Genomic DNA, 230686 nt, shown 5'->3' with positions numbered 1-230686 from the left:
CCAGAAGCTGAAATTTTAGCGTCAGCGCCATATAATTTAACGCGCTTACAAGCGATGTATTTATTTGTCCGCTCGGACACTATTTACGGTGGCACTAATGAAATACAGCGAAACATTATTGCTGAACGTGGTTTAGGCATGCCCAAAGAGCCCAAAATTCAAATGAATTAGCGGCTTTTATCTCATCTTTACTTTAGATTTTTATGTCGGTCTTTAGTTAAGAATATTTATTCCACTCTTTAGCCCCAGTCATTAAAAACTTAACGATTACAAATAAAGGTTATTCTTGCATGAAAAATTATAATATTGCCATCCTTTCCGGTGATGGTATTGGTCCAGAAATAATGAAAGAAGCGATTAAAGTGCTTAACGTCGTAGAGTCACTATCAAAGGTACGCTTTACTTTGACCCAAGCAGATTTTGGAGCAAATGCTTATTTTAAGTGTGGCGACTCGTTTCCTCAAGCAACCAAACGTATTTGTGCTGCCGCGGATGCTATTTTAAAAGGGCCTGTAGGTTTAGGGTATGAAGAGACTCAAAAGATACCAGTAGATCAACAACCTGAACGAGGCGCTATTTTACCTTTAAGAACATTTTTAAATACTTATGCCAATATACGCCCCGTTTATTTGCCTAAAACATTAAATAACTTTTCCCCTTTAAAAGCTGAAATTATTAAAGACGGCATTGATATTGTTATGGTTAGAGAGCTTGTTGGTGGTTTATATTTTGGTAATAAAGAAGTCGGCTTAACAAAATCTGGTAAGCGTTACGTTAAAGAAACCCTTGAATATGATGAAGACCAAATTAAACAAATACTCTTAGTTGCTTTTAACATAGCGATGAAGCGCAAGAAAGTTTTGCATAATATTCATAAAAGCAATGTGTTGAAATCGAGCGTACTTTGGAATGAAGTACTAGCGGAAGTTGCAATAGAATTTCCTGAAGTAGAAGTAAAACACCAACTTGTTGATTCTGCCGCTACCTTCCTTTGTTTAAACCCGACTATGTTCGATGTTATGGTGATGGAAAATATGTTCGGTGATATTTTAAGTGATCAAGCAGGTGGTATTTTAGGCTCATTAGGGTTAATGCCTTCTGCTTGTTTAAGTGATGATATTGCTTATTATGAACCATCGCATGGCTCTGCTCCTGATATTGCCGGAAAAAATATAGCGAACCCTTATTCAATGATTGGCTCTGTGGCTATGATGTTAGAATACAGTTTTGGTATGATTGAAGAGTCAAAAAAAATCTGGCAAGCAATGGAGAATGTTTTTGTGCAAGGCTATTCTACCGCTGAACTGTCTCATTCAGCTGATGAACTTACCATACTAACGACGAGTGACTTTGGTGATAAAGTTGTTGAAATATTAAAAAATTTATAACAATAGTTGTGATGGGTAGTGAAGGCTAAGGGGTTGCAAGCCCTTAGTCTTCACTATGCTTACTGTGCCAATAAAGGATTATAAAACCAGTAACATGTCAGGGTAGGGCACTAAGGAATAAGTAAAATGGTTAGTTGTGTTTTTAGCTATAGTGTCATCTATATGACCCGTAAAAGGAGCAGATGAGTTATCCAGTAGCGTATTGATAGTTAACACCTCAGTGTTATGTTTTTTATACGGCTGATTAGAGACACTTGCTAACTGAATAACGGTTTTGTGTGCCATAAATATCTTCCTCTGTGGTTAACGTCATTATTTTCTTCTGGTACGCTTATCGTATCCGTATGTTTTTTGCTATTTTCAAGTCACTAACAAGGCGTTGTTCTTGTGTGAAAAACGCCTTGTTAGCAATTTCATTAATTAAGTGGTCTATTTTATACGTAGAGAAAAAAGGCAAAATACAAGGTCTTTATTTTAATAGCTCGTTGTAAAAGACAATGTGTACAAGACAATGTGCTCCGGCGTTGTCTAAATAAGCGACTTCCTTGTAGTAAGTTAGTCGCTATTGAATTAGTCAGTATTAAAACTACTGCGTGGCATTACCATTGGCGCGTCAGTTAGCCCGCCATTAACACCGTATATCTCACCAGTAATATAGCTAGCCGCAGGTGATGCTAAGAATAAGGCACAAGCAGCAATATCTTCAGGTTGGCCTAATCGTGCCATTGGCGTACGCTTAACGATGGCTTGTTCAATTTCATCACTCATGACGCCTTTTAAGGCATCAGTCAATGTTGAACCTACACTAATAGCGTTAACCCTTACCTTGGGGGCAAAATCTTGCGCTAAATTAAGCGTCATAAAATTCAATGCAGCTTTACCAATACCGTAACTAATAAAACCAGGTTGGGCTAGGTGTCCTGCAACGGATGAAATATTAACAATGGCTCCTTGCCCTGTTGTTTTTACCATTAATGGCGCACTAAGACGAGACATAGCAAAGGCAGTGCTGGTATTGAGTTTAAAGCAAGCCTCTAACTCCTCTTCTGTGGTCATTAGTGTTGGCTTTATCGCACCTGAGCCGCCGACGTTATTCACTAAAATATCAAGTCGGCCAAAGTGTTCAATAGTTTGTTCAAGCAAGGCTTGTCGTTGCTGTTCATCAAGCACATCACAAGCAACGGCTAATGCACGTCGACCACGTTGGCGTATTTGTGTTGCGGTATGTTCGATATCTTCGATAGTTCTGGCGGTAACTACGACATCGGCACCTGCATCGGCTAGTGCGATAGCTGTTGCAGCACCAATACCACGACCTGAGCCGGTTACTATGGCGACTTGGCCATCTAAGCGAAAGCGATCTAAAATATTAAGCATTTGTTATTCCTTAGGTAAGTTAGATTAAAATAATCCAAGTTATTATTATGTTTGCCGTAATGAGTGTCAGTATAGGTGTGCGTTACAGGCAAACTTCAAATAAACCTGCAGCGCCCATTCCTCCACCAATACACATACTGACGACCACATATTTAACACCACGACGCTTACCCTCAATAAGCGCATGACCGACCATACGAGCACCACTCATACCAAAGGGGTGACCAATAGCTATTGCGCCACCATTGACGTTAAGCTTATTATTATCAATAGCTAAATAATCGCGCGAGTAAATTAATTGACAGGCAAAGGCTTCATTAATTTCCCAAAGACCAATATCGTCAATCGATAATCCATGTTGTTTTAATAGCTTAGGAATAGCGTAAACCGGACCAATACCCATTTCATCGGGCTCACAACCGGCAACGGCCATGCCTCTAAATATCCCCATAGGCGATAAACCTTTTTGCGCCGCTAATTGTGAGTCCATCACCACACAAGCGGAGGCACCATCAGACAATTGGCTAGCATTACCAGCCGTAATGAACTCGCCTTGTTCAACAACACGACCATCTTTCCAAACAGGCTCTAGCGCCTGTAAACTTTCCAGTGTTGTTGAGGGGCGATTACCTTCATCTTTAGCTAATAATACCTCTTCAAAGCTTACTTCTTTGGTATCACGATTAAATATTGATTTAGTCGAGGCCATAGGGACTATTTCGTCAATGAACAAGCCATCTCGTTGCGCTGCAGCAATGCGTTGTTGGGATTGCAGGCTGTATTCATCTTGTGCTAAACGTGAAATGTTATAGCGCTTTGCTACCACTTCTGCTGTTTCAATCATTTGCATATAAGCATGTTGTGATTTTGACAACACCTTTTTTGAAATATTGCGATAGGTATTTTTGTGCTTGTTTTGCACCATAGAGATTGACTCAACACCACCAGCAACCACGGTATTCATTGAGCCAAGCATAATGTTTTGTGCGGCAAAAGCGATACTCATTAACCCAGAGGAACACTGACGATCTAGCGTCATGCCTGGTACTGAGTTTGGAAGTCCGGCAGCCGTTGCCGTTAACCGACCTAGGTTATAGCCTTGGGTACCTTGCTGTGCAGCACAACCAATGATCACATCATCAACTTCTGCACCTTCAATACCCGCGCGCTTGACGGCCTGCTCAACCGCATGACCTGATAGTGCCGGTGCTTCAGTATCATTAAAGGCACCACGAAAGGCTTTCCCCATTGGGGTTCTGGCGGTAGATACTATAACTGCTTCACGCATGATTATTCCTTACTTGTTAGAAGTGCATCGGCACTCACATGATTAATAGGTTGGTAGGCAATAATGGCGGAACATACCCGTTCTAGCTCAATGTTTCCTTCGCAAGTGGAACAGGTATAAACTTTGCCTTAAGCTCATTAACACTTATTGAGTGGGGTTGAACATCGACCATTTGAGGTAGGTAAGCTGATAAATAATGACGTTATGGAAAGTTAGCAGTGTGCAGCTGCTATTTCGCATGTGATTTGGGGATATAGTCTGCATTGATGTGGTTATTAAAATTAAATTTATATATCATCAAAAGTCGCCGGCTTATTCAAAGAGTATTTCCAGACAATGCACACTTTCGATGATCAACAAGCAGAGTTTATCTCTAAAAAATTTACAGGATTAGCTTTAGTAGGAGAAGAGTTGTCTGCAAAGGAATTTGACGACTGTACTTTTGAAGCATGTGATTTTACTGAGGCGACATTAAAAAATTGTAAATTTACTGATTGTCATTTTATTAATTGTAATTTGAGTTTGGTTAAATTGAACTATAGCCAATTTAGAGAGGTTGTTTTTGAAAAATGTAAATTAATTGGCGTTGACTGGACTAATGCTTATTGGCCAGGGTTGATGTTAACAGCGCCGATAAAGTTTATTCAATGTCTGCTTAATAATTCATCTTTCTTTAAACTAACGTTACCAGGATTCGTTATGGAGGAGTGTAAAGCTCATGGTGTTGATTTTAGGGAAGCTGATTTTTGTCAAGGCAACTTCACTTTTACCGACTTTACTCATAGCATGTTTGGTAACACTAATTTAAACGAGGCTAACTTTACCGATGCCACCCATTACTATATTGACGTTTACCAAAACCAGATTAAAAATGCCAAATTTTGTCGATTAGAAGCGGTTAGTTTACTTGAAAGTTTAGGGATTGAGCTAGTTGACTAGTTACTTAGTCATTCTTAATAAGATATTTTGTCAGTCTGGGCACTTAACTAAGTTAACGGACTATATGTTTTAATAATAACCCAAGGTGCGATACCTTTATGCATAATACTAACAGCGACGCTAGCGATGAGCATCGTCAAGTACTGAAAAAATTATCAGGGCATTTACGTAATATTATTGAGCAATCGATTGTGTTAAATGCACCTGATAAAGTAATAACTGATATTAATAAGCAACTCGCTACTATTGAAACCATCATGCAGCCTTATGTTACTGATAAAAGAGCGTTAGAGTATTACAACCCTAACGTTCGTGGTGATCTTAATGATATTCAGCCGTATAGCGCGGTAAGCGGGCATTATAATGCGTTGGCAGCACCAATCAAATTTGAGCAACAACAAGACAAGTTAATAGGACGTGTAAAGTATGGTCGCGCCTATGAGGGGCCTCCTAATTGCGTTCACGGCGCTATTATTGCGGGTGTTTATGATCAATTAATGGCTATAGCTGGCATGGCAACTGGGAAAGCAGGCCCTACCGCTTACCTTAATATTGATTATCACAAGCCAACACCATTATTTGAAGCGCTTGAATTTCAAGCATGGATAAGCTTAGAGCGAGATAATAAAATAATTGTTAAAGGGCAGTGCTTAGTGCAAGGCGAAGTTGTCACGTCTAGTGAAGCCTTATTTATTGTTAAAGCGCTTTTAAACAAGTAATTTAATCGTGCCAATTGATTACTTATCGTCAGTACTCAGGCTCATTAGCTCGCTAAATCCCTAAGCATTTACCGCTTGTCAATAAGGCTGTCGATGTAGTAAATTACAGGAGGTAATTTTCTAACATAAGGATATATGAAAGCCCAAATGACCAATATTGACTTTATCACTACTTTCACTAGTACCGCGTTAACTAGCATATTGTTAACTAGTACCGCGTTAACTAGCATATTGTTAACTAGCACCGTTTTAACTAACGCAGCCTTGAGCCGAGCAGCGTTAACTAGTGCCATCAATAAACTTGTTTTAATGATTAAGTTAGATAGCAAATATGCTTGATAAATCAATATTCATACCGGTTACCTTTGCTTTTTCCCTAGTACTTTCTATCTATGGTTTGTTCTGGCTTGATGGGTATAGTGCACAAAAAAAACATACAGAAGTTCAAAAAGTTGCTGGTAGTTATGCCAGTCATATCAGAAGCGATCTTAACCAAGCCTTATCAGCTTCTTATCCTATAGGCGCGTTAATTCGTACTCAAAATGGTGATGTATCTGGTTTCACTGAATTAGCAACCGAAATGCTTTATTTATACCCAGGGCTTGCTGCATTGCAACTTCATCCCGATGGTATCCTCAAACACGTTGTACCGATGGAAGGTAATGAAAGTTCAATAGGTAATAACGTACTGCTTCACCCAGAAAGAACGAAAGAGGCGTTTCTTGCACGAGATACCGGTAAATTAACGCTGGCAGGTCCTTTTAATTTAATGCAAGGTGGTATGGGCGCAGCAGCACGTTTACCTATTTATTTAGACACTGAAGAAGGTAAGAGATTTTGGGGCTTTTCTACGGCATTAATTCGCTTTCCTGAGGTGTTAATTCCTATTGATTTACCTTCACTTGTTGAAGCGGGTATAGGTTATCAACTATCTCGACATGACCCTGATACGGGTGAAAAATTTGTGATTGCAAGCTCAAATACTGTACTCATTGATGATGCTGAAGAGTTTTATATTAGCATTCCTAATGGCTATTGGACCTTTAAAGCCTACCCGCTAGAAGGTTGGCGAGACTATTCCATACTCGTGTTAGGATTTTTTTTAGCGCTGCTATTTATCTCGTTAAGCACTTTTGCCTCTTTTTTATTAGTACGTTTACAGCTAAGTCATGCCCGCTTAGAAACAACCGTTAAAGAAAGAACGCAAGCGCTACAATATAATATAGAGCGACTCACAGAAAGTGAAAGACGATTAAGTTTAAGTCAGCAAGTGGGCGGTATTGGTACTTGGGAATGGAATATTAAAACCAATGTTGTTTGTTGGACTAAGCAGGTTTCAAAGCTTATTGCCAGTTCATCGGATCAGTTAAGTAGTAGTTATGAACATTATATAAAAAGCATTCATATTGATGACAGGGACGCTGTTATTGCCGCGATAGAAAAAAGTGTTGAATCAGGCGCACCGTATGATGTTGACCACCGCGTTGTTTTGCCCAATGGTAATATACATTGGCTTAATCAAAAAGGCAGTGTACTTCGTGATGATAACGGCGTTGCAACGACCATGCTTGGGGTCGCAATTGATATTACCGAGCGAAAATTAGCAGAAGAACAATTAAAACTATCATCACAAGTTTTTAGAGATACCCATGAAGGTATTATTATAACCGATACCAATAACCGTATTGTTGATGTTAATCCTGCTTTTTGCCGCATTACTGGTTATAGCTATCAAGAGGCTATTGGTAAAAATCCCAATATGCTCAGCTCTAATAAACAAGATGCTTCAGTTTATAGTAATATGTGGCAAGAAATTGATAAAAAAGGTCATTGGCAGGGCGAAGTATGGAACTGTAAAAAAGATGGTGAGCTTTACGCAGAATTACTGACTATTTCAGTGATAAAAAACGACAATGATGAGGTTGTTAATTATGTGGGGATGTTCACCGATATTACCCATAGTAAACGACAACAAGAACAGCTCAGTCGCATGGCGCATTATGACTTACTGACCAACTTACCTAACCGAGTGTTACTAGCCGATAGAATATCGCAAGCTATGTTGCAGTGTCGTCGCCATCAAAAATCATTGGCGGTAGTCTTTGTTGATTTAGATAGTTTTAAAAGCGTTAATGATGCTTACGGTCATAGTGTTGGCGATGAATTACTGATTGCCTTGTCAGAGCGTATACATGGCGTATTACGAGAAGGTGATAGTTTAGCGCGCATTGGTGGTGATGAATTTGTTGCCGTATTAACGGACTTAACTAAAATAGAAGATTGCGAGCCCATACTTGAACGATTTTTAGAGGCTTCGTCAGCACCGGTTACGATAGGTAGTCTACTGTTAAATGTATCGGCGAGTATTGGGGTAACGTTTTATCCGCAAGATAATGCCGATGCGGACCAATTAATGCGTCATGCTGACCAAGCAATGTATATAGCGAAGGCTTCAGGTAAAAATTGTTATCATTTATTTGATACGGCTCAAGATGATGCCATTAAAGTACACCGAGAAAGTCTTGAGGCGATTCGTCATGCGTTAGATAATCATGAATTTGTACTGCACTATCAGCCTAAAGTTAATATGAAAACAGGCCGAGTCATTGGGGTTGAAGCACTTATTCGTTGGCAACATCCAGAACGCGGGTTGTTAGGACCATTTGAATTTTTACCTGCTATTGAAAACAACCCTATGATGATGGAAATAGGTGAGTGGGTTATTAGTACTGCATTAAAGCAAATTAGCCAATGGCAAACTCTTGAGGGTAACTTAGCGTTAAAGGTAAGTGTAAATATTGCCGCGATACAATTGCAACAGCCTAATTTTACTGAACGATTAACCACATTATTAGCGAGTCAGCCTGATGTGGCACCACACTATTTAGAGCTAGAAGTACTAGAAACAAGCGCCTTAAAAGACGTTAATAATGTTTCAAACACAATGATTGATTGCATTGCGTTAGGCGTGAGTTTTGCTTTAGATGATTTTGGTACAGGCTATTCTTCACTAACTTACCTTAGGCGCTTACCAGCAAACCTAATTAAGATAGATCAGAGCTTTGTACGAGACATGTTACATGATGCCGATGATTATGCCATTGTTGAAGGGGTGATAGCGTTAGCCAATTCATTTAAGCGAGAGGTGATTGCTGAAGGGGTAGAAACCATTGAGCATGGTACAGCGTTATTACAATTAGGCTGTAATTTAGCTCAAGGTTATGGTATTGCTCGTCCCATGCCAGGTGATGATATTCCAGCATGGATTGATGATTGGCAACCTGATGAAAATTGGAAGGCGTATACAAGAAGTAATGCGCAGTTAACGCGTAATATTAACGATTAATAATGCTTATATTTTCAACAGCTAAATAGCAACTAACGTGCTTTTTTATCAATAAATAATTAAAACCTACGGTGAAGTATGGATACAGTTAGATTAAAGCAATTATTGTGTCACCAACAAAAGATATTATCTAACATTGCATTAGGTACCCCGTTAAGTGATATTTTGACCGACATTTGTATTTCTATTGAAGATATTATTGATGATGGCTCAGCAAAATGTTCCATATTGTCATTAAAGGGCGATCAATTGTTTCACTGCGCTGCGCCTAATATAGATGCTCATTATTGCCAGCAGATAAATGGCGTAAAAATAAGTAAAAACGCCGGCTCATGTGGAACGGCAGCCTATCAAAAATCACGTGTGATTGTTGAAAATATAGCCAGCTCGCCTTTATGGAAAAACTTTAAAGAACTTGCTTTAGGTGCTGATCTTAGATCATGCTGGTCAACCCCTATTTTCTCTTCAAAGGCAAGTATTCTTGGTACTTTCGCTATCTACCACGCGGAGCCTAAAGTGCCTTCAACCCAAGACTTAGAGCTTATTGATCACTTTGTTCATTTTTCGAGTATCGCATTAGAAAAAAATGCCGAGTCACTTAAAATAGAGCAATTGATCATTGATTTACAACACAGTAATGAAAAATTTAAAGCGTTTACTGACGTGATGCCCGATTTAACGTTAATTTTAACAGAAGAGGGCGATTACACTGACATTTATGGTTCAGCGGATGAGTTGTTATATAACAGGCTAAGTCAACTGATGAATAAAAATATCAGACAGGTATTACCAGAAAAAGATTCAAAACCGATTATGGCGGTGATTGAGAAAACGCTAGCGACTAATAAAGTACAAAATTTTGAATATGAACTTGAAGTGCAAAGCGGTAAGGTTATTTTTGAAGGAAGAACAGCAGCCATTAAGCACTATCAATCAAATAACTTGTCCCAAAGGCACGTAATATGGATGGCTAGAGATGTTACGGCTAGAAGAATAGCCGAACAAGCAGTAGAACAATTAGCTTTTTTTGATCCATTAACTAACTTGCCCAATAGAAGAATGCTTAATGAGCGTTTAACAATGTGTGTAGAAAGAATAAAACGCAGTCATAAAACCGGTGCTTTATTATTCTTAGATTTAGATAAGTTTAAACGAATTAATGACTCTTTAGGTCACGGCGCTGGTGATAAATTACTTGTTGCTTTGTCTGAGCGTCTCAGCTCTGTCATCCGAACTTCTGATACCTTAGCGAGAGTTGGCGGTGATGAGTTTATTATATTATTAGAATATGTGGGTGAAGATAATAGCCAAGCTAGCGTAGAGTCTGAAAGAGTGGCTCAAAAAATACATGGCGTATTTAATGAAAAATTTGAGATAGAAGGGTTAGCATTTCAAGTAAGCTGCAGTATTGGTATTTGTTTAATCGATGATAATAACCCCGTAGCAGAAAACATATTAAAATATGCAGATACTGCAATGTACCGCTCTAAAAAGAAAGGGGGTAATGCTTATAGCTTTTACGAGCCTACATTACAAACGCTGCTAGAAAACCACATTGAACTTGAAATAGACATTGTTAGGGCAATTGCTGCTGATGAGTTTTGTACCTACTTTCAGCCTAAAACATGTGCGTTAGGCTATGTGGTTGGTGCTGAGGCATTAATCCGCTGGAATCATCCGACGAAAGGGCTGATCGTCCCCGCTGATTTTATAGCGATTGCTGAGCAATACGGATTGATTCAAGCCTTACAAAATATAGTACTACGCGATGTGTGTATTTTAATAGAGCAACTTACCGCCAGTCATGTTATTGATGATACTTTTAACGTTTCAATTAATATCAGCCAATGTCAGTTTAACTCAGCGAAGTTAAAGACTGAGTTATTAACTACTTTGAATGACTTTAGTATTTCAACATCCCAAATTAAGCTAGAAATTACTGAGTCGATGTTATCTGGTGATATAGATAATGCGATACAACAAATGCAAGAGCTAAAAGAGGATGGTTTTATATTATCAATAGATGATTTTGGTACAGGATACTCTTGTTTAACTCATTTAAGCGCGTTTCCAGTGAAAGAATTAAAGATTGATAAAAGTTTTATTGATAACGTTTTAGATGATGAGGCAGGGAAAAGTATTGTTAACACTATCATTAGTTTAGCAAAAAGCCTTAATATACCAGTGGTTGCTGAAGGGGTTGAATCGTTAGCACAACTTGAAGCGCTAAAAGCCATGAATATTGATTCAATTCAAGGTTATTTGATTGCTAAGCCTATGATGAAAGATGATTATGTTAAATGGCATAAACATAACCTGTTACAGCGTAGTTTAAGCGCTTAGTAGTGAAGTTAACTTAAACTTTAATTAACTTTAATTTAGCGTTAACCTCATTATTAGCAGTTCAATACGGGGCAATATTAGCTACGTTATTTTGTTTGGAAAGAATACGCCTTGTTTGCCAGTAATGTTTTTTCCAGTAACTATTCGTTAGCGAAGAGATAGTAACGCCCTGACTTGTTGAAGCATGTAAAAACTGCTTATCATTAATATAAATACCCACGTGACGAGTTTGCCCCTTTATTTTAAAAAACACCAGATCGCCAGTAATCATTGGTTGCTTATTCACGGCGGTACCAAGTAATACTTGCGATTTCGTTGTTCTTGGCAATCTATAAGGGGATATGACTTGATAGGCATGCTGAACAAAAGCGGAGCAATCAACGCCTGCTAATGAATTACCACCTAAGCGATAAGGCGTGCCTTGCCATTGTTGATATATAGCAAGTAATTTGGTTTGTCTGTCTTGTAAATTACGGTCAGTGATTGAGCTAAAATTTGGCGACTCTTTTTGATAGAAAGGCGACGATGTACAGCCTTGAATAACGATAGATACGCTTATCACCAATAACGTTATCAGATGTTTTTTTACTCTCGGTTTAGCTAACGGCCAAGCTGTTATCAAGCAAGGGGAATGTTTATCCATATTTATCCATAGGTGTCGTGCTATCACTGAAATTCTTTAAGCTAATAGCTAGTTTGACTAATGCTTACAAGGGAGTGTTATAGTAACCTTTAAGCCATTAGGCTGTCTGTTGTGCGCGACAATACTGCCTTGATGAAGCAATATGGCTTGTTGCGCTATGGCTAAGCCTAACCCAGTACCGCCACTACGTCTTTCCCTCCCATCGGCAACACGAAAAAAGGGGCTAAAGAGTTTTTCTAGCATATCAACTGGTACGCCAGAGCCTGTATCAGCGACGCTTAACAGTATTTTTTCATTGTGATTATTTAATTCTACGGTAACTACTTGGCCGCTTGGTGAGTATTTTACCGCGTTATTAATGACATTACTAATAGCACTAGCCAGTAGTTTACTATCAGCTAAAAGTGGGCAGTTAACGGTGGATATTAACTCAATCGTTACCTTTTTACTGCTAGCAAAGTATTGGCAATCGTCAATAACTTGTTCTACTAACGTATTGAGATCAATATCATCAGCGGTAAAAGCATTTTGATTATGCTCTAGTCTTGATAGCGTAAGCACATCGGCTATCATTTCGTCTAATCGTTCTACTTCGGTTTCACAGCGGCGTAAATGCTTTTGTTGCTCACTATCATTACCGATATTTTTTTCTGCTAAGGCAACCGCAAGTTGTAAACGCGTTAAGGGCGACCTTAATTCATGAGATACATCGGCTAATAAACGCTGGTGAGCGGTAATATTACTCTCTAATTGTTCAGCCATGTTGTTAAAACTACGAGCCAGTGCGCCAAATTCATCAGAGCGTTGAGCAAAACGGGTAATGCGGGTCGATAACTTGCCTTCCCCTATATTTTTACTGGCTTTTTGTATGGCAATTAACGGGTTGGTAAAGCTTTTAGCAAGCAACCAACAACATAAAAAACTTACCGCTAAGAGCATGAATATTCGTATCGCTATGGGCAGTTGATTAACCCAACTGACAATGCGTTTATGGTGTAGCTTACTGGCAATGAATAATTGCATAGGCTCGCCATTGATAGTGATGGTTTGAGAAGAGGTTACTTTGACAAAATCAAAATCAATACTAACGGGATTATCAAGCGAATGTTTTTTTAAATAGTCCCTGACTTCTGACCAGTAACGTCTTCTGGGGGTATAAATATTGTTGTTACGGATTTTTTTGATAAGTAAGTATTGCTGATGTGTGTGGAAAAACTCTTTTTGTAGGGCGTTTAGCTTGAGCTGTTGTTGACCCGCTAATTGTTGTCGGTATAAATTAAGTAACGCTAGTTGCTCAGTATCAGCTTGCTCTTGGGTAGGGCTGTGCCTAAATTGCATGGTAACAAGATAGCTAACCAGCACAGAGGTTAATATAACTAACCAAAAAGCAAAAAATAACTTTAAACTAATACCTAATGAAAACCTGTTAGGTTGCCTATCAGTTAATGTGACCATGGTTATTGCTCTCCTGCTAAAAAGACATAGCCAGCACCACGCACTGTTTTTATTTTATCGACAGGGTCAATAGCCAGCAGTTTTCTGCGAACATTACCAACATGGACATCAACGGTTCTATCATACAAACTGAGTTTACGTTGCAATACTTGCTCAGATATATCGGCTTTGCTAATAACTTCACCGTGGCGATCAAGCATATAAGTCAAGATTAAATATTCAGTCCCTGTTAAATCAAGTAAATGACCTCGACAGCTTATTTCACGGGTTGCTTGGTTAACGTTCACCTGATTAATCGCTAACTGATAGGTTGCTTTATTTAGTTGTGCTTTATTTTGTGCTTTTACAATAGATATACGTCTTAGTATCGCTTTAATACGCGCTAATAATTCTCTGTGTTTAAAGGGCTTGGCTAAATAGTCGTCAGCCCCTAATTCAAGTCCTAAAATACGATCATTATCATCGCCTTTAGCTGTTAACATTAAAATAGGGGTTTTATGATTACCTCCTAGCGCTTTTAATACCTCAAAACCATTTAATATTGGCATCATTACATCAAGTAAAATTAAATCAAAACATTCATCAGAGGCTTTTGCTAGCCCACTAGCGCCATCTAAACAAGAGGTTACTTTAAAATTTTCACTGGCAAGGTACTCCGTTAAGAGTTCAGCGAGTTCAGCGTCATCATCAATTAATAGAATATGTTTAGTTTGCATTTGAGAGGTTGTCATATAAGTGGTTGCCTAAGTACATTGCTTTATTTAGCCTTACTTTATCGGTTTACTAGCCGCTAGTTTACGTGATCTTCTTAAGCCATAGAACAACTTTACATAGCTTTACATAGCCTTGCACTGTTTTGCAAAAGACTCGATATACTGTGGTTGTCTTCAAAGCAAAAGCGATAACTTCGCTACTATCTATAAATATTTGCTGATATATAAAAGCCGTTAACAAGGAATAACCCAATGAAAATTAAATTAAAAACTTTAGCAATAGCAACGTCACTTTGTTCCGTATTAGTGTTAGCACCGTTAAGTTTTGCAGGTAGTGATAGCTCAAGTTATCACCGTGGTCATGACAAAGGCTATCATCAAATGACTGAAAGGAAGTTAGCTAAACTGACGCGTAGATTAGACTTATCAGAACAGCAACAAAACGAGATTAAAAAGCTAAATAGTGAAAATAAAGCAGAGATGGATGCATTAAAACCAGTGATGGATGATTTTCGTGAGCAAATGAGCATATTAATGTCAGCAGAGCGTTTTGATGAACAAGCTTTTATTGAATTACGTGTTAATAACCAAGCGACTTTTACTTCGATGGCATTGGCGAGAGCAAAAAATAAATTTGCCATAAAGAGTGTGTTAACCGAAACGCAATTAGCGACATATAACACAATGAAAAAGAAACGCTCCGATTCAAATAAACGTCATCATTGATAGAGATATTAATAGTAGGAAGAGCGCTAAATTGTCAATAATAAAAATGATACGCTCAGCGATAAAATAACCATAAAAAATCCGACCTAGTGTCGGATTTTTTATGGTGCTTGTTATACTCTGTGACTACTGCGTTTATTCACTCGGAATGACTTTACCAATATAAGGTAAGTGGCGATATTTTTGTGCATAATCGATACCCACTCCAACAACAAACTCATCTGGAATGGCAAAGCCAACCCACTTTACATCGACATCTTCTTCACGGCGAATCGGTTTATCTAATAAGGTACAAATTTGAATAGAGTTAGGGCCACGTAAATTTAAAATCTGTAATACTTTACTTAAGGTGTTACCGGTATCAATAATATCTTCTACTAATAATACATCTTTACCTTCAATATTATCATCAAGATCTTTTAAGATATGAACATCACGCGAGCTTTGCATGCTATTGCCGTAACTTGATGCCGTCATAAAGTCAACGCTATGATTAACGGTAATAGCTCTGGCTAAATCAGCCATGAAAACAAATGAACCACGCAATAAACCGACCATCACTAAATTATCGCTGTGTTGGTAATGTTCACTGATTTGTTGGCCTAGTTGTTCTACTCGTGCTTTAATTTCTTCTTCTGAGATCATAACCTCAATAGTATGTTTCATAGTGTTGGTTCTTGCTAGTTAGTGAATCTATCTTTGCTTAGTGTTGTGCTGTTATTGATTTTGACAAGGGCGCTACACGGAGGTGGCTTATGTAGAGAATGCAGCTGCGACTCTTTTGAGTAACTATTCTCTGTAATTAATACCTTGTTCCTAAGTCTTTTCATTCTCGTTGAGGGAAATAACTTAAGAGACTTGGTATATTCAGCGTTGTTTATTATAAAGGATACTGAGACAAAAAAAAGCCTTTGCTCGCAAAGGCTTTTTTGGAATTGCTAATACTATCGTTAATTTCACTTAGCTAAGTCAGTTTAATTTAGGTCTTTCATTGACTAATCAATACTATAGTTATATTAGCTAAGTGAGTTACGTAAAGCCTATTAGGTTAAGAAAATAAACTTAGCAATAAATAAAACTGTTAACGCCCAAACACCGTTAGATATTTGATTGGCTTTACCAGAACCGACTTTTAATACGGTGTAAGTAATAAAACCAAAAGCAATACCGTTAGCAATAGAGAAAGTAAACGCCATCATTACTGTAGTACAAACCGCAGGTGCGTACTCAGTTAAATCGTCCCAATCTAAACCACGAAGTGAGCTCATCATTAACATAGCCACATAAATAAGCGCACCATCAACAGCAAAGCCAGGTAACATTTGCGCTAGTGGTAGAAAAAACATGCCAGCTGCAAATAATAAACCAATGGTTACCGCAGTAAGTCCAGTGCGACCACCCACAGCAACACCTGCAGCAGACTCAACATAGGAAGTAACTGGCGGACAACCAAAGGCAGTGCCTAATACTGATGACATAGAATCAGCTTTTAACGACTTACTTAGCCCTTCAATTTTACCATTTTCGTCTTGTAAGTTAGCACGCTCGGCAACGCCCATTAAGGTACCTGCAGTATCAAAAATGTTAACAAACAAAAAAGTAACAATGACAGGAATTAATGCAACTTCAAACGCACCAACAATATCTGCTTTCCAGAAAATAGGCTCAAGTGCAGAAAATTCAGGTACCGCTAATAAGCCATTATACGTAACAAACCCAGAAGCGGGGGCAAATGATTTAGCCGCTTCAGCTACCACGAAAAAGTCAGTGGGTAGTAACCAGGTCATCGCAAAAGCAACGAAGGTAGTAACCGCTATACCAATTAATACTGCACCAAATACGTTACGGTAACTAAGAACAGAGATAAGTAAGAAACTTAAAAAGCCTAATGCTGGGGCTTCAGGACCAAAAGCACCAAAACCAAAATGAGTCATATCAGCTAAAGCAACCACATTATCAGGATCAGGAACAACAATACCGGTAAAGCGTAACCCGAGGAAGCCTAAGAATAAACCTACCCCTGCTGTCATGGCTAGTCGTAAACTTAAGGGAATGCTATCTAGCATCCATTCCCTCATTTTGGTGACACTCATTAAGACGAAGATAACACCCGAAAGGAATACCGCTCCTAAGGCTATTTGCCAACTGTAGCCCATACTACCGACCACTGAAAAGGTGAAAAAGGCGTTTAAGCCCATACCTGGTGCAAGACCAACAGGCCAGTTAGCATACATACCCATAAAGATGGTCGCAATAGCAGCGCCCAAACAGGTGGCTAGGAATAGTCCATCAAATGGCATGCCGGTTTTAGACATGATAATAGGATTTAAAAACATAACGTAAGACATGGTCACGAAGGTAGTAAGACCTGCCATGATCTCAGTTTTAACAGAGGTATTATGTTTTGTTAGTTTAAAAAGGCGCTCTAAAAGACTTGTGCCTTTTGTAGGGACTTCAGCTGTTTTCTCGCAAGATTGACTCGTTTTTTCCATAACTACAGTTCTCTCGTTGATTTATGTTCTAGGTCGTTTATTTATATTTTTTAAAGTTTGACCTGCTGGTAATAATTTTTAAAAATTTGGCCTTAGTTTTTTTGCTTTAATATCGATAACACCGATTATAGCAGCGGTTGTTAATGAAGTAGGTACTTTTAATGACCTATTTCTACGTACTAACCTATTAATACCTAAATAAAACACACATCAACAAGTAAAAAACGACGAAGTAAAATATCTTGTTAATACTATCAAGTGAAAATATAGCGAATAAAGTTAACGTTAAGTGGCACTCAGTTAAGCTTTTTTGAACGTTTTTTTAACGTAACTGATTCCCCATTAAACGCAGTCAACATTTTATTATCGTGTGCCAAATCACTTATTATAGTCATGAAAAATTTACAGGTATTAATATCCCTATTCTACGATTAGCGGCTTAATCCTATACTTAAAATAGAAAACTTGTCAATAGTGTCAAGAAATGGTTTTTTAGTATATAGTCCATTTATAGTCCACCGTAGACGTACTTTATTCTATGCAGTTGAGCTCATGTTAAATACAAGTTTAAGGCAATCTAATGTATTGATTTAAAATATATTATTAGTTTTTTGCTAAGGTAGCTAGAGCGAAACGAGAAATCAATGAGAATGAAATAAGGTATTATCAACCGAGTGGTACATCACCAACAAACCAACCATCAATAAATTAATTTAGGTAGCCATGCTTTTATTATCTCATTTTAATCGAAAAACCATCAAAGGTGACATTTTTGGTGCGCTAACATCAACAATCGTTGCCTTACCTTTTGCTTTAGCTTTCGGCGTTACTTCGGGAGCTGGTGCAAGTGCAGGTATTTATTGTGCCATTTTAACGGGGTTATTTGCCTCTTTATTTGGTGGTACCAACCAACAGATCTCAGGTCCTAATACGGGGTTAACTGTAGCTATGGTTGCCATCTTAACCAGTTTTGTTGCGCAGTCTCCAGAGAATGGTATTGCCGCGGCATTTACTGTAGTTAGCTTAGCGGGGCTATTTCAAATGTTGTTCGGCTTTTTTAAGTTGGGAAAATATTTTATTTTAGTGTCATACCCAGTCATTTCAGGTTTTACCTCCGGCATTGGCGTGTTGATTATTCTCTCTCAAATTGAACCTTTATTTGGACAGCCTCTACCTCAATTACAATGGTCATTAAGTGAGTTAACTAACACCTTAACCAGCACTAACACCTTATTAGGGCTAGCATGTTTATTAGTGCTTTTTGTCTGGCCACAAAAGCTTAGTCGTGTGGTGCCAGCGAGTATTATTGCGGTAGCAGGGGCGACAATGTTTTACGTTTTCTCAGGGGTAGATATGGAGGTTGTTGGCGCAATTTCTAGTGAATTACCTTCTTTTAATATGCCCGTTTGGGATAATGCCTTAGCCAGTGAAATGATTAACTCGGCGCTATTAATTGCGACGTTAAGTACTTTAGACTCCTTAATGACCTCATTAACCGTTGATAGTATTACTAACGAATTACATGATTCAGACCAAGAGTTAGTGGGCCAAGGTGTCGGTAATATTGTTGCCGGTTTATTTGGTGCATTGCCAGGTGGCGGCGCAACGATGCGCACGGTAACTAATTTAAGAGCCGGTGGTACTACGCCTTTATCAGGTATTCTTCACGCGCTGTTCATTTTAGCCATTGTTTTATGGGCAGGGGAGTACACCGCTTATATTCCCATTGCAGTGTTAGCGGCAATTTTGACACATGTTGGTATTAGTATTATCGATTGGAATTTTCTAAAAAGAATTCATCAAATACCGTTATTTAGTGTCGGCTTAATGATCTCGACTATGGTGATGTCAGTTGCCTTTGATTTAGTGACCGCGGTACTTATTGGTGTGTTCTTAGCGAATCTAGTGACTATTCGTCGTTTGTCAGAAATCCAGCTTGATAATATTAAATTATACACAGCTAAAAACGCTGAACATTTATCACCAGCTGAAATGGAGCTATTACAAGCTATGGATGACAGCGTCTTACTGCTTAATATCTCAGGACCAATTGGTTTTGGTGTGGCGCGCGGGTTAAAGCAAAGTGTTTCAGAGTCTGATCAAAATAAAGCGCTATTAATCGACTTAACCGACGCTAATTTTGTTGGTGTAACCAGTACTATTGCCATTGAAGAAATTATTATCAGTTATCAAAATCAGGGACGCGATATTTTATTATCAAGTGTTTGCGAACGGGTAAGAAACGATTTTAATAAACTCAAAGTACTTGATAGAATTGCGCCAAAGCATATTTTTGCGACTCGGTTAGAGGCGCTTACTTATTTGAAGAGTAATCAACCGATATAGCTATACCCCTAAAACGAGTAACTAAGCTAAAGCTCCTGATGGCGGGGGCTTTTTTGTTTAATCAGTCAAGGCTCAAAGCAAGATTATCAAAGGTAAGCGTGTTAATATGCTAACCACACATTACCTGATCAAATTTACGTTATTTTGCTAAGGTTATTATTGTAAAAAATTACGATAAAAAATTCGATTATGAGCACGCGATTATTAATATTTGCCAAGTACTTTCAATAAATAGTAATGGTCGTGGGTCGTGCTTTTAGTTTATAGCAATAGGTCATTATTGCGCCGATTCACGTATACAACACTGGACATTACTCAATGGAAATCAAAGTTAACTTTCTCGACAACCTCAGACTTGAAGCCAAGTTTGACGATTTTAGTGTCATCGCTGATCAACCTATTCGTTATAAAGGCGATGGTTCAGCACCGGGACCGTTTGATTATTTTTTAGCCTCGTCAGCGCTTTGTGCTGCTTATTTTGTCAAAGTGTATTGTAATGCACGTGATATTTCGACTGACAATATCAGGTTATCGCAAAATAATATCGTTGACCCTGAAGACCGATATAACCAAATTTTTCAAATTCAGGTGGAATTACCAGAAAGTATTTCTGATAAAGACCGCCAAGGTATTTTACGTTCGATAGAACGCTGTACCGTGAAAAAAGTCATTCAAACCGGACCTGAGTTTAAAGTTGATTTGGTTGAAAGCCTTGAAGAGGATGCTCAGGCTATGCTGATGCAGCAACCGGATGATAGTGCTAGTACTTTTATTTTAGGTAAAGATTTACCACTTGAAAAAACTATTGCCAATATGTCTGGTCTTTTGGCAGACCTTGGTATGAAAATTGAAATATCGTCATGGCGTAATATTGTTCCTAATGTGTGGTCACTGCATATTCGTGATGCTGCCTCGCCAATGTGTTTTACCAACGGTAAAGGCGCCACCAAAGAGAGTGCACTTGCTTCAGCATTAGGTGAATTTATTGAACGCCTTAACTGTAACTTCTTTTATAACGATCAGTTTTTTGGTACTGATATTGCCAATAGTGACTTTGTTCATTACCCCAATGAAAAGTGGTTCAAACCAGGTGCTAATGATGAATTACCAAATGGTATTTTAGATGACTACTGCTTAGCGCTTTATAATCCAGATGATGAACTACGTGGCTCAAACCTTATTGATACTAACTCAGGCATGAGCGAGCGTGGTATTTGTGCTATTCCTTATGTACGCCAATCTGATGGTGAAACGGTTTACTTTCCCTCAAACCTTATTGAGAATTTATTCTTAAGTAATGGCATGAGCGCGGGTAATAACTTGGCTGAAGCAAAAGTACAGTGTTTATCTGAAATTTTTGAACGCGCGGTGAAAAGAAAAATTATTACCGAAGAAATTATTTTACCTGACGTACCCAAAGACGTTATTGCTAAGTACCCGAGTATTTTAGCTGGTATTGAAGGTTTAGAAGCACAGGGTTTTCCTGTAGTAGTCAAAGATGCCTCGTTAGGCGGTCAATTTCCGGTAATGTGTGTCACCTTAATGAACCCAAAAACCGGTGGTGTTTTTGCCTCATTTGGCGCACACCCCAGTTTTGAAGTGGCATTAGAGCGTAGTTTAACTGAGTTATTGCAAGGGCGAAGCTTTGAAGGTTTAAATGACGTACCTAAACCAACCTTTAACACCATGGCAGTAACAGAGCCAGAAAATGCGGTTGATCACTTTATTGACTCTACAGGTGTTATTTCCTGGCGCTTCTTTAGTGATAAAAATGACTTTGATTTTGTTGAATGGGATTTTTCAGGCAGCAATGAACAAGAAAATGAAGGCTTAATGAGTATTCTCAAAGACCTAGACAAAGAAGTATATATTGCTGAATTTAATCAATTGGGCGCAACGGCTTGTCGTATTTTGGTTCCTGATTATTCAGAAGTGTATCCCGTTGAAGATCTTATTTGGGACAATACTAATAAGTCATTAGATTATCGTGAAGATATCTTAAACTTACATAGGTTAAGTGAAGAGCAATTAGTGGCCTTGGTTGAGCGACTAGAAGACAGTCAGCAAGATAACTACATTGATATTAGAACCTTAATTGGTATTGAGTTTGATGAGAACACCGTTTGGGGTCAGCTCACCATTCTTGAATTGAAGATTCTTATTTATTTAGCATTGGGCGCGCTAGAAGAAGCGATTGAATTAGTCGGTGAATTTTTACAATACAACGATAACACAGTAGAACGTGGTTTATTTTATCAAGCGGTTCATGCGGTGCTTGAAGTCACGTTAGATGAAGAGCTAGATCTTGACGATTACTTAGTTAATTTTAACCGTATGTTTGGCGCAGACAATATGGAACAAGTGGTTGGATCGGTATTTGGTGAGGTAAAATTCTATGGTTTAACCCCCACTAGCATGAAACTTGAAGGTTTAGATAAGCATTTAAGATTGATTGAAAGTTATAAAAAACTACATCAAGCACGTAAACTTGCTGCTCAAATGTAATCGTTTAACTCGTCTTGTTTACAGCGCTGTACTTTACAACAAAGAGCGGTATTAATAGATAAACAAGCTCAGATGACTCATTACAAGTTTAGGTAATAAGCCGGTATTTATTAAATAAGTACCGGCTTTTTCATTTTTATTATTACATTTCGGCATCTGAAATGTAATTTAAGGTTATTTCTAGATCTTTGTTTATCGTATCAATACACTATGCCTCAGTCTCAAACGAAGCAAATAGTTATCACTAAGTAACCACTATCACTAATAGTCGAGAACATAATAGTAACGTTTTTAGTGAACGTTTGAGCTAATTCAATTTTATAGGAATGTATTTATGACCATTATTCGTAAACGTAACAGTGAAAAAGTTAGCCGTATTGTCATTCACAACGACACTGTCTATTTATGTGGCCAAGTTGCTTTGGATGTAACCGAAGATATGGCCGGTCAAACTAAATCAGTTTTTGCACGTATCGACGAGCATTTAGCCGAAGCGGGCACAGATAACTCAAAAATATTATCAGCACTTATCCATGTTAAAGATAATAAAGACGTACCATTATTTAATGAGTTATGGAATGAGTGGCTACCTGCAGGTCAAGCGCCAGCGCGTTCATGTGTACAATCAACGATGGCGCGTGATGTGGTTTTAGTTGAAGTGACAATTACCGCAGCATTATAAATAGACAGATGACGTATTATTTACAAGTAAATTAACAACAGCTTTAAACTTTTACTTAACTGTCTATTTTAAGAAAAAAACCAATGTCTTTAGTTAACATTGGTTTTTTTTCGCCTTTCGAACGCTATGACTATCTTCTTATAAAATGCTAGAGTCATTTACGGTATCTGGCATCCATACCACCAAAGCAAGTGAAGGTATAACTTTATAGCCAACATGACCAGGTGAAAACTGTTGCAGATAATGACCTATCCTCATTACCTGAAAAAAGGTTCACAACTCAAACAAAACATCACTACGGATGATATATTTAACCCCGTCAGTAATAGGTAGCGAACTATGGATACAATGTAGAGGGTGCATGCCGTGAGGGAAACATAATATGCCGCCAGCAGGGGTTCTAATATCTACATTTTTAACCTTGTCATTGTTTGTTGCTGGTTGAGTCGAATCATCAGCATTGACTAAGAAGCGTGTTTCGCCACCGTGAAAGTTTTCAGTTAAGAAAATTAAAAATGTCATTTGGCTATAACGATCAGGGTAAGCATTAGTAATCAAATCATCATTAATAACACGACTACCCGGCCAAGACCCATCTGAGTGTGGTTTGAAGTAGTCCTTGGGGTTATAACGATAAAAACGAAAACGAGCATTGATCCCCAACGCTTTACTGCCAGCAAAAATAGCTTGTCTGTCATCCATTAAGTGCGCAATACGTTGCCAAATAATACCATCAGTTTGTTCATCAACTATCCACGTTAAGCTATCATTATGGCGAACACTGCGTGGCAGAGAAACCGCGGCATCAGGTAAAAAACCCAACTGTTCGCTAATACTAACTAGCTTTTCACACTCTTCTTTTGTCAATACGTTCAATAACTGAAAGGCTCCGGGCACTTGCGTTAACTCTTGTCGCTCAATATTGCTTACATCAACATGTTGGTTCAAGTTTGCAGGGTTTACCTTACGGTTACCCCATGCAGGTAACGCCGGATGCTCAGCTCCTGGCTCTAAAGCGGCAATAAAAAAATCATCTACTGTATCTATTTTTTGGTTCATATCTTTCTCTATATTTTATACCAATTCTATTAAATTTATTCCCAACTCAGCGCTATATTAGCGAGCTTAGAACAAGCAAAATTGGTTAAGTATAGTTAGTCTATATTTCATCAATTTTGTGCGGTTATCAGTTTGCTAATAAGCTCCCAAGGGCCAGTTTAAAAGGCTTATAGCCGGCGTTATTGATTTTGACAAGGGAATAACCATTCTCTGCAATCAATGCCTTGCCTCTAAGCCTTTTAATTCTGGCTGAGTGGGAAATAACTTAATAGACTTGGTATTACTTAGCAGTCATTAAAAATGACGGCTAAGTTTATGTTTCAATTATTTTTCAAGTGGCACTCAAGTTGCAATCAAATGGAATCAGCGACTTATTTATTGATAACTCTCACTTGAGAAAACTGGCGATGACCGGCAGCAGTACCATGAAAACCGAAACCACTTTGCTTAGCACCAACCCAAGGTCCAAGACCTCCAGCGCCCTTATTAATTGCCACCATGCCAGCTTGCATTTGCTCGGCAACATCATTTGCGCCAGCGCCACCAAATACCACAGCACCTAAGCCGTATGGGCTAGCGTTAGCTCTTTCAATGGCTTCAGACAAATGATTAAACCGACTAATAGCCACTACGGGCCCAAAAGTTTCATCTTGCTCTAACCTCATATTGGGCGTGATACCCGTCACAACAGTGGGTTGTATATAAGGTAATTCGTAATGAGGTTTACCGAGTAAAAACTTCGCGCCTTTAGCGTTAGCATCTTCTAATTGAGACAAAATATTAGCATGTTGCTTAGGGTTAACAATGGGTCCAATATTGACATTGTGTTGATCCCAAGGGCCTGCTTGATAGCGACGTGCTAAGGCAACCACTTTCTGCTCAAACTCATCGGCAATACGCTCATCAACATAAATACGCTCGGTAGATGTGCACATTTGACCGGTATTTTCAAAGGAGCTAGCGACGGCAAATTGAACCGCTTTATCTATATCCGCACTGGTCATAACGATAAGTGGATCATTCCCGCCCAACTCCATCACTAAACGCTTTAGCCCTGACGCGGCACTTGCCATAATATGCTTGCCTGCAGCGAGTGAACCGGTGAAAGCGACCATGTTAATGTCGGCATTAACCAAGGCTTTACCTGTTTGTGCATCACCATGTGCTATTTGTAATACATTTTCAGGTAATACCTGATTTAACGTGTTAACAAAAAGTTCAGCAACCAAAGGGGTTTCTTCTGAAGGTTTTAACACGACACTATTACCTGCAATAAGCGCCGGTAATAATAAATTATTCGCCATCGCCAGAGGATAATTCCACGGAGAAATAACAGCCACTACGCCTAAAGGGCGATATTGCATTTCACCCTCACGTCCCATTGATTCACTCTGTAGAGCTTGTGCTATTTCTTGAGCAAAATAGGCGGTGTTCTGAATAGTACCGCCCACTTCATAACTCGCTCTTCGATAATCTTTCCCCATTTCTTTACTGATCAATAATGTTAGCTCATCATCTACTACGGTAAGCCCTTCGTAAGCCTTAACTACTTGTTGTTGGCGTTCACCAAGAGATAAAGCAGACCAAGATTTTTGTGCATTCTTTGCCCGTAAAACAACCGCGGGCATCTCGGCTGGTTCAGTAATGGGCACATTGCCCAGCGGCTTTCTATTAATAGGATCATAAGAGGTGAGCGTTGACATAATATAGTTTCCTAAAATCGCATTAAACTAAGGTGAGTTTACATGCATCACAAAGTGAGAATTGGTTATATGGCTGTATTATGCTAGAGTGGTTGATTAAAGCAACTAGTATACTTTTAGTAACCACTATAATTACAATGTAAATAAAATGAAAAGTACAACAAAAACAAACAGTAGTGTAAAAAAAATAAATGTAGAAAGCTGTGAGCAACCTTGCCTCATTGAACGAGGTATGCGAGTTTTAGGAGGAAAATGGAAAGCGTCTATTCTCTGGCATCTAAAAGATGGCCCTGTACGTTTTAACGAATTATCTCGCATGCTAGGTGGTGCAAGTAAGAAAATGGTTGATCAACGACTGAAGGAATTAGAAGCACAAGGTTTAGTTACGCGAGAAGTGATTAGCGATCGCCCTATTGCTGTTGCCTATGACATAACAGACTTTGGCCGCACCGCATTAGATATTTTAGAGAGACTAAAAGAGTGGACTGAAGATAACAATATCTAACTATTGTGTTGAACATCACCTTTAAGAACTCTGTACCTAACTACCGATTAGAGGTTAGAGCATTCCATATAGGGCATATTGATTTTTAAATTTTGTATAAAGTGTACTCATTAAATACGTACACTTTATTCACAATAAATATTGGGTACACTGACGATTTTTATAGATATCTAACCCAAGGTAAACGTGTCCTCTGTTTAAAACGAGAAAACATTTTAGTAGGCCAATAAAGTAATATTGCCAGTAAAAAAGCAATCGCCCATACTTGCCAGACATCATCTACTCCCCAGTAATCGCCTTTAGTGGCACCAAACACATTAACTAATGCTCGATAAGACACTAACAGTACATATAAGTGAACAATGTAGAAAAACATTGGAGCTGAGCCAAAACGTTCTATCACCTTTGAGAATCTATTATTCACACCTTCCAGTGCGGCTAAAACAAGTAATGCAATGCCCAATGTGAAAAGTAAAAAATCAAGGGAAGGAGGGTACTTTGTATAATTAATAAAAGACTTAACAGAGGTGAGCCAATGGTTACTGGTTAACCAAGGGAGTGTTTCACCATAGATATTAAATCCCCTTAATACTAACAGTATTGCTATAGAGCCTATTCCAATAGTTATTAGTATTTTCTTCCTCTTATTAGCAGGCGTTGAGTGCGAGAAGATCGGTGCAATAAAATAGCCTAGTAAAATCACGCCAATCCATGGCAATAAAGGATATGAGGCTTTTACCTTGAAAGTATCGCTAACGTAAATAAGCCCTCTGTCGTGTAAAATGGTCCAGAGTGTATAACCTGCTTCTTGTGGCTGAAAACTTATAAATTCCAAGGCATTGTGACCAAAAACAATAGTAAACCCTAAAAAACCAATTAACCAATGCGGAAGCTTAGTGACAAAAGCGAGTGTGATCATACTCAAGCCAATTGCCCACATAACTTGTAAATAAAGCGCGTTGTAATCACCGAACCAAGAAAAATTGATTAATGTTACTTCAATAAAAATGATAAATAATCCACGTTTAAGTAAAAATTCTTGTGCTGAACGTTGAGGTTTATTTACAGGGTTAGCGTATAACCATGCGGAAAGCCCGGTTAAAAAAACAAAAACTGGCGCACAAAAGTGAGCGGTTATACGCGTAAAAAATAACTCTGTGCTTGTTGTATTAATATCCATTGGATCAGACACATTTTGATGATAATAAAAACGTTCTCGAACATGGTCTACTAACATCAATAACATAACTAGGCCTCTGAGAATGTCGATTGAGGCAAGTCGATTTTTATGTTGAGTAGTGTTGGCATCAACCACTGATATAACGGACTTCATTTTTATATTCGCACCTTATGCTTGTAATTAATCATGATTGAGAGAGTCTCAGATGGGGATTAATCGCAATAGTTGTAGTTATATTCGTTAAAATTGATATTTTAGTGTCATTTGATAATTTAAGGGGGGGACTGCTTCTTATAGTATGAAAGTGAAAGTATGAACGTGACCAGTACGCTTCATCTAGTAAATTATTAATATCAATTTAAGCGGTAATTATCTCATTTAATTGCATTGATGCAAACACCTTAACACTTACCTGCAAAGGGAATGGCATCACGCTGTAACCATACTTTCATGTTTTAGTCATTAATTTGCCATATTAAGGGCCTAATGTGTCGTCATTTTACGTAACAACACAAAATTAAGGCTAAATAATGTTAAAAAAGTACAATGGTAAACACAATGGTAAATTAAGATTATTAACAGTCGCTATGTCCTTGGCACTGTCTTTGGTTATTACTGGCTGTGAATTTGATGCCGATGATGGTGCGCAAGGTGTTTCAGGGAGTAATGGCGCTGATGGTAAAAGCTTACCGCGCGCACTTAATGTTGAAGTGGTTGGCCGTTTTGCTACCGGTACTTACGGAAAAAGTGCTGCTGAAATTGTGCAGTTTCATAAAACATCTAACTCGGCCTTTGCTATTAATGGCGCGGATAATCATATCGAAGTTATTAGCTTAACTAACCTTTCTACTACTGAGGTGGGTAACCCGGTCGCCGATGAAAGTTTACGGTCCAACGCTTTTACTTTCCCGCTTACAGTGACAGTAACTGATCTTGTCGGCTTAGAAAAAACTATTGCTTTAGGTGCGGTGAACTCTATTGCGATTAAAGATGACTTATTAGCCATTGCTGTGGAAGGACAAGTAAAACAAAACAATGGTGCTATATTGTTTTATCATTTAAGCGCGCTAGGTGAAGGCACGTTTATTAAAGCGGTAGAAGTCGGCGCGTTACCTGACATGGTGACCTTTACTCCTGACGGTACTAAAGCTTTAGTTGCGAATGAAGGCGAGCCAAACGCCGATTACTCAAATGATCCTGAAGGCTCTATCTCGGTTATTGCCGTTGCTGAGGCGGTGCCAGCCAATACGGCAACGACTATTAATTTAACCACGGATATCACTTTTAGCGATGACAATTTAAGCGCCACAGATATTGATACGGATGGCAAGCGTATGGCGATTTTAACAACGTCAGGGGTTAAATTTGCTGGACCTGTTGGTAACACCGTCGCTAAGGATTTAGAGCCTGAATACATAACGGTTTCAGAGAACAGTAAAATGGCTTACGTTTCGCTGCAAGAAAACAATGCCATTGGTATTATTAATCTTGACAATCTTACCATCGAAGTTAAAGCCTTAGGTTATAAAGACTGGGGCAAGTATCAATTAGATTTTACTAACAAAGATGCAGTACCTGAGTTTAAAAGCATTAAGGGACTTTATGGCATGTATCAACCCGATACCATTGCCTCGTATACCTGGAACGGGGCGACCTTTATTATCTCTGCTAACGAAGGTGACGCTAGAGATTACGCCGGTTATTCTGAAGAAGTGCGGGTTAAAGATATTATTGATCCGGCTGAGCTCAATAAAACCTTATCAGTTGAGTTACAACAGCAATATGATCAGTCAGGAGGCAAAGATTACTTAGGTCGCTTGAAAGTAACCACTGCGTTAGGTGATGCCGATAATGATAGTGAGTTTGAACAATTATTTGCTTATGGCGCGCGTTCATTCTCTATTTGGGATAAAAATATTAACTTGGTGTTTGATTCAGGAGATGATTTTGGCAAAATTTCAGCCTCTATTCTAGGTAATAATTTTAACGCGGCACACACTGAAAATAAAGGCGATAATCGCTCGGATGATAAAGGTGGAGAACCTGAAGCCATTGACATTGGCACAATAAATGGCAGAACCTATGCGTTTATTGCTCAAGAGCGTGCTGGCGACCTATTTGTTTACGACATCACTAACCCATTTAATACTGCGTTTGTCACACACTATAATAACCGTGACTTTACCATTGATTATAAGATGGATGATGGTTTAGCTGACCCTTGTGATATTAACGCCGGTATGAATTGTAGTCAGGTCAATATGGCAGGTGATTTAGGCCCTGAAAGTATTAAGTTTATATCTGCTATAAATAGCCCAACGAATAAACCGCTATTAATTATTGGTAATGAAGTCTCGGGAACTGTGACGGTTTATCAAGTGACTGAGCAATAAAGCACTATAACAATTTGGATCGTTATAGATTTGCTATCATGGCAAATAAAACCTGCTGAATAGGCAGGTTTTTTTTTGCGTAATAACGTCGGGCGAAACAACCGTGTAATTGCACTATAAAGGTGCATGTGCATCAAAATAAACACGTAATCACTATCCTTTTTTAAAACTATTTTTACCATGAATATTTACACTTTAAGCATTTGAATTAAAAGGTTTATTTTTTATTTCTGTTGGCGTTCGCTTAAGTTGTTGTTGGCATGATATATGCATTTTAGGTATTGTAATGTTTTCATTAATGCTGTTTAGTGAAAACATCACCATATTTTTACTGTTTATTTTATTGTTAAGCTAGCTCATTTTTAGAACGTTTTTTAGGAGATATAATGGATTCAATTCTTGTCATCATTGCCATCTCGCTGGCTATTGCTAGTGTGATAAATATTTTATTAACCAAATTATCCATTTCACATATTATTGGCTACATTATTACGGGTACTGTCGTGAGTACTCTTTTTGATTTTAATGGTAGTAAAAATCTTGATTCTTTAGAGCTTATTGGAGAATTTGGTATTGTTTTTCTCATGTTTACCATTGGTTTAGAAATGTCTTTTTCTAAGTTAGGTAAAATGAAAAAACTAATATTTTTTAATGGCTCTATACAAGTATTACTTAGCTCGTTAACTATCTTTATTATGGCCTATTATGCTTTTAGTCTTGATGCCATATCATCATTAGTTATTTCGCTTTCATTCAGTTTATCTTCAACAGCCATCGTATTACCTTACCTGAAAAAATCAAAAGATATTGTCACTCCTTATGGGACAAAATCAGTCGCTATTTTAGTTTTTCAAGATTTAGCGGTGATCCCTATTTTATTATTGATGAGCTTCCTAGCAAATAATGAACTATCACTAACCGATGTATTATTTAAAACGTTTTTGTATGCGAGTGGTATTATTATTTTCATGTTTACCTTAGGTAAAAAAATTATCGCTTGGTTACTGCATTTTTCATCAAATGCTCGAATGGAGGAGTTATTTTTAAGTTCGGTATTTACCATTGTTTTAGGGACATCATTACTTGCTCATCAAATGGGTTTTACCTATTCATTAGGGGCATTTATAGCAGGTATGATTATTGCTGAAACTAAGTTTCATATTAAAGTAGAATCAGATATCGCTTCTTATAAAGATTTATTCTTAGGCGCGTTTTTCTTTTCCATTGGCACTAAAATAAACATTGAATACTTTATTAATAACCTACATTGGGTGCTAGGTATTTTAGTACTTGTTATGCTAGTAAAAGCCATCATTGTATATAGTTTGATGAAAACACAAGGCAATAAAAGTGACTCAATAAAGTCTGCTATCGCTTTATGTCAAGTAGGGGAATTCTCATTCGCTATTTTTGCACTGGCAATTAATCAAAGTATTATTACTAGTGAGTTAGGTAGTTTTCTTATTTTGATCACCGTATTATCAATGATTTTAACGCCTTTTATGGTGAACAATATTTATAAAATAGCATCACTTTTTGTCGTCGAATTTTTTGAAGCAGATAAGATAGCTACGGTAAATAGAAAAAATCATACCATCATTTGTGGATTTGCTACTTTAGGTAGAATTGTCGCTACTGAGCTTACACAACGTGACGTTAAATTTTTAATTATTTCAGATAACTTACAGCATGTGTTATTGGCGAGAAAGCGAGGTTTTGATGCTTACTTTGGCCATTTAGATAAGCGTCCGGTATTAGAATCACTTAACGTTGAGCAGACTCGTAGTATTATTGTTACAGTGAACACTTTGAAAAATAAACAAATAATCTGTGAAGCTGTGTTGGACTATTATCCCAGTGCCAACTTAGTGGTTAAAGTTAATTCACTTGAAGAAAAGCTTGCCCTAGCAGATATTAATATTAAATCTTTCGTTCATGCGCAACATGAAACAGCCGTACTCTTAGTGAAGCAGAGTATGTCTTGAATTAGCTGAATAGTATTTGAAATTAAGGAGCAGCTAATATTTTTAGATTAGCAACATCACCTGAAGAATTATCGACAGTGATGTTGCTTTTAATAGGTTCATTCTATATCAGGGACAACGCTTTAGATAAAGAGTATACCGAATAAAATAAAGCGGTTGATAGCGCCTATAAAGCAAGGTTATCATAACCTATATCATTATATTTAATGTCATATAACTCCTTTATTGAACTACCACTGAGCTTTCCCATCTTATGATAAACATTACCCATTTTGAACACCCCAAGTTAACCATTAAAAACTGGCAAGTACTTAACAACGAAAGCTGGTGCATTCTGGGGCGAAATGGCTCTGGAAAGCAATACCTTGAACAGTTGTTAACTGGTACTTTATTACCTGGTTCCGTTGGCGATTGTAAACTACCCCACGTCGATAAAGTGGGTATGGTTTCTTTTGAAAGCCAACAAGATGTTTATGAGCATGAATTACAAGTTAATGCGGCTGATTATGCCGCTCCTATTGGTACTAAAGCTAAAGATTTTTTACCGGCAGATAAGCTTAATGACGCGCTTATTAGCGAGTTTGGTTTAAGTCACCGACTTGAAAGTGGTTATCGTCAGTTAAGTACTGGCGAAGGCAGAAAGCTATTAATGCTACAGGCGATATTTAATGGTGTAGAGTTGTTGGTGTGCGACAATCCTTTTGACAGTTTAGATGAAGCCTCTTGTCTTGCCTTATCCGACGCACTAGCGCGATTATCTAAAACAGGTATTAGCGTGTTGCTGCTGCTAAATAACCGACAAGATATTCCAACATGGTGTGAGAATATTGCTTTTATTGAACGAGGTCAGCTTGATGTTCTTGGTAAGCTTGACAGTGATGAAACTAAGCGCCAACTTGATGCGTTACTAACGCCAATGTCTGACCAGGTAAGTTGGCCTACTAACCTACAAGAACTATGCGACTATAAACATGAGCACTTAGTCAAATTAACTCAAGGGAAGGTACAGTATAAAGGTGTTAGTGTTTTTGAAAATTTAGATGTTCATATCAAACCATTGCAACATACCTTAATAACTGGTCCTAATGGTAGCGGTAAATCGACGTTAATGCAGTTAATTACCGGCGATTGTACCCAATGTTATAGCAATGATATCCATGTGTTAGGTTTTAAACGCGGCTCTGGCGAAAGCATTTGGGAACTTAAAAAAGACATGGGCATTGTTAGTGCCGAGCTGCATCGCCAATACCGCGTTAATGGTGATTTGTTATCAGTAGTACTGTCTGGCTTTTATGACTCCATTGGTCTTTATCAACAACCGGAAAAACAGCAAGTCGATATTGCTAAACAGTGGCTAGAAAAAATAGGCCTGTTAGACCAACAACATAGCACTTTTAGAAGTTTAAGTTATGGAGAGCAGCGACTAGCCTTAATCGCTAGAGCTTTGGTTAAATCACCTTATTTATTAATTTTAGACGAACCGACACAGGGGTTAGATGAACTTAACCGACATAGAGTGTTAAACTTCTTAGAGCATTTGGCTGAGCAACAACACAGCACCATGTTATTAGTCAGTCATCGCAAAGATGAGTATTTATCAATTTTTAAGCAACATATAAAGTTGTAAGCTACAATTTTATCGTTAAGTCGTTTTATGACAAGAAAAAAGCAGTCTAGCAAATAGTTACTCGCCCTTTGGGCGCTTGTTATTAATAGTAACTTCGTTAACTGTTTTTTTTAAAATGTAAAGATGAGCTGATCATTAGTTAGATAGGTATAAATTCATAAGGTCACAAAATAAATGCAAGATAAAAAAATTTTAGATAATACCTATAAAAAGTAGCTTTACCGAGGATACTGTTTACAGAGGTATTGAAGTCGATATAATATCAATACTAATTAATCTAGGGGAATATTTTGCCTGCAGTTGTCAATAGTCCATTAAATGAAAACCAATCAAACAAGAATCAGCTAAACAAGAACGTATTTTTTAGCGCTTCATCCATTATTATCGCGCTGTTACTTTATACCGCTTTACTACCTAAACAAGCACAAAGCCTTTTTAATCTTATTCAATCGAACATTATTGAAAATGGTAGTTGGTTTTATGTACTTACCGTTGCCTTTATCTTCTTTTTTGTCGCCTTTTTAGGCCTCTCTCGTTATGGCGATATTCGCCTAGGACCTGATCATTCGACTCCCGACTATTCATTAGGCTCGTGGATCTCTATGTTATTTGCCGCAGGGATGGGCATCGGTTTAATGTTCTTTGGCGTTGCAGAGCCATTAATGCACTATTTATCACCACCAACCGCACAAACGGGTACCGTTGAGGCGGTTAGAGAGGCGATGAAGATGACGTTCTTTCACTGGGGACTTCATGCCTGGGCTATTTATGCCGTTGTTGCCTTAGTATTAGCGTATTTTAGCTATCGCCATAACTTACCGTTGACGTTACGCTCTGCTTTATATCCGTTAATTGGCGATAGAATTTATCAATGGCCAGGACATATAGTCGATGTTTTTGCTGTAGTCAGCACGGTTTTTGGTGTAGCAACATCACTTGGCTTAGGAGCATCACAGGTTAATGCTGGTTTTGGTTACTTGTTCGGTATTGAGGTATCGACCACTAACCAAATAATAATAATGTGTGTGATCACTGGGTTGGCGGTTATATCGGTGGCTACGGGATTAGATAAAGGTATTAAAATTTTATCTGAAACCAATATGGCTTTAGCGATTATTTTGTTGTTACTTATTTTTGTACTTGGCCCAACGGTATTTTTATTGCAAGCTTATTTACAAAATATCGGTGACTACTTAGCAGATATAGTTCACAACACCTTTAACTTATTTGCTTATAAGAAAACTGATTGGATAGGCGGTTGGACTATATTTTACTGGGGCTGGTGGCTTGCTTGGGCACCTTTTGTTGGTTTGTTTATTGCCAGAATATCTCGTGGTCGTACAATTAGAGAGTTTATTATTGGCGTGATGTTGATACCAACAGTATTCACCTTATTTTGGATGACTATTTTCGGTAATAGCGCCATTGATTTAGTGCACAGCCAAGGCGTGGTTGAGCTAGGTGAAATGGTAAGTAAAGACTCATCAGTGGCATTATTTGTCTTTTTGGAAAACTTCCCATTAACCTCAGTGTTATCATTTTTCAGTGTGTTAATGATTATCATCTTCTTTGTCACCTCATGTGATTCTGGTGCAATGGTGGTTGATATGCTCTGTTCACACGGCAGTAATAACACACCGCTATGGCAACGTGTTTATTGGGCGGTTGGCATAGGCATCGTAGCGGGAATATTATTACTTGTTGGTGGACTTAGCGCCTTACAAACTATGACTATTGCTAGTGCCTTACCTTTTACTGTCGTTTTACTACTAGCAATTGTGGGACTGATTAAAGCCTTAAAAGTTGAGGGGTTTAAACAAGAAAGTCAGTTAATAACCCCAATACCGCATTCAGGGGGAGACAATAATGATAGCTGGCAAAACCGTTTAAAGAACGTGGTTGATTTTCCAAACAAGAGCAATGTTAATAAATTTATTAGCAAAATAGTGACACCTGCGCTTGATTCAGTAGCTAAAGAGTTAAGAGAAAACGATATCAATGTTGAAATTTCAGATAACAATGGGCTGAGTTTAGTTATTGATCATGGTGAAGACCAAGCGTTTGTTTACCGAGTATTGGCGCGAAAATATTCACAACCTGATTATGCGAATGAAGAAAATGATGATGAGCAAAGTTATTATCGTGCTGAAGTTCACTTAGTTGAAGGTGGCCAAGATTATGACATTATGGGCTGGTCAAAGACTGCGGTAATTAATGATATTATTGATCAATACCACAAACATTTGCATTTTTTACATTTGCTGCGTTAACCTTTAATCGCTCAAAATAACGACAGTTACTCTAGTGCTAGGGTAGCTGTCGTTACTATTCTTTAATAGCTCACCTTACTTTAGGGGCAAGTGTTCGATATTTTTAAGCATTAAAATGAGTGTCTAGTTAAATGTTCATAATGATAAAGTTAAGGCAATAAAAAAGCACCTAGTCTATGGTGCTTTAGGAATGACTTATTGTTAATAAGTCATTGTTGTTTAGATTAGCTAGATTGATTAGGTTAGCGTTTTTTGAATGTACGAGAGACTAAACCCATAAGAGCTAATACTAATATTGCAGCGGTGGTCGGCTCAGGTACAGCTACAGTATTTATACCATCATCAATAAATGCATAATTTACATACTGGTCAACACATGATGCGTTCATGTTGCTGTATCTATCACTACATGAATTATCTAAGATAAGTGCTGATTTAACGCCTGAAATATAAAAGTCACCATTTTTAAAGTCTTGTGCATAAGGTATGGAAGTCATTCCTAAGCCATATTCATCCATCCATGCTTTAAAATTTATGTCATCTACTACATTTGATATAGTAGAGATAACATAATCTTCGGCATTACCACCAAAAAGAAAAGCTGCAGCTTCTTGTCCAGAATAAGCTATTTGTGTTTGGTCACCCCACTTAGCGCCATCACCGACATGCCAAGAGTCTACGAAAATAAGCCCTGCATTAGCAAAACCACTTATAGATAGAACTAAACCAGCCAAAGCTGCTTTTAACACTTTTATGTTCATATTGAATTCCTTTGTAATACACTTTGTTAAATATAGTAAATTATTTTTATTTTTTAAGGTTAAGCATAAAGTGAGCCAGTAAATATAAAGTCTTTTAGTTCAAATACTTAAGGTGTTTTTAAAATTGTGTTTATCAAAGTCTGTAAAGTAATCAGACAGTTGAATCACCTTTAACAGTAAAACAGTGTTAGCGCTTGTCCTCAGTAACGTATTTAATTTTCAATAAAGGCTGTTAAATCATCATTTACGACATTGTTATTTGCTTATAAAATCAAGCCAAAGCACCAGTAGTCTTATCTATAAAGTATTTAATAAAGTACCGAATAAAAAATTGTGAATAAAAGCTGCATAGCAAAGTGTTAGAGAGGCGAAAAGGCACTCTTAATAGGCTGTTGCTTACTATAAAAACAACCTGTCAAGATTACATATTAGCGCAAGTTACTTTTCGATTAAGTGATTTGTGCCATTTCTAGATTTAAACCTAATGAACAACAGGCCTGTTCCATTTACTACCACCCTTAACAACATTCCTGTATAATCTCACGCATTAAACAATCGCCTTAGTAAAGCTCCTGAGTTTGCAATAAAGGCGTTAAAACCACCATTTATGACGCTGCTCTTCATTAGAAAAAGCACCAGTTACACGATAAGAGTAAGTTGAGACACATATGACCGTAGAACAATTCGACCCAAGCACAAGCAATTCAGCCGCAAGCCAAACAACCACGTTAGACATTCCCTCTAAAATGATTGAAGAGCAACACCAAGAAGTTGTTACCTCACATCCAGAAGCAAATCGCGCTGCAAAGGTAGGCTTCGTCAGTCTAGGTTGTCCAAAGAACTTAGTAGATAGTGAGCGCATACTTACTCAACTTCGTACTGAAGGTTATGATGTTACTAACAGTTACGATGATGCAGAACTTGTTATTGTAAATACCTGTGGTTTTATTGATTCAGCCGTACAAGAGTCCCTTGATACGATAGGTGAAGCGTTAGCGGCAAATGGCAAAGTGCTTGTTACTGGTTGTTTAGGCGTTAAAAAAGACGAAATTATTGAACTGCATCCTAATGTGTTAGGTGTTACAGGCCCGCATGCTTACGATGAAGTCTTAACGCAAGTACATAAGCATGTCGCTAAACCAGTACATAATCCGTTTATTGATTTAGTGCCAGCGCAGGGTATTAAATTAACGCCTAAGCATTATGCGTATTTGAAAATATCAGAAGGGTGTAACCACCGTTGTACCTTCTGTATTATTCCTTCTATGCGTGGCGATTTAGACTCTCGTCCTATTGGTGATGTGTTAGGTGAAGCTAAACGTTTAGTTGATGCTGGCGTTAAAGAGTTATTGGTTATCTCGCAAGACACTTCTGCTTACGGTGTTGATGTTAAACACAAAACAGATTTTTGGGATGGTATGCCCGTTAAAACACATATGCAGCAGTTATGTGAAGAGTTAGCTAAGCAGGGCGTTTGGATCCGTTTGCATTATGTTTATCCTTATCCGCACGTAGATAAAATTATTCCATTGATGGCACAAGGTAAAATACTACCGTATTTAGATATTCCTTTTCAGCATGCTAATAAACGCATTTTAAAATTAATGAAACGTCCTGGTAGCTCAGATAAGGTATTAGAGCGCATTGCTGCATGGCGTGAAATTTGTCCTGAGCTAGTTATTCGTTCAACGTTTATTGTTGGTTTCCCCGGTGAAACAGAAGAAGAGTTTGAAGAGCTATTAGACTTTTTAGAAGAAGCACAATTAGACCGCGTTGGTTGTTTTAAATATTCACCCGTTGAAGGCGCTACTGCAAACGCATTGCCTGATCATGTTTCAGATGAGGTGATGGAAGATAGACTGCAACGTTTTATGGCGGTACAGGCGAAAATAAGTAGCGACAAACTACAAGCCCGTATTGGTCAAGAGTATCTTATTCTTGTGGATGAAGTGAACGACCTTGGTATTGTTGGGCGCTCTTACATGGATGCGCCAGAAGTAGATGGTAAAGTGTATTTATCAGATGATTTTGATGCTAAGCCAGGCGACAAGCTTTGGGTACAAATTATTCATGCCGATGAGCATGATGTTTGGGGCGTTCGCGTAGAAGATTAATAGGTTTAGCGACTCTTTTATAAGGTGTTAATTAGCTGTAACGCTAATTAACACCTTACTTAACATTATCTTCCCCAGTTAAACCTCACGAGTAAAAAGCTATATCTTTAGCTAGCAGAATGTTTATAAGGTTTCAGTATGAAAGTTATTGCGTTTATTAGAGAAAAAAAAAGAAATTTACAACATCAAAATGATCAATTTATCGCTAAATTAGAGCCTAAATTTAAAAACTTGTCGGATTTGTTTACTCATAAAATCAGTATGCCTTTTAAAAATACGCTCAATAATCCGTGGTTCTCACAATTTAGCCCTGTTGACGTCGAAGAAAGTAAGCCAGAGGAAGTGTTAATACAAGTCCCTGAGGCTGAAAAAACCTATAACAGTTTGCTTGAACAATTAGATACCGTGACTTTTATCGGAGAGTGGCATTCGGTAGAGCAAGAGTGCATTGACCAATTTGCCGAAGTCACTGGTGATAAACAGTGGATCCATACCGACCCTATACGCGCCGCAAAAGAATCACCTTTTAAAGCAACCATAGCACACGGGTTTTTAACGTTATCACTCATTCCTAAATTAACTAACTCAGTGAGTTTAGAAAGTAACCCTTACCCTGAAGCAAAAATGGTTATTAACTTTGGTTTAAATCAGGTGCGCTTTCCTTATCCGATTAAATCAGGCACCCGTGTTAGAGCCAGTATCAAACTAGTGAAACTAGTACCGATGAAACGCAGTATTGAATTGGTGAACGAAGTCAGTATTGAAGTTGAAAACAGTAAACGTTTAGCCTGTGTTGCTGAAACGGTATTACGGATATATTTTTAAGCGTAGGGATAAAGGCGTCGACAAGCACAGCTTTATCCCTAATCTCTCTTTATTTAACTAGCTTATTGACCAGCTTTTAGCATTTCCCAATACTTGTTATATAGTTTATTGGCTTCACCTACGTCACTAAAAAACTCACCTTGTTCGACAATCTCTTTAGGTGGAAAAATAGTTTTATTATTACGTAGTGCTTCATCTAACAGGGCGATACCAGCGGTATTAGGTGTTGCATAACCTAGGTATTCAACTGTACGTTTGGCAACCTCAGGACGTAACATAAAGTCAATGAATTTATGGGCATTGTCTTTATTTTTAGCGCCAACAGGTATAGCAAAACTGTCGACCCAAATTGCCGCCCCTTCTTTTGGATAAATATACTCAATAGCGCTGTCTTCTTCTTGCGCCATGATAACTTCACCGTTCCATATCATCCCCAAACTAACATCACCGGCTAAAAAGGGCTCTCTTGGTGCATCTGAATTAAAAACTAAGACATTAGGCATCAATTTTAGTAATAGTTCATAAGCTTGCTTAATTTCAGTTTCTGAGGTCGAGTTGGTCGAGTGACCATTGACTCTTAATGCCATATGAAAAACTTCACGTACATCATCAGTTAATAATAAACTATTACGCCATTTTTTATCCCAAAGATCCTGCCAAGCAGTAATACTTTGTCGATCAATGTCGTTGCTATTAATACCTATAGCAGTGCTGCCCCATACGTATGGCACACTGTACTTATTTTTGGGATCATAATCTTTATCTAATAAGGTTGACTCTAACAAACTAAAATTGGCGAGTTTTTTAGTATCAATAGGGTATAACAAACCTTCTTTTGACATTTTTGCAATAAAATAGGCTGAGGGCACAATAATGTCGTAACCTTTGCCATTTTGCAGTTTCAACTTGGAATACATGACTTCATTACTTTCGTAGGTATTGTATTCCACCTCAATGCCCGTTTCTTTGGTAAATTGCGCTAATACACCTTCAGGAATGTATTCTGTCCAGTTATAAATTACTATTTTTTCAGCCGCGACAGCTGAGAATGCAACACTGAATAATAAGTAAACTCCGGTTGCTATTTTGGTTAGGGTTTTAAATGTCACTATTTTTCCTCTTAATAAGTAATGAAACTACAGTAATAGCGGTTAATGATATAACCAGCAGTATAGTTGCTAATGCGTTAACTTCCGGCGATACGCCAACTTTTACCATTGAAAATACCCGTATTGGTAATATTTCAAATCCTGGGCCGCTGACAAACGAGCTTATGATCACATCATCAAGTGACAAGGTGAAGCTTAATAACCAGCCTGCTAAAACAGCAGGTAAAATCATAGGAAAGATAATTACGCTAAATATTTTACTTTCAGAGGCTCCTAGATCTTGCGCGGCTTCTATTATATTTTCATCGAACCCTTTCAACTGGCTATAGACAGTGATCACCACAAATGGCAAACAAAAGGTAATATGAGCAATTAACAATGACCAAAAGCCAAGTTGAATACCCAAAGCAATAAATATAATTAAAAAAGTAATGGCTAAAACAATATCGGGCGACATCATTAAAATAAATAACATACTACCCGCGACATTTTTAAATCGAAATTTATAGCGATGAATAGCCAAAGCCATTAGTGTGCCTAGTATGGTGGCAATAAACGCGGTTAATACCGCGATAGTAATTGAATTAACAAACGCATCCATCAAGCCAGTATTATGCCAAAGCTTTTCGTACCATTTCCATGAAAATGCTTTCCAATGGTAGCCATATTTTGATTGATTAAATGAGTTGGTGATCAATACCACCATGGGCAAATACAAATATAAAAATACGCTAATAATAAACAGAGGTTTAAAGATTCTCATCGTCTAGCCCTCCTTTTTGCTGAATATAACTATTTGCTCTGTGGTAAATAGCTAATAATGCGGCCATAAGGACAATTAAAAATACGCTAAAGGCGGAGCCAAATGGCCAATCTCGTACCACTAAAAATTGATTTTTAATGACATTACCTAATAATAACGTTTTTGCACCACCTAAAATATCGGCGACATAAAACATGCCCATTGCGGGTAAAAAAACCATCAAAGAACCGGCAATAATACCGGGTGCGGTTAATGGTAAAATAATATGGATAAAACGATTTACTGCCGAAGCACCTAAATCTCTGCCGACTTCAATTAAGTTTTTGTCTAATTTGTCAAAACTAGCCATTAATGGCAGCACCATAAAAGGTAGTAAGATATAGACCAAGCCAATGACAACAGCAAAATCGGTATAGAGTATTTGTAATGGTGTATCAATAATATTAGTCGTTAACAAAAAGCTATTAATAATGCCTTTTTTACCAATGATCATTTTAATGGCATATATTCTAATTAAACTGTTGGTCCAAAACGGCACTACCATTAAAAACAGCAGTACAACACGTAATGTTGGCGTCATGTTGGATAAAAAATAGGCGAAAGGATAGCCTATCAGTAAACAGATAACCGTGGTTGTGCCAGAAAGCAGTAAGCTATCCCAAAAAATGTTAGCGTATATCGGCTCAAAAATACGAGTATAGTTATCTAGCGTTATTGGCCATACTACTAAGTGCTCGCTATCAGGTGACAAGATACTGGTGAGCAACACCATTAAGTGGGGTAATAATACAAATAGCGTTAACCAGCTTAAGGTTAACGTAATGACCACTCTACGAAAGTTGATCAGTGATGAAAAAGTAGAGATATTCAACGTTCGTCGGCCTTTATTACATGTTCCCAACCGTGTACCCAGTTAACCCATACTTTTTGATTAATATTGTAATCAAAGTCAGGATCGTCTTCATTAAAAAATTCACTAATCCCGAGGATGTGGCCATTATCTAATTGAATAACCGAGTCTAATGTTTTACCCGTATAATTTCGTTCTATAATTTTACCAACAAAACCAGGTTCTTGCGGCGCATCTTCGCTATACATCACGCGTAAATCTTCAGGGCGTAAAATAACATTAACGTGTTCATCAACTGCAAATTTGTGATCTGCCGTAATCTTCCATTGAAGGCCATAAATTTCAGCTATGTATTGATAGTTATCTAAACATTGAGTGATTTTAGCTTTAAAAATATTACTTTCGCCAATAAAGCGGGCAACAAATAAGTTTACCGGTGATTCATAAATTTCACGCGGTGTGCCTATCTGCTGAGCTTGTCCATTATTGATCACTAAAACGCGATCAGACATGGTTAATGCTTCTTCTTGATCATGGGTAACATAAACAAAAGTAATATTTAATTGTCGCTGAATACGCTTAAGCTCGTTTTGCATTTGTTGACGTAATTTATAATCAAGCGCACTTAAAGACTCATCTAACAACAGTACTTTAGGGCGGTTAATAATCGCTCTGGCAATGGCGACACGTTGTTTTTGACCACCAGACAACTGGTGTGGTTTACGGTTTTCAAAGCCGTCAAGTTGCACTACAGATAATGCTTCATGTACCCGTTGCTTTATCTCAGCTTTATCCACACCTGACATTTTCAAACCAAAAGCAATGTTGTCATAAATAGACATATGGGGAAACAACGCATAACTTTGAAAGACTGTATTAGTGGGTCTGTGCTCTGCAGGTAGGTTGCCTATGTCTTGCCCATCTAATACCACACAGCCGTGATCGGGTTGTTCAAATCCGGCGATTAAGCGAAGAATGGTGGTTTTGCCACAACCAGATGGACCAAGAATGGTAAAAAATTCACCATCGTTAATGGTGAGGTCAAACTCACGTAATATTTCTTGATTTTGATAACGTTTTGACACGCTATTAAATGATAAAAAAGCAGACTGGGTCAATGGACTTATCTCATTGTTATAATTAATAGGAAAAACAGTGTTGCGGGTAAATTTTAAGTCATTTAACCACGGTAATAAACAAGAGCCTAACTAGAAAGCGAATTAGGCTGGTTTGATTAGCTGAAATAAAGGTTACAATAGAGTGCGCTCTATATTGTAGGTAAGTATAAAGCTAGTTGTACCTATTATATAGAATAGAGCGAATTTAAAAAACAGTAAATATGACTTAGCAATAGTCATAAGTTGCCTTATTAAGTGCTCGTTTTAGTAAAGGGGGTCAGTAAAGGTATTTGCCTCGATATTATTCGAGGCGTTAGTCTTATTTTAGCATTGACTTAGCTTTTATTATTAATCCCAGTCATCATAATTAGCATCATCAAACTTACTAAATATTCGTTCTTGTTGTAGGTATGTTACTTTCTTTTTAGCCAAAAAGTTACGCTTACTGGTATGTTTAGAGCTTTTTTTAGCACTTTCATTTACAGCTAAGTTAACCTCAGTAATATGATTAAACTCGTTTGAATATTCTTCGTTATCAAAGTCAACGTCGTTTGAGGGTACTTCATAATTAAAATTAATGGTCATTGTTCCGTTACCAAAAGATAATCACTTTTAAAATTCAATAATCTATCTTTTTACTCAATAAGAAAAGAAAAATATTTTTAGCTTAACGATAAAATATTTTTCACTCTGTTTTGATGGGTAGTAATATTTTACATAGCATCTAAGTTGTTTTTTGGGCGATTAGACTAAACCATAACCATAACCATAGCATCATCAGGGAAGTCTTCTTTAGGCGCTATAGCATGCGTTATAGAGAAATAATTGCCATCGTTACACATCATGCCTTGTGTGAATTGCTACTATCTAACGCCACGTTTACTGGTATTGACCTCACTATCAAGCGTTCTTGACAGCGACACTATCAAATATGGCCACTCGCTAAAACAGGGGTAAGCCAATATTTTAATTTAGTATGATGGCAAACATTGGTTAAGCTTGCTGTTAACTTGTCAATATCGATGGCGAAGATCAGCACTTCAAATTGAAAATATGCCCGATACCCTTCAACCTGTTCAGCAACATCAAACAAACTGTGTTCTTTGCTATAGCCATGAATAGTTTTTAAATTAAAACCAGTAATATTGGGTAAGGCCATTAAGGTATCGACTACCTCATCTTTTAACTCAGTAGGTACATTGACGGTGAATATCACTTGATCAGGCATGTCTTTTCTCCAGCCAGCAGTAAAAAATAGGTAACAAATATAAAGTAGTAATAGTTGATGTTATGAGTCCGCCTATTACTACTATTGCTAGCGGTCTTTGAATTTCAGCCCCTGGACCTGTGGCAAAAACAAGTGGCATTAAGCCAAACATAGCAGTGGTCGCCGTCATTAACACGGGTCTAAGCCGACGACTAGCGCCTTCAATGATCCTTGTTGTTAACTGGTTCGCTAAGAATTTGGTTTGTTCAAAATAGCTCACCATCACAATGCCATTTAATACTGCTATGCCAAGCAGCGCGATAAAACCAACGGATGCAGGCACAGATAAGTATTCTTGACTGATATATAAAGAAATGATGCCGCCCATTAACGCGAAAGGGATGTTGGCAATAATCAAGGTCGATTTAGCGACAGAATTAAACGTGGTAAATAAAATAATAAAAATTAAGATTAAAGCTACAGGGATCAACAGTAATAAGTTGTTTGTTGCCCGTTGTTGGCTTTCAAATTCACCACCAAAAGATAAACTGTAGCCGGTAGGCAGCTCAATTGTATTATAAATTTTGCTTTCTAATTCATTAACGTAACTTACTACGTCTCGGTTAGTAATATTGACACTGACCGAGGCAAATCTATTGCCTTTCTCTCGTTCAATAAGTAACGGACCCGTCTTAAAACTAATCTGCGCTATTTGTGCTAAAGGCACTAAAATATTATTAGGCATAAGTATCAATTGTTGTTTAAGTGCTTCAATAGAGGAGAGTTGCCCTTGATGAGTGACGGTGTCTTTGCTGCCATTAAAAACGATAGGCACAATACGATTACCTTCAAGGAGTGACGATATTTGTAGCCCCTCAAGCTGAGATTTTAAATAATCACTTAACGCTTGTGTTGATAAGTTAAATTGACTAGCCACTTCAGGAATAAGTTTGATGTTTACATATTTACCCCCTTCAATTAAGGCCATTTTTACATCTGACGCGCCAGAAATTGCTTGTGATAAGCCCGCTATTTTTTCTGCTATCGCAGCGAGCGTATGCATATCGTTACCAAATACCTTTATTGAAATGTCGCCGGTACCGCCGGTTAACATTTCTGAAACGCGCATTTGAATTGGCTGGGTAAATCCTACTGTCATACCGGGATAACTTTTAAGCGTTGCTCGTATATTTTCAATTAGCTGTGCTTTTGTCGCAAACCGCCACTGCGCTTTAGGTGCGAGCTCCATAAAGATATCGGTTTCATTTAGCCCCATAGGATCTAAGCCCAGCTCGTCTGAACCCGTACGGGCAACAATTTGTACTATTTCAGGGATGTTTGCTAACAGTGCTTTTTCAATCTGTTTATCGATATCGACCGAGGCAGCTAATGAAATACTGGGGGATTTTTCCAGTTGTACAATGATGTCTCCCTCATCTAATGTTGGCATAAAGCTTTTTCCTAATCCTTGAAAAAGAAAAATGCTAACAATAAATATACTTAACGACAATAGGGTGATAATGAGCGGTTTATTAATAACATTTGCGAGTGTCTTTACATAAAAATGTTGCAGGGCAGTCACTAGTTTAGGCTGGGTTACTGGGCCGTCTTTTAATAATAAAGAGGCCAATACCGGGATAATAGTTAGAGATAACAGTAGCGCGCTGATCATGGCAAAAACAATGGTAAGCGCTACCGGTTTAAATAGCTTCCCCTCTAAACCTGATAGCATGAGTAAAGGAGAAAAAACAATAATAATGATAATGGTGCCTGAAAATACCGGCGTCGCTACTTCTTTACAGGCACGAAAAATAACATGCAACCTAGGTAAGTGCTGATTATTAGATAATCGATTGACGATATTTTCCACAATAACCACGGAAGAGTCTACTAACATACCAATGGCGATAACTAAGCCACCCAAGCTCATTAAATTTGCTGATAGCTCAAATTGTTTCATTAAAATAAAAGTCACTAACGCTGCCATGGGCAGTGAAAGAGAGACAACCAGTGAGGATCGAATGTCACCTAAAAATATAGCCAGCAGTATTATGACCAATATTACCGCTTGCGCTAATGCGTTGGTTATTGTGTTTATTGCCGTATCTATTAGGGTAGATCGGTCATAAAAAACATTAATTTTAGTACCTTTAGGTAGCGAGGCCTCTATGTCATTGAGTTTACTTTTTACCTGGGTGATGACTTGTGCGGTATTACTGTTCTTTAAGGCAATAATTAAGCCTTGAGTGGCTTCATTACCATTTTTAGTGACCGCGCCATAACGCGTTAATGCACCTTCGGAAATGGTGGCAATATCGCTAAGGCGAATAACCTTGTTATTGGCTGTTTTTATCACCATTGATTTTATGTCATTTATATCTGAAAACTTACCTTCAGTTCTGAGTATTAACGCATCATTGCCTTTTATTAGACGCCCAATACCACCATTTTGATTTAACAAAGCAATGGACGTTTCAATATCATTAAATGAAATATTATATTGCTGCATAAATAAAATATTAGGCACTATTTGATAGGTTTTAACAAAGCCACCTAAGCTATTAACATCAGCAACGCCGGGCACGGTTCTTAGTAATGGTCGAATATGCCAATCAAGTAAGGTGCGTTTTTCTGTCAGTGATAACGTTGGGTTATCAACCGTGAACATAAACACTTCGCTTAGTGGCGTACTCATTGGCGCCATGCCGCCACTGATATTACTTGGCAGAGACGGCATTATATTCATCAATCGCTCATTGACTTGTTGTCTTGCCCAGTAAATGTCGGTGCCATTTTTAAAATCAATGGTGATATCTGTGATTGAATATTTTGTCGTTGAACGCAGCATTTCTTGTGCGGGTATGCCAAGTAACTCAGTTTCTATTATCCTAGTTACTTGTGATTCAATTTCAACGGCGTTCATACCCGGTAGTTTGAGGACTATTTTAACTTGCGTAGGTGATATTTCAGGGAAAGCATCAATAGGTATATTGAGCCATGCTTTGCCACCAGTAATCATCGCTATGGCAACAAAAACACAAACGAATAAGCGCTGAGTAAGCGAGAACTTTATTAATAAATTTAGCATTACTCTGCTCCTAAATTCAGCAAGTGCCCCTGCAATATACTCACTGAGCTGGTCAGCGCTTTTTCACCTTCAAGACTTTTATCTTTAAGGGGATGCGTGCTAGTAAAATAATAATGGTCGTATTTTTCGCCTAATAAGTTGACGTTGATGATGGCTAAGTCTTTGTCTGATTTAATGGCGAGGTAGTTGTTATTTTCAAATTCAAAGATAGCCGATTTATTGACGCTGTAACCGTTAAATTTTTGTATAGGAGTCACGGTAATAATTTCACCAAGGGTTAACTTACATTCACTACCTTTACTAGGGGATGCCCATAATGTTTGGTGATATTTGCTAACAATATCTTCCACACTGTTAATGGTTAACTGGCAATTAGCGCTTACTTGTAAGTGAGATAATGACGAAATATTAAGAGTTGGTAATGATATTTTTACTTGAATAGCGCTGGGATCTATTAGGTCAAAGGCAGGCATCCCTAGGAGTCTGTTACTTGAATACATGCTGGTTTTTACTATGCCAGCTTTAGGGCTGATTAGGGTAACCTGACCATTTTCATCTTGATGTAAAAAAGTCATTTGATGATGAAGGTGCTCAAAGTTTAACTTGGCTTCAAAATAGGTTTTGGTGATGGCTACCCATTCAGCGTTTTTGATGATGTTATTTTCAGCGTATTTTTTATTCGCTTGAAAATTATTTTCTGATACCGCTAATAGTTTTTTAGCTAAGGTATACTCTTCAAAAAAATGTGCGACTTCATAGCCCTCTACCGAAGCGACAGTCGCGCCTTTTTTTATTAAGCTACCATTTTTTACATGGTAATGGATACGTTGTACATTAAAGGGTAAGTTTATAGAATAATTTTCACCTGACTTAATGTTAACTTCACCGATCGCCTGTTGGCCTTCAATAGAATTAACTTTTTCTATCGTTGAAAACTTAGCATCAAACCCCCCTAGTGTTGATAGTGCTATGTTGTCTATTGGAGCAAAAGAAAATGCCATCGATGTTTGAAGTAGCGCAATAATTGATAGCGAAAAGAGTATAAATTGACGGTTAAAATGACTTGCTATGTTTGTCATAAAATAGAACACCATGTGAGTAATGTCATACGGTAATAAGTAATTCATTAGTAAGTTTAATCATTAGTAAGTTTGATGAATATCAGTATGACTTTTTTTTGCGTTGAATCATTAGGCATAAGCTGGTTCTTAGCTATACTTTTGTTTTTTTTATCGTATAGTACATATGTCCATTGATTTTTTAAGTCTTTATTAATTAAGACTTTATTTTTTATTATTAGATGATGAGGTTTTTTGTGAAAAATAGTGTTATTACTATCATTTTGTTAATTATAATGGTGTTGAATTTTTTTGATGTACTCACTGATATAACGTTGGGAGCTCCTCGCTGGCATATAATCTCTGAAAGTATCATTGTGCTTGTATCAGCTTTTGGTGTCATATTTTTGATTGAAGAGATGAAAGCGCGTACATTAGATATTGTTAATTTGAAAAAAGAGTTAATGGTTTCAGATGATAAATTAAATAATATTACAGAAGAAATGAAAAATGCTCGCCATGAATATAGTGCCGTTATTCATACTCAGTTTGAACGTTGGTCACTGACACCAAGCGAGCAAGCTGTGGCAATGTTTCTATTAAAAGGGCTTAGTTTTAAAGAAATAAGTAGTGTAAGGGACACTAAAGAAAAAACAGTGAGACAACAGGCATCCGTTATTTACAGTAAAGCTAATGTAGGAGGAAGGCACGAGTTCGCCGCCTGGTTTTTTGAAGATTTTATTCAGCCGATGGCTTCATGTTAAGCTTTGTTTATTAGGTTTTATTAGGAACCTATTTATCATGGCCGTATTTATTAAGAGTCCTAACATGATGCTATTTTTACCATTATACTCGCCAGTCCTACCTTACAAAACGAGTTGCAGCTAAGTGACCAATCCTTTAATTATTGCGATATTGAGATATTTAAGAGAGCAAAACACTTCATGTTCGCTTATTGATTTGGTTAACCTTTGTCAGCACGATTTACTTGCCCTTATTCCTAACAATATCGAACCTCAGCTAGTTATTTTCCAAAAGAATTTTTTTGTAATGAACGCGCTTTATCAAATTCAGCGTGATATGCAAGAACAGGGCTATACTCTCAGTATTTCAGCATTAGCAATTAGTCTACATAGCGGTGCTGTTAAGGCTAAAACTGCGTTGAGCATGCGCGATAATGACTTGGCTAATTACTATTTGGATTGGTCTAATTTGAGTGATATTACTACTGAGGAGATTGACGCGCTCTTTAGTCGTTTTTGGCAAGGTTACAGTGCGCTAGCGAAAGTTGAAGAAGCGTTAAAGACGTTAGGGCTTGCTTATAATGTTGAGTGGTTTGAAGTACGTCAGGCTTATCAAAAGAAAATTTTTGTTAATCATCCTGATAGAGGCGGTTGTGCAGATGCCTTTATCGATATTCGAACAGCCTATGAAATACTAAAGCATTACTTTCATAGCAGGTTGTAACTATAAAATTAATTATCATAAAAGCTTTATCAATTTAATAGTACCTAGCTACACTATAGCTAAATCCCGTAAGTTGTAAGTACACACTGACCTACTTATTCTCTTTTGTGTCACATTATTTTTAACACTGATTAAAACAACTAATAAGTTGATTCGACACTGACTTCTTTTACGTTATGAGCTTTGCCTTTAACGCTATTTCGACGAGTTTCATTGGGATATTCACTATAAAACTTGAAATAATCTTGAGCGAATCGTCCTTGGTTGATAATACCAAAGGTATGCATAATGTCGGTAATAGATGTACTACTTTGCGCTGTTAAAGCTTGATTAACTAGCTGTAATCGCCTTTTAATCAAATATTGTTTGGGGGAGATGTTTAGTATTGACTTAAAAGCATATTCTAAATTACGAACACAACAATAACTTGCTTTAGCTAATTCTGGTGTTGTCATGGTGAAATCATTATTTTCATGTATATGTTTTAGGGCACGGTTTACGATAACAAGCTTTGATGGTGTATTAATCACCTTAGTGTTTTTTAGTGGGGTACCAATGATTAATAATCGATAAAGTGATTCTATTATAGCCTCTTGGATATTAAGTACGCCTTGGTAACTTAAGTTATTGTTTTTGTTTAGTAGGTTTTCTATTAATGAACACAAGTGTATTTGATTATATTCAGGTTGATGAAAAGCGCTCTGGATAAAGTTCTGTTGCCAAATAACCTTTTTTAATTGCGCTATGTTGTCTTTGCCAAAGTAGTTGGTTAATTCTTCTGTAGTGATAATGATATAAAAAGCATAAAATTCATCGGGTACTCGAACTAACATCTCTTGATTTTTAATAAAGATGATTGACTGGTTTATAGGCGTTTTCTTACCATTTACATATATTCCCTTATATTGTCTAGGGATAAGTATATAAAAGTAGTCTTGTTGTAAGTTGCTATCATAGAGCAGCGCTGTGCTAACAAACCGATCACCAATGACAAGTTTGGGTAATTTAATCTCTCTTTGGTGACATAAAAACTTGCCTGGGTGTAGTTGAAAGGCATGTATAGCAAACTCTTTTAATCCATTGAGGTGATCTTCAACGCTTTGATAAGTGACTTTATTCATAGCTTATTTTCAAACCTCCTAAATTATTACTTATGCGGCGTAATTATTATTAATATACGCTTTGCGCATAATTTCTTATTCATTGAGATAATTAAATTCTTTTCTCGTCCAATAAGACCATTACTTATCGTAAAGCGAGCTTCAACCTTACTTTTTATTGGGTGTAGTTAACTTAATCTTTTAATAACTTGTCGTCAATTGTCAATAAGAACAGTAATTTAAACATTATCTAATCATAATTTAATGTACATAAAACGCAAAGCAGAATAAAACCATACTTTTACTATGGTTTTATTCTTTAATCCGCTGTTATTATCCTGTGACAACTATTTTTCTATGTCACTTTAACCTTTATTTTAACCATAACAACAAATACTTATTTATCCTTAGATAAAACAATAGGAAAGTTATTCTTTGGTTTAGGTAGGTTTTATTAATAATATATAAGGGAACCTATGAGCAAAGAGCAGTTATTCTCACCGTCTGAAATTCTACTTTCAACTACGGATTTAAACAGTCATATAAAATATGCTAACACGCGCTTTTGCGATATTGCCGGTTATTCACTCGAAGAATTAGTTAACAACCCACATAATAAAGTTCGTCATTCAGATATGCCCAAAGCGGCTTTTAAAGATCTATGGTCAACGATTAAAAACGGTGATTCTTGGATGGGCCCTGTAAAGAATCATTGTAAAAATGGTGATTATTATTGGGTAAATGCTTTTGTCACGCCGATACGAGACCAGTCTGGCAACGTTTTTGAATATCAATCGGTTAGAACTGTGCTTGACCAAGAGGTCAAAGACAGAGCAAACCAGATATATCCTCAGCTTAAAAATGAGCAATCTTCAGCGGCAACCAAAGAAAAATCTGATAAAACATTATGGGTGCAAGGCATACTTTTTATCTTAACGTTGTTATCAGTCGTTAATTTATTAACTGATGATAACAACATGGTACTTTTATTTCCCATCACTATGTTATCAGTGGCGGGCAGCGTATTGTTTTATTGGTGGCGTCGTCAATATTTAGCGGTACTCGAAGAAGCCAATAGCATTTTTAATAATCCTTTAATGAGCTATTTATATTCAGGCAACAATGACAAGGTAGGAAATATTTTATTAGCGCTTAAAATGCGCAGTGCTGAAATTAGAGCAGTGGTTGGCCGGGTTAGCAATGACTCTGTCACCATTAATAAAGTAGCGACTCAATCAGCACAGCGTGGTAGCAATATTGCTAATATTTTGGCTAATCAAAAAGGTGAAACTCATCAAGTTGCCACAGCCATTCATCAAATGTCTTCGACAATACAAGAAATCGTACAGGTAGTGTCTCAAGCTGCACAGGCCTCTCAGCATGGACTCAATATCAGTAATGAAGGGCAAAAGTCAGTATTAAATACAACCTCGTCAATTAATCAATTATCTGAACAGCTTGTTGAGGTAGATACGGCAATTAATCGTTTAATTGACGGGACTCGCTCCATTGAATCGGTGTTAAATGAAATTAGTAGTATTGCGGATCAAACTAACTTACTAGCATTAAATGCAGCCATTGAAGCGGCAAGGGCTGGAGAGCAAGGTCGTGGCTTTGCTGTGGTTGCCGAAGAAGTACGTGCGTTGGCATTACGCTCACAGCAATCAACAGAAGAAATTGCTAAGTCTATTATTCAGTTAAGAACAGAGTCTGACTTTGCTATTGATTCGATGGCCAAAGGAATCGCTTTATCAGCCACTTGTGTTGAAATGGCTGAGCAAACAGGACAGGCACTGCGACAAGTGACCGATGAGGTTTCATCATTAGCAAAGATAAATACTCAAATATCAATAGCGGTAGAAGAGCAGTCGGTTGTCGCTGAGCAGTTAAATCAAAACATTAGCTCTATCTCGGGTATGTCAGCAGAAAGTGAAAATCATGGCAGGGAAGCGGTGAGCTTAAGTGAAACACTGTTAACGCGTTTGGCTGATCAACAAAACTTAATTACTCAATTTAACGGCTAATGATTTCCTGAAGCATTACGTCAACAATTAGCAATTGATTTTAAAAATGGATTATATTTCAATGACAGAGAACACCAGAAAAAATATTAGGTTAAGAAATATTTCTTGGCTCCATACTAGCTCAGTGTTATTAGCGGTAATATTATTAGCTACATCATTGAAGTATATTGAAAATATAGTTATTGATACTGAACATTTGTATCAAACCCCTTTTAAAGTATCAACCGCTTCATTGAGCATCCAACTTCATATTCAAATGATACAGCAGATGACTAATGATCTTAGGTATGTTGATGATAGTGATAAAATAAAGATACTTCGATCAAAATTACAACAGTATGAACGTCAAGTGTTAAGTGAGTTTCGGCTTATTTCTAAACTTTATTTAGGTGACCGAGATTCTATTAGCAATGTTGAGCAGCAACTTATTAACTGGTTAGAAGTCATTGAGCTGAGCTTTACGTTAACCTTGCAGCAGCATAATAATGAGGCAAGGTTACAATATGTTGAACAACAAAGTAATGAACAGGTAATTAAATTACAGCGTCAGATAGCGGTAATAACAGAGTTTACTCATAATAAAGCTAAAGTTTTTAATGATGCTTCCAAGGCTAATTTTAGTCATATTGAAAAAATAGCAACCCTATTATTTCTCTTTTTATTATCAATGCAGCTATTGCTCTTTAGGCTGTTTAAAAGAAAATCTATTAAAGAAAAAAATAGAGTGTTAGCTGCATTGAGCTGGTCTAATCAACTATTAGACTCATCACCAGATGCGATTATTATTACCGATCATCAAAGTAATATTACCCAGGTTAATAGTAGCGCTGAAAAAATGTTTGGTTATGATAAAGATGAATTTATTGGTTTGAATATCAGTGAATTAATGCCACAGAGGTTTGTTAATCATCAAGCCAAAGTAAATCATTTTTTTGAAAATTCCTCCTCAAGAAAAATGGGCGAAGGGAGAGACTTGTTTGCGGTAAAGAAATCAGGTGAAGAATTTCAAGTAGAAATTAGTTTAAATTTAGCTGAATTAAATCATAATAAAGTTGCCATCACGAGTATTCGTGATGTCACAAAACAAAAACAGATAGAGTCAAAGGTATTACATCAAGCAAATTATGACTTTTTAACTCAGCTACCTAATAGGTTATTGTCTTTTGATAGACTTTTTACCGCTATTAAGCATGCTAAACGTAATCAGGCCAAGGTGGCTATTATGTTTATTGATCTTGATGATTTTAAAAAGGCCAATGATATTTTTGGACATAAAGCCGGAGATCATATTTTAATATCAACAGCGAATAGGTTAAAAAGTGTCATGCGTGATAATGATACCGTCGGTCGTTTTGGTGGTGATGAATTTTTTATTTTAATTGATAACTTCTCCTCTAAGGCGTCATTAATAACAATTGCCGATAAAATATTAGAGGTATTAAAACGACCATTGTCTATAGGGCAACATACCGTATTCGTTTCTGCCAGTATCGGTATTAGTATTTATCCTGATGATGGTGATAATGTCGAAGAGTTGCTCGTCAGCGCTGATTTATCTATGTACGCCTCTAAAAAACTGGGGAAAAATTCATTCTCATTTTTTGAAAAATCAATGAAGGATACACTGAACAGACAATCTTCAATGGAAGACGCTCTAAAAGGTAGCCTTCAAAGAAACGAATTTCACGTTGTTTACCAACCTAAATATGAAATGAAGTCTAATACTGTGGTTGGCTTTGAAGCGTTAATTCGCTGGGATAATGCAGATTTTATAGGAATAGGTCCAGATGATTTTATTCCAATATTAGAACAAATAGGCCTGATTAATGAGGTGGGGATGTTTGTTTTAGATAATGCTTTGAAAATGATTAAACAATGGCGTGATTTAACGCAAAAGCCTTTACAAGTCGCGGTTAATATATCGCCAGTACAGTTTACTGACCCGCTGCTTTTTCAATTAATACAACAAGCATTGACTCAGTATGATTTACCGGGGCAAGCATTAGAAATTGAAATTACCGAAGGGGTATTACTTGAAGGCACAAAAGATCTTAAAAAAACCTTATACAATATGAGGGATGCTGATATCGCTATAGCGCTTGATGATTTTGGTACAGGCTATGCTTCGTTGAGCTACATAAAAGATTATCCCATTAATGCAATTAAAATTGATCGCTCATTTGTTGACGAAATTAATAAAAATAAAACCCATACTTCAATTGTTAAAGCGGTAATATTACTGGCTCACTCGCTTGATTTTCATGTGACCGCTGAAGGTATTGAGTCTGAAGAGCAATTGGACTATTTAAAGTCACTGCAGTGCGATATTGCCCAAGGATATTATTTGAGTAGACCACTGACAGCAGATAAAATTATTGATTTGCTGTCAGTGTATTGCAATAGTAATCCTTGCTAAAAAATAAGTAATGTAAACAAGTTAAGCGACTTAACTCAACGTAAAGGGACTATTTTTTATTGTTTATATGTTACTCGCCTTGATAGCTAGCGGTAATAGTCTGAGCGTAAAAGTCGACTTCATCAACATTTTATCAACTATAAAGTGCTTTCCCTATACTATTGTTGCGATATTTGTTAAGTATGGGGTAAGAGATTAGCTGCTCGATTCCATTAAAAAATGGGCAACATCAGGAGCACTTAAGATGAAGGATTATAATGGTTAAAAAACAGTTTTTTTTCAGCCCATTAAAGAATTTAGTTGATCAATTTGACCAATTAATTAGCGGTAAACTCTGGCTTAAAGTTTTGATAGCGCTAGGGTTAGGAATTATTTCAGGCGTTATCTTAGGGCCTGATTTAGGGTGGGTTTCAGAAGGATCAGTGAGGCTAATAACCGCTTGGCTTGCTTTGCCTGGACAAGTGTTTTTAGCCGTGATTCAAATGATTGTGGTGCCGTTAGTTATTGCTTCAATTGTGCTGGGCTTAGCCGCTAACAACAACCCAGTAGCGATGAAAAAGAACGGTATGATCGCTGTTATTTTCATCTTTATATCAACAGCAGTAGCCGCCGCGGTAGGAATATTATTAGCGCTTAATATACAACCAGGTAACTTTGTTGATGCCAGCGCGTTAATGGATCACAATATTGCGCCAGTTGTTGACATGGTTGCTAAAGGATTCCCTGATGCCGCAGAATTTCCCAATAAAGTTTCAGCGTTAATTCCTAAAAACCCATTAGCTTCGATGGCTTCAGGAGAAATGCTGCAAGTTATTTTATTTTCAGCTGTATTAGGTATGGCTTTATTGGCGATTCCAGCCAAGCAATCTAAACCCTTATTTGATTTATTAACGGCACTACAAGAAGTGAGCTTACGCATTGTTTCATGGGCTATGCTGTTAGCTCCGTTAGCTGTTTTTGGTTTAATTACCCGCTTAGTCGCTAACCTTGGTTTAAATGTATTAACCGGTATGGCTATCTACATGGCAACCGTATTGTTAGGGTTACTGATCATTTCACTTGGTTATTTTTTAGTAGCAAAAATAACATTAACGCATAAGTTTAAAGATTTTTTTACTAGTGTACGAGAGTTACTTTTATTAGCTTTCTCTACCAGTAGTTCGGCTGCCGTTATGCCAATGACCTTGCAAGTTGTTGAAGATAAGCTAGCAATAAAGCCTGAAATATCACGTTTTTTAGTGCCGTTAGGCGCAACAATAAATATGACGGGAACCGCACTTTATCAAGGCGTAGCTACGGTTTTTCTGGCGCAAGTGTTCAATGTAGATTTGAGCTTAACTAGCTATGTATTTATTGTCACTATGTCGGTCGCAGCATCAATTGGTTCACCAGCAACGCCTGGTGCTGGCATTATTATACTAAGTATGGTGCTTGAAGGTGTTGGTATACCCGCTGCCGGTATTGCCCTTATTTTGGGCGTTGACCGTATACTTGATATGTGTCGAACCTCAGTTAACGTACTGGGGGATGTGGTGACTTGTACCACGGTGCAATATATTACCCGTAATTCATCAACAGGCAATTCATCAATAGATAGTTCATCAATAGATAGTTCATCAATAGATAATACAGCGGTTAATCAAAATGAAGCTCAAGCGAGTAATCACCAAGGCTCTCAAGAGAGAGTTCAAGAAGAAAATCCCGCGTCTGAGCAAAATATTAATAAAACCTAAACAGTCATATTAAAGGTTTAGAACATAGTTTTTATCACGACTTTGGCAATTAAGTCACCCGATCACCAAACAGTTAAGTAGGGCGGATAAATGAATAAAATTAATCCCGTTAACCAGGCAAAAGCGTTTAACAAAGCTCATCAACCTAGTCAGCCACTTTCAGAGGTTGAGTTAAATTCACTGCACGCTTATTGGCGAGCTTGTAACTACCTTGCCGCAGGGATGATTTACTTACAAGACAACCCGTTACTGCAACAACCTTTAGCAGTAGAGCATATTAAAAAGCGCTTATTAGGTCACTGGGGATCAAGTCCTGGCTTGTCATTTATGTATATTCATATGAATCGGCTTATTAACAAGTTTGATTTAAATGCGATATTTTTGGCAGGACCGGGTCACGGTGCTCCGGGGGTTTTAGCGCCTGTTTACTTAGAAGGCAGCTACTCTGAAATATACCCTGATGTTAGCCAAGACTTACTCGGGATGAAACAACTTTTCAAACAATTTTCATTTCCAGGTGGCATTGGTAGTCATTGTACGCCTGAATTACCAGGCTCTATTCATGAAGGTGGCGAGTTAGGCTATAGCGTATCACACGCTTTTGGTGCCGCCTTTGATAACCCAGATTTAATTGTTACGGTTGCGGTGGGCGATGGTGAAGCAGAAACAGGGCCGTTAGCGACATCATGGCATTCAAGTAAGTTTCTTAACCCGATAAGAGACGGTGCTGTACTGCCTATTTTGCATCTCAATGGTTATAAAATAAATAACCCTACATTATTATCACGCATTCCGCACGAAGAGCTTGAAGCGCTGTTTATTGGCTATGGCTGGAAACCTTATTTTGTTGAAGGTAGTGACCCTGTATTAATGCATCAAAAAATGGCCCAGGTGATGGAAAGCTGTGTTAACGATATTCGTGCTCACCAGCAGCAAGCGCGCGCATCTGGCAAGGCTAGCCGAGTCATTTGGCCAATGATTATTCTTCGCTCACCTAAAGGTTGGACTGGTCCTGAAACAGTGAACGGCAATAAGGTTGAAGGGTTTTGGCGTGCTCATCAAGTGCCTTTATCAGCGGTACACGCTGACAGCAAACAATTTAGTATGCTTGAGCAATGGCTGAAAAGTTATCAACCAGAAACCTTATTTGATAGCAATGGTCAACTGTTGCCTGAGTTAAAAAGCTTAGCCCCCAAAGGTTTACGTCGAATGAGCGCTAACCCTCATGCCAATGGTGGTTTATTAAAACGTAATTTACGTATGCCTGATTTTAAACATTATGCCGCACACATTAAACAACCGGCTAAAATGACGGCGATGAATACTAAACCGTTAGGTGAAATGTTACGCGATATTATGCAGTTAAATAACACGACCTTTCGCGTGTTTGGCCCCGATGAAAACTCTTCTAATAAACTTGATGCTATTTATGAAGTAAGTAAAAAGTTATGGCTCGCTGATTATTTACCTGAAGATGCTAATGGTGGTGAGTTAAGCCCTGATGGCAGAGTATTAGAAATGTTATCAGAGCATACCCTTGAAGGGTGGTTTGAAGGTTATGTGCTTACAGGGCGTCATGGTTTTTTTGCCACCTATGAAGCGTTTGTTCATGTGATTGATTCTATGTTTAACCAGCATGCTAAATGGTTAGCAATAAGTGAAGCCTTGTCGTGGCGCGCCCCTATTGCATCAATTAATTTATTAATAACTTCGACGGTTTGGCGTCAAGACCATAATGGCTTCACTCATCAAGACCCTGGGTTTTTAGACTTAGTGGTCAATAAAAATCCAGCAGTAACGCGTATTTACTTACCACCTGATGTGAACTGTTTACTCTCTACTGCCGATCATTGTTTGCGCAGTGAAAATGATATCAACGTTATTGTTTGTGATAAACAAGCCCATATGCAATACCTTGATATGGATAGTGCGATTAAACATTGCACCAAAGGCTTAGGTATATGGGATTGGGCAAGTAATGACAAAGGTCAAGAGCCTGATGTTGTTATGGTTGGCTGTGGTGATATTCCCACCAAAGAAGCGCTAGCGGCAACCGCCTTACTGAGAGAGTATTTTCCAACATTAAAAATTCGCTTTATTAATGTTGTTGATTTATTTCGTTTAACACCTGAGTCTGAGCACCCACATGGCTTGTCTGATAATGATTTTGATAGTTTATTTACCTTAGACAAACCGGTAATTTTTAACTTCCATGGTTATCCTTGGTTGATTCATCGCTTGGCTTACAGAAGAAACAATCATAAAAACTTACATGTGCGTGGCTATATAGAGAAGGGCAATATAAATACACCGCTTGAGTTAGCAATCGTCAATAAAATTGACCGTTTTAGCTTAGCTATCGATGTGATTAACCGTGTACCTAAACTGAAAGTGGCGGGCGCTCATGCCAAACAGTTATTTCGAGATAATCAAATAGCGTGTTGTCAATATGCCCATGAACATGGTGTTGATATGCCAGAAGTTAATGACTGGGTATGGCCATATGACTAGTTAATGGACTAGCTTACTTTGCACTTTTATTTGCACACTTACTGACCTACACATGTGACTAGAGTTACCTGTATAGGTCAGTAAGTGTGCAGGTAAGATATTTAGATAGTTCAAGGAAAATTAATCGTCTTTTAACGGCGTCAATAACAAACGAAATAACCAATGAATCGTTATTTCATAACCCTAATTAAGGATACATTGTGATCCCTGTAGAAACACTGATACTTTTTCTCATCACTACATTGGTGGTATTTCTTTCACCTGGTCCGGCCGCCATTGCTGTAACAGCAGAAGCTGCATCGAATGGTTTTAAAAAATCGACATTCGTTATCTTAGGTATTGCTACGGCGAATGTGGTATTTTTTATATTGTCTGCGACGGGTATTGTGACGCTTATTTTAGCTTCGTATACCTTATTTTCTATTATCAAATGGATCGGTGTTGCTTACTTATTGTATTTAGGCTTAAGCGCTATTTTTGGTCAATCAGGCCCTCTTAGTGTGATTACCGATAAAAAAACAGAAATTAATGCTTATAAAATATTTTTCAAAGGTTTTGTGTTAGAAATATCGAATCCTAAAGCACTGCTATATTTTTCAGCTTTATTACCTCAGTTTATTGATATTAGTAACCCCATCATCCCTCAACTGATTATTTTATGTTTAATGGCAATTGTACTCGATTTTTTTTGTTATTCGCTTTATGGCTATTTAGGCTCTAAATCAAGAGGAAAGTTTATTAAACCACAAGTGATAAAAGTGATTAATCGTTCGGCTGGCGCTATGCTAATATTTGCGGGTATAAAAATGGCTTCTGTCGGTCGTTAGCATAAGATGGTACAAAAGATATAAATTTAATAGCCTCAGTACCTGTGATAAATTGTGTAGAGGCTCTCAGCCAATAACTAGGTTGGCAATATTGCTATGTTACTTTTCATGAAATATGGTCTCTTCAGTTAATGATAGTAGTCCAGTATTACGTAGATAAAACAACGAGTTTATAATAATTAACCTTTACTGAAAAGCTTGCTTCAATATTTTTAATGACTTCGCTATAATAAATGTTACAGGCCTTTAATATTAGTAAATTATATGACTTTAGTAGATAAATACTTACAGTTTCAATCTTCATTAACAAGTCTTAATAGCCAAGAAGATTTCCTTAAGTCAGCTATTGATTTTAAAATAAGAAAGTTACTAGAAACATGCTGTAATTTACTTAATACCTCTCGAGTTAGCCTCTGGTTCTTTTCAGAAGATAAAAAGCGTATTGTTTGTCAGTTACTTTACCTGCAAAGTGATAAATCATTCGAAACTGGCGCAGTGATTCATGAATATGATTGTCCAAATTATTTCAATGTTTTAAAAAATAATCGGATTATAAGCGCCTGTGATGTTCAACAAGATCTAAGAATGAATGAGTTCTTAGCCTCTTATTTAAAGCCGTTAAACATCAAGTCAATGCTTGATGCTCCCTTGTTTAGTAACGGGCAATTATCAGGAGTGCTTTGTATCGAGCAGACGCTGACTTGCCGAGAATGGGACATGGCGGAAATTTCTTATGTGGCTTCAACAGCAGACGCTATTTCACTGTATTACGCTCAAGATAAGTGGCTAACAGAAAGACAAGAACTGCTGTTTATGGAGCAAATTGACCCGTTAACCAATTTAGAGAACCGGCTGTTCTTCCAAAAAAGAATTAATAGAGCTATCAAAAATAGAACCGACAATCATCATTGCGGTATTGTTTTAATCGGTATTGATGGATTTACCGGTATAAATGACAGGTTTGGCCATGAATTTGCTAATAGCGTGTTATGCGCAGTGGCTCGCAGCTTAGAAAAAATCACTTACACGGTAACGGCTTATATCTCTCGAATTGGCGGAGATATTTTTGGTCTTTGGCTACCTAACCTCGATAGCGCCAACAAGTCTAACCTTGCGGGCAAAAAAGAGCTAAACGTCTTAATTAAATTACTTGAGAGTGCCTTTCCATTAAAAATTAAAACTCCTACCAATGAAATTATTCACGTTGATGCGGGTATTGGCTGTGTCGTGAATAGATTGAAAAATATGCTTGATTTTGACCCCATACGCAAAGCTGAAATTGCGATGCTAGAAGCGAAAAAAATACAGCCTAGAAGTATTTGTTATTATGATTTAGATTGGGATAAAACTCTGCAAGAGGCAATAAAGCTTGAAGATGAACTGGTAACGGCACTTAAAACTAAGCAAATAAAGCCGTATTACCAACCTATTTTAGGAGAAAACTACCTGCGCGATGGCTTTTCATTAGAAGCTTTAGTTAGATGGGAGCACCCAGTAAAAGGGGTAATAACCCCTTTTGTGTTTTTACCTATTGCTAAGCGGTTAGGGTTAATGAAAGAAATAGGTGATGTGGTTTTAGAACAGGCCTGTCATGACATTCGTTATTTTAATGAGCAAGGAGTTAATTTGCACCGCATTTCAATTAATATTTCCTCCGAGCAATTATTTTCACCAACACTGATTAAACAAATTGAAAGCGCGGTTAATAAATATCAAATAGCGTTTTCATCATTGGAGTTTGAAATAGTAGAAGAGTTAATCGCAGGTGACTCAAAAATGCTAATGAAGCAACTTGATGCAATAACCTCACTTGGTATTAAACTCTCTATTGATGATTTTGGTACAGGATATTCCTCATTGTCACGTTTGAGGAACTTAAATGTATCGAAATTAAAAATAGATAAGTCGTTTGTTGATGGCTTACCTCACAATGACAGAGATATATGTCTTGCTAAATCTATCATTGGTTTAGCCAAAGGGATGGGACTTGAATTAGTTGCCGAAGGGGTTGAAACAAAAGAGCAAGCCAAGTGGTTATTAAAAAATGGTTGCGAGTTATTACAAGGCTATTTATTTTCTCAACCGGTTAAAGCTTGTTTTATTTTAGATTTTCTTAAGCAAACGTCTAACTTTCCTGTTAATAGTCAGCCCAAGTATGAAATTTCACTTAAGGGTAATATTGTTGAAGTTTTTGCCTCGGGCAATTGGGATAGTACCATTGCATTGCAGTTTTTTAATGATATCGATAAAGAGCTCGATAGAGAAAATTTACTTCATTGGGCTTTTTTGATTGATACGACAAAAATGGCGTTAGGTACTATTGGTTTTCAACAGATAATCAAAAATGGTATTGGCAACTTACTTAAACGTAATTTGCATGTAACCGCTTTTATTATCCCTGAAGATGACATAGTCACCAATCAGCTTGAATTGTTACATACAGAAAATAGTCATTATAAAAGAAGGTTTTTCGAGAAAAAGCAATATGCTTTAACTTGGCTAGCAGAACAGAAATTTTTATATGTAACATAATATTGGCTATTACGCTGTATTTTGATTTTTATCTGTTGAGCTGTAGAGTCGCTCTTTACTGCACTAATAGAACGTCTGGAATATACTCTATGACAATATATTCACTACCTGTTTTCCGGTGAAACCATCGCTAATCTGTTTTTGTAGCGCCTCAGAGACATGCTGCGCGCTAAAGTCAATTAGCGTAACCTTAGGCGTATAAAGAGTGCCTGCTGCCAAACCATCAAGTAGTTGATTACTCATAAAGCTCATTTTTTGTTGAGCACATAAACTATTGGTTAACCAAGCACCGGCGAGTGAAACAATCCCTATATTAGGCGCCTTTTTAAACATAAGTTCATTATCAAAACGCGGTAATGGTTTTAAACAGGCTATACGACCACAAAAGCGCATCAATTCAATATTTCGTTTGGTTGAATCTCCGCCCACGGAGTCAAGCACAGCATCAAACCCTTGTGGCCCCAATACTTGGCGAATGTTGTCACAAAGGTTGTTATCGTGATAATCAAAAATGGCATCGGCGCCAAGTTTTTTTACTAACTTATGATTATGCTTAGCCGCAGTAGTAAAAACATCGGCACCGCGCTGTTTGGCAAATTGAATAGCAAATTGGCCAACAGCGCCTGCACCCGCTTCAATTAAAATAGTATCGCCTTGAGTTATTTGTAATTTATCTAAAGCAATAAGCGCGGTCATACCCGCACAAGGTAAGGTTGCGGCGTCACTGGCAGCAATACTTTTAGGTACAACAGATACCGCAAAGTTAGGGACTTTAGCATACTCGCTAAGTACCCCTTGTTGGCTAATGTTAGCATGCCACATAACACGTTCACCAACGGTAGGAAATAAGCCTTGTTTAGCTTGAACGACCGTACCAACGGCATCTAAACCCAGTATATGAGGGTATTGCCACTGGCTAAAACCTGTCTTGGCAAAATAAGCATCCAGAGAGTTTAAGCCCACATATTCAACTTTTACTAGCAATTCGTGCTCATTACATTCAGGTATTGGTATGGTCACATCGGCCAAGCGAATAGCTTCGTTTGGTTTTGCTAGCTCAATGGCTCGCATTGATTTAGGTAAGTTAATTGTTTGTGGCATATCAATAACCTTTATCTTTATTGCAATTTTAGGAAGCTGTTACTCGTAACTATTACGCGTCATCATTACGGGTAATAGTTACGAATATATCTTACAAGTAATGGTTACTGCTCACCTTTTCTTTGTTTTGGTGCTGTCAGTAAAATATAAAATACTGGCGTAAATAACAAACCAAACACAGTCACACCTATCATACCGGAGAACACAGCATTCCCCATGGCGTGACGCATTTCTGAACCAGCGCCCGTCGCTAATACTAAGGGGATAACGCCTGCAGTAAAGGCAATAGAAGTCATCAAAATAGGACGTAAACGTAATTTACACGATTCAATAATGGCGTCAAAATGTGATAAACCATGCTGATGTTTATCTTTAGCAAATTCGACCATTAAAATAGCATTTTTTGAGGCTAAAGCAACCAATACAATTAACGCTATTTGGGTGAAAATATTGTTGTCTGAACCGACTAACCACACGCCTAATAAGGCTGAGAAAATGGTCATTGGTACAATTAAAATAATCGCTAAAGGTAAGCGTAAACTTTCATATTGTGCCGCTAACACCATAAATACGAGTAAAACGACTAACGGAAATACATACACCATAGTATTGCCAGCTAATAGCTGCTGATAAGTCACTTCAGTCCATTCAAAAGCAATATCTTTAGGTAACGTCTCGGCTAAAATCTTTTCTATGGCTGCCTGTGCTTGGTCTGAACTAAAACCAGGGGCAGGGCTACCGTTTAGCTCGGCACTTGGATAGCCGTTATAGTGCATAACGCGATCTGGTCCAGTTGTCGCCGTTACAGTCAGCACAGAGCCTAACGGCACCATGTTACCTTGGTTATTACGCACTTTTAAGTGCAATATTTGCTCAGGATCTTGACGGTACTTTGCTTCTGCTTGCGCTTTAACTTGATAAGTACGGCCAAACATATTGAAGTCATTAACATACACTGACCCCAAGTAAACTTGTAAGGCGCCAAAAACTTCATCAAGGGGTATGCCTTGAATCAACGCTTGTTCACGGTCAATATCAATATCCATTTGTGGTACTTGAATTCTGAAACTAGAATAAAGTCCCATTAATGCTGGGTCTTGTCTTGCCTTACCGATAACGGCTTGTAAGCTATTAAATAAGGCTTCAAAACCTTTATTACCACGGTCTTCAATTTGTAATTTAAAGCCACCTGTTGTACCTAAACCTTGTATTGGTGGTGGTGGAAATACCGCAACAAAAGCTTCATCAATAGCGGTAAATTGCTGGTTTAGTTGTGCGGCTATCGCCATCGCTGATTGGCTAGCGTCAGAGCGCATGGCAAATGAATCTAATGGTAAAAAGACAACGGCACTATTAGGACTGTTGATAAAACCATTCACAGATAATCCAGGAAATGACACGGTATGAGCAACGCCTGGTACATTGAGCGCAATTTTTTCCATTTCTGTTACGACTGAATGGGTGCGATCAAGACTGGCTGCATCAGGTAACTGAGCAATAGCAATAAGATATTGTTTGTCTTGTGGTGGAATAAAACCACCGGGGACGGCGTTAAATAACTGTACAGTACCCCCTAATAACACCACATAACCAACCGCAGCAATAACACTTAAACGCATTAATTTTTTAACTAATTTTTGATAAGCGTTACTACCGCGATCAAAAATTCGGTTAAAGGGTCTAAAGAGCCATGCACCCAAAAGCTTATCGAGTAGTCGTGTTAATCTATCGGGTTTACTGTCATGAGACTTTAACAATATTGCCGCTAATGCGGGCGATAATGTTAACGAGTTAAAGGCAGAAATAATGGTTGAAATAGTAATGGTTAAGGCAAATTGTTTATAAAATTGGCCTGAAACACCACTAATAAAGGCGGTAGGAATAAATACTGCACTCAGTACTAAGGCAATGGCAATAATAGGACCAGTTACTTCGGTCATAGCCACTTTGGTTGCTTCTAGCGGTGTTAATCCGTTTTCAATATTACGCTCAACGTTTTCAACGACTACAATGGCGTCATCAACAACAATACCGATGGCAAGTACTAAACCAAATAAAGATAAAGTATTAATAGAGACGCCAAGCAGCTGCATTACTGCAAAAGTACCAATGAGAGACACAGGCACGGCAATTAATGGAATAATAGAAGCACGCCACGTTTGTAAAAAAAGTACTACGACAATAACCACTAAAACAATAGCTTCTATTAAGGTAGTAATTACCGCGTCAATAGAGTCGCGCACAAAAATAGTTGGGTCGTAAACAATGTCATATTCAACACCGGCTGGGAAATCTTGTGATAGTAGTGCCATGGTAGCGCGTACTTCATCAGACAAGTCAATAGCATTAGAGCCAGGGCGTTGAAAAATAGGAATAGCAAGCGCTGGTTGACCATCTAACATAGAACGTAAGGTATAATTGTCTAAGCCTAAATCGACCCGAGCAATATCTTTTAAGCGAGTAAGTTGTCCTTCTTCGCCCACCTTTATAATAATTTGTTCAAATTCTTCAACGTTATCAAGTCGACCTTTAACATTAAGTAATACTTGAAATTGATTATCGAGGGTTGATGGTTGTGAGCCTAAACTACCTGCAGCAACTTGCTGATTTTGCTCACGTAACGCTTTAATAACATCGGTAGCGCTTAATTTACGCGCTGCTAAAGCGTCTGGATTAAGCCAAACGCGCATTGAGTATTGACCACCACCAAATAATTTAACGTCGCCAACACCTGATAATCGCGATAGTTGGTCTTTAACATACAAATCGGCATAGTTAGCTAAATAAGCCGTATCATGCGTTTTTTCAGGTGAATACAGATGCACCACCATAGCCAAGTTTGGCGATGATTTTTCTGCTACCACGCCAAGGCGTTGTACCTCTTCGGGTAAGCGAGATAAAGCACTGTTAACACTATTTTGTACTTGTACTTGGGCGCGATCAAGATCGGTGCCTAAGGCAAAGGTTACGGTTAAGGTCATACGACCATCACCGGTGGCTTGAGAAGACATATATAACATGTTTTCAGTGCCATTTATTTCTTGTTCAAGTGGTGTTGCCACCGTTTGAGCAATAACCGACGGGTTAGCACCAGGATAATTAGCCGTTACCACAACGGTTGGTGGTACTACACCTGGGTATTCACTAACGGGTAATTGAAAAAGTGACAATCCGCCAGCGAGTAAAATAACCACTGATAATACGGCGGCAAAAATAGGACGTTGGATAAAAAAGTGAGAAAAATTCATCGTAAACTATGACTCTTTTGATGTTGGCTTTGACATGATCTCTGCCGATAAATTGCTATCTGCTACAGAAGATAAAGTAAAGGCAACACCGCTACTATCAAGGGTTATGTGATTTGGCGCAATAGGCATGCCAGGACCAACACGAGCAGGGCCATTTACCGCGATAATATCTGTTGCAGTTAATCCTGAAGTAATAGCTCTAAAGTTACCGTAACGCTCACCTACTTCAACCTGTTTGTATTGCAAAATATTATTGTCGCCTACCACTAAAACAAAACGATTTTTTAAATCGGTACCAATAGCGCGAGCGGGTATGACAATACGGTCAGTAATGGTTGTTGCAGCCATTTTTATGCGGGCAAAAGAGCCTGCGCGTAATTGATTTTGATCTTCATTAAAAACCGCTCTTACACGAAGTGTGCCGGTGGCTGCATTAATTTGGTTATCAATAAAATCGATATAGCCTTGATAAGGAAAGTCTTCTTGCCCTATTTTTTGCATCACTACGTGTTGTTTGTCAGCAGCAGTAACGTTGGCGAAAACGTTATTCCATGTCCGCTCATCGATATCAAAGTAAGCATACATGGCTTTATTAGAAACAATAGTGGTTAAAACACTTTGTCCGGCTAACACATTATTGCCTTTAGTGATATTAGCGCGTGAAATAAGGCCATCAATAGGCGAGCGAATTTCAGTAAATTCTAAATCAAGTTGCGCTGCTTTTAACTGCGCTTGTAACGCGGCAAGTTGTGCTTCACGTTGACGTAATGTCGATGTGCGTGATTCCGCTTGCTCGGTAGATATCGCTTTTTGTTCTGTTAACCGAATAGCGCGTTGCTCTTCACTTCTAGCTTGTGTTAAGGCGGCTTTAGCGCTATTAATTTGTGCGTCAAGGCTGGCGACAATAGCTGAAAATGGGCGATTATCTAGCGTAAATAATAAGTCACCCTGTTTTATTTGTTGGCCTTCATTAAAAGCAATATGATCTATTACGCCCGATACTCGTGGTTTTAATGCTACTTGTTCTGGCGCTTCTAAACGCGAGGTATAGGTATGCCAACTTTGTACTGGTTTTACCATCACTTCAGCCACATCTATTGATTGCAGCTGTGGTTGTTGTGCTACTTGACTAGGCTCTGGAGAACAAGCTGTTAAAGTTAACGTGCTAATAGCAATAGCGACAGGGATTATATATTTATACATGATTAGACCTCTTCCAATTTGCCGGCAATTCTACGGAATAAGTCTGTTGATAAAAAGCATGGTTTTATCAATTTATTAGTGCCAAAATAGCATCAATCAAAGTATTTATACTATTTACCTTTATTTTTACCTTTTAACGTTACTCTTCTCTAGAGTATGAACAGTGAGAAAATATGGACACCACCAGTCGCTTATTAATGTTGCTTGAAGTAGTAGAGCAAGGCTCTTTTATCAAAGCAGCTGCGGTGCGTAATATAGACAGATCGGTAATTTCTAAACAACTGAGTCGATTAGAAGAGAATCTTGGCGTGAGGTTACTTAACCGTACTACGCGTTCATTTTCGTTAACGGCTGCCGGCGCAGAAATGGTGAAAAAAGCGGCTGAGCTACGAGAGTTACTAGGCGAAACGGTTCGTATTGCTGAAAACTATCATTTAGAGCCACAAGGCGTGCTTAAAATAACCTCGTCTACTTTATTTGGCACTCGTTACTTACAGCCTGTGATTAATGATTTTCAAAAGCGATTTCCACAGGTTGAAGTGGAGCTGCGCTTAGATGACAGAGTTATCGATATTGTTTCTGAGGGATTTGATTTGGCATTTCGTATTGGCGAGCCTAAAGATTCGTCGTTAATTGCCCGTAAAATAGCACGTAATCGTTTGTTGGTCTTAGCAACACCTGCGTTTATTGATAATTACGGTCAACCAAAAACGATTAAAGATTTGATTAAATTACCGGCAGCGAGTTATGCAAGTACGTCAGTTAAAGCCGAAGGTATACGCTATTATGATGAAAAAGGTGAAGCTAGAGAGCAAAAGCTTAATAGTATTTATCGCTCTAATAATGCCGAAGTGCTGCTCATGAAAACATTATCGAGCACGGCTTTTTTTGTCGCACCCGCTTTTGTACTTGATAAAGAAGTAGAAGATGGGCTGTTAGTGCCTTTATTAACAGATATTAAGTTAATGGAATATGGTGCTATTTATGCCGTGTACCCGCATAGAGATTTGCCGGTGAGAACCCGACTTTTTTTTGATGCGGTACTTGACTATTTAGGTAAAGACATACCTATTTGGGAGCGCTCTATCCCAAATTTTGGTCAGTTATATTAGCATTTATATTGGTACTTATTTTCGTGGTTGGCGTGTTAGGCTATAGTACTAATCTCACTAATTATCTGATCATTTCTACTGGTTAAAACAAGCAACTACTGCGTTATTTAAAATGATTAACAATCAGTAATCAACAATCGGTAATCAGCAATTAATAATTTACAACTAATTTAAGGTTCTTATGAAAACGTTTATAGCTCGGTTGTTTGTAGGGATTTTTTTCTGCTCTTTCGTTATGGGTAAACCTGTTTTTAGTCAAACATTGATAACCGTTGTCGATCAAAATAATTCCCCTTTAGCGAATGTTGTTATTGAGTATGGTTCAATTAAGTCAGAGGTAAATAAAGTAACTGACGATCGGGTTTATATTATGGATCAAATAAATAAAGAATTTGATCCTCATGTTCTTGTTGTACCTGTTAATAGTCTGGTTAGCTTTCCAAATAGTGATGATATTAGACATCATGTCTATTCTTTTTCATCGGCTAAAACATTCGAATTAAAGCTCTATGCAGGCAAACCTAAAAGTCCTATTCGCTTTGATCAAGAAGGTGTTGTTGTTATGGGCTGTAACATACATGATTCTATGCTCGGCTATATTTATGTATCTACTCACAAAAATATCTACATGAGTAATGAAAAAGGTGAGGTTATGTTAGCGCACACTTTACCGGTAAATAGCACACTACAAGTATGGCATCCAAACAGTAAAGTAGGTTTATCTGAACATACTACATTTACTGTTGAGCAATCCTTGATTGACAACAATGAAATTAAGCTGGTATTACCGGTAAATACACCTGAGCCTACAGGTAGTTTTAACGAGTTAACCTTTAATGAGTAGTTATGTTAACGATAAAGCTAACAGTAAAATGAACACTCGATTTAGCTTCAAAACGCAAATTACCTGGTTGTCAACCAGTTTAATTATACTCACGGTTATATTTTTAACGGCAAGTCATTGGTTTAGGTTTGCTGATTATGCAGAAAGCCAAATTGAGCGGCAATTATATTTTGCCCAAAATGTACTTAATCAAACATTAAAATCGCAAGAACAAGTATTGATAACCACGGCTAGTGTTTTAGCCGCAGATTTTGGTTTTAAACAAGCCGTTGCTACCCAAGACAAGAAAACGGTAGAGAGTGTACTATTAAACCACGGCAAGCGTATTAATGCTGATTTGATGCTACTACTTGATTTAGATGGTAAATTATCAACGACTAGTTTATTGCACTCATTTGATGATAAGACTATTGAGCAAAATATTAACAAATTGCCTTTCAAAGACGTACATGCGCAAATACTCAGTATCAATAAAAAAGTATTCCAAGTCATTGTTGTGCCAGTTAAAGCACCGAGAACTATTGCTTATACTGTGATTGGTTTTGAATTTGACCATACTGCCTTGTTACAACTTAGAGACCTTATTGCTTTAGAAGTGACCTTAGTGCAAAACAATCAACTTGTCGGCTCGAGCCTTGCGAGTGAGACAATTAAAGCACATATATTACAAGACATTAAGCAACAGCCTTTGAATTTACTATTAACGCGTGCGGACTATTTTCATAAAACCATTAATTTCGGTACATCTAAGGATGTTCAAGTCACTTTATCGGCTTCTTTAGCGCCAATACAAAGTGATTTTAATCGCTTAATTTTATCCATGTTAACTATCGCTCTTATTGTCATTGTCATTGCTATTATTTTTTCACGACTCTTATCTCAAGGTTTAGCCACACCATTAACTATACTGATGGAATTAACGAAGAGAATTAGTCGAGGTGAGTTAGAGGTTCCTACATTAGCTAACCGTTTACCTGCGGAGTTTAATGAACTTTATCAAGGGTTTTCACTCATGGGAGCAGCAATTGAAAATAGAGAGCAAGCGATAACTTACCAAGCTGAACGCGATATACTAACGGGCCTATATAACCGTCATAAAATAGTAAACAAAATGACCTATTATGTTACTGAAGATGTCGATTTAGCACTCATCACCTTTAATATTAAAGGTTTTAAGCAACTTAATGACACCATAGGGCTCAATAATGGCGATATAATTTTACAAGAAATAGCCGCGCGTATTATGACTTATATTGAAAAGTCACAGCATGCTGCACTCCCTGAAACCCTTGCGGCGCGCACTAATTCAGATGAGTTTTTAATTGCTATTCCTATTGATACAACAGAGGCAATACATCATTTTATTGGTTTATTACAAAGTGAACTTAACCGGCCATTTTGGCTCGACGATATTAAAATTAATGTATCACTTTATTTTGGTATTGCGAACTCAATTGAACACGGGAAAGATGCTGAAAAGTTGCTTCGACGTTCAAGTATTGCCGTTTCTTGTGCTTATCAAGAACAAGTTCCGCTTAGGCTTTATCAAGAGGGAGAAGATGAAGCCTATCTTTATAAACTGCATTTAATAGAAGAATTAAAAGAGGCACTGGAAAGTGAACACAGTCCACTTTTTATGAATTATCAACCAAAATTAAATTTGAACACGGCTAAAGTAGACAAACTTGAAGCCTTAATTCGCTGGATTAATAAAGAAGGGCAATTTGTAAACCCTGAGCTGTTTGTTGATTTAGCAGAAAAGGCAGGTTTAATTGTTACGCTAACGCGTTGGGTAATTTTACAGGTTATTCAACAAGTCGAACAATGGAATAAAATGGGCTATCAATTTAAGGTGTCAATTAACTTATCCGCCCAAGATATCCAACATGATGAATTTATAGATTACTTGCTTGCTATTGTTAAGAGTCATAACGTAGCAACAACACAAATAACGCTTGAGTTAACAGAAAGAGATATAGCTGACAATGAAGCTTTAGTGGTAGCACGTTTATCGCATTTAAAAGCCCTTGGTTTTGCTATTTCAGTTGATGATTATGGCATAGGCCAATCGTCACTGGCTAAATTGAAAACCTTGCCGGTTGATGAATTGAAAATAGATAAAACCTTTATTTTAACGTTAGATCAAAGCCAAGCAGATCAAGATATTGTCGCCTCGACTATTTCACTAGGTCATAAACTTGGTATGAGCGTTGTTGCAGAAGGCGTTGAAAATAAAGCAAGCTTGGCGCTGTTAAATGACTTTAAATGCGACTACGCCCAAGGTTATTACTTATCGAGACCCGTCACTGCTGACAAATTTATACAATGGTATAAAACTTATGAATCTCCGCTGTAATCTTATGTTGCCTCATTTATCTTTATTAGTAATAACACTAATGTTGTTATTACTACCTAGGGTTAGCTTCGCTAATGGAAAAATATTAGCCACTCCAGGTGTTGCTCAAGTCGAAGGCTCAGGTGGCGGTGGTTTAGTACCCTGGGCTCAGCTGGCTGGTTATGCCACAGAAGATGAAGTCGCCTTTTCTGTCTTTTGTTCGCAGGCGATCGTGAAAAATTTTCAATTAAACAGTTGTGGTGGTCAAATTAATTTTTATGACCGCTTAGAGTTATCGTTCGCTAAACAAAACTTTGATGTAGAGCCTTTATCGTTAACCTTATCTCAACAAATTATTGGTCTTAAAGTCAGGTTATACGGTGATTTTATTTACAGTACTTGGCCGCAATTATCGTTAGGTATTCAGCATAAATTGTTAGACACTCCAGCAGTGGCTTTTACATTAGGTGCACAACATGACAGTGGCACCGATATTTATTTAGCAGCAAGTAAGCTACATCTAGGTTTGTTAGCGGGCTATAACGTTTTGTGGAATGTTACTGCGCGTTACACTAAAGCCAATGAAATGGGCTTACTTGGCTTTGGCGGGCCTAATGGTAATGGCACATTACAAACTGAAGTGTCGGTAGCAGTATTATTAAATAAACATTTAGCGATAGGTAGTGAATATAGGACTAAACCTGATAATTTGGGTCTTAATGAAAGCGATTGGCAAGATGTTTTTGTTGCCTGGTTTGTTAATAAACACTTTAATGTTACGTTTGCTTATCTTGACTTAGGCGCCATAGCCACAATCCCTAAGCAAAAGGGTTGGTATTTATCTTTATCGGGATCTTATTAATGGCTAAGTTAGTATGTAAATCGTTACCTAAGTGCGGGTTTAATTTTTTCAATGGCTTTTTTATCATGTTAACTCTATTGTTATCAATTGGTTGTAGCAGTAGTGTCACTGAAAATGTCGCTAAACATAGCACTAAGGAAGGTGAGCAGCTTTATTATACTATTGGTGGTCAAGCAGGTATTGAACGCTTAGTTAACGCCTTTGTTAAAAGGATTGCTCAAGACCAAGTAATATTGCCATATTTTGCAAAATCGAGCGTCAAACATTTTAAGCAAGGCTTTATTAATCATTTGTGTGCGACGGTTAATGGCCCATGTAAGTATACTGGTGATACTATGATTGATATTCATACCGGCATGAATATCAATGAAGGAGACTTTAATCATGTTGTTGAACTGCTTATACTCGCAATGGAAGATGTCGGTATTTCTTATCAGTCACAAAACAAAATACTTGCCAAATTAGCACCTTTAAGAGCGAAAATCATCAAAATATAAGGCGCTACTGCTAGCCAAGGTAGCCTGAACATCGACTAAAACGCTGAGCTAATATCCTCATTACCAATCAATGCCTTGCCTTTAAGCCTTTTAATTCTCGCTGAGTGGAAAATAACTTAATAGACTTGGTATAATACCTAAAGTATTATTCTATAGCGTTGATCAAAATCGTAACATTATTCGTATGACACTATTTTGATGGTATGAATAATAGTGATGAAACGTTCTTTATATTGGCTAACTAACGATCTTAGAGTCAATGACAATACAGCGCTTACTTTAGCCAGTCAAAGCGATAAACTGTTATGTGTTTATGTTGTTGATAAAAACTGGTTTCAAGCAGGCAACTACCAAGCAAAACCCCTAGGTAATAAACGTTGGCATTTTTTACAAGATTGCTTAACTGACTTTAATCAACGATTATTAGCGCTAGGTCAGCAACTTTACATTGTTTACGGTGATACCTTATCTAGTTTGACTAACCTTTGTCAGCAATATGATATTACCGATGTCATTACTACGCGATTACCAGGAACTTATGAAAATAGCCTTATTACTCAGCTAAGTAATCGTTTCCCACAAGTAACTGTCAATAAAGTAGAACAATTCACTCTATTTAAGCAAGACTTATTACCCTTTGAACTTGAGCAACTGCCAACTAGTTATTCAAAATTTAAAAAAGCCATAGTTGATACGGTGATTTCACCCGTTATACCTCCTACCATCGCATTGCCTAGTCCCTTTAAAAATATGCCTTCACCGACTATTTTTAGGCCGCAATGGTTACCTGATACGCCTTATCAAGAAACGACATTGGGTTTTAATTTTGTTGGCGGTGAAAAAAGTGCATTAACACACCTTGAACATTACTTTTCTTCCGATTTACCTTTAAATTATCAGGAAGTTAGGAATAATTTAGACGGTTGGGACAATAGTAGTAAATTATCGCCTTGGTTAGGCTATGGCTGTATTTCAGCGCGACAAGTAATAACGGCTATTACTGACTTTGAGAACACTCATGGTAAAAACAAATCAACCGAATGTTTATATTTAGAAATATTATGGCGTGAGTATTTTCAGTGGCTGCACTATAAAGTGGGCAGTAAAATGTACCAATTTAAAGGACTTGCGCAGCACTCACCATTAACATCTTTTTATCCAGAGCGATTTAATAAATGGTGTTTAGGCAGAACGCCTTATCCACTTGTTAATGCTTGTATGAATGAGTTAAGGCAAACCGGCTATTTAAGCAATAGAGGACGGCAAATTGTCGCCAGTTGTTTGGTTAATGAACTTAGCGTTGATTGGCGCTATGGTGCAGCTTGGTTTGAAGAACGCTTAATTGATTATGACGCGGCGGTTAATTGGGGAAATTGGCAATATATAGCGGGCGTTGGTGTTGACCCGAGAGGCGGTAGACATTTTAATATTGACAAGCAAAGCGCGCTTTATGATCCCGATGGTGCTTATACGGCTAAATGGTCTGCTCAAGATAATAATACTAACCAGTCATATCAAACCTTAGATTCTGTGGACGCCTCAGATTGGCCAGTAAGCAATAATAGCTTAACACATGACAGTTTAGCAGGTGACAATGACAGCTAACGCAGAAATGAGCAATAATTTAACCACCGGTGCTAAGGTGAGTAACGGGATAAATGTTGTTTGGCTAAAGCGAGATCTGCGCCTTAGCGATCATCAGCCACTCATGGAGTCCACTCAAGCAGGGCTGACACTGTTGTATTATGTGTTTGAACCGTTATTAATAGACGATCCGCATTATGATGAACGTCATTGGCGTTTTATTTATCAATCTATCGAAGATATTAATACCCAGTTAGCGCCTTTTAATACGCGTGTTTATGTGTATTTGGGTGATGCGATTGACGGACTGAATGCCATTAACCATAGTTTGCCAATAAGACGTTTATTTAGTCACGAAGAGGTTGGCCTGCTGTCAACGTTTGAACGTGATAAAGCGGTTAAACGTTGGTGTAAAACTCAAAAGATAACTTGGCAGGAAAGTGCTACAGGAGCGGTGATCCGTGGTAAAAAAAATAGAATAGACTGGGATAAGCACTGGCATAAAGTGATCAGAGCGCCGTTAAGTCAGCCTGACTTATCATTAACCACATTACTCAATCATTGCGCTATAGATAAATTACCGCAATTTTTGTTTCCTATGGGCTGGTCAACATCCAATTCACAGATGTTAAAAGGAGGTGAACTTTGGGCTAACAGAACCTTGCAATCTTTTTTAAAGGCTCGAGGTCAACAGTATCATTTTGATATCTCTAAACCGCTAGCCAGTCGTAAAAGTTGCTCTCGTCTTTCACCTTATTTAGCTTGGGGCAACATCAGCTTACGACAATTTTATCAGTGTATTTTAACCAAAAGGTCTCAACCTGGTTGGCAGCGATCTATCGACGCACTCGCTGCTCGACTGCATTGGCATTGTCACTTCATGCAAAAATTTGAAAGCGAGCATCAAATGCAGTGGCGACCCGTTAATAAAGCTTACCGGGAATTAAACTATCCTGACCGTCATTGTGGGCTCAGTGTTGAGGTGCGGTTAACGCGATGGCAAGCAGCACAAACGGGTTACCCGTTAGTGGATGCTTGTATGCGCTGCTTAATGCAAACCGGTTATATTAACTTTCGTATGCGCGCTATGCTAGTTAGCTTTCTTTGTCATCATTTATTAGTTGATTGGCGCCTAGGTGTGACACATTTAGCTAAACTATTCCTCGACTTTGAACCCGGTATTCACTATCCGCAATGTCAAATGCAAGCAGGCGTGACCGGCACTACTATTATTCGTGTTTATAATCCTGTTAAGCAATCACAAGAAAAAGATAAAGACGGGCTTTTTATTAGGCAGTGGCTGCCAGAGCTTGTTGAGCTGCCTAATGAAATTATCCATACGCCGTGGCAAATGACAGCAATGGAACAACAGCTTTACCAATGCCAACTCGGTAAAGCCTACCCATTTCCCATGGTAGATATTAACGAAACAGGTAAAATAGCCCGCGATTTATTGTGGGGTTTTCAAAAGCGTGTAGATAGCAAAAAAGAAGGTCAGCGTATTGTCGCTAAACATGTTAGAAGAGCTAAAAAAGTAGCCAGATCTAGCAAGCCTAAACAGTTAAAGAATAAAACCGATGCATAAAAAATTAACATCATACCAATTCTATTAAATTTATTCCCAACTCAGAGCTGTATTAGCGAGCTTAGAACAAGCAAAATTTGTTAAGTATAGTGAGTCTATATTTCATCAATTTTGTGCTGTTATCAGTTTGCTAATAAGCTCCCAAGGGCGAGTTTAAAAGGCTTACATGCGGCGTTATTGATTTTAACAAGGGAGTAACCATTCTCTTCAATCAATGCCTTACCTCTAAGCCTTTTAATTCTCGCTGAGTGGGAAATAACTTAATAGATTTGGTATTACCCCATAAAAATTGCCTTACTTGCAAAAGAGATTTCTTTTGGCGTAAAAAATGGCAAAGCTGTTGGGATAATGTTTTGTATTGCTCAGAGCGATGTCGACGAAATAAAAATAATTACCAATCCAATCTTAACGCTTAATAAACATTACAGTTAAAAGTAAGGTAAACCATGAAAGCAAAACATCTTAAATTGATATTAGGTGATCAACTTAACCCTATGCACAGCTGGTTTGAACAACCCGACGATGATGTTATCTATGTTATTGCAGAGCTTCACCAAGAGGCCAATTATACTAAACATCATATTCAAAAAATAACCGCTTTTTTTGCCGCTATGCATGATTTTTCTCAATACCTTGAAAGTAAAGGCCATCATGTTTGTTATTTAACCTTAGACGATACCGAAAAGTATCAAAGCCTGAGTGAGTTGCTTAACGTATTGGTCGTTAGCTATGGTTGTGAAAGCTTTACTTATCAAAGACCCGATGAATATCGTTTACAAGCACAACTCAGTGCAATGTCAGCAGTTTTAGATTTACCTGTTTATCAAGTAGAGACCGAACATTTTTTATTAGTGTTTGATGATTTACCTAGCCATTTTAAGCCAGCAACCCACGTGAGAATGGAAAACTTCTATCGCTTTATGCGCAAGCATTTTGCTCTATTAATGCAAGGGACAAAGCCTGAGGGCGGGGCGTGGAATTTTGATGCTAATAATCGTCAATCTTTTAAAGTATCTGATCTTAAAGAGATTCCCAAACCATTGGTTTTTGATAACAAAGCCGCAGCGTATTTACAGCGGATAAAAGCACATAGCATAAAAACGATAGGGCAGGAGTCCGCAACGATTGCTTATCCTATTAATCGTCAGCAATCTTTAGTATTACTTAATTTTTTCTGTAATCATCAATTGGCTAATTTTGGTAATTTTCAAGATGCGATGACGCAAGCATCGCCCTATGCCTGGAGTTTGTATCATTCACGACTTAGTTTTTCTCTTAATTGTAAAATGCTCAGCCCGATGGAAGTGATTCAAACAGCGCTACTGGCTTATGAAAACTCAGCAGGAGTCATAACGCTTGCACAAATTGAAGGTTTTATTCGGCAAATTTTAGGCTGGCGTGAGTATGTTAGAGGTATGTATTGGGCAAATATGCCAAATTATGCACAGCAAAACTTTTTAGAGGCTAAGCGAGACTTACCTGCTTTTTTTTGGACAGGTGAGACAAAAATGCAATGCTTAAGAAGTGCTATCTCTCAATCATTAGAACACGCTTATGCTCATCATATTCAGCGATTAATGATTACGGGTAACTTTGCCCTGCTTGCTGGTATAGCGCCAAGCCAAGTAGATGACTGGTATTTAGGTATCTATATAGATGCTATTGAATGGGTTGAGTTACCTAATACACGAGGTATGGCTCTGTTTGCTGATGGCGGTTGGATCGCGACAAAACCTTATGCTGCTAGTGGTAACTATGTCAATAAAATGAGTGATTATTGCAAAGGCTGTCATTATAATGTGAAAGAAAAAACTGGCGTTAAGGCTTGTCCATTAAATAGTTTATATTGGCATTTTATTGATCAAAATTATGATAAGTTTGCCTCAAATCATCGCATGAGCTTCCCAATACGCAATTGGGATAAAATGGCACAAGCAAAAAAAATAGAAATTAAGGAACATGCTGCGCAGTTATTGAATAACTTAGAGGCGCTATAGGCGCTAATAAATAATTGCGAGTGCATTGGTCTTTATTGGTTAAGTAGACGTACTATCAATACTTTATTAACTTATCAATATTGGGTTAGTCTTTATGGCATTGTTGGCAGATGAAGAATCAAGAATAATAGAAATGGCGTGGGAAGATAGAACCCCTTTTGAAGCTATCGCACAGCAGTTTCAACTGCAAGAGCCTGAGGTGATTAAATTTATGCGTAGTCGTTTAAAACCCAGAAGCTTTAGGGTATGGCGAGAGCGCGTCAGCGGGCGCACTACCAAGCATGTAAAACTTCGAGGTGATGATGTCACTAGAGGCTATTGTCCAACACAATATAAGCATCGTTAATTTAACTACGCTATAGGCACATTTAACCAATGAAACTGGTATTATGGTCACCTTCTTAATTGCTGGCATTAGTACGTGCTTATTTTTTAACACATTATTGGAATAAATCTTTACTATGAAATATCAGTCTCAACAGGGTTTTACCCACAAACAAGCTGACAAAGTGGGCGTATTAATCACTAATTTAGGCACGCCAGAAGCACCGACAAAAAAAGCGCTAAAACCTTATTTAAAGCAATTCTTATCTGATCCTCGTGTAGTAGAAGTACCAAAATTAATTTGGTGGTTTATCCTTAACGGCGTCATTTTAAGATTTAGACCAAAACGCTCAGCTCATGCATACTCTACCGTATGGACTGAAGAGGGCTCACCTTTATTAGTACACACTAAAAATCAATTTACAGGCATAGAAAAGCGCTTTGCTGATAAGTGGGGCGATGATGTCGTGGTCGATTTTGCTATGCGTTATGGTCAACCCAGTGTTGATAGCGCGATAGATAATTTACTGAATAAAGGCGCGAGAAAAATCGTGGTATTACCTTTGTATCCGCAATATTGTGCTTCTACCACAGGCTCGACTTTTGATGCCATTGCCGCAGATTTTACCCAGCGTCGCTGGTTACCTGAGTTACGTTTTATTAATCAATATCATGATCACGACCCTTATATTACTTGTATTGCACAGAGTATTAAAGCGCACTGGGCTAATCACGGCAGAGCCGACAAGTTATTGTTTTCTTATCATGGTATCCCTAAACGTTACTTGTTAAACGGTGACCCTTACCATTGTCAATGTTATAAGACTTCTCGATTAATCGCTCAAGCACTTGGCTTGCAAGCCGATGAGTATATGACGGTATTTCAATCACGTTTTGGTCGTGAAGAATGGTTAAAACCTTACACTGATGAAACGTTAAAAGGATTGCCAGCACAGGGCGTTAAATCTGTACAGGTTATTTGTCCCGGATTTTCATCAGACTGTTTAGAAACTGTCGAAGAGATTGGCGAAGAAAACCGTGAGTATTTTATGGAAAGTGGTGGTGAACGTTACGAGTATATAACATCACTTAATGCTGAGGAGGGCCACCTTGATATGCTGTTTGAATTACTTGAACAAAATATGCAGGGCTGGAAAACAGGGGATGCGCTTGGTACAGCAAAAACCTATGAAAACCGCGCCGAGTTAGCTAAAGCATTAGGTGCTGAGCAATAAAAAATAAAGCCAGAACAGCGCTTAGTTAAGCGCGAGTCTGGCTTGTTATTATATGATAAACTCATCTTCAAAGATCAATAACCTCTATCAATAACCTCCAGTAATTACTGAGTCATTAATCGCTTACTTCTAACTTAATCCACTCAAACGTTAACTCTGCTACCGCACGGTAAAATCCGCCAGGATCATAGCATTTTACTTGCTCAGTAAAGTCACTTAGCCAGGTCATTAAATAATTATTGATAAAGCTCAGTTGTACTTCAGTACTTGCTGAAGTGCTAAGATGAGCAAGGTAGGCTAACATCACGGCAATGTGATCGGCTGGCTCTGGAAAATCACGATGTATTTGCATCTCACTGTGTTGTAAAAAAGCCATCATTAGTTGGTGTAATTCACCAAAAGTTTGTTTTTGCTCTGACTTGTTATTGTCATTTGCCTGAGTGTTACTTGGCGCTTTAGTACTTGAGCCAGTATTGTCAACATTGGTAATGTATTGCCCAGCATAAGGTGAAACACTGCTTTTCCCAGCTACTAAAAACAAGCCACAAAAATCGGCAGCAAGTGTTAATAACGCTTCTTTGCTATTAAGTTCAGCTAGTTTAGCAGATAACACCTTAATACTCGGTGCTAGTGTTGGTTCAAAGGCAAGGACGTGTAAAAGCTGCTGGCCTTGCGTTGACGTTAATTGTGTAACGAAATCTTCAGTGACCTCTTTAGCAAAAAGCGTCGAAAGCAGGTTGTAGACCAGTGCTCTTGCCTGATTTTCTGCAACTAGCTCAGCACAGTCTTTTTTCGTTATTTTACTCACCTCTTTATTTTTCATCTCTGTACTCTTAGTCACTGTATTGTTCATGTTTGCACTGCTCACCGCACTCATACTCCAATTTCCAGTGGTCCATTAAATGAACTTACCGCGGGTAATTTACCGGTAAACTTCTCATAATCAACTAAGCAGGTATAAGCAGAGCACGCTTGCGCTAATTTAGATGAGCCAATATCTAAGGTTAAGGTATTAGGATCGCCATAACTACAAAGTGCGCCAATCTCAGTACCACCGTTAACACTACCATCGTTGCCAACGGGACCATACCAAGCACCTTCTTCTATACGTATCACGCCTTTAGGAAAGTTATTGCTCACTACAGCGCCAGCAAGTAATTGACCACGGTCGTTAAATACCCGTACCACATCACCGTTTTTAATACCGCGGTGTTTAGCATCTTCAGGGTTTAGATAAACAGGCTCTCTGTTTTGTATAGCGTAAGTTTGACGATATTCTTGAGATTCACACATTTGTGAATGTAAACGCTTATTGGGGTGGCAAGATTGCATCCAAATAGGGTGCTTGTCTGAACCAGGTCCGCCATGGCTGCGTTCCTTTTTCTCCATCCAAATAGGGTGACCTTTACAGTCGTCATATTGATAACGTTCAATTTTTCTACTATGTATTTCAATCATCCCTGACGGAGTCCCTAATGGATTTATTTCAGGATCTTCTCTAAAATCGGCATGACGCGTCCACGGCTCACCATCACCAAAATGCACATAACCGTCTTGCCAAAATTGTTCAAATTCAGGCATAACAAATTTACCGTCATTGTCGGCTTTACAGTCGTTGTATAGCTTTTTCAGCCAATCAAATTCACTCATGCCGCGGGTGTATTCTTTTTCTTTACCTAAAATTTTGGCAAAGCGAGTAAATATTTCATAGTCAGATAAGCTATCATACAGTGGCTCAACCATTTTTTGCATGGCAAGTACGCCTCTGTTCGCATAACTACCATAAATATCGATATCGTTTCGCTCCATAGTCGTACAGGCAGGCAGTACAATATCAGAGAAACGGCAGGTTGCGGTCCAGTTAATATCAATACTGACGACACATTCAAGTTTATGAAAAGCTTGTTTCATTCGGTTTCTATCTTGGTGATGACTCCAGGGGTTGTTACCCGAAAAAACCATCATTTTAATATCCGGATAGGTCACTTTAGCGCCATTGGCATCGATAACCTTACCTGGTTCTAATATCGCATCTACCCAGCGAGCTACTGGGATAGTGCTACTTGCGCCTTTAAAATCCTCATTATTAAATAACGGCGTTTGTCCTTCATCGAGGTTTCTTGGAAACGCACCGGGAGCTGCAGCGCCCGAAGAGGGCACACCAATACTAGAATAGTGATGACCATAACTAATACCACCGCCTGGTAAACCAATTTGACCAATCATGGTAGCTAAGACCGCCGCCATCCAGTAAGGTTGCTCGCCATGTTGCTGGCGCTGAATACACCAACCCATTAATAGTTGAGTACGACCTGAGACCATGGTTTTGGCGAGTGCTTTAATAACATCGCTAGGCACGCCTGTGATTTTTTCAGCCCAGAGTACATCTTTAGCAATACCGTCTTCTGCTCCAGTTAAATAAGGCACAAAGCGGTCAAAGCCTAAGCTGTAGGCCTTTATAAATTCTTTATCATGTAGATTGTTACTGTAGAGCTCGTAAGCAATAGCGAGCATTAAAGCAACATCTGTTTGTGGATTTACATAGATTTTTTCACAGCCCAAGTAATTTTGTGTTTTAGTGGCTACGGGATCTATGCTAATAACTCGAATTTTGCCTTGTTTTATTTTTTCTTTTAATTGCGCAAGGTATTCAAAACTCTCATGGGTTTCTGCATTCCAGCCAACTTGTAAATTTTTATAAGGGTCGTTAGCCCATAAAATAATGGTGTTAGCATTATCTAAAATAAGTGGCCAAGAGGTACCTTGTGCATACACTTCGGTTGAACCTAAGACATAAGGTAAAATTGTTTGTCCTGCGCCGGTAGAATAATCGCCAATTTTTTTAACAAAGTTACCATGCATGCCAACAGCGCGTTGCATATGACTGGTACAAGAATGTAATTGCCCGGTGGCACGCCAACCAGTTTGTCCAGCGTGTAAGCCTGATGGACCATAGTTTGTTTGTATTTCATCTAACGATTGTTTAAATAGCGTTAACGCTTGATCCCAAGTGACGCGCACAAAACGAAAATCGCCACGTTGACGAGTATCACTTTTATGCCCTTTGAGTAAAAAATCTAAACGTACCATAGGGTAGCGAATGCGTGAAGGGTTATACACTAAGCCTTTAATACCGTTGATCATATCAGTTGGATATTTATCTAACTCGAAAGGCTTTACTTGATCAATAACGCCATTTTTTCGCTTCATTCTAAAGGCACCAAAGTGCGAGCCAGTTGTTAACCAGTCATCACGATTTTTTGCGCCGACTTTTGCTAAGGCGCTCAGTGGTGTTAATACCGACGCCGTACTCGCTATCGTAAAAGAGGTCGCTAATATGGCTTTTAAAAAATTTCTTCTTTTCATGATAATTAGCTCCGATTAATGCGCTTCTTTAACAAACGTAGATGAGTGTTGTTGTAAGTACTTTTGAACTAATGCCTGTGTGTCGTCGTCCATATTGACAAAGGCAATCATACCTTGGAACATACCTGGCCAAGTATTAGCATCAAAATGCGCTTCGTCAGGTTGGGTATGACAAACACTACAGCTGGTTCTAAAGGTAGTACGTGCATAGTCCCATAGTGGTTTTTGCTCAGTAATCAAATATTCTGCATCAGTCCACAACTCGGTTTCAACGCGTTGCCATTTTAAGCCGGTCATCGTGTCTTCTTTTTCTTCAAAGCCATTAATAATACCGTCTGTTTTAGCCGCTTCTTTTGATAATTGCGCCGTTAGCATATTGATACCAAAATCAAAATAAATAACCCGCCCAAGACCAACTTTTTTACGCCAACCATCAATAGCAACTTTTACTCTATCGCCTTCACTGGCTAAAACAGTCACTTTAGTCGCCACGTTTAAGGTACCGGCCTGTACATCACCTGTGGGGCTAAAATAAAGCGGTTTGGTTAGGGCACTAAAATAGGGTTGCTCATTGGTGAATGAGCTTGGACCTGTACCAACTTCAGCGATTAATTGTGGTGCTCTAGCTGTACCCATTTCTGGTAAGGTATGGGCTATGCCTTTGTGGCAATCAACACAGCTTTGATCACGCTCTGCGGCACTTTTCATTTGTTTTTGGGCGAGTTTAGACATTGTCTCCCATTTCATAGAGTTATAGTTATGACAGTTTTTACAGGCGAGTGAGTCATCGCGCTCAAACCGAGCCCACTCTCTTGATGCCATCTCTAAACGCTTATCTTCAAATTTTTCACTGGTATTAACCGTTTGAAATAGCCAACCCCATACATCACTTGACGCTTCCATTTTACGCGCAATTTTACGTCCCCAACTATGTGGTACATGACAGTCTGGGCAAGTAGCTCGTACACCAGAATTGTTAGACCAATGCACGGTTGCTTGTAATTCTTGATAAGGTTTACTTTCCATACTATGACAGCTAATACAGAATTCTTCAGTATTGGTTGCTTCGAGTGCGGTGTTAAAACCACCCCAAAAGATAATGCCCATAATAAATGCCGTTAAGCTAATTGAGCCTAATGTTAGGTATTTAGCGGGCTTGTTAAGTGTTTGCCAAAGATCTTTGAAATATTTCATAAGATAGCCTTGTTTTCAATGTGACTTTCAATGTTGTTACGCTATATTTCCACGAGCAATAATATGCAATTAGTGGGAAACTGCATTAGTGAGGAACAATGCCGCCCATTGCTTGAATTAACCAAATAATCAAGCCATAGCCACCAATAGCAGCGACACACAATGCGGGAAATAACACCACAATAATAAAGCCTAATGCTTTAAATTCTTTAAGCTTGCTCTGACTTTCTGTTGTTTTATGTAGTTGTTTAGTGGTCATATTGAAACTCCTATTAACTATATAGTTTCAGTAAAGGTGTCGACAGACTATTATCATGTTTCATGATGTATTATTTGCCTTGTCTAATACATTATGCTGATAAATAAATTGTATACTAAAAATACAAAAAGGACTTGATAACTAAAAAAAATGTTCATAAAATATTCGCAAAGCACTCATAAAGTAAAAGAAGATAATTGAGAATCCCTTCTCTTTTTATTTTAGTACTTTTATTTTAATACTATGACTAAATAGTGTCTCTTTAGTCATTTTTCATATTGATGTTGAACAGTATTAGAAGGCTTTACTTACGCTGAATACAAAGCGTTCATTAAATATTCTTTGACCTTGCTCAGAGCCATATACTTTATGTGAACTATCAACATCCGTATCATGATAACGAACATCGATATTAAGCCCGTAAAAATCTTTGCTAAGACCTAAGTTCCAGTGAGTCCAGCCTTGTGCACCTTCGCCTGAAAGATCTTGATAGCCAAGAGAGCCAGATAAGGTAATACCATTTTCAAAGGTTTTACTGGGGTGTACAGCGTAGTTGACGCCGCTCCAACCATCAACACCAAACCAATCATTGAGAGTGGGCGTTACTTCTAGCTCAATCTTAACGGGACCAAAGTCTTTAGCAACTTTCATCCATAGTTCAGTGTAATCCATGTCGTCAACACCGGGGTAGGTATAGTGGTATAGAAAGACATTATAACTAATGTCGCTATTGCCAAAAGTACCAAATTTACCGATATAAGGTGCAAGTACCGCTCTGATATCGGGTGTTGAATCAAATTTATTGGTGGCGCTAAAGACGCCTGCGTAATAGCCCTCTTCATGTGTCCAAGTGAAACTTGCTTTAACGGCTGGAATATCACCATCAGCGACCTCTGATTCACCACGAAAAACATAATCAGTACCAATTTCGACAAAACCACTAAAAGTACCGTTAAATAGTTTGTCTTTACTTTGCTCTGCCAAAGTGACGAAAGGTATTGAAAGTAGCATGCTGCTGATTAGTAGACGATTGATATTATGTGTAACTTTTTTCATAATGCAGTACTCCATGATTAATATTAATGAGATACTCTTTTTAGTGGCAATATATTATTAGTCATATTGCTTTTTTGCATTAGGGCTGTATGCTATTAAGTCATTATTTATAAGGAGTTAATATCATTCAACACGTCTGTTAATGATGTTTTTGTTACGCTAACCTTAATCCCGGTATTGATAAATAAATCACTCGTTTTTGTTATTAACACCTTCGTATCAATAGCAGACAAACTAATAAGAATAAAGGTATCACCATGTACGCGATAGATAAGTGTGTCTGAAAAGCAATATTCGAGGTTGTTAGCAAAAGCGATGAGAAAGTTATCGCCTTCGCTCCAACCATATCTACGATTATATTGTGAAAATTCTTTTAATTCCACGATCAAATAATGATCATGATCAATAAATTGTCTATTTTTTACACAGTACGTTAAGTATTCTTTATTGTATTTTTTGGTTAGTTGATCTTTAAAGAAATAATTTAACCTTTCTTGCCCCATTAACGAGGTGGGTAATTGGCTAGTATTTTCTTCAATGGTGACATGAGTCAGAGCTTCGATGGCAATGGGAGTAATATCAGGGTTAAATTGACTGCCTGCTAAGCTATCAAGCTCAATAAGGGCTTGTTTAGCGCTTTTTCGACTTTTATAAATTCGGCTGGTTGTCATCGCATCAAAGGCATCGGCAATAATCATTATTTGACTGAGTAACGGTATCTCATCTGCTTTTAAACCATTAGGGTAACCTTTACCATCATGGTGTTCATGATGACAAATGATAATTTCTGCAGCAGCCTTAAACATCGGTATGTTAGCCAATAAATCATAACTACCCTGTACATGCTCTTTAATTAATTCATATTCAGAATGCGTTAAATGATTTGGTTTTAATAAAATATTATCAGGGGTAACTATTTTGCCTATATCATGTAATTGTCCGGCTCTATAGACTAATTCACATTGCTTGGTATTCAACCCTAATTTTTGTGCTATTAACTTACTATAACGCGCTACTCGTTCAGAGTGACCTGCGGTATAAGCATCTCGACTTTCTAGCATTTTGACCATTGAAATAAGCGTCAGTTCATAATCTTTGGTGGCTTGATTTATGCCTTCTTTGATATCTTCATGCAATTTATTAATGTGTAGGTTGGTTTTATCCCAAGCACATTGCCGACTTCTGTTTAGGTAATACAAAAATAAGCTGATGATGGTATAGAGTACAATAAAGCGCATATTTAACGTGGGGCTGGTGCTATGAGAGAACACAATCAATAATACAATAGCGGTGATTAATGTAATCAGGGTGTAAGTTAGTGAATACAAAGTAGGCAATAAGATAAAAGAGAATAGCGGTATGAGGCAAAATAAAATAATTAAAAAGTGTTGGTTTTCTAAATAACAGGCGGCAAACAGTAAGATAAGATAGGTTATAATAATGAGCGTGTTAGCTATTAAAAATGTTTCGCGGTATTTTTTATGAACAAAGTAGAAAGATAGCAATAGCACTAAAAAAAAACTATTAATGACTATCTGAAAAATATCATTGGTGATTAATCGATAAATTGTTGCGACAGAAATAATTGCAATAAGCGATAGCAATACATAACTTAAGAATGTTGTATTCTCGAGTGTTAGATAATTATTATTTACGCTTTGATTTAAATTTTTTTCCATTATATACACTTCAGTCCAAATTTTTAAACTTTATAGGCAGCGCTAATAACTCCGTGCTAATAACACCGTATAGTATTAAAAAGACATAATTAATGATAGCTGTCGACTAGCTATTATCCATACTTATTTCTTTGTTCTTTTTTTAAATAACCGTTGAGCGCTCAGTAAAACCATTAAACCATGGATACTCCTGTCGTTATAGTTACCTTCTACTTATTTTTACTTTAAATAACAAACCTCTGTGAAGGTTTATAGTATAAAGTCCTTTATGTTAAGCTGATGTTTTTGACATTTTCTATATAAGATCCTAACGCTGACCTCTCAATGCTTAACGTTTATGAGGTCATCATCCGTTAATAGCGCACTGTGATAATACCAATCTTCTCTAAATTCGCCTTTGGTGATATTTCAAAAAATTTACTTCCCCTAGTAGCAATGCCGTGGTTTAGGTATCGCGATAATGTAGATTAACCGCTTCAATTGCATAATCAGGGGTAATGAATATCGCTTTTTTTCAATAGCTTCGATTATCGCTTGAATAGTTTGATGCACCACCTGCCAGTTTTTAGTGTCATACCTGTCATGTATGAAACTACGCATTAATTAGTAAGGCCATTGTGATATAGCCATTTTTTGATGATCACAGCATTATTGTTTTATTTGATCTGGATCAAATGTTCAAAATGTTTTAAACTTTCAGAAATTATTGAAACTTGTGTATATCTATGGAAATTTCAGAAAAAAATAAGTCATTTGTTTATCACTTTGGTGAAATGGGTAGCAAGTGGGGCTTTAATCGTACTGTTGGGCAAATGTACGCATTACTCGTGATTACTGATAAACCTATTACCGCAAATGAGTTGGCGAGTACGCTCAATATTTCTCGTGGCAATGTCAGTATGGGCATTAAAGAATTACAGGCATGGAAATTAGTACAAGTAACGCATGTGCCAGGCGATCGTAAAGAATATTACAACGCTATCGGTAGTGTGATGGACATGGCCAATATTGTTTTTGAAGAAAGACGAAAACGTGAAGTCGATCCAACCTTATCATTACTGCGAAATCTACTGCTCGATACGCCTGAAACCGACAGTGAAGTGTATGCTCAACAACGTATGAAAGATATTCATGACTTATTAGAGATGATTACTACTTGGGCTTCAGAACTACAAAAACTGACTCCTGAACAGTTAAATACTGTTATGAAATTAGGCGCAGGGGTAACCAAGATCTTATCGGTTAAACAAGCCCTTTTTTCTAAAAAAGAAAATGAACATTAAGAAAAATATCGTTTAAACATTAAATATAACAATGTACTGCGTATTTTCTGCGCAAGAGAGAAGTCAATATGATCAATGAAACGTTAGTAGAATTATCGCGGTGGCAGTTTGCTATTACGGCATTATTCCATTTTCTATTTGTGCCGTTAACCATAGGGTTAACCTGGATATTATTTATTATGGAGTCTGTTTATGTGATGACAGGTCGAGAGATCTATCGTGACATGACTAAGTTTTGGGGAAAATTATTTGGTATTAACTTTGCCATTGGTGTCGCGACCGGCCTTACCATGGAATTTGAGTTTGGTACTAACTGGTCATATTACTCTCATTATGTGGGAGATGTCTTTGGCGCGCCGTTAGCCATTGAAGGTTTAATGGCATTCTTTCTCGAATCAACTTTTGTTGGTATGTTCTTTTTAGGTTGGGACCGCTTAAGTAAACGTCAGCATTTAATGGGCACTTTTTTAATGGCATTGGGCACAAACTTCTCAGCGCTATGGATACTTATTGCTAACGGTTGGATGCAAAACCCTGTGGGTAGTGAATTTAATTACATGACCATGCGTATGGAGTTAGTAAGTTTTAGCGAAATTATTTTTAATCCAGTAGCACAAGTTAAGTTCATTCATACCGTTGCTGGTGGTTACGTTGCTGGTGCCATGTTTGTATTAAGTATTAGTAGTTATTACTTACTTAAAGGGCGAGATGTTGCCTTTGCCAAACGATCTTTTTCAGTAGCGGCAGGTTTTGGTTTAGCAGCAATACTATCGGTTATCTTATTAGGTGATGAGTCAGGCTATGAAGTAGGTGAAGTACAACGGGTAAAACTGGCTGCTATTGAAGCTGAATATCATACTGAGCCTGCACCTGCTGCATTTACCGTAATTGGCTTGCCTGATGATGAAGCAATGGAAACCCATTATGCGGTAAAAATACCTTATGCCTTAGGGCTTATTGCCACGCGCTCTTTAGATGGCGAAGTGATGGGGTTGCGTGATTTACAAAAAGCCCATGAGCCACGTATCCGTAATGGCATGATTGCTTATGAGTATTTAACCAAATTACGTAACGGTGAACAAACACCAGAGAACTTAGCAAAGTTCAATGAAACTAAGCACGATTTAGGTTACGGATTACTATTAAAACGCTATACCGATAACGTCGTTGATGCCACTGAAGCACAAATTCAAATGGCGGTTAAAGATTCTACGCCACCGGTTGCGCCTGTTTTTTGGGCCTTTAGGATAATGGTTGCCTGTGGATTTACTATGTTATTACTGTTTGTTTTAGCCTTTTATTTCAATGCTCGCCGTCAAATTGAGCAAAAGCGCTGGTTATTAAAGTCACTATTTTTCGCTTTACCACTCCCGTGGATAGCCATAGAAACGGGTTGGTTTGTCGCTGAATTTGGGCGCCAACCTTGGGCGATTAGTGAAGTATTGCCAACATTCTTATCTACCTCAAGCTTAGCGGCCAGTGATGTACTATTTTCTTTGATTGCTTTCATTGTGGTTTATAGCATTCTCTTTGTTATTGAAATGTACTTAATGGTTAAGTTTGCTCGTTTAGGTCCTAGTTCATTACATACCGGGCGTTATCATTTTGAACAAAAACCAGCGTTAGCGTCTGGTCTTCGCAGCCAGAATTCTTAAGGGGAAAGATATGTTTGATTATGAAACATTAAAATTTATATGGTGGGGCCTTATCGGTTTTCTTTTCATCGGCTTTGCTATCACTGATGGCATGGACATGGGCGTCGGTGGTTTATTACCCTTTGTTGCTAAAAAAGATGTTGAGCGCCGCGTGGTTATTAATACGGTTGGCGCGCATTGGGACGGTAACCAAGTGTGGTTTATTACTGCCGGCGCTTCTTTATTTGCCGCCTGGCCTTTAGTGTATGCTACTGCATTTAGTGGCTTTTATTTTGCCATGATGTTGACGTTATTTAGCTTGTTTTTACGTCCGTTAGCGTTTGATTATCGCAGTAAAATAGACTCGTTAAAGTGGCGTAATAACTGGGACAAAGCCTTGTTTGTTGGCTCTATGGTACCACCGTTAGTGTTTGGTATTGCTTTTGGTAACTTATTATTAGGTGTACCTTTTGGCTTTGACTCATTAATGCGCGTAACGTACACAGGTTCATTTTTTGCTTTGTTTACGCCTTTTACTTTATTAACCGGTGTGATCAGCGTAGCCATGATGCTAATGCATGGTTCAACCTGGTTGGTAATGCGTACCGATGCTGATGTTGCCAAACGTTCAGCCAATATTGGCCTTGTAGTGGCCTTGGTATTAGCGCTTTGCTTTATTCTTGCAGGCGTCATGGTTTGGCAAAGTGTTGATGGCTATGTGGTGGTTAGTGCGATAGATACCATGGGACAAGCACAGCCGACCATAAAAGAAGTGACCACCGGCAGCGGTGCTTGGTTAACTAATTATAATGAGACACCTATCTTATGGTTAATCCCTGTTGTTGGTATTATTGCACCACTTTTTGTTGCACTATTTCTGAGTATAAAAAGTAAAAGTACCACCATAAAAGTCTTAAGCTTTGTTGGTAGCTCATTAACTATCGCGAGTATTATTTTAACCGCCGGTATTGCTATGTTTCCATTTGTCATGCCATCAAGCAGTATACCCAGTCACAGTTTATTGATGTGGGATACGGTGTCCAGTGAAAGTACCTTGGGGTTAATGCTTGTTGTAGTTGCCTTTTTTGTGCCTATCATTCTTGGTTACACTATTTGGTGTTACAAAAAAATGTGGCGCACGGTTACTATCGCTGAAATTGAGCAAAATAGTCATAGCGCCTATTAGGTTGGTATAGCGCTTATTTACACTAAAGCTGTGCTGTTTTTATTGAGTAGTGCTCAGCACAGCTAAGCACAAGCAAGAACAGTGAAAAAGAGGAAAAATTATGTGGTATTTTAGTTGGATTTTAGGCGTATTACTGGCGGTGTCTCTGGGCATCATTAATGTCATGTGGTACGAAATGGAGCAGCATGTCGATAATACGGCCAAAGATCAAGATAGCGATGAAAAGCCTTGATAAGGTAAGTATATCGGCAATGTAAACGCCACTTAACGGCTTCTTAAACAACAAGTTCAGTGAGCCGTTAAATCATAAAGCGACATTAAAATGACGACGATTAAACGTGAAGAGTAAATGCGAATATTAAGCGAGTCACACTGGCTAAGTAAATCGCTGATACCACGGCTAAGAGAATGAGTAAGCAAATGAGCGATAAAGTGACCGAGCAAACTGAGCAACACACTAAGCAGCAAAAAAAGCGAATTAATAGCTGGCTTAAATCTCAAAAAAAATTTGCTTATGGTAAGTTAAGTCGTGCGATTGCGCTAGGAGCAATCAATGGCTTATTAATGATCTTCCAAACAGCGATACTTGCTTACCTTATTGATTTAGTTATTTTCCCTAGCGCAGACCTTACTGCAAAAAGTGATGGCGTCATTACGCAAGGCTTATTTTCTACCGACATCACCGTCATCAGTACCGCCTTAGTCATTATTATTTTTTGTCGTGCAGCATTAGGTTATTTTAGCGAATGTTATAGCCGTCGTGGTGCGATGAACATTAAAGCTAATATTCGCGCACGCTTACTTCATCGTTTATTTCAATTTGGCCCTGCTTACACACAAACGAAAGGCAGCGCACAACTTAGTCGGTTATTACATCAAGGAATTGATTCTTTAGAGGATTACTTTGCGGGCTATCTACCGGTTATTGCTTACTGTGCGGTGATCCCTTCAGCGATACTTGTTGCAGTATTTCCTATTGATTGGCAATCAGGCTTAATTTTATTATTGACCGCGCCTATGGTGCCATTTTTTATGATACTTATTGGTCATAAAGCGCAGCGCTTAAATGAAGAGCATTGGGCTAAGTTACAGCGAATGAGTAGTCATTTTCTTGATATTATTCAGGGATTAACGCAACTTAAAATATTTAATGCTTCGCGTAGAGAAATTGCAGCGGTAAAAAAAATTAGTGATGACTATGGTGATGAAACCATGGGTATTTTAAAGGTTGCTTTTCTGTCATCTTTTGTTTTAGAGTTTTTAGCCTCAATATCAATCGCTTTAGTGGCTGTTGTGCTCGGTTTTCGTTTGTATTACGGCGATGTTGATTACGTTTTTGCCTTATGGGTATTATTACTCGCGCCTGAATTTTATTTGCCGTTTAGGCAACTTGGTACTCAGTATCATGCCAAAATGGCCGGTGTTTCTGCCGCAGAAGACTTGGTGGATATATTAAATAAGCCTCAAGTAAATTATGCTTATGATGAAAGTTTTACCGCACCTTTTACTATTAACCTTACGCAAGTCACGTTTGCTTACCCTGAACGGGAAAATGCCTTAACCGATATCACTGTCGATTTTTCTGCTCACGGTTTATATGCTGTTATTGGTGAAAGTGGCTCAGGAAAATCTACCTTAATAGACACCATATTAGGCTTTGTTCAGTCAAACGCTGGCCAAGTAACTATCAATAATAAACCGTTAACGGCTGACAACCGTGATAATTGGTTGCAACATTGCGGATGGATTGCCCAGCAAGCACAAGTCTTTTATGGTTCGTTAGCCTTTAATGTTGCTATGTCAGATGATTTTGATCAGGCGTTAGTGCTTGCCGCGCTTGAAAAAGCAGGTTTAGCTAGTTTTGTGCAAACACTCGCTCAAGGTATTAACAGTCACATTGGCGAAGCAGGTGCAGGGCTTTCAGGTGGTCAAGCACAACGTTTAGCGTTGGCGAGAGTTTTTTATCATGAGCCTGCTGTCCTCATTCTTGATGAACCAACCAGTCACCTTGATCAACACACCGAGCAAATTATTACCCAGTCAATAAGTGACTACGCTAAAAAACATATTGTGATTGTTATTGCTCATCGTTTACCTACGGTTATCAAGGCTAAAAATATTATCGTACTGGCGCAAGGTAAAATAATTGAATCAGGGACACATCAAACGCTGTTAAGCCATAATGGCTATTACGCGCAGCAATTACGGGCATAAGGAAGCTATTATGAAGATATTTATTCGCTTAGTTAGTTTACTTAAACCTCAATTACCTTTGATGTTACTTGGTGGGTTATTGTCGGTTATTACCGTGTTAGCTAACATCAGTTTACTGGCTGTTTCGGGTTGGTTTATTACCTTGATGGCGCTTGCTGGCACGACCGGTATGACGGTTAATTACTTCACGCCAGCTGCCATTATCCGATTTTTAGCGATAGTGCGCACCGCGGGTCGTTATGCAGAGCGTATGCTAACCCACAGAGCAACCTTTAATGCCTTAGCACATTTACGTCACTATTTTTATCAACAACTTGAGCCATTGCTGCCTTATTATCGCGTTGATCTACGTTCAGGTGATTTATTAGCGCGATTACAGCAAGATATAGATAATTTAGATAACTTTTATCTACGGGTATTATTACCTATGATGGTGGCGTTAATTTCAGTGCCTATTGTCTGTTATGCCTTAGCACAGTTCTCACCGGTTATTGCGTGGCTAATGCTGAGTGCCTTGTTGGTGGTAGCCGTTATTTTCCCATTGATTAGCTATGTAGCGTCTATAAAGCTTTCACAGCAAAAAACACAGTTAGAAAGTCACCTTACAGAAGCATTAGTTAATGGTATTGGCGCGATTAAAACGCTGTTAGTATATCAAGTTGGCATTCAATATCAGCGCACTATCGCCAGTATTACCAAGCAATATTTTGAGGTGCGCTATCGGTTAGTAAAGATTAATGCTGCACTAACCGCACTCACTTTTTTATTGATTAATTTATCTGCGTTAGCGTGCTTATTTATCTTAATACCGCAGTTAGCAACCGGCGACGTTGACATTAAATCGTTAGTGGCGGTTATTTTACTGGTCTTAGTGAGTTTTGAAACTGTTAGCAGCATGCCGTTGGCTATGCAGTTGTTGCCACAAAGCATGGCAAGTGCTACGCGATTATTCGCTATTATCGACAAAGACAAGCCTGTTGATATAGGTACTGAAGTGGTTAAACACGGAGATATTCACTTTGAAAACTTTACCTTTAGTTATCCAGAGCAAAAAATAGCAACCTTGTTTGATATTAATTTATCAATAAAAACGGGTGAAAAGGTGGCGATTATTGGCGCAAGTGGCGCCGGTAAATCAACGTTAATTAATTTACTGATGGGCTTTTGGCCAACGGGCTTAGCGTTGACGTCTTTAGCAAGCGACTCAACAAGTGAGCTAGCTAAGGGTAGGATAACTATTGCTGGCACAGAGTTAAGTTTGCTTAAGCAAGGCTCTTTACGAGAGCATATTGCTTTAATGAGCCAGCAGGGGTATTTATTCGACGCTAGTATTGCGGATAACTTGCGCTTAGCGAAATCTGATGCAACCGAGCAAGAAATGCGAGAGGTATGCCAATTAGTGAACTTAAGCAGCTTTATTGATAGTTTACCCACAGGTTTAGATACCTGGTTAGGGGCAACAGGTACTGGTCTGTCAGGTGGTCAAGCACAGCGTTTACAAATAGCTCAGCTATTGCTTCGCCCAGCTAAAGTACTTATTTTAGATGAGCCGACCAAAGGCTTAGATCGCCTTAATGAAGAAGCGATCATGAGCAATATATTAGCGTACGTAAAACTGCACCAACAAACCTTGCTGGTGATAACCCATAAACCCTTAATGTTAGAGCAAATGGATAAAATAGTGGTGATGGAAAATGGCAGGGTAGTTGCTCAAGGAAGTCATCAGCAACTCGTAAGTGGCGAAGTTAGTGATAAGCGTTATTATCAAAATCTGCTTAACTACTTTTAACTAAGGTTAAAGGTGTTGATGTCACTTTAAAAAAAACGTAAAAAAGACATAACATAAAACGATACCCACGGAGAGCATGATGAAAAACACCATGAATAAGAACATAAAACGCATAGCTACCCATGTACTATTAGCCAGTAGTTTCACTATGTTACCTGTACTTGCTAGCGCACAAGAAAAAATACCCAGTGAAGAAATCGCTCAAGCTCGTGAACTAGTAAAAATCTTTGGCAGTGATTTAAAGTCGGTATTAAAAACAACAATGGGAACAGCAGGGCCAATAAAAGCACTTGAGGTTTGTCATGTGCAAGCGGGTCCTATTGCTGATAAAAACTCAGCTTCATCAACATGGGATATCGCGCGAACGTCATTGAAAGTGCGTAACGAAAATAATGCACCCGATGCCTTCGAATTGGCTGTTTTACAGCAATTTGAACAACGTAAAGCAGCAGGTGAAAGTTTAAAAACCATGGAGTATGCTGAGACGGTACAAGCAAATGGTAAAACCCTATACCGCTATATGAAGCCAATACCTACCGCCGGTTTATGCCTAGCGTGTCATGGTAGTACGTTAGCTGATGATGTCAGCACTAAAATAAATGAATTGTACCCTAACGATACAGCAACAGGGTTTGCTGCGGGTGATATTCGCGGCGCATTTACTTTACAAAAAATAAAGTATTAACGGCTTAAGTAATATTTTTGGACGAAAGTCAGTTGTTAAGATAATAAAACTCAATAAGTTGGCATTCAAGCGTCGACTATTGAGCATTTTACGTTATAATCGCGCGCTTAAAATCAATAGTTAATTAGTGGAGTTTATTATGCACGATCTGTATTACAAAGGGCGTATTCATACCAGAGAGAACCATGTAACAACAGGTTATAACACAAAGCGTAGTGCTAAACTCGGTACCAAAAAGTACCCGTTAACCCTAATCGTTACCAGTGATGAAAGAAAAACCGAAGTAGCGGCATTAGTGGCCGAGAATGACTTGTTTGCTGATATTACTGTTGATAGTACTGTTGAGGAAAACATTAATGAACTGAGTGCCATACTTAACAAGGTAGAGACTACTCGCTTTGATAGTACACCTAAGCGTAACGATCCTTGCTCATGTAATAGTGGTAAAAAATATAAAAAATGTTGTGGTTAAGCGTTGAGTTTAGCTTAAGCGGCTAACCGCGTTTTAATAATATTCCCTAAAGTAATACTATTTATCTGTTTATTAAGTGATATTACTTTCTACTTTTCCTATATTAATTTGATTACGTTATCATTCATTGATAGCTAAACCAGCCAAGAAAGTCATTATAAAGGGGTTATTATGAAAGATTTTATTGCGTTATTACCTAAAGTTGAATTACACCTGCATATTGAAGGAACATTAGAGCCTGAGCTAATGTTTGCGCTAGCGAAAAGAAATAATATTGATATTCCTTTTCGCACTTATGAAGAAGTGAGCGCTGCCTATGACTTTCATAATTTACAATCCTTCTTAGATATATATTATCAAGGCGCTAATGTGCTCGTTAATGAGCAAGACTTCTATGATTTAACCTGGGCGTACTTGTTACGCTGTAAGGCAGATAATGTCTTACATACTGAAATTTTCTTTGATCCACAAACACATACTGCTAGAGGTATTGCTTTTGACACTGTCGTTAACGGTATTTACCGCGCTTTAGTGCAAGGGAAACAAGAGTTAGGTATTACTAGTCAATTGATTATGTGTTTTTTACGCCATTTAGATGAAGACGATGCCTTTGTTATGCTCAATCATGCCCTTGCTCACCAAGATAAAATTATTGGGGTAGGTCTAGATTCAGCAGAGTTAGGTAATCCGGTTGAAAAATTTGAACGGGTTTTTCAACAGGCAAGAAAACATGGTTTTAAGTCGGTTGCTCATGCCGGAGAAGAAGGCCCTGCGAGTAATATTAGCGACGCTTTAACAGTGCTGCAGGTTGATCGTGTCGATCATGGTGTACGTTGTACAGAAGACAAAGCCTTATTAGCACAACTAATAGCACAAGGAACACCACTGACCGTTTGTCCGTTATCGAATACTAAACTAAAAGTATTTGAGCACATGGCTGATCATAATATTGTTAAGTTACTTCGCCAAGGCGTTTGTGTAACGATAAACTCTGATGATCCCGCTTATTTTGGCGGTTATATGACAGATAACTTTAATGCCGTAGCCGATGTTCACCCGATGGAGAAAGCTGAAATAGCGCAATTTACCATTAATGCCATTAACGCGAGCTTTATATCAGCGCAAGAAAAACAGCGACTACTGGCTTTAACACATAGCTATTTAGCACAAAGCTAACGAACAAGAAACGAGTGCAGCGTTAGCCGTGTGCCCGCAACTAAGGCTAGCTTTATAACTGGCGTTTTACAGTAAATTGGTGAGAGCGATACCAATACCAAAACGTTGTTGATTGATATTATAATCAATTAAGCTTTCACCATAGCCACTACTTAATTGTGCATAACCTTTGAGTTTACCCCAGAGTGGAAAAGTCGCACCGAGTTCAAAAAAACCATTGTGAGTGGCAAAATTATTACGACCTTTAAAAGAGAACTCAAAGCTATTACTGTACTTGTACACAAGTCCTAATTCAAAATGTCCCATGTAATCTAAAATATCTGGGTTGTCATCACCTTGACCACTGCTTGGTGATGACTTTTCACCTTCGGGAATCCTATACCAAGGGCGGAATGAAAGGGCAAGATTACGTTTTTCATAGAGGTAATTAATATAGACGCGATTCCACCCTCTGGACAGTAATTGTGATTGACCGTTTGATTGGTGCTCTAAGCCGACCATGAGCGCTGAATTACCGCCAAAAGGATGGTAATTAATTGGCGTGAAATAGAAAAATTCTGGTTGATAATTGGTTTCTCTAAAAGGTTTAGACAACTCTTTCGCGTAAATTTGCCACCAAGACTCTAAGGTAAAGCCGAAAAAAATTTGGTCTCCTTCGTTAAGAAACTCCCCCGTTAGTAAGGGGATTTTTAGGCTTATTTGAAATTTAGCCTCAACATCTTTCAAATCATCAGTTGAGGATGTAAATTCTCGATAAGCATCACGATTAATCGCATCAACTATAGATACCGGCAACATGTAATTCATTTTATGAGGCGTTAACACATAAGGATTATCCCCCGTTATTTTTTCTTTCATCATCCTATTAGCTAAAGCACCTAACTCAATAGAGCGATTATCGTCATTTTTTAGAATCTTGCGGGCAACTTGTTGCTGACATTGCGTTTCTATTGCTTCTAGGGTTGCCGTTTTTTCGGCACTTTTAATGGCAGCAAATAAACACTTGTCAAAAGAATCTGTCTGAGGTTTAGAGGACACTTTATCGTTATTAACGTCAGTTGAGTTGGCGTATGTTATGTTAGCAATCGAAAACAAGATGAAAATAATTGCCTGTGATAATATTGACTTCATCATTTACCAATAGGTTGAATGCTATAAGAGGCAGAGAGTATAGCTTTTTTTTTACTGAATCAATAGAGAGTAATCGCTGTTCAATTGCTACAATAAACCGTTAGTTAAGTGGATGATGCAGTAATCCTATTGATGAGAAATAATAATAATGAAATTAAATTGTGATTTAGGTGAAAGTTTTGGTGCTTGGACCATGGGGCTTGATAGTGAGGTAATGCCGCATATTGATCAAGCCAATATAGCTTGTGGCTTTCATGCGGGTGATCCTCTGGTGATGCAAAATACCTTGGCATTAGCTAAAAAATATCAAGTAAGTATTGGTGCCCATCCTAGTTACCCTGATTTAGTTGGCTTTGGGCGTCGCTCAATGATGTGTTCTCCCGCAGAAATTATCGCACTGATACATTATCAAGTGGCGGCGTTAGATGGCATGGCAAATACGCAGGGACTAACGCTTGAGTACGTTAAACCTCACGGCGCGCTTTACAATGATATGATGAGTAAACCTGACGTATTTAACGCTGTGTTAACTGCGCTGGCGCAATACCCTAGAAAACTGGCGTTAATGATACAAGCAACACCAGAAATAAATCACTATAAAGCACAAGCAAAGAAAGTGGGGGTTATGCTTTACAGTGAAGCATTTGCCGATCGCTGTTATGACGATGAAGGCAAGTTATTAGCGCGCAGCAAAACAGGCGCGATGTTAAATAAAGTCGCTATGCTTGCACAAGTGAAACAGTTAGTAGAACAAGGCAGTGTAACCACATTATCAGGGAAAATACTGGCGTTGCAGGTAGATAGTTTATGCGTTCATGGTGATAATAGTGCCGGTGTGCAGGCTATTAGTGATATTAAAGCACTATTAGGCTAATGTTTTTGGCTATGTATGTTTTTAGTAATATGTTTAGTAAGGTATTTTACAATGCTCACAGGTAGCTACAACCGTGTTTGACTCGCTAGAATCAACATTCATAACCGATGATATCCGTATTGAGCTTGCTGGGCAAAATACCTTGATGTTGTACTTTGGTACGAATGAGTCCACAACAGCTAAGCAAGTGGCTGTGATCAGCCCAGCAATAAGTAATAAAGTGCATCATGCAGTCCAGCTTATTAGACAACACTTAGCGACTGAAGTCATTGATGTTATTCCTTCCTACGCTTCACTTTTAGTGATGTTTAACCTCCTTGAAATAGATCACCATCAACTACGTAATAAGCTTACAACGTTATTAACGCAATGCGGTAGTGATAGCCACAAAAAAGGTCGTGTAGTTGAGATACCTGTTTATTACTCACCTGAATCAGGTATTGATTTAGCGCGTATAGCTAAGCAAGCAAGGCTGAGTATTGAGCAAGTCATTAGTTTACACCAAGCACAAGAGTACCGTGTTTATGCGGTTGGTTTTGCACCAGGGTTTGCCTATTTAGGCGAAGTTGATCAACGTATTGCTACCCCTAGGTTAACAACACCACGCTTAAAAGTGCCTAAAGGCGCTGTAGCTATCGCTGATAGACAAACGGCGGTTTATCCAGCTCAATCTCCTGGAGGGTGGAATATTATTGGCTTATCTCCTGTTGATATGTTTACTGCACAAGCACAGTCTCCCATGCTTGTTGAAGTAGGCGACAGCGTTAAATTTGTTGCTATTGATAAACAACAATATCTTGAGCTAGGGGGGCAACTTAACTATGCCACTACCGCTAGCGGCGAAACAAACAGTAAAGAGTAGATGTCTGTGATTATAAATGCACAAGTCAGTACTAAATGAAAACATTAACCAGCAGTGACGAGTTAGGTTTTGTTGTAACTAATGCCGGCATTTTAAGTTTAATTCAAGATGCAGGACGTTATGGTAGCTTTAACTTAGGTCTTACCAATGGCGGACCAGCAGATGCGCTGGCTTTTTATTGGGCTAATAAACTCTGTGGTAATACACTTAACACCAGCACCATAGAAATTAGTTTAGGCGGCCTAGCATTAACCGCACAACGTGATTGCGTCATTGCGGTTACAGGCGCGCCTATGCCACTAACCATTAACGGTAAAGGACAATCCTTGTGGCAAAGTTTTCTAGTTAAAGCGGGCGATACTATTCGTTTAGGCTTTAGCCAAGTAGGTGTGCGTTGTTATTTAGCGGTTGCCGGCGGCTTTACTATAAAACCAAGCTTTGGCAGCACAGCAACAGTATGTCGAGAATCTGTTGGTGGTATTAATGGCAGTAAACTCATGGTGAACGATGTATTACCTTGCCAAGGCGTTATTAACAGTGCTGAGAAACTAAAACTGCTTATGTTAGCTGAGTATCAACAACCACAATACAGCAATGAACTGGTATTAAGTACGGTGTTAAGTTATCAACAACAACACTTTTCAATGATAGAAAAAAGGTTGTTTTTTTCGAGTGACTATCAAGTCAGTAAACATTGGGATCGTATGGGTTATCGTTTGCAAGGTAGAGCGATAAAAGCCGATATTGCAGGAATACTTTCTGAAGGTATTTGTTATGGTGCAGTACAAGTCCCTGCCGATGGTCAACCGATAGTTTTACTCAATGATAGGCAAACCATTGGTGGCTACCCTAAAATTGGTGCTGTTATTTCTCAAGATTGCGCTAAATTATCACAATGTCGCCAAGGTGACACTGTCCGCTTTGAGGCTATTAGCATGTCACAAGCGGATAATCTTTTTCACCTGCAGCTAAGTCGTTTGCAACAAACTAAGCTGATAGTTTGTAGTTAATCTTAACTTAAACAGTTTAAAGGCAAGCGAAAATAAATAAGGCAACCTGAGTTAGGTTGCCTTATTTATTTTCGCTTGTATGACGTTTTTAATCAGCGACTAGGTAGCAGCCATAGGTGATATATAACCTTCAGGTTTTAACGCTAAGACATCACAATTTAATTGGTCAATAACATGCTCCGCAGTATTACCAATAAGCGCAGCAGAAATACCCGTACGACCTATGGTGCCTAAAATAACTAACTCAGCATCAATTTTTGACGCGACCGCTTCAATGACCGCTTCGGGTAAGCCTTCCTCAACATGAGTATTACTTAAGGCAATATCAAAGTTTTCAGCGTGTTTGTTCATTGCTTCTTTATGGTGTGCTTGCATAGCACTATTGTATTCACTAGCGTCAAACTCAGGTATTTCAATGGCAATATTTACCGGGGTACCAGGATAAGAGTTAACAAGATGGACATTGGCGTTGGTTAACCAGGCAATATTTTTAGCTTGTTTAGTAATTTTATCATTTAAAGATAAGTGCTCAGCTTCATCGCTACCGACATTCAGAGCAGCTAATATATTACCTTGTTCAGGCCAATCATGCTCTTTAACCAGTAAAACCGGACAAGGACATTTTCTTAAAAGGTGCCAGTCGGTTGGGGTAAATACTACCGATTTAAACTTATCATGTTGGTGGGTACCTTTGATGACTAAGCCATACTTATCGTTAATAATCTTGTTTATAATCGCTTCATAAGGGCGGTTGTGCCATACCACTTCGCTAGTAATACTTATTTGAGACATATTTGCTGAGGTATTGTTCACTTGCAGGCTATTAACCGAGATAACATCATCTAGCCATTGTTGTTTTTCATCAATCACCATTTGGCGCATATTGTCGCGCTCACCACTAGATAAAATAGTGGTCATCTCATAAGAAAAGTCAAAAATACTAAAAAAAGCAGTGATATTAACGCTCATATCAGGTACTGCGGTTTGAATTCTTGATGCGAGATCTATTGCACGTTTAAAGGCTTTTTGTTCATTGGTTGTTGGGTCAATAACAACGAGAATATTTTGATACATGTCCATAGCAACTGTTTCCAAACTAAAGTAATAACGTTACCTTACTTATAGCAAAGTTGAAAAATTAATGCTTGTTTTAAATCAAGTTTAGTTAAGCTTGTCTTTAACTAAAACGATTAATGTGCTGATGGCTCATTGCTTTTAATCGCATGAACCCTCGATAGTGAATGGCGACTAGGTAATTACAAGTCGTTATGTAGTCGTTATAAAGCAGCGGTCTCGATAAGGCTTTTCATCTCAATAATTGAAATCAATTTACCATCTACTTTAATCAAACCACTTTTATGAAAGCGATTTAACAAGCGGCTAATGGTTTCAACCGTTAAACCAATATAATTGCCAATATCACTACGGGTCATCGTTAAACGAAATTCGGTCGCAGATAAACCACGGGCATGATAACGCTCACTTAAACTGACTAAAAAAGTCGCTACGCGTTGCTCGGCATTTTTTCTATTGAGAAGAGTAAGCATTTCTTGATCAGTTTTAATTTCGTGACTCATCAAACGCAGTACCTGTTTTTTCAGCTTAGGCATGGTGTTAGATAATTCATCTAAATTAGTATAAGGTATTTCACAAACCATAGAGGTTTCAAGTGCTTGGGCAAAGCTGGGATGTTGGTTATCTGCAATGGCATCAAAACCGAGTAAATCACCTGCTAAGTGAAAACCAGTAATTTGTTCTTCGCCTTGCTCATTGACGGTAAAACTTTTAAAGGTACCTGAACGAATAGCATAAAGTGCATGTAACTCTTGACCGTCATGAAATAATTTATCCCCTTTGTGAATAGGGCGTTTTCTATCAATAATATCATCGAGAGAATCGAGTTCTTTGTCATTTAAAGTGAAGGGTAAACACAGTTCACTGATGCTGCAGTTTTGACAACTAATATGTTGTGTTGAAGGGCAACTTTTATTTTGCATAATAAGTACTTACTCTAAATTTAGGACAACCATAAGATAACCTTAATACTTGTGCATGTTATTAGAACAGTTGTTGATATGCAACTATAAAACTATATATACCATAAACGATCAACGAAATAGCCATCACTTTTCGAAAATAGCGGTTGGTCAGTATTTTTTTTATGCTATTAATACCTAATGACAAACCCACTAAAGCAGGTAAAGTACCTAAACCAAAAAATAGCATAATCGCTGCACCTGTGATGATATTGCCACTTGCGAGCGCCCAAGTCAGTGTTGAATACACTAAGCCGCAGGGTAACCAGCCCCACAAAGCACCTAAAGCCAGCGCTTTTTTACGGTTATTAACGGGGATGACGTATTTAGCCATAGGTGATAAGTAATGCCATAAACCTTTACCAAGCGACTCCACCCTATTTAACCATAATAGCCATTGACCAATATATAGACCCAATAGAATAAGAAATACGGCGGCGACTAAACGTAGCCCAATAAGCGGTAAACCAATGTTTTTAGCGGCAATAGAGCTAGTAAAACCAACAATGGCACCAATAAGGCAATAGCTAGCAATACGACCAACATGATAGAAAAAAATAAGATTTAAACGGAAGGTTTGCGGCGAACAACCAACACTTGTAGGCAATACTGTAATTGGTATACTGCCCTTAGTATTGGCTTTTCGGTAGGTGTTTGTTGAGAGAGGCTGATTATCAACGGCAGAAGTAAGCATGGTGGTAATACCACCACACATGGCTAGACAATGACCTGAGCCTAATAAACCAATAAGAAAAGCAGAGAAAAGATCTAGAGTCATTTTTTGATAGTGCTTTGCTCAGTATCTTGCTCTGGCGTATTGATAATTTTTTCTGGCTCTGGCTCTGTCACTAATTCGTTTTCAACAGCATGATGCGGTGCATCTTTGTTATCTTTAGTCGTATTATGCTCTTTTTCATCATCAAACAGTATGCTCATACCTTGTTTTTCTAAGTCGTCAAACTGCTCAGTTTTAACAGCCCAAAAAAACAGATAAATACCTAAAGCGGTTAATAAAACCGCGAGAGGGATTAATATATAAATAATACTCATAGGATTCTCATGCTGGCCATTACTAAGTTAAGTAAGCAAAATAAGCTAGTCGCTTTATCTGCTTGCTCGGGTTATATGTTGATTAGACACGATTATTTTACGTTGAGGCTTGCCTTAGTCTTTAAGTAAGCGTAAAGAGTTGCTAATCACTAAAATGGAGCTGGTAGACATACCAATAACAGCCATGTAAGGCGTTATATAGCCAGTTACTGCTAAGGGTAATACAATAGCATTGTAACCAAAAGCCCATAAATAGTTTTGTATTATTATCCGGCGCGTTCTATGTGAGACCTTGACTAACGTATTAATACTACTCATTTTGTTGTTAAGTAAAATAACATCGGCGCCACTTTTGGTAATATCTGCGCCACAGCCCATGGCAATTGAGACATGGGCAGCACCAAATACGGGCGAGTCGTTGACGCCGTCACCTGTCATCGCGACTTTATAACCTTGTGCTTGTGCATGTTGAATTTGCAACATTTTATCTTGAGCACTAAGGCCGCCTAAAGCGTTATGTATTGGTAATGTTTTAGTTAGCGTGTCACAGGCGAGTTGACTATCACCTGATAATAATAAGGTTTTGTTATCTTCGTTAAGGATTGATAAGGTTTCAAAGGCATCTTCACGAACTTTATCAACAAGGTGAAAAACAGCAACAACATTGTTATTAGCCATTAACACACAGCTGGCACCTTTTAAGTTGGCTTTTTCATTAGTACTTATCGACTCACTACTGTTAATAGCCTGATCGTTATCTTTATTCTCAGTGCTTTTTTCCAACCAGCTATATTTACCAATAGCGTAATCAATAGCATTGATAGTACCACTAACACCTTTTCCTGAATGTACTTTAACCTGTTCAGCCGTGACGTGATAATCCCTATACTCAGCAAAAGGCTTGGCAATAGGGTGCTCAGAGTGCGCTTCTAACGCTGCGGCAATCGCGAGTACTTGTTCGCGACTGTGCTTTGTAGCTGTTTCAAGTAATTCAATATCGCCAATGGTAAACTCGCCAGTTGTTAATGTACCTGTTTTGTCAAAAGCAAAGCAATTTATCTCTGGCATGGTTTCCATGACATGACCGCCTTTAATCATAATGCCGGCACGGTTTAATCGTGTGGTTGCACAAGTTAATCCGGTGGGGGTCGCTAACGATAACGCACAAGGGCAGGTGGCGACTAAAACAGACAGGGTGATCCAAAAGGCTTCTTCAGGCATATGCTGTTGCCAATAAATAGCCGTTGCAATAGAGGTTAATAAAATCAATGCAACAAAATATTGCGCTATTTTATCTGATAACTGCGCTATCTTAGGTTTATGTGCTTGAGATTGTTCGCTTAAACGAATAAGTTGGCTTAGAAATGATTGACTTGAAGCTTGCTTGACCTGCACCATAATATTACCATCACCATTAATGGTACCAGCAAAGACACTGTCATTGATTGTTTTACTAATGGGCAATTGTTCACCTGATAACATCGCTTCATTTAATTGACTTGAGCCTGCGGTGATAACGCCATCAGCGGGGACAACTTCGCCAGGTTTTACCATCACGGTATCGCCTCTGATAAGTTGTTTAGCCGCAACCATTACTTCGCGTTGTAGCGATTTTTCATTCTGTTGAGTAGGCGTGTTAGTTGCCCCATTGTTGCTGCTGTCAGTATTGACAGTACTACTGTCGTTAGAAAAAACAATCTTAGTTGCGGTCATCGGCATCAATTTTAATAAATTAGCTGACACTTGCGCCGCATGTGAGCGCGCTCTAAATTCAAGGAATTTACCAATAAGTAGTAAGAAGGTAAACATTGAGACAGATTCAAAGTAGACTTCGCCTTGCTCGCTAATGGTTCCCCAAGCACTGGCACTAAAGGCTAAAATAATGGCAATAGAGACAGGCACATCCATTGATAAGCGTTTTGCTTTTATCGCTTTTATCGCACCGGTATAAAAAGGGAAGGCACCATAAAAGATAATAGGAATAGTTAAAATAAAGCTAACCCAGCGCAGGTATACTTTATTATGCTCAGCCATACCACTAAAGGCACCAAAGTATAGACCAAATGCAATCATCATCACTTGCATCATTAAAATACCACTAATGCCCAAGCGCTTAATAAATTCTTTACTTTGTTTTTTATTTCTTATTTCTGCATCATTGGCTTTAAAAGGAAGTGCTTGATAGCCAATATGTTCAATAGCTAATAAAATTTCACTTAACTTAACTTTGTCATCTTGCCACCTAACCGTTGCTCTTTGGCTGGTTGCATTAACACTAATATTGACTAAACCGTTAAGTTTTTTTAATTGCATCTCTATTAACCAAGCACAAGCGGCGCAGCTTATACCATCAATGGTTAATATTGCTTCTTTGCAGTCTTTATCTTGATAAATAAATTCACTTTGTAAAACGGCTTCATCAAGTAATTTATTTTTTTGTAATTGCTCAGGTACCAGCGGTTGACCTTTTTGAGCTGGCTCAGTTCTTACGGTGTAATATTGAGTAAGACCGTTATCAATAATAGTTTGCGCTACCGCTTGGCAGCCAATACAACACATAGGTTGCGTTACATGGTTAATTTCAACCGAAAGGTTAACTCCAGTAGGAACGGCTTCATAACAGTGAAAACATTTGCTGGTCATGGTTACTTTCTTAGCAGTAGAGTCACTAATATGGCGGTTAACGGCCATATTAGTGACTAAAAAGGTATGAGTGAAAGGGCTATAATATAAACCGCAGTAATTAGGTTATTGATTGTCGACTATCAACTCAAGCTATTGAGCTTTTGTCGGATCAGGTATTAAGTCGATAAAATTGTCTTGCGGCAGGGTAATAGTATCTTGTATTTTCCAGTCGCCTTCAAAAGACGTTAAGGTCAGTTTCCATTTACCAACCACTTCTTCATCGAAGTGATGTCTAAAGTAACCATTACCATCTGGGGTTAATGCTAAATAAAAATCTTTTTCTTCAAGCGTTGGATGGAAAAAAGTCACATTAAGTAAAGGGAAAACCTTTTCAATACCCGTTGGTTTTATCACCAGTTGATTATCTTTTAATTGTAGAGCAAAGCGCATACCTAGCTTTTGTGCAGTTTTTACTTTACTTACTTCTAAATTGATTGATTTACCTTTTTTATAATAATCACCTAATACTAACGAGTCAGGGTTAGTATTGGCAATGATATAAGTAGTAATACCTGCTACCACAGCGGTAAAAGGTAGAATAAAAACTAACCAAGCCCAAGGCTCGCGATACCATGAGGATTTCATAACATTACTTCATAAACAGTAGAATATAACCCCAGATTATACCTTGATTATTAACCATCAGCTAGTTTTGTACTCAGTAAAAGGCATAAAAAAACCCTTGGTTACAAAGTGTAACAAGGGTTTTTTATGTGTAGTTAACATGTGATCTTCGAGTTATGTACTTAAATCACGATGACTACTTATTAATCTTGTGAAAGGCTATAAACATAGGCAGTCACTAAGTGAACTTTTTCTTCACCAAGAATATCTTTCCATGCTGGCATTACACCCGCACGACCATTACGGATAGTCTCTTCAATAACACGTTGAGAGCCACCGTATAACCAGATATTATCGGTTAAGTTAGGCGCACCCATAGGCATTCCCATGGCTAGACTACCTTGACCTTCAGGGCCATGACAACCAGCACAAAGTGCAAACTTAGCTTTACCTGCTTTTGCTAACTCAGGGTCAACTGAGCGACCACTTAAGCTAATAACATAAGCGGCTACTTCTTTAACGCCTTGTTCGCCGCCTAAAGCGCCACTCCAAGCCATCATGCCAGCTGCCTTACGACCATAAAGCAATGTTTCTTTAATAGCTTCAGGGCTGCCACCATATAACCAGTCTTTATCAGCTAGGTTAGGGAAGCCTGTTGTACCATGCGCATCAGAACCATGACATTGTGCACAGTTTTGTAGGAACAAACGTTGACCTACTTTCAATGCTTCACTATCTGTGGCTAAATCTTCAATACTACGCGCCGCGTAAGCTTCAAAAATTGGACCAAATTTAGCATCAGCTGCAGCAACTTCACGGTCATATTGTACTAATACACCAGAGTCTTTCTCTAAATACTCTAACGTTTTAGCTTTTGATTCAGCAAGACTTAAAATGCCTTGGTTAGAGCTTTTCCAGCCTAAAAGACCAGTCCAGTTACCTAAACCATAAAGCGCCATATAACCAAATGCCCAAATGATGGTTAGTAAGAAAAACGTACTCCACCATTTAGGTAAAGGGTTGTTTAACTCTTCAATACCGTCATAAACATGGCCAGTAGGCTCGCCTTCAGCAACATCTGCAAAGTTCTTTAAACACATACGTAGTAGTAAAAAACACCCTACAATTGTGCCGAGGGAAAGAACCCAAACCCATATATTCCAGAAGCTAGACATTATTATTTCGTCTCCTGTTTGCTATCTGTTTTAAGATCGCTATCTTTATTTTGTTGATTGTCTTTTTTAACATCTTTTTCTTCAAAAATAGAATTAGCTATTTTATCAAATGAAGATTTACGTTTTTTTGAATAAGACCACACAACAATAATAATAAATAACGCCAATATAAGAAGGGCGAAAAGCCCTCTAAGTGTACCGTAATCCATAAAGTTCAACTTACTTTAATGCGTTGCCAAGTGATTGCAAGTAAGCAATCAAGGCAGTCATTTCAGTTTTACCTTTCACAGCCTCTTGAGCGCCATCAATCTCCGCTTGTGTATAAAGTGGAATGGCGTTGCCATTTTCATCTTTATGACTACGGTTGCGCGTTAAGAAGTTAAACGTTTCTAGCTTGCTGCCTGTTAATTCACCGTCAAGCGTGTTGGTATTTAACCAGTTATAAGCAGGCATGTTTGACTCAGGTACCACTGAACGAGGATCGGTTAAATGGGCAATATGCCAATCATCACTATAACGACCACCAACACGAGCTAAGTCAGGACCAGTTCGTTTTGAGCCCCATAAAAATGGATGTTCCCAAACACTTTCACCGGCAACGCTGTAATGACCGTAACGCTCAGTTTCTGCGCGAAATGGACGGATCATTTGACTGTGACAGTTACTACAACCTTCACGAATATAAATGTCACGACCTTCCATTTGTAGTGCAGTATAAGGTTTTAAGTTATCAACAGGTGTTGCTAATTCTTTTTGAAACAACAAAGGCGTAATTTCAACTAAACCACCGATGCTAACAGCAAAGATAGTGAAAAGGAAAAACAAGCCAACATTTTTTTCAATTTTTTCATGTGAATTTTTCATATGGCTCTCCTTAAGCTGCTGTTTCTATAGGCTTAAGACTTCCGTCTTTTGCACCTATAGTTTTAAACATGTTGTATGCCATTAATACAAAACCAGCGACAACAAACACACCACCTACGAAGCGGATGAAATAGAATGGGTAAGAAGCCGTTAAACTCTCAACAAAGCTATAAGTTAATGTACCATCGCTGTTTACCGCTCTCCACATTAATCCCTGCATAACACCAGAAATCCACATCGCTACAATGTAAAGTACTACACCTGTGGTGTGTAACCAGAAGTGAACGTTGATAAGACGAACGCTAAACATGCGACCTTGATTGAATAAAACAGGGATCAAGTGGTAAACAGCACCAATTGAAACCATGGCAACCCAACCTAGTGCACCAGAGTGTACATGACCAACCGTCCAATCAGTATAATGAGATAAGGCATTAACAGACTTAATCGCCATCATCGGACCTTCAAAGGTAGACATACCGTAGAAAGATAAAGAAACAATAAGGAAACGTAAAATTGGATCATGGCGAAGTTTATGCCATGCACCTGACAGTGTCATAATACCGTTAATCATACCACCCCAAGAAGGAAGGAATAAAACGATAGACATAACCATACCTACTGACTGAGCCCAATCAGGAAGTGCAGTGTAATGTAAATGATGCGGACCAGCCCAAATGTATAAAGAAATCAATGCCCAGAAATGAACAATTGATAAACGATAAGAGTAAACAGGACGTTCAGCTTGTTTAGGTACAAAATAATACATCATACCTAGGAAACCAGCGGTTAATAAGAAACCAACGGCATTATGTCCGTACCACCATTGAACCATGGCATCGATAGCACCAGGGTATATTGAGTAAGATTTCATGGCAGAAATTGGAATAACCATTGAGTTAACAATGTGTAACATAGCTACTGTGATGATAAAACCACCAAAGAACCAGTTGGCTACATAGATATGAGACGTTTTACGCTTAATTAACGTACCAAAAAACACAATAGCATATGAAACCCAAACCACAGCAATCAGAATATCGATAGGCCATTCTAGCTCAGCGTATTCCTTCGAAGAGGTATAACCTAAAGGTAAAGAAACAACGGCTGAAACAATAACTGCTTGCCATCCCCAAAAGGTAAAGGCAGCTAGTTTTCCGCCAAATAGTCGCGTTTGACAGGTACGTTGCACCACATAATAAGAGGTAGCAAATAAAGCACTTGCACCAAAAGCAAAAATTACAGCATTAGTATGAAGTGGACGAAGACGGGAGTAGGTTAACCAAGGTGTATCGAAGTTTAACGCAGGCCAAATTAATTGTGCCGCGATAAGTACACCTACGAGTGTACCAACGACTCCCCAGATTACAGTCATTACAGTAAATTGACGTACAACATCGAAGTTGTAGTCTACCGCTGACGTATTACTTGTGGTCATGTTAAGGATTCCGCAGTGTTATTATTAATCAGAAAGTATTTTTGCTGTACTATCTAAATCTGAACAAGCTTTAGATATAGCGCACAAGATACCAATTCTATGTATTTTATTTTTTGAATTGTGACTTATAAACGCATTCATGTAAGTGAATGTGTCAAAATCCGCACAATTTTAACCTTTGGAGAGGTTATAAATCAACACTTATGCGTGTTTATATTTGATGTGGATCAACAAAAGAGATTTACGCCTAGATTCGTTATAACTATTTAGTTTTTTTTGAGTGCCATTTAAAAAACAAAGAAAAAAGTCAATAAATTAATCAAGTTAATGAACAGTACTCTTTAAGTCATAATAGAATTGAAGAGTTTTTTATCGGTTAACATGTTTGGTTTATTGCGGTAGATTATGGTAGTAGCAAGTTCATTAGCATTAGTAGATAATATCCACGTTAAATAAAACGTAAGCCCTTAGTTCTTCATAAAAGGTTATGCTATGTTAAAAATCGTGTTAAAAAAATTCGCTATTATCGGGTTTGTCTTACTCGTTAGTGCTTGTAATCCTGTAGCTAAAAAAAGCACAGCCACTCATGTTAGTACCTTAGTCCCTCAATGTATTCGTAGTCAGAGTCAGTGTGAATTTACTACTGAATTAGGGTCTTTTACCGTTAAATTTTCTCAACAGCAATTAGCGGATACGCTTATTACCGAGCTACCTTTTTTCATTACCTTATCTGAGCTGAACGCATCTAATGTACTCGAAGGGGTTACTGAGGAAGCTACGACTGAGCCAAAAGCTAACACTCAAAGCAGTCAAGTAAACATAAGTAATGTGTCGGCTTATCTTGAAGGTAAAGATATGTTTATGGGTAAGGTACCGGTGTTTTTTGAGCAAACTGACAAAAGCAATACTTATTCAGCACAAAGCCTGTTAGCAAGTTGTAGTGAAGAGTTTATGGTTTGGCGTTTATGGATAACGCTCGATATAGCCGAGCAAAGCCAAACCTTTTTTGTCGACTTTACCAGTCAACGTTTATAGCAAGGCGATAAAGCACGGCTCTAAGTTATTGTTTTATCAAGGTAAAGAGAATAGTGCGATCGCTTTGCTTTTATATGCTATTAGTTACATCCACAGCCAGTTTTAATCGCTGGCCTGGTTGTAAGTATTTATTACTATCAAGATCATTCCAACGCTCAATATCACTAATTTGCACGTTAAATTTATCGGCTATACGTGCAAAAGAATCGCCACGGCGAACTTTATAGGTGATATTTCTCATAATAGCATTGTTAACATTATTACCTGTTTTATTAGCTATGTAGCTTGATTTTTTAGTTTCTTTTTTCCAAATAACCAATGTTTGACCTAGTTTTAAAGTGTCTCTTGGCGCAAAACCATTCCAACGAGCAATGCTCTTGCTATCTACTTTATATTTACGACCGATATCCCATAAGTTATCACCCGCTTCAACGGTATGAATAATCTTGCGACCTTTTTGTGGCTTACTTTGTTTTTTGATAATACGTTGCGCTTTTGAAAAAACATAACTGTCTAACGATTCTGCTGCTACCGGTATCAGTAAATGTTTGCCAGCACGAATTTGATTTCCTTTAATGTTATTCACTTCTTGTATCAATTCGATACGCGTATTAAATTTATTGGCAATAAGGCCTAGGTTGTCGCCTTCTTTAATTTTATAACGCTGCCAGGCAAGTCTGTCGTTTTTACTGAGTTTATTAAGACCTAGCTCAAATTTTTCCACACTGTGTGAGGGCAGTAACAATCGATGCGGACCATCGGGATCTGTCGCCCAGCGATTAAAGCCAGGGTTTAAACGTTGTAATTCGGCTAACGATAAATCAGCAAGCGTGGCTGCTTTAGCTAAATCAAGTTGTGACTTTATATCGACTTGCGTTAACACGCTTTTATTATCTATTGGGTACAGTGTTAAATCAAAATGTTCAGGTCGCTTTATAATATCGGCCAGCGCTAATAGTTTTGGCACATAAGCACGAGTTTCTTTAGGCAAGTCAAGCGACCAAAAATCGGTAGGTTTACCTAGGCGTTTATTTTTACGTACTGCATTTCTTACGCGGCCTTCACCTGAGTTGTAAGCTGCTAGCGCTAACATCCAGTCCCCGTCGAAGAAGTTATTGAGGTATTTCAAATAACTAATCGCGCCTTCGGTTGAAGCAATCACGTCACGTCTGCCGTCATACCACCAGTTTTGCTTCATACCGAAACGTTCACCGGTGCCAGGGACAAATTGCCACATGCCCGAAGCACGACCGTGCGAATAAGCAAAAGGGTCGAAAGCGCTTTCTACTACGGGTAAAAGTGCTAACTCAATAGGCATATTATTTTTCTCTAATTCTTCAACAATATAGTGAAGAAAAGGTTCGGCACGTTTAGCGACACGCTTAAGATAACTTGGGTGCTTAACGTACCAATTTCGCTGTGAAATAAGGCGTTTTTTCTCAGGTATAGTAAAAGTCATTTGGCTGCGAATTCTTGGCCAAATATTATTTTCTTCCAGTAGCTTTTTATCTTTTAAGGTGTTATTTAACGCAAAGTCAACATCGGCGACAGGGTGAATAATATCAATACTTTCATCAGCTAACAGTGCTTGATTTATTTCAGTAGCGTCTGCGGTGTTGTCATCGACAATACTATCGTCATCACCTTGAGGAAGGCTTTGACAGCCAGCTAAAATAATGACAACAGATAATAATAAATACTTCATAAATAACACTTCATAAATGATTTTATCGGTGATACATCGATAACGTACCGATGATATAGTGACCAATAAAATGGGTGAAAATTAAAAAACGATTAGCACATTAGCATATTTTACAGCAAGTGAACTACTTTATTAATGACTTAGTGAGCGTTTAAAATGCGGGTGAAACAGCAGTAAAAATACGATTAATACGTTCAGAGGCATGTCTGTACCTCATTTTAGCGTCTTAGCTAGGGTTAACTTATGTGGCTCAATATTCCCCCCTTAAGAGCAGAGGTTCTAATCATTGAGCCGATAATTTACTGAACATGGCTTCAAGCTTAAAAGTTATCTTTCCATGCTCTAATAACGCTAAAAACATCGCTGTCTGATGTTAATGTTTGCTTAATGTGCTGCTCTGCAGCGAGTTTTATTGGTTGTAGGTGACAGCGTAGAAACGGATTTATGGTTAACTCACGGGCTATATTGCTTGGGATTGTAGCTTGGCCATTTGCGCGTAACCTATTTACCTGGGTTATATAGTGGTGCAGTTCGCTATTATTAGGCTCAACGGCTAAAGCAAAGGCTAGGTTTGCTTGAGTATATTCATGCGCGCAGTAAATCAACGTATCGGTAGCTAAATTGGCTAATTTTGTCAGAGATTGATGCATTTGCTCAGGCGTTCCTTCAAATAGTCGGCCACAACCACCTGAAAACAAAGTGTCACCACAAAAAAGTAGCTCTTCATTATAATAGGCAATATGGCCTTTAGTATGACCTGGTAAATCAAGTACACTCAACTGACAATTAAGTGACGTTAAGTCAACGGTATCATTTTCTGTTAGTGCTACATCAAGCTGAGCAATATTTTCGTTAGCAGGGCCGTAAACCGTGACCGGCCAAGCTTGAGCTTTTGCAAATTCAAGCAGTTTGCTAACGCCACCTACATGATCATTGTGATGATGAGTAATCAATATAGCCGTTAAAACAAGGTGATGCTGTTGTAAGTAATCTATGCATACTAAAGCATCTCCGGGGTCAACCAATGCTATCTTATTGTTTTTATTTTCAGAGGCTTGGTCAGCAATAGCCCAAATATAATTATCGTTAAATGCTTTAATTGCGCTAACCATAGCGTGTGCTTTTGTCATATTATATTTTACCTATCGTTTGTGTTCGTTATATTTTGCTTTTGTTAGTGATATTGAATCAGTTGTATTATGGTACATTAACCCTAGTTTTCTATCTAACGATAATTTGCTATAAATTGTCTATTGTACTCAACATAACTAGCCATCAGTAGGCATAATGATTTATGCAAAACTATACACCTAGAAGAAGTGTTTATGAAACCACCATTAACCTTGCAACAACCACATTATCCTAAATCATGGCAAGCATTACCTAACGGTGACGTCATTAAAACGGCAATAGAGCAAGAGCTTGCACCTTGGTGGCAAAAATTTTTTGGTTACCACCTAGTTAAGCTTGGCGCGTTAAGTAGTGAAGTTGACATACCAGACTGTACTATTAAGCATCAAATCAATATTAGTAGTAAAAGTGACTTGACGAATATAGAAGCTAATATTGACCATTTACCACTACAAAAACATAGTGTTGATGTTTGCCTATTAAGTCACACTTTGGAGTTTGCACTTGACCCGCACCATGTTGTTCGCGAAGCTAACAGAGTATTGATCCCTAATGGTTATTTAGTTATAACGGGCTTTAATCCGCTAAGCTTAGTCGGGGTAAATCGCTTATTACCATACCGACGTAATAAAACGCCTTGGAATGAGCACTTTTTCTCGCCGATGCGAGTCAAAGATTGGTTGCACTTAATGGGTTATGAAATTTTAGCCGATCAACGCTGCTTGCATAGCTGCTTAACCGGTAAATTAACGACGGAAAGCTTACAACAAAAATGGCATCGTTTTGCTAAACGTTACTTTCCTTCACTAGGTTCTGTTTATGTCATTGTTGCTAAAAAACGAGTATTACCCTTAACGCCAATTAAGCCTAAATGGCAGATACAGTCTGCTTTTCAACCGGTGAAGGTTGCCAGTATGAACACCCCTAAAAATCAGCCTAAAGTAACAAAAAGATAGCTAATAGTAGCTAGCCTTAACTATCCATCATCAACGATAATAAAAAGTACCCCACTTATGAGAAGTAACGAGTTAGAACAGTATTTAACTGAATTGTTAAAGCCAGGGCAAATAAAAGATTTCACCCCTAATGGTTTACAAATTCAAGGATGTGAACACATTTGTAAAGTAGTCACTGGGGTTACTGCCTCCAAAGCATTAATTGATCGGGCGATCGCTGAACAAGCGGATGCCATATTAGTGCACCATGGTTATTTTTGGAAAAATGAATCTTACGTTATTCGCGGTATGAAGCATGATCGTATTAAAGCACTTTTAGTGAATGACATTAACTTATTTGCTTATCATTTACCGTTAGATATTCATCCTACGCTTGGTAATAATGCCCAACTTGCCAAGCTATTTGCTATTAGTGATGTTGCGCCTTTGGAGCTAGCTAACCCGTTAAGCGTTGCAATGCAGGGAAGCTTGCATGAACCTTGTACAGGTGAAAAATTCGCCGAGCTTATCAATACCACGCTTGATCGAACATGCTTACACATAGCGCCAGCGAGTAATAAACCAATAAAAACCATTGCTTGGTGCTCAGGTGGCGGACAAGGTTATATTGAGCTTGCCGCAGAGCAGGGCATAGACGCCTTTTTAACGGGTGAAGTCTCTGAGCAAACGACTCATATTGCGCATGAAATGGATATTCATTTTTTTGCCGCTGGTCACCATGCTACAGAGCGCTATGGTATCAAAGCGTTAGGTGAGCATTTAGCTAAAGAGCACGGTCTTGAAGTACTCTTTGTCGATATTGATAACCCTGTGTAGCTTTACAATCTATGTTGAATATATATTGAATAGTCAATATATATTCAACACCAATTCATTAACGACTAGTTCATTAGTAGCTAGTTAAGAATTGACTTAAACCATTGTACTATCAAGCCGATACTCTCATACCAGGCAATGCTACTTTGCTGTAAATTTTCACTACTGGGCATATAATATGCCCAGTTCTTCATGCCATCAGGATTTTTTACCCAATACCCGGTCGGCGCTGCAATAGGGTAGATGCCCTGCGCCTGAAAATAATTCATTGACCTAGGCATATGATCAGCATTGGTGACAAGTATTACTTGCGTGCCTTGTACTCGCGGAGCAATCAGCTGTGCTTCTTCTTCTGTATCTTTAGGAAAATTTTCAGTGATAATTTTTTGTGCGGGTACGCCTAAAAGCACCAATGACTGTTTTACGGTTTCCGCATTAGACACCGAGTTACTGCCACCATAACCTGAAGTAATTATTCTTGCTTCAGGGTGTAACTGGTAAATACGCAATGCTTCCACCATACGTTGTAATGAGCAATTAGCTAATTGACTGGTCACTGGTAATTTTGTATTAGCACTGTGATTACAACCTAGCACGACAATATAATCGATAGCCAAATTTTCTTTAACATAAGGAGGGTAATCATTTTCAATAGCGGTCATCATGGTATCTGAAAATGGCGCGAAGGCACTGAGTAATAAAATAAGCAGTGCAGCCGATAAACTTTTAAGACTTTTTTTCGGTTTTTTACGGTGAAAAATAAGCGCAAAAATGAGCAATAACAGTACTATATTGATAGGCATGATCAAAACAGTTATTATTTTTTTTAGGAGAAATAAATCCATATGGTTCAGCTAAGTTACCTACATCGTTAAGATTTATTTACTATAACAATTATTACGGTAAAGTGCTTGTGCAAAAATTAATTTTAAATCAGTGACTAAAAGCCTATTGCAATGGTGTATAAAATCGGGTCTAATAATCCGGCTTTATTCTTTAACGCTATGTTAGTACATTACTCTATATAGCTTACATAATAAGGCACCAGAAGAGGCGCGAAGCTTAGGTAAAAAACGACAGGAACCACATTCCTATGACCGTTTTTGAGGGAAGTTATCGCCGAGGGTATTTAACTGTGGACTTAAATACCCGGTCATTAAGGCTGAATCCTTATGACTGTCACCTAACGTATTTGTTAACTTTTGCCTACTTTTTACCTACACAATAGGTATTAATTAAAAAGGTATTAAACAAAAGGTGGAGAGCTTCTGGCTGAGAAATTTTCGTTTATTTACCGCTTATTTTTATAAACAGGTAAATATTACTACTCGTTAATCGCTCAGTCATGCTCTTCCAATAGCTAGTTTACTTAATACCCAATGTAGTAAGCAGCTTATTTTTATGGGAGAAATTTGTGAATTCAGTTCAATTATCATCTACAACCGCAGCACCAAAATCATTACCTTCATTAACCGTAGCTAAATTTGGCGGCACCAGTGTTGCCGATTTTGAAGCAATGTTACGGTGCGCTCATATTATTAAAAACGACACACGTAACCGTTTAATCGTCGTTTCTGCTAGTGCTGGCGTCACTAACTATTTAGTACGCTTAAGCCAAGAAAATATCTCAGTAAATGAGCAGAAAGATATTATAGATAATATCCGAGCTATTCAATTTAACATCACCCAGCATTTTTCTAGTGATATTGAAGCTAGTCTCAATACAGAAATAAATCGCTTACTTGATGAATTAACACAACACGCGTTAACCCAATCATTACAACACAGTGCTAAAAACAGTGATGCAATTCTTGCTTATGGTGAGCAATGTAGTTCGCGTATTTTCGCCCAAGTTTTACAGTCTATTGATGTTGCGGGTGAGTATTTCAATGTGCAACAAGTGATGAAAACCAATAGCACCTATGGTAAAGCTATCGTAGACCTTAACCTATTAAAAAGTCATTGTGCCCAATTACTTGCGCCTAAACTTGTTAATAAAGTAATTGTTACACAAGGCTTTATTGGTCAAGACGGCGAGGGTAATACCACTACCTTAGGTCGAGGCGGCTCTGATTATTCAGCGGCGTTGTTAACTGAAGCGTTACAGGGCGATAACTTATCTATTTGGACTGATGTGGTGGGCATTTTCACTACCGACCCACGTATTACCGATCAAGCACGCGCGATTAAAGAAATTAGTTTTGGCGAAGCCGCTGAAATGGCTACTTTTGGCGCTAAAATATTACACCCGGCAACGTTAATCCCTGCAATGCGTTGCAATATCCCTGTTTTTGTTGGTTCAAGTAAAGAGCCTGAAAAAGGTGGTACACAAATCAAGAAAAAAGTTGACTCAACTCCAACCTATCGCTCAATTGCCTTAAGACGAGAGCAAACCTTAGTCACAGTAAAAAGTCCTGCTATGCTCCATGCCAGTGGCTTTTTAGCAAAAGTTTTTGGTGTATTAGCTAAATACGAATTAAGTGTTGATTTAGTGACCACTAGTGAGATCAGTGTTGCCTTAACGTTTGATAACCCGAGTGGCTCAACACAATCGTTAATTACCAATACAGTCGTTGCTGAATTAGAGCAACTGTGTGAAGTGAGTGTTGAAAATGGCTTGTCATTAGTGGCGGTTATTGGCAATGGTTTAACCGGCGCTAAAGGTATTGGTCAAAACATTTTTGAAGCCATTAACGATATTAATATCCGTATGATCTGTCATGGCGCTAGTGCTAACAACCTGTGCTTTTTAGTCGCAGAAAACGACGCTAACTTTGTGGTTGAGAAGCTACATAAAACCTTGTTTGCAAAGATATAAGATCTACAACACAAAACAAACAAAGAACAAAAGTAGTGTGACGGCCTAAAGGTGCGACCTACACAAAAGGTATGCTAACTGCTTTGGCTAAGCCGGGTTTGTTAGCTCGGGTTTGAGTAGGTCGGGGTTTACCCCGTCAAAAAATATCAGCCATCTGATTAGCTTGACGGCCTAAAGGCCGACCTACACAAGAACTATGCAAAAAGCATTGACCTTTAATTACTTAACAACTTTTCAATATCAGCGGTTATCGCTGCTGGTTTAGTACTGGGTGCATAGCGCTTTACCACGCTTCCTTGGCGATTAACTAAAAATTTAGTGAAGTTCCATTTAATTGATTTAGAGCCGAGAATTCCAGGTGCTTGTTGTTTTAAATAGTTAAATAAAGGTTCGGCATTATCACCATTAACATCAATTTTATTAAACAACGGAAATTTTATCTTGAAGTGTAAATCGCAAAACTGCTGGATCTCTTCATTACTTCCCGTCTCTTGTTGCTTAAATTGATTACACGGAAAAGCTAACACTTCAAAGCCTTTTTCTTGAAAGCTATCGTATAGGTTTTGTAATCCTTGATACTGAGGAGTAAAGCCACACTGACTTGCTGTATTGACGATAAGTATAACTTTATCGGCATATTGACTTAGCTCAATAGTTTCCTGCTTATTGTTCTTTACTGAAAATTGATAAATATTACTCATCTTGACTATTCCCAAAGTGAATTAAAAAATTATACCAGTTTCATTAATTAGGTGATCTATTTTATACGTAGGAAAAACAGTCAAATATAAGACATTTATTTTAATAACTAGTTATTCTAATTATAAAATAAATAACGCAGTAGTTGGTTGTTTTAACCAGTAGAAATGTTCACATAGTTAGTGAGATTGGTATTAATCACGCATTGTGTCAATTATCACATAATTAATGAGATTGTTATAAACTACTGACCTTATATTAAATTATTAAATGAATTAATTAACTAATTCATAAGTAAAGGTGAAATATGAAAGTAGCATTTATTGGTTTGGGTGTAATGGGTTATCCCATGGCAGGTCATTTAAAAACCGCTGGGCATCAAGTCTGTGTTTATAACCGCAATCACGATAAAGCCTTAGCTTGGCAGCAAGAATTTGCCGGTGAAGTCGCTAGCACACCGGCTTTAGCTGCAAAAAATTGTGATATTGTTTTTGCTTGTGTCGGCAATGATGATGACGTTAGGCAAATTGCTTTAGGCGCGCAAGGCGTTTTTGCAGGTTTACCTAAAGGTAGTATTTTTGTTGATCATACCACCGCATCAGCAGAGCTTGCCGTTGAACTGGGTACAATAGCGCATAACAATGGACAATACTTTTTAGATGCCCCTGTCTCGGGTGGCCAAGCTGGTGCGATAAATGGCGTGCTTACGGTTATGGTAGGGGGTGATGAAGCGGTTTTTGATAAAGCTGAACCCGTTATGGCTGCCTTTGCCCGTTTTAGTCAACTTATGGGGCCAGTTGGCTCGGGTCAGTTAGCTAAAATGGTTAATCAAATATGTTTTGTCAATACCGTACAAGGTTTAGCGGAAGGATTAAATTTTGCCCAAAAAGCAGGGCTAGATACGGATAAGTTACTTGATACTCTTGGTAAAGGCGCTGCCGGCTCTTGGCAAATGGACAATCGCGGCAAAACGATGTGTGCGCGAGAGTTTGATTTTGGCTTTGCTGTTGACTGGGTAAGAAAAGACTTAGCTATTGCCTTTAAAGAAGCAGATAAACTCGGTGCTGATTTAACGGTAACTAAACAGCTAGATGGTTATTATCAAGAAATACAAGAAAAGGGTGGAGAACGCTGGGATACCTCAAGTCTGATCACTCGCTTTAAAAAATAACGCTCAGCTAAATATTGAACATTGACTTAAGGCGTCACCTTAAGTCAATGGTGTATTTTGCTACAAAAACGCCAGACTATAAGCCTGGCGTTTTTGTATGCTTTTCTAATTAACTTATATCTAAGGTAATCTCTCAAGCAATGCTTTAAGGCAATAGCCAGAGCTATTGACCTTATCTTACAAATTAAATACTAACGGTACACTAGTAAACATCAATAATACTATGATGAAAATCGAAGCAATATTGAGCCAAAATCCAGCTTTAGCCATATCGGCAATACGTAACTCTCCAGAGCTAAATACAATCGCATTAGGCGGCGTTGCTACCGGCATCATAAAGGCACAACTTGCTGCTAATGCCGCAGGTATAACTAGCATCATAGGACCATCAGTCAATGTTACCGCTATTGGACCAAGTAAAGGTAAAAAGCTTGCAGCTGTGGCGGTATTACTGGTCACTTCAGTTAAAAACAATATAGTCACAGTAACTACTAAAACAGCACCAATAATAGGAATGTTTGACGTTGCTTCAAGCTGAGTCGCTATGTAACCTGCAAGTCCTGAGGTTTTGATCAAGCCGGCTAAAGCTAAACCACCACCAAATAGTAACAATACGCCCCAAGGTAATTTCTTCGTATCATCCCAAGATAAAATACGAATATCTTTTTTACTATCAACAGGTACCACAAATAGCATTAAACCAACGAACATAGCAATACCCGTATCAGTAATTGCTAACCCCGTTGCTTTGCTGATTAATGGTCTGAAAATCCAACTCAATGCAGCAAAAGCAAAGAAAAACAATACCAGCTTTTCACCCTTAGTCATTTTGCCTAATTCTTTAAGTTTTTCTTTGAACATGCTGTTGGTATCTACACGCTCACCTTCATTAACTTGGTAGCAAAATTTGGTCAGAATAAACCAGCACAGTACTAATAATATTGTTGATAATGGGACACCAACCATCATCCACTGAGCAAAACCAATGTTAATATTGTAACTATCAGCTAAATAAGCCGCCATTAACGCATTAGGTGGTGTACCAATGAGTGTTGCTAAACCACCAATACTGGCAGAAAAGGCAATGGCTAGTAACATAGGTTTGGAGAAGTTTTCAGCGTTCCCAATATGTTTTTGTTTAACCATCTCGATAATGGATAAAGCGATAGGTAGCATCATAACGGCGGTTGCCGTATTAGACATCCACATAGATAAAAACGCAGTCACTAGCATTAAGCCACCAATTTGATGGCTAGGTTTAGTGCTTGTTAACGACATTGCTTTTAGCGCTATGCGTTTATGTAAATTCCATCGCTCCATGGCAATAGAGATAAAAAAACCACCAAGGAATAGAAAAATTAATGGATGGGCGTAAGACGAGGTTGTTGCCTTGATAGGGGCGATACCAACAATAGGGGCTACAATTAACGGTAAAAAAGCCGTTACTGCCACGGGTGTTGCTTCAGATATCCACCAAGTAGCCATCCATAATGCTAAGCCTAGGGTGTACCATGCCTGGGTTGACATGCCTTCAAAAGGTACAGGGGTTAATAAGGTGATCAGCATAAACACTGGACCTAATAGTAGCATACCCAACGGCGTTGCTTTATTTTGAATCTCTGTCATAAGTTTACTCACAATGTTATTTATTATAATAGTGCTGCTCGGTGTTAAGCAAAAAAGCTGCCAAAATTTCATCTACTTGTTAATAAAGGTTTTTATTTTTTTTACCCGTATATACTCACGATTAAAAACACCTTAACCACCCAAAAAAAGAGCCATATGTGTGGGAAACCGCCACTTACTATTGCTGATAATAGACTAAAGCCCAGTCAAGGTGAGCGCTGTTAGTTAAGCGTTATTCTATGTTGTTAAGTTTTTTATTTTTTCCCGATCCTTTTTATGTCTTACTGACCCGTTGCTTTTATTATGGGGGGAATTGTAGCTACGCCAATCATCATTATGGGTGGTTTTCCCCTAAATGGTTTGGTTGAAAAGACACCACCAACTGTAACATATTGTTACTTAAGGACTTATTATATATGACAACTTTGTTAATAGTGGCGTGAACATTGCGATAACAAGTTGTTAATGTAATTAATTATCTGCTATCGGCTATTTGATATAAAACAAGTAACTGACCCAAATGGCTCACTTTACCTGTGGGTGCTTCTGTAGATATTAAGCTAGCTTGGTTATAAAAATAATAAGGTCTCAACATAAAAGGGAAATATATGAAATGTGTTCAAATGATTAAGATAAGTAAAGTAAAAAAAACACTGGTGGCGAATGCATTACTAGTGGCTTGTGTCAGTGCAAGCGCAAGTGTTAATGCGAGCGAAGTTGACAGCTCTTTTTATGGTTCACTGCGCTTAGGTGCTGACTATGTTGATAGCGGTACTTCTGATGATGCCGCCAATGGTAGAGACTTTTTAAGTCGTGTTGGCGTTAAAGCCGAGGTTAAACTTGCCGATGGCTTAACTGGTATCGGTAAAGTTGAATATGGTTTACGTGGTGACGATAACGTTAACTTTAAGCAAAATGATAAACCAGGTATGCGTGAAGTTTACGTAGGGCTAAAAGGTAAATTTGGTACACTTACCTATGGTTCACAAACCATTTTATGGCATCAATATGTTCGAGGTGCTTACTTTTCAGATGGCTTAGACTCGTTACGCCAAGGCGCTATTCGTGATGATGATATGCTGCAATGGCAAAAGTCGTTCAATCAGTGGAAATTCGGCGCAGCGATACAAACCGAAGGGCAAGATGGCGACTCTATTGACCAATACCAACTAGCGGCCCAGTATCATAACGACAAGTGGAAACTTCAAGCGGCATTAGCGGCTGATCAACAAGGTGAAAACACCGGTAATTTATACGGTATGCGTGCTTGGTACAAAATTAATGAACAATATACCGTGTCGGCATTTTATCAATTAGCGGAAGATGATTTTGACATTTATTTGGGTAACTCTTCAGGCAATGTGAAATTAGACCCCGTCAACGGTATTAAACAGCCGGGTGGTGTAACTGCCTGTGCTGGTGAAGAGCGTTCAACCACGGGTATTTATGGTAAATGGCGTCAAGACAAAAACCAAATACACGCACGCTATGCGGTAAACGCTTGTGATATAAAAGGCGACGTTAGCTCGATTAAAGTCGAGTACATTCGCCATCTTTCAAGTAAATTTCAAGTGTGGGCATCATTTGAGCAGCTAGATAGTGATACTACCCGTTTACCGTCAACGGGTGAAGATATGTCTGAAATGCAAATTGGTGCAAGATTTGATTTCTAATAACGATGACCGAGTATAAGTATATTTATTAGACATACTGATAGGTCTCGCTATAACGATAGAGGGGGGGCGGATTTTTCGACACCGCCTTTGCTATAACACAATGTTATAGCACAATGTTATAGCACAACCCATCAAGGTAAAAAGCTGATATTATAAACTAACTAGAATAGGGTCTTTTGACCCTATTCTCTATTAGCATTAGCTGTCGTTAAGATAATTGTGATTTATTCACGAGGTGATTTTTTTTGTTCTATATAAATAAGTTAAAACGTCAAAACTATATAGTATCTACTTTGCTCGTTGTTGGCTTGTTATTAACTATCGAGTTCACCCAGCGAATAGGGATGAATAATGCCTATCAACACATGCATCAACAATCTAGCCAGCAGCTATCTAACTTAGTTGGCTATATCGAAAATATCCTCACACGTTTTGATAAAATTCCTGAAGTATTATCAAAAGATCCGCTGTTAATCCAAGTGCTCAGATCACCGAGCGATGAGAGCAAGGTAAATCGACTTAACAAGTTATTAGCGGATTTACGCATTATGACCCAGGCTTCAGATATATACCTAATTGATAAAGAAGGTATTACGCTTGCCGCTAGTAACTGGCAAATGCCTCTGTCGTTTGTTGGTATGAATTTCGCCTTTAGACCTTATTTTCAAGAAGCTTTACAAGGCAAACTGTCACATTATTATGCTATTGGTTTAATCAGTGATAAGCGCGGTTTCTATTATGCTTACCCGGTGATTGACAATAATATTACCCTGGGTGTTATCGCCATAAAAATAAGTATTACCGACATTGAAGAGCAGTACAAAGAAACCGTATTAAATGATAGTTTTAATTTTTTAATTACCGCACCTGATGACGTTATTTTCATTTCTGATCGACCCGAGTGGCGTTTAAAAACCATTGGCGATATATCTACTATGAAACAAGGTAAGTTAATCGCAGGAGAGCGCTATGTTGATAATCAAATTTCATCACTCAATATTGTGAGGAGTACCAGTAGTTACTTTCCCAAAAAATTGAGTAGTCAATTATTAGAAATCAAGACTATTGAAGAGACAGACCAGGGCACAGCTCAAAGTACTGAACAAGTGTTTGCGCTAAAAAAATTGATGAAAAATGCTAATTGGCACGTTCACTTATGGCGCTCTACCGACGAAATTAAGCACCAGCAGATCATGCTAATCACCGTAAGTGCTATTGGTTATCTACTTATTATGTTTTTAGTGTTATTTACTAATGAACGCCTTAAAAATGCTCGTCGGTTAAAAGAATCGCAGCAGTTGTTAGAAAATAAGGTACAAGAGCGCACTGCTGATTTAAGTGCAACCAATGTTAAATTACATGAAGAAATAGCTCAACGCCAACAAGCGCAAACACAAATGCATGAAATGCAAGAAGAGTTGATTCAATCAGAAAAATTGGCCGTTATTGGTAGTATGTCGGCGGGTATTAACCATGAAATAAACCAACCATTAGCAGCACTGCGCAGTTATTCACAAAATGCACTGGCTTATCAAGATCGCGGTATGACCGATAAGGTAAAAAATAATCTTACGCTGATTATAGGTTTAGTCGATAGACTAAGCGATATTGTGAGTCAGTTTAATAGCTTCTCTAAAAAAAGTACTGGTATTGCCACGCCAGTGAATGTTAATAACAGCATTATGGCGGCAATGAGCATTGTAAAACATCAAGCTAAAGCAGAAAAAGTGACCTTAACGAATACCTCTTCTTTAGTGCCATTATCTATCTTGGGTGATGGTGTGCGTTTTGAACAAGTACTGGTTAACTTATTAAGTAATGCCATCCATGCGTTGAGTGAGCAAACCGATAAGCAAATAACCATTGCTGTGATTAACGCTAACCCGCGGGTTATTATTGAAATACGTGATAATGGTCCAGGAATTTTAGCGGATAATATTGACCGCGTATTTGAAGCTTTTTTTACCACCAAAGACAATTTTGGTTTGGGCTTAGGCTTGTCTATTTCACACCGTATTATTGAGTCAATGCAAGGACAACTTAACGTCAGTAATCACCCTGATGGTGGCGCTGTTTTTACTATTAACTTACCCGTAATTGGTATAAGTAAAGGATCAAGTAAGGAAAATCATGGAAATTAAACAATTGGGCGTTGTTTTTGTTATTGATGATGAAGAGCATATACGTAGCGCTATTGAGCAAACCTTTGAACTACAAGGCTTTGAAGTACATACCTTTTCACAAGCTGATAAGCTACTTAACCAATTATCAACTACTTGGCCGGGCGTGGTGATTAGTGACATTAATATGCCTAAAGTAGATGGGCATCAGTTGATGAAAAAAATTAAAACCATTGATGCTGATATCCCTACTATATTACTGACCGGCTTTGGTGATATTTCTATGGCGGTAAAGTCGATACGCAATGGTGCTTATGACTTTATTGAAAAGCCCTTTAATAATGATGATTTGGTCGACACGGTAAAAAGAGCACTCGATAAGCGCGGCCTAGTGCTTGAAAATAGAGCATTAAAAAAAGAGATTGAAACACATGGTTTGCCTGGACCTAGAATATTGGGTAACTCAGCAAGTATTGTTCAAATGCGTAGAATATTAAATCAAGTGATGGATGCACCTGCAGATATCATGATTGATGGTGAAACGGGTACCGGTAAAGAACTCGTCGCGCGTTATTTACACGATCATAGTGTGCGTCGTGAAAGTAACTTTGTTGCGCTTAACTGTGGTGCTATTCCTGAAAACATTATTGAAAGTGAACTCTTTGGTGCTGAACAAGGCGCTTATACCGGGGCAGATAAAAAACGTATTGGTAAATTTGAATATGCTAACGGCGGCACTTTATTTCTTGATGAAATAGAGAGTACGCCAATGGCATTACAAATTAAATTATTAAGGGTACTAGAAGAGCGAAAAGTAGTACGTTTAGGGGCGAATGAAGGCATAGCACTGGATGTTAGAGTGATTGCCGCGACTAAAGTTGATTTGTTAGAGCTGTGTGAACAAGGCTTGTTTCGTGAAGATTTGTATTATCGTTTAAATTTAGTGAAAGTAGATATTCCGCCCTTAAGAAAGCGTATTGAAGATGTTCCTTTACTGTTTTTACATTTTGCTCGTATCGCTTCTGCGCGTTATAAAAAAGAATTAATTCCACTTTCACCAGAGCACAAAGCACAGCTATTAAGTCATGATTGGCCAGGTAATGTTAGAGAATTACGCAACTTAGCCGAGCGTTATATTTTATTGGGTGAAGCTGCGGCTTTTAACCTGAAAAAAAATGCCAACGAGAACGTTATGCAAACCTGCATGGGACTCACTAAACGTGTTGAGTTCTTTGAAAAGTTTCTGATTGAAGAAGCGCTGGCCAATAACGAAGGCTGTATTAAAGACACCATGGAAGAGCTTAGCTTAGCGAGAAAAACGCTGTATGATAAAATGAAAAAATACCAGCTAGAGCGTAAAAGCTATCAATAACCCCGACTAGGCCAATACGGGGATGACGACTGATATGCTTAGATAACACACATGGTTTTTTTGTAGGTTGGCCTTCAGGCCATCACGGTAATATTAATTTTTTAATCATTCCCGAATGATTTTCAATATTTTTTGACGGGCTAAAGCCCGACCTACAAATACCAAAACCGCCTACACTGTTTGTGTAGGTTGGTCTTTAGGCCATCACGGTAATATTAATTTTTTAATCATTCTCGAATGATTTTCAATATTTTTTGACGGGCTAAAGCCCGACCTACAAATACCAAAACCGCCTACACTGTTTGTGTAGGTTGGTCTTTAGGCCATCACGGTAATATTATTTTAAAAGGCTTTGTTAATTAGCAATGTATCACTAGCCTTGTAAAAATTCATATAAGGCTTTTAATACTGACATTTTGGCTTTATCGGTTTCATGTTCATGAACCAAGTTTTCAATCGTTATCATAAATTCATCGAGTGATAAAATACCTTTACCGCCATATTGCAGTTTGCTCTGACAATGTTGCTGCCATTTTTGCTGCTCTTGTGTTGATAAGGTGTGTGGGTAGTTTCTAGCGCGATAACGAAACAATAATACCGGTAACCGCTCATCTTGAAATTGAAACGGGTGACTTGCCAATTGCTCTGGTGATAAACCGTGTAAAATTTCCATTTGCGCTTTATCGCTATGGCTAAAAAAGTTGCCGCCGTATAACGCTTGCTCGGCATCAACCTCATCGTTATCAAAATCTGATGTTGCAAACACATCACTGAGCTTATCTCTAAGCTCGGCATGTTGTTTTAATAACGCTAAATTAGCCAAACACTCTTCTCTTGGTATCGCTAAGCGCTCAGCGTTTTCAGGTAATAATGTTTTTGCTGGCGCAATAACCGGACATTTATTAACATGAATAAGTTTCACTGGAATAGGCAATTCATCAGGCGCTAAATCATCGTAACGGGTATATAAACGCGTTTTAATTTCTTCACTGGTTAGCGTTAATAAAGGCGAAATATCACGGGCTAAATCAACACAAATCACCGCATTTTTATTGACTGGATGATAACTAATTGGCGCAAACCAACTAGTACAACCGTGTGCAGATGACACCTTACTCGAGGTGTGTACGATAGGCGTCATCTCGGCGGTATTAATTAACGCCTTAACTTCAAACTTACTTTTTAAATTAAAAATAAACTCATATAGCTTCGGCTGTTTTTCTTTAATTAACTTAGCCATAGCAATAGTGGCATAAACATCACTCATGGCATCATGTGCGGCTTCATGAGCAATACCATTGGCTTTGGTGAGTAACTCTAAGCGAAAACTAACTACTTCTTCACCATCACGCTCAACCGTTGGCCACTCAATACCTTCAGGGCGCAACGCATAACAAGCACGCACCATATCAATAATATCCCAACGACTATTACCATTTTGCCATTCTCGCGCATAAGGGTCGTAAAAGTTGCGATAAAGCAGGTAACGAGTCACTTCATCATCAAAACGAATGCTGTTATAGCCGGCAACACAGGTATTGGGTTGCGTAAATAAAGTATGAATACGCGCGGCAAACTCAGCTTCAGACAACCCCTCACGTTGCGCTTTTTGTGGGGTAATACCGGTGACCAAACACGCCTCAGGGTGGGGTAAATAATCTACCGGCGGCTGGCAATAAAACATTTCAGGCTCGCCAATAATGTTTAAATCGAGATCGGTTCGAATACCGGCAAATTGTGAAGGCTTATCAAACTTAGGTGAAATCCCCCAAGTTTCATAATCGTGCCAGAGAATAGTGGCTTGGTTGTTAATGTTTTGAGGTGTTGTGTTATAGCTATCATTCATTTGTTTTTATTGGCCTATAGCGTTATTCATATTTGTTAAAGAATGAAGATGTTATTTATTAGAGTTTAACTCACTTTGTTACATCGTGGATGTACAGAGTGTATTTGTCTGACAAATACAGTATTAAAAACTTTTACAATAACTTATATGATAAACCTTTATAGATGTTTGATCGAGTCAGCAATTCTCGTTGTTTTCATTGAGCTGAGCAGAACGATGTTCCAGTTATTTTATTAAACCTATTCTTTTGCTTTATTGACTACTTCACCCACTAAATAAATAGCCTCAATGTCATTAGAATGTATAACAATAAAAAAAGTCTGTGTTATTGTTATACTCATGGGGTTTATAATGAATTAAGCGAAAGTAGTTATTGCTGATGAACATACGTTATTTCGTATAGCGTTAAAGCAAGCTATGATCTTATTATGCTAACACCACAAGAAAATGAAAGTTTGTAAGCCTAGTAACTTTATTGCTTACTCACACTTAGAAATATAAATTTTTGTAAAATGTTAGTTATAATAAGAACTTATTGTGTAGGAAGAATAGTATGCTGTTTGGTAAAGGTAAGTATTTAGCTAGAATTGCTGAATTAGAGAACGAATTGGCAATATTTCATGATGTTCAAAAAGATCTTAAAGAAGAAATGGCTTATTTCTCATTAGATCTAAAAGGAACGTTTATTGACGTAAACCCATTGTTTTTAAAAGCATGCGGCTACCTTGAAAGTGAAATACTTGATAAAAATATTCAAGATTTTATTATGCATAAAACATTAAAAAATGATCTTTGTCAGAAAATGCTTACCGCCATAGCGAAAGGACGACACTGGCATGGGGCAATGCAAATTCAAGGTCAGAATAATAAAGAGGTTTGGTTTCGTACTATTATTCAACCCAAGCAAAATCCCTTAACGCTTGCAGTTTATTCTACTGAGTTAACTAATACTATTTCACAATCTCGAAAGCATAAAGAGATGATAGCTGCGCTAACGCGCTCATCGGCGATTATTGAGTTTAGTTTAGACGGCATAATATTAACGGCTAATGAAAACTTTTTAAAAGGGATGAACTACTCTCTTAGTCAAATCATTGGCAAACATCATAGTATTTTTTGTGAGTCTGCTGAAGTGGCCTCTCAAGAGTATCAACTGTTTTGGAATAAACTTAAGGCAGGTGAGTTTGTCTCTGACCGATTCAAACGGGTTGATAGTTACGGTAATATAGTTTGGCTTGAAGCTTCTTATAACCCTATTCATGATGACACAGGTCAACTCTATAAAGTGGCTAAATTTGCCACTATTATTACAGACCAGGTAAATAAAGAGTTAGCTATGGCGAAAACGTCTGATATTGCCCTCAATGTCTCTAAAGAAACAGATAAGGGCACACTCAATGCGATAGAGGTTATTGGGTCAACAATAACTACAATGGCGAAACTTTCAAAAAAAATGGAAGAGGTAAGTAAAGGTATTTTTGAACTATCTACTCAATCACAAAAAGTAGCGCAACTGGTTGAAAGTATTGGCGGCATTGCCGATCAAACTAATTTGTTAGCACTCAATGCCGCGATAGAGGCTGCCCGAGCAGGTGAACAAGGCCGAGGTTTTGCTGTGGTTGCAGATGAGGTTAGACAGCTAGCATCAAGAACAAGTAAAACGACAGAAGAAATTATTAACGTGGTATCAGATAATAAAAAATTAACGAGCGATGCGGTTTTACTGATTGAAGAAAGCATGAAAGAAGTAGAAAAAGCGTTACAACTTTCTAATGAGGCAGGTGAGGCGATGAATGAGATACAAGTTGGCGCTAGAAAAGTAGTCGAGGTTATCGCTCAGTTTAATAAAAATTTATAGCGGCGAGTTTATCGCGGCTATAAGCTCAGACTTAGCAAGTCACATGACAAACCGACCTGGGCTCAATTACCTGACCTGAATCAATTAACCTGAGCTGACACATCGTCATCGGTAGGTCGGCACGAGCGCAGTGAGGCCCGACAGCGTTTAAAAGAGCCGTTATAACACTTCTTTAGCGGCACGAAATGCTTCTTGGGCAGCAGGTGCACCACAATATACCGCGCTGTGCAGTAATACTTCGCGTATCTCTTCTTTCGTTGCACCATTATTTAATGCACCACGAATATGACCTTTAAGCTCTTGTGGTGCTTTAAGTGCAGCAAGCATGGCAATGGTCACTAAGCTACGTGTTTTAAGATCTAAACCAGAGCGTTGCCAAGTAGATCCCCAACCATGCACGTTAATGTAATCTTGCATAGGTTGAGTAAAATCATCAGCATTATCAAGCGCGCGATCAACAAATTCATCACCCATTACTTGACGACGAATCTGCTCACCTGAATTTTTATTGATGTTACTCTCGTTACTTTTTGTCATATTTTACTCTATCAGTGGTGTTGATTGGCACTGCTAAGGTGTTTTAGCAAGTGGCTAGCTGTTTGTTGCTATCGTTATAGTAAAACCAATACCTTAGCTTTTAATTACTACCTTAGTACTATCAACGCTTTATTGTTTTATTACACGATTCATTGTGACCTAAGCATTGCGCTAATGCTAGAATAGCCCTACTGATTATCTCTTCCTTATTTTTTCTTTGGTATGCTCGGATTTGTATTGTAAATGAAAGCTATTGCGTCAAGTTTTTTTGGTAGACTCTTTGGTGCTGCTACTGTTATCAAGGTGAATAACGTAGGTATCAGTATTGATTTAGACAGAGGTTCAGACCAACGTTTGAATATTATTCAATGGACAGCTCTTATTGAGCCACCACGTTTTTCTCTGGGTTTTTTAGGGCAAATTATTGCTTTTAAAACCGCGGATAACGAGTACTGCTTTTCTATGCTCGCCTATAACACGCCACGTCAACAACAAGGTGATTGCGAGCGTTTTTGGGTCGAAGCTAATATTGAACGCGTTAATAAGCTATTAACGACTATAAACAAAATAACGACTCATCGTTATTTACGACAATCAACTATTGAACAAATTCAGCGAGCGGTAAAGCCTGAATGTAAACGCTGGTTTTCTTGGCTTAATGCAAAAAAGCTAAGTCGGCTGAATCGGCTAAGCCAGTTAAGCGAACTCGGACTAAGTCTTACTGAAAAGCTGCAGCTTTTGTCGACTTATCAGCAATGGAGTGAGCAGGGCATAGCAGAGTGTCGAGAGCGCTATATTAATCAGCAATTACAAACCTATAAAACATTTTTTGATCAGGTGGAATCTAACCCGTTAACGCTGAATCAACGCAGAGCTTGTATTATCGATAATGATAATAACTTGTTACTTGCTGGCGCGGGCACCGGTAAAACCAGTGTGATGGTCGGGCGAGCAGGTTATTTACTTAATAGCTCACAGGCGCAAAGTCATGAAATATTACTGCTAGCGTATGGGCGACAAGCCGCCGAAGAAATGGATGAGCGCATAAAAAACAAGCTGTCTACTCCTAAGGTTAAGGCGAGCACTTTTCACAGCTTAGGGCTCAATATTATTGCCCAAGTGGAAGGTAAACAACCCAAGTTATCGATATTTGCTCAGAATGAGCAAGCAAAGATACAATGGATTGTCACTTATTTTGAAAAGCTCATTACTGAACAAGCCACTTATCGTGCGCTTATTGTTGAGTATTTTTCGCTTGCTCATCAAAGTAACCCGATTTATAACGGCGATACGCTTGAGCAAAGCGAATTTGATTTTAAAAGTAATCAAGTCAAGGCTCTAGGTAAAAAACTTGCTAACTTGGTTGGACTTTATAAAGCGGCTTGTGCGGGGAGTAACTCAGCCAATAGCTTAGCGAGCACCGTTAATAATAACGGCATCACAGCACAAATTATTGCTAACTCAACAGACGCAACACAAAACTCAAAAGTGTTAGCATTATCTTTTGCACTACTTAACCCCATTTTAATCGCTTACCAACATCAGTTAACCGCTCACGATGAAATTGATTTTGAAGACATGATTAATAACGCACTAACTTATGTGCAAACAGGCCAATTTCAGTCACCGTGGCGTTATATTATGGTGGATGAATTTCAAGATATATCAGCGCCACGGGCGCGTTTAGTTAAGGCGTTACGCGATAATAACCAAGACTGCTCGGTATTTGCTGTAGGTGACGACTGGCAGGCTATTTATCGTTTTAGTGGTGCAGATATTAACTTAACCACAAACTTTGCCGACTACTTTGGCGCAACCACGCAATCGGTATTAGATGTAACCTTTCGCTTTAACAACCATATTGGTCAAGTTGCCACCGATTTTATTAGTAAAAACCCAGCACAAATTAAAAAAACAATTCACTCGCTAAAGCAGGTCAACGAACCCGCTGTTTCATTGCTTAATAGAAGTCATGGCCCATTGCAAGCATCAAAAAAAATGATGGTTGCTGAAATGGCCAATGGCGCTATTGATGAAGTGTTAACCGCTATTTCAGTCAAGGTCGCTAAAGAGGAAACTAAGCCCGTTACGGTTTATTTACTGGCGCGTTTTTGGTTTTTATTACCCGATAACACAGCGCTGAAAACATTAAATAATCAATACCCAGCATTAACTATTTCTTGTCAGTCTTTTCATGCTTCAAAAGGTAAAGAAGCCGATTATGTGATTGTTATAGGGTTAAAAAAAGGTGCTTATGGCTTTCCAGCAGAAAAAACTGCACCAGTACCGTTAGAGACACTAACAGAAGTATTACTGGCACCAAAAGAAACCTTTGCCCATGCAGAAGAGCGCCGACTGTTTTATGTTGCCCTCACCAGAGCCAAAGACAAAGTGTATATTATTGCCGATATGAACGCAGCGAGTCCGTTCGTTAACGAACTGGTCGATGAACATAGTACCGGAAATAGTATCGAGTTTAACGAACTTGAAAGGATAGTAATTGATGGCAATTAGCAACGCAAAGGCAGGACTCGGCTTAGGAGACAGCAATTTTACTTTTGCCGTGTATATCGCCAATAAACCGACTATGCTCGAATACCAACTTTTAGCTGAGGTAAGAGCATTAGTTACCGGTGAAATTAATATGATTAACCAAGCGTGTGGCAATGGCTGGCGCAAAGTCTTTAATGTTTATGCCAAGTTACTGTATTGTTTAGATAAAAAACATTATGACTTTGCGACTTATGCAGCTACCTGGCAAGAATATCGAGATAAATATTTGTTACAAGCGCAAAGCAAAACCGCTTTATTGTTTTCAGCGCCGACACTCTTACCTGATAGAGAAGTCGTGCATATTATTTGTGGTAAAGGTCATGCCAAAGCGCTAATCAATAGCGGTGAACTGGTTGCAAATGTAGAGTGGTTAGATGATGAATTTGCTATCGACCACCACAATAAATTGATCGTCTGCCCATATTTTGATTATCGCCAACTGAGCAATATAAAAATACAACGCTTAGCGGATTTATTACAAAACTTAAAAACGGAATTTAAAAAATAATAAAAATTACACTACCGAGTACATTGACAGCAAAAGCCACAACCTACGCTCTTTTGTAGGTCGGCCTTTAGGCCGTCACGGTAATACGTTTTTTTAATGATTGTTGATAGCTATTTGACGGGGTAAATCCCGACCTACATTGACAGCAAAACTACCAGCTAAGCAGCTTTTGTAGGTCGGCCTTTAGGCCGTCAAGCTAATCATATTGTTGATGTTTTTTGACGGGGTAAACCCCGAGCTACATTTACAGCAAAACTACCAGCTAAGCAGCTTTTGTCGGTCGGCCTTTAGGCCGTCAAGCTAATCATATTGTTGATTTTTTTGACGGGGTAAACCCCGACCTACAGAAAGCAGTCCTATCGTAGCTAAATCCCGACCTACATTGACACCGAAACCATCAGCTAAGCAGCTTTTGTAGGTCGGCCTTTAGGCCGTCACGGTAATATCTCTTATGCAGCTAAACTTGAAGTTTATTAATTATAAATATATTGAATTCCAAAAAGGATAATCTCCAATATGGTTAACCAATTTTTTTCTCAAAGGATTGGCAATAATATATCTCGCTATATTTTTTCTATCATCTTCAATGCGCAAAGCACGATCATAAAATGAAGGTTGCCATAGTTTATTATCCCCATTTAACTTTTTAGTAATAATAAAACTACTTGCGCCTCTTAATGCACCAACAACTTGAGATAATCCGGGATCGTTAACATTTAAACGCAATAAACCATGAAAATGATCGGGCATTAAAACCCAGGTGAGCCAAGTACACTGATATTTAGTTTCATGCACCGATATATATTGACAAAACAAACAGGCCAAATCGAAATTATTAAAGTATGGCCGCTTATTATAACTATTAAAAGTAATGAAGTACTCACCTTGTGCTTGTGAAATTCGACCTTTTCTTAACTCGCTCCATGACATAACTAGATCCTTTAAATTGTAAGTTCTGCCGTTTGCTCACTACCTAAGTTTAATATAGCTATTATTACCAATAAAGCTATTTGACGGGGTAAACCCCGACCTACATTTACAGCAAAACTACCAGCTAAGCAGCTTTTGTAGGTCGGCCTTTAGGCCGTCAAGCTAATTATATTGTTGATTTTTTTGACGGGGTAAACCCCGACCTACATTGACAGCAAAACTACCAGCTACGCTCTTTTGTAGGTCGGCCTTTAGGCCGTCACGGTAATTATATTGCTGATGTTTTTTTGACGGGGTAAACCCCGACCTACAGAAACCAGTCCTATCGTACCTAAACCCCGACCTACAGAAAGTAGTCCTATTGCAGCTAAACCCCGAGCTACATTTACAGCAAAACTACCAGCTAAGCAGCTTTTGTAGGTCGGCCTTTAGGCCGTCAAGCTAATCATATTGTTGATTTTTTTGACGGGGTAAACCCCGACCTACAGAAACCAGTCCTATCGTATCTAAACCCCGACCTACAGAAAGCAGTCCTATTGTAGCTAAACCCAGACCTACGCGACAATTATCCCTTGCGCTTTAACTGATGTTTATCTTATTAAACGCACCAAACGACTTGCCCCTTTCACTTTGTCAATATTATTCGTATAATGCCGAAAATTTTATTGTTGTTTGTTCAGTTAATACAATCAACAAAGGCCAATTGGATATGGTGAAAAGTGTCAAAATCAGTAGATACCTTAAATAAGAGCTCTCAAGCAACACCCAATGATGTCAATGCGCAATTGTTACAACAACAATTACTTCAGCAACAACTACTGTTACAAAATAGCCAAAATCAAGATGATGAAATAGACCTAGCTGAACTGTGGCATGCTATCTGGTCAGGCAAACTAATAATCATCGCCATTAGTGCTATTTTTGCCATCTCTTCAATTGTTTACGCTATAAAACAACCTAACATTTATAAAGCAACTACCTTATTAGCTCCGGCAAGTGAGCAAGGCGGAGCTGGTGGTTTAGGTAAAATGGCGGGACAATTTGGTGGCTTAGCTAGCCTTGCAGGCATTAATTTAGGCGGTGGCGGCACTGACAAAACCGGTTTAGCACTGCAAGTGTTAAAGTCACGGGTTTTTCTTGAAAACTTCATCAGCAAACATCAATTACTGGTGCCCCTAATGGCCGCCAAAGGTTGGGATATTACAACCAATACCTTAATAATTAACGATGAAATGTACAATGCAGAAACTAAAGCCTGGGTAAGAGAAGTTCAAGCCCCCAAAAAACCTGAACCTTCAATGTGGCAAGCTTATAAAGCCTTTTTAGCTGTTTTATCGGTAACAACCGACAAAGAAAATGGCATGATCACCTTGGCTATTGAACATTATTCACCAGAAATTGCCATACAATGGTTAACCTGGTTAGTTAACGACATTAATATCACTATGCGCGAGCAAGATAAATTTGAAGCGCAAAGCAGTATTAACTACTTAACCAACAAGTTAAATGAAATTCAACTAGCTGATATGCAAACAATATTTTACCAACTAATTGAAGAGCAAACTAAAACAATTATGTTGGCAGAAGTATCAAAAGAATATGTACTAAAAACCATTGACCCAGCTAACGCGCCAGAAGAAAAAGCCAAACCCAAACGCGCCTTAATAGTAGTACTAGGCACCATGCTTGGCGGTATATTGTCAGTACTTATTGTACTTATCCGTTACTTCTCTAAAAAATAAATACAGCTCCGGAGATCCAGTTTTAACATCACTGGGTTTTGCATAGTATTCCCGTGTAGGTCGGCCTTTAGGCCGTCAAGCTAATCATATTGCTGATGTTTTTGACGGGGATAAATCCCGACCTACAATTTCTGACGGGGTAAACCCCGACCTACACGCCAACAACCTAGGCTCTTTTGTAGGTCGGCCTTTAGGCCGTCAAGCTAATCAGGTTGCTGATGTTTTTGACGGGATAAATCCCGACCTACAAAGTGCCATTATCACTGAAGATTGCGTGAACCTTCTTGTGTAGGTCGGCCTTTAGGCCGTCAAGCTAACCCTATTGCTGATATTTTTGACGGGGTAAACCCCGACCTACACGCCAACAACCATTACCTACGCTCTTTTGTAGGTCGGCCTTTAGGCCGTCAAACTACCTTTTAAATAATTTTCTCTGTGCGCGCGAAGCGCCTCGGTGTCCTCGGTGTTGATAATTATTTTTACCTTTTTTTAAAACATCCCCCAAAAGTCTTTTACCGAGCATTACCGCGAAAATTAACTATTATAATACTATTAACACCAACACAAAGGACTGGCTATGCGCATTCAACATCACGGAGCAGTAAATGGCGTAACAGGCTCATGCCACCAACTTCATATCGACAACCATAACTCAGTGCTAATAGACTGTGGTCTGTTTCAAGGCACAGAAAAAGACCACACCAACAATGATGATATTGAAGCAAACCTAGCCATAGACTTTGATATCAGCACAGTAAAAGCGCTAATTGTTACCCATTGTCATATAGACCACGTCGGTCGTATTCCTTATCTACTTGCCGCTGGATTCAAAGGCCCTATTTACGCCACCATAGCAACCGCGGCATTACTACCATTGGTGATTGAAGATGCACTTAAAGTCGGCGTAACCCGTAATCAATCTATTATTCAAGCCTGTTTGAAATTATTGAATAACCAACTTGTTGGCGTTGAATATAAAAAATGGCAACCGGTAAACTCATTAAGCACCCAGTTAAGCTCTCAGGTCAAAACAAAAAGCACAGCCAAAATAAAATTTCAAGTAGCAGGGCATATCTTAGGATCGGCCTATGTAGAAATTGAACTAACCACACCAACAGCAAATAACACTAAAACCAAAAAACATCGAGTGGTATTTTCTGGCGATTTAGGTGCGCCTTACGCACCATTATTACCCGCGCCTAAAAGCCCATATCGTGCCGATACCCTAGTAATAGAATCTACTTATGGTGATAAAAATCATCAAAGCAGAAAATCACGCACTAAAAACTTGAAAAATATTATAGAAAAAGCGGTAAAAGACAATGGTGTAGTACTTATCCCTGCCTTTAGTATTGGCCGCACGCAAGAGCTGCTTTACGAATTAGAAAACATAATCCATCATCAAAAAAAACAACATAAAAACAGCTTTTGGCAAAATATTGACATTATTGTTGACTCACCCATGGCCGCTAAATTTACCGAGCAATACAATAACTTTAAAGAACTGTGGGATAACGAAGCTAAAAAAACACTTAGCGCTGGTCGCCACCCATTAAGCTTTGAACAACTTTACACGGTAAACTCTCATCAAGAGCATATACAAACAGTTGACTACCTAGCCCAAAGAAACAAACCGGCAATAGTTATCGCCGCCAGTGGCATGTGTAGCGGCGGCCGCATAGTCAATTACCTAAAACAATTTTTACCTGACCAAACAGCAGATATTTTATTTGTTGGCTATCAAGCGCAAGGTACGCTCGGGCGAGATATTCAAAAATACGCGCCAAAACATAATCTAGCAAAGAGCAAAGCTGGCGGTTATGTTTATATTGACGGTAAAAAAATTACCATTGCAGCCACCGCCCACATCATTAGTGGCTACTCAGCCCATGCTGACCAACAAGGGTTAATTAACTTTGTTAAACGCATGCGTATTAAACCAACACATATTTTAATTGTGCACGGTGATGAAGCAGCTAAAGCCATATTAAAAAAGCAATACCAGCAATTATTACCTAATGCGTTAATCGAGATAGGGTTGTGAAAATTAAGCACTAATAAAAATAATAAATCTTGCTGCAATAATTTATAAATACACGTATAATCTCGCTCGTCGTAAAATGGAAAATAATTATTAAATAAGGGACAAGCTAATTAATTAGTAAAATAGCTATTTCAAACTATATTTTATTGATTTTAAAAGCCTTTACTAAAGGCAATTAAGCGAGGTTATTGGAACACAACTATGTATATTCTAGCTACAGGCATCACCGCATTCTTCTTCGCATTACTTGCAATAAAACTTTTCACCCCAGTAGCCATAGAAATAAGGTTACAAGCCTTCAAATTAAATAATTATATTTTATAAGTCGGATGCTTAATAAAAGATTCTATTTATCTCTCTGAAACGAAGACTTAAATACTTTGAAATTCATGTTTATGCTATCGCATATTAATGTAAGCAATGAATTTTGTGAAAAATTTTAATAATAACGTAAGGTTTATCCAATGAAAATATTAGTCACAGGTGGCGCAGGCTTTATCGGATCTGCTGTTATTCGCCATATTATCCAAAATACATCAGATTCTGTAATTAATGTAGATAAACTTACTTATGCGGGTAATTTAGAGTCATTAGTAGAAGTAGAAGGTAATGAACGTTATAACTTTGAACAAGTTGATATTTGCAACCGAGCTGAGTTAGACCGTGTATTATCGAAATATAAACCTGATGTAATTATGCACTTAGCAGCAGAGTCACACGTTGACCGCTCAATAGATGGCCCAGGTGAGTTTATTCAAACCAATATCGTAGGTACTTATACGTTATTAGAAGCAAGCCGTAAATATTGGTTAACATTAAACGAACAGGAAAAGTCAGCATTTCGTTTTCATCATATTTCCACTGACGAAGTTTATGGCGATTTAGATGGCCCTGAAGATTTATTTACAGAAGATACTTCTTATGCACCAAGTAGCCCTTATTCTGCATCTAAAGCATCAAGTGATCATTTGGTTAGAGCTTGGCAAAGAACCTATGGCTTACCAACAGTAATTACTAATTGTTCGAATAATTACGGCCCTTACCATTTCCCTGAAAAATTAATACCCTTAATGATATTAAATGCATTAGACGGTAAGGCATTACCTATTTATGGTGATGGTCAACAAATACGTGATTGGTTGTATGTTGAAGATCATGCTAGAGCATTATATTTAGTTGCTACCAAAGGAAAAGTTGGTGAAACATATAATATTGGTGGTCATAACGAAAAAGCAAATATTGATGTTGTTAAAGCTATTTGTGAAATTTTAAATGAATTAGTTCCACAACAAGCAGACTACAAAGAACAAATTATTTTTGTTAAAGACAGACCAGGGCATGATATGCGCTACGCCATTGATGCAGATAAAATTGAAAAAGAGTTGAACTGGGTTCCCGTGGAAACCTTTGAAACTGGACTAAGAAAGACAGTCGAATGGTATTTAGCAAATAGTGAGTGGTGTAAACGAGTGCAAGATGGCTCATATCAACGTGAACGTTTAGGTGGATAATATGAAAGGCATTGTACTCGCAGGTGGCTCAGGAACTCGACTTTACCCAATAACGAAAGGCGTATCTAAGCAGCTATTACCTATTTATGATAAACCTATGATTTTTTACCCAATATCAGTACTTATGCTTGCAGGTATCCAAGATATATTAATCATATCGACGCCTGATGATATTAGCGGTTACCAACGCTTATTAGGTGATGGAACTCAGTTTGGTATAAACATTAGCTACGAAGTTCAACCAACTCCTGATGGCTTAGCGCAAGCATTTATAATTGGTGAAGAATTTATTGGTGATGATAATGTTTGTTTAGTGTTAGGTGATAATGTTTTCTATGGGCAAGGATTTTCTCCAAAGCTTATTAACGCCTCTAAAAAACGAAAAGGTGCAACAGTTTTTGGTTATCAAGTAAAAGACCCTGAGCGATTTGGTGTTGTTGAATTTGATGAAAATATGAAAGCATTATCTATTGAAGAGAAACCAAAAAATCCAAAATCAAATTATGCCGTAACAGGATTATATTTTTACGATAACAAGGTGGTTGAAATTGCAAAATCAATCAAGCCCTCTGAACGTGGTGAACTGGAGATAACCTGCATTAATAACGCCTATCTCGAAAAAGGTGAGCTAGGTGTAGAAATGCTCGGGCGTGGCTTTGCTTGGTTAGATACAGGTACACATGAGTCATTGCTTGAAGCTGGGCAGTTTGTACAAACAATAGAGCATCGACAAGGCTTTAAAATAGCTTGTTTAGAAGAGATCGCGTTTAATAATGGTTGGTTGTCGGCGCCTGAATTAAAAGAGCTTGCCAAACCTATGATGAAAAATAGTTATGGGCAGTATTTAATCAGCTTGATAACTGAATAGTAGGAAATAAAGTGACAATTAATTTAAATCAGCCTATTAAGCCTAATTTGGACAAATTGACTCAATACTTAGCACAAGTTAATGAGAGTGGTTGGTATACAAATTTTGGCCCGCTACATCAACAGTTAACAAAACGCTTAGAGGTATACTTAGGCGTAGAAAATTTATTGCTAGTATCTAATGGTACACTGGCGTTACAAATCGCCTATAAAGCACTGAATGTAAAAAGTGCATTAACAACACCTTTTAGCTTTGTTGCTACAGCGAGTTCATTGATATGGCAAAATATCGAAACCTCTTTTAGTGATATCGATAAACAAACTTATAATTTATGCCCACAAAAAGCACAACAAGCTTTGGATGCAAATTTAGATATTGATACCATTGTCGCAACGCACGTATATGGTAATCCTTGTGATGTAGAGAAATTTGATGACTTAGCTGGAAAAAATAAAATAAATATTATTTATGATGCAGCTCATGCTTTTGGCGTCAATATCGGTGATAAATCTGTTCTCAGTTTTGGTGATGCTAGTACGCTAAGTTTTCATGCTACTAAAGTATTTCATACCGTTGAAGGTGGGGCTATTGTTTTTAAGCATAAAGCTGATTTTGAGCGAGCTAAGCGACTGATCAACTTTGGAATAGATGAAAAAGGCAATATTACTGAAGCGGGTATTAATGCAAAACTTAATGAATATCAGTGTGCTGTTGGCTTAACAATACTGGATGATGTTGAGGCTATAATAGAACATAGAAGTAACTTGTTTAGTGCTTACAGAGAGGGATTAAAATGTATTGTTGAAATGCCTAAATGGCATGATGGGGCTAACTTTAACGGCGCTTATATGCCAATTAATTTAAAGAGCATAGAGGAACGAGTTTTAGTTGAAAGCACCTTGAAAAACAATGAAATACAATGTCGGCAGTATTTCTCTCCTTCATTGGATATGGTGTTCAAGGAGCAAAAAGTGTTATCAAGCAATAATAGCCAAGAGTTATCACAAACTATTTTATGCTTACCGTTGCATTTTTATATGGTGATTGATGATATTGATCTTATTGTGAAATTAATATGTGAATCGCTAGGTAGTTTTAAATGAGTTTTTACACAATAGAAGAGTTAGAAAAATTAGGGTTTAACAAGCTCGGTGATAATGTGTCAATTTCAAAAAAAGCGAGTATTTATGGCCATGGAAGAATATCTATCGGCAACAATACTAGAATTGATGATTTTGTAGTGCTCTCTGCTGGAGAGGGAGGGATCGAAATAGGCGAGAATGTTCATATAGCAATTTATTCTTCGTTAATCGGTTCCGGAAAAATACAGCTAAGTAATTTCTCTAATATATCATCAAGAGTTTCTATCTATTCAAGTAATGATGATTACTCTGGTGGTGCAATGACAAATCCAACAATTCCACCTTGTTACACAAATGTAAGCCATCAAGATGTGTATATTGGTAAACATGTCATTATTGGTTGTGGTTGTGTTGTGTTACCTGGAGTTCAGGTAAAAGATGGTGTCGCAGTTGGAGCATTAAGTCTTGTTAATACTGACTGCAAAGAGTGGTCCATCTACGTAGGTAACCCAATAAAAAAAATAAAAGAACGTAAAAAAGACTTATTGAAACTTGAAGTTAAATATAAAGAGTAATGCCAGAGTGCTTAAGCAAAATATCATCGCAAATTATGTTAGCCAAATATACGTTACTGTAATAAGTATTATTTTATTACCTCTTTATATTAAATATATGGGAAGTGAAGCTTATGGCTTAGTAGGATTTTTTGCCTTACTGCAGGCGTGGTTTTCAGTCTTGGACATGGGGTTGACCCCGACTATAAGTAGAGAAGCCGCACGTTATAATGGGGGGGCTAGTACACCACTAAGGTTTAATCAATTATATCGTGCTTTATTAGTAATTTTTGCTGGAGTCGCGTTAATTGGTGGAACGGTGCTTTTTTTACTATCAGAGTTAATAGCAACACACTGGTTGAATCTAACTGAATTACTTGTTGGAGATGTAATTGTAGCCGTTCAAATTATGGCTGTGTGCGTCGCTCTTCGTTGGATAACCGGCTTATACCGTGGTGTAATCACAGGGTTTGAAAAGTTGGTGTGGCTGAGCAGTTTTACTGCAGCCATTGCTAGTTTAAGGTTTATTGGTGTATTTCTTAGTATGTGGTACTTCGGTTTTACACCATTTGTGTTTTTTATGCATCAACTTGTTATTGCACTTATCGAAGTGGTTGTTTTGAACGCTAAAGCCAGGTGTTTTATCCCGAAGGTTAATGGTCCAACCAATATTGGCTGGTCAATTAAGCCAATAAAGTCAATTTTTAAGTTTTCATTAACGATCGCATTGACTGCATCAATTTGGGTACTCGTGACACAAACAGATAAATTAATATTATCTGGAATTTTATCTTTAGATAGTTATAGTTACTTTACTCTGGCTGTGTTACTTGCTAACGGTATTTTAGTTTTAGGAGGGCCTATTAGTGTCGCGGTCATGCCAAGAATGGCAAGTTTGTACGCTGAAGGAAAACACAGTGACATGATTGAGGTTTATAAAGACTCTTCGCAGTTAGTTGCGGTTATTGCAGGAACTGTTTCCTTAACATTAATTGCAACTGCAAGGCCTTTTTTGCTAGCTTGGACTGGCGACCCCCTTTTAGTTGAAGAGGCTGCACCAGTACTTCAACTGTACGCAGCTGGTAACTTACTTCTAAGTTTTTCATCGTTTGCCTACTACCTTCAATACGCTAAAGGAAATTTACGTTATCATTTGATTGGTAATGTTGGGTTAGTTGCCATATTAATTCCTTGTGTTACTTTTGCAGCAAATTATTTTGGTGGGGTTGGGGCTGGTTATGTATGGCTTGTTATGAATGTTTTTTACTTATTTATATGGGTTGCTTACATACACTCAAAAATAGAATCCGGGTTACATGTGAAATGGTTAATAAACGACTGTCTTAAGGTCATATTGCCAGTATCAATTTTTGCCTGTATTTTTTATTTTGCAAATCTATATTTTTTAAATGATAATAGGCTCTATTCCCTAGTATTTGTAGGGTTTGTCTTTGTTTTTCTATTTGTTATTTCAATCATTTCATCTCAAAAAATAAGGTTGTTCTTATCCCAAAAAGTAGGTTTGAAACGAGTAAAATAGGCCTTTAGTTAAAATTATTCAGTACATCTTATTCTATAGTTGAATGATTTAGGCCAAATTATTGCAAAAATCAATGTTAATAATTACTATAAAGTTAAATCTAAGGCTATAGACTTATAATTATTCGTAATGCTCAATGTATTGGTAAATTGGAATGTAGAGTTGTAGGTATGAGTAGTATGTTAAATATGAATAATAAAAAAAATGTGATCTTTCTGGGGTTCCACACATCTCCAACTATAAGAGAGAAACTAAATAAAGTAGACAGTTACCCAAGTACCCAAACATATAATTATCATTCGAAAATATCTAGATGCCTAATGAAGCACCATAATGTAAAGTTTTTATCCTCTTATCCAATATCTGATTTTCCTCTATGTTCAATATTATTTTCACCTGCTCATAAAGAAACTATCTATGATGAAGGTAATGTGGTGGAAAATATATATATGCCATTTGTTAATAAATCGATATTGAAAATTATTACTCGATTTCTATTTTCAATGTACTACTTGCTTATTGAATGCTTTTTTAGAAAAAAAAAGGTGGACTATTTGATCGTGTATTCTGTCCATTTTCCATTTTTATTATCTTCTTATTTGATTTCGAAGTTGACTCGTGTGAAGTTGGTTTCAGTATGGACAGACCCTCCTGCAGAAGGCAGTAATATCGACTCTTTCTTCAAAAGAAAATTAAGATGGCTTGAGTTTTTGATATCCAAATTTTTGATGTCCAAATTTAATCGTTCTATTGTAATATCTGAATTATTGGCGAAAGATTTCAATCCGAATAGCCCTTGTTTAGTCGTCGATTCAATTTTTGAAAATGAAAATGAAAATGAAAATGAAAATGAAAATGAAAATGAAAATGAAAATGAAAATGAAAAGTTAGTATTTACGTATACGGGCACAATAAATAGAAAATACGGCTTAGATATTATGATAAATGCATTTGCGATTTTACCTGAAAGTTTAACATTACATATTTATGGCTCGGGATGTGATTCAGAGTATTTAATAGAAAGGTCAAATGCTATTAAGAACATTTCATATCATGGGTTAGCACCTTTATATGCTATCTCCAGCATACAAAAAAAATCTGATTTCTTGCTTAATATTCGAGACAATAGTCAAAGCTTTGTAAAATATTCTTACCCTTCCAAATTAACTGAATATCTAGCATCAGGAACACCAATAATATCTAGTCGGTTGAGAGGGATACCCGATGACCATTTTCAAGTGATGATACCATTCGCTTCAAATGACCCCTTTGAACTAGCAAAATTAATTTTAAAATGTAGCTCTTTTTCAAGTGAAGAAAAGGCTGTGATAAAACATAAAACCATGGAGTTTATTTACTCTCGAAATAGTAAAGCTCAGGCTGAAAATATTTTTAATTTTTTAAAAAGAGAGTAGTTAAGTGATAGAGTTTCTTCTTGCAATATTGTGCGTTTTATCACTAACGGTTATGTTTCTTGTACCACGAAAGAATCCGTTGTTTTTGTATAATTTGTGGTGGTTTCTCTGGTTGTTATTAGGCTACATAAATATTTTAAACCTTTATGTCGTGTCTTTATCTGTATATTTGTATATAACACTCTCTATTGTCGTGATGAATTTTACATATTTAACGATGGCGTCTAGTAAAGTTAGAATTACAAAATTGGGCAACTTACGAAGTCCAAAGAAACTACGCCTATGTGCTCGTATTTTTTTATATGCATTCTTAGTTATTACGATATTACTTATAATTAGGATGATGTTTTTAATCGGTTTCGATTTAGGTGACTATTGGAAAGCAAGATTTTATTATTTTGGATTGGAAGTTCCAGGAAGCGGTGTTGTTATATCGTTATTTCCCTCTTCGATTTTTGCTGGTCTATATCACATTTTAACTTCAGGTTTATTATTTTGTTTTATTTTAGCATTGGGCTTGAAGCATAAAGCGCTACTATATTTTACTTTTTTTAATGTGCTTATCTGGTGTGTACTTACAACGGGAAGAGATTTGATTTTCTTTCTTCTGATTTATATGATTTTTGCTTTTAAAGATAGGACATTATCCAAAAATAAAAATGTTATCATTTTGGTTGCATTTAGTATTGTACTTATTTCATTATTCAGGAGTGATGGTATCGAAATGGTATTCTATGCTTTGATTTCATACTTCACTGGCTCCATCGTGTATTTTGACCAATTACTACTAAGTGGCGAACCAGATACCTTCCAGTTCGGCGCAGTCACTTTTAGCCAAGTTATGCCATTTGTGTATCATATATTGGGTGTTATTATTGAAGATGCAGGCTCTAGGCCATTTATTGAACTAGGTGGAGTATTATCTGAGTTTGTGAGGATTTCGGATGGTTCACCGTTCTTTGATTATTTTAATGCTCTCCCTACATGGTTCTTTTTTTTCTATGTTGATTTTGGGTTTTGGGGGGTGGTTGTTTACCCATCAATTATTGCGGTTTTATTGGCCACTTTATATAATTCATTTGATTCTAATATCTCTGAACATTTAGCTTTAATGTCATTTGTTGAAGCCTCTTTATTATGGTCAATTTTCAAACCTCAACTTCTTGACCCTCAATATTTAACAATCATATTTATATTTATTTTTATAATGGTGAAAAATGAACGCTCCAATTCTAATAACAGTATACGATAGACTCGAATCACTTAATAAATGCATAAAATCTATCATTAGGTGCCCGGAATCGCTATCTTCCACTTTATATATCGCTTCAGATGCTCCATATAAGCCAGAAGATACAGAGAAAGTTTCTATGATTCGAGATTATATTCGAAGTATTAAAGGCTTCCAGAAAGTCGTACTCCTCGACTCAAAAGTGAATATAGGCTCATATAATAACCTGCATAGTAATATGAAATATATTTTAAATATTCATGATAACGTTATCTTTATAGAGGATGATAATGTTGTAAATGATAATTTCTTGTCATTTATGAATGGTTCCTTAGCTGCATATAAGAATGATGGAAAAATAAAGTTTGTGTGTTCGTATTTATTTCCTGACTGTGCGCCCAAAAGTAAACATGATATATTTTTGTGGAGTGGTTTTTCTCCTTGGGGTTTTGCGACCTGGAGAGAGTCGTGGAAAGAAATTAACTTTGATAATGACTCTTTATATGAGAAAAATCATTCCATAAAAAATGCATTAAAACTCTGGTTTATTGATCCGAGTTCGTTAGGCGTATTAATGGAAGACATCCAAGGGAAGGTGAAAGCAACTGATGTTAGAATTTGTTATAATCTTATCCTATTATCAGGTTATAGTGTTTTCCCCAAGCGTTGTGTAAGTGTGAATCGTGGGCATGATGGTAATGGGGAGCATAAGAGTAATAATGATATATACATCAAACAGAAGCTTTCTGCTATAAACCCAATCATCCAGAGTAATTTAACGGTGGAAAAGAGAATTGCTATATATATGTTCTTTCATCGATTGAATTTAAAAAACATTTATCACCTTATAAAGTTTTTAATTATTGATGTTAAAGCAAGAGTATTAGCCCGATGATGATTATTCCCCATTTTTCCAACACAGGAGGCGCAGGAAAATATATAGAGTTTTTTGTGTCGCGTATACAAGCTGGTGAGGAAAAAAGTATAGTTTCGTTCGGGAAATACGCTAAAGATTATATTAACTACACAGTTCAAGGTACTGAATCTATTCCTAGAATTATGTTTTTTATGATGTCTCTTTTGATAGTCCCTCACTATCGTGGTGTAAGCTTAAATATAAAATTGATGTATATATTTCGAGCGACTCTATGTGCTTTATTACTATTCTTATTTATTCCACTATTTCGTTCATACTTTAAGTGTTTTGTGAAAAAGTTACCAAAAAACATTATATTTACATCTAGCATTCAAGTCTATGCAGGAATATTTACGAAACTTATACTCCCTACAACAAGTATTACATTACTCGTACAAGAAAATTTTATTTTATCAAATTCAATTTTTGGGCGCTTGACGCTTTGGTCCTTAAATCAATTTTCTTATATTGTATCTATAACTGATGATTGGACTTTGTATGCAAAAAAATCAGGAGTCCTCGTATCAAAGCTGTCCACCATTAAGAATAAATATAAAGTAATGAGCGAAGAGGAGGGGTTAAATTCGGAGCAATATGACCTCCTGTATTTAGGTGGAGGACAAAAAATAAAGGGTTTTGATTTTCTTTGCAATGAATTTAAGTACATGAAAGGATTAGAACTTAAAATATGTTTCCTAGGCAGTTTTACAAAACAAGACATTCAAAAAATCACTAATATTACTAGTGGAAATCTAGGTTTATCTATTGACATAATTGGACAGGTTGAGGATGTTTCGTCGTATATTCAAGCATCAAAATTGATTGTACTTCCTATAATAGAACCTCATTTTTGCAGGCCAGCAGTGGAAGCCGGTCTATTAAATAAAACATTTGTTATTTCAAAACTACCTGGTTTATCAGACTTTGTGAACGCAGAATTTAACTGTATGAGTTTTGAGCTTAGAGAAGGGTGTTTAGCAGAAAAAATAAAGTTCTTAATAGGTAATAAAAATAGAAGAAATGAATTAGCCAATAATAACCATGAATTTTGTAAAAAAATGAATAAAGAAACACATGAAGAATTAATTTTTTTTACAAATATACAACATTTAAAATAGGGTAAATAATGTTTAAAAATAAAAACCTACTAATAACTGGCGGAACGGGCTCTTTTGGTAATGCCGTTCTTCGCCGGTTTCTTACGAGTGACATAAAAGAAGTTCGCATTTTCTCTCGTGATGAAAAAAAGCAAGATGATATGCGCAAAGCATTTAATAATGAAAAATTAAAATTTTACATTGGTGATGTTCGAGATCCACAAAGTATCTCAACGGCTATGCGTGGTGTTGATTACGTATTCCATGCGGCCGCATTAAAGCAAGTACCTTCTTGTGAGTTTTATCCGTTAGAAGCTGTTAAAACCAATGTTTTAGGTACTGAAAACGTTTTAGAGTCTGCAATTTTCCATAATGTAAGCCGTGTAGTTTGTTTAAGTACAGATAAAGCGGTATATCCCATTAATGCAATGGGTATTTCTAAAGCTATGATGGAAAAAGTCATTGTTGCTAAAAGCCGTAATTTGGAAGGAACTAACACTGTTATCTCTGGTACACGTTACGGTAACGTTATGGCTTCACGTGGTTCAGTTATCCCCTTATTTATTCGTCAAATTATTGAAGATACGCCACTGACTTTGACCGATCCGTCAATGACTCGCTTTATGATGACGTTAGATGATGCTGTTGATTTGGTGCTTCATGCTTTTGAACATGGCTCTAACGGTGATATTTTTGTACAAAAAGCTCCCGCTGCAACGATTGAAGTGATGACGCAGGCCATTCTTGAAATAATTGGCAAACCTGACCATAAAGTGAATGTGATTGGTACCCGTCATGGTGAAAAACTGTTTGAAGCGTTATGTAGTCGTGAAGAGATGTTTGTCGCCCAAGATCAAGGTGACTATTACCGTATTCCTGCAGATAACCGTGATTTAAATTATGCGCAGTATACAGAGAAAGGTGATAAAGATTTGTCTGCAATTGAAGACTATAACTCACATAATACTGAACGTTTAGATGTTGAAGGCATGAAAACGCTTTTACGCAAGCTTGATTTCATGTGTGAGATTGAAGCGGGTAACCTGATTGTTCCTGAAGGTGTATAAATGAATATTTTAGTAACAGGCGCTGAAGGTTTTATTGGTAAGAATTTATGTGTTTTTTTGCAAGAAGCTGGATTTGATAAGCTTGAAAAAATAACGCGAAATGATGATGATGCTAGCATTGCTAGAAAAGTAAAATCCGCTGATTTTATATACCATCTTGCGGGTGTAAATCGACCTATAAATGATGATGAGTTTAAGAAAGGTAATACGCACTTAACCCAGAAAATTATAGATACACTTGTTGAAAATGACCGTAAAACACCTGTTTTATTGACTTCATCTATTCAAGCTAAGAGTGATAATCCTTATGGCGTTAGTAAAGCTGGAGCAGAGCATGCTGTAGCAAATTATCAGCAAAAAACAGGTGCGGTAACTTATATTTATCGTCTCCCAAATGTGTTTGGAAAATGGTGCCGCCCAAATTATAATTCTGCAGTTGCTACTTTTTGTCATAACACTATGAATGGCTTACCTATCAATATTCATGATAAAGACGCTGCGCTTAACCTTGTTTATATTGATGATGTTTGTAATGAATTCGTAGGTTTGTTGACTACTCAAAATAGTATTGAACAATTAAATAGTGTTAAACCTGTTTATCAAACAACCGTTGGTGAAGTGGCTTCATTGCTTAAAGAGTTTAAAGCAAGCCGTGAAAGCATGATTTCGGCAGAGGTAGGAGCAGGTTTTGTTCGTGCTCTTTATTCAACCTATATTAGTTACTTAGTACCTGAGCAGTTTTCATACTCAGTGACTCGCCATAGTGATGAACGTGGAACTTTTGTTGAGATGTTAAAAACCAAAGATTCTGGTCAGTTTTCATTTTTTACTGCCCACCCAGGCATTACACGTGGTGGTCACTATCATCATACTAAAACAGAGAAATTTTTAGTTATTAATGGCAAAGCCTCATTTAAATTTAGACATATTTCGACTGGTGAGTTTTATGAGTTAATTGTTGATGGTGAGGAGTCGCGTATTGTTGAAACAGCACCAGGTTGGTCACACGATATTACTAATATAGGTGAAAATGAATTGGTAGTTATGTTGTGGGCAAATGAAATATTTGATCGTGAGAAACCAGATACGATTAACTTTAAGGTTTAAGAATGAAAAAATTACATGTAGTAAGTATTGTTGGTACCCGTCCTGAAATTATTCGTTTATCTCGTGTTTTGGCGAAATTAGATGAACATTGTGAGCATACTATTGTACATACAGGGCAAAATTATGATTATGAACTTAACCAAATATTTTTTGACGATTTAGGTGTTCGTAAGCCAGATTATTTCTTAAATGCTGCTGGTAAGAACGCTTCGGAAACAATCGGTCAGATTATAATCGCAGTTGATGGTGTATTAGAAAAAGAACAGCCGGAAGCGTTACTTGTACTAGGTGATACTAACAGTTGTTTAGCTGCTATTCCGGCTAAAAGACGTAAGATACCAATATTCCATATGGAAGCTGGAAATCGCTGTTTTGATATGCGTGTACCTGAAGAGATTAATCGTCGTATTGTGGACCATACTGCAGATATTAACTTAACTTATAGTGATATAGCTCGTGAATACTTACTCGCTGAGGGGTTACCAGCTGATCGCATAATTAAAACCGGTAGTCCTATGTGTGAAGTACTTGCTCATTATGCCGATGTGATTGAAGCCTCTGATGTTTTAACTCGCTTAGATTTAACTTCAGGCAAGTATTTTGTTGTTAGTGCACACCGTGAAGAAAATGTGGATTCAGATGTTAACTTAAATAAGTTAGCCTTAACACTAAATACGGTTGCTGAAACTTACGGAGAACCCGTTATTGTTTCTACTCATCCACGCACGCAAAACCGTATAGATGCTCAAGGTATTCAGTTTCATCCATTAGTTCGATTATTAAGACCTTTAGGCTTTAGAGATTACGTTAAACTTCAAAAAGAAGCCAGAGCGGTACTGTCTGATAGTGGCACTATTAATGAAGAGTCATCAATCTTAAACTTTCCAGCCTTAAACCTTCGCGAAGCACATGAGCGACCTGAAGGAATGGAAGAAGCTTCTGTTATGATGGTTGGATTAGAACCGATACGTGTGATGCAAGCTTTACAAGTGCTTGAAACACAACGTCGTGGTGAAGAGAGAACTTTACGTCAAGTGGCTGATTACTCTATGCCAAATGTATCGGATAAGGTTGTGCGCATTATTCATTCTTACACTGATTATGTGAACCGCGTGGTTTGGAAAAAATATTAAATAGCATAAGGTGTTTATTTAAATATAGACACCATCGCTTAATGGATGAGCAGTGAAAATTCTTATTGTTACACAGTGGTTTGATCCTGAACCAACTTTTAAAGGTTTACTTTTTGCAAAAGAGCTAATTAAGGCAGGCCATCAAGTTGAGGTTATAACTGGTTTTCCAAATTACCCCGGTGGTAAGGTATATGCCGGATATAAAATTAAATTTCATAGTAAAGAGGAGATAGATAGCGTCATTATTCATCGTGTCCCTCTTTACCCAGCACATGATAACTCAGCAATAAAGCGTATTACTAACTATATTTCTTTTGCAGCATCATCGTTTTTTTGTGGGTTGTTTTCAGTAATTAAGCCGGATGTTATTTATAGTTATCATCCTCCATTGACGACGGCTTTATCTGCGACATTAATATCTCTCTTTAGACGCGCACCATTGGTTGTTGATATACAGGATCTTTGGCCTGATACGCTAGCTGCTACAGGTATGTTAAACAACAAGAAAGCACTTTCTCTTGTTGAGTTTTTTTGTCAGATTGTGTATAAAAGAGCGTCTAAAGTTGTTGTTTTATCTCCTGGATTTAAAAAGCGATTACTTGAGAGAGGAGTACCAGAAGCCAAGCTTGAGTTGATTTATAATTGGTGCGATGAAGAAACCTTAGAAGGGGGAGTTGAAAGTACTTTGCGCTTGCCTAAAAATGGTCGATTGAATTTACTCTTTGCTGGTAACTTAGGTAATGCTCAAGGCTTACCCGCAATAGTCAACGCAGCTAAAATACTTCAAAGAAAACAGGTAAATGTTAATGTTGTCTTTTTAGGTGCCGGAATTGCTAAAGATAAAGCTGTACAGCAAGTTGATGAGCTAGCTTTAGATAATGTATATTTTCTTCCAAGAGTTCCGATGCAAGAAGTTGGGGATCTTTTAAATAAGGCGGATATGCTTTTAGTACATTTAACTGATGACGAACTGTTCTCTATTACAATCCCGTCTCGTACTCAGGCATACTTGAGAATGGGGAGACCCATTGTTATGGGGGTAAATGGGGATGCTGCAGATTTGATTATACAAGCAGAAGCGGGTGTAACTTGTAAGGCTAACCATTCAACTTCAATTGCTGATGCAATCATTACGCTTGTGAATAAAAGCGCTGAGGAACGAAAATTAATAGGAGATAATGCACTGAATTTTTATCAACGAGAGTTATCTGTCGCTGTAGGTGTTAAAAAATTTATTTCTGTATTTGAAGAGATTAAATCATGAAACGTCTATTTGACTTCATAGTTGCTCTTAGTGCCTTATTAGCACTATTACCTGTGATTTTAATTGTTTCTATATTGGTTAGAATAAAACTAGGTTCTCCTATTTTATTTACTCAAGCACGCCCAGGTTTACATTGCAAAGTATTTTACATGATGAAGTTTCGTACCATGTTAGATGCGACAGATAAGCAAGGTAACCAACTACCTGATGACAAACGTATGACACCTTTTGGTTCATTTTTACGTTCAATCAGTTTAGATGAATTACCTGGTTTATTTAATGTATTAAAAGGTGATATGAGTTTGGTAGGGCCACGGCCGTTGCTTGTACAATATTTACCTTTATATAGCAAAGAACAAGCTCGTAGGCATAATGTTCGCCCAGGTATTACCGGGTGGGCACAAGTTAATGGCCGTAATGCCATTAGCTGGGAGAAAAAATTTACTTATGATGTGTGGTATGTAGATAATCAAAGTTTTTGGTTAGATTTTAAAATATTATTATTAACCGTTAAAAAAGTATTTGTTCGTGAAGGAATAAGTGCCGACGGTGAAGTAACAATGAGCGCGTTTACTGGCTCTAAAAAGGAATAACATGATTGAATGTATATATGCTGTCTTTGGTGCTAGTGGTTTTGGTCGTGAGGTTATGCCATTACTTAGAGCCCAAATAAATAGTAAAGACATAAAAAATTTATATTTTGTTGATGATTCACCAACAACTGAAGAAGTTAATGGTTTAAAGGTATTGTCGTTTGATGAATTTGTTGATCTGGAGGCAAAAAAAAAATATATTTCTATAGCTATAGCAGACTCTAGTATTCGAATAAAGTTAACAGAGCGTTGTATAAATGTAGGCATAAATATTTTAGATATAAAAGCTGATAATTCTGTAATTATGGATGACGTTAGTATCGGTGAAGGAAGTATCATTTCTCCTTTTTGCACTTTAACCTCAAATATAAAAATAGGTGTAGGTTTTCATGCCAATATTTATAGTTATGTTGCTCATGATTGTAATATTGGTGATTATGTAACCTTTGCTCCAAGTGTTAAGTGTAACGGTAATATTCGAATTGAAAATTATGCATATATAGGTACTGGAGCTATTCTCAAGCAGGGGACACCCGATAAACCTTTAGTTATTGGAGAAGGTGCTGTAGTAGGTATGGGCGCTGTAGTAACAAAAAGTGTCGCAGCAGGTGATGTTGTTTTTGGAAACCCCGCAAAATCCTTTAAACGAAAGAACAGGTAAAATGTATGCAGTTAAGTACAGGAATTATCCCCATTGAACTGATTGAAATTGGTATGTCAGTTAGTTACTCTCAAACAATAACTGATGCAGATGTAAAATCCTTTGCTGGTTTATCAGGTGATCATAATCCCGTACATGTTAGCGATGAGTATGCTGAGAATTCAAGATATAAAAAGCGTATTGCTCATGGTTTTATCTCAGCTAGTTTTTTTTCGGCCTTATTCGGTACAAAACTACCAGGGCCAGGATGTGTCTACGCTAGCCAGAGTTTAAAGTTTAAACGACCTGTTTATTTAGGTGATACAGTTACAGCTACTGCTGAAGTTACAGCAATAGACCTAAAAAAAAGAAGAGTATTTTTTTCTACTGTCTGTACGGTTAAAAATAAAGCCGTTATCACAGGTGAAGCTGAATTGTTTGTACCATAGGAATTAACATGCTTAATACCCCATTTTCTCCATGGCCTAGCTTTACACAAGAAGAAGCTGATGCCGTACAAAGCGTTTTATTATCTAATAAAGTTAACTATTGGACTGGTCAAGAAGGTCGTGAATTTGAAAAAGAATTTGCTACCTGGGCTGATAGTAACTATGCCGTTGCCTTAGGTAATGGTACGCTTGCCCTTGATATTGCTTTAAAAGTCATGAGCATAGGTGCAGGTGATGAAGTTATTACCACGCCACGTACATTTTTAGCTTCTGCTTCTAGTATTGTTACCGCAGGCGCTAAACCTGTATTTGCTGATGTTGATTTAAATAGTCAAAACATTACCGCAGAAAGTATTGCTGAAGTATTAACTGAAAACACTAAAGCCGTTATTGTTGTTCATTTAGCCGGCATGCCAGCTGAAATGGATGCCATTATGGCGCTCAGTGAAAAACATGGTTTTTATGTAATTGAAGATTGCGCCCAAGCACATGGCGCTAAATATAAAGGCCGTTCGGTAGGTAGTATTGGTCATGTGGGTGCGTGGAGTTTTTGCCAAGACAAAATTATGACCACAGGTGGTGAAGGCGGCATGGTCACTACTAATAATGAAACTTTATGGAAAACTATGTGGGCATATAAAGACCATGGCAAGTCATGGGATGCGATTTATAACCGTGAGCACCCACCAGGTTTTAGATGGTTACATGAAAGCTTTGGTACCAATTGGCGCTTAACTGAGATGCAAGCCGCTATTGGCCGTATTCAAATTAAACGCATGGCTGATTGGACGGCAAAACGTCAAGCAAATGCACTGCAATTAGATTTAGCCGCTAAAGCGTTTGACTTAATTCGGTTGGTGGAAGTACCAGCACACAGCGAACACGCCGAATATAAACACTACATGTTTATTAAATCTGAGTTTTTAGCTGACGGTTGGGATCGCGACCGTATTGTGAATGAAATAGTCGCTAAAGGCGTACCGTGCTTTCAAGGTAGCTGCTCTGAAGTGTATTTAGAAAAAGCCTTTGATAACAACGACTTTAGGCCTGAACAGCGTTTACCGAATGCCGTAGAACTAGGTGAAACCAGTTTAATGTTTTTAGTGCACCCAACATTAACAGAAAAAGAGATAGCTACTACGTGTAGTACAATTTATAAAGTATTCAAATTAGCTAGTAAATAAACTTTGAATAAAACGGTATAAATAATATTGCTTGTGTATAATATTCAGCAATATTTCTCATCCATATTCTTATAGTTTATCAAAATTATTAGAAAAGTTATTACTAAGCAATATTTTTATATGAATTTTTTATTTCAAGCATCAAGACCTGCAAAACGTGTTATTTCTCTTTTAGCTGATTTTATTTTTGTTAGCGTTGCTTTTTGGGCTGCAATGCTCGTTCGATTAGATAGTATTGATATTCTTTTTAATACCTCCTCTTGGATATTGCTTGCTTCTTTGCTGCCTATAGCCTTAATTGCTAATATTAAACTTGGTTTATACCGGGCAGTTCTTCGATATATAAATAGTAAAGCAGCGATAACCATCGCTTTGTCAGTATGCGTCACTACTGTGTCTTTAGTTTTCTTATCTTTCTTTTTAAATATAGGTTTACCTCGTACTGTTCCTGTAATATTTGCCGCTTTTTTATTGGTTTTAGTGGGTGGCAGTCGGTTTTTAATAAGAACATTATTATCAACTTCACCAATAAAGAATAAGCATAAAGAAAAAGTTATCATCTATGGTGCTGGTTCTTCGGGAAGGCAACTTGCACAGTCTTTACTACATGGTGATGAATATTATCCTATTGCATTTATTGATGACGACGTTAGGTTTCATAAAAGAATTATTCAAGGTATTACTGTTTATAGTCGTAATGACCTTCCGCAATTAATTGAAAAGCATTCTATTCGCCGTATTTTACTTGCTATGCCAAGAGAGAGTAAAAAACGTATAGCTCGAGTGCTAAATAAAATTGAGTCGTTACGTGTAGAAATACTTTCTATTCCAGGCTCAGCTGATTTAGTGAGTGGCAAAGCTAAAATTGATGAACTACGTGAAGTGTCTATTGAGGATTTACTTGGACGTGATGCCGTTAAACCCGATCATTCGTTATTAAAAGCGAATATATTCGAAAAAGTTGTCATGGTTACCGGTGCAGGTGGCTCTATTGGCTCAGAGCTTTGCCGGCAAATATTACTACAAAAACCAACAAAACTGATTTTATTCGAACTATCGGAATTTGCTTTATATCAAATTAATGGTGAGCTGCAAAAACAAGCCGCTGAATTAGGCGGCGATTGTCAGGTATTAGCCTTACTTGGTTCTGTGCAGAGAAAAAATAGAATGATGACTATTATGCGTACTTTTAATGTGCAAACGGTTTATCACGCGGCCGCTTATAAACATGTACCGGTGGTTGAACATAATGTTGTTGAAGGTGTTAGAAACAATATTTTTGGTACACTTTATGCGGCAGAGGCTGCTATGGAAGCTAACGTTGAAACATTTGTGCTTATATCAACGGATAAAGCAGTGCGACCAACCAATGTTATGGGTACAACCAAACGCATGGCAGAGTTAATTTTACAGGCGCTAGCTCAAAAGCAATCTACTACACGTTATTGTATGGTTCGTTTTGGTAATGTTTTAGGCTCATCAGGCTCAGTTGTGCCTTTATTTAGAGAGCAAATAAAGTCAGGTGGGCCTATTACGGTAACTCACCCTGATATTATTCGTTACTTTATGACTATACCTGAAGCGGCTCAATTAGTTATCCAGGCGGGTGCTATGGGAACCGGTGGTGATGTATTTGTTTTAGATATGGGAGATCCTGTTAAAATTTCTAATCTTGCTATCAAAATGCTGCACTTAAGCGGAATGAGTGTTAAAAACGAAGTTAATCCTGATGGTGATATTGCTATTGAATATACCGGTCTTAGACCAGGTGAGAAGTTGTTTGAAGAGTTATTAATAGGTGATGATGTAACACAAACAGACCACCGTCGAATTATGTCAGCGCATGAAACATCGTTGACATGGAAAGCCCTAGAAAAATTACTCATTCAACTTGATGATGCCTGTCATAACTTTGCACACGAAGAAATACGTAGATTACTGTTAGAGGCTCCTACTGGCTTTGCACCGAAAGATGGTATTTGTGATCTTGTTTGGCAAGAAAAAGAAAAAATCGAACATTAATATTTGAAAGTTAAAACTTCAAGTTAAAAATTTAAGGATAAAAATGCCAAACAGAATTAAAAAAGCAGTAATCCCAGTAGCCGGTTTAGGTACGCGGATGCTACCTGCAACCAAAGCAATCCCGAAAGAAATGTTACCTATTGTCGATAAACCTATGATTCAATACATAGTAGACGAGTGTGTTGCAGCAGGTATTAAAGAAATCGTGTTAGTTACGCATTCTTCAAAAAATGCCATTGAAAACCATTTTGATAAATCTTTTGAGCTGGAAACCACCCTAGAGAAACGGGTTAAACGTCAGTTGCTTGATGAAATTCAAGCGATATGCCCGAAAGATGTCACTATATTGCACGTTCGCCAAGGTGAGGCGAAAGGTTTAGGTCATGCGGTCTTAAAAGCGCGGCCTATTATTGGTAATGAGCCTTTTGTGGTGGTGTTACCTGATGTGATTTTAGATGATGCAACCGCCGATTTAAAAACTGAGAATTTATCAGCGATGTTAAGCCGTTATAACGAAGTTGGTGGTTATAGCCAAATTATGGTTGAACCAGTGCCTATGGAGCAAGTCAGTAGTTATGGTGTGGTTGATTGTGGTGGTGTTGAACTTGCCCCTGGTGAGTCAAAAGCGATGACCGCCATTGTTGAAAAACCAGCTATTGATGAAGCGCCATCAAACTTAGCGGTAGTAGGTCGTTATGTATTATCAGAAAAAATCTGGGATTTGTTAAAGTTAACGCCTCCTGGTGCTGGTGATGAAATTCAATTAACCGATGCGATTGCGATGTTAATGGAAAAAGAAACCGTTGAAGCGTTTCATATGACCGGAAAGTCACATGATTGTGGCTCTAAGTTAGGTTATATGAAAGCCAATGTTGAATATGGCTTACGTCATCCTGAGTTAGCTGATGATTTTAAGGCTTATTTGCAAGAAATTGTTAAAAACTAAAGCTATTGAACCACCGAGGGCGAGGGCACAGAGGCTTCGCTCACCGAGAAGACAAAAGCAATATTAGTTTGATGGCCTAAAGGCCAACCTACACAAGCAGTGTAGGTTGGTTTGTGGTATTTGTAGGTCGGGCTTTAGCCCGTCAAGTATCACAAAGTGACATAGTTTTCTGTAGGTCGGGCTTTAGCCCGTCAAGTATCACAAAGTGACATAGTTTTCTGTAGGTCGGCTTTAGCCCGTCAAAAAGCACTCAAAATCATTCGGTAATCATTAAAAAACAATATTACCATGATGGCCTAAAGGCCAACCTACAATTAGGTCATGCTGGTGTTTTTAACGTCTTCCTGAACTCGTTTCAGGATCTTATGAGTTTGGTCGGTGTTGTAGGTCGGGCTTTAGCCCGTCAAAATCTAGATGCTGAAACCGTCACCCTGAATTTATTTCAGGGTCAGCATGACGTAGTGTCGTCACCATATGCGTTACCACGCAGAGCGTGGGAACGAGGCTCGAGTCTGGGTCAGTATGACGAGGTTTTAACGTCTTCCTGAACTCGTTTCGGGATCTCATGAGTTTGGCCGGTGTTGTAGGTCGGGCTTTAGCCCGTCAAACTAATCTATTAATTATGTTTTTTGATGGGCTAAAGCCCAACCTACATAAGAATGGATTTCCGTTCAGACACTTAGCCTTGTTCCGACGCAGAGCGCGAGAACGAGATCTAGGTGAGTTAAGCTTAGTGTTTTAATCGTTATTAACTTTTGTTATTTCTTGTGAGGTCTTTCTATGGCTATTAATTTTAACAGACATCTTATTACTGCTATTAAACAGTATCTCCCTGAGGTTAAACTGTTATATTTATTTGGCTCTTATGCTAGCGGCCAGCAACATAAAAATAGTGATATTGATTTAGCCGTGCTGTTACCACAAAAAATATCTACAGTTGCTCGTTGGGAAGTACAGCAAAAATTAACGTTAGAATTTAATGTTGATATTGATTTAATTGATTTATTATCAGCCTCTACGGTTATGCAAAATGAAATTATTAACAAAGGAATTTGTTTATATGATGCTGAGGATTATCAAGGGTTGTTTGAAATGCAAGTTATCTCTATGTACCAGCACTTAAATGAAGAGCGTGCATCGTTACTAGCCGCATTTAAAGGAACGTAATATGGATGATGTACTGTTAAATAAGTTAGCTACGATAGCTCGTTGCTTAAAGCGTATTCGAGATGTTTACGCAGAAGCCGGCAGTAATTTTACCCATGATTACACTAGACAAGACTCTGTTATTTTAAACCTGCAACGAGCTTGTGAAGCGTCAATTGATATAGCTAATTATTTGAATAAAAAAGGGCAATTAGGTATACCACAAAGTAGTCGTGATAGCTTTGAGCTACTAAGCTCAGCCGGTATTATTTCAGTTTCTGTTGCGACTAGTTTAAAGAAAATGATCGGGTTACGTAATATAGCAGTTCATGAGTATAGAGAGCTAAATATGGATATTGTTGAAGTGGTAATTAACAATCATTTGGTTGACTTTGAATTATTTGCTAGTGAAATTAAAAAAGAACTTTAGCTATTCAAAAAACTAAAGATTTTGAACCACCGAGGTCACTAAGGCTTCGGTATTTGTAGGTCGGGCTTTAGCCCGTCATTAAAAAGCAATATTACTGTGATGGCCTAAAGGCCAACCTACACAAGAAGTGTAGGTGGTGGTTTGTGGTATTCGCTACGTAGGTCGGGCTTTAGCCCGTCAAAAATATCAAAAAATAATAGTAGTGTGATGGCCTAAAGGCCAACCTACACAAGAAGTGTAGGTGGTGGTTTGTGGTATTCGCTACGTAGGTCGGGCTTTAGCCCGTCAAAAATATCAAAAAATAATAGTAGTGTGATGGCCTAAAGGCCAACCTACACAAAAGGTGTAGGTGGTGGTTGGTGGTGTTCACTACGTAGGTCGGGCTTTAGCCCGTCAAAAATATCAAAGAGTAATAGTAGTGTGATGGCCTAAAGGCCAACCTACACAAGAAGTGTAGGTTGTTGTGGTATTCGCTACGTAGGTCGGGCTTTAGCCCGTCAAAAATATCAAAAAATAATAGTAGTGTGATGCCCTAAAGGCCAACCTACACAAGAAGTGTAGGTGGTGGTTGGTGGTGTTCACTACGTAGGTCGGGCTTTAGCCCGTCAAAAGCTATCAACAATAGTATTACCGTGACGGCCTAAAGGCCAACCTACAATTAGGTCATGACGGTGTTTTAACGTCTTGTGAGTTTGGTCGGTGTTGTAGGTCGGGCTTTAGCCCGTCAAAATCTAGATGCTGAAACCGTCACCCTGAATTTATTTCAGGGGCAGCATGACGGTGTTTTAACGTTTTCCTGAACTCGTTTCAGGATCTCATGAGTTTGGTCGATGTTGTAGGTCGGGCTTTAGCCCGTCAAAAAAGCATTCGAAAAGCTCTTGGGAATTATTAGAAACAATATTACTGTGATGGCCTAAAGGCCAATCTACACGGTACAAAAAATAGCATTGTTGAGGCAAACATCGATCTACATGATCATTATAAGGGAAATAACAATCATCTATGAATATTCAAAAGTTAACCTCATTGGCGCAAACGGCTAAAACCCGCTCAATTTTCTCCTTATTCTCTGAAAGCAATCATTCTAAAGATGAAGGCTCCAAAAATCGCGCTAATGACTTTTCTTTATCAGCCGCGCATTTATACCTCGACTACTCTAAGCAAAATATTAACGAAGCTGAATTTGAGCAACTCATTGATATAGCAAAAGAGGCTGGTTTAGCAGAAGCAATAACCAAGCAGTTTAGTGGCGTAAAAATTAATAATACAGAAGGGCGATCGGTATTACATACGGTATTAAGAGCGCCTACCTTGGTTAAGCAGCAGGTACTTGGTGATACCTTGGCTAATGAGGTTGAAGCTGCAGAGCAGCAGATGATAAAAATTGTTGATGATGTACAGCAAGGTTTATTAACCAGTCATACCGGTCAGCGCTTTACTGATGTTGTAGCTCTTGGTATTGGTGGCTCATATTATGGCGTTAAAGTTGGTTTGTCTGCACTAGCGCCATACCATAATACTGGCCTAACAGTCCATGTAGTGGCTAATGTTGATGGTGGCGCGCTTGAAGAGAAGTTAATTAAGCTTAATGTTGATACCACGCTAGTTGTGGTTATTTCTAAAACTTTTACCACCCAAGAAACCATACTTAATGCGAATGCGGTTAAGCAGTGGATGTTATCTGCTGTGGTATCTAAAGGCGTTAATGTTAAAAGATCGGTTATTGAAAAGCAGTGGTTTGCGGTCAGTACTAATATTGAGGCAGTAATAGCCTTTGGTATTAAAGCTGAGCATATATTACCTATGTGGGATTGGGTTGGCGGTCGATTTTCTTTATGGTCTGCAGTGGGTTTACCCTTAGCGCTTGCTATTGGTAATGATCACTTTGCCAAGTTAAAAGCGGGTGCTTATGAGATGGATCAGCATTTTACTTCAGCTGATTTTAGAGACAATATGCCGGTAATTATGGCATTACTTGGTATTTGGAATCGTAATGCTCTTGAGTATCCTAGCTTAGCTATTTTACCTTATGCGCATTCGTTGCGTGCTTTACCTGGTTACTTACAGCAAACAGATATGGAAAGTAATGGTAAGTCTGTTTCCAGGCAGGGTGATAAATTACCTTGGTTAACCGCTCCGGTAGTGTTCGGTCAAGAAGGCACTAACGGCCAACACGCTTTTATGCAGTTAATGCATCAAAGTGATGACATTATTCCGACAGACTTTATTGTTGCTTTAAAAGGGCGTAGCCAATATACCCAGAATCATAAGGTATTGGTGGCTAATTGTTTTGCGCAAAGTGAAGCATTGATGCAAGGAAAAACATTAGCACAAGTTAACACTGAGCTGGTAAATAGCGGTTTATCTGCTGAAGAAGTTAGCCGCCTTGCGCCGCATAAAACGATGAAAGGTAATACCCCGAGTAACACGTTAGTGATGGATTTGTTAACGCCTGAAGCTATTGGTGCTTTGTTTGCGCTATATGAGCATAAGATTTTTGTACAAGGGGTTATTTGGGGTATCAACTCTTATGATCAATGGGGCGTTGAGTTAGGAAAGCAGTTAGGCGCTAGCGTTTTAGCGGCTATTGATGGTGTTGAAGGCTTTGAAAAGGAAACGTTATCAGCTTCAAGCCAAGGGTTAATTGCGATGTTTAAAGCCACTACGTAGGTCGTAGTTTGTGGTGTCTCTACGTAGGTCGGGGTTTGTGGTGTGCACTATGTAGGTCGGCCTTTAGGCCGTCAGAGCAATAAGACAAATATTACCGTGATGGCCTAAAGGCCAACCTACATAAAAATGGATTCCCGATAGGACAATTCGGGAATGACGCTGTTGGTTGGAGTGCAGATTTTTTTTGGCTCTTAACGTAACAGGCACTTGTGGTTTGTCACTACGTAGGTCGGGCTTTAGCCCGTCAAAAACCATTAACAATAGTATTACCGTGATGGCCTAAAGGCCAACCTACATAAAGTTGATAGGTTAAACCATTGTCTACATAAGGTATTGATTTATGGTGTAAAGGCTTTTATTTGGCTTATACCTTGTTTGGTAACAAACTCATGAAAGCATTCGGCTAATATATCTGTTTGAGTTAATACTTGCTGCCAGTAGTTAATTCGAGTATTGGCATCTAACTTAGTAAAGTCAGTTCTATCGGGTATTTTACTAAAAGGCAGTGATTTAATAAACTTTTTAGAAGGTGACAGTAATACGGTATTGTCATAACTACTCGCTAGCACTTTACGTGTCGAGTTTTTGTCAAACCATCCTGCTTTGGGTTCGCTACTAAAGTGCGGATACAATGTTAAGCCGCACTCATTAGGGTTATTCTTTGTTACAACACTACTTTTTTGCAGTGAAAAATCAAAGTGGTAATCAATAATACCACCATCTCGATAAGTTCCTTTTGCCGCTCCTTGAATATTTTTAACACCCGACATTACCAAGGGGATTGAACCTGAAGCCAGTACTGCGCTTTTAATATTTTCACGGGTTAAGTTTTGGTAAACAGTGTTAAAGTTATATGGGTCATTTATTAGCAAGTTACTGCTGGGCTGTTTAAATATATAACGTTGGTATTGCTTAGCGAGTAATTTTCTATCAAGCTTGTTCAGTAACCAACTATTAAATAAACCAGCCGTTTGCATTACTTTATTATCACTGGCGGTTAAACCATTACATTTAGCCACTAAAAAGTGTGCTTTAAAAATGTTGTTATTGATTACTTCATCAGCACGGTTGTCAGTAAATAGCTGGTTAACTATGTCAGCGGCTTTAGTCGATATTTCTTTTGCACTCGGTTTTTTAGAGTAAACCATATTGGCATAATTATAAGCCAAACCTTCAATGGCTTGCACAGGATTACTTTGTGTTAAACAGGCTGCGCGAAAAGCACCAGCGCTTGAGCCGAGTAAATTAAGCTCGGTGTTTCTATTGTGAAAAAACTCGCCAAATAGGTATTTGTCTAAGCCAAAGACCGTAAACCATTTAGGTCCACCACTGGCACCTAAAAAATGAGTAAATAGCTCTTGGTTAAAGCCTTGTTCTTGAATGGTCTTTAAGGCATTTTTGCCTGCGTATATTTCTAGCATTGTCGCAATGTTCTCATTTTTATCTTTTGGTGGAGCTTACCGCGTTAGCTTAACTGACTTTTATCAGTAAGGCATTAATAGTTTATTTAACGTAGGTCGGGGTTTGTGGTATCTCTACGTAGGTCGGGCTTTAGCCCGTCTAAAACCATTAACAATAGTATTACCGTGATGGCCTAAAGGCCGACCTACACAAAAAGTGCAGGTTGGGGTTGGTGGTGTCTCTAGGTAGGTCGGGCTTTAGCCCGTCAAAAACCATTAACAATAGTATTGCCGTGACGGCCTAAAGGCCGACCTACACAAGAAGTACAGGTGATGGTTTTTGGTGTCTCTATGTAGGTCGGGCTTTAGCCCGTCAAAAGCGTCAAAGAATAATATTAGTGTGACGGCCTAAAGGCCTACCTACATAAAAAGTGCAGGTTGGGGTTGGTGGTGTCTCTATGTAGGTCGGGCTTTAGCCCGTCTAAAACCATTAACAATAGTATTACTGTGACGGCCTAAAGGCCAACCTACACAAGCAGTGCAGGTTGGGGTTGGTGGTATCTCTACGTAGGTCGGGCTTTAGCCCGTCAAAAGCGTCAAAGAATAATATTAGTGTGATGGCCTAAAGGCCAACCTACACAAAAAGTGCAGGTGATGGTTTTTGGTATCTTTACGTAGGTCGGGCTTTAGCCCGTCAAAAGCGTCAAAGAATAATATTAGTGTGATGGCCTAAAGGCCAACCTACACAAGAAGTACAGGTGATGGTTTTTGGTGTCTCTATGTAGGTCGGGCTTTAGCCCGTCAAAAACCATTAACAATAGTATTACCGTGATGGCCTAAAGGCCAACCTACACAAAAAGTGCAGGTTGGGGGTTGTGGTATCTCTAGGTAGGTCGGGCTTTAGCCCGTCTAAAACCATTAACAATAGTATTACTGTGACGGCCTAAAGGCCAACCTACACAAAAAGTGCAGGTGATGGTTTGTGGTGTTTCTACGTAGGGCTGGTTTTAGTTTAATTGGTAAGTTGACGAACCATGCACACTAAACAGTGATTGATAAAGGCGTGTGGCATAGTCATCGGTCATACCTGCAATGTAGTCAGCTATTATTCGCTGGGGATTTTTATTGTCATCTACGGCTTGTTGCCAACGTTTAGCGCTATTACTGGGCAGTAAGCGCATAGGGTCAGATGATAACGCTTCAAAAAGCTCCATCACTATTTGCTGACCTTTATATTCCAAGCGTTGCAAGCTGGTTAATTTAATCACATAAAAGTAAACAAAGTCTTTAAATATTTGCAGTGCTTTGGCGGTAGGTGTTGATAAGGTTGCGTTATAGCGAAGTAGCGGCTCGGCAAAATTTATATCGTTTTGTTTATTTAAATCAGTAATCTCTATGGCGGTAATCAGGTAGTTTACTAAGCCGCCAATAGCATCTTTTTGCAAGTGATGGTGATCACTAAAAAGCTTATTTGCTAACGTTTTACTGTATTTTTTTAGCCATACATCGTCTATTTTTTGCAGTTTTTGTATGACTTCACGATCAAAATCATCACGGTTAACCACTTTCGTTACTATGGCATCTTCAAGATCATGAATGCCATAAGCAATGTCATCGGCTAGTTCCATAATTGAGCAATCTAATGATTTGAAGAGGGTTTTATAATGGTGGCTTTTACCTTGGAGCGCGTTCTCTTGGCAACTGATGCTTTGAAATAAAGTGCGATCAGCTTGTGATAAGGGGGCAAGTATCCAGTCAATAATGTCTTGATCATCACTATATAAGCCTTTAGGTGGATGCCATTCGTCGGCTTTAAGTTGTCGAAAATTACCAATAGTGCTTGGTTTTATAGCTTTACAGAGTGTGTCTATCAACTGTGGATATTTCATTAATCCCAGTAGTGTTCTACGGGTTAAATTCATACCAAAGTGTTCACTAAAGGTTTCTAAACGAGCCACTATACGTAGTGTTTGGCCATTGCCTTCAAAACCACCATGATCACGCATCATATAATTTAGCGCTATTTCACCACCATGACCAAAAGGAGGGTGGCCAATATCATGAGCTAAGCAAATGGTTTCAATTAAGCTATCGCTATTGAGGAGAAGCGCTTCGCACAGAGCAGGCTCTTTGCTGCGTAGCTGTGCGGTAATACCTGAGCCTATTTGCGCCGCTTCTAATGAATGCGTTAAACGCGTACGGTAAAAGTCACTTTGACCGCTACCCATTACTTGGGTTTTAGATTGTAAGCGGCGAAAGGAGGCAGAATGTAGTATTCGAGCGCGATCGCGCTGAAAAGGGTCTCGGTGATCTTGCTGCCTGTTAGTTACTTTTTTAAGTCGTCTTGCTAACCACACATCGTTCATAGCATTCCTTAGCGTAAACTTGATTAACGCTTGAGTTAAACAGGGTTGTTTTTACTAAATAAGATAAGTTAAGTCATTATAACTTAACCTATTTACTGGGAAATTAGTAGTGAGATATGAGTAGATTACCGTTTGTTTTTTATCATGTTTTGCCAGATATTGTCGAGGCAAGCATCGACCTACGTGTAAATTTATTTGTAGGTCGGCACGAGCGCAGTGAGGCCCGACGGTTTGATCAAAAATGATGGCGGTTATCTCATATTCCCTTTCAGGGACTTTGTCGAGGCAAGCATCGACCTACGTGTAAATTTATTTGTAGGTCGGCACGAGCGCAGTGAGGCCCGACGGTTTGATCAAAAATGATGGCGGTTATCTCATATTCCCTTTCAGGGACTTTGTCGAGGCAAGCATCGACCTACGCGTAATCGGTGGTTCAACATCTTTAGCTTTTAAGTATTAGCAATAAATATTGCTCGTTTGGGAGCAGGGTAACCTTCTATAGTTTTACTGCTGTCATCAGGGTCAAGAAAATCTTGTAATGACTCAGTATCTATCCACTGGGTTTTTCGTTGCTCGTCTATAGCGGTGATGTCGGTGTTTACTACGCGAACATTGCTAAATCCACAGCGCTCTAACCAAGCACACATCGCTTTTTCACTGGGTAAAAACCAGACATTACGCATTTTAGCGTAACGTTCACCAGGGACTAATACGGTGTTTTCATCGCCATCAACAATGAGGGTTTCTAACACTAATTCGCCGCCTTTAACTAGCTGGGCTTTTAATTGGTAAAGAAAATCTATCGGTGAACGACGATGATACAATACCCCCATGGCAAAAACCGTATCAAACGCCTTTAGCTCAGGGAGTTGTTCAACGCCTAGTGGTAATAAATGTACTTGGTCATCATCTATAAAATGCTTTATGGCATTAAATTGCATTAAAAATAGCTGAGTTGGGTCAATACCCACCACAAACTTTGCACCTGCGCCGCGCATACGCCATAAGTGATAGCCGCTACCGCAACCAATATCTAATACGTACTTACCTGATAAATCACTAATATGCTCAGCTAAACGATCCCATTTAAAATCACTACGCCATTCGGTGTCAATGTGTAAGCCATGAATATGGTACGGGCCTTTACGCCAAGGTTTAAACTTTTTCATTAAATTTTCAAGGCGTTTAAATTGTCCCTGATCTAAATCACCGAGTTCACCTACTTTAACGGTATTAACAATATCAATGCTGGCATCTGTGCTAACAACAGGTAAGGCATCGAGTGTTTTTTGCCAATGCTTAAATTCGCCATGCAGGTTGTTTTCATGCCAGTCGCTTAATTGTGCTGGTAGGGTATTTAGCCAATGACCTAAACGATTAGTCGCAATTTGTTGATAAAAGTGGTTAAAGTGTTTCATAAATGTCTACTATGTCGTTGGAATGTGGCGTATTGGTTATTTGACAGTGCTACTTAATAGCGATAAGTGAAGTGAAATTAAAGCATTGAAACCATAATGATGCGTGGCTAAAGCCTGCTTGGTGTAAACGCTCTTTATGTACCTCAAGCGTATCGGTTAGCATCACTTTTTCAAGCGCGCTGCGTTTTTGTGCAACTTCTAATTCACTATAACCATTATCGCCTTTAAATTTATGGTGTAAGTCAATGAGTACATCATCAATAACGTTATCATCACTGGATATTTTTTCAGACAGCACCAATAAACCACCTGGGTTTAAGCCTTTAGCTATCGTCGTTAGTAAGGCTTGTCGTTGTGATTTTTCAATAAACTGTAAAGTGAAATTTAACACCACCATAGAAGCATTTTCTATGTTAATGTCTTGAATATTACCTTCAATAATACTTACCGGTGTTTTACCTTTAAAAGCCTCAACATGCATTTTACATCGTTTAACCATATCGCTTGAATTATCAACGCCAATAATTTTACAGTTGTTGGCACTAATTCCTTTACGCATAGCGAGTGTTGCTGCGCCTAAAGAGCAGCCTAAATCATAAATATTACTATTATCTTGAACAAATTGTTGGCTAAGTCGACCTATAGTGTCGATAATAGTATTGTAACCTGGTACAGAGCGGGAGATCATGTCAGGGAAAACTTCCACAACTTGCGCATCAAAGGTAAAGTTTTTTACCTGTTTATGTGCTTGTGAATAAATTAAATCGGTATCAGAATCATGCATGGTGTTGATTATTTTCACTGTGGTGTTAGCGAACTATGATGTTAATAAACGCTGTCATCAAGTCGCCTTTTATATAAAGTATGATGACCTATTTTAACCGATCTTATTAGCAACGCTATATTTATAGGGTATTTTTTTGAGCTTTTTTTATAAACCACGTTATTATTCTATTGCCGTAGCGATTTTTTTTGTTTTTTCAAGCGGGCTAGTGTATGCGAAAAGTGAGGTAAATGGTGTTAATGAAGCGCTAAAGCAAGTTTCAAACAATGCATTAAAGCAAGCATCAACTCAAACGCCTGAAAAAGTCACTAATGACGTAACTAATCAGATAGTTAATCAGACAGCTAACGCTGATTATGTAGTGACTAAGCAGCCATTAACTATTGCTATTAATAAAACCTCTTTTCCCTATCATACCATTGATAAACAAGGTCAAGTGATTGGGTTGATGGCTGATATGTGGCGTTTATGGGCTAAAAAGCAGCAAGTCACTATTAAGTTTGTGCTGTTACCTTGGTTAGAAACGCTAAATGAAGTCGCTAAAGGTAATGTTGATATTCATGGCGGTTTAGTCATCACAGCGTTAAGGCAAGAAACCTTACAATTTAGCCAACCTCTGTTTTCTATTTATACCCACCTTTATATTCATAAAAAACTCAATACGGTAAATAGCTTAGCTGATTTAAAACCCTATAGTATCGGTGTTGTTAAAGGCTCTGTTCATCTTGAAGGCTTACAAAGAAACCAGCCCGAATTAGCGTTGAAAATTTATGATAGTTATCCTGATTTATACCAAGCAGCATTAGATAATGAGGTGTTGGTGTTTGCAGGGTTAGAAAAGCTTAACGATGAGCTCTCTGATTACGATAGCTTAAAACAACGCTTTCCTACCTATAAGCTCTTGCGCTATCAACAAAGTGATTACGGTGTCGCAGTGGCTAAAAACAGGCCTAATTTACTGCCTTTTATTGACCAAGGATTTGCAAAAATATCAATACAAGAGCGAAATCTTATCGAACAACAATGGTTAGGATTTACCAAGCCGGAAAATAGCTTACTTATCGCTTTTTCATCGAATAATCCTCCTTATATGGGCGTTAGTCCCTTAGGTAAGCCACAAGGTCTACTGATTGATGTCTGGCGCTTATGGTCTAAACACGTGGGTATAAAAGTGGATTTTGTTGCCCGTGATATGATAGAGGCACTCGAGATGGTCGCGCAGCAAAAAGTCGATATAGTGTTAGCTTACCCTGAACATGCTCAGATTACTGAAAACACTTTATTTACCAAGGCTATTTACTCATCTAAGGCGCAGGTGTTTGTTCATAATAATATGAACGATATTGAAGGCCTTAACATTGAATCCATTGAGCAATTTACCCAACAGTTTAGTGATAAGGTTATCGGTATCTGGCAAAACTCAACGATTAAAGAGCAAGTGTTAGCGGCGTACCCTAGGTTGAATCTTCGTTATTTTAGTAGTATTGACGAGATGTTTGTGGCGGCAGAGCAAAAAGAAATAGCGGCTATGATTGGTTTGGTTAATGTAGTGCAAGCAAAGCTGGAGCAAGGTAATTTGCAAACACATTTTTATTTGTTAGACAGTCCAGTGTTTAGCGTGAAGTTAGCGCCTGTAATCCATCAAAAAAATTATAAGTTAGCACAAGTGATTAATACTGGCTTTAACGAGTTAGATATTAATACTTTAATAAGTATTGAAGACCAGTGGTTAAAGGATAATAAGGGCAAATCGTATTATAAACAACAGGCACAAAAGATTGTCTTAAGTGATAGCGAAAAAGCCTTTCTAGCCGCTAATGAAAATATAAGATTAGGTTTTATTAATGACCTCTCACCGGTTGAATTTAGTGATGAAAAGGGTAAATTCTCTGGTATCAACCGCGATATCCTTAATTTAATCAGCGAACGAACGAGTATCGATTTTGACTTTGTTGCTTTTGATAACTGGCAGAAGCTATACGATGCTTTGTTAGCTAATGATGTCGATGTGATAGCGAGTATTGCGCCAACACCAGAGCGTGAAGGCCATATGCTTTTTTCTGAAAGTTATTGGAAAATGCCTTGGGTGATGTTGCATCCCCTTTATTATGGGCGTCAAACCAAGTTAGGCGATTTTAAGGGCAAGCAAGTCGCTATTGTTAAAGGCTATCACTTGATTGCTTGGTTACGCAAAACGTACCCGTTAATCACCTTTACGTTAGTTGAAAATCGCGAGCAAGGTTTAGTTGCCTTACAACAAGAGCGTGTTGATGGCTTTATTACTTCTGTCGCCTCGGCAACACAGCTGTTAAAGCAAGAAAATATTCTCACGCTAATGATGTCTATGATGGACGATGTCAGCATAAGTGACAGTCATTTTGCTATTCATAAAAAAATGCCATTATTAAAAGATATAATGAATAAAGGCTTATTATCAATTACTGAAAAAGAGAAACAAATTATTTACGATAATTGGTTTACGTTAGCGATTAATACCGGCTTTGATAAAAGCGTTGTTTTGCAGGTTGCGGCACAAGTTGGCGTTATAACGTTGTTGGTGCTGGGCGTTATTATTATGTGGAACAGAAGGTTACAAGTTGAAATTAAGCATCGAGAGCAACTTGAAAAAATAATGAAACATATGGCTACCCATGATGAACTCACTGGGCTAGCTAATCGAGTGTTATTAAAAGACAGGTTAAGTACCGCAATATCTTTTCACCAACGACAATCTCTTAAAATGGCGGTGCTATTTATCGATTTAGATGGCTTTAAAAACATTAACGATACTTATGGACATGATGTCGGTGATGAATTATTAAAACAAGTTGCTGCACGGTTGCAGGGCTGCGTGAGAAACTCAGATACCGTGGTACGTTTTGGCGGTGATGAATTTGTGTTATTGCTTACCGGTTTACATAGTTCTAACGAAGCCGCTTATGTGGCTGAAAAAGTATTAGAACTACTGCAAAAAGAGTTTGCACTCTTGAACGGCAAGTCAAAAATTAACGCGTCTATTGGTAGTAGTATCGGTATTGCGATGTATCCAGGCGATGGTGATAACGACACCGAGCTACTTAAAGTTGCTGATACTTTGATGTATAAAGTTAAAGCGGCCGGTAAAAACCATTATATTTTTAATTGATGTACGCGCGTTTTGTTACTACGTAGGTCGATGCTTGTGGTGTCATTATGTAGGTCGGGCTTTAGCCCGTCAAAAGCTATCAAAAATAATAGTAGTGTGATGGCCTAAAGGCCAACCTACACAAGCAGTGTAGGCGGTTTTGGTATTTGTAGGTCGGGCTTTAGCCCGTCAAAAGCTATCAAAAAATAATAGTAGTGTGATGGCCTAAAGGCCAACCTACACAAGCAGTGTAGGCGGTTTTGGTATTTGTAGGTCGGGCTTTAGCCCGTCAAAAGCTATCAAAAATAATAGTAGTGTGATGGCCTAAAGGCCAACCTACACAAGCAGTGTAGGTGGTTTTGGTATTTGTAGGTCGATGCTTGCCTCGAAAAAAAACTGCTATCGTTACCACGCGGAGCGTGGGAACCAGGCTCAAATTCACCACAAATCGTCGGGCCTCACTGCGTTCGTGCCGACCTACTAATACCTTAAGCCAATCGCTTTAATTTATCCATCTGCTTGTTCTTGGGTGACATTACTATTCATTGCTTTATAATATGGCAAAAATTATCTTAACAACGGCTTAATAGCGGTTGTTTATATGCTTAACCGTACCTATTTAAAGGTAACTATTTAAGCATAAATGTTTAAACATAAAATATTAGTAAGGCAAAAAATACATGCGTAGTCTTTATTGTGGTGAGGTAAATGAATCTCACATCGGACAAGAAATAACTTTATGTGGTTGGGTCAACAAACGTCGTGATTTAGGCGCTGTTATCTTTTTAGATTTACGTGATCGTGAAGGCCTAGTACAAGTTGTTTATGATCCAGATTTACCTGACGTTATCAAAAAAGCGAATACTTTACGCAACGAATTTTGTGTACAAATAAAAGGTAAAGTACGTGCTCGACCTGAAGGTCAAGTAAACAAAGGCATGAAAACAGGTGGCATTGAAGTACTCGGTTTAGAGCTAACTATCTTAAATAAGTCTGCGCCATTACCGCTGGACTCTAATCAAGTTAACTCTGAAGAAATGCGCTTGAAATATCGTTACCTCGATTTACGCCGCACTGAAATGACTGAACGTTTACGTTTTCGCGCTAAAGTGACTTCAGCAGTACGTAGCTCATTAGAGTCACAGGGCTTTTTAGATATTGAAACGCCCATTTTAACGGCTGCTACCCCTGAAGGTGCGCGTGATTATTTAGTCCCTAGTCGAACTCACAAAGGTCAGTTTTTTGCACTGCCACAGTCACCACAACTATTTAAACAGTTATTGATGATGTCTGGTATGGAGCGTTATTATCAAATCGTTAAATGTTTCCGTGATGAAGATTTACGTGCCGATAGACAGCCTGAATTTACCCAAATAGATATTGAAACCTCATTTATGAGCAGTGATCAGGTAATGGAGGTGACGGAAAAAATGATCCGTGAACTATTCCAAACCATGCTCAATGTTGATTTAGGTGACTTTCCGCGCATGCCTTACTCTGAAGCGATGGCTCGCTTTGGTAGTGACAAACCAGATTTACGTAACCCATTAGAGTTAGTTGATGTTGCTGATATTGTAAAAGACGTTGAATTTAAAGTTTTTTCAGGCCCAGCTAACGATGACAATGGTCGTGTTGCGGTTATTTGTGTGCCACAAGGTGCGGCTAAATTTTCACGTAAAGGCCTTGATGAGTTAACAAAATTTGTTGGCATTTACGGGGCTAAAGGCATGCCTTGGTTAAAAGTAAATGATATTGATGCCGCGCTTGCAACGGGCGTTGACGGTTTACAGTCACCCATCTTAAAATTCTTATCAAGCGAAGAAGCCATTGCGTTATTAAAACGTACTAAGGCGAGCACAGGCGATATTATTTTCTTTGGTGCTGATAGCTATAATGTTGTCTCTGAATCGTTAGGTGCACTTCGTCTTAAATTAGGTGAAGATCTTGATTTACTTGCCGGTGACTGGAAACCACTTTGGGTTGTTGATTTCCCAATGTTTGAACAAGTTGATGGGCGTATGCACGCTATTCATCATCCATTTACCGCGCCGACTAATTTGACGCCAGAGCAGCTAGAAGCAAACCCAGTGGGTGCTTTATCTGACGCTTATGATATGGTGTTAAATGGCTGTGAATTAGGCGGTGGCTCAGTACGTATTCATACGCAAGATATGCAAGCTGCAGCGTTTAGAGTGTTAGGTATTAGTGATGAAGAAGCCCAAGAAAAATTTGGCTTCTTACTTGAAGCATTACAATATGGTGCGCCGCCACATGCTGGTTTAGCGTTTGGTTTAGACCGTATTGTTATGTTAATGACCGGTGCTAGTTCAATTCGCGATGTTATGGCTTTCCCAAAAACTAATACAGCGGCTTGTCCACTGACTAACGCGCCAGGTAATGCTAACCCTGAACAGTTGAAAGAATTGGGTATTGCCGTACTTGAGCAGAGTAAAACTGACGAGCCAGCATAAATAGTTAGCGCCTTTATCGGTAGATAAAAGTCACTAGCATCTATTTTGATTACCCTGTATAAATGCAGCTATAACCTATGTTTTAGCTGCATTTTTTATGGCGTAGACATAACATAGTAATATATTTTTACCTTATGGTTCTATTAAGAGGCTACCGTTGACAATAATACTAGGGATTGACCCTGGATCACGCTTTACCGGTTATGGCGTTATCAAACAAGAAAAACAACGATTTACTTACCTTGGCAGTGGTTGTATTAAAGCGCTCAGCCAAGGGGAAGATTTAGCATCGCGCTTACAAACTATTTTTGCTGGCGTGTCTGAGTTAATTATTCAATTTAAACCTGATATGTTTGCCATAGAGCAAGTTTTTATGGGGGTAAATCCAGGTGGCGCGTTAAAACTCGGTCAAGCACGTGGTGCGGCTATTGTTGCGGCAACTAACGCAGGCTTAACCATTGCTGAGTACTCTGCAAGACAAATTAAGCAGGCTGTGGTTGGCAGTGGCGCAGCAGATAAAAGCCAAGTACAACATATGGTAAAAACGATTTTAAAGCTGCCCGGTACGCCACAAGCCGATGCTGCCGATGCCTTAGCCGTGGCACTTTGCCATGGTCATAGTCATATCAATATTGCCAGATTAGCGGGGCAAGCCACCAAGATAGTTAGAGGGCGGTTACGTTAACAACGTAAATAAAATAGCCGTCATTGTTGTGTAGGTTGGCCTTTAGGCCATCAAGGTAATATTGATTTGGTGTTTTTTGACGGCCTGAAGGCCGACCTACCTAGCCCCTGTGGTTCAATATTTTAGCACTTTAAGAGCGTATCAGTTTCGTGTAGGTTGGCCTTTAGGCCATCAAGGTAATATTGATTTGGTGTTTTTTGACGGCCTGAAGGCCGACCTACGTAGCCCCTGTGGTTCAATATTTTAGCACTTTAAGAGCGTATCAGTTTCGTGTAGGTTGGCCTTTAGGCCATCAAGGTAATATTTATTGGGTGTTTTTTGACGGCCTGAAGGCCGACCTACCTAGCCCCTGTGGTTCAATATTTTAGCTTTTTAAGAGCGTATCAGTTTCGTGTAGGTTGGCCTTTAGGCCATCAAGGTAATATTTATTGGGTGTTTTTTGACGGCCTGAAGGCCGACCTACGTAGCCCCTGTAGTGACACGACAAACAACAGAAATACAATGCACCACCGAGGAAAACGAGGCGCTGCGGGCTCAGCGATAAGACAAAAGTACTTCAATCAATGCCTTGCCTTTAAACCTTTTAATTCTCGCTGAGTGGGAAATAACTTAATGGACTTGGCATTACTTTACTGTATAAATATATAGTGGTAGTATTTGTCTTATTAATAATAGCTATGGGTACTTGTTGTGATTGGTCGTTTACGTGGCACGCTTGTCGAAAAAAACTTTCCTGAAATATTAATTGACTGTGCTGGCGTTGGTTATGAAGTGACTATGCCGATGACCAGCATTTATGTGTTACCTGACATTGAACAGCAGGCGATTATTTACATTCATTTTGTCGTTCGTGAAGATGCACAATTACTGTATGGTTTTGCCAATAAAGTTGAACGTAAATTATTTCGTTTACTGATCAAAGTTAATGGTGTGGGTCCTAAGCTCGCCTTAGCTATTTTATCAACTATGTCGGCTGATCAATTTGTTAGTTGTGTGCGTCACGATGATATCAGCGCCATTGTAAAAATTCCCGGCGTTGGTAAGAAAACAGCAGAGCGCTTACTGATTGAGATGCGTGATCGCTTAAAAGATTGGCAAGCACAATCCATACAGCTAGTTTCTACTGACGGCGTTATACCAGAACAACTATCCGCTGAACTTAGCCAAGAAAGTACCTTTATTAACGATAATAAAGGTGATGCTATTAATGCCTTATTATCGCTTGGTTATAAGCAAGTACAAGCAGATAAAGCGATTAAATCAGTATACAATCGTGGTATGTCGAGTGAAGCGCTTATTCGCGATGCATTAAAGTCAATGCTTTAGCAATCAACCGTGCTTTAGTCATTAATAATGTTTTACCATTCACGTCAATGTTGTCACGTTAACCGCACAGGAATAATAAACCATGATCGAAGCAGATCGCTTAATTGAACCCATTGCATCGTTAGAAGATGAAAATGTAGATCGTGCTATTCGTCCTAAAATGCTACAAGATTATACAGGGCAAGAGCATGTTAAAGCACAAATGGAAATATTTATCCCCGCGGCAAAAAATCGTGGCGAGCCGTTAGACCATTTACTTATTTTTGGCCCTCCAGGCTTAGGTAAAACTACTTTAGCTAACATTGTCGCCAATGAAATGGGCGTAAATATTCGCACCACTTCAGGGCCGGTATTAGAAAAAGCCGGTGATTTAGCGGCGCTACTGACTAATTTAGAAGAAAACGATATTCTGTTTATTGATGAAATTCATCGTTTAAGCCCCGTTGTTGAAGAAATACTTTACCCAGCGATGGAAGATTATCAATTAGATATTATGATTGGTGAAGGACCTGCCGCACGCTCTATTAAATTAGATTTACCCGCATTTACCCTTATTGGCGCGACCACACGTGCTGGTGCACTAACATCACCACTGCGCGATCGTTTTGGTATTGTGCAGCGCCTAGAATTTTATAATGTTGAGGAATTATCAACCATTGTTAGTCGTTCGGCACACTTTTTAAATTTAACCATAGATGAGCAGGGCGCTTTTGAAGTCGCTCGTCGCTCACGTGGTACGCCACGTATTGCCAACCGTTTATTGCGCCGAGTACGCGACTATGCCGATATAAAATCTCATGGTGTGGTTAATCAACAAACCGCCTCTGCCGCGTTAGATATGTTAGAAGTTGATAGTGAAGGCTTTGATATTATGGACAGAAAATTGTTACATGCCATCATTGACAAGTTTATGGGCGGCCCTGTTGGCCTCGATAATGTGGCGGCAGCCATTGGTGAAGAACGAGAAACCATTGAAGATGTGTTAGAGCCTTTTCTTATTCAACAAGGCTTTTTACAACGCACGCCGCGTGGCCGTATTGTTACCGACAGAGCTTATCAGCACTTTGGTTTGACTAAACCAGCAGTAGAATAATTCAATTTTTTATAGCATCTCAATCCGTAATAGCTTGTCGAGGCAAGCATCGACCTACGAGTAAATCAACTTGGTTTTGTAGGTCGGCACGAGCGGAGCGAGGCCCGACAGTTTTTTTGGATATTATCGGTGAACCTCATTACCACGCGGAGCGTGCTAATGAGACGAGATTTTGTTGAGGCAAGCATCCCCCTACGCGTAAGTTAATAATAGCCTCGGTGGTTCAATATTATTATTATTTTATTCTTGTGTTTTTATTTATACGATTTGTACGATTCTTCCAGGCTTTAACAGCTTGATAGCGCCACAGCGCGTGGATAAAGAAATAACCTAAAAATGAGAATGTTAAGGCGAGTACCCCACAGCCGACTAAAAATGCCGGCCCAATAGTTGATAAACTATCGACAACCCACTGCCAACTTGCATGAAAAGCAAAGTGTTGCTCAGGCACTGATAATATCTTCACGCCGACAAAATAACAGGCATAAAATATAAACGGCATAGTAAGCGGATTGGTCAACCAAACTATTGCAATTGATAGCGGTAAATTAGAATGTACTATAATAGCAGTACCGGCGGCTAAAACCATTTGAAATGGCACCGGGATAAAAGCAAAAAACAAACCGACAGCAAAGGCTTTAGCAACAGAGTGACGGTTTAAGTGCCAAAGGTTTGCATTTTGAAGTAAATTGCCAAACACTTTTAGGTACTTGTTATCTTTTATCGTTTGATGATCAGGCATCCAACGCTTGAACGTTTTTTTTGGCATATTCTTTTACAAATCTCTAACTAAAGTAAGTGTGGTAAATAATTTTTTAAGGTTAATGACTCAGTGTAGCAACGAGCAATACTAATAAGGTAGATTATAAGGTACTACCTAAGGTATTAACGCTGTAATTTTAACCGCAATACATAAAAGGATTTATACACTATGGATTGGTGGCTACTGACATTTTTTCTTGGTGCTATATTGTCCTTGTTTTTGGCAGAAGTACCAACGATTTTTCAGCTATTTTTACTTCTTTGTCTCGCAATAGCTTTTTATTTTCATAAAAAGTTACGTTCTAGCGTTGGATTCTGCCTTGGCGCGCTATGGATTTTAACACAAGCATACCTCTATCATAGTCAATTACCCAAACTTGTTATTGACTTGGTGCAAGATAAGCAATCATTTTTTGTTGAAGGTGAGGTACTTAATATACAAGTTAACCCGCTTAATGTCCTAAGTGAAAATGTAACGACTACTACTAGTCGTTCAAATCAACATAAAAGTCAACAGCATGGTGTGACTAAACGATTCAATTTGTTGGTAAAGAAGATTAATGAAGAACCACTAAATACTCCCTTTATTATTCGTCTCAGTTGGCAGAAATCAACGATTGATCTTGCTCAGGGACAAAAAATTATCGTGAACGTTAAACTAAAACCCGTTCATGGCTTAGCTAATGTAGGTACTTTCAATTATGTCAGTTGGCTTAAAGCCAATAATATTGTCGCGACAGGCTATGTGGTTAACCCGCCCAAAAAAAACAGTCAGGACGTCACATCAGACAATAAAAAGAATGTATTACCAACAAATAGCACTGTTAGACAGGGATTATTTGATCAATATCTAGGTTTATCGCCAAGCCATGAGCTTACGCCTATTTTATTAGCATTAACTTTTGGTGAGCGCAGTTTACTTAATGATGAGCATTGGCGAGTATTACAAGCAACAGGCACTAGTCACCTTATTGCTATTTCGGGATTACATATTGGCTTATTGGCTGGCAGTACTTTTTTTATGGTGATGTTTATTGTTCACAAGCTCCCGTTGAATAATCCGCGATGGCAGCGCATTAACATGCGCTATATTGCGATTGCTGTTAGTATGTTATTAGCAACATTTTATGCTTATTTAGCGGGCTTTTCTTTACCTACCCAGCGCGCGTTAGTGATGTTAAATCTGTATTGGTGTAGTCGTTTAGTCGGTATTCACTTTTCAGTTAAACGTTTATTACTCATTACCCTTTTTATTATATTGATGATCAGTCCATTTAGTCTACTAACGGCTAGTTTTTGGTTGTCTTTTTATGCAGTGGCTATCATTTTTGTGACACTGTGGCGATTTAAATCGTGGCTTTATCAAGGCTCAGCACCTTGGCGCTTTTTAAAAAGCTTATTAATTATTCAGTTAGCATTAACCTTAATGCTTATGCCCATTACCGCGTTATTTTTTCAACAAATGTCGCTAGTGAGTTTACTCGCTAATCTTATTGCGGTGCCTTGGATGAGCGCGGTTAGTATACCTACTGCGCTTCTATCAGTGTTGTTAATGCCGTTCAGTGAGCAATTATCGCAGTGGCTTATGATGCTGTCACTGCAGTCGCTTAGTTGGCTTTGGTATTTTCTTGATTTGCTTAGCAACATACCTCATGCCATGGTGGTGTTATCGTTAGAGCAACAACTTTGCATAGTCGTGTTCGGTGTGCTTATTTTTGTTATGCTTTATCTGTCGCCTTTTATAGTGAACAAGGTAATCCAAAAAAGTGCCATGTCCTTAGTCGTTTTGGTTGCTTTAGTGTTAATGACTAGCTTAGTCAGTGGCTATTTAAGGTCATCACAAGAGCAAACATTAATAGTGACAGAGCAGGGGCCGTTGACTCAGAAGTTTACTCCGTGGCAGGTTGTTTTTTTTGATGTCGGTCAAGGTTTATCCGTGTTAATTACACGAAATAAACAGGCTATTTTATATGATACTGGTGCGGCTTACCCAAGTGGTTTTACCTTAAGTGAAGCGGTTATATTGCCGTATTTACAATATTCAGCGATTAAAAAGCTCGATAAAGTGATATTGAGTCATAGTGATAATGATCATGCTGGTGGCATCGGTGCTTTGCTAGAAAACATCACCATTGATGAAGTTATCAGTAATGACAAAGGCATACTTAACGCTATTAGTAAGCCTCTAGTGAGTAATCAGTCGCTTGTTAGTGATAACATGCTTAGCGATTGTCATGCTAAGCAGAGCCTTAGTTGGCAAGGCTTAACATTTGATGTGTTATCGCCCTTAGTACCTGAATCCTCAGATGCAGTGCTTAATCAAGGCAAGCAAAAAAATGATGACTCTTGTGTGATATTAATTACTGACCGACTTGGCCATAAATTACTGTTAACGGGGGATATTTCTGCGAAAATAGAGCAGCAGCTATTAACGCGTTATCCTCTACTTCAGGTAGATATATTACAAGTACCTCATCATGGCTCGAAAACCTCATCAAGTCAGGCATTTATTGAGCAATTATCACCCAGAGTTGCTTTAGTGAGTGCCGGTTATTTAAATCGTTGGCGAATGCCTGTTACGGCGGTTAGCGAGCGTTATCGTGCCAATAATATTAAGTTGTTAACGAGTGCTGAGTTAGGACAAGTCATTATAACCATTAATGAAAGTGGTATAATTAAACGAAGTTACGTTGAAGATTTACGACCTTTTTGGTTTAGCCACTAACGGCTTAAGCGTTTGAGTTAAGTACTTTGATTTGTCATTAGCACGAGTTTTTGTTGGTTGTCTTGCTAATTAACGTTAAAATACAATTTCATCAAATAAACGTGATAAAGTACGACTATTTTACGTATTAGCTTATTAACATCAGTAGCCTTAATACTTTATCTATTTCCCTTTAAGTCATTTACATACCCGAGTAATTATCACTAATGGCATCATCTGCAGAAAATATCGTTTCACCTTTACCTGACTTAACCAAAACAACATCTTGGAAAAACTTTAAACGCCTGGTTAGTTACGCTAAACCTTATAAGCTTGGTTTTGTTGCTGCAATTATTGGCATGCTCAGTTATGCAGCTATCGATGTTTATTTTTTATCACAGTTAAAACCTTTGGTTGATGAAGGGCTTGCCGGCTCTAATGCGCAGTTTATGAAATGGGCGCCCTTGTTTATCATTGGCGCGTTTGCTGTGCGTGGTATCGCGCATTTTATTGCCAATTACTGTCTTGCCTGGGTCGGTAATAATGTCGTTGCTGATTTAAGACAACAATTGTTTGAGCATATTATGTCAATGCCAGTGACTTTTCATGATCAAAAGTCTACTGGCTCACTTATCTCTAAAATCACTTTTGATACCGAGCAAGTACTCAACTCAGTCAGTAAGTCGCTCTCTACCATGGTGCGTGAAAGCGCGTTTGTGATTGGTTTACTCGGCTTAATGTTCTATTACAGCTGGCAATTATCGATGATTTTCTTACTGATAACGCCCGTTATTGCCGTGATTGTTAATGTGGTATCTAAGCGTTTTAGAAAAGTGAGTAAAAATATTCAAGGTGCCATGGGCGAGGTGACTACCGCGGCTGAGCAAACCTTTAATGGTCATAAAGTGGTGCTAACGTTTGGCGGACAACAGCGAGAATTTGCGCGTTTTGCCAAGATTAATAAACATAACCGTCAACAACGTATGAAAATGCAGGCGACTAAATCTGCCAGTGTCCCTATTATTCAAGTTATTGCTTCGTTTGCGTTAGCCTTTGTTTTTTATGCTATTACCTCAGACACACTGCGCGATAGTATTTCTCCAGGTACTTTTGTCAGTATTATTACCTATATGACCATGTTGTTAAGACCATTAAAAATGCTCACCAATGTTAATAGTGAACTGCAACAAGGCATGGCTGCGTGTGTCAGTATTTTTTCGATACTCGATCATGAAAAAGAAAAAGACAATGGTGATAAAGCACTGGTGAAAGCCTCAGGCGCTTTATCGTTTAAGCATGTCGATTTTGCTTACGCCAAAACTGATAATACGTCACTCACTAATGACGAGCAGGGCGCTAAACTGGCGTTAACGGATGTGAGTTTTGATTTACAGCCCGGCGAAACCTTAGCGCTAGTAGGGCGCTCAGGTAGCGGTAAATCGACAACCAGCTCATTATTATTACGCTTTTATGATGTTACTGCGGGTGAGATATTAATTGATGGCACTAATATTGAAGAGTTTTTGTTAAAAGATTTACGTAAGCAGTTTTCTTATGTCTCGCAACAAGTGGTTTTATTTAACGACACCCTAGCTAATAATATTGCTTACGGTAAGCCTGAGGCTACCGACGCTGAAATTATTGAAGCGGCTAAGAGCGCTCATGTTATGGAATTTGCTGAGCAGATGGAGCAAGGGCTTGAAACCAATATAGGTGAAAATGGCGCCTTATTGTCGGGTGGTCAACGCCAACGTGTCGCTATTGCTCGAGCCTTGTTATGCGATACACCTTTTTTAATTTTAGATGAAGCAACCAGTGCTTTAGATACTGAATCTGAACGCCATATTCAAGATGCTTTACATACCTTACAGCAAAACCGTACGTCTATTGTGATTGCCCATCGTTTATCGACCATTGAAAGTGCCGATAAAATTATTGTGATGGAGCAAGGTAAAATTGTTGAACAAGGTAACCATCAAAGTTTACTTGCTCAACAAGGCGCTTATGCGCAATTACATAGCTTCCAATTTGAATAGCTTTAACGTTAACTTTAAGTTAACCCGTTTTAAAGTCAGCAGCTTTAAGGTAAATAGAGACAGTATGCGATGCGTTTAATTGAAAAAGTTTGGTTTTACCAGCACCCAGCTAAATGGTTATTGGTACCGTTGTTATTGCCATTATCAGCACTTTTTTGGCTACTTAGTGCCTTAAGACGTTTTAGCTTTACGCTAGGTTTATCAAAATCTTACCAGCTCAGTAAACCTGTTATTGTGGTGGGTAATATAGGCGTGGGCGGCAACGGTAAAACCCCGATAGTTATTTACCTTGTCAAACTCACTCGTGCTTTAGGCTTTAACCCAGGCGTTATTTCGCGAGGTTATGGCGGACAAGCGCCACATTATCCTTATTTAGTGACGAGTGATTCAACCACGGCTGCAGCGGGTGATGAACCTGTTCTTATTCAGCAACGTTGTCAGGTACCTGTTGCTGTTGGTAGTGATCGCATTGCGAGCGCCGAGCTACTTATTGCTCAAGGCTGCGATATTATTATTAGTGATGATGGCTTACAACATTATCGGTTAGCGCGTGACATAGAGCTGATCATTGTTGATGGTAAACGCTTATTTGGTAACGGGTTATTATTACCGGCAGGACCATTGCGAGAAGGGCAGTGGCGCTTAGCTAAAAGTGATTTAGTTATTTTTAATGGTAAAAGCTCTACTCACCAAGCGGGTAGCGATACAATGGATAACGACGCTAAAACCACTGATAAAATACCATCTGCGCCGCTACATATGACTTTACAGGCAACTGAGGTGTGTCATTTACTTAGCGGCGAACGCCTTAGTTTAGCGAAGTTTGTTACCTTGCACGGCGCGGTTAACGCGATTGCCGGTATAGGCGCGCCACAACGATTTTTTGATACCTTAACAGACAATAACGTGCAGATCATAACGCAACAAAGCTTTGTTGATCATCATCATTTTACCCGTGATGATTTTCATGCTCTTGATGATAATATACCCTTGTTAATGACCGAGAAAGATGCGGTAAAATGTCGCGACTTTGGTCAAGAAAATTGGTGGTACTTGCCGGTTGATGCAACCTTTAGTCAAGCAGAGCAGCAAGTGCTACATGATAAAGTGAACATGCTCAAACTAAAATACTAAAATACTAAAATACTAAAATACTAAAATTCAGATAATAAACAAAAAATAACTAACCAGTGAGAACCTATCATGGCCTTCGATACAAAATTAATGGAAATCCTTGCCTGTCCAGTATGTAAAGGTAAATTAGATTATGATAAAGAAGCGAAAGAACTTATTTGTAACTTTGACCGACTTGCTTATCGTATAGAAAAAGATATTCCTGTGTTACTCGAAGGAGAAGCACGAGAGCTTAGCAGTAGCCATTCAACACAGCAGGATAGCTAGTTATGTCTACCAGCGTTTCTACTCTTTCAACTCAGGCTAAAGCCAGCTTTGTTGTGGTCATTCCTGCCCGTTATGAATCATCACGTTTACCTGGGAAAGTCTTAGCCGATATTAATGGCAAGCCAATGATCCAATGGGTGGTTGAAAAGGCCCAGTTAAGTGGTGCTCGTCAAGTGATTGTCGCTACTGATAATGATGAAGTTGCTGCTGTGGTCAGTGCTTTTGGTGCTGAGGTTTGTAAAACCCGTGCTGATCATCAATCAGGTACTGAACGTTTAGCCGAAGTGATGGCCATATATCAATTTAGTGATGATGAGATCATTGTTAATGTGCAAGGTGATGAGCCTTTTATTCCACCGGAAAATATTGCGCAAGTTGCTAATAATTTAGCTAATCAACAGCAAAATGATCGTATTGCGCGTATGTCGACCCTAGCGATTAATATTAACAGTGTTGATGAAGCTTTTAACCCTAATGCCGTTAAAGTGTTACTTGATAAAGACGGTTATGCACTTTATTTTTCACGGGCAACGATCCCTTATGACCGAGAGCGTTTTTTAAACGCTAAGGCAAATACCGAAGAAAACATTCGTGCTATAGGTGACTTTTACTTAAGGCATGTCGGTATTTATGCTTATCGTGCCGGCTTTATTAAAGACTATGTTAATTGGCCAACCAGTGAATTAGAGCAAGTTGAAGCGCTTGAACAGTTAAGAGTTTTGTACCAAGGCGAGCGAATTCATGTTGCGGTAGCGAACAGCCACGTGCCCGTTGAAGGCGTTGATACACCTGAAGACTTAGCCAAAGCAAGAGCCTATGCAGCCAGCCTAACTTAATTTAGCTGTCGGTCGATGCTTGTCTCGACAAATTATCGTTACCAAGCGTAGCGCGTCGAACGACCCATATTACCTATCAATAACAGATTAAGCCGATAATGGTATTCAAACTTTGTCGGCTTACCCGTATAATCGCATCAATGAAATACCAGCCCTTAATGAAATGGTGAACACCTTATGTATACCTTAAACTTGAACCAAATGACGCAGCAACAATTCCTCGATGAATATTGGCAAAAAAAGCCAGTCGTTATTCGCCAAGGATTTAAAGATTTTGTAGACCCTATTGCGGCCGACGAACTGGCAGGTTTGGCGATGGAAGAGCAAATAGAGTCGCGTTTGGTGCATAAAAAAGACGGTCAATGGCAAGCTGATTTTGGCCCTTTTGAAAGCTATGAACATTTAGGTAGTGAAAACTGGTCTTTGGTAATACAAGCCCTTGATAACTTTTCTGAAGAAGCAGCAGAAATCATTGAAGCGTTTCGTTTTATTCCACACTGGCGTTTAGATGATTTAATGGCCAGTTTTGCTATGCCAGGTGGTAGTGTTGGACCTCATAAAGATAATTACGATACCTTTATTTGCCAAGGCTCAGGTAAACGTCACTGGCGTGTGGGTGATAATGGTGCACATGAAGAGTTTGCAGCCCATGAAGCCTTATTACATGTTAAGCCCTTCGAGTCGATTATTGATGTAGAGCTTGAGCCGGGTGATATTTTATATATTCCACCAGGGTTTCCTCATGAAGGCATCTCTGTTGATGTATCGATGAGTTTTTCTGTCGGCTTTCGAGGTAATTCAGCAGTGAGCGTGCTTAGCGCCTTTGCTGATCATTTAATTGATAGTGAGCAAGGCACTCAGTTATTAACTGACCCTGATAGAAAAGTGGTTAGCCGTAGCGGCGAAGTAACAAACAATGACTACGCCAGTATTAAAGCACAAGTTCAGTGCCTACTTGATGATGATACTAGTTTTAAAGCCTTTACTGGGCAATTTTTAACAGCGGCTAAACATGAGCTTGATATACTATTACCTGATGAACCGTTTGGTTTAACCGAAGTTAGTAACTTACTTAACAGCCATGCTATTAAACGCTTGGGTGGCTTACGTGCCTTTTATTTTGAAGATACCATTGAGCAAGGTGTCTGTTATATCAACGGTAGTGAATTGGTTTTTTCAGCCGAAATAGCCAACGGTGTAAAATTGCTTTGCGATAACGTAATGTTAACACCCGATGATTTAAGTGATTGGAGTCATAATGCCGCTTTTGTTGAGTTGGCAACGGAACTACTTAACCAAGGCTACTGGTATTTAGCGGAAGCAGAGTAGTTATGTTTATCAATTTTGCTCGTTCTAAGCTCGCTAATATAGGGCTTAATTTCTTAGCTTAATGGTATACTTAATGGCATAAAAACCTGTTCGAACAAACTTAAGTGGTTTATTCGAACAGGTTTTTTTATGCCTGACTATTAATCAGATGCCATTGTTAATAGATAACTCTTGCCGTGGCTTGGGTCTATGTATTAAGTGCGCAGGTATTTTGTGATATCAACCATATCAATTTGTTTGGCGCTCATGTATTTATTTGCATAGGTTAAATAAGTCCCTGAGGTTAAAAAAAGTTCAAATAAATCAATGTCTATATGCTTTTCAAAGGCCAATCTATGTAAAATACTTATTGAGGTATCCAATGATTTTGCCTCTTTATAAGGTCTATCGGTGGCCGTTAATGCTTCAAAAATATCAGCAATAACTAATACGCGTTCAGGAATGGATAGCTGTTCAGCGGTTAATTTTCTTGGATAACCTGTGCCGATAAGCGTTTCATGATGGGTAGAAGCAAATCGAGGGATATTTGCAAGCTCTGGCGGGAAAGGCAGTTGTTCTAACATTTTAATGGTACTAATTATGTGCTCATTGATAACATATCGATCTTCTACCGTTAACGTACCACTGGCGATAGACAAGTTATATAACTCACCTAAATTAGCGTAATGCTCAGGTACTGACATTTTTATACCGAGTCCTTCATCAAAGACAATAGGCTTATCTCGCCTGATAATATGTTCTACTTTATCTGCTAATAGCGATTCAGTGACGGGCAGAGCCTGTTGCTGTTGGCATTGTTGAGCTAGGTGCAGGTTTTCTATGGGGGATAAGCCTAAGGTATTGTCAAAGTGACGTTGCCAGGTTTGTTGTCCAATATCTTGTAATCGCTGAACTGTATTTTCTTCCATAAATTCAGTGCCGATATTGCTATTGGCAATAAAGGCAAAATCTTGTGTCAATTTTTGTTGTTGGTTAATGCATGTCTGCTGTAACTGTGCTTGTTGTGTAGGTTGTAATAGCAATGCTTGGTAATAAGTAATCTCAGCATCTCGCCAGAGTACTTCAAAGCGCATTCTTATTTCGTGAATACGATTATAAATGGTTTCGAGTTTACTGCCCTTATTAACGATATGCTCTGGGGTTATAATTTTGCCACAATCATGTAGCCAAGCTGAAATTTTAAATTCACGAAACTCATCAGGTGATTTGAAAGAAAAGTCTTTAAAACAGCTTTTATCTTCAACTACGGCTTTTATTAGCATTATACCTAACTCAGGTACTCGCTTACAGTGTCCTCCTGTATGTGCTGACTTGTCATCAATAGTTTGTGCGATGAGTTGGATAAATGAGTCCATTAACTCTTGCTGTTTTAACTCGTTATTTTTAATAGAAACTGACATCTCTATCAGTGAGTTAGCTAACTCATCAATTTCTTTAATATTACTGGAAATAAGCTGTACGCTATCGTATTGACGGTTTTTTATTTTATCGTTTTGGTCGGCAAGCAGCTTTATAGGGGTGACTATTGGGCTTGAAAAAAGCCAGCTCACTGGCAGCAGAAGCAATAAACAAATAGTGGTTATAATAATCGATAATTTTATCTTGGCATTGCTGGAGGCAAAAATAGTCTCACTTGGGACTATGATGGCAAGAAACTCCGTTTTACTTTGATTGACCGGCGTTAGATAAATAAAGTGTTCGGCTTCATTGATTACTAGCGGTACAAGTTGTTCGTAAGTTGTACTATGCGTGGCGAACTCAATTAACTCTTCATAAGGTACTACGCCTTGCTTTTTTTGTGTCGATTGCTGAGCTTGGTTATCACTGGAGACAAACCATTTTGCCTTAAGCATCGTTTTTTGCTCAGTGGTTATCTTGCTAAGCGCCAAGTTAATAATCGCCATTAAATCACTTCTTGATGGTTGCAACATAAAATGTAATGAACTACCTAAGTTAGCGGGCGAAAAATCAAAAGCAGAGTGGTATTGAATATTTTTAATAAAAAATTGTTTTTGGGTATAACGGAAAATAACTTCATTATCAAGGCCAGCAAAGACTTCTCCTTGTGATACTGCCTCTAAGACTGCTTTACTTGAAGGGTATTCAATAATGTTTATGCGAGGGAAAGCTTGCTTAATAATGTTTATGATTGACCAGCCTTTAGGGATGGCTAAATTTTTTCCTTGTAATTGATTGATATGAGTAAATACAGGCACGTTAGGCTGGGTGATAATTGAAAAAGGTATATTAACAAGCGGATTGGAGTATATACCTTGTTGAATATTGTCATTTGTTTTAAAGATAGGTTGAAGAATATCTATATTTTGACGATTAAAAGCTTGCTTTAAATCAGGCCAAGTAAAGCCATTAATGAATTCAAATTGTAGACCTGTCATTTGTGAAATAATGGAAAGCATCTCAACACTGTAGCCTTTAGGTTGTCCTGACACTGAAAAGCTAATAGGGGCCCAATTTGTTTCGTTAGAAACTTTTAACGGTGGAGTACTTGCTATCAATTTTTTTTGTGCTTCGCTCAGAGAAAGCTTCGTTAGGTTAAGCGCATTAACATTATCTTTGCTTAATTGGTTACTTGATATTATTTCTCCTGATTTTTTAAATAGGTATACTTCTTTCTCAATACTATTTTTGTTAGATTCCTGCCGTGTTGCTAAATATTCATCAATAGAAGATAGTGCGATATCTATCGCCAGTACCGAGTCTGATCCTGGAATTTTAGCTGAATAGCTTAGACCCGGTGATTGCAAGTGCTGAAACATATATGGCCCAGTTTTACTTACCCCCTCTTCTTTAGCGTTTACATACCATGGGCGGATACTAGCGTTATAATCACTGCTTTCTTTGCGGCTAGTTCGCATAGTGAAATCGTCATAGAGATAACGTAACACTCGTGTTCTATTGCTCCCTTCGCCACTGACCTCAATTGTCACCCAGCGATCGGTGAATGAGGCACCAATTTGTGCTCTAATTTCTGGGCTCGCTTCTAAATTAATGAGTTCATAGAGGTTGCCATTGGCAAAACCTATATTGACAGAATAAAAGTGCGTATTGTATTTTAGCATTTCAGCAAAAACAGGTCCTATTGAACTTTTTACTTGATGGCCTTCAACGAAATCACCGAACTTTGTGAACATACTAGTGATGTTCTGTGCTCGTTTATCAAGGGTTTGTAAATAAAACTGTGTTTTTTGGCTAGATAATGAAAAAATCTGGCTAGCAGACTCCTTCGCCATATTTTTGCTAAAGTGATATTGTAAGCTAATCGCAATAGTTGCAGTGACCATAGTCGCTAAAATGACAATACTTACCACAGTAAATCTAATAGAATGATGTGAGAATTTTGACATAAACGTAAACATCTTAAGCTCTTTTCAACTGGATTATATTCATCGTATCAGCTTTGTGTGATTATTCTCCTTTTTTTATACTATTAATAGTTGCGTGTTGATAGACAATACGGATAATAGCGCATTATTTTCATTGATAGAGACCATGCTTACCCTATGCGCTTAGATAAATTTATTTGTAAAAGTACTGAACTGACGCGAACCGAAGCTAAAAAATTGCTTAAAAGTGGTGAAGTACGAGTAAATGGCGAGGTTGCTAAAAATGCCGCTATGCAAGTCCATGAAAATAATACTGTCACTATTGATGGTCAAGTACTTAGCGCTCGCGGCTCACGTTATTATATTTTACATAAAGTAGCTGATACTATTTGCTCAAACGTTGATGAAGTTTACCCGTCGGTATTACATGCTATTGAAGTTGATAAAGCATTTGATTTACATATTGCGGGACGATTAGATGCCGACACTACTGGCTTAGTCTTAGTTACCGATGATGGTCGTTGGTCACATAATGTTATTTCACCGAAAAAGCACTGCCAGAAAACCTATCGTGTTTGGCTGCGCAGTGACATTGACGATGATAACTTAGCGGCGTTAGTTGCTCGTTTTGATAGTGGCTTGCAACTGCAAGGTGAAGACGACTTAACTCGCCCTGCAATATTAACGCGAGTAGCGCAAGCTGATTTGGTGGATGAAACAGCTTATCGCAGTGAGGTCTTACTCACTATTACCGAAGGAAAATACCATCAAGTTAAACGGATGTTTGCTGCGGTAGGTAATAGGGTGATCGGCTTACATCGAGAGCAGATAGGTGAGATAGTTTTAGGTGATTTAGCACCGGGTGAGTGGCGTGAGCTAACCGAAGATGAAATAGCACAATTTACTTAGGTTTTGCTCGTTCTATTATGTGTTCAGCACTTGCTCAAGGAAAGAGCCCAAAGTGCTGAACACAGTTTTACTGTGAGCTACTTTTTATTGAGCGCATTAAACTGCGCCATTTGCTCTTGTGTAGCCGGCAATTGATGTTTTTCTTTCCAGTCACTGTATGGCATACCGTAAACTTGTTCGCGCGCGGTATCAATATCAACTTCCACCCCTAACTTTTCTGCTTCACTCACCGTCCATTTACTAAAACAGTTACGGCAAAAACCAGCTAAATTCATTAACTCAATGTTTTGTACATCTTTACGTGAGTCTAAATGCGCTAGTAAACGGCGAAATACTGCCGCTTGAATTTCAATTTCTTTATCCATTTTCGTTAAGCCTTATGTTTAATCGTGCTTGAGTTTATCTTGAGTTTACTTTTTTGATTGAGTGACAGCTTCATCAGCGGGTGCGCTGGGATCAAAGCGTCTAATTTGCACGACCATCCCGATATCGGGGTGGTCAAAATAGTGAATTTCTCCGGTGATCACTCGGCGGTCTTGCTTAAAAGAGATCACCTCATTTTCGTTTGCTTGTTTTTGCTTAGCGGTTAATGCCGATGTAGACTTTGACCTAGCTGACGTGTCAATAATATTAAACTCGGTATTAATATAAAGGTAGTGATCTAAATGCACTGTAAAAAGTCCGTCTACCGACCAAGGTTGTAATGGTTTGGAGATGGTTACTTGGCTATTTGCTGAGTTACTGAAGGCTGAGCTTGGCCCTGACTTAAGGCTTAACGGTGCTGCTTGTGCAGTGATATCCGTCGATAACTGAGCAACAATCGCTTTGATTGCTCGATCGTTTTGTATTGTCTCAAACGTGTTTAGCTCGTCGTTAACATCATTATTTTTTGGGCTAGTTGGCTTATTGATTAACGGGTCTGTTGATTGCTCTATTACGGGATCTATCAGCTGGGATGTCAGTAAAGTAAACTGCTCATACAAACTATTAAGTTGCTGCTGTTGTGCTTGTAAGTGTAATTGTTGCGTTATTGATAACGCACTTTCATTAACCGCGGCGTTATTTTCTTCAGGTGAGACTACTGATAAAGGCTGATTTATAAGCGCCTGATCCTGTTCTCTTTTTGTTAAAATCTCTTGTATTTCAAGTGCTAGTTGTTCAGCCTCTTTTTTTACCTGTGCTTGTTGATAGGTTAACTCAAGGTGTTCACCGGCATATAATTGAACGGCAGTTGCTTGTCTGCTACTTTCGCCCGTTTGACGCCAACCTAAGTGTAATAAAGGCGCATAGTCACGAGACCATTTAATACGTTCAACAATGGAGTGCAAACGTAGTGAGTCGTTGCTAAGTAAGTAAGGTTCATCACTTGCCCAGGTTATTTGACCATCATCATCATCTTGCCATTGCTCTAAACCATCGGTTGACTTTGGCATATTCTCTATGGCAAAGCCATCGATAGCAAAGCGCTCTAGCTGGGCTAACGTTAAGTGTTGTTGAAAAAATTGATCTGGAATAACGCATAAAGGTGTTTGGTTGGTAATGGGGTAACGATTATAAACGGGTAGTTCAATGGAACTTGCTGTATAAATTTTGCTTTGAGTTTCAGCATTCGTCTCTACTGCTGGCTCAGTAAGTGGCTCAGTAAGTAATTGACGAGTTGCTAAATGTAGCGATTCATTTGTCACAGAATCACTTGCTCGATTACTTTTAATGTTAGCGCGTGTCGCGTTAACGTGTTCAGCGCTGGTGTCTTGAGTATGAGTAGCTTGCGTGTCACTACCTTCAATGCCAGTCCCTTCAATGTCAGTACCTCCAGCATGAGCGCTTTGAGTAATACCGTCACTGCTTTGCTCATCAGTCCATAACCTTGTAGGGGTAATATGATAAGGGAATATTGGCGCAGCTTGCTCACAATTGGGCAGTAATTTTTTTAATGAAGCGATATCGGGTTGTAAATAAGGGGCAAGTAGATCTAAAGCGTTACGCTTTTTGCTGCTTAGATCTATTGCAGAAAACTGCTCGCTATTTTTTTCGTTACTTGCCGAATTGTCAGTAACATGTTTGAAAAGTATTACCTCAATTTCAAACCAACGTGCTTGATCATCTGAAGAATCGTTACTCTGCGCTGCCACAGAGCTATGACTAGCTAACAAGCATAACGACGTTAAGGCTGAGCTAATAATTACAGGGTATTTCATTAAAGTTCCGTGTATTAAGGCAAAAATTTATCGGTTGAGCGAATATTATGCAGAGCTAGATTAAAGTCTGCTCAGGTTTATTATACCGCTAAGTCATTTAATATATTAGTAATTAAAGTAAAGCGTTGTTGGGTATCTTCATTGGCTTTTACAAACTTTAACTTACTGGCCCCCGCCATACGATAAACCGCAGGATTGCTCTGAATTAACTTAATAATTAACATAGGATCAACACTGGTATCATTACTAAATTCAATGGAGCCACCGCTAGCACTCGCTTCAATGCGCGATATGCCAATAGCTTGCGCTTTAAGACGCAATTTAGCTATCTGTATTAAGTTTTTACTTGGTGGTGGTAATAAACCAAAGCGGTCAATTAACTCTACTTGAATATCGTCTAGCTCATTTTTATTTTTACAACTGGCAATACGTTTATATAAGCTTAATCGTAAACTGACATCAAAAATATAGTCATCAGGTAACAGCGCTGGAATACGTAATTCAATGTCAGTTTGATTAGACATCACTTGCTCAAGCGATAATTGCTTACCTTCTTTGAGGGCAGCAACAGCTTGGTCAAGCATTTCCATATATAAACTATAACCGACTTGGCACATGGAGCCACTTTGGTCTTCACCTAATAATTCTCCTGCGCCACGAATCTCTAAATCGTGTGTTGCGAGCGTAAAACCAGCACCTAAATCTTCTAATGAGGCGATAGCGTCTAAACGTTTTTTAGCATCTTTGGTCATACGCTTTTCGTGTGGCGTTAATAAATAGGCGTAAGCTTGATGATGTGATCGGCCAACACGGCCACGTAGTTGGTGAAGTTGTGCTAAACCAAGGTGATCGGCTCGGTCCATTATAATGGTATTGGCGCTAGGTACATCAATACCGGTTTCAATAATGGTGGTACAAACAATAACGTTAAAGCGTTGATGATAAAAGTCACTCATAATGCGCTCTAGTTCACGCTCACGCATTTGTCCATGAGCAGTGACTACTCTGGCTTCGGGCACTAATTTTTGAATGTCAGCAGCCGTTTTATCAATACTTTCAACGTGATTATGCAAATAATACACCTGACCACCACGTAATGTTTCACGTAAAATAGCTTCTCTGATCAAGGCTTCATCGTGCTCACGAACAAAGGTTTTTACCGCTAAACGTTTGGCTGGTGGGGTGGCAATAATTGATAAATCACGCATGCCGCCCATGGCCATATTTAAGGTACGTGGGATAGGCGTTGCCGTTAAGGTTAAAATATCTACGTTACTGCGTAATTGCTTTATTTTTTCTTTTTGCTTAACACCAAATCTGTGCTCTTCATCAACAACTAATAAGCCTAAATCTTTATATTTAATGCTGTTTTGCAGTAGTTTATGAGTGCCAATAAGAATATCTACTTGCCCTGATTCAACACGAGCAATCACTTCTTTTTGCTCTTTAGCGGTTTTAAAGCGTGATAGTACTTCAGTGACTACTGGCCAGTTAGCGAATCTATCTCTAAAATTTTCATAATGTTGCTGCGCGAGTAAGGTCGTAGGCACCAGTATTGCCACTTGTTTACCATCATTTACGGCCAGAAAAGCGGCGCGCATCGCTACCTCAGTTTTACCAAAACCGACATCACCACACACCAGTCGGTCCATGGTTTTGTGCGATAACATATCACTCATTACCGCGTTAATAGCTTGTTTTTGATCAAAAGTTTCTTCAAAGCCAAAACTGTCAGTAAACGCTTGATAATCTTCTTTATTACGTTTGAACGTATGGCCATGATTACTAGCGCGCTTGGCGTAAATATCCAATAATTCTGCAGCCACATCACGCACTTTTTCAGCCGCTTTTTGCTTGGCTTTACTCCAAGTATCCGTACCTAACTTATGTAAGGGGGCATTATCGCTATCGGTACCTGAGTAACGGCCAATTAAGTGTAAAGCACTGACGGGTACATAAAGCTTGGCTTCATTGGCATAACTGAGCATAAGAAACTCGGTAACAATGCCGCCATTTTCAATGGTTTGTAGCCCTAAATAGCGACCAATACCATGTTCTATATGAACAACCGGTTGGCCAATGGTTAACTCGGCAAGGTTTTTAAATAAGGCATCAGCTTGTAAGTCTTGTGCTTTACTGCGACGTCTTGCTTGGGAAACATGATCACCTAATAGCTCCGCCTCGGTAACCAGTGCGATAGCGTTTTTAGTGCTATGTCCTTTGGCTTGAAAAGAGAAACCTTGCGTTAAGCTATTGACCGTAATACCAATAGTGTCGGTGGCATTAATAAAATCGTCAATAGTGGTAAACTGCGCAGGTTTTATATGATCACGTTCAAGTAACTCCAGTACACTTTCGCGGCGACCTTGGCTTTGGGCAATAAATAATATTTTGTTAGGGGTGTCTTTACTGGCAATAAATTGATTAATTAATTGAAATGGTTGCTTTAACTTATGGTTAATGGTTAAGTCCGGTAGAGGCTTAACATCAAAGTATATTTCGCTAGCTTTACTTTTAACGTTATCTGTCGCTTCGTCTGACACGACGCCTTGATGGGTATCAGCTACGGTAGGCTCAGGTAACGAGTCTTTTGCAATAGTGATGCGGTCAAAAGGTTTTAAAGCGCTATACAGCATATCAGCGGTTAAAAATAGCTGCTCTGGCGGTAATAAAGGTCTGGTGGGATCATAACGTCTATTTTCATAGCGATATTCTATATCAAGCCAGTATTGTGTTAACGCGTGTTTAATATCTCCGCTAATAACCACTAAGGTATCATCGGTTAAATAATCACATAGGGTATTACTGAGCAGAGCTGCTGTTTTATCACTTTTATTATCGTTACTATCCGCATTACTATGAGTTTCGCTAGCAAAGAACAGTGGCAGATAATATTCAATACCCGGAGGTAAAATACCATTACTTACTTGATGATAAACAGACTCTTTATGAATATTACCGGTAAATTGTTCACGAAACTGTTGACGAAATAAGCTAATACCGGCTTCATCAATAGGAAATTCATGGGCAGGTAATAAGTTAATCGCCTCAATCTTTTCTTTTGAACGTTGACTTTCAGGGTCAAAAAGTCGAATTTCATCAATCTCATCATCAAAGAAATCTAAACGAAACGGCTTATTACTGCCCATAGGGAATAAGTCTAAAATAGCGCCTCGGGCTGAAAACTCACCGTGCTCTAGTACTTGATCAACATGGCGATAGCCGCTTGCTTCAAGGGCTTGTCGCATTTGATGTAAATCTCGTTTATCACCGGTTTTTATGATTAAACTGTTTGCTTCTATATACTGCTTAGGCGCCAGTTTTTGTACTAGGGTGGTCACCGGCACAATAATAATACCAGTCTCCATCCGTGATAATTGGTATAAGGTGGCTAGGCGCTGTGAAATAATATCTTGATGTGGTGAAAAATTATCATAAGGCAGAGTCTCCCAATCAGGAAACAAGCAAATACTGGCCTTATTTTGTTGGTCATTTTTGGCCAAACTACGTAATTCATGCTCAAATTTTAATGCTTCAGGGGTGTTGTTGGTAATTAATAAAATAGGGGTTTTAGCGGTTTTTGCCGCTTGATATAGCGCAAAACTGCGACTGCTACCAGGTAAGTTATGCCAGCTTTTTTTATCGGGGTTTTTGCCACGGCGCTTAGCCAATACAGGGGTTAACAGGCTGCTTGCTTTATTCATAATTTCTTTACACTTATACCAACGACGATAATAATGACGGTTATTCTAATTAAGCTCTGCGCAAAGTGCTAGTAGAGATGTCTTTTTAGTTGCGATGGTCTATTTGTCAAAAAGTGAATGTGGACAAAAAAACGTCATTTTTTGACAAATAAGGCATAGCGTTCTACACCTAATAATGACTGCTAAATAATTATTAGTATGTGTAGTAATTATTAGTATTTGTTTTTAAAGGATAATTATATATAGCGGATAACTTGATAAGGAATTTCAGGATGAATAATACAGCCAACTATTTCAATAAATTCAATTATTTCAATAAAACCCTCTCTGCGCTAACTTTAGCGACTATTTTACTGGTTAACACCCCATTATGTTTTGCAAAAGATGTTAATGCTAACCAACCAGTACAAGAACAAATGGTTAATGTAACAGAGCAGCACATTGTTAACCTTAACCAATCAACGTATGAACAATTAATCACTTTAAAAGGCGTAGGGCATACTAAAGCACAAGCCATTATTGCTTATCGCGAGCAGTTTGGCGACTTCAAGTCTATTGACGAACTCACTAAAGTCAGTGGTATTGGTGACAAGATTGTTGATATGAATAGAGAGAGGTTAAGTCTTTAATAGCTCATACTCTCACTCATCTTATATAAAGCCAGTGCAATGCTGGCTTTTATATTCGCTTTTGTTTGCATTAACGCGGTTCTATTTCATATTTTCCATCCGCAGCTGAACTTTCTATATTACCTTTAGTTATATTAAATGCTATTTTTATATCGCGCTTGGTTATATAAAGTGACTTTCTTATATATTAAATTAATTTATTTGTGGCATGATAGCTTTATTAATCCTTCATAAAGTTTGTATTGCAATGAATTTAACCCATTTAAAAAAACTTGAAGCTGAATCTATCCATATTTTTCGTGAGGTAGCTGCTGAATTCGATAATCCGGTAATGTTGTATTCCGTTGGTAAAGACTCAGCAGTATTACTCCATTTGGCTCGTAAAGCTTTTGCCCCAGGTAAAATCCCTTTCCCGTTATTACATGTTGATACGGATTGGAAATTTAAAGAAATGATTGCCTTTCGTGATCAAATGGCGAAAGACTACGATTTCGAATTATTAGTTCATAAAAACCCTGAAGGCATTAAAATGGGCATGGGTCCATTTACTCACGGTAGTGCAGCGCATACCGATGTCATGAAAACCCAAGGTTTAAAGCAAGCGTTGAACAAATACGGTTTTGATGCTGCTTTTGGTGGTGCCCGTCGTGATGAAGAAAAATCACGTGCGAAAGAGCGTGTTTATTCATTTCGTGATGAAAATCACCGTTGGGATCCAAAAAACCAACGTCCAGAGTTATGGAACATCTACAACGGTAAAGTAAATAAAGGTGAAAGTATCCGTGTTTTCCCATTATCGAACTGGACGGAACTTGATATCTGGCAGTACATCTATTTAGAAAGTATTCCAATTGTCCCATTGTATTTAGCTGAAAAACGTCCTGTTGTTGAACGTGACGGCACCTTAATTATGGTTGATGATGATCGTATGCCGATTGGTGAAGATGAAGAAATACAAATGAAAAGTGTGCGCTTTAGAACACTAGGCTGTTACCCATTAACGGGTGCGGTTGAGTCAACCGCTGATACTTTACCTGAAATTATTCAAGAAATGTTATTGACCAAAACCTCAGAGCGTCAAGGTCGTGTTATCGACCACGATAGCGCAGGTTCAATGGAAAAGAAAAAAATGGAAGGTTATTTCTAACCTTAATTTATTCACCATTTTTAATAACATTTTATTTGATTAAAATTTCCGAAGGAAAAACTTATGAGTCAACAATTAGACTTAATCGCAGACGATATTCAAGCTTATTTAAAGCAACATGAAAACAAAGAATTAGTACGTTTTTTAACTTGTGGTAGCGTAGATGATGGTAAAAGTACCTTAATAGGACGCCTTTTACATGACTCAAAAATGATTTTTGAAGATCAATTGGCTGCCATTGAAAAAGATTCAAAAAAATCAGGTACTACCGGTGAAGCCATTGATTTAGCCTTATTGGTTGACGGATTACAATCTGAGCGTGAGCAAGGCATTACCATTGACGTAGCGTATCGTTACTTTGCAACCGACAAACGTAAATTTATTATTGCCGACACCCCTGGTCATGAGCAATATACTCGTAACATGGCCACCGGTGCTTCGACTTGTGATATTGCCATTATTTTGATTGATGCCCGTTATGGTGTGCAAACACAAACACGTCGTCACTCTTTTATTTGCTCATTGTTAGGTATCAAGCACATTGTTGTTGCAGTAAACAAAATGGATTTGGTTGATTACTCGCAAGAGCGTTATCAAGAAATTAAAAAAGAGTACCGTGAATTTACTGAGTCATTGAATTTTTCTGATGTACGTTTTGTGCCATTATCAGCACTTAACGGTGATAACGTTGTTGATGAAAGCGCCAATATGCCTTGGTATCCAGGTGCTACGTTAATGAAGTTGCTTAATACCATTGATGTGAATACAAAAGAGGAATTCACTCAATTTCGTTTTCCTGTGCAGTACGTTAATCGACCTAACCTTAATTTCCGAGGCTTTGCCGGTACGATTGCTTCGGGCCATGTATTGGTGGGCGATACCATTGTTGCACTACCTTCAGGTAAAGAAAGCGTTATAAAAGACATTGTGACTTTTGATGGCAATTTAGAGCGCGCTGATAAAGGTATGGCCGTTACGCTAACCTTAGAAGATGAGATTGATATTAGCCGCGGTGAAATCATTGTTAAAAAAGGCAGCTTACCCGTTTCAGCAAAAGAATTTAGTGCTACCGTTGTATGGATGCATGAAAACGAACTTGAATCGGGTCGTGAATACTTTATCAAACATGGTAGCAAAATGACGACTGGTCATGCGCAAGATATCGTCAACAGGTATGATGTTAATACCATGGAAAGCCTACCTAGCTCGCAATTAGCGGTTAACGATATTGGTATTGTTAACTTTGTTACCAGCGAAGTATTACATTTTGATGCTTATGAAGATAATAAAGGCACAGGTGCTTTCATTATTATAGACAGATTAAGTAATGTGACTGTTGGTGCTGGTATGATAAATCATGCTATTGACGAGAAAAAGCAGACTTACTCAACGTTTGAATTAGAGTTAAATGCGTTAGTGCGCAAGCAGTTCCCACACTGGGGTGCTCGTGATATCACTAAATAAGCATTCACTAGTATTAATATAAATAAAAGTAGCCTAGGTTCTCTTAAGCCGACTTTTTAGTGCAAATATCGCCATAAACGCCCAATACCTTTTGGTCACAGTGTTTATGGCGTCTTTTTTTCAAAATAGGGATAACTATGTCACTAACACAGTGGTTGATGATAGGCGTATTTATAGCCACTTTTGTCAGCTTAGTTAAATACAGTAAAGTACCAGAGCGGGTTTTTTCGGTAACGGTATTATTGTGTTTATCTTTGTCGTTTGTGAGCGTTGATGATATTTTAACTAATGCGGTTAACCCAGGTCTTGTTACCTTAGTATTGCTGGTGCTATGTTCATTCGCTTTTGAACGTACCAGTATTTTAAGGCGTTTATCCGCCAGTGTTTTTAATGGCTCAAAAGTAAAATCTACCTTACGTTTATTAATTGGTACGGCGTTAGCCTCTGCGGTAATGAGTAATACCGCTGTGGTGGCAACACTGATAAATACCGTAAAAAAAAATAAACTCATTAATGCCGGTAAGTTATTATTACCGTTATCGTTTGCCGCTATTTTAGGCGGCACACTAACCCTAGTAGGTACGTCTACTAACCTTATTGTTAACAGTTTATTGATTAAACAAGGTTATGAAGGTTTTGGCTTTTTCGACTTTACCTTAATTGGTTTAGCTGCTTTCGTATTATGTTTATTTGTGATTTTAATACGTAGCCGCACGTTACCTAATTCGGTTGATGATGAGCTAACCACGAATGACTACTTAGTCGAAGCCGAAGTGGCTAAAGATTCAAGTTTAATTGGTAAGACAATTGAAGAAAATGGCCTGAGAAACTTAAACGCTTTGTTTTTAGTTGAAATAGTACGTCAAGGTCGACTCATTTCTCCCGTGTGTCCAGAAGAGTGTGTCCAAGCTAAAGACAAACTTATTTTCAGTGGTGATATATCTAAAGTATTAACCTTACAGCAGTTTGACGGTTTAAATCTTTATGCCGAGCAAGGTAATTTACTAAGAGAGAATGTATTACGTGATAATTTAACCGAAGTACTGGTTAAGACTGACTCGACCATTGCAGGAAAAACCTTAAAAAAAGCCGGCTTTCGTGCACGTTTTGATGCTGCTGTGGTTGCTGTACGCCGAGAAGGCTCGGCTTTATCGGGCAAGTTAGGTGATATTGTCTTGCAACCTGGGGATTTTCTGGTGTTAGCGGTAGGGAAAGATTTTGCTACCCGACCTAATTTATCAAAAAACTTTTATATTTTATCAGGGCATCAAGCTGACAATATGCTTAGTGGCTGGCGTGATTACACCACAGTTTGGGGGTTTATCACCACTATTCTAGTCTCAGTATTTACGCCGTTACCATTACTGAGCTGTTTATTTATTTATTTAGCCGTGTTAATTTTCAGTGGCTCATTATCCGTTAATGAAATAAAACGCCGCTTTCCACTCGAAATTTGGATGATAGTATTAGGTGCGCTGACCTTAGCATCAGCCATTGAAAATACTGGTATTGCGACAATATTTGCACAAAGTATTCAAAGCTATTTATTTGACCAAAGTACTTACCTTGCTTTTGTGATTATTTTTCTTCTAACGTTAATTATGACCGAGCTTATTACCAATAGCGCTGCTGCTGCGTTAACCTTTCCTATTGCTTATAATATTGCCTTAGGTTTAGGGGTAGACCCAACTCCTTTTGTTATGGCAGTGGCATTTGCAGCCAGTGGTAGTTTTATTAGCCCTTATGGTTATCAAACCAATGTGATGGTGTATAACGCGGGTAATTATCAATTAAAGGACTTCGTTAGTTTTGGCTTACCTATTTCACTGATTTATAGCATGACAGTGATTTTGGTTATTCCTATTATTTATCCGTTTTAGTTTATGCTTTTTTAAGCCACTTTTAACGTTATCTTTTTTACAGTGACCTATTTATATATAGCGGTTTTAATATACGAACGCTTAGCTCTAAGGCGTTGTATATTAATGCCCAAAATAACAACATAGAGTTTATTTAACATGACAAAAAATAGCATGACAACACAAACAACGACCATGAAAACTGAGAATACCGTGTGGCATAAGCCGCAAATCAGTAAATTACAACGTGCTGAACTTAAAAAACAAAAACCGGCATTACTTTGGTATACCGGCTTAAGTGGCTCAGGTAAATCTACCGTCGCCAATGCCGTTGATGCTTTGCTATTTACACTCGGCTGTCATAGCTATTTACTTGATGGTGATAACGTCCGTCACGGTTTAAATGGTGATTTAGGTTTTAGTGACGAAGCCCGTGTTGAAAACATTCGCCGAATTTCTGAAGTGGCTAAATTATTTCTTGATGCCGGTTTAGTTGTTTCAACGGCATTTATTTCTCCTTTTGCCAGTGATAGAGCCTTAGCTAAAGCTAAGCTTGAAGAGGGTGAATTTATCGAAGTGTTTATTGATACTCCTATCAGTGTTTGTGAGCAGCGAGACCCTAAAGGCTTGTATAAAAAAGCCCGCGCTGGCGAAATTAAAGACTTTACCGGCATTGATTCAACCTATGACGTACCCGTTGCACCACAAATTCATGTAAAAACTGACACGCAATCTATTGAGCAATGCGCAGAGCAAATTGTTAATTACTTAATGGCGCAAGGCTTTATTCCTGCACAAGCTTTTACATCGACAGTAACATCGACACCCGCTTAGGAATATATTTTATGCATTATGATGTCTTTAATGGCGATGCCGACGGTATTATTGCCTTATTGCAATTACGTTTAGCCGCGCCGAAAGAGTCTGTGCTGATTACCGGCGTTAAACGTGATATTAATCTGCTTAAACAAGTTGATGTCACGAAAGCGTGTGCAGTAACGGTACTTGATATTTCACTTGAAAAAAACAATGAAGCATTACAAGCATTACTCAATAATCAGGTTGAGGTATTTTATGTTGATCACCACAGAACTGGTGACATCCCTAAATCATCTTCGCTAACTACCTTAATCAATACTGATGCCAATATTTGTACAAGTTTGTTAGTGAATGATTTTTTGCAAGGTCAGTATGCTAATTGGGCCATTGCCGCGGCTTTTGGCGATAATATGCAAGCTTCGGCGAAAGCGCTGGCCGTGAAACAGGGCTTAACCGAAATAGAACAAACTCAGCTAAATGAGTTAGGTATTTATATTAATTACAATGGTTATGGCGCCAGTATTGATGACTTACATTTTCATCCTGCTAAATTATATCAAGCCTTGTTAGCATACCCAGATCCCTTTACCTTGATTAATGAGCAGGGGTCACTATTTTGGCAATTAAAACAGGCTTATTTAACCGATATGGCTAAAGCGCAATCAGCAGAAGTGATCAGTGACACAAACCGTGTAAAAACGGTGCAGTTAGCTGATGAGCCTTGGGCAAGGCGGGTTAGTGGCGTATTTGGTAATGACTTAGCCAACCAAGCACCCGATAGAGCGCATATTGTTTTAACATTAAATAAAAGTGATAACTCTGCTGAAGCCAGTTATACGGTAAGCTTACGTGCGCCGTTAAACAACAAGCAAGGCGCTGGCGATATTTGCGCGCAATTTGCTACTGGTGGTGGTAGAGCAGCAGCAGCTGGTGTGAATGCTTTACCGGTAAGTAAATTAACGGAATTTATTAAACAGGTTGAGCGCTATTATCAGCCTTAGCTATCAATCTTAGCTATACAATTTAGAAAGTAGTATCAAAGTAAAAAACTAAACGTTAAGATAATAAGAACTAAGCAGTACTTTTAGATGGCGGATTTTAGCGACCTATAAGTACTGGCAACATATATTATCTCAAGAGTTAAAGGAACATAATGAGCTTATTAATTACCGGTGGTACGGGTTATATTGGTAGTCATACCGTGGTGGAGTTATTACAAGACTGCCATGAACAAGATATTGTTATTGTTGATAATTTATCAAACTCTTCAACTAAAGTACTTGAACGCATTGAAAAAATCACCAATAAAACCGTGACCTTTATCAAAGCTGATGTGTGTGATGCAGATGCACTGGAGCAAGTATTTACTGAGCATACTATTGAAGCGGTCATTCATTTTGCCGGCTTAAAAGCGGTTGGAGAATCTACTGAAATACCGTTAGCTTATTATCAAAATAATGTTTCAGGTACCGTCACGCTATTACAAGTGATGGCAAAACACCAAGTAAAAAACTTAGTGTTTAGTTCATCGGCAACGGTTTATGGTAATAACGTGTCACCGTTAAATGAAACCATGGCAACCTCTGCGACTAACCCTTATGGTCAAACTAAATTGATGGTTGAGCATATTCTGTTTGATTTAGCCAAGAGTGATCCCTCGTGGTCTATTGCTTGCTTACGTTACTTTAACCCTATTGGCGCTCATCAATCAGGGCTAATCGGTGAAAACCCTAATGGCATTCCTAATAACTTACTACCTTATGTGGCGCAAGTTGCGGTCGGCCGTTTAGCTCAGTTACAAGTGTTTGGTGATGATTATGACACTCTAGATGGCACTGGTGTACGTGATTATATTCATGTGGTTGACTTAGCAAAAGGTCATGTTAAAGCTCTAGATAGCTTATCGCACGGCAAAGGTAGCGTTAAAGGTTGTCAGGCAATCAACTTAGGCACCGGTAATGGCACCTCGGTATTAGAAATAGTTAATACCTTTAAAGAGATCAGTCAGCAAGATATTCCTTATCAAATCGTACCGCGCAGAGCAGGGGATTTAGCAACCGTTTATGCCGATGCCTCATTAGCTAATGAGCTGTTAGGTTGGCAAGCAACTCTTGATTTAACGGCAATGATCGCCGATACGTGGCGCTGGCAGTCTGAAAATCCTAACGGTTTTTAACATAGCAAGGTTTACCTAGAAAAATAAAGAAAAAGGTCAAAGGCTTATGCTTTTGACCTTTTTTCGTTATAGCGAGCTTTTTTGTTTACAACAAGGTAACCACAGCTAAACAATAACCCTCCGACCGCGCCCCATAAATGGGCATCAATGGCTACCGTCGCATTAATTAAACTCGATATCTGCTCGCTTGCCCCGTAAAGTTGCTCATAGGCTATTTTTAGCCAAACGCCAGTCAATAATAAATAGCCGGTTTTATCTTGATGGCGAATATCCATAATGGCGCCAAACATAAAAATGCCGTGTAACACGCCTGATAAACCCACATATTGTTGAACATCAGGGGCGCCATAAAATAAACCGACACTACAAATTAATGCCGAGGTTATAAAGAGTAAACTATAATTTTTAACGCTATAAAAATGGCCATGTAATAGCCATAAAAGTACTAACGCCGTTAAATTTAATAACAGGTGATTAAGGTTAGTATGTAAGAAATGACCGGTGAAAAGTCGCCATAGCTCACCTTGATTAATTAACTGGCGTTGATAAACTAAGCGTTCGCTAACCGTCTCGTTGAACAGCCAAGCGAGTATGGCGAGTAAAAAAATGCTGATCACCATCAGGGTGTGTTGCTTATTCAAAGGTAAGTTTTTCAAAGTTAATATCATGTGTTCATTCAATAGCGTTTAAAGAGTTTAAAGACTCTTAAAATAGAGTGATAAAGTATACAATGGCTGCTTTGTTAATTGCGCTTTTATTTAATTGAATTCATTTTCTTTATTACATTATATTTATTATGTCTCGAATCCTTTGTCTCGGTTGTCAACGACCAGAAAAAGCCTGTATTTGTGCTTTTACCGCCGATATTGCTAATGATATTCATGTGCTGGTATTACAACATCCCAGTGAAGTATCACAAAGCAAAGGCACAGTCGCATTATTGGCAAAATCATTACAGTCTTGCCAAGTACTTGTCGGTGAGGTTTTTGAACAACAGCCAGACTTTTTACAGGTGTTAGCACAGTATCAAGCGGTATTACTTTATCCGGGTGCACAAGCACAAGTGCTAAGCCGTGAGTTATGTGCCTCATTTAGCTTATCGTTAGAAATGAACAAGCAAGCAAGCTTAGTTCGAAGTGATTTAGCTCCAGAGGACTTAGCTCAACACGCCTCAACGTCACAAAAATCAAATAGCCAAGCGAAAGTAAAGCCACTTTGTTTAGTGATCCTTGATGGCACCTGGAAAAAAGCGTATCGAATGTTTATGCTATCAACAAAACTAGCGCACCTACCGCAAGTGTCTTTGCCAGAGCACCTTGCCAACGCAGGACAATATCATATTCGTAAAGTCGCTAAAAAAAATGCGTTATCGAGCTTAGAGGCCTGCTGTTATGCACTAGCACTGTTAGAAGCAGGCAGTGATGTTGTTATAAATAATGGTACAGCCAATAACATGAGCCAAGAACAAGCCAGTCAAGCGGGAAAATATCAGCCGCTACTTGAAAAGTTTAACCAATTTAACCAGTTCCACTTATCTTTTAGACCCGCTCTTTTAGACCAGAAAAACCTTAAGGACACTTGATGATCTATCATTCATTGCTATTACGTATTTTTATGTTAACCACCTTGGTTACACCGCTTTTGTTAAGTCAAACCGTACAAGCACAACGTGAAATTCGCGAGCCTGAAGCCGCAACCGGTTTTAATGAAAAAAAAGCGGTATCGGCCAAAAAATATATGGTGGTAGCGGCTAATCCTTATGCTAGCAAAGCCGGATTAGCTATGCTTGATAAAGGCGGTAGTGCGGTTGATGCTGCTATTGCTATGCAACTGGTGTTGAGTTTAGTTGAACCACAATCGTCAGGGCTAGGCGGCGGCACGTTTATGCTGCATTGGCATAAAGAAAAGCAACAACTAACTACTTATGATGGTAGAGAAACCGCGCCGAAAGCAGCAACCAGTGAGTTGTTTTTAGATGAAAATGGCAAGCCACTTAGTTGGATTGACGCTGTCGTTGGCGGTAAATCTGTTGGCGTACCAGGATTACTGGCTGCGCTTGAAAAGGCGCATCAACAATTTGGCGTATTACCTTGGGCTGAGTTATTTCAACCCGCCATTGCTTTAGCTGAAAACGGCTTTATTGTGTCGCCGCGTTTAGAATTATTACTGGCGATGAATTTTAATCCCGGTATTCATATTTTACCTGAAATTAAAGACTATTTTGCCCCCAACGGTATTGGCATTAAAGCGGGCGATACCTTAAAAAACCCTAAGCTTGCGAAAGCTCTGCGCAGTATTGCTACAGACGGCATAGCTGTTTTTTATAACGGTTGGATAGCGAAAAAAATTGTTGAAAAAGTACAAAACTCAGCGGTTTCGCCAGGGCTATTAAGTCTTGAGGACATGAAAAACTATCAAGCAGTTGAGCGAAAAGCGGTTTGTGGGCCTTATCATCAATATAAAGTTTGCGGTATGGCGCCGCCAAGCTCGGGCGGCATTACCGTGATTCAACTATTAGCACAATTACAACAATTTGAACTGTCGCAATATCAACCTAACTCATTGCAAGCGGTGCATTTATTAACACAAAGTGCTCGCTTAGCCTTTGCCGATAGAAGTAAATATATTGCCGATAGTGATTTTGTTAGCGTACCTGTTGAGGGGTTACTAGCCGATGACTATATCGCTAAGCGCGCCGGGTTAATTAATGAAAAAAACGATATGGGGCAAGCTAGCGCCGGTAATCCTAAAAATAGTGTCGTACTGGCCAATGATAACGCCATTGAAAGGCCATCTACTAGTCATTTAGTGGTGGTAGATAAGCAAGGTAATGCCGTATCTATGACCAGTAGTATTGAAAATGGTTTTGGCTCTGCGTTAATGGTGCAGGGCTTTATCCTTAATAATCAATTAACTGATTTTTCACTGGCGCCAAAACGTGATGGCAATTGGGTGGCTAATAGAGTTGAACCTCTTAAGAGGCCGCGTAGCTCAATGGCACCTATGATGGTATTTAATGAGGATAACTCGTTACGCTTACTTTTAGGTGCTCCTGGTGGCAGCCGCATTATTAATTATGTCGCACAAACTATTGTTGGTGTTGTCGATTGGCAGCTCAATGTTCAACAGGCGGTTAATTTACCTCACGTGACCAACCGAAACCAAGTGACTACTTTAGAGTTAGATACTAATATTACCGCACTAAAACCTGCGCTTGAAGCAAGAGGGCATCAAGTGCAAGTGCGAGCATTAAATAGTGGTTTACATGTGATTGAAATCACTAAAGGTGGCCTTGTTGGCGGCGCCGATCCGCGTCGAGAAGGCTTAGCCTTAGGGCGTTAATGTTGCCCATAGTAGGATTTGACTCAACAATGATTATCGATAAATCATATTTTTTGTTGAATCCTCGGCATATTCTTGGTCAAATGACGCCCTATAGACATAAACAATAGCAATTGGTTATTTCGCTCGCTTTTTTCAAGCATTTTTCAAGCATTTTTCAGATAAATTTATTTATAAGTTGATGAATGAAAATAGATGCATATAAGTAGACTTGAAACATAGTCTAAACACGATAACCCAGACATAATAAGCAATCATTACCTAAATGAAATATTCCCGCGTTTTTATTAATAGCCTAGCCTATGAACTGGCACCTGAAGTGGTTACCAGTACAGAACTTGAATCTCGATTGATCCCGTTATATCAAAAATTTCGTATTCCTATGGGGCAACTTGCTGCCTTAACGGGTATTGAACAGCGTCGTTGGTGGCCTGCGGATCATACGCTGTCAGATGGCGCTATTGTTGCGGCGAAAAAAGCTATCAATGAAACCGGTATTGAGGTTGCTGATATCGGCGCGGTTGTTTATACCGGTGTGTGTCGTGACCAACACGAGCCAGCAACGGCTTGTCGCATTGCTGCAAAACTTGGTGTGTTAAAAGACACCGCCATTTACGATATCAGTAATGCCTGTTTAGGTGTGCTTTCAGGTATTTTAGATATTGCTAACCGTATTGAATTAGGGCAAATAAAAGCCGGTCTGGTGGTGTCGTGTGAATCAGCCCGTCATATTGTTGATGTTACCATCGATGACATGCTAGCTGAGCCGACCATGCAAAATTATGCTCGTTCTTTAGCGACCTTAACCGGTGGCTCAGGCGCGGTAGCTGTGCTATTAACCGACGGTAGTTTTAACTTAGCGGGCGAGCGTAATCATCAATTGCTAGGCGCAAGTCATTTGTCAGCGCCTGAGCATAATAATTTATGTCAGTGGGGCTTAAAAGAAGTTGGTCCACAATTATTTCGTGAATTTATGCGCACTGATGCGGTTAGTTTGCTCAAAGAAGGTGTTTCATTAGCGAAAGATACCTGGGAGCATTTTTTAGCCCAGCGTCAATGGACCCTAGACAATATTGATAAAGTTATTTGCCATCAAGTTGGCGCGGCTAATCAGAAAAAAGTATTAACGGCATTAAATATCCCTGCCGAAAAAGAATTTCCTACCTTTAAGTTACTGGGCAATATGGGCACGGTGTCATTACCTGTGACGGCAGCTATTGCTCATGATGAAGGCTTTTTACAAAAAGGTGATAATGTCAGCTTTTTAGGGATAGGCAGCGGCTTAAACTGTATGATGTTGGGGCTTAAGTGGTAACTATGTCAAAGGCTATGTCAAAAAATATGTCAGAAAAAACAGCAGAACAGATGCCGAAAAACAGGCTAGAAAATGATGTTGAAGATACCTTAACCACAAAGTTTCCTTTTAAACGAAACTTTATTAACCGCAATGGCCATCAATATCATTATGTTAATGAAGGGCTGGGCTCACCGGTGGTTATGGTGCACGGCAATCCAAGCTGGTCTTTTTATTACCGTAACCTCGTTAGTCAACTCAGCCAAAATCATCAATGTATTGTTCCCGATCATATTGGCTGTGGCTTATCAGATAAACCCGGTGATGATGCTTATGATTATACCTTAGCCAATCGTATTGATGATTTAGACGCGTTATTAACGCATTTACAAATAAAAGAAAATATTACTCTGGTTGTCCATGACTGGGGCGGCATGATTGGTATGGGCTATGCTGCGCGCTATCCTGAGCGTATTAAGCGCTTAGTTATTTTAAATACCGGTGCTTTTCATTTACCCAAAGCTAAAAAATTACCGCCGGCATTATGGTTAGGTCGAAATACCTTTGTTGGCACGTTATTAGTGCGCGGTTTAAATGCTTTTTCAAGCGTTGCTTCTTATATTGGCGTTAAGCGAAAACCGATGGCAAAAGACATACGTCAAGCGTATGTCGCGCCTTTTAATTCGTGGAAAAACCGTATTTCAACGCTGCGTTTTATACAAGATATTCCGCTAAAACCAAGCGATAGAAATTACTCATTAGTCTCTGATATTAGTGACAGTTTAGCGCAGTTTACCTCGCTCCCCATGTTAATTTGTTGGGGGTTAAAAGACTTTGTTTTTGATAAGCATTTTCTTGATGAGTGGCAACAACGTTTTCCGCAGGCGCACGTGCATGCGTTTGCCGATTGCGGACATTATATTTTAGAAGATGCCAGTGATGAAGTTGTACCGCTTATTAATGATTTTTTAGTCATGACTGAAAGTGGCTTAGCTGAGAAATAAATAGCTTAAGAGATACCTAGAATGGCCCCAGCGATAACTAAGTCAACAATAACGACAAAAAAAGCGACTCAAAAAACACCTGAAACCGTGGTTAATCAAGCTAACTTATGTCGCCACCTTGCGCATGCTGCAATAGCAACGCCTTCTGCACTTGCTGTTGCGGTACAAAAAAGTCGGCGCGGCACGCTAACTTATCAAGAAATTGATTTTGCAAGCTTACACCAGCGCAGTGATAACATTGCTTATGCGCTAACCGCTTACGGAATTAAGTCAGGCATGAAAGCGGTGTTGATGGTTACGCCCAGTATTGATTTTTTTGCCCTGACCTTTGCGTTATTTAAAGCCGGTATTGTCCCTATTTTAGTTGACCCAGGTATGGGCATTAAAAATCTAAAACAATGTTTTGCTCAATCCTCTCCTGACGCCTTTATTGGCATTGCTAAAGCTCACCTAGCTAGAGTGTTATTTGCTTGGGGTAAAAATACGGTAAAAAAATGCTTAACGGTAACGGAAGGCGGCACGGGCGACAATGTGCTTGCTGCGCTTATTGGCGGTATGAGCTTAACCACGCTGTTAACTCGTTATCCAGCACCTGATCAAACACCTTCATTTGACATGGTAAAGCTAAGTGATAATGCTATGGCAGCCATTTTATTTACCAGCGGCAGTACTGGTACGCCAAAAGGCGTAGTTTATAGTCACAAAATGTTTGAAGCACAAATTACCGCCTTAAAAGACGATTATACGATTGAACCCGGTGAACGCGATTTAGCGACTTTTCCGTTGTTTTCCTTATTCGGCCCGGCATTAGGTATGGCTTCTATTGTGCCTGATATGGATGCCAGTAAACCAATAAAGGCGAACCCAGAACATATTTTTGCCGCCATAGAAAAGTATCAATGCACTAATTTATTTGCTAACCCAGCGTTGATAGAAGTATTAGGGCAGGCGGGTAGTCTTTCAGGTAATACTGAAGGTGTCGCCGCGAATACTTTACCGACCAACACTCGCCAAACGCCTAAAATACAGGCCAAAAAACCAGTAAAACTGAGTAGCTTAAAGCGCGTTATTTCCGCTGGTGCGCCAGCAACGTTACCGTCAATAGCACGCTTTAGTCAATTACTTGATGAAAATGTGCCTGTCTTAACTTCTTATGGGGCAACTGAAGCGCTACCCTTGACTAAAATTGCTAGTGCCGATTTACTAGCAACCAGTGATATTACTGATAACGGCGGCGGTATTTGTGTTGGAGTAGCAGTACAGGGTGTTGATATTAATATTATTGAGATCACTGAAGAGGTGATTGATACATGGCATGAAGACTTAGCCTTACCTGCGAATACTATTGGTGAAATCGTGGTCAAAGGCGATATGGTTAGTCAGCAATATTATCAAGACGATGAAGCTACCGCGCGCGCTAAAATTTTCGACCAAGATGTCAGTGGTGCAAGTGCTAATGCTCAGTTAGTGCGTCATCGAATGGGCGATGTCGGTTATTTTGATGATACGGGGCGATTATGGATGTGTGGGCGTAAAGCGCACCGCGTTGAAACCAAAAAAAGTACTTTATTTTCTATTCCTTGTGAACGCATATTTAATACTCACAGTGATGTAAAACGTAGCGCTTTAGTGGCAGTGACTATTCGTTATCAAAACTTGCCTGTACTGTGTGTTGAGCTAACGGATGAAGCGAAAAATAATAAAAATTTTGATGAGTCAGCGCTTTTTTCAGCCTTAAAAGTACTCGCGTTATCGCATAAACAAACCTTTACCATCTCGCACTTTTTAATTCATGACGATTTTCCGGTCGATATCCGTCATAACGCGAAAATATTTCGTGAAAAACTGGCAGTGTGGGCACAAGCAGAGCTTGAATAAGTTATTAATTTTAATGAAAATACCCTTTAATGATGAGTGAGCCTATGCAAAGCCGTAGCCAGAGCAACAGCGATATTGTTGATGCTTTTAATCAAGCGGTTCAACAGCCACTTAGTGATCTTGCTAGGCAAACTAACCATGTTTTTGTCACGGGGGCGGGGGGGTTTTTAGGTCAGGCGATTTGTCGCTTATTGCGTATGGCTGATATAAAAGTGACCGGTTTTGCCCGAGGAAGTTATCCTGAACTTAGCCAGATGGGCGTTACTATGGTACAAGGCGATATCACTGACTTGGCTGCGCTTAAAACGGCGATGCAATCATGCGATTTAGTTTTTCATGTTGCCGCTAAAGCAGGCGTTTGGGGCAGTAAAGATGATTATTTTAAGCCAAATGTGCAAGGCGCTGAAAATATTATTCATGCTTGCCAAACACTGGGCATTACTCGCTTAGTTTATACCAGTACGCCAAGTGTTACTTTTGCCGGCGTTGATGAAGCAGGTATTGATGAGTCACAACCCTACGCCGAGAATTTTTTAAATTATTACGGTGAATCTAAAGCACTGGCAGAGCAACTGGTCCTAGCCGCATCAGCTAATACAAATGCTAATAATATAGAAAATAAGCATTTAAAAACAGTGGCGCTGCGTCCGCATTTAATTTGGGGACCAAACGATCCGCATCTTGTTCCTCGGGTGTTAGCACGCGCTCGCACAGGTAAACTTAAATTAGTGGGTAAAGAAGATAAGCTGGTTGATACTATTTTTGTTGATAATGCGGCATACGCTCATATTTTAGCCGCGCTGGCGTTGTCAAAGCCGCAGCCAACTTGCACAGGTAAAGCGTATTTTATTAGTAACGATCAGCCCATTACTATGGCGGCTATGCTTAATAACATTCTTCACTGTGTTAATTTACCGCCAGTGACAAAACGAGTCCCTAGTGGTATTGCTTATGCTGTTGGTGCAACGCTTGAGTGTTTTTATAAAGCCTTACATAAGCAACAAGAGCCAATAATGACGCGCTTTGTTGCCAAACAACTCTCTACTAGTCACTACTTTGATATTAGCGCGGCTAAAAAAGATTTAGGTTATACGGCACTGATTTCGATAAAAGCCGGCATGAAACTTCTTAAAGCCTCTTTAGTAAGTTAGGAGCTTATACAAGCATTATGAGTAAAATATACCACCACAGCGTACAAATATATTATGAAGATACCGACCATTCAGGTGTGGTATATCACCCCAATTTTCTTAAATATTTTGAGCGTGCCCGTGAGCATGTCATTGATAGCGACAGGTTGGCAACGCTATGGCAAGAAAAAGGGTTAGGTTTTGCTGTTTATAAAGCTAACTTAACCTTTCAAGATGGGGTTGAGTTTGCTGAAATTTGCGATGTTCGCACGAGTTACCAATTTGATGGTAAATATAAAACCTTATGGCGACAAGAGTTGTGGCGACCTAATGCCAGCAAAGCCGCGGTTATTGGTGATATTGAGATGGTGTGTTTAGATAAACAAAAGCGCTTACAGCCAATACCTGAAGAAATACTAACGCCACTTTCTACAGATTTTTTTAGCGATTAGCGATGTACTGCTTATGGCTAATTGCTGCTTTTAGTTGTTTTTAGGCTTATTCACCATTGCTTAGCAAGCTGTCCTTAGCAATATCACTGGTAAAGGTGATATTGGCTGAAATCAATGTTTTTTCAATAAATTCAATAATATCTTCACTTTGGCTTTCATCAATTAATTGACCGCCACAGCGTTCATTTAAATCAGAGAGTGCCGATAGTAGTATATCTACATGGTCTTTAGCGCTAACATCCGTTTGTGGTTCAGACTCGATAGCGGCCATAAAGGCTAATAGGCTTGTTATACAAGATCTAACATCTTCTGAGCTATAGGTGAGTGCTTGTTCACTTTCATTGTTAATTTCGATGAAATCTAACATGTCATATTGAATGCTTTTTAGTAAGCTTTTCACTTAATGCTCCGTGTTGTTGGCTTATTTATATCTATCACTACTGTGTCTAAATACACCTTGGTAATGATAATTATTAATCAGCAATTATATCAGCGACAGTCAGCGAGTCTAGTTTGTTGCTTAATATTTTTTATTGTCATTGAAATTCTACACTTTCTAAGGAAACTGCTATAATCGCGCCAATATCTTTATCAAGTCATTTTTATTCGATAAATAAGTATCAAACACATCAGCCAAGGTAAGCCATGAACACTAAAATATACAAACAGGTACACACGTTAGCGAAAGAACTCATGCATGCAGTGAATAGAAAAAATCAATTGCGCTTTGATGAATGTTACGCCGAGTTAAAGCAAGTATGTGAAGATAATGAAGACACAGATAAAGATCATCCAGTGCAATGGGAAACATTGGCCGATTTTACCGACGATTTTGATTTAGCTATTTCCATTTATGAAAAAGCTTTAGCTAAAGCACAAGCGATTAACTCTAAAGACTTTTTGTCTTCTATCGCCTTTGCTATTGCTTCACTACAAGTCGAGTTAGGTGATACAGCAAGTGCTATTAAGCATTTAGAAAGTGCTCAAATCAACAGCAATAAAATAGCCGATAAAGACTTAAAAGCAGAAATAGAAGCGTTATTAATCAGTTTACAAGAAGCGTAAAAAGTAACGTAATAAAATATAGGTAAGACGATGATTAATGCGGCAATAGCAGATTAATCATCGTTTAGCTTGTTCCTTCGAGCTAAAGCTAGACTTTATCTAGCGCTTGGCTAACATCGGCAATAATGTCGTCGATATGTTCAATACCTACAGATATTCTGATCAAATCAGCACTCACACCAGCAGCGGCAAGCTCTTTATCATTGAGCTGTCTATGCGTGGTCGAAGCAGGGTGACAAGCAAGCGATTTTGCATCGCCAATATTCACTAAGCGTAAAATCATCTGTAGTGCATCAATAAATTTAGTGCCTGATGCTATACCGCCAGCAATGCCAAAACTTAAAATACCCGAGGCTTTACCCGAGGTGATTTTTTGACAATTACTGTGGTGCGGACTATCAGGTAAGGCGGCATAATTAACCCATTGCACTTTAGGGTGCTGTTTAAGGTAAGCGGCCAGTTTTTCAGCATTTTCACAATGACGATCCATACGCAAGCCTAGCGTTTCAAGTCCTTGGAGAATTTGAAAAGAGTTCATCGGTGAGATGGCCGCGCCAGTATTTCGTAATGGACCCACTCGACAGCGGCCTATGTAAGCAGCGTCGCCTAATGCTTCAGTATATACTACGCCATGATAAGCAGGATCGGGCTCATTAAGTACCGGGAAGCGCGCTTTATTAGCAACCCAGTCAAACTTACCTGAGTCGATAATAGCGCCGCCAATTGACGTGCCATGACCACCAATGTATTTAGTGAGTGAATGCACAACAATATCGGCACCTAATTCAAACGGGCGACATAAATAAGGCGTAGCGACGGTATTATCAACAATTAATGGCACACCATGTTTATGGGCAATATCAGCTAAACGAGCAATATCAACTACGTTACCAGCAGGATTACCGATAGATTCACAAAAAACAGCTTTGGTTTTATCATCAATAGATTGCTCAAACTTGTCAAAATCATCGTGATTTACCATGCGCGCTTCAATGCCTTGTCTAGGTAAAGCATGAGCAAATAAATTATAAGTACCACCATAGAGTTCGCTGGTACTAACAATATTATCACCAGCTTCACAAATACACTGTAGCGCATAGGTAATAGCGGCCATACCAGAGGCAACACAAACCGCACCAATACCACCTTCCATTGCGGCAATGCGTTTTTCGAGCACATCAGTGGTTGGATTCATAATGCGGGTATAAATATTACCCTGTACTTTAAGGTCAAATAAATCAGCGCCGTGCTGGGTATCATCAAAAGTATAAGAGGTTGTTTGATAAATAGGGACAGCGGCCGCTTTCGTGGTTTCTTCTGATTTATAGCCTTCATGCAACGCTATTGATTCTAGTTTCATTACGTTTATTTCCATGGTTAAAGTGTCAATTAAATGAGTTCTATTTTGATAAGTTCGTTTGCTATTAGCTCTGTGGTTCAATAATAAGGCAAGTCAGCTTAGTACTAATAGTGATAATAATCAATGTGGTATTGGTTATATCAGTTTGACCATTAAACATAGGTATGATGACGCGTTGCGCTAAAGCGATTAAGTAAATGGTGCAGAATATATACCATAGATAAGCTGGCAATAATGGCGACAGACACCGAGCTAAAACGATATAAAGCACTGTAAACTAAATCTTGTCCTGGCCCTAAAGACTGGCCAAATAAAATACCAAAAGTGGTTAGCACACCAAAACCAATACCTGGACCACCGCCGCCTAAAATATGAAAACGAGCAAAAATCAACGATAAAATCCATAAAATTAACACGGGAAATAACAGGAAATCGGTATGGTTATAAAGCAATAATTGTGACAACAACGCCGCTGTACAGCCTATTAAGGTACCAATAGCACGATGCCAGCCGGCCATGCCTGCTGTTTTCCAGCACAATGACAGCAATACCAGTATTGACGAAGATTGCGCCGAAATAGAGTCTTGTAAGTTAAATACCTGAAAAACGATAAAAGAGAGTGTTGCAACCGTTGAGCATAATAAGACTTCATGGCGAATACTTGCTTTACTTTTTACAGGCATTGTTCGTATAGGCCGCTTGACAACATCAGGAAATAAACCATGCATAAGGGCTGCAATAATTACAGTGGTAACAATGGCTAAAATATTACTGATAATAAGCGGATAAATACTACTGGTTTGGTCAATATAACTAGAAAAGTGCAATTGAATGGACAAACTCACAAGACCTAAAGCGCCAAATAAAAAAGCGCCGCCATTGCTCATTTGATGAAATAAAATACAAAAGGCACCAAACACTACAATGATCATTAACACGGGTATATGTGAGAAGTAGCCTTGTATTATTAATACCGAAAAAGCACTAAAGGCTGCGGAGGCAAAAAACTGACGAATAGAGCTCATTGTTAGTGTTGGTACCATGCCTAATAACAACATAGGATAAATAGTAAAAAATATCCCATAGGGCCAATCCATTACTTTACTTAACGCAAAACCAATAGTACAACCGGTAGCAATGCGCAATGCTTGGCGTAAACCATTAGCGTCTAATTGAGGTTGTTCGCTGGCAACTTGAGTCATAGAGCTTCTCTTAATAAATGTAATGTAACCAGCTAATCACTCTAATTTGCAGCGAACCAAACCACTGACCAATGACTGATTCAGGCAATAACTGCACCGTGGCACGAGCACCACTTGGCATATTGCTAATTAATGTTGCATGATCAAGTAGCGCTAAATGAATGCGTTGACGTTGAGCATCACGTACCCAGCGATTGCTAGTTTCAGGGGTCGTAAGTAAACCATCAGCGTTTAATTGACCAGTGCTAACCCCAGCTTCAAAAGTGACGATTTTTGCATCAAATACTTCACCTGGGCGGCTATCAAATACTACCTTAGCTAAGCTACCCAATTTCATGTTAAGTAATGATTTTTCTCTAAAGTCGGCAATTAAATCGGCTTTTTTTGATACTACCGCTAATAAAGGTTTACCGGCAACGGCATAGGCACCATCAAGTAATTGTAAGTTAGCAACAACGCCGTCACTTAATGCGCGTACCTGGGTGTACGATAAATTAAGCTCAGCTTGCGCTAGCTGGTTGGCAGCATGGCGTATGGCTAAATTTTGTTTACCTAATTCACCACGGGCTAACACCGCTTCGGCGAGTTGCGCCTCTAAGGCAGCTTCATTTGCCTTGCTTACTTCAAAGTTAGCGCGAATACTTTCAAGTACTTGTTCGGATATAGCGTTTTGTTGATAGAGCTTTTCGCTGCGTTGTTTTAAAAGTGTTTGTTCATGCTGCATTGCTTTTGCCGCACTGATTTTTGCTTCAATGGCTTTAATGTTGGTATCCAAACGTTTATTTTGCAGTTCGGCATCATCAAGCATTAACCTTGCTTGCTCTACGGCTAACTTATAAGGGAGTTGGTCTATAACAAAGAATACATCGCCAGCTTGTACCGCTTGATTATTCTTTACTAGCACATTGGTTACTTGACCACTTATTTGTGGTGATATTTGTACTACCGGATGATACACCCGTGCCTGTGGTGTTACAGGTAAAAAAATATCTGCGACTAAGTAATAGATAAATATTAAGAAAAACCCTATTAAAGAGCGTTTTACATAACGGGTAAATTTTTCATCTGGTGTCATTTACTAGTCTCACTGTTAACCGAGTTATTGTAATGGTAGGAGGAATACCCAAGGGAGTAATAAGTTAGTTTTATGGGAATTAGTTAGCTTTGTTAAGTGAACTGAGCCTAACATTACCCTTAATCCAAAGCAGACAATTCACTTTCCAGCTGCATTACTCTGTTTGTCTTTTGATTAATTTTTTCTTGGTACTTGCGAACCTTATCTGCTTTATTATCTTTCTGTGCTCGCCTAAGGTCTTTTTCATCGTCAAGGATTTCTTTTCTTTCTTCTTCAATCTCTTCGATTAACTCTTCCCTAATGCCTTTATTAGTACAGTGACTTTTTGCTTCTTTTAAGGCTTTTGTTAAACCAGCCACTTTATCGCTTTGGTCTGCTTGCGTTGCGATATTTAGTTGCTTTTCTATTTCACAGAACTTCTTTTTACAGCCTTTTAAGACTTCACAACCAGAGGATGCTAACGCTGTTATTGGGGTTGCTAGTAGTAATCCTGTAAAAATAATTGTCGGTATGGTTAACGTACCATCTGCTTTTTTAAACATGGCTATTTTCCTATAATGTTAAGGTCGCTAACGCAGTAAAAATTGTTAGTATTATGGTGTGTTATTTGCCTAGCCCATTTTATTTGAGCAGTTTATGTAGTTTATCGGCATCGATAAAGCCCTGTTCATCTATGTTGATAAAGTAGTGTAATTGCCAACCTTGTGTTTTTTTAGCGGAGTTGGATAAAAGCTTAGTTCCTACTCGTCCACGATCTTGACTCCACGGCGGAAAAACTCTAAATGCTGTTTTTCCTTTCCTTTTATTTGAGTCTACAATGCCTTTTTCAATTAATAATGTCACAGGAAAAATAAATAAGCCATATGGTTTGTTATCGTATTGACCATCATCAAGTAGCCCTTGATTTACTGGACTCGGGCTAGGTAATTCTACTTTAATAAATAAGTAATCGAGATCGGTATCAGCTAATGGTACAGGTTTGTTAATGGTATTGTGCGCCGTTAAAAGCGGACGCTGCCAAAGCGTTAAAAAAGCGCCAGGTCTATCTGGCGTCTGCTTAGCTTTACGATAAACGATATTTTTATTATTGAGCGCAAAAGACAATGCGTCATAGGCTGAATTTTGAGGAATTACATCAACTTCAACCAGTTTAGTGAGTATATAGCCGGCAGGAGCAAAGGCATTAACTAAAAGAGTGGTTAATTTATCATGAAAGATTTTGCTTGCCAAATTACACTCATTATTTTTTTGTTAGTTATTGTAACCTACTGTTAGTTTGTGTTTAATGTGCTTAATTTTTAGTGAATATAGTGAATAACTAACTCTTGTAATACGGGGAGTACTGATAAAAATAATAACAAAGCCATGGTTAAATTAAATACTTTTTGATGTTTGCTCGATTTAAGATACTTTTTAAGACTAGCACCAAAATAAAGCCACATACCCACACAAGGAAAAGCAACAATAAAAAAAGCTAAGGCAATGTAACTCACTTGCATAAAAACATCAGCTGACACCGAAGTATAAGCAGACACCGCACCGGTTGCCATAACCCATGCTTTAGGGTTAACCCATTGAAAAAATGCTGCCTGGATAAAGCTTAAGGGTTGTGCTTTTTTACTGTCTAGCGAGGAAGGTGAAGACGCGGCAATAAGCCAGGCTAAATAGAGCAAATAGATAACACCGAGTACTTTGATTATTTCATGCAATAATGGGTATTTTTCAAAAATAACGCTAAAACCTAAACCAACGAGAATAACCATGGCAGGAAAGCCAAAGCAAATACCTAATAAATGTGGCGTACTATTTTTAATACCGTAATTTAGCCCTGAAGCCATTATCATGATATTATTCGGACCAGGCGTTATAGTGGTTGATGCGGCAAATAATAAAATAGTGAGGTAAAACTCCATAGGGGATCGTTCTCTTGTTGATTTATTTTGGCTATATAAATATAGCGCTTAACAGCGTTAAACTACGCTCAATAGTGTTAGTGAAAAATAATGGTTAATTGAATGACAACAACGAGTTATTGCCATTCAGGACTTTATCATGCCGATTGATGACTACCATCACACAAAGGTTGCGAAGCCGTTGACTTACAGCCACAAAAGTAGACTTTTTTAGATTCTGTAGCGGTAAATCTTACCGGTGAAAAATCAGACCCTTTATGAGAACCATCGCAAAAAGGTTGTTTTTTACTTTCACCACAAGAACACCATGCGTATTTTTTACCTGCTTCTACCTCTACTGCATAAGGTGTGTCGGATGCACGTACTGGATTAGACATAATAACTCTCCATCATTTTATAAGATAACTCGGATTAATTAATCCGTTGGTATAACTTACTTTTGTGTCAATAATACGTTGAGAATGTACTGAGCTAATATACTTAATCACTGTAGCATACATTGTGCGCATGGTAATACGTTAATGAGCTTGTTAGTCTTGAGGGATAGAGTAGGTACCTACTACGTGAGCGACAGGCTTATCATCTCCTGCAGAATACAAGGATACTTCACCAACAGCGAGTTTTTTACCCACTTTGAGTAGATTACAGTGGGCAATAATATCTTTTTTTGCTGAAGGTTTTCTCATAAAGTTAATGGTTAAGCTTGTGGTAACGGTTTGTGAAACAATGCCTATTTCACCTAAAATAGCAATGTATAAAGCACAATCTGCAATGGTCATTAACGTAGGGCCAGACACAGTGCCTCCTGGCCTTAACTCGTCAAACCCTATAGCATGCCTTATTGTTGCCGACTGCTTACCAATAGCATCAATAGTGCACTTAGCTTGAGGAAAGTCTGTTTTGATAAAGTCTTCAATTTCTTGCTTAGTCGCCACAATAGTGCTCCGAAAAAATAGCGCGCCTAAAAGTGATACTCAAGTCACTGCAAGCGCTACCTTGAGTATGCTTTAGCGAGTAATGACCAAAGCAACTCTTTTTATGGTGTTAATCTGAAAGGTAATAAGCAACAGTTGATACCACTCTTACTTTTTTAATATGTGGATTGTTTTTGTCTCGGGCATTAATACTAAACTGGCCTTGAGACGCCGATTTTATTTTACCTAATACACTTTTAGAATCTTCGGCAAACTTCTCTGCAACCTCACGCGCTTTTCGAGTCGCTTCTTCAATCATTTTAGGTTTTACTTCATTTAAACGAGCAAAAATATACTCAATTTGTGATTGGTAATTATCACCCGTAAACACGATACCTTGCTTACCTAAACTTGACATTTTCCCCATTACCGCGCGTACCGCGTTAATATTTTTTGAATAAACAGTAACGGTTTGTGAGGCAGTATACCTAAACTCAGCTCTGCTTTGGCTACCATATTGTTGCGCCGATTTGTCTGTAATGGCAGGAGAAGAATACGATATTGCTGTTGCTTCAATGCCTTCACTAATCAAAAAACTTTTGATTTTTTGCGTGTTACTATCAATAGATTGATACATCTGTTCAAGATTATTACTTGCAGTACTAAATTGAATAGGCCAAATAACAATATCTGCTTTGTATTCTCGTTCAGATAAGCCCTTAACGGTAACGGTTCGCTCATATTCTTTAACACTAATAGCGGCATTAGCCAGTAAATAGCCCAAAGAAGATAGGCCAATCACTAAACACAGACCGAGAATGATGGCGCTGCTTTTATTTAAATGCACGATAAATTTCCCTTTAACATAACGTTATTATTGATCACTGATAGTGTGCATTAACTGCAACAATCGCCATCGCTTGAGCGACCACCTAACAAATGAAAATACTTACCTCGTCGGTACCCACGTAACACACCTAAGGCGATAAAAAACACAAAGCCCCCAATAGCAGGGGAGTTGATAAAAAACAGAAATATACTTAACGCGAGTAAAATAACACCAATAACTAGTTGCACTAATTTTCCTTAAATAATTGTAATCATTAACACTGAGATTAATTCGTTTGCTATAAAAATGAGCCGCACTAAAACTAAAACCTACACAAAAGCCAAACTTGAATAAAAGCAATAGCTTAAAGTAGAATGACAGAAAGTCACTTTTTTGTCTTGTTAAACTTTGTTATGAACTCGTGGTTAAGGCAGACACTAATTCTACCCCAACAGTACCTGAAACTATTAACAGTAAACATAAGATGTTTAATAGGTCTTTTGATTCATCAAAAAGAAACATGCTCAATATTGTCACGCCTATCGCACCAATTCCTGCCCAGATACCATCGACTGTGCTAATAAGCTACTAAGGCGCATTTCGATCCGAGGGCGTTATTTTAAAATCTCTAACTAGAGTATGAGGATCAATCTTCTTCTTATGCTCACTCGTGGCCTGAGCCCACCAAACCATCTGATTGAAAGCTCGACCAAAGTAATCAAACCAAGAGGCTTGATCTTCATTTACTTGCATTGAACCATTGTCGGTAAAGACTTCTTGCGCTTTAGGCACATGAATCATCGCCGATACCGGAAGGCAGCCAAGCTCGGAAAGAAATGTTCGCATACCCACAGCAGCACGCATGCCACCCCATTGACCCGCAGAGTAGGTTACTATGGCACTGGGTTTGTAAGAAAACAACGAACTACCAAAATGATTTAACAGGTTAGTTAGGGCAGGGCTTATGGAATGATTATATTCTGGACTAATCATAATAAAGCCATCACTAGACTTAATTTTTTTTGCTAACGCATCAAGCGCTAATGGGGCTTTATTTTGAGGGTAAGAAAAGTGTGGTTTAAATACCGGCTCTAATGGGTAGTCTAAAGCGTCAATTAACTCAAATTCATGTTCGCCATCATATAGATGAGTTAAACACTCAATACAGGCACTCGATACTCGCAAGCCAAGTCTGGCAGGTTTGGGGGGCGTACTATCACGTACTGTGCCCAAAAAAAGTAAAAATTTCATTTATAATACTCTCAGTGTTAGTTTTATAGTGTGAGGCATCAGCAGAGCCTCATTGTTTTTTCTCCTCAAAGACTCTATTACCCTAGTCGGTATGTTGGCATTTCAAGAGTAGTCAACTTGCATTCTACACTAAGTTAAGTTTTTATTAAAAAATGCAATGGTGCGTTGCCAAGCGAGCTCTGCATTTTTTTCATCATATCGAGCGGTTGAATCATTATGAAAACCATGGTTAGCGCCCTTGTACATGTGCATTATATATTCGACATTGTTGGCTTTTAAGTCTTGCTCGTATTCAGGCCATGAATCGTTAACACGTTTATCTAGCTCGCCTAGTTGTATCATCAGGGGGGCTTTAATATTTTTACGCAAGCTTTTACTGGCAGGCGTACCATAAAACGGCACACCAGCACTAAGAAGGTTTGCATCAACCGCCGCTAAGTAATTAACCATATAACCACCAAAACAAAAGCCAACGGCACCTAATTTTCCGTTGCTATTAGCATGCGTCTTTAAAAAGTGTGCGGCGGCTAAAAAGTCGTTTTGTATTTTAGCTTTATCCATCGTTTTTTGCATCGCGCGTCCTTCATCGTCGTTCCCTGGGTAACCCCCTAAAGAAAATAACGCATCAGGTGCAAAGGCGATAAAGCCCTTTTTAGCTAAACGTCTTGCAACGTCTTTAACATATGGGTTTAGCCCACGATTTTCGTGTATGACCAGTACAACAGGAAGAGTAGTGTCTACATTGCTAGGTACAACGAGATAACCTCTGCCTTTGCCGTGTCCATTAGGTGAATCAAACTCTTCATAGGTTGCTTTTATATCTTCATCATTAAACGATACCTGCTCTGCCAAGGCATAATTAGGCAATAAAGCAGAGGTTAAGGCACTCATCGTAAAACCAAGAGTAGCCAAGCCAGCGAGCTTTCTCATAAAAGTGCGTCGGTCCATTAGCCCATGTGCATATTCATCATACCAATCGAACGCGTCTTGAGGGATATGATCGGGTTGTCGAGGATTCATAGTTACACCTTCGTTGTAAAGTAATGAGTAGTTTTTATATCATAATGTAATAGCAGTAAATAATTTATTAGGCAATATATGACTTACTTGTCGTTAATATTATTGGTTACATAGTCTTTGCATAGAGTAGCTAGACACTATTCAACGTACTTTTTGGTGATTTAAACGTAAAGTAATAAGCGCTCAATTTACTGTTAGCTAAGGATGCTATATTGTAAGTAAAAATGAATATAGAGACTGTTAAATAATGACTCATAATGAACCGACATTGCCTATGGGGTTAATTGCGCGATTTTTAAATTTTGTTGAAAGGGTAGGTAATAAACTACCCGATCCAGCCATTATCTTTTTATTTGCGATGTTACTAATCTGGGTAGTGTCGTGGTGGTTTTCAGGGGTTAGCTTTGATGCCATAGACCCACGCACAGGCGAAGCTATTATTATTAATAATATGCTAGCAAGTGACTCACTCGCTAGTTTTTTATCTTCTATGGTAAAAACATTTACCGGCTTTGCGCCTTTAGGTGTGGTGTTAGTGGCTATGCTAGGTGTTGGTGTAGCTGAGCATTCGGGCTTTATTAATACGGGCCTTAAACTCATGCTTAAAGTGACACCTAAAAAGCTGTTAACGCCGTCTATTATTTTAGTGGCTATTATGAGTCATACTGCCACCGATGCCGGTTATGTATTAGTTATTCCATTAGCAGGGGTAATATTTTATGCTGCTGGGCGTCATCCGCTAGCAGGTATTGCCGCAGCATTTGCGGGTGTAAGTGGTGGCTTTGGTGCCAATTTTATTCCTTCTGGCATTGACCCATTATTGCAAAGCTTTACCCAAAGCGCGGCACAAATAATTAATCCTACCATGACGGTTAACCCGTTAAATAACTGGGCGTTTACCTCAGCCTCTAGCTTATTCATTGTGCTGCTTGGTTGGTATATTACCGATAAAATTATTGAGCCACGGTTACAAAAAACAGCTGTAGATGGCACTAAAGAAGACCTACCAGCATTTGAAGATGCCCGTAGCGACGAAAAACGTGCCTTTATCATTGCCAGTACGGTTATGATTGCTGGTCTTGTTTTACTGGCTTATGTATCAGTGCCAAGTGATTCAGCATTAAGGAGCAGTGACGGTTCGTTAACTAACTTTAGCTCGCCATTAATGCAATCTATCGTGCCGTTAATCTTCTTACTTTTTTGGATACCTGGGGCAGTATACGGCTTTACAATAGGCACCTTTAAAAGCTCTAAAGACATGATAGATGCCATGAGTAAAGCAATGGGAGGCATGGCTTATTATATTGTGATGGCTTTTTTCTGTTCATTATTTATTGCCGCATTTAGCAAATCAAACTTAGGTGCATTATTAGCGATTGAAGGCGCGCAGTTATTAAAAGCAATGGCGTTACCCAGTGCAGTAACTGTGGTTGGTATTATCTTTTTGACGGGCTTTGTTAACTTGTTTGTTGGCTCAAGTTCAGCTAAGTGGGCATTGCTTGGTCCAATATTTGTGCCTATGCTAATGCAACTAGGTATTTCGCCAGATTTAAGCCAAGCGGCTTATCGTGTTGGTGATTCTAGCTCTAATATTATTACGCCGTTAATGCCATATTTCCCGTTAGTGGTTGTTTACTGTCAAAAATATGTGAAAGATACTGGCATAGGCACTTTAATTGCCATTATGCTACCGTATTCAATCGCCTTTATGATTGGCTGGAGCTTATTTTTATTAGGCTACTGGGCACTTGGTATACCGCTTGGACTTGATGCGAGTTATGTTTATCCTGCCGTTACGCCGTAAAAACAGATTAGGTCAGTCATAGTAAGCTCTGTTGGAAAATAGCTAGAACAGGATGTCATGCGTTCTACGAAGAAAAATAACAGTTGATTAAAATAAACGCAGCATAAAAATCAACTGTTATTTGTACTTTTTAACGATATGTTAGGTCTTATTTTTGCGATACAAATATTAGGTTGTTTGTATTAAAGCCACGTTCTTTTGACATAAGTATAAACTTTTCAATGATTTCTGGTTTTACGGTAGGTGTTTTGGATAATAGCCAAAGATAATCTACATTAGGCCCTGAAACAAAGGCGTATTGATAATTTTCGCGTTCTAGTTCAAAAATAACATATGAACCGTAAAAAGGCCCAAAGAACGAAACT

Annotated in this window: 185 protein-coding genes and 1 riboswitch (2 of these 186 only partly in view); of the genes, 111 read left to right on the top strand and 74 right to left on the bottom strand. The window is 38.4% G+C overall.

The annotated features are described in order from the left end of the window. Positions 1 to 171, top strand: the 3' end of a protein-coding gene (locus FCS21_RS05930; protein WP_138621384.1) for an acyl-CoA dehydrogenase family protein. 1026 nt of this gene lie to the left of the window's left edge; the window shows 171 of its 1197 coding nt (coding positions 1027–1197); its start codon lies beyond the left edge, outside the window; its stop codon occupies positions 169 to 171. 119 nt (positions 172 to 290) lie between these two features. Continuing rightward, entirely contained in the window at positions 291 to 1388 is a 1098-nt protein-coding gene (leuB, locus tag FCS21_RS05925) for a 3-isopropylmalate dehydrogenase (protein WP_138621382.1), read from the top strand. A 78-nt stretch (positions 1389 to 1466) separates the two neighbouring features. Here leuB and FCS21_RS05920 read toward each other — a convergent pair whose 3' ends face one another. The 3 genes from FCS21_RS05920 to FCS21_RS05910 form a co-directional block, all read right to left on the bottom strand. After that, entirely contained in the window at positions 1467 to 1673 is a 207-nt protein-coding gene (locus tag FCS21_RS05920; RefSeq protein ID WP_138621381.1) for a hypothetical protein, read from the bottom strand. Between the two features lie 285 nt (positions 1674 to 1958). Beyond that, a complete protein-coding gene (locus tag FCS21_RS05915; protein WP_138621379.1) occupies positions 1959 to 2765 on the bottom strand; it encodes an SDR family oxidoreductase in 807 nt (268 codons plus the stop codon). Positions 2766 to 2847: 82 nt separating this feature from the next. Then, entirely contained in the window at positions 2848 to 4053 is a 1206-nt protein-coding gene (locus FCS21_RS05910) for an acetyl-CoA C-acyltransferase (RefSeq protein WP_138621377.1), read from the bottom strand. A 336-nt stretch (positions 4054 to 4389) separates the two neighbouring features. Between FCS21_RS05910 and FCS21_RS05905 the strand changes: the two genes are divergently transcribed. The 4 genes from FCS21_RS05905 to FCS21_RS05890 all read left to right on the top strand — a co-directional run bounded on the left by FCS21_RS05905 (position 4390) and on the right by FCS21_RS05890 (position 11400). Further along, positions 4390 to 4992: a pentapeptide repeat-containing protein gene (locus tag FCS21_RS05905; protein ID WP_138621376.1), complete on the top strand. Its 603-nt coding sequence runs from the start codon at positions 4390 to 4392 to the stop codon at positions 4990 to 4992. 98 nt (positions 4993 to 5090) lie between these two features. Continuing rightward, positions 5091 to 5711, top strand: a complete 621-nt coding sequence (locus tag FCS21_RS05900) for a PaaI family thioesterase (RefSeq protein ID WP_138621374.1) — start codon at positions 5091 to 5093, stop codon at positions 5709 to 5711. 331 nt (positions 5712 to 6042) lie between these two features. Further along, entirely contained in the window at positions 6043 to 9057 is a 3015-nt protein-coding gene (locus FCS21_RS05895) for a bifunctional diguanylate cyclase/phosphodiesterase (RefSeq protein WP_138621372.1), read from the top strand. A gap of 78 nt (positions 9058 to 9135) precedes the next feature. Continuing rightward, positions 9136 to 11400, top strand: a complete 2265-nt coding sequence (locus tag FCS21_RS05890; RefSeq protein ID WP_138621370.1) for a sensor domain-containing phosphodiesterase — start codon at positions 9136 to 9138, stop codon at positions 11398 to 11400. Positions 11401 to 11461: 61 nt separating this feature from the next. On the opposite strand, the gene FCS21_RS05885 is transcribed toward FCS21_RS05890, so the two are convergent. Genes FCS21_RS05885 through FCS21_RS05875 form a run of 3 tightly spaced genes read right to left on the bottom strand, consistent with a single transcriptional unit; the run spans position 11462 to position 14229 of the window. Further along, positions 11462 to 12043 (bottom strand): NlpC/P60 family protein, encoded by a 582-nt coding sequence (locus FCS21_RS05885; protein ID WP_138621368.1) that lies wholly within the window; start codon positions 12041 to 12043, stop codon positions 11462 to 11464. 57 nt (positions 12044 to 12100) lie between these two features. Beyond that, the gene (locus tag FCS21_RS05880; protein WP_138621366.1) at positions 12101 to 13498 is read right to left on the bottom strand and encodes an ATP-binding protein; all 1398 of its coding nucleotides are present in this window, start codon (positions 13496 to 13498) and stop codon (positions 12101 to 12103) included. Positions 13499 to 13500: 2 nt separating this feature from the next. Further along, complete coding sequence (locus FCS21_RS05875) at positions 13501 to 14229, bottom strand: response regulator transcription factor (protein ID WP_171035641.1); 729 nt, start codon at positions 14227 to 14229, stop codon at positions 13501 to 13503. Positions 14230 to 14463: 234 nt separating this feature from the next. Between FCS21_RS05875 and FCS21_RS05870 the strand changes: the two genes are divergently transcribed. Then, positions 14464 to 14937 carry a Spy/CpxP family protein refolding chaperone gene (locus FCS21_RS05870; RefSeq protein WP_118056233.1) on the top strand — a complete coding sequence of 158 codons (474 nt, stop codon included), beginning with the start codon at positions 14464 to 14466 and terminating at the stop codon, positions 14935 to 14937. A 135-nt stretch (positions 14938 to 15072) separates the two neighbouring features. Here the strand turns inward: FCS21_RS05870 and hpt are convergent, their stop codons facing one another. Both hpt and FCS21_RS05860 read right to left on the bottom strand, forming a co-directional pair. Beyond that, on the bottom strand, positions 15073 to 15603 hold the full coding sequence (hpt, locus tag FCS21_RS05865; RefSeq protein ID WP_138621364.1) for a hypoxanthine phosphoribosyltransferase: 531 nt from the start codon (positions 15601 to 15603) through the stop codon (positions 15073 to 15075). 377 nt (positions 15604 to 15980) lie between these two features. Next, complete coding sequence (locus tag FCS21_RS05860; protein WP_138621362.1) at positions 15981 to 17429, bottom strand: NCS2 family permease; 1449 nt, start codon at positions 17427 to 17429, stop codon at positions 15981 to 15983. 723 nt (positions 17430 to 18152) lie between these two features. On the opposite strand from FCS21_RS05860, the gene FCS21_RS05855 reads away from it, so the two are divergent. The 3 genes from FCS21_RS05855 (at position 18153) to FCS21_RS05845 (ending at position 22962) form a co-directional block, all read left to right on the top strand. Then, on the top strand, positions 18153 to 19775 hold the full coding sequence (locus FCS21_RS05855) for a SulP family inorganic anion transporter (RefSeq protein ID WP_138621360.1): 1623 nt from the start codon (positions 18153 to 18155) through the stop codon (positions 19773 to 19775). A 318-nt stretch (positions 19776 to 20093) separates the two neighbouring features. After that, positions 20094 to 22280, top strand: coding sequence for an OsmC domain/YcaO domain-containing protein (locus FCS21_RS05850; protein ID WP_138621358.1), 2187 nt, complete (start codon positions 20094 to 20096; stop codon positions 22278 to 22280). Positions 22281 to 22614: 334 nt separating this feature from the next. Beyond that, positions 22615 to 22962, top strand: coding sequence for a RidA family protein (locus FCS21_RS05845; protein ID WP_138621356.1), 348 nt, complete (start codon positions 22615 to 22617; stop codon positions 22960 to 22962). A 273-nt stretch (positions 22963 to 23235) separates the two neighbouring features. On the opposite strand, the gene FCS21_RS05840 is transcribed toward FCS21_RS05845, so the two are convergent. After that, a complete protein-coding gene (locus FCS21_RS05840; protein ID WP_138621354.1) occupies positions 23236 to 24021 on the bottom strand; it encodes a 2OG-Fe(II) oxygenase family protein in 786 nt (261 codons plus the stop codon). Between the two features lie 371 nt (positions 24022 to 24392). Next, a complete protein-coding gene (locus tag FCS21_RS05835; protein WP_138621352.1) occupies positions 24393 to 25724 on the bottom strand; it encodes an aldehyde dehydrogenase family protein in 1332 nt (443 codons plus the stop codon). Positions 25725 to 25872: 148 nt separating this feature from the next. Here FCS21_RS05835 and FCS21_RS05830 point away from each other — a divergent pair, with 148 nt between their 5' ends. Beyond that, positions 25873 to 26229, top strand: coding sequence for a winged helix-turn-helix transcriptional regulator (locus FCS21_RS05830; RefSeq protein ID WP_138621350.1), 357 nt, complete (start codon positions 25873 to 25875; stop codon positions 26227 to 26229). A gap of 160 nt (positions 26230 to 26389) precedes the next feature. On the opposite strand, the gene FCS21_RS05825 is transcribed toward FCS21_RS05830, so the two are convergent. Next, complete coding sequence (locus tag FCS21_RS05825; RefSeq protein ID WP_138621348.1) at positions 26390 to 27562, bottom strand: acetyltransferase domain-containing protein; 1173 nt, start codon at positions 27560 to 27562, stop codon at positions 26390 to 26392. Between the two features lie 377 nt (positions 27563 to 27939). Between FCS21_RS05825 and FCS21_RS05820 the strand changes: the two genes are divergently transcribed. From FCS21_RS05820 to FCS21_RS05805, 4 genes are all read left to right on the top strand, one after another. Then, positions 27940 to 29802, top strand: coding sequence for a choice-of-anchor I family protein (locus tag FCS21_RS05820; RefSeq protein ID WP_138621346.1), 1863 nt, complete (start codon positions 27940 to 27942; stop codon positions 29800 to 29802). Between the two features lie 386 nt (positions 29803 to 30188). Then, positions 30189 to 31787 carry a cation:proton antiporter domain-containing protein gene (locus FCS21_RS05815; RefSeq protein WP_138621344.1) on the top strand — a complete coding sequence of 533 codons (1599 nt, stop codon included), beginning with the start codon at positions 30189 to 30191 and terminating at the stop codon, positions 31785 to 31787. A 253-nt stretch (positions 31788 to 32040) separates the two neighbouring features. Beyond that, the gene (locus FCS21_RS05810) at positions 32041 to 33414 is read left to right on the top strand and encodes an ATP-binding cassette domain-containing protein (protein WP_138621342.1); all 1374 of its coding nucleotides are present in this window, start codon (positions 32041 to 32043) and stop codon (positions 33412 to 33414) included. A gap of 290 nt (positions 33415 to 33704) precedes the next feature. Beyond that, positions 33705 to 35684: a BCCT family transporter gene (locus FCS21_RS05805; RefSeq protein ID WP_138621340.1), complete on the top strand. Its 1980-nt coding sequence runs from the start codon at positions 33705 to 33707 to the stop codon at positions 35682 to 35684. Between the two features lie 242 nt (positions 35685 to 35926). Here FCS21_RS05805 and FCS21_RS05800 read toward each other — a convergent pair whose 3' ends face one another. Next, complete coding sequence (locus FCS21_RS05800) at positions 35927 to 36445, bottom strand: PEP-CTERM sorting domain-containing protein (RefSeq protein ID WP_138621337.1); 519 nt, start codon at positions 36443 to 36445, stop codon at positions 35927 to 35929. 668 nt (positions 36446 to 37113) lie between these two features. Between FCS21_RS05800 and rimO the strand changes: the two genes are divergently transcribed. Both rimO and FCS21_RS05790 read left to right on the top strand, forming a co-directional pair. Beyond that, positions 37114 to 38559 (top strand): 30S ribosomal protein S12 methylthiotransferase RimO, encoded by a 1446-nt coding sequence (gene rimO / locus FCS21_RS05795; protein WP_138621335.1) that lies wholly within the window; start codon positions 37114 to 37116, stop codon positions 38557 to 38559. 138 nt (positions 38560 to 38697) lie between these two features. Continuing rightward, positions 38698 to 39384: a MaoC family dehydratase gene (locus FCS21_RS05790; protein WP_138621333.1), complete on the top strand. Its 687-nt coding sequence runs from the start codon at positions 38698 to 38700 to the stop codon at positions 39382 to 39384. 62 nt (positions 39385 to 39446) lie between these two features. On the opposite strand, the gene FCS21_RS05785 is transcribed toward FCS21_RS05790, so the two are convergent. From FCS21_RS05785 to FCS21_RS05750, 8 genes are all read right to left on the bottom strand, one after another. Further along, complete coding sequence (locus FCS21_RS05785) at positions 39447 to 40493, bottom strand: extracellular solute-binding protein (protein ID WP_246047047.1); 1047 nt, start codon at positions 40491 to 40493, stop codon at positions 39447 to 39449. Further along, complete coding sequence (potC, locus tag FCS21_RS05780) at positions 40483 to 41256, bottom strand: spermidine/putrescine ABC transporter permease PotC (RefSeq protein WP_138621331.1); 774 nt, start codon at positions 41254 to 41256, stop codon at positions 40483 to 40485. The genes FCS21_RS05785 and potC overlap by 11 nt, the downstream gene beginning before the upstream one ends. Further along, complete coding sequence (potB, locus tag FCS21_RS05775; protein WP_246047045.1) at positions 41243 to 42127, bottom strand: spermidine/putrescine ABC transporter permease PotB; 885 nt, start codon at positions 42125 to 42127, stop codon at positions 41243 to 41245. The genes potC and potB overlap by 14 nt, the downstream gene beginning before the upstream one ends. Further along, entirely contained in the window at positions 42124 to 43224 is a 1101-nt protein-coding gene (potA, locus tag FCS21_RS05770; RefSeq protein ID WP_171035640.1) for a spermidine/putrescine ABC transporter ATP-binding protein PotA, read from the bottom strand. The genes potB and potA overlap by 4 nt, the downstream gene beginning before the upstream one ends. Before the next feature lie 348 nt (positions 43225 to 43572). Further along, positions 43573 to 43809 carry a hypothetical protein gene (locus FCS21_RS05765; protein WP_138621326.1) on the bottom strand — a complete coding sequence of 79 codons (237 nt, stop codon included), beginning with the start codon at positions 43807 to 43809 and terminating at the stop codon, positions 43573 to 43575. A 340-nt stretch (positions 43810 to 44149) separates the two neighbouring features. Continuing rightward, complete coding sequence (locus FCS21_RS05760; protein ID WP_118056111.1) at positions 44150 to 44452, bottom strand: DUF3240 family protein; 303 nt, start codon at positions 44450 to 44452, stop codon at positions 44150 to 44152. Then, positions 44445 to 47519 carry an efflux RND transporter permease subunit gene (locus FCS21_RS05755; RefSeq protein ID WP_138621324.1) on the bottom strand — a complete coding sequence of 1025 codons (3075 nt, stop codon included), beginning with the start codon at positions 47517 to 47519 and terminating at the stop codon, positions 44445 to 44447. The genes FCS21_RS05760 and FCS21_RS05755 overlap by 8 nt, the downstream gene beginning before the upstream one ends. Continuing rightward, positions 47519 to 48598 (bottom strand): efflux RND transporter periplasmic adaptor subunit, encoded by a 1080-nt coding sequence (locus FCS21_RS05750; protein ID WP_246047044.1) that lies wholly within the window; start codon positions 48596 to 48598, stop codon positions 47519 to 47521. Before FCS21_RS05750 ends, FCS21_RS05755 begins: the two co-directional genes overlap by 1 nt. A 236-nt stretch (positions 48599 to 48834) precedes the next feature. Here FCS21_RS05750 and FCS21_RS05745 point away from each other — a divergent pair, with 236 nt between their 5' ends. Together FCS21_RS05745 and FCS21_RS05740 are read left to right on the top strand one after the other, a co-directional pair. After that, positions 48835 to 49341, top strand: a complete 507-nt coding sequence (locus FCS21_RS05745) for a helix-turn-helix transcriptional regulator (RefSeq protein WP_138621322.1) — start codon at positions 48835 to 48837, stop codon at positions 49339 to 49341. 124 nt (positions 49342 to 49465) lie between these two features. Beyond that, on the top strand, positions 49466 to 50044 hold the full coding sequence (locus FCS21_RS05740) for a DNA-J related domain-containing protein (RefSeq protein WP_138621320.1): 579 nt from the start codon (positions 49466 to 49468) through the stop codon (positions 50042 to 50044). Between the two features lie 140 nt (positions 50045 to 50184). Here the strand turns inward: FCS21_RS05740 and FCS21_RS05735 are convergent, their stop codons facing one another. Continuing rightward, positions 50185 to 51165 carry an AraC family transcriptional regulator gene (locus tag FCS21_RS05735; RefSeq protein WP_138621318.1) on the bottom strand — a complete coding sequence of 327 codons (981 nt, stop codon included), beginning with the start codon at positions 51163 to 51165 and terminating at the stop codon, positions 50185 to 50187. A gap of 455 nt (positions 51166 to 51620) precedes the next feature. On the opposite strand from FCS21_RS05735, the gene FCS21_RS05730 reads away from it, so the two are divergent. From FCS21_RS05730 to FCS21_RS05705, 6 genes are all read left to right on the top strand, one after another. After that, positions 51621 to 53168 carry a methyl-accepting chemotaxis protein gene (locus tag FCS21_RS05730; RefSeq protein WP_138621316.1) on the top strand — a complete coding sequence of 516 codons (1548 nt, stop codon included), beginning with the start codon at positions 51621 to 51623 and terminating at the stop codon, positions 53166 to 53168. 61 nt (positions 53169 to 53229) lie between these two features. After that, the gene (locus FCS21_RS05725; RefSeq protein ID WP_171035639.1) at positions 53230 to 55584 is read left to right on the top strand and encodes a putative bifunctional diguanylate cyclase/phosphodiesterase; all 2355 of its coding nucleotides are present in this window, start codon (positions 53230 to 53232) and stop codon (positions 55582 to 55584) included. 257 nt (positions 55585 to 55841) lie between these two features. After that, a complete protein-coding gene (locus FCS21_RS05720) occupies positions 55842 to 57317 on the top strand; it encodes a dicarboxylate/amino acid:cation symporter (protein ID WP_138621312.1) in 1476 nt (491 codons plus the stop codon). Positions 57318 to 57407: 90 nt separating this feature from the next. Continuing rightward, positions 57408 to 59828 carry a phosphoketolase family protein gene (locus FCS21_RS05715; protein WP_138621311.1) on the top strand — a complete coding sequence of 807 codons (2421 nt, stop codon included), beginning with the start codon at positions 57408 to 57410 and terminating at the stop codon, positions 59826 to 59828. A gap of 200 nt (positions 59829 to 60028) precedes the next feature. Continuing rightward, a complete protein-coding gene (locus FCS21_RS05710) occupies positions 60029 to 60655 on the top strand; it encodes a LysE family translocator (RefSeq protein ID WP_138621309.1) in 627 nt (208 codons plus the stop codon). Between the two features lie 264 nt (positions 60656 to 60919). Then, positions 60920 to 63187, top strand: coding sequence for a sensor domain-containing phosphodiesterase (locus FCS21_RS05705; RefSeq protein ID WP_138621307.1), 2268 nt, complete (start codon positions 60920 to 60922; stop codon positions 63185 to 63187). A gap of 87 nt (positions 63188 to 63274) precedes the next feature. Here the strand turns inward: FCS21_RS05705 and FCS21_RS05700 are convergent, their stop codons facing one another. The 3 genes from FCS21_RS05700 to FCS21_RS05690 form a co-directional block, all read right to left on the bottom strand. Then, complete coding sequence (locus FCS21_RS05700) at positions 63275 to 64288, bottom strand: zinc-binding dehydrogenase (protein WP_138621305.1); 1014 nt, start codon at positions 64286 to 64288, stop codon at positions 63275 to 63277. A gap of 104 nt (positions 64289 to 64392) precedes the next feature. Continuing rightward, the gene (locus FCS21_RS05695; protein ID WP_138621303.1) at positions 64393 to 67536 is read right to left on the bottom strand and encodes an efflux RND transporter permease subunit; all 3144 of its coding nucleotides are present in this window, start codon (positions 67534 to 67536) and stop codon (positions 64393 to 64395) included. 6 nt (positions 67537 to 67542) lie between these two features. Beyond that, a complete protein-coding gene (locus FCS21_RS05690) occupies positions 67543 to 68739 on the bottom strand; it encodes an efflux RND transporter periplasmic adaptor subunit (protein WP_138621301.1) in 1197 nt (398 codons plus the stop codon). 173 nt (positions 68740 to 68912) lie between these two features. On the opposite strand from FCS21_RS05690, the gene FCS21_RS05685 reads away from it, so the two are divergent. From FCS21_RS05685 to hemH, 11 genes are all read left to right on the top strand, one after another. Beyond that, positions 68913 to 69851, top strand: coding sequence for a LysR family transcriptional regulator (locus FCS21_RS05685; protein ID WP_138621299.1), 939 nt, complete (start codon positions 68913 to 68915; stop codon positions 69849 to 69851). 181 nt (positions 69852 to 70032) lie between these two features. After that, positions 70033 to 70695: a methylamine utilization protein gene (locus tag FCS21_RS05680; protein ID WP_138621297.1), complete on the top strand. Its 663-nt coding sequence runs from the start codon at positions 70033 to 70035 to the stop codon at positions 70693 to 70695. Then, entirely contained in the window at positions 70688 to 73051 is a 2364-nt protein-coding gene (locus FCS21_RS05675; protein ID WP_138621295.1) for a putative bifunctional diguanylate cyclase/phosphodiesterase, read from the top strand. The genes FCS21_RS05680 and FCS21_RS05675 overlap by 8 nt, the downstream gene beginning before the upstream one ends. Before the next feature lie 40 nt (positions 73052 to 73091). Further along, entirely contained in the window at positions 73092 to 73892 is an 801-nt protein-coding gene (locus tag FCS21_RS05670) for a DUF3034 family protein (RefSeq protein WP_138621293.1), read from the top strand. Positions 73893 to 73957: 65 nt separating this feature from the next. After that, positions 73958 to 74389, top strand: coding sequence for a group I truncated hemoglobin (locus FCS21_RS05665; protein ID WP_138621291.1), 432 nt, complete (start codon positions 73958 to 73960; stop codon positions 74387 to 74389). 216 nt (positions 74390 to 74605) lie between these two features. Continuing rightward, the gene (locus FCS21_RS05660; protein WP_138621289.1) at positions 74606 to 75994 is read left to right on the top strand and encodes a DASH family cryptochrome; all 1389 of its coding nucleotides are present in this window, start codon (positions 74606 to 74608) and stop codon (positions 75992 to 75994) included. After that, positions 75984 to 77558, top strand: a complete 1575-nt coding sequence (locus tag FCS21_RS05655; protein WP_246047043.1) for a cryptochrome/deoxyribodipyrimidine photo-lyase family protein — start codon at positions 75984 to 75986, stop codon at positions 77556 to 77558. The genes FCS21_RS05660 and FCS21_RS05655 overlap by 11 nt, the downstream gene beginning before the upstream one ends. A 263-nt stretch (positions 77559 to 77821) precedes the next feature. Beyond that, positions 77822 to 77974, top strand: a complete 153-nt coding sequence (locus tag FCS21_RS05650) for a DUF2256 domain-containing protein (RefSeq protein ID WP_138621473.1) — start codon at positions 77822 to 77824, stop codon at positions 77972 to 77974. A gap of 30 nt (positions 77975 to 78004) precedes the next feature. Beyond that, complete coding sequence (locus FCS21_RS05645) at positions 78005 to 79555, top strand: cryptochrome/photolyase family protein (RefSeq protein WP_138621287.1); 1551 nt, start codon at positions 78005 to 78007, stop codon at positions 79553 to 79555. 94 nt (positions 79556 to 79649) lie between these two features. Then, positions 79650 to 79901, top strand: coding sequence for a TIGR03643 family protein (locus FCS21_RS05640; RefSeq protein WP_138621285.1), 252 nt, complete (start codon positions 79650 to 79652; stop codon positions 79899 to 79901). Between the two features lie 115 nt (positions 79902 to 80016). After that, the gene (gene hemH, locus FCS21_RS05635; protein WP_138621283.1) at positions 80017 to 81114 is read left to right on the top strand and encodes a ferrochelatase; all 1098 of its coding nucleotides are present in this window, start codon (positions 80017 to 80019) and stop codon (positions 81112 to 81114) included. Positions 81115 to 81229: 115 nt separating this feature from the next. On the opposite strand, the gene torD is transcribed toward hemH, so the two are convergent. From torD to FCS21_RS05605, 6 genes are all read right to left on the bottom strand, one after another. Next, positions 81230 to 81967: a molecular chaperone TorD gene (torD, locus tag FCS21_RS05630; RefSeq protein WP_246047042.1), complete on the bottom strand. Its 738-nt coding sequence runs from the start codon at positions 81965 to 81967 to the stop codon at positions 81230 to 81232. A 20-nt stretch (positions 81968 to 81987) separates the two neighbouring features. After that, positions 81988 to 84480 carry a trimethylamine-N-oxide reductase TorA gene (gene torA / locus FCS21_RS05625; protein WP_138621281.1) on the bottom strand — a complete coding sequence of 831 codons (2493 nt, stop codon included), beginning with the start codon at positions 84478 to 84480 and terminating at the stop codon, positions 81988 to 81990. Between the two features lie 15 nt (positions 84481 to 84495). Then, the gene (torC, locus tag FCS21_RS05620; protein WP_138621279.1) at positions 84496 to 85674 is read right to left on the bottom strand and encodes a pentaheme c-type cytochrome TorC; all 1179 of its coding nucleotides are present in this window, start codon (positions 85672 to 85674) and stop codon (positions 84496 to 84498) included. Between the two features lie 85 nt (positions 85675 to 85759). Beyond that, positions 85760 to 85933 (bottom strand): trimethylamine N-oxide reductase system protein TorE, encoded by a 174-nt coding sequence (gene torE, locus FCS21_RS05615; RefSeq protein ID WP_138621277.1) that lies wholly within the window; start codon positions 85931 to 85933, stop codon positions 85760 to 85762. Between the two features lie 294 nt (positions 85934 to 86227). Next, positions 86228 to 86989 carry a TorF family putative porin gene (locus tag FCS21_RS05610; RefSeq protein WP_138621275.1) on the bottom strand — a complete coding sequence of 254 codons (762 nt, stop codon included), beginning with the start codon at positions 86987 to 86989 and terminating at the stop codon, positions 86228 to 86230. A gap of 107 nt (positions 86990 to 87096) precedes the next feature. Beyond that, positions 87097 to 88668: an HD domain-containing phosphohydrolase gene (locus FCS21_RS05605; RefSeq protein ID WP_138621273.1), complete on the bottom strand. Its 1572-nt coding sequence runs from the start codon at positions 88666 to 88668 to the stop codon at positions 87097 to 87099. A 725-nt stretch (positions 88669 to 89393) separates the two neighbouring features. Between FCS21_RS05605 and FCS21_RS05600 the strand changes: the two genes are divergently transcribed. From FCS21_RS05600 to FCS21_RS05560, 9 genes are all read left to right on the top strand, one after another. Further along, a complete protein-coding gene (locus FCS21_RS05600; RefSeq protein WP_138621271.1) occupies positions 89394 to 89951 on the top strand; it encodes a GbsR/MarR family transcriptional regulator in 558 nt (185 codons plus the stop codon). A gap of 68 nt (positions 89952 to 90019) precedes the next feature. Continuing rightward, entirely contained in the window at positions 90020 to 91606 is a 1587-nt protein-coding gene (locus FCS21_RS05595) for a cytochrome ubiquinol oxidase subunit I (RefSeq protein ID WP_138621269.1), read from the top strand. A gap of 10 nt (positions 91607 to 91616) precedes the next feature. Next, complete coding sequence (gene cydB, locus FCS21_RS05590) at positions 91617 to 92771, top strand: cytochrome d ubiquinol oxidase subunit II (protein WP_138621267.1); 1155 nt, start codon at positions 91617 to 91619, stop codon at positions 92769 to 92771. Between the two features lie 100 nt (positions 92772 to 92871). After that, positions 92872 to 93003, top strand: a complete 132-nt coding sequence (gene cydX, locus FCS21_RS05585) for a cytochrome bd-I oxidase subunit CydX (RefSeq protein ID WP_138621265.1) — start codon at positions 92872 to 92874, stop codon at positions 93001 to 93003. 176 nt (positions 93004 to 93179) lie between these two features. Beyond that, positions 93180 to 94985, top strand: a complete 1806-nt coding sequence (cydD, locus tag FCS21_RS05580) for a thiol reductant ABC exporter subunit CydD (RefSeq protein WP_246047041.1) — start codon at positions 93180 to 93182, stop codon at positions 94983 to 94985. 10 nt (positions 94986 to 94995) lie between these two features. Next, the gene (gene cydC, locus FCS21_RS05575) at positions 94996 to 96774 is read left to right on the top strand and encodes a thiol reductant ABC exporter subunit CydC (RefSeq protein ID WP_138621264.1); all 1779 of its coding nucleotides are present in this window, start codon (positions 94996 to 94998) and stop codon (positions 96772 to 96774) included. A gap of 76 nt (positions 96775 to 96850) precedes the next feature. Then, positions 96851 to 97459 carry a Tll0287-like domain-containing protein gene (locus tag FCS21_RS05570; protein ID WP_138621262.1) on the top strand — a complete coding sequence of 203 codons (609 nt, stop codon included), beginning with the start codon at positions 96851 to 96853 and terminating at the stop codon, positions 97457 to 97459. Between the two features lie 139 nt (positions 97460 to 97598). Further along, the gene (locus FCS21_RS05565) at positions 97599 to 97931 is read left to right on the top strand and encodes a PBPRA1643 family SWIM/SEC-C metal-binding motif protein (RefSeq protein ID WP_138621260.1); all 333 of its coding nucleotides are present in this window, start codon (positions 97599 to 97601) and stop codon (positions 97929 to 97931) included. A 171-nt stretch (positions 97932 to 98102) separates the two neighbouring features. Beyond that, positions 98103 to 99107, top strand: a complete 1005-nt coding sequence (locus FCS21_RS05560) for an adenosine deaminase (RefSeq protein WP_138621258.1) — start codon at positions 98103 to 98105, stop codon at positions 99105 to 99107. A 66-nt stretch (positions 99108 to 99173) separates the two neighbouring features. Here the strand turns inward: FCS21_RS05560 and FCS21_RS05555 are convergent, their stop codons facing one another. Then, positions 99174 to 100238, bottom strand: coding sequence for a phospholipase A (locus FCS21_RS05555; protein ID WP_138621256.1), 1065 nt, complete (start codon positions 100236 to 100238; stop codon positions 99174 to 99176). Positions 100239 to 100386: 148 nt separating this feature from the next. Here FCS21_RS05555 and FCS21_RS05550 point away from each other — a divergent pair, with 148 nt between their 5' ends. From FCS21_RS05550 to FCS21_RS05540, 3 genes are all read left to right on the top strand, one after another. Further along, positions 100387 to 101112 carry a 5-oxoprolinase subunit PxpA gene (locus tag FCS21_RS05550; RefSeq protein WP_138621254.1) on the top strand — a complete coding sequence of 242 codons (726 nt, stop codon included), beginning with the start codon at positions 100387 to 100389 and terminating at the stop codon, positions 101110 to 101112. A gap of 73 nt (positions 101113 to 101185) precedes the next feature. Next, positions 101186 to 101974 carry a 5-oxoprolinase subunit PxpB gene (gene pxpB / locus FCS21_RS05545; RefSeq protein ID WP_246047040.1) on the top strand — a complete coding sequence of 263 codons (789 nt, stop codon included), beginning with the start codon at positions 101186 to 101188 and terminating at the stop codon, positions 101972 to 101974. A gap of 35 nt (positions 101975 to 102009) precedes the next feature. Continuing rightward, positions 102010 to 102984 carry a 5-oxoprolinase subunit C family protein gene (locus FCS21_RS05540; RefSeq protein WP_138621252.1) on the top strand — a complete coding sequence of 325 codons (975 nt, stop codon included), beginning with the start codon at positions 102010 to 102012 and terminating at the stop codon, positions 102982 to 102984. A gap of 99 nt (positions 102985 to 103083) precedes the next feature. Here the strand turns inward: FCS21_RS05540 and uspE are convergent, their stop codons facing one another. From uspE to ccoN, 10 genes are all read right to left on the bottom strand, one after another. Then, positions 103084 to 104064 (bottom strand): universal stress protein UspE, encoded by a 981-nt coding sequence (gene uspE / locus FCS21_RS05535; protein WP_138621250.1) that lies wholly within the window; start codon positions 104062 to 104064, stop codon positions 103084 to 103086. Positions 104065 to 104261: 197 nt separating this feature from the next. After that, a complete protein-coding gene (gene fnr / locus FCS21_RS05530) occupies positions 104262 to 104981 on the bottom strand; it encodes a fumarate/nitrate reduction transcriptional regulator Fnr (protein WP_138621248.1) in 720 nt (239 codons plus the stop codon). Between the two features lie 61 nt (positions 104982 to 105042). Continuing rightward, positions 105043 to 105798, bottom strand: coding sequence for a sulfite exporter TauE/SafE family protein (locus tag FCS21_RS05525; protein ID WP_138621246.1), 756 nt, complete (start codon positions 105796 to 105798; stop codon positions 105043 to 105045). Then, a complete protein-coding gene (gene ccoS / locus FCS21_RS05520; protein WP_138621244.1) occupies positions 105795 to 106070 on the bottom strand; it encodes a cbb3-type cytochrome oxidase assembly protein CcoS in 276 nt (91 codons plus the stop codon). The genes FCS21_RS05525 and ccoS overlap by 4 nt, the downstream gene beginning before the upstream one ends. A gap of 114 nt (positions 106071 to 106184) precedes the next feature. Then, positions 106185 to 108761 carry a heavy metal translocating P-type ATPase gene (locus FCS21_RS05515; RefSeq protein ID WP_246047039.1) on the bottom strand — a complete coding sequence of 859 codons (2577 nt, stop codon included), beginning with the start codon at positions 108759 to 108761 and terminating at the stop codon, positions 106185 to 106187. 84 nt (positions 108762 to 108845) lie between these two features. Continuing rightward, complete coding sequence (locus tag FCS21_RS05510; RefSeq protein ID WP_138621242.1) at positions 108846 to 109340, bottom strand: FixH family protein; 495 nt, start codon at positions 109338 to 109340, stop codon at positions 108846 to 108848. Between the two features lie 182 nt (positions 109341 to 109522). Further along, entirely contained in the window at positions 109523 to 110494 is a 972-nt protein-coding gene (gene ccoP / locus FCS21_RS05505) for a cytochrome-c oxidase, cbb3-type subunit III (RefSeq protein WP_138621240.1), read from the bottom strand. Between the two features lie 2 nt (positions 110495 to 110496). Continuing rightward, positions 110497 to 110703 (bottom strand): cbb3-type cytochrome oxidase subunit 3, encoded by a 207-nt coding sequence (locus FCS21_RS05500; RefSeq protein WP_138621238.1) that lies wholly within the window; start codon positions 110701 to 110703, stop codon positions 110497 to 110499. 10 nt (positions 110704 to 110713) lie between these two features. Continuing rightward, positions 110714 to 111358: a cytochrome-c oxidase, cbb3-type subunit II gene (gene ccoO, locus FCS21_RS05495; protein WP_138621236.1), complete on the bottom strand. Its 645-nt coding sequence runs from the start codon at positions 111356 to 111358 to the stop codon at positions 110714 to 110716. A gap of 10 nt (positions 111359 to 111368) precedes the next feature. Further along, positions 111369 to 112796, bottom strand: a complete 1428-nt coding sequence (gene ccoN, locus FCS21_RS05490; RefSeq protein WP_138621234.1) for a cytochrome-c oxidase, cbb3-type subunit I — start codon at positions 112794 to 112796, stop codon at positions 111369 to 111371. Positions 112797 to 113288: 492 nt separating this feature from the next. Between ccoN and FCS21_RS05485 the strand changes: the two genes are divergently transcribed. Then, positions 113289 to 113831 (top strand): hypothetical protein, encoded by a 543-nt coding sequence (locus FCS21_RS05485; protein WP_138621232.1) that lies wholly within the window; start codon positions 113289 to 113291, stop codon positions 113829 to 113831. A gap of 70 nt (positions 113832 to 113901) precedes the next feature. Here the strand turns inward: FCS21_RS05485 and FCS21_RS05480 are convergent, their stop codons facing one another. Beyond that, the gene (locus tag FCS21_RS05480) at positions 113902 to 115536 is read right to left on the bottom strand and encodes a lytic transglycosylase (RefSeq protein ID WP_138621230.1); all 1635 of its coding nucleotides are present in this window, start codon (positions 115534 to 115536) and stop codon (positions 113902 to 113904) included. Positions 115537 to 115856: 320 nt separating this feature from the next. Continuing rightward, the gene (gene gloB, locus FCS21_RS05475) at positions 115857 to 116666 is read right to left on the bottom strand and encodes a hydroxyacylglutathione hydrolase (protein ID WP_138621228.1); all 810 of its coding nucleotides are present in this window, start codon (positions 116664 to 116666) and stop codon (positions 115857 to 115859) included. A 195-nt stretch (positions 116667 to 116861) separates the two neighbouring features. Between gloB and FCS21_RS05470 the strand changes: the two genes are divergently transcribed. Both FCS21_RS05470 and FCS21_RS05465 read left to right on the top strand, forming a co-directional pair. Continuing rightward, entirely contained in the window at positions 116862 to 117623 is a 762-nt protein-coding gene (locus FCS21_RS05470) for a class I SAM-dependent methyltransferase (protein WP_138621226.1), read from the top strand. Positions 117624 to 117680: 57 nt separating this feature from the next. Continuing rightward, the gene (locus FCS21_RS05465) at positions 117681 to 118439 is read left to right on the top strand and encodes a Nif3-like dinuclear metal center hexameric protein (RefSeq protein WP_138621224.1); all 759 of its coding nucleotides are present in this window, start codon (positions 117681 to 117683) and stop codon (positions 118437 to 118439) included. An 80-nt stretch (positions 118440 to 118519) separates the two neighbouring features. On the opposite strand, the gene FCS21_RS05460 is transcribed toward FCS21_RS05465, so the two are convergent. Then, the gene (locus FCS21_RS05460; protein WP_246047036.1) at positions 118520 to 119242 is read right to left on the bottom strand and encodes an ElyC/SanA/YdcF family protein; all 723 of its coding nucleotides are present in this window, start codon (positions 119240 to 119242) and stop codon (positions 118520 to 118522) included. 237 nt (positions 119243 to 119479) lie between these two features. Beyond that, positions 119480 to 119715: riboswitch (Lysine riboswitch) on the top strand. A 138-nt stretch (positions 119716 to 119853) separates the two neighbouring features. Here FCS21_RS05460 and lysC point away from each other — a divergent pair. Continuing rightward, the gene (lysC, locus tag FCS21_RS05455; RefSeq protein ID WP_138621220.1) at positions 119854 to 121257 is read left to right on the top strand and encodes a lysine-sensitive aspartokinase 3; all 1404 of its coding nucleotides are present in this window, start codon (positions 119854 to 119856) and stop codon (positions 121255 to 121257) included. Between the two features lie 215 nt (positions 121258 to 121472). Here lysC and FCS21_RS05450 read toward each other — a convergent pair whose 3' ends face one another. Further along, entirely contained in the window at positions 121473 to 121958 is a 486-nt protein-coding gene (locus tag FCS21_RS05450) for a glutathione peroxidase (RefSeq protein ID WP_138621218.1), read from the bottom strand. 305 nt (positions 121959 to 122263) lie between these two features. Here FCS21_RS05450 and FCS21_RS05445 point away from each other — a divergent pair, with 305 nt between their 5' ends. Continuing rightward, positions 122264 to 123127 (top strand): NAD(P)-dependent oxidoreductase, encoded by an 864-nt coding sequence (locus FCS21_RS05445; protein ID WP_138621217.1) that lies wholly within the window; start codon positions 122264 to 122266, stop codon positions 123125 to 123127. Between the two features lie 177 nt (positions 123128 to 123304). Here the strand turns inward: FCS21_RS05445 and FCS21_RS05440 are convergent, their stop codons facing one another. Continuing rightward, positions 123305 to 124753, bottom strand: coding sequence for an SLC13 family permease (locus FCS21_RS05440; protein WP_138621215.1), 1449 nt, complete (start codon positions 124751 to 124753; stop codon positions 123305 to 123307). A gap of 608 nt (positions 124754 to 125361) precedes the next feature. On the opposite strand from FCS21_RS05440, the gene FCS21_RS05435 reads away from it, so the two are divergent. The 3 genes from FCS21_RS05435 to FCS21_RS05425 all read left to right on the top strand — a co-directional run bounded on the left by FCS21_RS05435 (position 125362) and on the right by FCS21_RS05425 (position 129921). Continuing rightward, positions 125362 to 126426, top strand: a complete 1065-nt coding sequence (locus tag FCS21_RS05435; RefSeq protein ID WP_138621213.1) for a porin — start codon at positions 125362 to 125364, stop codon at positions 126424 to 126426. Positions 126427 to 126674: 248 nt separating this feature from the next. Continuing rightward, entirely contained in the window at positions 126675 to 128570 is a 1896-nt protein-coding gene (locus FCS21_RS05430) for a sensor histidine kinase (RefSeq protein ID WP_138621211.1), read from the top strand. Then, complete coding sequence (locus tag FCS21_RS05425; protein WP_138621209.1) at positions 128560 to 129921, top strand: sigma-54-dependent transcriptional regulator; 1362 nt, start codon at positions 128560 to 128562, stop codon at positions 129919 to 129921. The genes FCS21_RS05430 and FCS21_RS05425 overlap by 11 nt, the downstream gene beginning before the upstream one ends. A gap of 373 nt (positions 129922 to 130294) precedes the next feature. On the opposite strand, the gene sbcB is transcribed toward FCS21_RS05425, so the two are convergent. After that, positions 130295 to 131767: an exodeoxyribonuclease I gene (gene sbcB, locus FCS21_RS05420; protein WP_138621207.1), complete on the bottom strand. Its 1473-nt coding sequence runs from the start codon at positions 131765 to 131767 to the stop codon at positions 130295 to 130297. A gap of 553 nt (positions 131768 to 132320) precedes the next feature. Between sbcB and FCS21_RS17110 the strand changes: the two genes are divergently transcribed. Continuing rightward, positions 132321 to 133625, top strand: a complete 1305-nt coding sequence (locus FCS21_RS17110) for a PAS domain-containing methyl-accepting chemotaxis protein (protein ID WP_138621205.1) — start codon at positions 132321 to 132323, stop codon at positions 133623 to 133625. Positions 133626 to 133784: 159 nt separating this feature from the next. Here the strand turns inward: FCS21_RS17110 and FCS21_RS05410 are convergent, their stop codons facing one another. Continuing rightward, positions 133785 to 134162, bottom strand: coding sequence for a carboxymuconolactone decarboxylase family protein (locus FCS21_RS05410; protein WP_138621203.1), 378 nt, complete (start codon positions 134160 to 134162; stop codon positions 133785 to 133787). A 243-nt stretch (positions 134163 to 134405) separates the two neighbouring features. On the opposite strand from FCS21_RS05410, the gene FCS21_RS05405 reads away from it, so the two are divergent. Both FCS21_RS05405 and FCS21_RS05400 read left to right on the top strand, forming a co-directional pair. Then, complete coding sequence (locus FCS21_RS05405; protein WP_138621201.1) at positions 134406 to 136676, top strand: UvrD-helicase domain-containing protein; 2271 nt, start codon at positions 134406 to 134408, stop codon at positions 136674 to 136676. Next, entirely contained in the window at positions 136666 to 137223 is a 558-nt protein-coding gene (locus FCS21_RS05400; protein WP_138621199.1) for a DUF6942 family protein, read from the top strand. Before FCS21_RS05405 ends, FCS21_RS05400 begins: the two co-directional genes overlap by 11 nt. A 477-nt stretch (positions 137224 to 137700) precedes the next feature. On the opposite strand, the gene FCS21_RS05395 is transcribed toward FCS21_RS05400, so the two are convergent. Further along, on the bottom strand, positions 137701 to 138153 hold the full coding sequence (locus FCS21_RS05395; RefSeq protein WP_138621197.1) for an REP-associated tyrosine transposase: 453 nt from the start codon (positions 138151 to 138153) through the stop codon (positions 137701 to 137703). 719 nt (positions 138154 to 138872) lie between these two features. Between FCS21_RS05395 and FCS21_RS05390 the strand changes: the two genes are divergently transcribed. The 24 genes from FCS21_RS05390 (at position 138873) to pgi (ending at position 166804) form a co-directional block, all read left to right on the top strand. After that, entirely contained in the window at positions 138873 to 139895 is a 1023-nt protein-coding gene (locus FCS21_RS05390) for a Wzz/FepE/Etk N-terminal domain-containing protein (RefSeq protein WP_138621196.1), read from the top strand. 577 nt (positions 139896 to 140472) lie between these two features. After that, complete coding sequence (locus FCS21_RS05385) at positions 140473 to 141939, top strand: MBL fold metallo-hydrolase RNA specificity domain-containing protein (RefSeq protein ID WP_138621194.1); 1467 nt, start codon at positions 140473 to 140475, stop codon at positions 141937 to 141939. A 464-nt stretch (positions 141940 to 142403) separates the two neighbouring features. Then, positions 142404 to 143450, top strand: coding sequence for a dTDP-glucose 4,6-dehydratase (gene rfbB, locus FCS21_RS05380; protein WP_138621192.1), 1047 nt, complete (start codon positions 142404 to 142406; stop codon positions 143448 to 143450). Position 143451: 1 nt separating this feature from the next. Next, entirely contained in the window at positions 143452 to 144318 is an 867-nt protein-coding gene (rfbA, locus tag FCS21_RS05375) for a glucose-1-phosphate thymidylyltransferase RfbA (RefSeq protein WP_138621190.1), read from the top strand. A gap of 11 nt (positions 144319 to 144329) precedes the next feature. Further along, positions 144330 to 145421: a DegT/DnrJ/EryC1/StrS family aminotransferase gene (locus FCS21_RS05370; protein ID WP_138621188.1), complete on the top strand. Its 1092-nt coding sequence runs from the start codon at positions 144330 to 144332 to the stop codon at positions 145419 to 145421. Next, complete coding sequence (locus FCS21_RS05365; protein WP_138621186.1) at positions 145418 to 145975, top strand: acyltransferase; 558 nt, start codon at positions 145418 to 145420, stop codon at positions 145973 to 145975. Before FCS21_RS05370 ends, FCS21_RS05365 begins: the two co-directional genes overlap by 4 nt. Beyond that, complete coding sequence (locus tag FCS21_RS05360) at positions 145953 to 147494, top strand: lipopolysaccharide biosynthesis protein (protein WP_246047034.1); 1542 nt, start codon at positions 145953 to 145955, stop codon at positions 147492 to 147494. The genes FCS21_RS05365 and FCS21_RS05360 overlap by 23 nt, the downstream gene beginning before the upstream one ends. Positions 147495 to 147814: 320 nt before the next feature. Beyond that, a complete protein-coding gene (locus FCS21_RS05355; protein ID WP_171035638.1) occupies positions 147815 to 148909 on the top strand; it encodes a glycosyltransferase in 1095 nt (364 codons plus the stop codon). Positions 148910 to 148961: 52 nt separating this feature from the next. Further along, the gene (locus FCS21_RS05350) at positions 148962 to 150161 is read left to right on the top strand and encodes an O-antigen polymerase (RefSeq protein WP_246047055.1); all 1200 of its coding nucleotides are present in this window, start codon (positions 148962 to 148964) and stop codon (positions 150159 to 150161) included. Next, positions 150127 to 151035, top strand: a complete 909-nt coding sequence (locus FCS21_RS05345) for a hypothetical protein (protein WP_138621178.1) — start codon at positions 150127 to 150129, stop codon at positions 151033 to 151035. The genes FCS21_RS05350 and FCS21_RS05345 overlap by 35 nt, the downstream gene beginning before the upstream one ends. Next, a complete protein-coding gene (locus tag FCS21_RS05340) occupies positions 151032 to 152174 on the top strand; it encodes a glycosyltransferase (protein ID WP_138621176.1) in 1143 nt (380 codons plus the stop codon). Before FCS21_RS05345 ends, FCS21_RS05340 begins: the two co-directional genes overlap by 4 nt. Positions 152175 to 152182: 8 nt before the next feature. Continuing rightward, positions 152183 to 153220: a polysaccharide biosynthesis protein gene (locus FCS21_RS05335; protein ID WP_138621174.1), complete on the top strand. Its 1038-nt coding sequence runs from the start codon at positions 152183 to 152185 to the stop codon at positions 153218 to 153220. Further along, a complete protein-coding gene (wbjC, locus tag FCS21_RS05330) occupies positions 153221 to 154327 on the top strand; it encodes a UDP-2-acetamido-2,6-beta-L-arabino-hexul-4-ose reductase (protein WP_138621172.1) in 1107 nt (368 codons plus the stop codon). Between the two features lie 2 nt (positions 154328 to 154329). Continuing rightward, positions 154330 to 155460, top strand: coding sequence for a non-hydrolyzing UDP-N-acetylglucosamine 2-epimerase (gene wecB, locus FCS21_RS05325; RefSeq protein ID WP_138621171.1), 1131 nt, complete (start codon positions 154330 to 154332; stop codon positions 155458 to 155460). 52 nt (positions 155461 to 155512) lie between these two features. Then, positions 155513 to 156724 carry a glycosyltransferase family 4 protein gene (locus FCS21_RS05320; protein WP_138621169.1) on the top strand — a complete coding sequence of 404 codons (1212 nt, stop codon included), beginning with the start codon at positions 155513 to 155515 and terminating at the stop codon, positions 156722 to 156724. Beyond that, positions 156721 to 157317, top strand: coding sequence for a sugar transferase (locus FCS21_RS05315; RefSeq protein WP_138621166.1), 597 nt, complete (start codon positions 156721 to 156723; stop codon positions 157315 to 157317). The genes FCS21_RS05320 and FCS21_RS05315 overlap by 4 nt, the downstream gene beginning before the upstream one ends. 1 nt (position 157318) lies before the next feature. Next, complete coding sequence (locus FCS21_RS05310) at positions 157319 to 157978, top strand: acetyltransferase (protein WP_138621164.1); 660 nt, start codon at positions 157319 to 157321, stop codon at positions 157976 to 157978. Between the two features lie 5 nt (positions 157979 to 157983). After that, positions 157984 to 158406, top strand: coding sequence for a MaoC family dehydratase (locus FCS21_RS05305; protein ID WP_138621162.1), 423 nt, complete (start codon positions 157984 to 157986; stop codon positions 158404 to 158406). 8 nt (positions 158407 to 158414) lie between these two features. After that, the gene (locus FCS21_RS05300; RefSeq protein WP_138621159.1) at positions 158415 to 159590 is read left to right on the top strand and encodes a DegT/DnrJ/EryC1/StrS family aminotransferase; all 1176 of its coding nucleotides are present in this window, start codon (positions 158415 to 158417) and stop codon (positions 159588 to 159590) included. A 120-nt stretch (positions 159591 to 159710) separates the two neighbouring features. Continuing rightward, a complete protein-coding gene (locus tag FCS21_RS05295) occupies positions 159711 to 161612 on the top strand; it encodes a nucleoside-diphosphate sugar epimerase/dehydratase (RefSeq protein ID WP_138621158.1) in 1902 nt (633 codons plus the stop codon). 43 nt (positions 161613 to 161655) lie between these two features. Continuing rightward, complete coding sequence (gene galU / locus FCS21_RS05290; protein WP_138621156.1) at positions 161656 to 162558, top strand: UTP--glucose-1-phosphate uridylyltransferase GalU; 903 nt, start codon at positions 161656 to 161658, stop codon at positions 162556 to 162558. 780 nt (positions 162559 to 163338) lie between these two features. Then, on the top strand, positions 163339 to 163725 hold the full coding sequence (gene mntA, locus FCS21_RS05285; protein ID WP_138621154.1) for a type VII toxin-antitoxin system MntA family adenylyltransferase antitoxin: 387 nt from the start codon (positions 163339 to 163341) through the stop codon (positions 163723 to 163725). 1 nt (position 163726) lies between these two features. Next, a complete protein-coding gene (gene hepT / locus FCS21_RS05280) occupies positions 163727 to 164134 on the top strand; it encodes a type VII toxin-antitoxin system HepT family RNase toxin (RefSeq protein WP_138621152.1) in 408 nt (135 codons plus the stop codon). Positions 164135 to 165136: 1002 nt separating this feature from the next. Continuing rightward, on the top strand, positions 165137 to 166804 hold the full coding sequence (pgi, locus tag FCS21_RS05275) for a glucose-6-phosphate isomerase (protein ID WP_138621150.1): 1668 nt from the start codon (positions 165137 to 165139) through the stop codon (positions 166802 to 166804). Between the two features lie 338 nt (positions 166805 to 167142). Here the strand turns inward: pgi and FCS21_RS05270 are convergent, their stop codons facing one another. The 4 genes from FCS21_RS05270 to cmoA form a co-directional block, all read right to left on the bottom strand. Continuing rightward, the gene (locus FCS21_RS05270; RefSeq protein WP_138621149.1) at positions 167143 to 168225 is read right to left on the bottom strand and encodes a patatin-like phospholipase family protein; all 1083 of its coding nucleotides are present in this window, start codon (positions 168223 to 168225) and stop codon (positions 167143 to 167145) included. 986 nt (positions 168226 to 169211) lie between these two features. Then, positions 169212 to 170570 carry an anti-phage deoxyguanosine triphosphatase gene (locus FCS21_RS05265; RefSeq protein ID WP_138621147.1) on the bottom strand — a complete coding sequence of 453 codons (1359 nt, stop codon included), beginning with the start codon at positions 170568 to 170570 and terminating at the stop codon, positions 169212 to 169214. 449 nt (positions 170571 to 171019) lie between these two features. Beyond that, on the bottom strand, positions 171020 to 171988 hold the full coding sequence (gene cmoB / locus FCS21_RS05260; protein WP_138621145.1) for a tRNA 5-methoxyuridine(34)/uridine 5-oxyacetic acid(34) synthase CmoB: 969 nt from the start codon (positions 171986 to 171988) through the stop codon (positions 171020 to 171022). A gap of 49 nt (positions 171989 to 172037) precedes the next feature. Then, entirely contained in the window at positions 172038 to 172772 is a 735-nt protein-coding gene (cmoA, locus tag FCS21_RS05255; protein ID WP_138621143.1) for a carboxy-S-adenosyl-L-methionine synthase CmoA, read from the bottom strand. Between the two features lie 136 nt (positions 172773 to 172908). Here cmoA and FCS21_RS05250 point away from each other — a divergent pair, with 136 nt between their 5' ends. The 5 genes from FCS21_RS05250 (at position 172909) to ruvB (ending at position 181471) form a co-directional block, all read left to right on the top strand. After that, positions 172909 to 175917, top strand: coding sequence for a transporter substrate-binding domain-containing protein (locus tag FCS21_RS05250; RefSeq protein ID WP_246047033.1), 3009 nt, complete (start codon positions 172909 to 172911; stop codon positions 175915 to 175917). Positions 175918 to 176576: 659 nt separating this feature from the next. After that, positions 176577 to 178367 carry an aspartate--tRNA ligase gene (gene aspS / locus FCS21_RS05245; RefSeq protein ID WP_138621141.1) on the top strand — a complete coding sequence of 597 codons (1791 nt, stop codon included), beginning with the start codon at positions 176577 to 176579 and terminating at the stop codon, positions 178365 to 178367. Positions 178368 to 178524: 157 nt separating this feature from the next. Continuing rightward, entirely contained in the window at positions 178525 to 179052 is a 528-nt protein-coding gene (gene ruvC / locus FCS21_RS05240) for a crossover junction endodeoxyribonuclease RuvC (RefSeq protein WP_138621139.1), read from the top strand. 690 nt (positions 179053 to 179742) lie between these two features. Next, positions 179743 to 180378, top strand: coding sequence for a Holliday junction branch migration protein RuvA (ruvA, locus tag FCS21_RS05235; protein ID WP_138621137.1), 636 nt, complete (start codon positions 179743 to 179745; stop codon positions 180376 to 180378). A gap of 82 nt (positions 180379 to 180460) precedes the next feature. Further along, entirely contained in the window at positions 180461 to 181471 is a 1011-nt protein-coding gene (gene ruvB, locus FCS21_RS05230) for a Holliday junction branch migration DNA helicase RuvB (RefSeq protein WP_138621135.1), read from the top strand. A gap of 235 nt (positions 181472 to 181706) precedes the next feature. Here ruvB and FCS21_RS05225 read toward each other — a convergent pair whose 3' ends face one another. Next, entirely contained in the window at positions 181707 to 182240 is a 534-nt protein-coding gene (locus FCS21_RS05225; RefSeq protein ID WP_138621134.1) for a DUF2062 domain-containing protein, read from the bottom strand. Positions 182241 to 182402: 162 nt separating this feature from the next. Between FCS21_RS05225 and FCS21_RS05220 the strand changes: the two genes are divergently transcribed. The 6 genes from FCS21_RS05220 to FCS21_RS05195 all read left to right on the top strand — a co-directional run bounded on the left by FCS21_RS05220 (position 182403) and on the right by FCS21_RS05195 (position 190539). Then, a complete protein-coding gene (locus FCS21_RS05220; protein WP_138621132.1) occupies positions 182403 to 184958 on the top strand; it encodes a DNA internalization-related competence protein ComEC/Rec2 in 2556 nt (851 codons plus the stop codon). A gap of 206 nt (positions 184959 to 185164) precedes the next feature. After that, on the top strand, positions 185165 to 186973 hold the full coding sequence (gene msbA, locus FCS21_RS05215; RefSeq protein ID WP_171035637.1) for a lipid A export permease/ATP-binding protein MsbA: 1809 nt from the start codon (positions 185165 to 185167) through the stop codon (positions 186971 to 186973). 69 nt (positions 186974 to 187042) lie between these two features. Then, positions 187043 to 188107 (top strand): tetraacyldisaccharide 4'-kinase, encoded by a 1065-nt coding sequence (lpxK, locus tag FCS21_RS05210; RefSeq protein WP_138621130.1) that lies wholly within the window; start codon positions 187043 to 187045, stop codon positions 188105 to 188107. 69 nt (positions 188108 to 188176) lie between these two features. Further along, a complete protein-coding gene (locus FCS21_RS05205) occupies positions 188177 to 188374 on the top strand; it encodes a Trm112 family protein (protein WP_138621128.1) in 198 nt (65 codons plus the stop codon). 2 nt (positions 188375 to 188376) lie between these two features. Next, a complete protein-coding gene (gene kdsB / locus FCS21_RS05200; RefSeq protein WP_138621126.1) occupies positions 188377 to 189210 on the top strand; it encodes a 3-deoxy-manno-octulosonate cytidylyltransferase in 834 nt (277 codons plus the stop codon). 177 nt (positions 189211 to 189387) lie between these two features. After that, entirely contained in the window at positions 189388 to 190539 is a 1152-nt protein-coding gene (locus FCS21_RS05195; protein WP_138621124.1) for a cupin domain-containing protein, read from the top strand. 194 nt (positions 190540 to 190733) lie between these two features. On the opposite strand, the gene FCS21_RS05190 is transcribed toward FCS21_RS05195, so the two are convergent. Beyond that, the gene (locus tag FCS21_RS05190; protein ID WP_246047031.1) at positions 190734 to 193904 is read right to left on the bottom strand and encodes an HD domain-containing phosphohydrolase; all 3171 of its coding nucleotides are present in this window, start codon (positions 193902 to 193904) and stop codon (positions 190734 to 190736) included. Positions 193905 to 194060: 156 nt separating this feature from the next. Here FCS21_RS05190 and FCS21_RS05185 point away from each other — a divergent pair, with 156 nt between their 5' ends. Next, positions 194061 to 194792, top strand: coding sequence for a pseudouridine synthase (locus FCS21_RS05185; RefSeq protein WP_138621120.1), 732 nt, complete (start codon positions 194061 to 194063; stop codon positions 194790 to 194792). 77 nt (positions 194793 to 194869) lie between these two features. Here the strand turns inward: FCS21_RS05185 and FCS21_RS05180 are convergent, their stop codons facing one another. The 3 genes from FCS21_RS05180 to mfd form a co-directional block, all read right to left on the bottom strand. Further along, entirely contained in the window at positions 194870 to 195157 is a 288-nt protein-coding gene (locus tag FCS21_RS05180) for a DUF1244 domain-containing protein (protein WP_138621118.1), read from the bottom strand. Between the two features lie 45 nt (positions 195158 to 195202). Further along, positions 195203 to 196990, bottom strand: coding sequence for a CsiV family protein (locus tag FCS21_RS05175; RefSeq protein ID WP_138621116.1), 1788 nt, complete (start codon positions 196988 to 196990; stop codon positions 195203 to 195205). A gap of 80 nt (positions 196991 to 197070) precedes the next feature. Beyond that, a complete protein-coding gene (gene mfd / locus FCS21_RS05170; protein ID WP_138621114.1) occupies positions 197071 to 200694 on the bottom strand; it encodes a transcription-repair coupling factor in 3624 nt (1207 codons plus the stop codon). A gap of 272 nt (positions 200695 to 200966) precedes the next feature. On the opposite strand from mfd, the gene FCS21_RS05165 reads away from it, so the two are divergent. From FCS21_RS05165 to galE, 7 genes are all read left to right on the top strand, one after another. After that, positions 200967 to 201323, top strand: a complete 357-nt coding sequence (locus FCS21_RS05165; RefSeq protein ID WP_138621112.1) for a ComEA family DNA-binding protein — start codon at positions 200967 to 200969, stop codon at positions 201321 to 201323. Positions 201324 to 201570: 247 nt separating this feature from the next. Further along, positions 201571 to 202470 carry a sulfate adenylyltransferase subunit CysD gene (gene cysD, locus FCS21_RS05160; protein ID WP_138621110.1) on the top strand — a complete coding sequence of 300 codons (900 nt, stop codon included), beginning with the start codon at positions 201571 to 201573 and terminating at the stop codon, positions 202468 to 202470. Between the two features lie 63 nt (positions 202471 to 202533). Next, the gene (gene cysN, locus FCS21_RS05155) at positions 202534 to 203934 is read left to right on the top strand and encodes a sulfate adenylyltransferase subunit CysN (protein WP_138621108.1); all 1401 of its coding nucleotides are present in this window, start codon (positions 202534 to 202536) and stop codon (positions 203932 to 203934) included. 137 nt (positions 203935 to 204071) lie between these two features. Further along, positions 204072 to 205814, top strand: coding sequence for an SLC13 family permease (locus FCS21_RS05150; protein WP_138621106.1), 1743 nt, complete (start codon positions 204072 to 204074; stop codon positions 205812 to 205814). Between the two features lie 138 nt (positions 205815 to 205952). Continuing rightward, a complete protein-coding gene (gene cysC / locus FCS21_RS05145) occupies positions 205953 to 206627 on the top strand; it encodes an adenylyl-sulfate kinase (protein ID WP_246047030.1) in 675 nt (224 codons plus the stop codon). A gap of 11 nt (positions 206628 to 206638) precedes the next feature. Next, on the top strand, positions 206639 to 207613 hold the full coding sequence (locus tag FCS21_RS05140) for a DHH family phosphoesterase (RefSeq protein ID WP_138621104.1): 975 nt from the start codon (positions 206639 to 206641) through the stop codon (positions 207611 to 207613). Positions 207614 to 207765: 152 nt separating this feature from the next. Beyond that, positions 207766 to 208788, top strand: a complete 1023-nt coding sequence (galE, locus tag FCS21_RS05135; RefSeq protein WP_138621102.1) for a UDP-glucose 4-epimerase GalE — start codon at positions 207766 to 207768, stop codon at positions 208786 to 208788. Positions 208789 to 208832: 44 nt separating this feature from the next. On the opposite strand, the gene rrtA is transcribed toward galE, so the two are convergent. After that, positions 208833 to 209456 (bottom strand): rhombosortase, encoded by a 624-nt coding sequence (gene rrtA / locus FCS21_RS05130; RefSeq protein ID WP_138621100.1) that lies wholly within the window; start codon positions 209454 to 209456, stop codon positions 208833 to 208835. A 128-nt stretch (positions 209457 to 209584) separates the two neighbouring features. On the opposite strand from rrtA, the gene FCS21_RS05125 reads away from it, so the two are divergent. From FCS21_RS05125 to FCS21_RS05095, 7 genes are all read left to right on the top strand, one after another. Continuing rightward, positions 209585 to 210370, top strand: a complete 786-nt coding sequence (locus FCS21_RS05125; protein ID WP_138621098.1) for a tRNA-uridine aminocarboxypropyltransferase — start codon at positions 209585 to 209587, stop codon at positions 210368 to 210370. Then, complete coding sequence (gene ggt, locus FCS21_RS05120; RefSeq protein WP_138621096.1) at positions 210370 to 212130, top strand: gamma-glutamyltransferase; 1761 nt, start codon at positions 210370 to 210372, stop codon at positions 212128 to 212130. The genes FCS21_RS05125 and ggt overlap by 1 nt, the downstream gene beginning before the upstream one ends. 265 nt (positions 212131 to 212395) lie before the next feature. Continuing rightward, entirely contained in the window at positions 212396 to 213445 is a 1050-nt protein-coding gene (locus FCS21_RS05115; RefSeq protein ID WP_138621094.1) for a 3-oxoacyl-ACP synthase III, read from the top strand. A 50-nt stretch (positions 213446 to 213495) separates the two neighbouring features. Further along, a complete protein-coding gene (locus tag FCS21_RS05110; protein WP_138621459.1) occupies positions 213496 to 214428 on the top strand; it encodes an alpha/beta fold hydrolase in 933 nt (310 codons plus the stop codon). Between the two features lie 21 nt (positions 214429 to 214449). After that, positions 214450 to 216306 carry an olefin beta-lactone synthetase gene (oleC, locus tag FCS21_RS05105; protein ID WP_138621092.1) on the top strand — a complete coding sequence of 619 codons (1857 nt, stop codon included), beginning with the start codon at positions 214450 to 214452 and terminating at the stop codon, positions 216304 to 216306. 44 nt (positions 216307 to 216350) lie between these two features. Next, positions 216351 to 217457 carry a 2-alkyl-3-oxoalkanoate reductase gene (gene oleD / locus FCS21_RS05100; RefSeq protein WP_246047028.1) on the top strand — a complete coding sequence of 369 codons (1107 nt, stop codon included), beginning with the start codon at positions 216351 to 216353 and terminating at the stop codon, positions 217455 to 217457. Between the two features lie 17 nt (positions 217458 to 217474). Next, entirely contained in the window at positions 217475 to 217888 is a 414-nt protein-coding gene (locus FCS21_RS05095; RefSeq protein ID WP_138621090.1) for a thioesterase family protein, read from the top strand. A gap of 46 nt (positions 217889 to 217934) precedes the next feature. On the opposite strand, the gene FCS21_RS05090 is transcribed toward FCS21_RS05095, so the two are convergent. Next, positions 217935 to 218288 carry a hypothetical protein gene (locus FCS21_RS05090; RefSeq protein WP_138621088.1) on the bottom strand — a complete coding sequence of 118 codons (354 nt, stop codon included), beginning with the start codon at positions 218286 to 218288 and terminating at the stop codon, positions 217935 to 217937. Positions 218289 to 218533: 245 nt separating this feature from the next. On the opposite strand from FCS21_RS05090, the gene FCS21_RS05085 reads away from it, so the two are divergent. After that, positions 218534 to 218953, top strand: a complete 420-nt coding sequence (locus FCS21_RS05085; RefSeq protein WP_138621086.1) for a tetratricopeptide repeat protein — start codon at positions 218534 to 218536, stop codon at positions 218951 to 218953. A gap of 88 nt (positions 218954 to 219041) precedes the next feature. Here FCS21_RS05085 and FCS21_RS05080 read toward each other — a convergent pair whose 3' ends face one another. From FCS21_RS05080 to FCS21_RS05020, 13 genes are all read right to left on the bottom strand, one after another. After that, a complete protein-coding gene (locus FCS21_RS05080) occupies positions 219042 to 220313 on the bottom strand; it encodes an O-acetylhomoserine aminocarboxypropyltransferase/cysteine synthase family protein (RefSeq protein WP_138621084.1) in 1272 nt (423 codons plus the stop codon). Between the two features lie 152 nt (positions 220314 to 220465). After that, entirely contained in the window at positions 220466 to 221515 is a 1050-nt protein-coding gene (locus FCS21_RS05075; protein ID WP_138621082.1) for a DUF2955 domain-containing protein, read from the bottom strand. A gap of 10 nt (positions 221516 to 221525) precedes the next feature. Next, positions 221526 to 222590: an HlyD family secretion protein gene (locus FCS21_RS05070; RefSeq protein WP_138621080.1), complete on the bottom strand. Its 1065-nt coding sequence runs from the start codon at positions 222588 to 222590 to the stop codon at positions 221526 to 221528. A gap of 119 nt (positions 222591 to 222709) precedes the next feature. Further along, the gene (locus tag FCS21_RS05065) at positions 222710 to 223132 is read right to left on the bottom strand and encodes a DUF1090 domain-containing protein (protein ID WP_138621078.1); all 423 of its coding nucleotides are present in this window, start codon (positions 223130 to 223132) and stop codon (positions 222710 to 222712) included. A 79-nt stretch (positions 223133 to 223211) separates the two neighbouring features. Next, positions 223212 to 223820, bottom strand: a complete 609-nt coding sequence (locus FCS21_RS05060) for a MepB family protein (protein WP_138621076.1) — start codon at positions 223818 to 223820, stop codon at positions 223212 to 223214. Positions 223821 to 223888: 68 nt separating this feature from the next. Further along, on the bottom strand, positions 223889 to 224503 hold the full coding sequence (locus FCS21_RS05055) for a LysE family translocator (protein ID WP_138621074.1): 615 nt from the start codon (positions 224501 to 224503) through the stop codon (positions 223889 to 223891). Between the two features lie 137 nt (positions 224504 to 224640). Then, positions 224641 to 224880 (bottom strand): CDGSH iron-sulfur domain-containing protein, encoded by a 240-nt coding sequence (locus tag FCS21_RS05050; protein WP_138621072.1) that lies wholly within the window; start codon positions 224878 to 224880, stop codon positions 224641 to 224643. A 153-nt stretch (positions 224881 to 225033) separates the two neighbouring features. Continuing rightward, positions 225034 to 225438 carry a PaaI family thioesterase gene (locus FCS21_RS05045; RefSeq protein ID WP_138621070.1) on the bottom strand — a complete coding sequence of 135 codons (405 nt, stop codon included), beginning with the start codon at positions 225436 to 225438 and terminating at the stop codon, positions 225034 to 225036. 109 nt (positions 225439 to 225547) lie between these two features. Beyond that, positions 225548 to 226267, bottom strand: coding sequence for an SIMPL domain-containing protein (locus FCS21_RS05040; RefSeq protein WP_138621068.1), 720 nt, complete (start codon positions 226265 to 226267; stop codon positions 225548 to 225550). A 47-nt stretch (positions 226268 to 226314) separates the two neighbouring features. After that, positions 226315 to 226494 carry a hypothetical protein gene (locus FCS21_RS05035; RefSeq protein ID WP_138621066.1) on the bottom strand — a complete coding sequence of 60 codons (180 nt, stop codon included), beginning with the start codon at positions 226492 to 226494 and terminating at the stop codon, positions 226315 to 226317. A gap of 163 nt (positions 226495 to 226657) precedes the next feature. After that, on the bottom strand, positions 226658 to 226810 hold the full coding sequence (locus FCS21_RS17145) for a DMT family transporter (RefSeq protein WP_371287215.1): 153 nt from the start codon (positions 226808 to 226810) through the stop codon (positions 226658 to 226660). A gap of 24 nt (positions 226811 to 226834) precedes the next feature. Beyond that, positions 226835 to 227497, bottom strand: a complete 663-nt coding sequence (locus FCS21_RS05025; RefSeq protein WP_138621064.1) for an NADPH-dependent FMN reductase — start codon at positions 227495 to 227497, stop codon at positions 226835 to 226837. Between the two features lie 129 nt (positions 227498 to 227626). Further along, positions 227627 to 228517 carry a dienelactone hydrolase family protein gene (locus tag FCS21_RS05020; protein WP_138621062.1) on the bottom strand — a complete coding sequence of 297 codons (891 nt, stop codon included), beginning with the start codon at positions 228515 to 228517 and terminating at the stop codon, positions 227627 to 227629. A gap of 247 nt (positions 228518 to 228764) precedes the next feature. On the opposite strand from FCS21_RS05020, the gene FCS21_RS05015 reads away from it, so the two are divergent. Continuing rightward, a complete protein-coding gene (locus tag FCS21_RS05015) occupies positions 228765 to 230321 on the top strand; it encodes an AbgT family transporter (protein ID WP_138621060.1) in 1557 nt (518 codons plus the stop codon). 148 nt (positions 230322 to 230469) lie between these two features. Here FCS21_RS05015 and FCS21_RS05010 read toward each other — a convergent pair whose 3' ends face one another. Next, positions 230470 to 230686, bottom strand: the final stretch of a protein-coding gene (locus FCS21_RS05010; RefSeq protein ID WP_371287214.1) for a lipocalin family protein. It continues 245 nt past the right edge of the window; 217 of the gene's 462 nt are visible here — the last part of the coding sequence; its start codon lies off the right edge, out of view — the gene reads right to left on this strand; the stop codon is at positions 230470 to 230472.

The organism is Colwellia ponticola (genome assembly GCF_005885605.1).
In the GTDB taxonomy this organism is placed as follows: Bacteria; Pseudomonadota; Gammaproteobacteria; order Enterobacterales; family Alteromonadaceae; genus Colwellia; species Colwellia ponticola.
This window is presented reverse-complemented; position numbering and strand designations above follow the sequence as displayed.

Coding starts and splice junctions, on each gene's coding strand:
- FCS21_RS05485 (WP_138621232.1), top strand. CDS start 113,289: ATGTTAAAAATCGTGTTAAAAAAATTCGCTATTATCGGGTTTGTCTTA.
- aspS (WP_138621141.1), top strand. CDS start 176,577: ATGCGTAGTCTTTATTGTGGTGAGGTAAATGAATCTCACATCGGACAA.
- FCS21_RS05680 (WP_138621297.1), top strand. CDS start 70,033: ATGAAAACGTTTATAGCTCGGTTGTTTGTAGGGATTTTTTTCTGCTCT.
- FCS21_RS05755 (WP_138621324.1), bottom strand. CDS start 47,519: ATGCTAAATTTATTAATAAAGTTCTCGCTTACTCAGCGCTTATTCGTT.
- ruvB (WP_138621135.1), top strand. CDS start 180,461: ATGATCGAAGCAGATCGCTTAATTGAACCCATTGCATCGTTAGAAGAT.
- FCS21_RS05150 (WP_138621106.1), top strand. CDS start 204,072: ATGTCACTAACACAGTGGTTGATGATAGGCGTATTTATAGCCACTTTT.
- FCS21_RS05900 (WP_138621374.1), top strand. CDS start 5,091: ATGCATAATACTAACAGCGACGCTAGCGATGAGCATCGTCAAGTACTG.
- FCS21_RS05695 (WP_138621303.1), bottom strand. CDS start 67,536: ATGAATTTTTCTCACTTTTTTATCCAACGTCCTATTTTTGCCGCCGTA.
- FCS21_RS05015 (WP_138621060.1), top strand. CDS start 228,765: ATGACTCATAATGAACCGACATTGCCTATGGGGTTAATTGCGCGATTT.
- FCS21_RS05340 (WP_138621176.1), top strand. CDS start 151,032: ATGATGATTATTCCCCATTTTTCCAACACAGGAGGCGCAGGAAAATAT.
- FCS21_RS05810 (WP_138621342.1), top strand. CDS start 32,041: ATGATAAACATTACCCATTTTGAACACCCCAAGTTAACCATTAAAAAC.
- FCS21_RS05720 (WP_138621312.1), top strand. CDS start 55,842: ATGGTTAAAAAACAGTTTTTTTTCAGCCCATTAAAGAATTTAGTTGAT.
- FCS21_RS05220 (WP_138621132.1), top strand. CDS start 182,403: ATGGATTGGTGGCTACTGACATTTTTTCTTGGTGCTATATTGTCCTTG.
- wbjC (WP_138621172.1), top strand. CDS start 153,221: ATGAATATTTTAGTAACAGGCGCTGAAGGTTTTATTGGTAAGAATTTA.
- FCS21_RS05600 (WP_138621271.1), top strand. CDS start 89,394: ATGGAAATTTCAGAAAAAAATAAGTCATTTGTTTATCACTTTGGTGAA.
- FCS21_RS05470 (WP_138621226.1), top strand. CDS start 116,862: ATGAAACCACCATTAACCTTGCAACAACCACATTATCCTAAATCATGG.
- FCS21_RS05800 (WP_138621337.1), bottom strand. CDS start 36,445: ATGAACATAAAAGTGTTAAAAGCAGCTTTGGCTGGTTTAGTTCTATCT.
- FCS21_RS05190 (WP_246047031.1), bottom strand. CDS start 193,904: ATGTCAAAATTCTCACATCATTCTATTAGATTTACTGTGGTAAGTATT.
- FCS21_RS05595 (WP_138621269.1), top strand. CDS start 90,020: ATGATCAATGAAACGTTAGTAGAATTATCGCGGTGGCAGTTTGCTATT.
- leuB (WP_138621382.1), top strand. CDS start 291: ATGAAAAATTATAATATTGCCATCCTTTCCGGTGATGGTATTGGTCCA.
- sbcB (WP_138621207.1), bottom strand. CDS start 131,767: ATGAATGATAGCTATAACACAACACCTCAAAACATTAACAACCAAGCC.
- FCS21_RS05855 (WP_138621360.1), top strand. CDS start 18,153: ATGCTTTTATTATCTCATTTTAATCGAAAAACCATCAAAGGTGACATT.
- FCS21_RS05395 (WP_138621197.1), bottom strand. CDS start 138,153: ATGTCATGGAGCGAGTTAAGAAAAGGTCGAATTTCACAAGCACAAGGT.
- FCS21_RS05345 (WP_138621178.1), top strand. CDS start 150,127: ATGAACGCTCCAATTCTAATAACAGTATACGATAGACTCGAATCACTT.
- FCS21_RS05445 (WP_138621217.1), top strand. CDS start 122,264: ATGAAAGTAGCATTTATTGGTTTGGGTGTAATGGGTTATCCCATGGCA.
- FCS21_RS05670 (WP_138621293.1), top strand. CDS start 73,092: ATGTTGTTATTACTACCTAGGGTTAGCTTCGCTAATGGAAAAATATTA.
- cmoB (WP_138621145.1), bottom strand. CDS start 171,988: ATGAAACACTTTAACCACTTTTATCAACAAATTGCGACTAATCGTTTA.
- FCS21_RS05355 (WP_171035638.1), top strand. CDS start 147,815: ATGAAGCACCATAATGTAAAGTTTTTATCCTCTTATCCAATATCTGAT.
- fnr (WP_138621248.1), bottom strand. CDS start 104,981: ATGCAAAATAAAAGTTGCCCTTCAACACAACATATTAGTTGTCAAAAC.
- FCS21_RS05365 (WP_138621186.1), top strand. CDS start 145,418: ATGAGTTTTTACACAATAGAAGAGTTAGAAAAATTAGGGTTTAACAAG.
- oleD (WP_246047028.1), top strand. CDS start 216,351: ATGCAAAGCCGTAGCCAGAGCAACAGCGATATTGTTGATGCTTTTAAT.
- lpxK (WP_138621130.1), top strand. CDS start 187,043: ATGCGTTTAATTGAAAAAGTTTGGTTTTACCAGCACCCAGCTAAATGG.
- FCS21_RS05730 (WP_138621316.1), top strand. CDS start 51,621: ATGAGCAAAGAGCAGTTATTCTCACCGTCTGAAATTCTACTTTCAACT.
- FCS21_RS05510 (WP_138621242.1), bottom strand. CDS start 109,340: ATGAAATCCTCATGGTATCGCGAGCCTTGGGCTTGGTTAGTTTTTATT.
- rfbB (WP_138621192.1), top strand. CDS start 142,404: ATGAAAATATTAGTCACAGGTGGCGCAGGCTTTATCGGATCTGCTGTT.
- rimO (WP_138621335.1), top strand. CDS start 37,114: ATGACCGTAGAACAATTCGACCCAAGCACAAGCAATTCAGCCGCAAGC.
- FCS21_RS05850 (WP_138621358.1), top strand. CDS start 20,094: ATGGAAATCAAAGTTAACTTTCTCGACAACCTCAGACTTGAAGCCAAG.
- hpt (WP_138621364.1), bottom strand. CDS start 15,603: ATGAAACATACTATTGAGGTTATGATCTCAGAAGAAGAAATTAAAGCA.
- potC (WP_138621331.1), bottom strand. CDS start 41,256: ATGAGAATCTTTAAACCTCTGTTTATTATTAGCGTATTTTTATATTTG.
- FCS21_RS05645 (WP_138621287.1), top strand. CDS start 78,005: ATGAAAGCAAAACATCTTAAATTGATATTAGGTGATCAACTTAACCCT.
- FCS21_RS05085 (WP_138621086.1), top strand. CDS start 218,534: ATGAACACTAAAATATACAAACAGGTACACACGTTAGCGAAAGAACTC.
- torA (WP_138621281.1), bottom strand. CDS start 84,480: ATGAAAAGAAGAAATTTTTTAAAAGCCATATTAGCGACCTCTTTTACG.
- FCS21_RS05555 (WP_138621256.1), bottom strand. CDS start 100,238: ATGAAGTCAATATTATCACAGGCAATTATTTTCATCTTGTTTTCGATT.
- ggt (WP_138621096.1), top strand. CDS start 210,370: ATGATCTATCATTCATTGCTATTACGTATTTTTATGTTAACCACCTTG.
- FCS21_RS05080 (WP_138621084.1), bottom strand. CDS start 220,313: ATGAAACTAGAATCAATAGCGTTGCATGAAGGCTATAAATCAGAAGAA.
- FCS21_RS05725 (WP_171035639.1), top strand. CDS start 53,230: ATGACAGAGAACACCAGAAAAAATATTAGGTTAAGAAATATTTCTTGG.
- FCS21_RS05915 (WP_138621379.1), bottom strand. CDS start 2,765: ATGCTTAATATTTTAGATCGCTTTCGCTTAGATGGCCAAGTCGCCATA.
- FCS21_RS05140 (WP_138621104.1), top strand. CDS start 206,639: ATGCATTATGATGTCTTTAATGGCGATGCCGACGGTATTATTGCCTTA.
- FCS21_RS05905 (WP_138621376.1), top strand. CDS start 4,390: ATGCACACTTTCGATGATCAACAAGCAGAGTTTATCTCTAAAAAATTT.
- FCS21_RS05610 (WP_138621275.1), bottom strand. CDS start 86,989: ATGAAAAAAGTTACACATAATATCAATCGTCTACTAATCAGCAGCATG.
- FCS21_RS05305 (WP_138621162.1), top strand. CDS start 157,984: ATGCAGTTAAGTACAGGAATTATCCCCATTGAACTGATTGAAATTGGT.
- FCS21_RS05270 (WP_138621149.1), bottom strand. CDS start 168,225: ATGCTAGAAATATACGCAGGCAAAAATGCCTTAAAGACCATTCAAGAA.
- FCS21_RS05920 (WP_138621381.1), bottom strand. CDS start 1,673: ATGGCACACAAAACCGTTATTCAGTTAGCAAGTGTCTCTAATCAGCCG.
- FCS21_RS05860 (WP_138621362.1), bottom strand. CDS start 17,429: ATGGAAAAAACGAGTCAATCTTGCGAGAAAACAGCTGAAGTCCCTACA.
- cydB (WP_138621267.1), top strand. CDS start 91,617: ATGTTTGATTATGAAACATTAAAATTTATATGGTGGGGCCTTATCGGT.
- FCS21_RS05020 (WP_138621062.1), bottom strand. CDS start 228,517: ATGAATCCTCGACAACCCGATCATATCCCTCAAGACGCGTTCGATTGG.
- rrtA (WP_138621100.1), bottom strand. CDS start 209,456: ATGATATTAACTTTGAAAAACTTACCTTTGAATAAGCAACACACCCTG.
- kdsB (WP_138621126.1), top strand. CDS start 188,377: ATGTCTACCAGCGTTTCTACTCTTTCAACTCAGGCTAAAGCCAGCTTT.
- FCS21_RS05205 (WP_138621128.1), top strand. CDS start 188,177: ATGGCCTTCGATACAAAATTAATGGAAATCCTTGCCTGTCCAGTATGT.
- FCS21_RS05750 (WP_246047044.1), bottom strand. CDS start 48,598: ATGACAAACATAGCAAGTCATTTTAACCGTCAATTTATACTCTTTTCG.
- wecB (WP_138621171.1), top strand. CDS start 154,330: ATGAAAAAATTACATGTAGTAAGTATTGTTGGTACCCGTCCTGAAATT.
- FCS21_RS05870 (WP_118056233.1), top strand. CDS start 14,464: ATGAAAATTAAATTAAAAACTTTAGCAATAGCAACGTCACTTTGTTCC.
- FCS21_RS05300 (WP_138621159.1), top strand. CDS start 158,415: ATGCTTAATACCCCATTTTCTCCATGGCCTAGCTTTACACAAGAAGAA.
- FCS21_RS05075 (WP_138621082.1), bottom strand. CDS start 221,515: ATGACTCAAGTTGCCAGCGAACAACCTCAATTAGACGCTAATGGTTTA.
- FCS21_RS05125 (WP_138621098.1), top strand. CDS start 209,585: ATGTCTCGAATCCTTTGTCTCGGTTGTCAACGACCAGAAAAAGCCTGT.
- mntA (WP_138621154.1), top strand. CDS start 163,339: ATGGCTATTAATTTTAACAGACATCTTATTACTGCTATTAAACAGTAT.
- FCS21_RS05735 (WP_138621318.1), bottom strand. CDS start 51,165: ATGAATAAAGTCACTTATCAAAGCGTTGAAGATCACCTCAATGGATTA.
- galU (WP_138621156.1), top strand. CDS start 161,656: ATGCCAAACAGAATTAAAAAAGCAGTAATCCCAGTAGCCGGTTTAGGT.
- FCS21_RS05335 (WP_138621174.1), top strand. CDS start 152,183: ATGTTTAAAAATAAAAACCTACTAATAACTGGCGGAACGGGCTCTTTT.
- FCS21_RS05910 (WP_138621377.1), bottom strand. CDS start 4,053: ATGCGTGAAGCAGTTATAGTATCTACCGCCAGAACCCCAATGGGGAAA.
- FCS21_RS05765 (WP_138621326.1), bottom strand. CDS start 43,809: ATGACCATTAATTTTAATTATGAAGTACCCTCAAACGACGTTGACTTT.
- FCS21_RS05875 (WP_171035641.1), bottom strand. CDS start 14,229: ATGACAACCTCTCAAATGCAAACTAAACATATTCTATTAATTGATGAT.
- cmoA (WP_138621143.1), bottom strand. CDS start 172,772: ATGCATGATTCTGATACCGATTTAATTTATTCACAAGCACATAAACAG.
- FCS21_RS05655 (WP_246047043.1), top strand. CDS start 75,984: ATGACAGCTAACGCAGAAATGAGCAATAATTTAACCACCGGTGCTAAG.
- FCS21_RS05065 (WP_138621078.1), bottom strand. CDS start 223,132: ATGTTTAAAAAAGCAGATGGTACGTTAACCATACCGACAATTATTTTT.
- FCS21_RS05435 (WP_138621213.1), top strand. CDS start 125,362: ATGAAATGTGTTCAAATGATTAAGATAAGTAAAGTAAAAAAAACACTG.
- cydX (WP_138621265.1), top strand. CDS start 92,872: ATGTGGTATTTTAGTTGGATTTTAGGCGTATTACTGGCGGTGTCTCTG.
- FCS21_RS05515 (WP_246047039.1), bottom strand. CDS start 108,761: ATGGCCGTTAACCGCCATATTAGTGACTCTACTGCTAAGAAAGTAACC.
- mfd (WP_138621114.1), bottom strand. CDS start 200,694: ATGAATAAAGCAAGCAGCCTGTTAACCCCTGTATTGGCTAAGCGCCGT.
- ccoS (WP_138621244.1), bottom strand. CDS start 106,070: ATGAGTATTATTTATATATTAATCCCTCTCGCGGTTTTATTAACCGCT.
- pgi (WP_138621150.1), top strand. CDS start 165,137: ATGAATATTCAAAAGTTAACCTCATTGGCGCAAACGGCTAAAACCCGC.
- torE (WP_138621277.1), bottom strand. CDS start 85,933: ATGACCACTAAACAACTACATAAAACAACAGAAAGTCAGAGCAAGCTT.
- uspE (WP_138621250.1), bottom strand. CDS start 104,064: ATGGACATGTATCAAAATATTCTCGTTGTTATTGACCCAACAACCAAT.
- FCS21_RS05825 (WP_138621348.1), bottom strand. CDS start 27,562: ATGAAGTCCGTTATATCAGTGGTTGATGCCAACACTACTCAACATAAA.
- FCS21_RS05700 (WP_138621305.1), bottom strand. CDS start 64,288: ATGCCACAAACAATTAACTTACCTAAATCAATGCGAGCCATTGAGCTA.
- hepT (WP_138621152.1), top strand. CDS start 163,727: ATGGATGATGTACTGTTAAATAAGTTAGCTACGATAGCTCGTTGCTTA.
- oleC (WP_138621092.1), top strand. CDS start 214,450: ATGGCCCCAGCGATAACTAAGTCAACAATAACGACAAAAAAAGCGACT.
- FCS21_RS05465 (WP_138621224.1), top strand. CDS start 117,681: ATGAGAAGTAACGAGTTAGAACAGTATTTAACTGAATTGTTAAAGCCA.
- rfbA (WP_138621190.1), top strand. CDS start 143,452: ATGAAAGGCATTGTACTCGCAGGTGGCTCAGGAACTCGACTTTACCCA.
- cydD (WP_246047041.1), top strand. CDS start 93,180: ATGAGTAAGCAAATGAGCGATAAAGTGACCGAGCAAACTGAGCAACAC.
- ccoO (WP_138621236.1), bottom strand. CDS start 111,358: ATGAAAAATTCACATGAAAAAATTGAAAAAAATGTTGGCTTGTTTTTC.
- FCS21_RS05425 (WP_138621209.1), top strand. CDS start 128,560: ATGGAAATTAAACAATTGGGCGTTGTTTTTGTTATTGATGATGAAGAG.
- FCS21_RS05790 (WP_138621333.1), top strand. CDS start 38,698: ATGAAAGTTATTGCGTTTATTAGAGAAAAAAAAAGAAATTTACAACAT.
- FCS21_RS05525 (WP_138621246.1), bottom strand. CDS start 105,798: ATGACTCTAGATCTTTTCTCTGCTTTTCTTATTGGTTTATTAGGCTCA.
- FCS21_RS05185 (WP_138621120.1), top strand. CDS start 194,061: ATGCGCTTAGATAAATTTATTTGTAAAAGTACTGAACTGACGCGAACC.
- FCS21_RS05560 (WP_138621258.1), top strand. CDS start 98,103: ATGAAAGATTTTATTGCGTTATTACCTAAAGTTGAATTACACCTGCAT.
- FCS21_RS05565 (WP_138621260.1), top strand. CDS start 97,599: ATGCACGATCTGTATTACAAAGGGCGTATTCATACCAGAGAGAACCAT.
- FCS21_RS05315 (WP_138621166.1), top strand. CDS start 156,721: ATGAAACGTCTATTTGACTTCATAGTTGCTCTTAGTGCCTTATTAGCA.
- FCS21_RS05460 (WP_246047036.1), bottom strand. CDS start 119,242: ATGCCTATCAATATAGTACTGTTATTGCTCATTTTTGCGCTTATTTTT.
- FCS21_RS05880 (WP_138621366.1), bottom strand. CDS start 13,498: ATGGTCACATTAACTGATAGGCAACCTAACAGGTTTTCATTAGGTATT.
- FCS21_RS05225 (WP_138621134.1), bottom strand. CDS start 182,240: ATGCCAAAAAAAACGTTCAAGCGTTGGATGCCTGATCATCAAACGATA.
- ccoP (WP_138621240.1), bottom strand. CDS start 110,494: ATGTCTAGCTTCTGGAATATATGGGTTTGGGTTCTTTCCCTCGGCACA.
- FCS21_RS05480 (WP_138621230.1), bottom strand. CDS start 115,536: ATGAAGTATTTATTATTATCTGTTGTCATTATTTTAGCTGGCTGTCAA.
- gloB (WP_138621228.1), bottom strand. CDS start 116,666: ATGACAAAAGCACACGCTATGGTTAGCGCAATTAAAGCATTTAACGAT.
- FCS21_RS05295 (WP_138621158.1), top strand. CDS start 159,711: ATGAATTTTTTATTTCAAGCATCAAGACCTGCAAAACGTGTTATTTCT.
- cysC (WP_246047030.1), top strand. CDS start 205,953: ATGACAAAAAATAGCATGACAACACAAACAACGACCATGAAAACTGAG.
- FCS21_RS05845 (WP_138621356.1), top strand. CDS start 22,615: ATGACCATTATTCGTAAACGTAACAGTGAAAAAGTTAGCCGTATTGTC.
- galE (WP_138621102.1), top strand. CDS start 207,766: ATGAGCTTATTAATTACCGGTGGTACGGGTTATATTGGTAGTCATACC.
- cysN (WP_138621108.1), top strand. CDS start 202,534: ATGAGTCAACAATTAGACTTAATCGCAGACGATATTCAAGCTTATTTA.
- FCS21_RS05050 (WP_138621072.1), bottom strand. CDS start 224,880: ATGTCTAATCCAGTACGTGCATCCGACACACCTTATGCAGTAGAGGTA.
- FCS21_RS05690 (WP_138621301.1), bottom strand. CDS start 68,739: ATGTATAAATATATAATCCCTGTCGCTATTGCTATTAGCACGTTAACT.
- FCS21_RS05665 (WP_138621291.1), top strand. CDS start 73,958: ATGTTAACTCTATTGTTATCAATTGGTTGTAGCAGTAGTGTCACTGAA.
- FCS21_RS05055 (WP_138621074.1), bottom strand. CDS start 224,503: ATGGAGTTTTACCTCACTATTTTATTATTTGCCGCATCAACCACTATA.
- FCS21_RS05410 (WP_138621203.1), bottom strand. CDS start 134,162: ATGACAAAAAGTAACGAGAGTAACATCAATAAAAATTCAGGTGAGCAG.
- FCS21_RS05715 (WP_138621311.1), top strand. CDS start 57,408: ATGAATAAAATTAATCCCGTTAACCAGGCAAAAGCGTTTAACAAAGCT.
- FCS21_RS05570 (WP_138621262.1), top strand. CDS start 96,851: ATGATGAAAAACACCATGAATAAGAACATAAAACGCATAGCTACCCAT.
- FCS21_RS05550 (WP_138621254.1), top strand. CDS start 100,387: ATGAAATTAAATTGTGATTTAGGTGAAAGTTTTGGTGCTTGGACCATG.
- FCS21_RS05500 (WP_138621238.1), bottom strand. CDS start 110,703: ATGGATTACGGTACACTTAGAGGGCTTTTCGCCCTTCTTATATTGGCG.
- FCS21_RS05400 (WP_138621199.1), top strand. CDS start 136,666: ATGGCAATTAGCAACGCAAAGGCAGGACTCGGCTTAGGAGACAGCAAT.
- FCS21_RS17110 (WP_138621205.1), top strand. CDS start 132,321: ATGCTGTTTGGTAAAGGTAAGTATTTAGCTAGAATTGCTGAATTAGAG.
- FCS21_RS05110 (WP_138621459.1), top strand. CDS start 213,496: ATGCCGAAAAACAGGCTAGAAAATGATGTTGAAGATACCTTAACCACA.
- FCS21_RS05760 (WP_118056111.1), bottom strand. CDS start 44,452: ATGCCTGATCAAGTGATATTCACCGTCAATGTACCTACTGAGTTAAAA.
- torC (WP_138621279.1), bottom strand. CDS start 85,674: ATGAAATATTTCAAAGATCTTTGGCAAACACTTAACAAGCCCGCTAAA.
- FCS21_RS05820 (WP_138621346.1), top strand. CDS start 27,940: ATGTTAAAAAAGTACAATGGTAAACACAATGGTAAATTAAGATTATTA.
- cydC (WP_138621264.1), top strand. CDS start 94,996: ATGAAGATATTTATTCGCTTAGTTAGTTTACTTAAACCTCAATTACCT.
- cysD (WP_138621110.1), top strand. CDS start 201,571: ATGAATTTAACCCATTTAAAAAAACTTGAAGCTGAATCTATCCATATT.
- FCS21_RS05115 (WP_138621094.1), top strand. CDS start 212,396: ATGAAATATTCCCGCGTTTTTATTAATAGCCTAGCCTATGAACTGGCA.
- FCS21_RS05815 (WP_138621344.1), top strand. CDS start 30,189: ATGGATTCAATTCTTGTCATCATTGCCATCTCGCTGGCTATTGCTAGT.
- FCS21_RS05895 (WP_138621372.1), top strand. CDS start 6,043: ATGCTTGATAAATCAATATTCATACCGGTTACCTTTGCTTTTTCCCTA.
- FCS21_RS05350 (WP_246047055.1), top strand. CDS start 148,962: ATGTTTCTTGTACCACGAAAGAATCCGTTGTTTTTGTATAATTTGTGG.
- torD (WP_246047042.1), bottom strand. CDS start 81,967: ATGAACAATACAGTGACTAAGAGTACAGAGATGAAAAATAAAGAGGTG.
- FCS21_RS05830 (WP_138621350.1), top strand. CDS start 25,873: ATGAAAAGTACAACAAAAACAAACAGTAGTGTAAAAAAAATAAATGTA.
- FCS21_RS05685 (WP_138621299.1), top strand. CDS start 68,913: ATGGACACCACCAGTCGCTTATTAATGTTGCTTGAAGTAGTAGAGCAA.
- FCS21_RS05195 (WP_138621124.1), top strand. CDS start 189,388: ATGTATACCTTAAACTTGAACCAAATGACGCAGCAACAATTCCTCGAT.
- FCS21_RS05450 (WP_138621218.1), bottom strand. CDS start 121,958: ATGAGTAATATTTATCAATTTTCAGTAAAGAACAATAAGCAGGAAACT.
- FCS21_RS05885 (WP_138621368.1), bottom strand. CDS start 12,043: ATGGATAAACATTCCCCTTGCTTGATAACAGCTTGGCCGTTAGCTAAA.
- FCS21_RS05025 (WP_138621064.1), bottom strand. CDS start 227,497: ATGAAATTTTTACTTTTTTTGGGCACAGTACGTGATAGTACGCCCCCC.
- msbA (WP_171035637.1), top strand. CDS start 185,165: ATGGCATCATCTGCAGAAAATATCGTTTCACCTTTACCTGACTTAACC.
- FCS21_RS05385 (WP_138621194.1), top strand. CDS start 140,473: ATGCGCATTCAACATCACGGAGCAGTAAATGGCGTAACAGGCTCATGC.
- hemH (WP_138621283.1), top strand. CDS start 80,017: ATGAAATATCAGTCTCAACAGGGTTTTACCCACAAACAAGCTGACAAA.
- FCS21_RS05175 (WP_138621116.1), bottom strand. CDS start 196,990: ATGAAATACCCTGTAATTATTAGCTCAGCCTTAACGTCGTTATGCTTG.
- FCS21_RS05165 (WP_138621112.1), top strand. CDS start 200,967: ATGAATAATACAGCCAACTATTTCAATAAATTCAATTATTTCAATAAA.
- FCS21_RS05705 (WP_138621307.1), top strand. CDS start 60,920: ATGACTTTAGTAGATAAATACTTACAGTTTCAATCTTCATTAACAAGT.
- FCS21_RS05180 (WP_138621118.1), bottom strand. CDS start 195,157: ATGGATAAAGAAATTGAAATTCAAGCGGCAGTATTTCGCCGTTTACTA.
- FCS21_RS05835 (WP_138621352.1), bottom strand. CDS start 25,724: ATGTCAACGCTCACCTCTTATGATCCTATTAATAGAAAGCCGCTGGGC.
- FCS21_RS05070 (WP_138621080.1), bottom strand. CDS start 222,590: ATGACACCAGATGAAAAATTTACCCGTTATGTAAAACGCTCTTTAATA.
- ccoN (WP_138621234.1), bottom strand. CDS start 112,796: ATGACCACAAGTAATACGTCAGCGGTAGACTACAACTTCGATGTTGTA.
- FCS21_RS05265 (WP_138621147.1), bottom strand. CDS start 170,570: ATGAACGATGTGTGGTTAGCAAGACGACTTAAAAAAGTAACTAACAGG.
- FCS21_RS05640 (WP_138621285.1), top strand. CDS start 79,650: ATGGCATTGTTGGCAGATGAAGAATCAAGAATAATAGAAATGGCGTGG.
- FCS21_RS05310 (WP_138621164.1), top strand. CDS start 157,319: ATGATTGAATGTATATATGCTGTCTTTGGTGCTAGTGGTTTTGGTCGT.
- FCS21_RS05540 (WP_138621252.1), top strand. CDS start 102,010: ATGAAAACATTAACCAGCAGTGACGAGTTAGGTTTTGTTGTAACTAAT.
- FCS21_RS05605 (WP_138621273.1), bottom strand. CDS start 88,668: ATGGAAAAAAATTTAAATCAAAGCGTAAATAATAATTATCTAACACTC.
- FCS21_RS05095 (WP_138621090.1), top strand. CDS start 217,475: ATGAGTAAAATATACCACCACAGCGTACAAATATATTATGAAGATACC.
- FCS21_RS05660 (WP_138621289.1), top strand. CDS start 74,606: ATGAAACGTTCTTTATATTGGCTAACTAACGATCTTAGAGTCAATGAC.
- FCS21_RS05675 (WP_138621295.1), top strand. CDS start 70,688: ATGAGTAGTTATGTTAACGATAAAGCTAACAGTAAAATGAACACTCGA.
- FCS21_RS05405 (WP_138621201.1), top strand. CDS start 134,406: ATGAAAGCTATTGCGTCAAGTTTTTTTGGTAGACTCTTTGGTGCTGCT.
- FCS21_RS05440 (WP_138621215.1), bottom strand. CDS start 124,753: ATGACAGAGATTCAAAATAAAGCAACGCCGTTGGGTATGCTACTATTA.
- FCS21_RS05840 (WP_138621354.1), bottom strand. CDS start 24,021: ATGAACCAAAAAATAGATACAGTAGATGATTTTTTTATTGCCGCTTTA.
- FCS21_RS05890 (WP_138621370.1), top strand. CDS start 9,136: ATGGATACAGTTAGATTAAAGCAATTATTGTGTCACCAACAAAAGATA.